We start from the raw sequence: 222,733 nt of genomic DNA, 5'->3' as shown, positions 1-222,733 counted from the left end.
AAGGCGGACTACCGCGCGCTCGGAGCGATGGCGTTCCTCGGCCTCGGGACTGTGTGGGCGCAAGGGCTGTCCGGCTCGGCCGCGCTCCAGGTGGCGAGCGCGAACAGCAGTCCGCCGCCGGTGCAGGAAGTCATCAAGGCCAGTGGGCACGCCAGCGGTCTGATCCCGCTCAGCGACACCATCTTCACCTGGCAGGCGATTGTCGCGACGCTGATCGTGTACGTCGTCGGCGTCGGGATGGCGTGGTTCATCGCACCGGGCGAAGGCAATGCGCGGACGGCCGAGCATCTGGGCATCGAGCTCAAACCGCTGATCGGCCGGGGATCGGCGTACAACGGTCAGCGTCAGGAGGCACGGAGGCCTGGTGAATGGCTCGAGCATTCACCGGTGTTCAGTCTGCTGATCGTGTTGCTCGGTGCGGTCTACCTGGTCCGCTACTTCAGCGGCAAGAGCTTCTTCAACGCGCTCGACCTCAATACGGTCAACCTCATCCTGTTCCTGCTCGCACTGCTCCTGCACTGGCGGCCGTGGCGGATGGCTCGCGCCGTACGTGACGGTGCACCGGCGGCGGCCGGCGTACTGCTCCAATTCCCCTTGTACGGCGGGATTTTCGGCATGATCGCCTACACCGGCGTCTCCGGACGGCTGGCCGGCTGGTTGGTGCAGGCAAGCAACCAGTTCCTGTTCCCGCCGCTGGTCGCGATCTACTCCTGCATCCTCGGCGTCTTCGTGCCGAGCGGCGGGAGCAAGTGGGTGATCGAAGCGCCGTACGTGCTGCAGGCGGCGAACGAACTGCAGGTCGACGCGGGCTGGATGGTCGTGGTGTACGACCTCGGCGAGGCGAGCGCCAACCTGCTGCAGCCGTTCTGGATGTTGCCGACGCTCGCGATCCTCGGACTGAAGGCGCGCGACATCATGGGCTACACGTTCACGATGTTCCTGGCCTGCTTCCCGGCCGCCCTGATCGCCGTGACGCTGCTGGCACCCCACGTGACCTCGTGAGAGTCGCATCACAACACGCATCGGGAAGCAAACCTTCCAACGATGTAAGGCGTCAGCGGAAGAGTCCCGGTGGACCGTTTTCACTTGGACGCACTGTGGTTGCTAGCATCCGGAGCGGATTCGGGCGCGTTACCACACCCACCGTAGTCTGTGGGGCAATGACTCCAGCTAGATCGTCGAGGATTGCAGAGTGAGTGAAGCTCGTAGAAAGGCCGCACCGGCACGTCGCAGGCAGAAGCGGCACTGGGCGGTCCGCGTTCTCGGCTGGCTGGCCGCGCTCATGTTCCTCGGCATCATCGGCGCGGTCGCGACCTTCTTCATCGTGTACCAGACGACCAAGATCCCGGACCCGAACAAGGAGTTCGCCACCAACACCACCACGGTGACGTACGCCGACCAGCGGAACAACCTCGGCACGTTCTTCGAGCAGAACCGGCATTCGGTGCCGTTGTCGCAGATCCCGAAGACGGTCCAGGACTCGGTGATCGCGGCCGAGGACCGGACCTTCTGGACCAACCCCGGCATCTCCCCGTCGGGCATGGTCCGGGCGGCGGTGAACATCGCCCGCGGTGAGCAGTTGCAAGGTGGTTCGACGATCACGCAGCAGTACGTCAAGATCATGTATCTGACCCAGGAGCGGACGGTCGGCCGCAAGCTCAAGGAACTGTTCATCGCCACCAAGCTCGGACGGCAGCAGGACAAGAGCAAGACGCTCGAGGGCTACCTGAACACGATCTACTTCGGCCAGGGCGCGTACGGCATCTCTGCGGCGGGTGGCACATACTTCAAGCAGCCCGACCCGAACAAGTTGTCGGTCCAGCAGACGGCTCTGCTCGCGACCGTGCTGAACAACCCGACCCTGTTCGACGTCACCGATCCCGATCCGCGAACCAAGAAGCGGATCATCGACCGGTATCACTACGTTCTCGACGGCATGCAGCAGATGGGCACGATCACGCCGGCCCAGGAGGCGCAGTACGCCAAGTCGCTGCCGAGCCTCGAGAACCTGAAGAAGAAGAGCAGCCGCTACTTCGGTCCGAATGGCTTCCTGCTCGACATGGCCCGCAAGGAGCTGGCGCAGCGCGGCTTCGATGAAGACGCCATCACCGGCGGCGGTTTGAAGGTCACCACCACCTTCAACTACACGCAGCAGAAGAAGATCCTGGTCGCCGCGCAGAACGAGCTGCCGAAGAAGCGAGGCGGCTTGCACGTCGGGATGGCCGCGGTACAGCCGGGCACCGGTCAACTGCTGGCGATGTACGGCGGGCCGGACTTCCTCAAGAGCCAGCTGAACTGGGCGACGACCAAGGCGCGGCCGGGTTCGTCGTTCAAACCGTTCGCGCTGGCGGCGGCACTCCAGGACGGGAAGTCGATCTACGACATCTTCCAGGGCGACAGCCCGATCACGGTGCAGGGCCAGAAGTTCGGCAACGAGCTCAGCACCGACTACGGCGACGTCACCCTGCTGAAGGCGACGGAGGAGTCGGTCAACACTGCCTTCTACGATCTGGTCGACAACCAGATGGACGACGGTCCGGAGAAGGTCACGGCCGCGGCCGAGGCGGCCGGCATCCCGGCGTCGAAGGCTTTGGAGAACGACAAGTCGAACCCGTCCACGGTGCTCGGCCCGAACGCGTACGCGTCGCCGGTCGACATGGCGAACGCCTACGCGACCTTCGCCGCGGGCGGCATCTACTCGCCGCTGCACGTGATCAAGGAAGTCCGCGGTCCGGACGGCAAGGTGCTGTGGTCGGACGCCAGCCTGCAGAAGCAGCAGAAGAAGGCCTTCACCCCTGAGATCGCCAACATGGTGAACTACGTTCTGCAGAAGGTAGTCACGGATGGCACCGGAACGGGCGCCAAGGATCTCGACCGCCCGGTCGCCGGTAAGACCGGCACTGCTGGTGGTGTCGCCGTGGAGGACCGGGCCGAGAACAAGAAGTGCGACGGCTGCAAGGAGGGCTCCGCGACGCTGACGTCGTGGTGGAGCGCCTACACCCCGCAGCTGTCGACCTCCGTACTCTACCGAGCCGGCGCCAGTGGCGAGTCGGACCTCGACCCCTACAGCGACGACCCAGCGTTCTTCGGTGGCAACTGGCCGCTGAAGACCTGGCTGGCGTTCATGAAGGCTGCCCTCGACGGTGTGCCGACTGCCGACTTCGTCGCGCCGGACGCGGACCAGGTCAAGGACACCACCACCCCGACGTTCACGCCGCCGACGAACACACCCACGACTACGCCGACCAACACCCCGCCCCCGAGCACCCCACCGCCGAGCACACCGCCCCCGTCGACGCCACCGCCGAACACTCCGACGAACACGCCGACGAAGACGAAGCCCACCAAACCGACCAACACTCCAGGTTGGCCCTCGTTGCCGACCGGCGGCACGACGAGCGAACCGACGAAGACGCCGCAGAAACCCGGCGGCGGCGGTCAATAGCTTCAGACGGCGGCACCCCATCGGGGTGCCGCCGTCGTTTGCGTGCCAGGTCCCGACATGGGAGACGATAGAGGCGTGACTCGGGCGGACTGTGGTGTGCGGTGGTGTGCGCGTGTTTGAGCGCACGGCTGCCGATGATCCCAAGCCAGGCCGGGCCAGACGAGCCCGGGTGGACGGGGTCGGCTGGCAGCGGTGGATGCCGACGGCCCAGGCCAGGGAGGTGCTGGGGTGGTGGCTGGTCAGCCGGATCGCGCTGTTCGTGCTGTCCGTCTCGGCGCCGCTGCTGTTCAACCGGGGCAACGACTACCCGAACGTCTGGCACGCCTGGTTGCAGTGGGACGTCTGGCACCTGAAGGCGGTCGCCGAGTTCGGCTACAACCACGGCGAGCCGTCCGGCGCGCCACTGGCCGCGTTCTTCCCGGGCTTCCCGTTGCTGGTCCGGCTGGTCAGCTACACCGGCATCGGGTACGTGGCCGCAGGCATCGTGGTGTCTGCAGTCGCGAGCGCGTTCGCGGGCGTGTACCTCGCTCGCCTGGCGCAGTACGAGTTCCCGGAGCTGAAGGGCATCGGCCCGAACGCGGCGATGATCTGGTACGGCGCTCCGGTCGGCGTGTTCCTGGCGGCGGGGTACACCGAGGCGCTGTTCTGCGCGTTCGCCTTCCCCGCGTGGCTGGCCGCGCGGCAGGGCCGCTGGGCGCGGGCGGCCGTCTTCGTCGCACTGGCGTCGACCGTGCGCGTGTCCGGGATCTTCCTGATCTTCGCGCTGCTCGTCGAGTTCATCACCTCGAAGAAGCGTGACTGGTTGTCGCTGCCTTGGTTGGCGTTGCCCGCCGTACCGGTGCTCGGCTTCATGGCGTACCTGAAGCAGATCCACGGCTCGTGGTTCGCGTGGCAGGAGGCGCAGGAGAAGGGCTGGGCGCGCGAGTTCACCTGGCCGTGGATCTCGCTCGAGCACACGTTCCAGGCCGCGAGCAAGGGCCACTTCTCGGCCGACCGCAGCGACTGGACCTGGATGTTCCGGGCCGAGCTAGTCGCGCTGTTCGTCCTTCTGCTGCTCCTCGTCTGGCTGTTCTGGCGCCGGTCCTGGGGCGAGGCCGCCTGGGTCGCCGCCACCGTCGGGGCATTCTGTACGTCGTTCTGGATCTACTCGCTCACCCGGGCCACCCTGCTCATGTGGCCGCTGTGGATCGGCCTGGCCGTCCTGGCCCGGCGGAGACCGTGGATCGGCCGGCTCTACCTGGCCGTGGCCATACCGCTGGCCGCTATCTGGGCGGCGGGTTTCTTCACCGGCCGCTGGTCCGGCTGAGTAGTTCTGCTCAGGCACTCCGCCCGCCGCGTCCTTAGCGTGGTCCTATGGATGGCCGGACGGTCGGCAAGGTCACAGTGCAGGCGGCCTTCGTCGGTGTGGTGGCAGGTGTCGCGTACGCGATGATGCGGCAGTTCGGTGCCCCGCTGTGCCCACCGACGGCGGTCAGCTGCGCTGCCGAGGCCGGTGGCGTGCTGTTCGCCGTACAGCTCGGCGGTTTGGCGACCGCACTGGCGCTGCCGGTGCTGGCGCTGCGGGCGGGGCTCGGGTGGGTCTTCACGGTCCTCGCCACGGCTGGAATCGCGGCCGTGGATCTGGTCTGGTTCCTGACAATGTCCGACATGTGGACAGTTTGGGGCTGAGGCAACCCTCGCGAGCCTTCGAGCGTCGTTAGGGATGAAGGGGTGGCAGTCCGGGCGGGGACCGCCACCCCTCATCAACTTCTCTCGACAAGTGCTCCGGCGGAACCTTTCAGGGGCAGGCTCCGCCGGGTAGTCCACCCGAGGGCGATGGCATCAGCCGTCGCCCTCGCGTCATGATGCAACCTCCTCGCGGGCTCACCCAGTAGTTCCAGGGTGGAGATCACCGACAAGGGAGGGGCCGATCGTGAGCGATCGCGACGCGGAGTACCTCGAGTACGTGACGGCGCACCGGGGCCGGATGCTGCGGACCGCCCGGCTGCTGACCTCGGGGGACACGTACTGGGCCGAGGACCTCGTCCAGGTCGCCCTGACCAAGCTCTACGTGCACTGGTCGAAGGTACGCAGGGAGGACGGCGCCGCGCCGTACGCCGACCGGATCCTGGTGAACGTCTTCCTCGACGAGCGCCGGCGGATGTGGCGCCGACGGGAGTCGACCACCGAGCAGATGTACGACGCCGCGCCGCCGCCCAGCCAGGACCCGGCCGAGCGACTGACTGTGCTCGGCGCCCTCGCGAAGCTCCCGCGCCGCCAGCACGCCGTCGTCGTCCTGCGGTACTTCCGCGACTTCGACATCCATACCACCGCCCAGCTGATGGGCTGCTCGGAAGGCACGGTGAAGTCCCAGACGTCGCGAGCGCTCTCGACGATGCGCGATCTCCTGCACGATTCCCTCGAAACCATGGAGAGCCTGCGATGACCGACCTCAGAGAACTGCTCGACGACGCCGCCGGTCCCGAGCCCGCGGTCACCGACACCGACCTGTCCGGCGACCTGACCCGCGGCAGGCATGCCCTGCGTCGCCGCCGTATCGCCGGCATCACCACCGGAGCGGTCGCGACCGCCCTCGTCATCGGCGCTGTCTGGTCCGTCCTGCCGTCCGGTACGACGAACGGCGCACCGCAGCCGGCTGCCCTGACCACCAAGACCCCGAAGCCGGTCAAGACGACGCCCAAGGAATACCGGCCGATGCAGCAGGACACGCGCAAACCGCCGGTCATCCCGGCTACCGCGGTTCCGCTGGTCGCCAACACCACCCAGTTCCCCGGCGTGATCACCTGCGACCTGATCCCGAAGGGCTGGGCGGTGCGGACCACGATCCCGGCCGCCAAGGGCGGGGGCTGGGAGCAGCAGGAGCTCTACGACCCGAATCTGCGCAACCCGAAGCAGTACCGCGACGCGACATACACGGTGGTCATCCGCCAGACAGAGCTGATGAACGAGGGTGAGGGCCTGACCGTCGACAAGTACTCCACGCCCTGGACCAAGCTGCCGAAGGTGCGCGCCGGCAAGTACGACGCGGTGACCAGTGGCGTGCCGGGCAGTCCGTACGGCCGCCAGGAGGTGTACATCAAGCCCGACAAGAGCAACAGGATCGTCGGCGTCAGCAACAGGGCGTACAACCTGGCCTGGGACATGGACACTCTGCTGAGGTTCGCCGGTTCCTGTCACTACAAGTTGTGACAGGAACCGGCGAGACGGGGATCAGCCCCAGTTGCGATCGATGGACTGCGACGGGGTCGGGCTCGGCTTCGTCTCGGCGACGCGCTTGTCGCTCGGGTGCGTGCCGGTCTCGACGCCCTTCAGCGTCCCGAGGAGCTCGACCTCGGCCAGCGTGACGCCGTCAGCGCCCGCCGCCGGGGTCAGCACCAGGCGGTACTGCGTGTACGCCTTCGGGGACGAGATGCTGAACGACCTCGTGTACGACGCCCACGCGAACGTCTCGCCACTGCGGCGATCCACCGTGGACCATGTCGTACCGTCGTTCGATCCCTCCAGCGTCCACGCGGACGGCGCCGTACCGGTGGTGCCGCTGGTCAGCGTGTACATGCCGACCGGACGGCCCTGCGGCAGAGCGACCGTGACGGTGGGCTGAGCGCCGGTCAGCGTGACCTGCGTCTTCGAATCGTTGTCGATCAGCGCCGAGACATCCGCGCCGCCCGCACCGATGACCGCACCGGTGTCGGAGGTCGAGTCCCGCCACGTCATCGGGTCCTCACCTGGCTTGGTGATCGACGGCGGGGCGTCGTTGCGGCCGGTGCCCCACTTGGTCGGCTGGTCGGTCATCTCGAACTCGATCTTGCCGCCGTTCGCGATCAGGTCGTGCGGCAACGCGGTCGACGTCCACGGCTTCCCGTTGACGCGAACGCTCTTGACGTAGATGTTCTTCGACGAGTTCTGCGGTGCGCTGATCACCAGCTTCTTGCCGCCGGCGAGCCGGACCGTCGCCTTGGTGAACAGCGGCGAACCGATCGCGTAGGTCGGCGAGCCGACCTGCAGCGGGTAGAAGCCGAGCGAGCTGAACAGGTACCACGACGACATCTCGCCGTTGTCCTCGTCACCCGGGTACCCCTGCCCGATCTCCGAGCCGGTGTACAGCCGGGACAGCACCTCACGCACCTTCTCCTGCGTCTTCCACGGCTGTCCCGCCACGTCGTACATGTAGGTGATGTGGTGCGACGGCTGGTTGCTGTGGCCGTACTGGCCCATCCGAACGTCGCGCGCCTCGAGCATCTCGTGGATCGTGCCGCCGTACCCACCGGTGTGCAGCGCGTCCTCGGGGATGCTGAAGAACTCGTCGAGCTTCTTGGCCAGTCCGTCACGACCGCCGTAGATCGCGGCCAGGCCGGCCCCGTCCTGCGGCGTCGAGAACGCCATGTTCCACGCGTTGGTCTCGGTGTAGTCGTGACCCCAGTCCTGCGGGTCGAACGTGCTGGGCGAGTTGCCCCAGACGCCGTCCGGGCCCTTGCCCTGGAAGAAGCCGACGGTCGGGTCGAACAGCGTGACGTAGTTGCGGGCCCGGTTCAGGAAGTACTTGTAGTTGTCCAGGTACTCCTGCTTGCGCGGGTCGTTCTTCTTCGCCTTGTCGTACAGCGCCTTCGACATGTTCGCGATGCCGAAGTCGTTGATGTAGCCGTCCATCGACCAGCTGAAGCCTTCACCGGTGCTGTTGGCCGTGTAGCCGTTGAACGTGGACAGGTCCATGCCCTTGCGGCCGACGTTCTGCGACGGCGGCACGACGGAGGCGTTCTTCACCGCCGCGTCGTACGCCGCCTGGACGTCGATCCCCTTGATGCCCTTGAGGTACGCGTCCGCGAAGGCCACGTCGGACGACGTACCGACCATCAGGTTGGCGTAACCCGGTGACGACCAGCGGGAGATCCACCCGCCGTCCTTGTACTGCTGGACGAACCCGTTCACCAGCGCGGCCGCGTCGTCCTGGGAGAACAGCGAGTACGCCGGCCACACCGTGCGGTAGGTGTCCCAGAAGCCGTTGTTCACGTACGTCTGGCCGGCCACGATCTTCGAACCGGTCGTGGTCGGCGTGTCGGAACCGACCTTCGGCGAGGTCGGCGACGCGTAGGTGATCACCGGCTTCGTCGCGGTGCCGGTGTTCTCGGAGCCGTTGTTCGGGTAGAGGAACAGCCGGTAGAGGTTCGAGTACAGGGTGGTCAGCTGGTCCGCCGTCGCGCCCTCGACCTCGATCGTGGTGAGCTTCTTGTCCCACTGCGCCTGCGCTGCGTCCTTGACCTTGTTGAACTTCGATCCGGCCGGAAGCTCCAACTCGAGGTTCTTGCGGGCCTGCGCGGTGCCGATCAGCGAGGTCGCGATCCGAAGCTGGACCTGGGTGGTCTTCGCGTCGAACTTGAAGTACCCGCCGACGTCCGCACCGCCACCGTCCGAGAGCTTGCCGGAGGCAAGCACCTTCTGGTCGACGACGCCGTACACGAACAGCCGGCCGGCGCCGGTGGACAGGCCGCTCTTGATGTCGGTGAACCCGGTCACCACGCCGGTCGCCGGATCGAGGGTCAGACCGCCGCTGTTGTTGACGTTGTCGAAGATCAGCGACGCCTTGCCGGCCGGGAAGCTGAACCGCAGCATCGCCGCGTGGTCGGTCGGCGCGATCTCGGCCGCGTTGCCGTTGTCGAAGGTGACGCCGTAGTAGTACGGCCGCGCGACCTCGTTGTCGTGACTGAACGACCAGGCCCGTGCCTTGCGGTCCGCGGTCGGGGTGTCGGCCGTCGACGGCATCATCTGGAAGGTCTGCCGGTCACCCATCCACGGGCTGGGCTCGTGGCTGATCGACAACGCCTGCATGGTCGGCCTGTTGGCCTCGTTGTTGCCCTTGGCATAGTCGTACAGCCAGGACGTCGAACCGGCGTTCGTCACCGGCGTCCAGAAGTTGAAGCCGTGCGGTACGGCGGTCGCCGGGAAGTTGTTGCCCCGCGAGAAACCGCCGGTCGCGTTCGTGCCGCGGGTGGTCAGCGCGAGGTCCGACGGGTGCTTGGCCGCGGTCTTCTGCGCCGCGCGGTCCGGGTTGATCGCGGCGGCGATCCGGATGTCGTCGAGCCAGCCGCGGAACTCGGCCGGCCCGGTCGGCTTGTCGTAGCCGATCAGGATCCGCTTGATCGTCTTGCCGGCGGCGACCTTGCCGAGATCGGCCTCGATGTTGTTCCACTGGTTCGTGTAGAGCGCCTTGGAGTCGCCCTGGCCGCGAGGGCTCAGCGTGAACCCGTGGTTGTCCTTGGCCTTCAGGTCGCTCAGGTAGGTGCCGTCGTCGAACGCGAGGTCGAGCGCGGCGTACGTACTCGGATAGCTCAGGTCACCCTCGACGTGCTCGGGGAAGATCTTGTACGACAGCCGGGTGTCCTTGCCTACCTTCAGGTCGACGTCGGAGATCTTGTTCCACGTGTAGCCGCGGCCGGTGCTGTCCTGGTGCCCGGCGTACCGGAAGGACTTGACGCCGGTGAAGCCGACGCGGGCACGGGCGTTGTACGCGCTGGTGGGGCCGGAGTCCAGCCGGGACTCGGCAACCGGCCCGGGTGGCGGCAGCGGGGCGCCGTTCGAGAGGTACCAGTCGGCGAGCTGGACGATGTCCTCGCCGTGGTTGAGCGTGACGTCCAGCTTGAAGAACTTGTACGCCGTCTCGTTGGAGAAGCTGTACTCCTTGGTCTGGAACCGGTTCTCGAAGCTCTGCCCGGTCTGAGCGTCCAGCGTGGTCCAGGTCGTGCCGTCGTTCGAACCGGAGAAGGTCCAGTTCTGCGGGTCGCGGCCGTCGGCGTCGTTGGCCGAGGTCAGCGCGTACTTACGGATCACCACCGGGGCCGAGGTCTCGTAGACCAGCCAGCCGGTCGGCTCGAACACGAGCCACTTGGTGAACTTGTCACCGTCGGCCGCGTTGGTGGCGATCTCGCCGCCGCCGGTGTTCTCACCGCTCGCGGTCACCTTGGTGACCTTGTCCATCTCGCTGCCGCCGATCCCGGTCGGCGTCGGGCCACGCACCCCGTCGGTCCGCGGTTTCCCATCCGGTCCGGTCTCGACGGCGTCGGTGTAGCCGGGCTGTGGCTGCCCCGGCTCGAAAGAGGTGAAGAACGAGGACCCGGAAACCACCGGCTGATCCCCGGACGTGGGTGAGACAGCACGCGCTGGCGTCATGACACCAGACATTGACACAACAAGCCCTAGAGACGCGACGAGCCCCAATGGGCGGCGGAGATCCATACACGCTCCCTGCACGGCCGGCCGGCGCCACGGGACACCCCCGCCCACCGGTATGAGTACGCGGCCCCGATGACAAGGTTGTCAGCCCGCGCCCGGCCGGAATCGTCTCCCGATCGTCACCGCGGGTCAAGGCTTCGTCGCACTCGGTCCGCCACGGCCGAGCATTTCACAGCCGGCGCCGTCGGCAAGCAACGACAGGCGGAGGTGCTACTTGGCAGGAGTCTGTGGGCGCTGCGCGCGGGCGCCCGAGTCCACGGCGCCTGTGCTCGTGCGGCCACCGGGATCCACTCCCCGCGTAGCACGGGCCAGGGGCGGAGTCGCTCCGAGTGCGGCACCCGCTGACTGCTTGAGCTGGTCGGCTTTCACCTGGTCTTGCAGCCAGGCGGCGATACCGGCGTCCCGGGTCGCCGAGATTCCCGGATCCCCAGCTCCGCTCTCGGCCTGCAGCGAGTACGGGTCCCCGGCCTGGACGAGCTTGGCCTTGATCTGCGTGACCGCCTCGGCCTCGTGTCCCTCGGCTGCGAGCTTCACGACCTGGTCGCGCCAGCCCTCAGGTACCTCCTGGTTATAGGGGTCCACAAGCCGGCCGACTGACCCCTTCCAGTGCTGGATCCCGGCGTCGTGCGGTACCTCGACCATCTTCACTCCCTCCAGAGCAGCTACGGGCACCGATTACAGCACCGGAGCGGCTCACCGCTGAGGCATTGCAGGTAGGTTGGCCGCATGGATGGACGTGTGCTGGTCACTGGGGCGGCCGGATTCATCGGGCGGGCCGTGGTGGCTGCACTGCGGGAGCGGGGAGTGCCCGTGACCGCGGTGGACCGGGAGCCGCCGGAGCCGTCGTGGGACGAAGGCGTGCACGTGGTGACCGGGGATCTGGCCGACCAGGAGACGTGTGTCGCGGCGTTCGAGACGCGGCCGACCGCGGTGGTGCATCTGGCTGCGCTGACGTCGGTGCTGCGGTCGGTGGACGCACCGATGCAGACCTTCGCGCAGAACGTCACCATCACTCAGGTGCTGCTCGAGCTGGCGCGGGGCAGTGGTGTGGATCGGTTCGTGCTGGCGTCGACGAACGCAGTGGTGGGGGACGTGGGTACGTCGACCATCACCGCGGACCTGCCACTGCGGCCGCTGACGCCGTACGGCGCGACGAAGGCCGCGGGGGAGATGCTGCTCTCGGCGTACTCCGGGAGCTACGGGCTGGCGACTGCGGCGCTGCGGTTCACGAACGTGTACGGCCCGGGGATGTCGCACAAGGACAGCTTCGTACCGCGGATGATGCGGGCTGCGCTGACCGGGACCGGCGTCAAGGTGTACGGCGACGGTGCGCAGCGGCGGGACCTGGTGTTCATCGACGACGTGGTGAGCGGGATCCTGCTCGCGCTCGACAGCAAATACGACGGGCGCGCCATCATCGGGTCCGGCCGGTCGGTGTCCGTGCTGGAGATGATCGAGACTGTGCGTGCCGTCACCGGGCGTCCGGTGCCGGCGGAGCACATCGAGGCACCTGCCGGTGAGATGCCGGCAGTGGTCGTGGACATCGCCAACGACCTTGGCTACAAGCCGACGGTCACCCTGGAAGAGGGCCTGGAACGGACGTGGCAGTACTTCAAACAGCAGTGAGACGCCACTGGCTGCTCGCCGTCTTCCTGACGCTTGGTGTTGTGCTGCGGGTGCTCGCGGTCATCGCGTATCGGCCGGCGATCATTTATACGGACTCGGTGCAGTACCTGACCAACATGGGGAAGCTGAGCCCGGACCAGCTCAACCCCATCGGCTACGACTTCGTGCTCGGGCCGCTGGTCTGGATCGGTGGCCTGACCTTCGTAGTGATCGTCCAGCACCTCGTCGGACTGCTGCTTGGCGTCGCGATCTACGCGCTGGCCCGCAGGCTCACCGTCTACCGCTGGCTGGCCGCCGTGGCGGCCGCACCCATCCTGCTCGACGCCTACCAGGTGCAGATCGAGCAGAACATCATGGCCGAGACCGCCTTCGACGTGATCCTCGTGGCCATCCTCTGGCTGCTCCTCGGTCGGGTGCCCGGCTGGAAGCGCGCAGCAGTCGTCGGCGTACTGATCGGTGCCGCCTTCTCGGTCCGCGCGATCGGCATGGTCCTGCTGATCGCCGTGGTGCTCTACCTCGTCGTGGTCGGCAACGCCTGGCGCAAGCGCCGCATGGACGTCGTACGGCGTACTGCAGCAGCAATAGCCGGATTCGCTGTCGTCTTCGCGGCGTACGTCGGCTACTACCACGGTGAGACGGGCCGGTGGGGTTTCACCGGCGCCGAGAACCAGATCCTGTACGGGCGGACCGCCACGGTTGCCAACTGCGCGAAGCTGCCGCTCAACGACGGCACGCGCCTGTTCTGCCCCAAGGAGCCGCTCGGCCGGCGCCTGGGCGTCGACAAGTACGCCCACAACCACTACGGCGACCCGAACTGGCCCGGCCCGCTCCCACCCGGTACGACGAAGCGCCAGCTGGCCACCGAGTTCGCACACCTCGTCATCACGCACCAGCCGGTCGACGTGACCTGGGCTGCGCTGAAGGACTTCGCGAAGGGCTTCGCGCCGACGCGGACCAGCTCATCCAACGACGTGCCGCTGGACCGCTGGCAGTTCCAGCTCACCTATCCGAACATCCAGGACCCCAACACCGCACAGGCCGCGGTGAAGTGGGGCGGGTCGGAGCCACACGTCACCCACGTGCCTGCGGTCATTCTGCGCGCGTACCAACTCCACGGCGGCTACACATCCGGCACGCTGCTCGCTCTGTACGCACTGATCGCCCTGGGCGCAGTAGCCGGGCTGGGGCGTGCGAAGACCTCAGGTCTCCGCTCGGCCGCACTGTTGCCGGTTGCGGCTGGTGTGATTCTGTTGCTCGGGTCAGCGGCCTTTGAGTTCTCCTGGCGTTACCAACTGCCCGGACTGGTGCTCTTCCCGCTCGCAGGCGCCATAGGTCTACGTGCAGTGCTGGGCAAGGACCAGGCCCGCCCTGCGCTGGCCGACTACCCGGATGCCGTCGATTCGCCTGCAGTAAAGGACTTCGGCAAGCAGGAGTTCGCGCCGGTCGTCGTAGTCATTGCCGCGTACAACGAGGCCGGCGGGATCGGCCCGGTGCTCACCAACATGCCGCGGACCTGCGCCGGCATGTCCGTCGACGTACTCGTCGTCGTGGACGGCTCGACCGACAACACCGCCGAGATCGCCCGCGAACACGGGGCTTTCGTGTGTGTTGCCCCGAGCAACCGTGGCCAGGGCGCCGCGCTCCGGCTCGGGTACCACCTCGCCGCCGAAGGCGGAGCGCAGTACGTCGTCACCACCGACGCGGACGGGCAGTACGACAACAGCGAGCTCGCAGTACTGCTCGAGCCGATCCTGCTCGACCGGGCCGACTTCGTCACCGGGTCGCGGCGGCTCGGGGCCGAGGACGCGGACAGTCGGCTGCGCTGGGTCGGCGTACGGGTGTTCGCGGTGCTCGCGTCGATCCTGACCCGGCGCAAGCTGACCGACACGTCGTTCGGGTTCCGCGCGATGCGGACCGAGCTGGCGACCGCGGTGACGCTGCGTGAACCGCAGTACCAGTCGTCGGAGCTCCTGCTGGGCGCGCTCGCACTCGGCGCCCGCGTGGTGGAGCTGCCGATGACGATGCGCCGCCGCGGCGACGGAAGCAGCAAGAAGGGTCCCGGGCTGGTGTACGGCGCCAACTACGGGCGGGTGATGACGACTACGTGGCTACGGGAGTACGTGCTTCGACGGGGTCGGCGGCGGGCGGCGCAGGCTTGGCGAACACCAGCCGATCGAACAGCACGAACTTCACGATGAACAGGACCGCGTAGGTAGCCAGGTACGAGCCGGTCACGAGGAGTGTCTTCACAGCGTGTGACTCGATCGGCTGGACCAGGTGGTCGGTCACCGAGGTGACCACCGCGGCGGTGACCGCGGAACCGATCACGATGATTGTGTACGGCAACTTCTGACCGCTGCGGCCCCAGGTGTAGCGGCGGTTCAGCACGTAGTTCGGGACGGCGCCGGCGAACCAGGCGACGACGGTCGCGACGATCGCCGCGGTACCGAACCAGTAACACAGAGCGAACGCCAACTGGCTGACCACGGTCGCGACCACGGAGGATGCCGAATACTTCGCCCACAGCAACCATCGGCCGCGGGAAGGTCCGGTCTTGGTGAGAACGCGCATCGGGCCCTATTCTGCACCCCCGCACCGTCCGGCGGCACTCCGGCGGAGATTCTCAGCCGATTGCCAGCGAATAGATGACTCCCGTCACGTTACTCGCGGGGGTACTCGGGATAGGAAGGACTGTGACGACGTTCCCTGACGGAAGGCGGCCGAGCCGTGCGCGTACTCGTCCTGGGCGGTGACGGCTACCTAGGGTGGCCGACTGCTTTGCACCTCTCCGACCGCGGCCACGACACGGCCGTGCTCGACAACCTGGCCCGCCGCGGGTACGACCGTGAGCTGGGCGTCCAGAGCCTGGTGCCGATCGAGGATCTCGAGACTCGGGCGGCAGCCTGGGAGGAGGTCTCCGGCAAGCGGCTACCGACGTACGTCGGCGATCTGCTCGACGCGGACTTCATCTACCAGGTACTGCGTGAGTTCGAGCCGGACGCGATCGTGCATTTCGCCGAGCAGCGCGCCGCCCCGTACTCGATGATCGACCGCGAACACGCTGTGTACACGCAGCACAACAACGTAGTCGGCACCCTGAACCTGATGTACGCCGTCGCCGAGACCAACCCGGACATCCACCTGGTCAAGCTCGGCACGATGGGTGAGTACGGCACGCCCAACATCGACATCGAGGAAGGCTGGCTGGAGGTCGAGCACAACGGCCGCAAGGACCGGATGCTCTACCCGAAGAAGCCGGGCTCGTTCTACCACCTCAGCAAGGTGCACGACTCGCACAACCTCGAGTTCGGCTGCCGGATCTGGGGGATGCGCGTCACCGACCTCAACCAGGGCGTGGTGTACGGGCAGCAGACCGACCAGACCGTGCTGGACGCGCGGCTCGCGACCAGGTTCGACTACGACGCCGTGTTCGGCACCGTGCTCAACCGGTTCTGCATCCAGGCCGTCCTCGGCGAGCCGCTGACCGTGTACGGCGCCGGCGGCCAGACGCGCGGCTTCCTGGACATCCGGGACACCGTCGAGTGCATCCGGCTCGCAGTGGAGAACCCGGCCGACGCCGGGGAGTTCCGGGTCTTCAACCAGATGACCGAGAGCTACTCGGTCTCCCAGCTCGCCGATCTGGTCGCGGAGTGCTTCCCCGGCCCGGTCCAGGTCGAGCACCTGGACAACCCACGGGTCGAGCAGGCCGAGCACTACTACAACGTCAAGCACACCGGTCTGGTCGGCCTCGGCCTCCAGCCGCACCTGCTCTCGGAGACCCTGATCGAGTCGATGTTCGACATCGTCTCCGCCAACAAGGACCGCGTCGACCCAGCAGCCCTCCTCCCGACAGTCCGCTGGAAGGGCCACGTCAAGGAGCGCTGAGCTTCGACCTCACCAACTCGGCGAACCGTCGCGCCTCGGTCGATCGTGGATGGAGCGTGAAATCCAGACCCTGCCGTGCTTGTCGCGGCAGGGCTGGCGGGCGGCGGAGCCGGCCTGAACAAGCAGAGGACGTGACTAGCGGCGGGCACCGACAAGCAGTGTGGGGATCGCGGCCAGGAAGCGATCCCGGCGGGCCCGGTGGGACTGTTCGGCCAGCCAGTCGTCGGCGTCCTCCTTGGTGATCAGGGCTTTGTCGACGGCGGCGGCCGCTGCTGCCTTCAGTTGCTGGGCCATCTGATGGTGGTCGGTGATGACCTCGGTGTGTACGACGACCTCGACGTCGTGGAACTTGGCGTCGAGAAGCACGTCGCGGAGGGTTCGGGTGGCGCGTGGGGACACGGTGTGGGATTCGAGGCCGAGGCGGATCACATCGGTCAGGTCCTGGTCTGAGCTGGTGATCATCACGAAGCCGTAGTCCTGGCCGCCGACCACGATCCGCCCGCCGGGACGCAGGACCCGATGCGCCGCGGCGATCGTCGGGACCGGGTCCTCGAGCAGGTGGAACAGCCGCATCGCGCGGTACCCGTCCATCGACCCGTTCTCGAGTGGCAGGTCGTCGGAATGTGCCACGTGAAACATCGCCCCGGGCGCCCGCTCCCGAGCAGCCTCGACCGCGTCCGGATCGGCGTCGACGCCGGTCACCTTCAGACCCTTCCGAGCCAGCTCCGCGACCGCATGCCCCGCGCCGCACGCCACATCGACACAGGTCGCGCCGCGCTTCAGCCCCAGCAGCCGGTACGACGCCGCGCGCAGCTCGGCCGCACCGGGCCGTTCCTCGATCCGCTCCAGAAACCTCATGAACCCACGCTGCAACTTCAGGTGCACCTGAAGTCAACAGGGCTAGTCCATCGACACCTTGTCGAACGTCGTGGTGGTGTACCGGACGTCGAGGTCGACCTCGTCGCCGACCGCCGGCGGCGCCACCGACGACGGCAGGAACAGCATGCTGGCCTGCATGTGCGGCGGCTCCGCGAACCAGCGCTGCTTGCCCTCGATGCTGAACGGCGACAACGCCATCCCGGCCGCGTCGAGGCTGCCCTTCGCCATCGCGATCGCCCGCTGCCGGACGCTCGCCGCCGCGGTCGGCGCCTCCAGCCCGACGCCGTGCGCCGTACCGCCGGAGACGATCAGGATGTGCCCGTCGCCGCTGACCCGGCGCTGCCGGTAGCCGACGCGCTCGCCGCGCCGGACCGAGTGCACGTCGAGGACGGTCGCTCGGACCGTCAGCGCACCGCGGTCACCCAGCCACAGCCCGGTGCCCATCCGGAGCTTCACGTCGGGACCGATGTCGGCCAGCTTCTGCGCCGGCACGTGCGACACCCACAGCGGGCTCTTGCGGACGTCGAGCGCCGCCTTCGCCAGCTGCTGGGCTTCGCGCAGGTTCGCCGAGGTGCCGCCGGCGCCCATCGGGAAGTGCAGCGACCAGCCCTCGAACCGGATCCGGTCGAGCGCGTTCAGCAGCATCGTGTGCCGGAGTTCACGGGCCCCGATGCCGTGGCGGCGCATCGAGGTCATCACCTCGATCAGCACCCGGCTGCCGGCCGGGATCGAGACCAGGTCGGCCAGCCGGCTGACTGTGTGGATCACGTTCTTGCTCTGCGGCACCTCGAGGAACGGCCGCCACGGCGACAGTACGACGATGTCCTCGCGCGGGTCCGGCGGGACTTCGAAGTACGTCCCGACCGCGACCGTCCGCGCGCCGAGCGCGCGGGCCTCGGCCAGCAGCCGGTGGTTCCCGAACCCGTACCCGTTGCCCTTGGCGACCGGAACGATGTCGGGGTTCCAGGTGGAACGCAGGTGATCACGCCATCGATCGGAATCGACGTGCAGGACTAGGGGCATGGTGTCAACGCCGTCTCATGTAGAGGTCGAATGCGGTGTAGAGCGCCTTGTTCAACGGCAGATCCCACTCACCGACGTACTCGACGGCTTCGCCGCCGGTCCCGGTCTTGAACTGGATCAACCCGACGTGCGGGTCGTTCGGGTCCAGGGTGTCGGTGATGCCCCGTAGGTCGTACACGGACGCGCCCGCCGCGAGCGCGTCCGTCATCATGCGCCACTGGACCGCGTTCGATCCACGCACGTCTCGCTTGGCGGTCGAGCTGGCACCGTAGGAGTACCAGGAATGACCGCCGACCCGGACCCAGATCGTCGACGCGACCAGGTCGCCCTCGTGATGGGCGTTGTAGATCCGGAAGTCACAGCAGCCGGACGGCTGGTTCGCCATCGCGGCGTACATCTTCTCGAAGTACGGCAGCGGCCGCGGCGTGAAGTGGTCCCGCTGCGCGGTCTCGACGTACAGGCCGTGGAAGGCCTTGATGTCCTCGGGTCCGCCCTGCGTCACCTCGACGCCGAGCTTGTCCGCCTTCTTGATGTTGCGCCGCCACAGCTGGTTCATGCCCTTGAGCAGGTCGTCCTCGCTGCGCCCGGCCAACGGCACCTGGAAGACGTACTGCGGCTGTCCGGCGGCGAACCCCTCCGCGACCCGCGGCGCCTTCCAGCCCAGCTTGCGCAGCTGCTCGGTGACGGTCGCGCCAGACGGCTCGATCACATCCGGCCGGACGTCGCCGAGCTTCGGCTGCTGGCCGCCGGCGATGGCGTCCTTGATCGTCTTCGCGGTCCAGCGGCGGGTCGCGATCGGCGGACCCATCCGGATGCCGAACGCGCCACGCTCCTGCAGGTGCGCGGCCAGCGGGCGGAGGTAGCTGCCGAGGTCGATCGCGTCCCAGTCGATCACCGGGCCCTCCGGCAGATAGGCGAGGTACCGCTTCACCTTCGGCATCTGCCGGTAGAGCACGAGTCCGACACCGACGAGCTCGGCCGGGTCGGCCGCGTCGTACCAGCCGAGTGACTCCGCCTTCCACTCACTCTTCACCGCCGCCCACCCAGGGGTCTGCAGGAAGCTCGCGGCCGGCTGCGCCGCGATGTACGCGGCATGCTCGTCGGCAGAGATGGTCCGAATGCTGAAGTCACTCACGGGGGGTCAGAGTACCGGCCCGACCACGGGAACCGTAGCTGAGCCGGTTTCTGATCAAACCTGTGCGAGCAGCTTCTCGGAGAGGTCCCACAACCGAGTGGCCGACTCCGGATCCAGCGCGTACGGCGCGACGCCGGTGTTCTCACCCGCAACGTTGGGCAGTGCCTCGTTGCTGTCCTCGAAGTACCTGCCCGTCACGCCCTGCACGAGCGGTGACGCGGCCAGTAGTACTGATGTCGCCGCACCCTGCTCCACGGTCTTCCAGCGGTACTGGTCCCACTGCTTCTGCATGTCCGCTGGGACGTGCCGCTGGAGCGCGGTCCGGATCCCACCGGGCATCAGGGCGTTGGTGACGATCCCGTCGGCGGCCCAGCGCTCGGCTGCCTCGACCGCGAACAGGATGTTGGCGGTCTTCGACTGTCCGTACGCCGCCCACGGTTCGTACGGCCGGTGCTCGAAGTGGAAGTCGTCCGGATGTACGTCGGAGCGCAGGTGCGCGCTCGAGCTGACCGATACGACGCGGGCGTCCCCGGCCGCGGCGAGTGCGTCGTACAGGCCGAGCGAGAGGCCGAAGTGGCCCAGGTGATTCGTGGCGAACTGGTGCTCCCAGCCTTGCGGCGTACGGTTCAGCGGCTCGGCCATGACGCCGGCGTTGTTGACCAGGATGTGCAGCGGCCCGGTCCAGCTCCCGGCGAAAGCGCGCACCGACTCGGGGTCCGCGAGCTCGATGGGAGCGACGAACACGTGGTTGTTGCCGGTGCTCTCGATGATCTGTGCGGCGACGCGTTCGCCGGCCGCCGTGTTCCGGACCGCCAGCGTCACCTCGGCGCCCGCTCCGGCGAGAGCGCGGGCGGTCTCGACCCCGATCCCGGACGCGCCACCGGTGACGACCGCGCGGCGGCCGGTCAGGTCGACCCCGGCGATCACCTCGGCCGCGGTGGACTCGGATCCGAAAGGAGTGGTGAATCTGCTCATCAGCGTCTGTCCTGTTCTGCGAGCTACGCTTAACCGGAGGAGCCTCCGGTAACTCCAGTTAAGCGGAGGTGCCTCCGGTTATCAAGGTCCGCTAAGTTTGACGCCCGGAGGGAGGGGACATGAGTGGCATCGGTGAGCGTCCGCTGCGCGCGGACGCACAGCGCAATCGCGGCCAGATCCTCGACGCCGCGGCGCGTTCGTTCTCCAAATGCGGTCTGGAGGCGACGCTCGAGGGCATCGCGAAGGACGCCGGTGTCGGCATCGGCACCCTCTACCGGCACTTCCCGACGCGGGAGGCGTTGATCGAGGCGGCGTACCGCAGTGAGCTCGCGGCGGTCTGCGATGCCGCGGCGGAGCTGCTCGCGAAGCTGCCGCCGGCCGAGGCGCTGCGGGCGTGGATGGACCGCTTCATCGACTACATGGCTCGGAAGATGGGGATGGCCGATGCGCTCCGCGCGGTGATCGCCTCCGGCGCGGATCCGTACGCCCAGAGCCGCGATCTGCTCGTCGGCGCGATCACACCGATCCTCGAGGCAGGTGCCGCCGCCGGCGATCTGCGGCCCGATGTCACGGCTGACGACGTACTGATCAGCCTCAGCGGGGTCGGACTGGCCGCGTCCGGTCGGCGCGACCAGGCCGACCGCATCCTCAATCTGCTCATCGACGGCATGCGGTACGGCGCGTGACGCGCAAGGTCGCGCTGGTGACCGGCTCCACCTCCGGCATCGGAGCGGCCACGGTACGGCGGTTGGCAGCGGACGGGATGACCGTCGCAGTGCACTCGCGATCGAGCTACGAGGCCGGGAAGGCGCTGGCCGCCGAGCTGGGCGGGTCGTACCACCAGGCAGATCTGTCCGACGATGTGGCGGCGCAGGCGTTGGTCCCGGAAGTGGTGAACGAGCACGGGCGTCTCGACGTACTCGTGAACAACGCCGGCATCAGCTGGCCGGTCCCGCACGCCGCACTCGACGGGCTGACTGCGGACGACTGGCGTCGACTGCTCGACGTCAACCTGATCGCGCCCTGGATGTTGTGTACGGCGGCCCTCCCGGCGCTGCGTGAATCCGGCGGTTCCATCGTCAACGTGACGAGCCACGCCGGCGTACGTCCGAAGGGCAGCTCGATCGCGTACGCCGCGTCGAAGGCCGCACTGAACCACGTGACGAAACTGCTGGCCGCGGCGCTCGGACCTGAGGTTCGCGTCAACGCCGTCGCGCCCGGTCTCGTCGACACACCGCTCACCGAGTCGTGGACAGACGCGCAGGAGCTGTGGAAAACCGCGAGCCCGATGCGTCGCGCCGCGCAGCCGTCAGATGTCGCGGACTTGATTTCCGCAGTTGTCCACAACAGCTACCTGACCGGTGAAGTCATCCTGCTGGACGGCGGCCTGAACCTGCGCTGATTCTGCGCTGATTCTGTCGGTGCCCGCTTCTACGATCGCGGGATGTCTTTGGGTCGGGACTTCCGTCGGTTGTGGGTCGCGTTCACGGTCAGTGCGTTCGGATCGGCGGTCGGTCTCGGCGCGTTGCCGTTGGTCGCGGTCCTCGTGCTGGACTCGAGCACGTTGCAGGTCTCGATGCTCGCCGCGTTGTCCGCGCTGGCCGGCGCGGCGATCGCGTTGCCGATGGGGGACATCATCGAGCAGCGGCGAAAACGGCCGGTGATGATCGCGGCGGACCTGGTGCGGTTCGCCGCTCTCCTGTCGGTGCCCGTCGCGGCGGCGTTCGGCGTACTGACCTATGCACACCTGTGTGCGGCGGGTGTGGTGCAGGCTGCCGGGACGATCGCGTTCCAGGCCGCCGGCGGTGCGCATCTGAAGGCGCTGATCCCGCCGGCCGGCCGCGCCGAGGCGAACAGCCGGTTCGAGCAGACGAACTGGCTTTCGCTGAGTGTCGGCCCCGCGATCGGTGGCGGGCTGGTCAGCCTGGTCGGGGCGACCATCACGCTCGCGGTCGATGCCGTGTCGTTCCTCGGGTCGGCGATCGGGATCCGGCGGATCCAGCAGCCCGAGCCGGAGCCGGTGAAGCGGGAGGGAAAGGCGGACATCACCGCGGGCTGGCGGTACATCCTGCGGCACCGCGGACTGCGGGCCTTGTTCTGGAACTCGCAGCTCTTCGGCGGGCCGGTGATGATGACGTCGCCGTTGCTGGCCGTCTTCATGCTGCGGGACCTCGGGCTCGCGTCGTGGAGCTACGGCGTGTTCCTCGGCATCTCCTGCATCGGCGGCGTGATCGGTGCGCGGATGGCGCCTCGGCTCACCAGGCGGTACGGACTGCACTGGATGCTGCTGGTGTTCGGCGTACTGCGGGCGCCCTGGCTTCTCCTGTTCCCGTTGGCACCGCACGGGATGGGCGGGTTCGTGCTGCTCACCCTGGCGGAGATCGGCCTGCTCGTCGGCGCGGGAGCGTTCAACCCGTCCTTCGCGACCTACCGGATGGAGCAGACCGAGGACGGGTACATGTCGCGGGTGGTGGGCGCGTGGTCGATCAGCTCGCGGTGCGTGCAGCCCGCGTTCATCGCGCTCGGCGGGGTGCTCGCGACCGTGATCGGGATGCGGGGCGCGTTGTGGGTGGCGGGGATCAGCTGCACGCTCAGCGCCGTACTGCTGCCGTGGCGGGCTGCTAGACCAGCTGTCGTGCCTGAGCCAGCCTGACGATCGGGCCCATGACACCGCCGGGCTGGCCGTCGAGGTAGTCGGCTGCCTCGCCCGGCGGCAGCACCAGCACCTCCGTGACCTGCTCGCCGTCCTCGGGGTTGGTCGGCTCGTGCTCGATGACGACATCGGCGACGAAGTTGGCCCAGTACGAGACCGGGTGCGGCAGGTGCGGACGGTACGGCGTCGGCCGGCGATGGTCGGCGCGGTGGGCGCCGAGCCAGGTCAGCGGACCGGTCAGCCGGGCTCCTGCCTCCTCGATCAGCTCTCGCCGGACGAGCTCCTCGATCGTCTCCCCGGGCTCACGGGTGCCGCCGGGCAGGAACCGCCAGCCCATATCGTTGCCGCAGACAACGACCCCGCCAGTGGTCCGGCAGACCACGTGGACGTTGCTGATCAGCTCGTCCGGCGGTTCGTCGACGGTGAACCGGACATCGAGGTCGCCCCACTCCCAGTAGCCGGGTGCGAACAGCTCGGGGAACCGCTCTGGCCAGGCCTGCATAACCTCATTCTGCGCTACCGTCGCCGCATGGCGCAGTCAGACCCCGAGCCCGAGCCGGCCCCCGACCCCGAGGCGGCCCCGGCAGTTGAGCCCGAGCCCGGGACGACGACCGAGTCTGAGGCCGATGTAAACGCCGACTCGGGGGATGAGGCGAAGGCCGATTCCGATTCCGAGGTTGAGGAGAGTCCCGAGGCCAAGCAGCAGCGGACGATCCATCGCTTCCTGTGGACCTGCTCCTGGCTGACGGCCCTGGCCGGCGTGTTCCTGATCTCCGGGATGACTCAGTCCCACCGCAGCTACAACGGCTTCGCCTGGCTCGGTGCGGTGGTGGCCGTCCTCTGCCTGCTCGCCCTCATCGCCGGGTACGTCGCCTGCGCACGCGGCCGGCTCACTCTGCGGACCCGCCTGCTCGGCCCGCTGGACGTCTTCCAGACGAGCACCCTGGTGATGGTGGTCGCAGTGATCTGCGGCCTGCTCGCACCGTCGAGCAACTCCTCGGCACTCGCACTGCTTTTCCCATGGGCCCTGACCTACTGGATGTACGGTCTGGACCGCACGAAGACGCCCGCGAGCTGAGACACCTACTTGAGGTGCGCCCGGAGGTAGTCGAGGTCGGCCTTCTGTCCGTTGTTCGCGTTCGGGGTCTCGACGACGACCGGTGCACCCGCCGCCTGCACGACGGCCACGATGTCGGCCGGGTCGATATGCCCCTCCTCGAAGTTGCTGTGCCGGTCCGCGCCGGAGCCGAACTCGTCGCGTGACCCGTTGGCGTGCACCAGGTCGATCCGCCCGGTGATTGCCTTCACCTTCTCGACGATCGTCGGCAACTCCTCGCCGGCCGCGTGGAAGTGGCACGTGTCGAGGCAGAACCCAACGTTCTCCAGCCGGTCGTTGCCCGAGGCCTGCACCGCCTCCCAGAGCCGCGCGATCCGCTCCAGCTGCCGGGCCATCGCGTTCTCTCCGCCGGCAGTGTTCTCGATCAGCAACGGCACGGGCAGCTCGGCCCGCTCGATGCACTTGCGCCAGTTGTCGAACCCGGCCTCGGGGTCGTCCTCGTCACCGACGTGGCCGCCGTGGACGATCACGCCCTTGACGTCGATCTCGGCCGCCTTGTCCAGCGTCTGCTGCAGCAGCTTGCGACTCGGGATCCGGATCCGGTTGTTCGTGTTCGCGACGTTCAGCCGGTACGGCGCGTGCACGTAGAGGTCGACCCCAGCGGCGGCGGCGCGGGTCTTCAGCGCCTCCTCGCCATCGGCGTACGCGAGCTTCGGCGCCTTGTAGTCCTGCGGGTTGCCCAAGAAGAACTGCACCAGGTCGGCGCCCCGGTCGGCCGCCTCCGCCAGCGGGTCTTCCTGGTCCACATGCGCACCGAGCTTCACAGTCATGACCACAGCCTAGGACTCCCCACGGACAGTTCAGGAACCCCATCCGGCCGACCTCGTCACGGTCCGCTCGTCGTCGGTCGGGGGCTGCACCGGCCGACCCTCGAACTCCGTGGAGAGGACGATGTGGGTGTTCATCTCGCCGTGCTCGCCGAGTCGCTCGAACAGCCCTTCGAGGTGCCGCATCGACGTCACCCGCACCCGCAGCATCGAGCACGAGTTGCCGCTGAGCTTGTGGATCTCGAGCACCTCGGGGAAGTCTTCGGCGCGCGTGGTCTTCAGCAGGCAGCGGCCGGTCGTGCAGCGCATCTGGACGAACGCCGACAACGGCTGCCCGGCGCGCGCCGGGTCGATCTCGGCGCGGTAGCCCTTGATCACGCCGGCCTCTTCGAGGCGCCGCACCCGGTCCGCGACCGCCGGCGGGGACAGGTTGACCCGCTTGCCGAGCTGGTTGAAGGACAGGCGGCCGTCGGACTGCAGGGCGGCCAGGATCTGCCAGTCGGTGGCGTCGAGCTCGCGCTCCTGAAAGGTCATGACCCCAGAACACCTTCGAGATCGGTCCTCCACAAGGGCAGACGCCTTGTTTCGCGCATTCTTCGAGGCGTCCGGCTTTCCTAGCGTGGAAGGCATGCTGCTTCCTGTCATTCTCGCCGCCGCCCTGATGAACGCCGCGATGGTCGCCGCCAGCGCGGTCAGCGCCATCCTGATCGCCGACGACCTCGGTCCGGCGCTGGCCGGTCTCCCCAACACCGCAGGTGTACTCGGCACAGCTGCGGGAGCTATGGCGGTCGGACGATGGACTGCACGGCTCGGACGCGCGCAGGCACTCCGGTCCGGGTACGGCGTGGGGGTCGCCGGGGGAGCGCTGACAGTACTGGCGGGCGTGGGTGCACCGGTCGCCCTGCTGTTCGTCGGCATGTTCCTGCTCGGCGTCGGCAACGCAGCGAGCCTCCTGTCCCGCTACGCCGCCGCCGACGCGGCACCGCCGTCTCGACGTTCCTATGCGATGAGCACAGTCGTCTGGGCCAGCACCATCGGTGCCGCAGGAGGACCGTTCCTGATGGCACCGTCCCAGTCCTTCGCTTCCGGCTTCGGTCTTCCAGCGATCGCCGGCCCGTTCCTGCTGGCCCTGGGCGCAGTGTTCTCCGCACTGGTCGCGTCGACGTACATCCGGCGTACCAAGGCGACCGACGCGCCTCAGGTACGCCGAGCGTCGGGCGGCCGGTCGGTACTACTCGCGGCTGGCGTCATGGTCGTGGGCCAACTGGTGATGGTGTCCGTGATGACGGCTGTCCCGGTCCACACGCACCTGCACCACGACGGACTCGGGCTGCTGGGCGTGATGCTGTCCGTCCACACCCTGGGGATGTTCGCCCTGTCTCCGTTGACCGGCTGGTGCATCGACCGGTTCGGGCCCCGCGTGGTGACGCTCGCCGGCCTGATCGGGCTGCTCGTGGCCGCAGTACTTGTCACCCGGACCGGACTGGTCTTCACGCCGACGCTGTTCCTGCTCGGCTATGCGTGGAACCTCTGCTACCTCGGCGGCAGCGCCCAGCTGGGATCGGCCGAACTGGAGAGCCGGGTGGAGTCGTCGATCTGGACCGTCTCGGCGCTGGCCACCGCCACCTCGCCGTGGCTGTTCACGCTCGGCGGCTTCCCGGTGCTGGCCGTGATCTCGGTGATTCTCGCCGTACCGTTGCTCGTGCTGGTACTCCGCCGCGGTGAGCGCATCGTCGTCTTGCGGTGACGCAGAGTCATCGGAACAGGCCTGTGGATATGGTCAATAGGCCGTCCGGACGCTGGTATTCTCTTGATGTGGCCCGGTCCATCGACCGGGCTCGCTGCTTGGCGCCGACGGCAATTGCCGGCGCAGAGCACACCCGCATCGCCCTCCTGCCACGGAGAGACCGTGGCCGCCAAGTCCGAAGGAGGTGGAGTTCGCGCATGCGTCGTTATGAAGTCATGGTGATCCTCGACCCGGAGCTCGATGAGCGCACCGTGGAGCCGTCCATCGACCAGTACCTGAACATCGTCCGCAAGGAAGGTGGCACGGTCGAGAAGCTCGACATCTGGGGTCGTCGCAAGCTTGCCTATGACGTGAAGAAGAAGTCCGAAGGCATTTATGCCGTCGTCGACCTGACCGCCGAGCCGGCGGTGGTGAAGGAGCTCGACCGTCAGCTCACGCTGAACGAGTCGATCCTGCGCACCAAGGTCATCCGGCCGGACCAGCACTGACCCTGGGGTCGTCAGCAGCCATCGGTACTGTCGGCACCAGCCGGTACCAATAGCTGTAGACACAGCCACACCCGATAGCAGGAGGAACGGCAATGGCAGGCGAACCACCTATCACCCTGATCGGAAACCTGACGGGTGATCCGGAACTGCGCTTCACGCCCTCGGGCGCCGCGGTGGCGAATTTCACCGTCGCGTGTACTCCGCGGACGCTGGACCGCCAATCCAACGAGTGGAAGGACGGGGAAACCCTCTTCATCTCGTGCGCGGTGTGGCGCCAGGTTGCCGAGAATGTTGCCGAGTCCCTGACCCGCGGTTCCCGGGTCGTCGTGCACGGGCGCCTCAAGGCGCGCAGCTACGACGACCGCGACGGGAACAAGCGCACCGTTTTCGAGTGTGACGTCGAAGAGATCGGCGCGAGCATGCGTTACGCGACGCTGAAGATCTCCAAGACCTCGCGCTCCGACGGTGGCGGCGGCGGTTTCGGTGGTGGCGGTGGTGGCGGCCAGCAGTTCGGTGGCGGCGGCAACCAGGGGGGTGGCAACCAGGGCGGCGGCTACGGCGGCGGTCAGGGTGGCGGCCAGCAGAACGACCCCTGGGCGACCCCGCAGGGCGGTGGCGGCCAGTCCGCCCCGCAGAACGACCCCTGGGCCAGCCAGGGCGGCGGCTCGATGGAAGAGCCCCCGTTCTGATCGGCCCGCAAACCCGTTAGGGACCATTCCGGCACGTGCCGGGCTCTGGAAATAGGAAGAGAGCACCACAATGGCCAAGATCATTCGGAAGCCGAAGAAGAAGGTCTGCGGCTTCTGCAAGGACAAGGCGACGTACGTCGATTACAAGGACACCGCGCTGCTGCGCAAGTTCATCTCGGACCGCGGCAAGATCCGCGCCCGCCGGGTGACCGGGAACTGCGTGCAGCACCAGCGCGATGTCGCGACCGCTATCAAGAACGCTCGTGAGGTGGCCCTGCTGCCCTACACGAGCACCGCTCGCTGAGGGAGGCGCGAACCATGAAGCTCATCCTGTCTCAGGAGGTCGAGGGCCTCGGGGCTCCCGGCGACATCGTCGAGGTCAAGGACGGCTACGGCCGTAACTACCTGGTCCCGCGCGGTCTGGCCATCGGCTGGACCCGTGGCGCCGAGAAGCAGATCCAGACGATCAAGCGGGCGCGTGACGCCCGGGCGATCCAGGGCAAGGAGCACGCGAGCGAGGTCAAGAACCAGCTCGAGCAGCTCAACGTGACCCTGGCCGTCAAGGCCGGCGACACCGGCCGCCTGTTCGGCTCGGTCACCCCGGCCGACATCGCCACGGCGATCAAGTCCGCCGGCGGTCCGCTGGTCGAGAAGCGTGCGATCGCGATCGCGTCGCCGATCAAGACCACCGGTAAGCACCAGGTCGCGGTCCAGCTGCACCCGGACGTGGCCGCCACGGTCCGCCTCGAGGTTGCGGCCGGCTGACCACAGCACCACACAGCACCACCACGAAGGCCCGCGCTCCCGGAAGGGACCGCGGGCCTTCTGTCTGCCGCCGCCGGTCGCTCGGCCGCGGGTCGCTCAGCCGGGGGTCGCTCAGCCGCCGGGTTGTTCCTGGACCGTCGGCCACTCGACCGGAGCGGGTTCGGTCGTGCTGTCGCCGTCGTCGTCCGACTTCGCCACTGCGGGCCATTCGACCGGCGCCGGCTGTGCCGCCTCGCCGTCGTCGTCGCCGGGCACGGCCACCGTCGGCCACTCGACCGGCGCCGGTTCGTTGTCGTCGGCAAGCGCCTGGGCCGTCGGCAGCAGCAGGACGCCGACCGCCGCGAGCCCGGCCAGCACGCGAACCGGCCGGCGGGTCGCGCCACGCATCGGCCGGCTCATCGTGCGGCCGGGTTCAAGGCGTAGAGGACCGAGTTGTAGACGATGATCGCGTGATTGCCGGCGATGCCCCACGGGCGGACCGGAGCTGGATTCAGCGGGTGCTGCGGCTTGCCGGGCGTGACGGCGTACATCTGGCCGGCGATCGTCCCGTAGATCAGTGATCCGGTGATGGACAGCGGGCTGAAGTTCTCGATGGTGGCGATCAGGGGAGTCGAGAGGTTGATCAGGCACTCACCCCAGGCAGCGATCCTGCGGTTCGGGTCCGGAACCCAGGCCCAGGCCTCGGCATCCGACGCCGACGTCGGCCGGCAGACTGCCACGACCTTGCCGCTGGCGGTCGAGTGCACCGCCGGGATCACCTTCTCGGGATCCTTCGTCTGCCACAGCGCCAGCGCGTAGTCCGGACTCGCGGAGAGCACCTGCTGGGGCTTGTCCGAGATCGCGCCGCCCGGCTTCTGCGGCGTGACCGTCTGCAGCGGCTTGTCCGGCGCACTCCAGAACAGCGGGCCGTGGTACTGCGCCATCAACGCGCGATCGCCTTCGGCCAGCAGGATCGTCGACAGGCGGCGCTGGTTCGGCACGGCCTTGAGCGTGCCGCCGGACATCACCATCGCGCCACCCGTCCCGCTCAGGACGATCAGCGGGGACTTGCCGAAGAACTGCACCTTGGCTTCATCGGGAAGCCCGACCTTCTTCGGCTCCGCGCCGCCGCCGGCCCAATAGATCAAGGTGTCCGGCGTCGCGATCGCCAGCACCAGCTTGCCGTCGATTGTCGTGTAGACCGGGCTCTCCGCGTCCTTCGGCACCTGGTCCTGCCACAGCACCTTGCCGTTGCTGTCGAAAACCGCGACCTTCCCGTCGGCGGTCAGGATCGCGACCTCGGTGCCGTCGGGCTTGATCGCGGGGTGGGTGTCTTTGGCTATGTCGACCGTCCAGCCCGCGTGGGTGGTGAAGCCCGGCGGCACGTTGCCCGGTGGGAACTCGTCCGGGGTGACCTGCGGTGCCGGCAGGGACGGCAGCAGCGGTGACGCGGTCGAGGTCGGCTTCTTGTGCAGGTTGGGTTTGATCACCGCGACGAAGACGACCGTGCCGATCACCAGGACACAGCCCACCACCATCGCCACGACGATCGGCCAGATCGGCTTCTGACCGCTGCTGCTGCCGCCGCCACGACCGGAATCGGGCTCGAGCGCGTCGACCTGGCCGTCCGGGTGGATGATCAGTGGCCAGGAGGCGCCGTCGGACTCGACCGCGGTCGCCTTGACCGCCCGCCCGAGCTGGGCGGCCCGCTCGCTGACGAGCTGGATCGCAGCCTGCCGTGGGTCGTGATGGTTGACCGGGTGGCTGCGGCCGGCGATCTTCACTTCGGCGTTGTGGTCGTCGTACAGCCGAATCGTGACCTTCGGCCAGGAGGGGATCTTCTCAGCCACGATGTCCTCTCATTCCCGCCACAGATCTCCCTCGCTCATCCGACTACGACGTCCTCGTTCTAGCATGTCCCCCGCACCAGGCATGCCAGGGATTCCGGGCAGGCAGAAACCACGCGAGCCCGGCGGCTCGACTGACCCCGACAAGGGGGTAGAAACATCCTCGCCTGTGGATGGGTCACGAAAGTACACCCGGAAAGCGAGAGAATACTGTGGGCGACAGCCTGTGACGCACCGCGAGAGGAGGGGCCATGACGCAGAACCCGTGGACACGAGAGCAGTCTCCGGGTCCGCAACAGCCGTCGCCGGTCCCTACCCAGCCGGACATCACCCCTCGGGGGCCGTCCGCCCCGCAGCACGGGGTGCCGGCGCCCGCGGAGGATCAGCGCCTGCCCAAATTCGCTATCCCGGTCGCGGACACGTTGTGGTGGGTCGGTGTGCACGGTGGCGCCGGCGAGTCCACGATGTCGCTGCTGCTGCCGGGCACCCGGGCGGCCAACCACCGTTGGCCGATTCCGCCGCCACCCGTGCCGACCCCGGTGATCCTGGTCGCACGCACCCACGGGTCCGGCCTGCGCGCCGCGCAACGAGCCGCGATCGAGTGGGCCTCGGGTGTCGTCCAGGGAGTGGCTGTGCTCGGCCTGGTGCTGATCGCGGACGCCCCGGGCCGGCTGCCCCGCGTGCTCGACGACTTCGCCGACATCGTCGGCGGGGGTGTGCCGAGAGTCTGGGACATCCCCTGGATCGAGGAGTGGCGCCGAGGGGAGGCTCCCACGCCTGACAACACCCCGGACGAGGTCTTCGAAGTCCTTGAATCCATCTACGCTCTTCGCGCGTCAAACCCAGCGGACTACCCCGCCCCGTACTGAAAGGTATTCACCATCATGATGCTGATACACCACATGGTCATGGAGCTCAACACCATGACGCTCCCTCTCGATGCCCCTCCCGGCGTGCAGACCAACCTGGACAAGGTGCTCGGCTGGGTCCGGTGGATCGCGTACTCCGTCTGCACCCTCGGCATCCTGATCGCCGGCGGCATGATGGCTGTCGGCCAGCGCCGCGGTGAGGGCGGCGAGCACGCAGCCCGTCTCGGCTGGGTCCTGGCGGCCTGCATCGTGATCGGCGCGGCGACCGCGCTCACGCAGGCCCTGGGTGGCCACGGCTGACAGTCAGGAAGTGATCGTGGTGTCGCGCGACCTGTTCGGAGGTGAATCAGAGGGTGGGACTGTTCAGCAGTGACCGGGACGCCGACGGCGATTCCGACGGCGAAGGGACCAGCGTCTTCGCCGAGCGTGGGTTCATCGCGTCGGCGATCGTCATCGGAGCTGTGCTCATCTGCCTGGTGGTCTGGTTCATGTTGGGTGGTCGTTCGGACAACCCGACGGCCGGCCCCAGCCAGACTCCGAGCACCCTGGTCCCTACCGGCCAGCCCACCGACACCGGGCCGACCGGTCCGCCCGCGACACCGACCGAGCAGCCGACCGCCACGAAGACGGCGCCGCCCCCGCCGAACAGCCACACCGGCGGCTGCCACGACCACAGCCCGGATCAGGCGATCCCCCGGGTCGCCGCGCCGGTCGGGGTGAGCTGGCAGTTCGAGGCCGAGATGCTGATCCCGCTCCAAGCGGCGGGCGGACCGGCGACCACCAGCCCGGACGGAGTGCGCTCCTGCTTCGCGCACTCGCCGACAGGTGCGGTGCTGGCGGCCATGGTCCTGCTCGGCCAGATCCAGAACCCGGCCGTCGGGATCGCCGCGCTGCGCAGCCGGGTGATCGCCGGCCCGGGCAAGACCGCGGCGCTCGCCGCGGCCAAGGACGACCGGGCGACGCCGCCGACCATGGCCGGTGAGCTCCAGTTCTCCGGTTTCAAGGTGCTCGACTACACCACGACCCGGACGATCATCCAGGTCGTCGCCAACCTGGAGAACAAGGCGTACGGTGCCATGCCGGTCACGATGCAGTGGTCGCACGGCGACTGGTACGCGGTGCTCCAGGACGACGGCACCTTCAACGGCTCGGTCGAGCCCGACATCCTGTCCAGTCTCAGCGGCTACGTGAGGTTCAGTGGTGCATCATGATCGCCCTTGAGTGCGGGGGCTGGCCCTGGCAGTGGGACGACTGCTTCAAGGACGGCCTGAAGACCGCGCTCGAGTGGACCTTCGGCAAGTTCGCCGACTTCATCTTCCAGGCGATCGCCGACATCGTCGTGAAGGCTGTCGAGGCTGTGATGAAGGCCGTCGGCCTGCTGTGGGTCTACATTCCGACGCCGGCCATCGAAGGCAACACACCGGCGCTCTGGATCCAGCAGCACACCAACTTCATCATGATCTTCATCGCCTCGCTCGCGGTGATCGCGTCCGCCGTCCAGATGGCCGTCTCGCATCGCGGTGAGCCACTGCGGGACATCCTCCGGTCGTTGCTGACCCTCGTCGTGGTGACCGCGTCGGCGACGGCCTTCGCCGGGACGCTGATCTCGGCCGCGGACGGGTTCTCGAGCTGGATCATCAACAAGGCGCTCGCCGCGAACGGGCACAGTTTCGCGAAGAACCTCGCAGACCTGATGACCGAGCCGCTGAAGAGCCCGCCCGAGCAGTTCGGGTTCGTGCTGGTGATCCTGGTCGGCATCCTGATGGTGATCACCTCGATCATCCAGCTGGGGCTGATGATCATCCGCTACGGGATGCTGGTGCTGCTCGTCGGCGTACTTCCGCTGACCGCGGCGGCCACCAACACCGAGATGGGCATGGCGTGGTTCAAGCGCGCACTCGCCTGGCTGGCCGGATTCATCATCTACAAGCCGGTCGCGGCGCTCATCTATGCCACCGCGCTGTACCTGATGTCGACTCCGAACGTGAAGGACGCTCCGGCCGGTACTCCGCAGACGCTGAAGATCCTGATGGGCGTGACGATGATGATCGTCGCTGTCGTCGCGCTCCCCGCAATTCTCCGCTTCGTCTCGCCGAGGACGTCTTGACATGATTCCGATGAGCGTCCTCTCCTGGGCGATCGATCTCATGGAAAAAATCCTTGAGCCGATCTTCAACCCCATCCTAGAAACGGTGATGAGGTTCGTGTTCGAGCCAATTCTCAAAGCCATCGCCTCAGCGGTCGGGACTCTGATGAGCACGATCGCGACCTTCTGGATCTACGTGCCGACGCCGGCCGTGGCAGGCGCCGACGGCAGGCCGGCCAACGACACGGTCAGCTGGATCTGGGAACACACCCAGTTCATCACGATCTTCATCGCGGCGATCGGACTGCTCGTCGGCGCGCTCCAGATGGCCTGGACCCAGCGCGGGGAATCGGCTCGCGAACTGCTGCGCTCGCTGCTCACCCTCGCCATCGCCGCAGCTTTCGTGATCGCCGTCGCGCAGGTCCTGATTACCGCGGCCGACATCTTCTCCAGCTGCATCGTCAGCACCGCGCTCGACTCGGGCAACGCACCATGGGTCGACGGTTGCCAGAAGATCGGCTCCGGAGATTCCGAACACTTCGGGACGGTGATGGGGACGGTCCTGGGCTTCGGTGCGGTCGCCGCGCTCGCCGGTTCACCGCTGCTGATCGGGATCATGATCGCGGTCGGCATTCTCACCGTCATCGCGAGCATCATCCAGATCGTGCTGATGGTCGTCCGGAGCGCGATGCTCATCCTGCTGCTCGGCGTGCTGCCGATCGCGGCCGCCGCGACGAACACCGAGATGGGCCGGAACTGGTTCAAACGAATAATCGCCTGGCTGCTCGCGTTCATCCTGTACAAGCCGGTCGCGGCGATCGTCTACGCCACGGCGATCCGCCTGGTCACGAACAACGGCGCCCCGCTGCACTTCGATATCAAAGACCCCCAGCAGACCGGCAGCCTGGTGATGAATGTGATCACCGGCCTGACGATGCTGGTGCTCGCGCTGTTCGCGTTGCCGGCCCTGATGCGGTTCATCGTGCCGATGGTCTCGGCGACCGCGGGCGCGGCCGGCGCCGGCATGATCGCGGCCAAGATGATGCCCGGCATGGACAAGCTCGGCGACATGGCGAACAAGCAGGCCAGTGAGGGCAGCGACGGCGGCGGCAGCGGAGGCGACGGTCCGTCCGGCGCCCAGAACGTCGGCAGAGCACCGCAGCAGGCCCCGAGCAGCAGCGGCGAGGGTGCGGCCGGCGGCGAAGGCGCAGCCGCGGGCGGTGAAGGCGCGGCAGGAGCTGCGGCCGGCGGTGAAGGCGCAGCAGCCGGCGCGGCCGGTGCCGGAGCTGGAGCCGGCGCTGCAGCGGCCGGACCTGCCGCGGCAGTAGCTGCCCCGGTCGTCATCGGGGTCGCAGCCACCAAGATGGCTGGTCAAACGGCCGCGGCCGAGACGCTCGACAGCGGCGACGCCGCCGCGAGCAGCGGTGGCGGTGGCGGCGGCCCGAGCGGCAGCGGCGGTGGCGGCGGTGGCGGCGGCGGTGGACAGCAGAGCGGCGGAGGCAACCAGCCTCCACCTCCGTCTGGCCCGAGTGGCAGCGGAGGCGACGACCAACCGACACCGGACGGACCAAGTGGCAGCGGCTGAGAACGTACGACGCGCACCTCGCACCTACGGCAACTGGCGGCAGCCCGCGTCCGCGGGCATCGCCGGCCTGGGCATGCTCGGCACGGGCATCATGATGGGTGGCCTGCTGCTGGTCGTCATCGCGACCATGTCCGGCGGCATCCCGGCCGCGATGATCACCCTCGTGATCGTCGGCGTCGTGCTGCTGCTGCTGATGACGAAGGACAAGCATGGGCAGTCCACCCTGCAACGGATCTCGACCCGTATTGGATGGCAGCGAGCAAAGATGGCAAAGCACAACATCTACCGATCCGGTCCACTCGGCCGTACCGCGTGGGGCAAGTTCCAGCTCCCGGGTCTGGCCGCGTCCTCGCAGCTGAGCGAGTACCAGGACTCGTACGGACGTCCGTTCGCACTGCTGTTCTACCCGAGCACGCGGCACTTCACCGTCGTCATCAACGCGGAGCCGGACGGCGCCTCGCTGGTGGACGAGGAGCAGGTGGACATCTGGGTGGCTCACTGGGGTCAGTGGCTGGCGTCGCTCGGCCACGAGCCGGGCATCGTCGCGGCCTCGGTGACGGTCGAGAGCGCGCCCGACACCGGCATCCGGCTGCGTCGCGAGGTCGGCAACAACATGATGGACGGCACCCCGGCGATCGCGCGGGCGATGCTCACCGAGGTCGTGCAGACGTACCCGGAGGGCTCGGCGCTGGTCTCGGCCCGCGTCGCCCTGACTTTCAAGGGCACCGACCGGAGCGGCAAGCGCCGCAAGGAAGACGACATGGGCCGCGAGCTCGCGGCCCGGCTGCCAGCGCTCACGCAGAGCCTGAACGCGACCGGTGCGGGCGCCGCCCGGCCGGTGAGTGCCCAGGAGCTGTGCGAGGCGATCCGGATCGCGTACGACCCGGCGTCCGCCGTACTCATCGACGAGGCTCGTGGTCAGGGCATGCCGCCGGAGCTGCAGTGGACCGACGTCGGCCCGTCCGGCGCCCAGTCGTTCTGGGACAAGTACCGGCACGACTCCGCGTGGTCGGTGACCTGGCAGATGTCCCAGGCGCCGCGCGGTGAGGTGTTTTCCTCGGTGCTGTCGCAACTGGTGGCGCCGCATGTCGACATCGACCGCAAGCGCGTCACCCTGCTCTACCGCCCGCTCGACGCGGGTACGTCGGCCCGGATGGTCGAGGCCGACAAGCGCAACGCGTCGTTCCGCGCCACCACGTCGGCCCGGCCGTCGGCGCGCAGCCTGGCCGAGGCCCGCGCCGCCGAGCGGTCCGCGCAGGAGGAGGCGCGCGGCGCCGGTCTGGTCAACTTCGGCATGGTCGTCACCGGCACGGTGATGACCGTCGAGCAGATCCCGGACATGATCGCCGCGATCGACAACCTGGGCGCCACCGCCCGCGTCCTGCTCCGGCCGGTGTACGGCTCGCAGGACTCCGCGTTCGTGGCCGCGTTGCCGCTGGGCGTCGTACTGCAGAACCACCTGGCTGTCCCGGCGGGTCTGCGAGAATCTCTATGATCGGAATCCGCACGGTGACCTCTGGGGAGTCACAGTGAGCCCTAAGCAGAAGAAGCCAGTCGATCCGACCCGTCGCGGCAAGCGGCCGATGCCGCGAGGCTGGCCGGGACCGGGCGCCGGCTACTCGACGTACGTGCAGGCCGCGCCCGAGTGGCGCGGGACGACCGTGCAGGTGTGCGGCATGTGGCCGTTCGCGGCCGGTACCGGCAGCCCGATGGTCGGCGTGCCGATCGGGCGGAACATCCTGTCCGGCGCGACCATGTGCTGCGATCCGATCAGCTGGTTCATGCGGGCCAAGCTGATCTCGAACCCGTCGATGTTCGTCCTCGGCAAGCCGGGTCTGGGCAAGTCGACGATCACCCGGCGGATGGCTCTCGGCCTGGCCGGGTATGGCGTGATGCCGCTGGTGCTCGGCGACCTCAAGCCTGACTACAAGGACCTGATCGAGGCGCTCGGCGGCCAGGTCATCCAGCTCGGCCGCGGCCGCGGGCACCTGAACGTGCTCGACCCGGGTGAGTCCCGCGAGGCCGCGCTCCGGCTCACCGGCAAGGCGCGCGAGGCGATCCAGGCCGACGCCCACGGCCGCCGGCAGACAATGGTCTCGGCGCTGATCGCGATCATGCGCAACCAGAACCCGAACGACCGCGAGGAGACCATCCTCGACGAGGCGCTCAAGGTCCTGGACGAGCGATTCCAGGGCACGCCGGTGTTGAAGGACCTGCTCCAGGTCGTCCAGGACGCTCCGGACCGGGTCCGCAACGTGGCCCTGGACCGCGGCAGCCTGGACCGCTACCGGCAGATCACCGAAGGCCTCGAGGCCTCGCTGATCGGTCTGGTCGGCGGCGGACGGCTCGGCGAGATCTTCTCCGCGCAGACCGACAACCCGATCCAGATGGATCGTCCGGTGGTGTTCGACGTGTCCAACGTCGACGACTCCGAGACCAGCCTGCAGGCCGCCGTACTGCTGGCCTGCTGGTCGTACGGGTTCGGCGCGGTCGCGGTCTCGCAGGCGCTGGCCGATGCCGGTCTGGAGCCGCGGCGGCACTACTTCGTCATCCTCGACGAGCTCTGGCGGGTACTGCGGGCCGGTAGCGGCCTGGTCGACCGGGTCGACGCGCTGACCCGGCTGAACCGGCAGCGTGGTGTCGGCATGGCGATGATCTCGCACACCATGTCCGACCTGCTCGCGCTGCCGAACCCGGAGGACCGGATGAAGGCGAAGGGCTTCGTCGAGCGTTCGGGCATGGTGATCTGCGGCGGTCTGCCGCGCGCCGAGATGGAGAACCTGACCGAGGTCGTGGCGATGTCGCAGGAGGAGCAGAACATGCTCGTCGGCTGGCAGGACCCGCCGGCCTGGGACCCGGCCACCGGCAAGGAGGCCGCGCCTCCCGGCCGGGGCAACTTCCTGATCAAGGTCGGCGGCCGCCCGGGTATCCCGGTGCACGTCGGACTGACCACGGTCGAGCGCGAGATCAACGACACCAACAAGCTGTGGAAGACCGGCGACGACGGCAAGCCGCTGAAGGTGGAGGTCGCACCGGACGGCACCGAGGCCGTCGTCGGTGAGTACAGCCTGGACGACCCGGCGATGCTGCCACCGCCCGACCCCACCACCCGAGTGGTCGCCCGAACGGGAGTTGACGAGTAATGGCCCAAGGCAGGAAGAGCACCGGACCGGGAGGCTTGTCGCCCGAGTCGATCATGATCTTCGTCGCCGTCGGTGTGCTGGCGCTGGTGGTCTTCTCCCTGTGGGGCGCACTGAAGATCGCGGGCGCGATCAACGGCACCGGCGTCGCCGGGAACCCGTTCGAAGCGGTCGTCGATCTGGCCAAGGGCAATGCCGAGTGGTCCGGCGCGGCCACCGGCGTCCTGATCATCGAGCTGGTGGTGCTGTTCGGCCTGGTCGGCACCGGCTTCTGGTACTTCCGGAACCGCCAGCAGTCGGTCGGCCGGGTCGACCGGCAGGCCCAGCTGATGTCGAAGCGGTCCGAGATCTACAAGCTGACCCGCGAAGGCGCGCAGGAGAAGGCGAACCAGCTCGGCGCCGGGCACGCGGGTCCGGGCATCCTGATCGGCCGCACGGTCCGGGACAACCTCGAGGTCTTCGGCAACTGGGAAGACATGCACGTCGACATCTGGGGCCCCCGAACCGGTAAGACCACCTCGCGCGCGGTGCCGGCGATCCTGGACGCGCCCGGCTGCGTCATCGCCACCTCCAACAAGCGGGACATCGTCGACGCGACCCGCGGGCCGCGCTCGGACAAGGGGCCGGTCTGGGTGTTCGACCCGCAGGAGGTCTGCGAGGAGCCGAACACCTGGTGGTGGAACCCACTGAGCTACATCACCGACGAGACCAAGGCGCGTGAGCTGGCCGAGCACTTCGTCGCCTCGCAGCGCCAGGTGGGCGCCCAGACCGACGCCTTCTTCGATGCCGCCGGCACCGATCTGCTGGCCGGTCTGCTGCTCGCCGCCGCGGTGGCGAAGCGCCCGATCACGCAGGTCTACAGCTGGCTCGCCGACCAGCGCAACGACGAGCCCGAGCGGATCCTGCGCAACACCCCGGGCCTGCAGCTGTCCGCGGACGCGCTCTCCGGCGTCATCAACGCGCCGGACAAGCAGCGCGCGGGTGTGTACGGCACGGCGCAGCAGAGCGCGCAGTTCCTGGTCAACCGCAAGGTCACCCGCTGGGTGATCCCGAGCGGGCCGAACGACAACCGCCCGCAGTTCAACCCGCACGAGTTCGTCCGCAAGGGCGGCACGCTGTACAGCCTCTCCAAGGAAGGCGCCGGTACGGCGGGCCCGCTCGTCACCGCGCTGACGGTAGCGGTCGTGGAGGCGGCGGAGCAGTTCGCCCGTGGCTGCCCGATGGGCCGCATGCCCAGCCCGCTGGTCGGCGTCCTGGACGAGGCGGCGAACGTGTGCCGCTGGAAGAACCTGCCCGACCTGTACTCGCACTTCGGTTCCCGCGGCATCGTGCTGATGACGATCCTCCAGTCGTGGGCGCAGGGCCAGGAGTGCTGGGGCGACCACGGCATGCAGAAGCTGTGGGGCTCGGCGAACATCCGCGTGTACGGCGGTGGCGCGGCGGACGCGTCCTTCCTGGAGAACCTGAGCAAGATGATCGGCGACTACGACATCAACTCGAGCTCGGTGTCGTACAACGAGGGCAAGCGCGGCACCAGCTCGCAGGTCCAGCGGCACAACATCATGGAGGTCTCCGACCTCGCGTCGATGCCGCCCGGCCGCGCGGTCGTGTTCCCGTCGGGTATCCCGGCGACGCTGGTGAAGACCGTGCCGTGGTTCACCCGGCCCGACGCCGCTGCGGTGAAGGCGTCGCTGGCGAAGTACGATCCCGGAGCGGCTGCGAACGTTCCGGTGAGCAACAACCCGTGGGTGTCCGCCGGCACCGGCGGCCAGGCGCCCCCGCCGCAACGCGGCCCGGACCGACCGGTCTGGGAGCAGAACGAAGGGGACAACCGAGGTGGATGGTGAACAGGAGCTCTTCTATCCACACGTCGCGGCGTTCGTCGAAGACCGGCTGATCTACCTCTACACCCGGCGGCTCGGGCAGCAGTTCGTCTGGTGCCCCGAGTGGTACCGGCACGCGGAGGCACTCAGCCGGCTCGACTCGATCTGGCGTGCGTGGGAGCACCTGCGGCTCGACCCGGCGACCGGGATGTCGGTCTGGTGGCGTGACCACGCGGACCCGCACATGATGGCGCTGCTCGACCCGGACGGCCCGTTCGCCGCCTGCCGGAACAACGTCCACACCGACTACCCGATCCCGCCGCTGCCGGTGCAGGAGCCGCCGGCCGGGCTGTTCTTCGACCAGCGCCAGCCGAACATCCGCGGTATCTGAGATCGACTGTGTTCAATCTCTGGAAGTGGGGCAACCTGCTGCTGGCGTTCCTGGTCGAGCTGGTTGCCCTAGGCATCTTTGCCTGGTGGGGCTGGGACGCCGGCGGCACGACACTGACCCGATGCCTGCTGGCCATCGGGCTTCCGCTGGTGACCGCGGTGGTTTGGGGACTCTTCGCAGCACCGACCGCCACCCGTGGTACGCCGGTGGTGCGGTGGATCGTGAAGGTGCTGGTGTTCGGCCTCGCGGGTGCCGCCCTGTGGAGCCTGGGGCACCCGCTGCTCGCCGTGGTGTTCGTCGTCGTGGTCGCGGCGAACCTGCTGATCATCCAGACGCAGAAGCTGCAGCCCTAGCGCGCTACAGGTCGAGGTCGAGGCCGTCGTTCTGTTGCTGCGGCTTCCTGCGCTGAAGGTTCCGCTGCCTGCTCTTCGGTCCGCGGACATGGCGGCGGGCCTGGGGGAGCTGTGCCTCGGGGGTTTCACCGGGCGGCGTACGGACGGCCTCGACGGCGTCGGGCTGCGCCTGGCGAGCCTCGCGACGGTGCTCCTGCGCAGACGCGTCGTACCCGTCGGCGATGCGGTCGTCGGACTCGGCCCGCCGGGCCTCGATGCCACTGGCCCGCTCGTCGCGCCGGCCCCTGGCGGCCAGCTCGGCCGAGCCGTGCTCATCGGGGTACGCCGCTGCCTCGTCGAGCTCGTGCCGGCCGCGAGCGAGGTCGCCGGTGGACCGTTGCGTCTCGGTCGTGGCGTAGCCGCGGTACCGGTCGCGGGCGGCCTCGTCGGCGTACGCGAGCTCGAACGCGCGCGTGGTCTCCGCGGTGGCGTCGAGGAGCTGCTCGCGGTCGCGGAGCTCGTCCAGCTCGTGCTGCTCCGCAGCGGCGAGCTCGAGACGCTCGGCATGTGCCGCCTCGTCCTCTTCCTCCACCTGGAGGGCGTGCTCCTCGTCCGCTCGACGCTCTACGTCCTCGTCGGCCGTCAGATCGGCGACTGCATGCCGGTCGGATTCGGCTCGCGCCCTCGTGGCACGCCGCTCACTCGCGGCCTCAGTGTCGTCGTCGCCCTGCTCCCGTTGCACGGGGTCGAGCTCGACGGACTGGTCGTCGTCGGTGTCGGGCATGCCGCTCCTCTCATTCCCGCTCCACGATGCCGCACCGCAGGGTCAGCGGGTAGCCCCGGTGACCAGCCAGCCGTCGCGGCGCTCGCGGGTGGTCAGAGTGAGGAACCGCAGCAGCATGTACCCGCCGAATGCCCACCAGAGCGCCACGATCCCACCGCCCAGCCACAGCACGGCCAGCGCGAGCGGTACGTACAGCACGAGCGCGACGACCCCGGCCGCGGCGAGGTACCGTCCGTCGCCCGCACCGATGAGCACACCGTCCAGGACGAACACGACACCGTTGACCGGCTGCCACAGCGCGGCGACGATCAGGACGGCCGCGAGCGTACGACGTACCTCGGGATCGCTGGTGAACCACGGGACGTAGATGTCGCGCAGCCCCCACAGCGCGAGGCCGCCGATCAGACCGGAGAACAGGCCCCACCACATCATCCGCCGAGTAATCGTGCGGGTGCCTTCGACATCGCCGGCGCCGAGCGAGCGACCGGTGAGTGCCTGTGCGGCGATCGCGATCGCGTCCAGAGCGAGGGCGAGGAACGACCAGAGTGTGAAGGCGACCTGGTGCGCGGCGACCGACGTCGTACCCAGTGCCGTCGCGACGAACGTGAGCAGAATGATTGCCGCACGCAACGTCAGCGTCCGGACGATCAGCGGCACGCCCATCTGCGCGGACGCGAGGATGCCGGGGCGGTCCGGCCGAAGTTTGGCGCCGTCGCGGCGGGCGCCGCGGACGACGACCACCACCAGCGCGACGCCCGCGCCGGTCTGTGCCAGCGCCGTACCGAGGGCGGAGCCGGCGATGTTCAGGCCGATGCCGTAGACGAGCAGGACGTTCAGGCCGATGTTCGCGAGGTTGGCGGTGATGGCGACGACCATCGGGGTCCTGGTGTCCTGCAGCCCACGCAGTACGCCGGTCGCGGCGAGCAGGAGCAGCATCGACGGGATGCCGAAGCAGGAGATCCGGAGGTACGTCACTGCGTAGTCAGCCACCTCGGGCGACGGGTCGAACGCCGCGATCGCCTGCGGGGCGAGCGCCAGACCGAGGAGCGCGAGTACGACGCCGAGCAGCAGCGCCAGCCAGAGTCCGTCGATGCCCTGCGCCAGCGCGCCCTTGTGGTCGCCCGCACCGATCCGGCGCGCGACCGCGGAGGTGGTGCCGTAGGCAAGGAACACACAGATGCCGACGAGGGTCTGCAGGATGGTGCCGGCGACGCCGAGCGCGGCGAGTTGCGGCGTACCCAGGTGGCCGACGATCGCGGAGTCCGCGAGCAGCATCAGTGGCTCGGAGACCAGGGCGAAGAACGCCGGAACGGCCAGCCGCAGGATCTCCCGATCCTGCTCGGCCGCCCATCGTCTGCGTCTCACCGGAGCGAGGTTACCCACGTGGGGTGGGGACTCAGGAAATTCGTCTCAGACTTTTTCTTCTCCACAGTTGTGCACCGAAGAAACCGCAGGTCAGAGCGATGTTGTGCAGACCGGTCCACAGATATCCACAGGGTTGTTCGCAACCTGTGCACAGCCCTTCACGGAGTTTCCCACAGCTCGTCCACACCCCCTGTGGACGGCCAGGTGGCTTTGGGTGACGGGAGCGGCGTACGGTCGCGAAGCCTGCTGCCGGAAACTGTCGGCGGGCCGGGCTACGGTTCGATCAGGTGTTCGAACCGGCCGCACCGGCCGGGTGGCGGCGACGAGGAGGTCGGGCGAAGTGAGCGTGGCGGAGTTCCGCGGGGGCCAGGACGGCGGCCACGAAGAGCGCAGTCCGGAGATGGGCTTCGACCGCACCCCACCGCAGGACCTGGCCGCCGAGCAGTGCGTGCTCGGCGCGATGATGCTGAGCAAGGACGCGATCGCCGACGTCATCGAGACGCTGCGCGGGACGGACTTCTACCGGCCGGCGCACGAGAGCGTCTTCGACGCGATCACCGACCTGTATGCGCGCGGTGAGCCGGCCGACGCGATCACCGTCGCCGCCGAGCTGAACCGGCGCGGCGAGATGGCCCGGATCGGCGGCGCGCCGTATGTGCACACCCTGGTCGCGTCCGTCCCGCTCGCGGCCAACGCCAGTTACTACTCCCACATCGTCCGGGAGAAGGCGATCCTGCGCCGCCTGGTCGAGGCCGGGACCAAGATCGTCCAGCTCGGGTACGCCGGCGAGGGCGAGGTCGACGATGTCGTCGACGAGGCGCAGGCGGAGATCTACTCGGTCACCGAGAAGCGGACCGCCGAGGACTACGCCCCGCTGAAGGACATCATGGAGGGCACCCTCGACGAGATCGAGGCGATCGACTCCCGTGGTGACGCGATGGTCGGCGTGCCGACCGGGTTCACCGACCTGGACGAGCTGACCAACGGGCTGCACCCCGGCCAGATGATCATCGTCGCCGCGCGTCCCGCGATGGGCAAGGCGCTCGCCCTCGACACCGCGCTGCCGACGCCGACCGGCTGGACCACGATGGCCGAGGTCGCGGTCGGCGATCAACTCCTGGACGCAGAGGGGCTGCCGACCACGGTGGTCGCGGCGACCGAGGTGATGGTGGACCGGCCGTGTTTCCGGCTGTCGTTCTCCGACGGCAGCACGATCGTCGCCGACGCCGAGCACCAGTGGCGCGTCGAGGATGGCGGCCGCCCGGTGATCTGCACGACTGCCGACCTGTACACGGCGATGTCAGCGAGTCCCGGACTGACACCGCCGATCCCCGGGTCGTCGCCGCGGCAGATCACCGGGCACGGCTACCCGGCCGCGCTGTTCGGCGAGGACGAGCGGCGGCTCGAGTGGGTCGACCCGGTCGACAGCGTGCCGGTGCGTTGCGTCGAGGTCGACAACCCCGACCATCTGTACCTGGCCGGCAAGACGATGATCCCGACCCACAACTCGACGCTGGGTCTGGACTTCGCCCGCTCCTGCTCGATCAGGCACGGCCTCACCTCGTGCATCTTCTCGCTGGAGATGAGCCGCAACGAGATCACCATGCGTCTGCTCTCCGCCGAGGCGAAGGTGCCGCTGCATCACATGCGCAACGGCAAGATGACCGACGAGGACTGGGCCCGCCTGGCCCGCAAGATGGGCGAGGTCTCCGAGGCCCCCCTCTTCATCGACGACTCGCCGAACCTCACGATGATGGAGATCCGCGCCAAGGCCCGCCGCCTCAAACAGCGCCACGACCTCAAACTCATCATCATCGACTACCTCCAGCTGATGACCTCGGGCAAGAAGGTCGAGTCCCGCCAACTCGAAGTCTCCGAGTTCTCCCGCTCCATCAAGCTCCTCGCCAAAGAACTCGAACTCCCCGTAGTAGCCATCTGCCAGCTGAACCGAGGCTCCGAACAACGCTCCGACAAACGCCCCATGGCCTCCGACCTCCGTGAATCGGGGTGCCTGACCGCAGACACCCGGCTGATGCGGGCCGACAACGGCGCGGAGATCTCGCTCGGTGAGCTGCTCGCGACAGACGCTCGCGACGTTCCGGTCTGGTCGCTCGACGACCGGCTGAAGCTGGTGCCGCGCACTCTGACGCACGCCTTCCCGAGCGGGGTGAAGGAGGTCTTCCGGCTGAAGCTCGCCTCCGGCCGAGAGATCAAGGCCACGGCGAACCACCCGTTCCTCACTCACGACGGGTGGAAGCCGCTGGGAGAGCTGTCACCCGGAGCGAGGCTGGGATCGCTCCGGCACGTCCCGGCGCCGCTCGACGTGACGCCGTGGGACGACGACGAGCTCACGTTGCTTGCTCACTTGCTCGGTGACGGATCCTTCGTGAAGCGACAGCCGATCCGCTACGCGAGCATCGACGAAGCCAACCTGGCCGCGGTCGATGAGGCGGCTCGGCGCCGCTTCGGCATCACCCCGATCCGCGACGAGTACGCCGCCGCGCGGGTCACCACGCTCCGCCTGCCCGCGCCGTACCGACTGGCCCGCGGCAAGCGCAACCCGATCGCCGCCTGGCTCGACGGCCTCGGTCTGTTCGGGCTGCGCAGTCATGAGAAGTTCATCCCGTCCGGCGTGTTCGCGCTTCCCAAGGAGCAGGTCGCCCACTTCATCCGCCACCTCTGGGCCACCGACGGCTCCGTCCGTTGGGACGCGAAGGCCGGCCAGGGTCGCATCTACTACGCAAGCACCAGCCGCCGCCTGGTCGACGACCTGGCCCGCCTCCTCCTCCGCCACAACATCTTCAGCCGGATCAAGACCGTGAAGAAGACTGGCTACCGCGACGCCTACCACTTGTACATCTACGGCGCCGAGAACCAGCTGCGGTTCTGCGATGGCATCGGCGTCCACGGTCTGCGTGGTTTGAAGGTGCTCGAGGTTGCGACGGCTCTGCGCGATGTGAAGAGCAACACGAACCTGGACACCGTGCCGAAGGAAGTCTGGTCCAAGGTCCGGGAGGTCCTTGCCGCACGCAACGTCTCGCACCGCGAGTTCGCCGCCGCCATGAGCACCCAGTTCTCCGGCTCGACGATGTGGAAGCACGCGCCGAGCCGTCAGCGCTTGGCGAAGGTCGCAGACATCCTCGACGACGCCGACCTCGAGGTCCTCGCCACCAACGACATCTTCTGGGACACCATCACGACGATCGAAAGCCTCGGCGAGCAAGAGGTGTACGACGCTACGGTTCTGGGCACCCACAATTTCGTTGCCGAGGGCATCGCTACACACAACAGTCTGGAGCAGGATGCCGACGTTGTGATTCTGCTTCACCGTGAGGATGCTTACGAGCGGGAGTCGACTCGGCCCGGTGAGGCTGACTTTATTGTTGCCAAGCACCGTAATGGGCCTACTGCCGATGTCGTCGTGGCGTTCCAGGGGCATTACTCGCGGTTTGTGGATATGGCGCACGACGGGTGATCAGTGCGGGTCCTCCGGGGCGGGTAGGAGGACGTGGTAGGCGACTCGGCGGCGGCGGTTCTTGGTGGGTTTGTTGGTGAGCCGGGCGCGTAGCAGCGCCGTGAGGTCGCTGAGGAAGTCGGCGTACTCGGCGTCGGTCAGCCACATCGCGCCTACGCGGTAGTCGGCGCCGTCGTGGCCGGGGGCTGGGTGGTGGGCCAGATAGCGGTCGAAGTCGCCCAGGAGGCCGGCGATGTAGGCCATGAAGGCCTGGGTGTGGTCGTCGAGAGACATCGCTTCGACCTCGTCGGGCTGTAGCCGTGCGGCCAGCAGGCGCAACGTGTACGTCTTCTCGACGCTGCCACGACCCTGCCGCTCGGCGACGACCTGCAGTACGCCTGCCTTGGTGAGGGTCGCGATGTGCCGGTACAGGCTGGGCGTCGGTACGTCGTCGAGCTCGGCGGCGATCTGCGCCGTGGTGAGGGCGCGATCTCCCAGGAACGTCTTGACGATCCGCAGCCGCACCGGGTGCAGGAGAAGATCGGCGCTGCTCACCTGCTTACCGTACGACATTGTTCTCAATTCTGATAACATTCTGGTCCATGACGGCACATGAGGTGTCCTGGGAGCTCGACGGCATCACGATGTACGGCACGCTGGTCAGGCCGGACGGCGCCGGCCCGTTCCCCGCCGTCGTGCTGGTGGCCGGCAGCGGACCGACCGACCGGGACTGGTGCTCCCCGCTCCTGGCCGGCAGCAACGGCAGCGGCCGCCTCCTCGCCGACGCGCTGGCCGAGGCGGGCATCGCGTCACTGCGGTACGACAAGCGCGCGTCCGGTCCGCACGCGGCCGAGAACGTTCCACAGCTCATCGGCAAACTCAGCATGCAGTCGCACCTCGACGAACTGGTGGCCGCGGTCGCCACCCTCGCTGCCCAGGAGTACGTCGACGCCTCGCGCATCGTCGGACTGGGAAACAGTGAAGGCACTCTCCACGTGCTCCACTACGCGATCACGCCGCAAGACGTCGCCTTCGCGGGCCTCGTGCTCGCTGCACCGCCGGGTCGGCCGCCGCGGGACATCCTGCTGGCCCAACTCGCACTCCAGGCCACCCAGTTGCCCAACGGCGACGAGCTCATGGACCTGGTCCGCGCCGCAACCGACCGCTATGAAGCAGGCCGGCCGATGGAAGCCGACCCGCAGCTACCCGAGCAGGTCAGGATGGTGCTGGCCAGCTTCGAGACGCCGGCCAACCTTCCCCTCGCCCGGGAGCTGTGGTCCGAGGCCGCTACTCGCTCCCTGTCGGAGGTCAAGATCCCGACGCTCGTGCTCATCGGCGCTCACGACCTGCAGGTCGACCTGCACGCTGACGGCGAACCGTTGCAGGCGGCCGCCGCCGGCATGCCGAACATCAGCTTCGCCTTCCCGCCGAACGCCAACCATGTCCTCAAGCACGAGACCCGCACCGCGGCGGAAGTCATCGCGACCCCAGGCAACGGCTACAACGCCGACGGCACCCGCCTGGACCCCGAAGCGCTGCAAACCATCCTCAGCTGGTTCAGGACGGCGGTCAGCGGATCCCGAAGATCTTGACGAACATGTTGGTGTCCAGGAGCGTGTGCGGGGCGATGGCGTGGTACGCCCAGACGTGCGTCCAGGCGTTGGCTGTGCGGATCGTGATGAAGGCCTTGAACATCCCGGGCCCGGTGTAGAAGAGCAGGACGAACAGCACCGACAGCAGTGCGTCGACCGGCGAGCGGAAGGACGTCCAGCCGTCGAAGACGTGCAATGCGGCATAGGTGAGACCACCGAGAATGACCGAGGCTGGTACGGACCCGGTCAGTTTGAGGTAGCGCGGCGTCAGTACACACGCGACGAACACCATCGTCGGCAGGACGGTGCCTGCGAAGGACAGCAGGAACGTGAGCGGTGCGCCGATCAGAATCTGCCGGCCTGTCAGGTGGAGGATCGCGGCGTTGAGTGACAACTGGACGGTGGATTCGATGACAAGGACGACGATGACGACGAGCAGGTCGGCGCGTCGGTCGGCCGAGCGCAGGTTGAGCTGCTCCCGGGAGTAGCGGCGACGGAAATAGATGAGTGGCAGGACGGCGTACGCCGTGAGGTTGTAGGCGGCCCAGGTGATGGCCTCGACCGGCACCACCGGCTGTCCGGTCCGCACGACCATTCCGTCGAGGTGGAAGCCGATGGCGTGCCAGCCGAGGCCACGACCGAGCAGGTAGCCGCCGGCCATCGCGAGAAGCCCGTACCCGATCATGAGTCTGGTCTCGCGGGCCGCGACTGCCTGGCTCGGCACTCTGCTCGCGACATCGGGGACAACGCGGCGACGCGTCAGCAGTTGGACGATCGCCATCAGGCCGAACACCTCCAGGAACATCAGGTCGGTGCGCGCGATGACTCCGGGCGCCGGGGGATCGGCGAGCGTGGACGCGTGGAACGGAAGGTGGCCGCCGCCGATCGCGAGGAGGGCGAGATTGGCCGATGCCCACCCGGCCGCGCCCAGCCAGAGGCTGCCGCGACGGAGCAGGCGCGTCGGCGGGTCGATCACCTGGGAGTCCTCGGCTCGGGTCATGCCGGCGACTATACGAGTGTATGGTGCATCTGTATAGTACGTTCGTATGAGCCCACGGACGGCGGTCGCGCCGGAGCCCCTGAAGGACCGGTTGATCGCGGCGGTCCTCGCCATCGCTGCCACCCGCGGCATCGACCAGGCGACTATGCGCGAGGTCGCCAAGGAGGCCGGGGTGTCGGTGGGTAGCGTGCAGTACTACTGCCGCACCAAGGACGAGATGCTCCTGATCGCCTGTCAGCACGTGGTGGACCGGATCATGAAGCGGGGCCAGGCGGTACCTCGGGACGGTTCTGTCGGCTCCGCGATCCGCGCGTACGCCGTCGAGTTCCTGCCGCTCGACGACGCCCGGGCAGCCGAGCAGCGGGTTTACCTCGCGTTCGCCGCCCGCGCGTCGGTGACTCCGGCGCTGGCCCAGATCCAGCACACCCTGACGGCGCGACTCCGCTCGGACTGCGCGGCTGCGTTCCGCCTTGCCCGGGAGCGTGGCGAAGGCCACGGAGAGTTCGACGCCGAAGCTGCCGCCCGCGCCACGGTGGCGATCATCGACGGACTCGTCCTTCACCTGTTGACGGACCCGGCGGGGATGTCAGCGGCTGAAGCGGTGGAAGTCCTCGACAGTCATCTGTCCCGATATGTCGACATCGGCCGCGAAGCCACGGATTGATCGCCGCGGTCCGTCCTGGGTGACCGTCGCCGGCGCTGATCAGCGGCTCTTCCAGCGGTCGGCGGAGATCGACTCCTGGGCCAGTAGGCGCAAGGAGGAGATGAGGGTTTCGCCGAGGATGGTGCCGATGACAACAGATTCGGCGAGTTGGTCTCGGGTGGGGTTGGCGGTGACGGCGTCGATTTCCAGGGTGGTGAAGCGTTCGACGGCTTCGGCGTAGGTGTCCAGGTGGGCGGCCAGGGTGGGCTGGCCGAGGGTGTGCAGGGCGGCGATGGTGTCAATGAGGGTGGCCAGGGCGGGGGCTTCGGGGTCGACCGTCCAGCCGCGGGTGGCGATGAGGTCGGTGACCTGGGCGGTCGCGGCGGCTCGGGCTTCGTCGGTGGCGGTGAGGCGGCGGGTCGGGGTGAGGGCGCGGTGGGCGCGGCCGATCTGTTCGTGCAGGGGTTCGGTGTCGGAGTCGAGTGACTCGAGGATCTCCTTGACCTGAGCCACCGGGACCTGGGCCAGCTCGATCAGGGCGCGGATCAGGCGGAGCCGCCGGAGGTGCGCCTCGCCGTACGACGCCTGGTTCGGGCTGCTGAGTTCGCCGGCGGGCAGCAGGCCCTCGCGCAGGTAGTACTTGATCGTCGGCACCGGTACGCCGGCGGCCCTGCTGAGTTCCCCGATTCGCATTTCCCTTGCCTTCCTGTCGCCTGTGATGGATAGTATCAGTATCCATAAACGGATACTTCAACTATCTATTAAGGAGGCGACCAGGATGATCCCCCTGGTGCTGATCCTCGGGACGCTCGGGTTCCGGGCGCTGGGCGCGCTCGGGGTGCGGCGGTTCGTGACCTGGCCGGCCGCTGCCGCGCACGCGATGGCCGTGATGCTGCTGTTCACCGCGAGCGCGCACTTCGTCCCGGCCGATGTCACAGTGATGCCCAACCACGCCGACATGGTGCGGATGGTGCCGCCGTTCCTGCCGTACGCCGACGCGCTCATCTACCTCACCGGCGTACTCGAGCTGCTCGGCGCCGCCGGCCTGGTACTCACGGCGACCCGCAAACCAGCCGGCTACGCGCTGGCCGCTCTGTTCGTGGCACTCCTCCCGGCCAACATCCACGCCGCGGTCGCGCATGTACCGTTCGCCGGCGGCGAGGCGACCCCGCTCTGGCAGCGCATCCCGGAGCAGATCCTGTACCTCGCCGTCGCGCTCTGGGTGGCGCGTACGGCGCACCTCCGCACCACCACTCCAGTCAAAGAGAGCGTGCACGCATGACCGACCACTCCCGGACCATCGCCGGCGTCATCCTGCTGACCATCGTGACGATCCAGTTCGGTGGCTACTTCATGACCAAGATCGTCCGCGGCCAGGTGCCGATGACCGGATTCCAGAAGTCGTTCGCGCGGGCCGGCCACGCCCACGCCGGCGTACTGGTCATCCTCAGCCTGGTCGGACTCCTGTACGTCGATCAGACGAGCCTCACCGGGTTCTGGCTGTGGGTCGCGCGGCTGGCGATCCCGATCGCGGCCGTCCTCATGTCCGGCGGATTCTTCGCCTCGTCGGCCGGCAAGGACCGCACCCAGCCCAATCAGTTCCTGTGGGTCCTGTGGCTCGGCGCAGCGTCCCTGGCGATCGGCGTACTGACGCTGGGCATCGGACTGATTGTTGCCTGAGGCATCATCCGAAGGACTGCTTCAGGCGCTCGCCCACCCGGGCGATCAGCGCAGCCGTCTCCGGCGTCGCGTGGTCGACGACAAAGGGACCGAGCGCCGCGATCGCGGCCACCTGCGTCAGCAGCATCGCCGATGTGTCCACGCTGAAGCGGACGACGCACGATGACGGGTCGACCGGCTCGACGATCCCGCGGACCACACCCTCGAACGTCGCGGAGACGGTGGCCGCGGGGGCCTGCACGGTCAGGTGGACCGAGTGCTGGTACTGCGCCGAGGTGAACGACTCGACCAGATAGGTCGGCGCGTCCGGCGCCGGAAGCACCCGCGGGGTGAAGCGGTGCAGCGCCGGCGCGACCTCGGCGATCCGGTCGACCCGGAAGATCCGCCAGTCGTCGCGCCCGGGATCGAAGGCGAGCAGGTACCACCGCCACCCCAACGTCAGCAGCTGATGCGGCTCCACCCGGCGGCGAGTCACCGAACGCGCCCGGCCGTCGTAGTCGAAGGCAACGATCTCGTGGTTCCGGCAGCAGCGCGCGAGGACCGCAAGCACCCCGGGTGAAACCTGCGGTATGCCGGGCCGCGGGATCGCCTCCGCCGACGAACCGACCGCGGCGAGCTGCGGCCGCAGCCGCGCGGGCAGGACCTGCTCCAGCTTGGCCAGCGCGCTCATCGAACTCTCCGCCATCCCGCTCACCCCGCCGCCGGCCGCGCCGACCAGACCGAGCGCGACCGCGATCGCCTCGTCGTCGTCCAGTTGGAGCGGCGGCAGATGCGTTCCGGATCCGAGCCGGTAGCCGCCCGCGGTGCCGGTCGTTCCGATGACCGGGTAGTCGAGCGACCGGAGCCGGTCGACGTCGCGGCGTACCGTTCGCTCGGTGACGCCGAGGCGCTCGGCCAGCTCGCGGCCGGACCACTCACGGCGGCTCTGCAGCAGCGACAGCAACCGGAGCAGTCGGCCAGGCATCGTATTCATCATCACCAGAATGCCTTGAGGACAACATCTGTCCGCAAGGGCCTCTAGCGTGAGGTTCATGATGCTGACGACGACAAGCACGGGGTACGACGAGGCGCGCCTAGGCTTCCAGCGGCAGGACCCGCATCGGCCCGAGGTGATCTTCCCGGTCACGAGCACAACCGAGATCGAGGAAGCGGTCCGCTACGCGATCGACCACGACCTGCGGATCGCAGTACAGGCATCCGGCCACGGTCTGATCAAGGGCATCGACGGCGGCGTGCTGATCGCGACCGGTGACTTCAACGGCGTCACGGTCGACGCAGGCGAGAAGACGGCGTGGATCGAGGCCGGCGCGACCTGGCAGGACGTGCTCGCCGCCACCGCGCCGTACGGTCTCGCCCCGCTGTCCGGCAGCTCGCCCGGCGTCGGCGCGATCTCGTACACGCTTGGTGGCGGGCTCGGGCTGATGGCCCGGCGGTTCGGTTACGCCGCGGACCATGTCCGGCGGATCGAGGTCGTGACGACGGACGGCGTACGGCGGAATGCCGAGGAGGACCCGGAGCTGTTCTGGGCATTGCGCGGTGGCGGCGGGAACTTCGGCGTGGTGACGGGGGTCGAGGTCGAGCTGTTCGACGTGCCGACGCTGTACGGCGGGAGCCTGTACTTCGACCTCGCGGCAGATCCGACCGTGCCGGAGGTGTGGCGCGAGTGGACCCGATCAGTACCTGAGGAGGTGACGTCGGCGATCGCGATCCTGCCGATCCCGGACATCCCGCAGGTGCCGGCGCCGGTGCGTGGCAAGTACATCGCACAGGTTCAGCTGGCGATCCTCGGTGACGGTGGCGAGGACCTGATCAAGCCGCTGCGGGCGATCGGTGAGCCGGCGCTCGACACGGTGGGGGAGATGCCGTACGTCGACTCCGGGCAGATCTTCGCCGAGCCTGAACGCCCCGACAGCTACAGCTCCCGCAACGTCCTGGTGAGCGATCTCGACGCGCTGGCAACGCTGCCGGAGCTCGCGGGTCCCGGCGCGGAGAGGATGCATGTGATCGGCATCCGCCATCTCGGCGGTGCCCTCACGCGCGAGCCCGAGATCCCGAACGCGGTCGGTCACCGCGATGCGGCGTACTCGCTGACCGTCCTCACGCCGGGCAAGGCAGGCGGTGAGCAAACGATCCTCGAGCCGTGGCGGGCGTCGACGGTCGGCCGCTTCCTCAACTTCAGCTTCGCGACGCTGACTCCTGACGAGATTGCCGACGCCTACGACCCGGGCGACCACACCCGGCTCACCGAACTCCGTCGCCGCTATGACCCCCGCCGCCGCCTATGGGCCAACCACCAGCTCTGACGATCAACGATCACAGTGCTGCGGTTACGTCGATCTCGACGAGTTGGCCGGGGAAGCCGAGTTGAGCGACGCCGAGGAGGGTGCTGGCGGTGGTGAAGGCCGGGCCCAGGGGAGATGCGTTGAGTTGGGTCCAGACCGCGGACAGGTCCTCGCGGTCGGGGCTGGCGACGTAGATAACAGTGCGGACGACATCCGACGGTGTCGCTCCCGCTGACTCCAGCGCGGTGAGGATATTGGTGATCACCTGCGCGGTCTGGCCTTCCAGACCACCTGCGGCCAGCTCACCGGACGGCTGCAGCGGGCACTGCCCGGCCAGATAGATCAGTGTGTCCGCCTGGACCGTAGTGATGTGGTGATAGCCGGGGGTCTGGTGCAGTCCGCTGGGGTTGGTCCGCTCGATGCTCACGCCTCGAAGCCAACGCGAGAGCTCAGCCCCGGGTCAACAGATTTAGGACGTAGCGCTTCTGCCACGGCGTCTCCACAGCGTGCCTGTCGTAGTGGCGACGTACGTACTCGACCGCCTGGTCGGCAGGCACACCATCGAGTACGGCGAGACACGCGAGCGCCGTACCCGTCCGTCCCCGCCCACCGCCGCAGGCGAACTCGACCCGCCCGCTCCCGGTCCGCTCGAGCGCCTCGCGGAACATGACCAGCGCGGCAGCGCGATCCGTGGGCAGCCGGAAGTCCGGCCACTTGATCCAGTGCGTCTCCCACGGCACGTCAGGCGGCTCCGACCCGAGCAGGTAGACGCCGTACGTCGGAAACGGCGCTGCCGCCGGGCCTCGCCGCAGACCGCGTCCGCGGACGAGCCGACCCGACGGCAGCTCCATCACACCTGGTGCGTCCTTGTCCCAAAAGCCCACAAGGCAAAAACTACAAGCCGAAGGCGGGGGAAGGATCAACCTACAAGGCGCTCCTCCGTAGAAGTCGAGAAGAGGTGCAGCTTGTCGGGGTCCGGGGCGAGGTAGACCTCGGTGCCCTTGTCGTTGTGCAGGCGGGTGCCGATGCGGGCGATGATCTGCTGGTTCTCGGCGTGGTCCGCGGAGCCGTACAGGAAGGCATCCGAGCCGAGCTCCTCGATCACCGACACCTTGACCGGTAGACCCTTGTCGGACAGGTGCAGAGCCTCCGGCCGGACGCCGAGGGTCAGCGTCTTGTCGTCGCCGGCCTTGGCCAGCAGCTCACGGGCGATCGGTACGACGTAGTCGCCGATCTTCGCACCACCCTCGACGATCTCGGCGGTGATGAGGTTCATCGCCGGCGAGCCGATGAAGCCGGCAACGAACTTGTTGCGCGGCCGGTCGTACAGGTTCAGCGGTGTGTCGACCTGCTGCAGTACGCCGTCCTTCAGTACGGCGACGCGGTCGCCCATCGTCATGGCCTCGACCTGGTCGTGGGTGACGTAGACGGTGGTGACGCCGAGGCGGTGCTGCAGCTCGGCGATCTGGGTGCGGGTCTGGACGCGAAGCTTGGCGTCCAGGTTCGACAGCGGCTCGTCCATCAGGAACACCTTCGGGCTGCGCACGATCGCGCGGCCCATCGCAACGCGTTGACGCTGACCACCGGACAGGGCCTTCGGCTTGCGCTCGAGGTACTCCTCCAGGCCGAGCAGCTTGGCGGCCTCCATCACGCGCTTGGCGCGCTCGTCCTTGTGGATGCCCTGCATCTTCAGGGCGAAGCCCATGTTGTCGGCGACCGACATATGCGGGTAGAGCGCGTAGTTCTGGAACACCATCGCGATGTCCCGTTCCTTCGGCGGCGCGTTGGTGACGTCTTTGTCGCCGATGTAGATACCGCCCTCGTTCACCTCTTCGAGCCCCGCCAGCATCCGCAGCGCGGTCGACTTGCCGGAACCCGACGGGCCGACGAGCACCATGAACTCGCCGTCGGAGATGTCGAGATCGAGCTTGTCCACCGCGGGGAGGTCGGTGCCCGGGTAGACCCGGGTGGCTCCCTTGAACGAGACAGTTGCCATGTCGCGCTTCCTCTCCTTCGCCGGCAGGAACGTGCCGGACGATCCGTAGCAAAGGCCCCCAGGTCTTGGGTGTCTGGTTGTTGGTGATGCATCACCAAGCACTTCTTACAACGAGCGACCCTCGATTTACATTCCCCAGTGATGTAAATCTCGTGATTGACAAAAGAGATTTTTACGTACAAAGTTCTTTGTGTGATGAGAGACGTGATGCATCTGGAGCAGCTCGAGCAGGCGGAGGCCCTGTTCAAGCCGCAGCGGATCGAGGTGCTGCGACGGCTGGCCGAGCCGGCCACCTGCAGTGAGGTGGCCGAGCAGCTCGGCCAGACTCCGCAGCGCGTCTACTACCACGTCAAGCGCCTTGTCGAGGCGGGTCTGGTGACCCAGGTCGACGAGCGCAAGGTGCGTGGCATCCACGAGGGCATCTACCAGGCGACCGCCCGTTCGTACTGGCTGTCGCCGACGCTCGTCGGCCGGATCGGCGATCTGCGCCGGACCCGCGACGAGCTGAGCCTCGGCTACGTGCTGGACCTGATGGAAGAGGTCCAGACCGACATCGCCGCGCTGGATCGGTCGGCTCCGGAGCTGCCGTCCATCGGGGTGTCCGGTGAGATCCGGGTTCCACCGGACCGGCGGCGGGAGTTCTTCGAGGACCTGCGCGGCACGCTGCAGGACCTCTTCTCGCGCTACGGCGGCAGTGAAGGCGACGCCTTCAAGCTCGCCGTGGCCTGCTACCCCAAGGGAGATCAAGACCATGACTGAACCGCTTGTCCTGCAAGTGCGCGCCAAGGCCGGCATCGACGCCGTCCGGCAGGCGCTGACCGACCCCAAGGCTCTCAATCAGTGGCTCGGCGAGCACTCGACCGTCGACCTGCCCGGCACCTTCGAGTTCTGGGGCCGCTACATCCCCGAGGGCGACGCGCCGCACCAGCGCGTCGTCGGGTACGACGGAAGCACGCTGACGCTGGCGTGGACCCTCGGCGGCGAAGAGACCACCACCGAGATCACACTGAGCGCCGACGCCGACGACGCGACCATGATCAAGCTGTCGCAGACGCACTTCGACTTCGCGGACGCGATCAGCGGCGCGAACATCCGCGGCGTCCTGCAGACCTTCTGGTCGCTCGCGCTGGCCAACCTGGTCGACCACATCGAGGGGCGCGAGCTCACCACCCGGCCGGACTTCACCTCGCCCGTGTTCGAGGGCGAGGCGCTGATCGATGCGCCGATATCCGAGGTGTACTCGGCGCTGACCGAGTCCGAGAAGGCGTCGGCCTGGTTCGGGTTCCCGGTCGGCATCGACGCCCGGAAGGGCGGCCGGTTCGTGATGGGCGGCTTCGACGCCGGCCCGGGGGTCGAGATCGTCGACCTGGTCGAGGGCCAGAAGATGGCGATGGACTGGGGACCGGCCGGCATCAGCTCCTGGGAGCTCGCCGAGTCCGACGGGAAGACCCGGCTCACGTTCGTGATGAGCGGGTTCGACGAGTCCAACCCGCCGTACGGCGCCTGGACCGGCTGGCTCAGCGGCGTCGCCGCGCTGCGCCGGTTCGTCGAGCTGGACGACTGGCGGATCCGGGCCGACTAGAAGTACGGGCGGGTGTTTTCGCCGATCAGATCGAGCAGGGCGGTCACCGCCCTGCTCGGTCGTCGGCCGGCCGCCGTTGCCACCGACAACGTCCAGGTCAGCTCGGTGCCCGTGATCGGCACCTTGGCGACATCAGGCTCCTCGGCCAGCTCGATATCGGGCACCACCGCGACACCGAGCCCGGCTCGGACGTAGTCCGGAATCGTCATCAGTTCGGGGACCTCGACCTGAATCCGTCGCGGCCTCCCGATCGCGTCGAAGGCGCGATCGACCATCTTCCGGTTGCCGAAGCCGGGCGGCATGTCGACGAACCGCTCACCGGCCAGTTCCTCCAGCCGGACGGAGGGCATACCATACGGTTTGGTATGGCTGGCCGGGTCCAGCAGTGGATGCGACGCCGGCAGTAGCGCGACGAACGGGACGCTCGCGAGATCCCGGATGTCGAGCCCGTTCAGCTCGGGTTGAGGCAGCCCGAGCAGAGCGACGTCCAACCGACCATGTCGGATGTCGTCCGCAAGGCCGGTGGATCCGGTCGGTGAGGTGGCGACGTGGACCTCGACCAGCGGGTACTTCCGATGGAACGCGCCGAGGAGCTCGGCCATGTCGACCATGCTCAAGCGCGCGAGCGTCCCGATCCGGAGGTTGCCGCGAAGGCCGGTCGACGCCTCTTCGACCGCGGCCCGCGCTCGGTCGAGGGCTTCCAGCGCCGCCTTAGCCTCGGGCAGCAAGGCCTGCCCGGCGGTCGACAACATGACCCGCCGGGTCGAGCGATCGAACAGCGTCGTCTTCAGGTCGGTCTCCAGGGCCCGTACGGCGGCCGAGACAGTGGACTGCACCGTGAACAGCCGCTGCGCCGCCCGGGTGAAGCTCAGTTCCTCGGCGACGGCGACGAAGTACTCGAGTTGTCGGCTGTCCACAGCTCGAATTATCGGATCTGACGATAAGAGCGTGCAAGAACTTTCGTTGGACTCGATAGATCTCGGGCGGCACGCTGGAAACATGTCCACCATGACGTCTTCGCGGACCGGCGCACGGATCCGGTTCGCTCATGCTCCGGGGTTCTGGGTGATCGCGGCGGCCTTCCTCACCACGATGGCCTTCTCGACGATCCCGACTCCGCTCTATGCGATCTACCAGCAGCGGGACGGGTTCCCGACGTACGTGATCACGGTGATCTTCGCCAGCTACGCCGTCGGTGTGATGGCGTCGCTCTACCTGGCCGGTCATGTCAGCGACTGGCTCGGTCGCCGTCGGGTCGCCCTCCTCGCCGTACTAGCCGAGGCGTTGTCGGCGGCGATCTTCCTGATCTGGCCGGCTGTCCCCGGTCTGCTGGTGGCGCGCTTCATCTGCGGGGTCGGCGTCGGCGTACTGACCGCGACCGCCACCGCGCATCTGTCCGAGCTGCGGCAGGTCGCCCGGCCGGGCGAGGATCCGAGCCGGTCGGCGTTGATCTCGAGCATGGTGAACCTCGGCGGGCTCGCGTTCGGTCCGCTGATCGGCGGGCTGCTGGCGCAGTACGTGTCGGCGCCGCTGCAACGTCCGTACGAGATCTTCCTGGTGCTGCTGCTGATCAGCGCGGTGGGGATCGCGCTCGTGCCGGAGACTGTGGAGCGGTTGGAGGAGCGACCGGCGTACCGCCCGCAGCGGGTGGCGTTGCCGTCGGCGGCTCGTCCGCTCTTCTTCGCGTCGGCGATCGGCGCGTTCGCGGCGTTCGCGATCTTCGGGTTGTTCACGTCGCTCGCGCCGACGTTCCTGGCCGGCGTACTGCATCACACCTCGCGTCTGCTCGCCGGTGTCGTCACGTTCGCCGTCTTCATCGCGGGCGCGGTGAGCCAAGCCGTGTTCGTCCGCCTGTCCCGCCCGCATCAGTTGCGGCTCGGGCTCGTCGCGATGTCCGTCGGCCTGGTCGGCGTCGCGACCGGCGGTCTCATCCCCAACCTCTGGCTCTTCATCATCGGCGGCGTTGTCGCCGGGGTCGGCGTCGGCCTGGTGTTCCGCGGTGCTGTCGCCACTGCCGCGTCGCTCGCCGATCCGAGTTCACGCGGTGAGGTCCTCGCGGCCTTGTTCTTGATCGCGTACGCCGGACTGGCGATCCCGGTCCTCGCCATCGGGCTGGGCATCGCGCTCCTCCCCGCCCAGGTCGCGCTGCTCGTCTTCTCGGTCCTCATCCTGATCCTGGTCAACGCCGCCGTACTGCGCATGCTGGCAGCCCACGCGTGATGTGATGCGGGAGTGGATCTCGAACGCGACTACGGCCTGACCGTCTCCTCGCTCCAGCCGCACGCCGGTGGGTTCGCCACCGACGGCTGGGTGGCGGACGAGCTGTGGTTCGTGAAGATGTGGAAGGAAGGCGAGCCGCCGACCGGGGTGGAGCTATTGGGAGAGTTGCGGGCGCTCGGACTTCCGGTCGTGGAACCGGTTCGGACCGTGCAGGGCGAGTTGTTCGCGATGGACGGCGGACGGGCGTATGCCGTTTTCCCTTACATACAAGGGCGAACGGCGAGTTGAGACGACTGGTGCGTCGCCGCGCGGGCATTGCGGCAGGTGCACGAAGTGCCGCTGAAGGTGGAGTTGCCGGCCGCGGATACGTCCGAGCCGGCGATCCGCGAGCTGGGTCGGCAGCTGCAGCACCCGTGGATTGTGGATCGTGCGGATGAGATCGTCGCGGCGATCGCGCGACTGGACCGGGTGCGGACGCGGCTCGAGCCTGTGCGGGACGTCGTGTGCCACACCGACATGCACGGCCTGAACCTGTTGCTCGACGACGCGGGCGAGGTCGCCGCGATCCTGGACTGGGAGAATGCCGTCATCGGACCCCGCGAGTACGACGTCTGGGTCGGAGCCGACGGGAACGAGCTCGCGGCGTTCCTCGACGAATACGGGGCCCGCGACCTCGACCTCGACCACCTCGAGTTCGCCCTCCTCGCCCGCGGGCTGCGCGACCTGGCGGCACGCGTGCTCAGCAACACGGACCGGCCAGGTGTCGACACCTGGGGCTTCGACCGGATCGCCCGGCTGGACACCGACCTCGAGGTATTCCGCCCGTACTGCGCCTAGGCCGCGGCGCCCGGGCCGGGCAGCACGTCGATGTCGTCGGCGTGCATCGGCTTGCCGCAGTGGGAGCAGCTGAGCTCGACGTGGCTGATCTCCCCGCAGGCGTGGTGCCGGTACAGCACCGGCGGGCCGGCCTCGCCGGCCAGCCATTTGTCGCCCCAGGCAACCATCACCATCAGTACGTCGACGAGTTCCAGGCCCTTGCCGGTCAGGACGTACTCGTACCGCGGTCGCTTGTCGTACGGCCGGCGCTCCAGCACGTCCCGAGCGACCAGGTGGTTCAGCCGCTCGGTCAGCACCTTGCGGGAGATCCCGAGATCCGCCTGGATCTGCTCGAACCGCGACATCCCGACGAAGATGTCGCGCAGGATCAGCGGCGACCACGGCTCGCCCATCACGTCGAGCGTGCGCGCGATCGAGCACGCCATCTCACTGAAGTCTGTGCGCTGCATGGCAACAGTCTAGCAATTGGGGTTCCCTGAGGGAACTCCGATATGTTAGCGTTCCTTCAAGGAACCCCGAACTGAAGGCGGAACGATGAGCAAGGTATTGGCAGCCCTCGCGGTCTCGGTCGACGGATACATCACCGGTCGCGACTCCGGTCCGGACCGCGGCCTCGGCAACGCTCCGATGCTGTTCGACTGGTACTTCGACGGCGATACCCCGAGCGAGGTCTTCGACGGTTTCAAGCTCAGCGCGCCGAGCGCCCGCGTGTTCGACGGGCTCGCCGGCCGGGTCGGCGCCGTTATCGCCGGCCACAAGACGTACGACGACTCCGGCCACTTCGGTGGCGGCAGCCCGCACGCGAAGGCGCCGCTGGTGGTCCTGAGCCACGGTCCGGTGCCGGAGATCAGCGAGCAGCAGACCCTCGCCAACACCATCGAGGACGCGGTCGCTGCTGCCCGCGACATCGCGAACGGCAAGGACGTCGGTCTGATGGGCGGCGGTGCGGTGACCGCTGCGCTGAAGGCCGGGCTTGTCGACGAGCTCGTCCTTCACCAGGTGCCGATCCTGCTCGGCGGCGGCCGGCCGTTCTTCCAGGAGCTGCCCGAGCATGTGCGGCTCAACCTCGTCGAGGCCGTGCCCGCGCCCGGCGTCACCCACCTCCACTACGCAGTCGTCCGCTGAAGGAGGGCAACCATGTTGAAGCCCGCCGTACGCCGTGCCGTCGAGAGCAACTCGATCGCTCATCTGGCCACCGTCCTGCCGGACGGGTCGCCGCACTCGATTCCGCTGTGGGTCACCACGCTCGACGACCGCATCATCTTCCTGACCGGTCCCGACTCCCAGAAGGCCCACAACCTCCGCCGCGATCCCCGCGTCGCGTTGTCGCTCGCACCCGTCGACAATCCGTACGAGCCCGTCATCGTCCGCGGCCGCGTCGTCGAGTGGATCGACGGCGACGCCGGCTGGGCCCTCGTCGACGAGATCGCGATGAAGTACGTCGGCCAGCCGTACGGCCGCGACGTCGACCGCATCATCGGCGTCATCGAGCCGCACCACCAGACGGTAGGAGTTTAGGATGCGCGCATGGGTGTGACTGTCACGGTTGGGGAGCAGGACGCTTATCTCGCGCGGGTTGGTCGGGCCGGCATGTTGTTGTTGCCGATGATCACGGGCATCGGCGAGCAGGTGCGGGCGTGGGCCGATGAGTTGGCGGGGGAAGGGATCACCGCGCTGGCGTGGGATCCGTTCAAGGGACGCAGTACCGACAACACCAGCCGGCAAGAGCTGAGTGGGTTGCTGCGCGAGATGGACGACGACACTGCCCTCGCGGAGCAGAGCGCGCTGCTGGATTACCTCGTCGACGAGCTCGGATGCAGCAAGGTCGGCGTCATCGGATGGTGTCTTGGTGGACGGTTCGCGTTCCTGCTCGGGGCGCGGGACCAGCGGGTTGCGAACGTCGTTGCGTTCCACCCGACCGTTCCGTCCGACCGGCCGGCGCACCACACGTACGACGCGATTGCCGAGGCAGCCGCGATCACGGCGCCGGTGCTGGTGAGCTATCCGAGTGCGGACGCCGCCGTACCCAACGCCGACTTCGAGACGCTGCAGACGGTCTTGCAGGCGCGCACGGCCGGGGCGACGTTCACGCAGTACTTCCCAGGTGCGGACCACGGCTTCTCGGACAAGTCGCGGCACGACAAGGACGTGAACGCCGACGCCTTCCGGCTGGCGTGGCCGCAGGCGCTTGCGTTCATGAAGGCGACGGTCGCCTGAGTTCGGTCTCCAGGCGGCGGTGCAGTTCGCCGAGTCGACTGCGGCCAGGCATGCCGTTCGGGTAGCGCCGTAGGACCTCACGGACGACGGGTGGCACTCGCTCGATCGCCCAGCTCAGAGTGGCCTCGGCGTCTCCGGTCGCCAGTTCGTGTGCGTACGCCGCGTACTGTGCCGCACCCACGATGTGCTTCACCTGAGTGGCTGCGGCCAACGGATGCAGGTACGCCGATCCCGCTGCCGCCAGCGCCGCTCTCGCGGCAGCCTCAGCGGCCGGATCGTCGACCTCGCCCGCTGCCTTGAGAGCTGCCCAGGCGGCCGTCCGGATCGCCTTCGTTCTGTTGCCTCCGGCACCGAACTCGCGGACGACCTCGATCGCGTCACGCGGCCGCCGATCGTCGGGGGCCGCTGCCTCGTAGAAGGGCAACGCCCGCTCGGCGCAGTCCGCGCTCCACAGACTCAACTGCCGCAGTTCGTCGAGGCTCAACGCGATCTCCATGAGCCTCAATCGTATCGTTGAACCTCGGCGTTTAAGCTTTCACGCCGCCCGGCGATGGTCGGTAGGCGTGATCCCCCGGACCCGCTTGAACGCAACGCTCAACGCGAAGGCATTGGCGTATCCGACCCGCCGGGCGATCGTCTCGACCGTGTCCCGGGTCGATCGCAGCTGATCCGCCGCGAGCGTGATCCGCCAGCCGGTCAGGTAGCTCATCGGCGCCTCGCCGACCACGGCCGTGAACCGCCGGGCCAGCGAGGCCCGCGACACCCCGACCCGGTCGGCCAGATCCGTGACGTTCCACGGGTGCGCCGGGGCCTCGTGCAGCAGCCGCAACGCGGTGCCGGCGACCGGATCGGTCTGCGCCTGGTACCACCCCGGCGCATGCGAGTCCGGCCGGTCGAACCACGCTCGCAACGTGGTGATCAACGCCAGGTCGAGCCATCGATCCAGCACCGTCTGCTGTCCGACCGCGTCCCGCTGGATCTCGCTCGTGATCATGTCCATCACCGAACCCGCGACGTCCGCGGCCGGTACGACGAGCACCGGTGGCAAGGCGGTCACCAGCCGCCGGCTGACATCCCCGGCCACCTGGTAGGTGCCGCTGGCAACCATCACCTCGCCGGACTTGCGACTGCCGTAGGTCCGCACGCCCAGCCGGGCCGAGTAGTCAGCTGGTGCCCCGGGCAACGGTTCGCAGATGCCGCCGGGATGGATCCGCAGTTGCGGTGCGGTCTGCACGCTGTCGCCGACGACGTACGGCTGCGGACCGGTGAAGATCGCGACATCGCCCTGCTCCATCCGCTGCGGCGCACTGCCCTCGCGGGTCACCCAGCCCGAGCCGCGGACCAGGGTCGCGAGCGCGAGCGGGGCCTCGTCCCGGATCTCCAGCGCCCACGGCAGATCCAGGATGGTCAGATTGAAAACCCCGTCCTGGGCGCGGGTCCCGGCCAGCAGTTCGTCGAGCACGTCCATGCGACGAGAGTACGTCAGATGAGTGCCTCGAACATCGAATTGCGCCACATAGCCATGGTTTGTCTCATCGAGGGCCGCTGAACTAGAGCCATGACACCGATTCTGATCCTCAGTGGCAAAGGCAAGACCGGCCGTCGCGTCGCGGCGCAGCTCGACGCACGGGACGTCCCGTACCGGCTCGCATCGCGCTCCAGCGAGCAGCGGTTCGACTGGTACGACGAGAGCACCTGGGCGGCGACGATCGCCGGTGCCGAGACGGCGTACCTCGCGCCGCCGGTCGGACCGACCGGGCTCGCGCAGGCCGGCAAGTTCATCGAGCAAGCCGATGGGCTGCGGCGCCTGGTGCTGTTGTCCGGTCGTGGGGTCGGCAGCCCCGGCCGTGACTTCGCCGTGTACGACGGGCAGCTCGAGCTGGAGAACGTGGTGAAGGCGAGCGGACTGGACTGGACGATCGTGCAGCCTGCCTGGTTCGTGCAGGGTTTCAGCGAGGACTTCCTTCGGTACCACGTGCTCGGTGGCGAGATCCGGCTGTCGGCCGGCACCGGCGGCGAGGCCTGGATCGACACCGACGACGTCGGCGATGTCATGACCACGGCCCTTCTCGATGAGTCGTGGGTCGGCCGGACCCTCGAAATCTCCGGCCCGCGCACGCTCACCATGACCGAGATCGCGGAGGAACTCACCGCCGCCATCGGCCGCCCGATCGGGTACGTCGACCTCGAGCCCGAGGCACACGTCGCCGAACTGATCGAGCAAGGCCTCGTCCGGGAAGACGCCGAGGCGGTCCGGGACCTGTTCGCCGTGATCCGCAACCACCGCTCCGAGTACGTCTCAGACGGCGTTGAGCAGGTCCTCGGCCGTAGGCCCCGCGACTTCACCGACTGGGCTCGCGACACCGCGAAGTCTGGGGTGTGGGACGGGTGAGGTCCGGACGCCCAGCACTCAACAACTGCGCCGGCGCGGGCGATCGCACGCTCAGCCGCTCGGTTCGAAGGCACTTGTGAAGTGCTGGCGGTCCGCCTCCTCGCCCACCTGAAGTGCGTGGAGGCGAACCAGCCGGTCAGCGGTGCTGCATCTCGGTCCACTCTGCGTGGGTGAGCTCCTGCAGCTCCGACGCCGGCGTCTTGGTGCGGGGCGTCGTGCCCCCACCGACGGCGCCGCCGCCGAAGACGATGTTCGCCCAGTTGTTCTGCGCGATCAGGATCGACGTGGTCTTGTCGCCGTTGATGTCGGCCGCCGTGGTGGTGTCGGTGGTGTCGCCGTCGCAGTTCCAGTCGATCGGCTGGTTGGCCGCGCCGGCGGTGGTCCGGGTCGATCCGTTCGGGCACTTCCAGCTGGTCCGGTACCCGGCGCCCGAGCTGCCGAGCCCGACGGTCTCGTCAGGCCGGGCCTCGTTGATCGAGGTCGGCTGGACGTTGGAGTAGCCCCAGTACTTGCTGCCGTCGGCCTTGATCACGCCGCCTAGCTGGAACGAGTAGTTCATCACGCTGAGGTAGTTCGGTTTGTAGTTGAGGTTGTCGGCGCCGCCGTGCTTCAGGCCGATGTTGTGGCCGAGCTCGTGGACGAACGTGCCGACGTTCGTGTCGTCGGTCGCGTTCCACCCGCACTTCGGGCCGACCGTGACGATGAACGTGTCGTTCGGGATGTTGAACGCCTGGCCGCTGCTGCAGCCGCCGTCGTAGCTGTCTGCCCAGATCATGTAGTGGAAGACCGCCTTGCGGACCGCCGCGAAGTTGGCCGCCTTGATCGCGTTGGTCTGGGTGGCCGAGGGGTTGAGGTCGGCGTCGTACGTGACCTCGTTGCCGCCGCCCAGGTTGTACGTCGCACCGCGGGCAGAGCCGGCATCGAGGTGGATCTTGACGCCGGTCGTGCCGTCCGGGTTGCTGACCGGGGCGCTCGCGAAGACCTGAACGATCCGGTCGAGCGCCGCCGTAGTGGCGAGGCGGCCAGACATGTAGTCCATCTCGACGAAGAGGTCCTTCTTGTTCGGGTTCGCGCCCATGGCCGGCAGGTCCACGTCGACGACGCCGTCACCGTTGGCGTCGTACCCGTTCGTCTCCCACGCGTCCGGCAGTGAGTCGCCGTCGGTATCGGTGGCGGCGACGACTGTCGTCGCGCTGTCGACGGATGGGGCCGGAGCCGCCGCCGCGCTCGAGGTTGCGAGCGCGGCGGCGGCCAGCGACATCAGGACGGCGAAGAAGGCGGGGCGGGGCCTCATCAGATCTCCTAAGGGGCGGTGGGTGATCTGAGCGCTACCGTAGGTGAAATTCATCGCAGAGAACGGCCCAGCCGGGTCATTGACCCAATTGGGTCACGCGGCCGAGCGGAGCATCGCGCGGATGCCGACGGTCAGTCCGAGTATCGCGGTCACGATCGCCGCGACCCAGCCCCAGAGCACCGCGCTCGACCAGACGTCGCCCGAGAACAGGGTCCGCTCGGCGTCGACGAGGTACGACAACGGGTTGAACTTCGATGCCACCCGCATCCAGCCCGGACCGGTCTCCAGCGGTAGCAGCATCCCGGACAGGATCATCAACGGGAACAGGAACGTCTGCTGCACGACCCAGAACATCCAGTCCTGCTTGCGGACCGCGATCGCCAGCGCGTAGCTGAACGAACCGAGTCCGACGCCGAACACCGCGAGCAGCGCCAGCCCGACCAGCGCACCACCGACGTGCAGATCGAATGCGAACGGCGTCATCACCGCGATCACGATCACCGCCTGCCCGAACAGCGGCACCATCTCCTTCAGCGCGCGCCCGATCAGCAAGGAGGAGCGGGACAACGGCGTGACCAGCATCCGCTCGTGCGCGCCGGTCTGGAACTCGAACAGCAGGTTCGCCCCGGTGGTCGACGTACCGAACAGGGTCGTCATCACCAGGATCGAGGGCACGAACCACTGCCAGACACCGTCGCCGAACGTGCCGCCCATCGAGCCCGACAGCAGCGGTCCGAACAGGGCGAGGAACACCAGCGGCTGGATCATCCCGAACAGCAACGTGAATGGATCACGCAGTACCGGCTTCAGCTCGCGCGTCATCACGATCCAGACGTCACGCACCAGACTCTGGGACGGCTGCTCCACTGTGAGGGCCGGCGTGGAAATAGTGAGGGTGGTCATCAGGCTGCCTTTCCGTTGGACTCTTCCCGCAGGCTGCGGCCCGTCAGGTTGAGGAACACGTCGTCGAGAGTTGGGCGGTGCACCTGCGCCGAGGCGATCGGTACGCCGTGGTGCTGGGCGGCCGCGATCAGTTCGGGGAGTGCTGCCGGGCCATCGGCCACTCGGACGCTGAGCTCGTCGCCGACGGCAACCACTTCGCGGGCTCCGGGCAACTTCTCGGCCAGGCCGGTCAGTTGTGGAATGTTGCTATGAGCAACTGTCAGCGCAAGCCGGTCGCCGGCCAGCTCGGCCTTCAGTGCACTCGCGGTGTCGTCGGCAATCACCTCGCCGTGATCCACCACGACCACCCGCTCGGCCATCGTGTCGGCCTCGTCGAGGTAGTGCGTGGTCAGCACGATCGTCATCGCGTGCTCCGCACGCATCCGGAGGATGTGGTCCCACAGATTCGCCCGGTTCTGCGGGTCGAGGCCGGTCGACGGCTCGTCCAGGAAGAGCAGGGACGGTGCGTGCACGAGACCCATCGCGACGTCGAGCCGCCGGCGCTGGCCGCCGGACAGCTCCGACACCTTGCGCTGTGCGAGCTCTCTCAGCTCCAGGGCGTCGAGCAGCTCGCCGGTCCGTAGCTTCGCGGCGCGCCGGTCGAGGCCGTAGATCACGCCCTGACCGAGCAGCTCGTCGCCGACCCGTTGGGCATGGCCCGCGCCGTTGCCCTGGCCGACGTACCCGATCCGTCGCCGGACCTGGCTGGGCTGCGTCGTCACGTCGTACCCGGCGACCGTCGCGGTGCCCGAGGTCGGGGTGATCAAGGTGGTGAGCATGCGCAGCGTGGTGGTTTTACCGGCGCCGTTCGGGCCGAGGACGGCGACCAGCTCGCCGGGTTCGACGTCGAGGCTGATGCCGCGGACGGCGTGCACGGTCTCGGTACGGCTCACCACGAAATCCCTGGTGAGCGCTCGGGTGCTGATCACGGGTAGCTCCTTCGGTCGACTTGATGAGCCCGACATTTCCAGGAGTAGCGGTCAGGTTCTGTCCCTTACTCGTGCGAAGCTGAAGTCATGTCCGAAACCTCTGCTCGACTCCTCGCGCTGCTGTCGCTGCTGCAGGCCCGGCGCGACTGGCCGGGCATCTTGCTCGCCGAGCGGCTCGAGGTCAGCCCGCGGACGGTCCGTCGCGATGTCGATCGGCTGCGCGACCTGGGCTATCCGGTCCGCGCGACCAAGGGGCCCGACGGCGGCTACCGCCTGGACGCGGGGGCCGACCTGCCGCCGCTGCTGTTCGACGACGACCAGGCGATCGCGGTCGCGGTCGCCCTGCAGACCGCGACGACCACAGTCACCGGGATCGAGGAGGGCGCGTTGCGTGCGCTCGCCACCGTTCGTCAGGTGATGCCGGCGCGCTTGCGGCAGCGCGTCGACGCGCTGCAGGTGACCACGGTCGACCGGTACGCGAACCGGCGTACGACGGTCGACTCGGAGAAGCTGATCGCGATCGGTATGGCGGTCCGCGCGCAGGAGGTACTGCGGTTCGACTACGCGTCACCTGGTGCGTCCGAGGACGAATGGGTGCCGCCGCGGAAGGTGGAGCCGCACCACCTGGTGACGTGGGGCGGCCGGTGGTACCTGGTCGGCTGGGATCTGGAGCGGAAGGACTGGCGGACGTTCCGGGTCGACCGGATGACGCCGAAGACTCCGACCGGGCCGCGCTTCAATCAGCGCGAACTGCCGGCGCCGGACGTGGCGACGTACATCTCGAGCCGGTTCCACGGCCAGGACCAGAACCCGTGCCGGGGCGAGGCGATCCTGCAGGCGAAGGCGTCGGACATCGCGCAGTGGGCCGGGCGTGGTGCGTTCGTCGAGGAGGTCACGCCGACGAGTTGCCGGCTGGTCCTCACCGCGTGGTCGTGGACCGGGCTCGCCGCGACGTTCGGGATGTTCGAATGCGATCTGGAGTTCGTCGGGCCGCAGGAGTTGAAGGATGCCGCGGCCCAGTTGGCCGCCCGCTACCAGGAGGCTGCGTCGTGAGCACGGAACTGATCGTTGTGGACGCCAGTGCCTGGCAGATCTGGCTGCACGAGCATCACAGCACGTCGGACGGTGTCTGGCTCGTGCTCGCGAAGAAGGACGTGACGACGCCGACGAGCCTCACATACGCCGAAGCGCTCGAAGAGGCGCTCTGCCACGGGTGGATCGACGGGCAGCGCCGCAGCCGTGACGAGCTGACCTTCATCCAGCGCTATACCCCGCGGCGCGCCCGGAGCATGTGGTCCAAGCGGAACGTCGACCTGGTCGCGCGGATGGAGGAGGAAGGCCGGATGCGCCCGGCCGGCCGCGCGGAGATCGAGCGCGCCAAGTCGGACGGGCGCTGGGACAAGGCGTACGGCGGGGCGAGCGCACGCGAAGTCCCGGAAGACCTGGCCGCGGCGCTGGCCGCGAATCCCCGGGCACAGGCGATGTTCGAGATCCTGACCAGCGCGAACCGGTTCGCCGTCGTCCATCGGGTGAACAACGTGAAGAAGGCCGAGACGCGGGCCAAGCGGATCGAGCAGTTCGTCGAGCAGCTGGCCCGCGGCGAAACGATCTACCCCCAGAAGCGGACGCTCTAGATCAGGTCGAGCGTCGCGTCCTGGCCCGCGGTGAGCGGGAAGTAGGCGAGGAAGGTGACGCCCTCGTCCTCGGTGTCGAAGCGGGAGATCCGGTCGACGGCCGGCTCGTAGAACACGTCGCCGGCGTGAAGGACCTGCACGTCGCCGTCGGCGGCCTGCTGGTAGATCGCGGAGCCCGACACGATGTTGCCGAACACGGGACCGTTGTGGACGTGGGCGCCGAGCGCGGTGTGCGGCTCGATCGTGATCCGGCGTACCTCGACGCGCTGCACCGGGAGCGCCTCCGGCAGGTGCTGGTCGAGCACGACGACGCGGCTGATCGGTGACTCAGATGGGTTCATGGCAGCATCGTACATACCAATAGGTACAGAAGTCGCGCGAGTTGATTCGACGGGGGAGCGGGGTGGTTCAGTACAGGACCGGGTTGAGCGGGGACGAGACGGTTTCGCCGGGCTGGTTGCCGGGCATCCAGCTGGCCAGGTCCAGCTTCTGGTTCTCGTTGACCGGCGGGGAGATCTCCATCGCGGCGTCGACGTAGATCACCGTCATCACCCGGCGCGGGATGTCGGTGGTGTTCGGCGGCGCGTGGTGGAAGGTCCAGCCGAGGTGGTAGCTCACCTCGCCGAGCTCGAACGGCTCGGAGACCTCTGCGAACTCCTGCTCGGCCAGTGATTCCTGCAGCACCTGCTCCGACTCGTCGCTGATTGGCAGGTCACGGCCGTGCTCGAAGGTGTGACTGCCGGCCGCGAACGACAGCGGGCCCATCTCCATCGGGGTTTCCTGCAGCGGGATCCAGACCGTCACGCAGCGGTCGGTCGCGAACGGCCAGTAGTACTGGTCCGCGTGCCATGGGGTGACGCCGCCGCCGGACTCCTTGTAGAGCGCCTGGTCGTGGTACAGCCGGACCGACTGCACGCCCAGCAACTGCGCGGCGATCCGCGCCAGCCGCGGTGACGACACGAACTCGAGCACCCGCTCGCTGTCCTGCCAGAGGTTCGTCACCTGCAGGAACGCCTTGCCGTAGGTGTCGCGGTCCTCGAGCGGCAGGTGCTGGGTGTTCAGCTCGATCACCTTGCCGGTGATCTCCGGCTCGTACGCCGCGATCGTCTCGGGACTCAGCACGTTCTTCAGCTTCACGAAGCCGTACTCGGCGAAGTGCCTGATGTCGGACCGGCTGAGGGTGTAGTCGGTCTCGAGCTCCGGGCGGGTCAGAGTCATGGGACCTAAGGGTTCCTGCGCGGTCCATCGCTGTAAAGATCAGTGATCAAATCTTTTCCCTGCGTGCACGTGCACGTGCAGCAACTGGAGCCGGCGGGAAAGCGGTCAGGGCCGTAATGCGAAACGGTCCAAAGCTCCGAGAATCAGCTCGCGCGTGCGGTCGCCGCCCGCACCGTGGCCTTCCTGCTCCACGAGGTGCAACTCGGCATCCGGCCAGGCTTGAGCCATCCGCCAAGCGACGTCCGGGGGGCTGCTGATGTCCAGCCGGCTATGGATCAGCACACCCGGAATCCCTGTCAGCTTTCCCGCCTCGCGCAGGAGAACGCCCTCGTCCAGCCAGGCGGCGTGGCCCCAGTAGTGCGTGACGAGCCGCGCCAGCCGCAGCCTGAGCACCGGGTCTTCGTAGCGTGAGTCAGGCCGCCAGTTCGGGTGGGTGCGGACGTGCGTGTCCTCCCACGCGCACCAGCTCACGGCAGCCCGGTCACACACCGCCGGATCCGGATCGTGGAGGAGACGGCTGTACGCGAGCGCGAGGTTGCCGTCGCGCTGATCCTCGGGTACGCCGTCGCGGAAGCGAGACCACTCCTCGGGGAAGACACGGCCCATGTCGCGGGTGATCCACTCGACCTCACGCCGCGTCGTGTTCGTGACGCTGAACAGGACGATCTCGGAGATCGCCTCCGGGTGCTGCTCGGCGTACGCGAGCCCGAGCGTCGCGCCCCAGGACGCGCCCAGGAGCAGCCACTTCTCGATCCCGAGCTGCAAGCGGAGTTGCTCGAAGTCCGCGATCAGGTTTGTCGTGGTGTTCGCGCTCAGGTGCACGCCTGGCTCGGCGGCGTCCGGAGTACTGCGGCCGCAGTTGCGCTGATCGACCAGGACGACCTTGTACTTCGCGGGATCGAAGTACCGCCGCCACCACGCGCCGGCGCCGGATCCCGGACCGCCGTGGACGACGAGGGCCGGCTTGCCGTCGGGGTTGCCGCAGGTCTCCCAGTAGACGTGGTTGCCGTCGCCCACGTCGAGCAGGCCGTGGTCGTAGGGCTCGATGTCCGGATACATCTAGAGGACTCCGGTGTAGGTGAGAGCGAACGTTCCGCACGGAAGGAGGAACAGGGCCGAGAGGACGATGATGCCCTTGAAGGATTGCCCGGGGCCAATGAGTTTGCGGTAGGCGGCGACCAGGACAGGGACCATGACGAGCTCCAGCGGCAGCATGCTGCGCGGGATGATCGTCGCGGTGGCGGCCAGGATGACCGACAAGGCCGCGGCAGCGATCCAGGCGGCGTACCCGATCAGGTACGTCGTGCGGGCGCCGAAGCGGACTGCGATGGTGTGGTAGCCGGCGGCTCGGTCCGCGTCCAGGTCGGCGAGGGTGGTCGGGAGGTAGAGGCCGATCGCGGCGAGCGTGCCTTGGAGGCCCATCAGCCAGGGGAAGTCGCTCAGGTCCGGGTTGATCGCGGCCCAGCCGGCCAGTGGGCCGAAGGCGCCGAGGGCAAGCGCATTGACCGCGACGTCGAACCCGGCGCGGGTCTTCAACCGCACCGGCGGGACGGAGTACGCGTAGCCGAGCAGAACGGCCAGCAGGACGCCGAGCGCGAACACGATCCCGACATTCAGGCTCAGCCCGACCGCGGCGACGGCGGCCGCGAAGGCAAGCCGCTTCGCGGCACGGAGGGTGATGCGGCCGTCGAGCAGTGGCGACTTCGCCTTGCGCGGGTTGAGCCGGTCGCTCGGCAGGTCGTACGCGTCGTTCACCGCCAGCACGGCCAGCCACACCAGCGGCCCCATCACCACCGCCCCGACGACCAGCCGCGGCCACTCTTCCACCGGCGGGATCAGTCGGTGCGTGGCGAGCAGGATCCCCGTGTAGTAAGGCACGATCGAGACCACCCAGAACGCCGGCCGCCCCACCGCGATGACGTCGCGAACTCGCGCGGTCGTTCCCCGGACCTGCACCAGCGTGCTCACCTCACCACTGTCCACCCGCCCGGTGCCCGCCGTCCTCCCTCCGACGGGTGAACCTCCTCACCCTCACGGCTGGATGTGAGCCACGGAACCCTTCTCCAGAGCCACCCACACCCAGTCGCCGTCGATGGCGAGGCCGTGCGGCTCGGAGCCTGTGCCCAGGTCGTACTGATCAGTGATGTTGCCCTCGGCATCCAATCGGGCGAGCGCACCGGCTGCCCACAGAGTGACCCAGCACCCACCGTCGGCGGCAGCCGCCACCGCATGCGGCTTGCAACCAGCAGGCAGTGGAAACTCCTCGATCTTCCCGTCCACGCTGATTCGTCCCACCCGGTCGGCCTGGATCTCGACGAACCAGACGGCCTCCGGGCCGGCGCTGATACCGACCGGACCGGCAGCCTCGGTCGGCAGGGGACAGGTCGTGACAGCCCCGCCGGTCGTCATCCGCCCGATCGCGTTCCCCTGGTTGAGCGTGAACCACAGCTCCCCGCCGTACGACGCGATCATCGCCGGAAACGCCCCGGCCGTCCCGATCGGGTACGTCGACACCTCGCCGTCGACCGTCACCCGCCCGATCGCGTCGGCGCTCATCAACGTGCACCACAGCGCACCGTCCGGGCCGACGCACAACCCGTACGGCGCTCCGGCTAGCTCGACCGCCGACACGACCCCGTCGTACCCGATCCGTCCGACCCGATCGTCCCCGTTCCGCGTGAACCAGACCGCGTCATCAGGCCCGTCGACGATCACGCTGGGACGGGACTCCGCGGCGTCCAGGTCGACAACGCGACCCGAGCGGGTGGCGATGCGGCCGGCGTGGACGAGCGTCGTCCACACCTCACCGCCGGCCACCACGACGCCGTACGGACCATCACTCTCGACACCGATCGCATATTCAGTGACTGACATAGGTGTTCTCCTTCAACTCGATGACGAGGCCGCGCCAGCGGGACACGAAACGCCGGTCATGGCTGACCACGACAAGTGCGCCGGCGTACCGGTCGAGCGCCGATTCCAGTTCCTCCACCAGCACGAGCGACAGGTGGTTCGTCGGTTCGTCCAGCAGCAGGACGTCGTACGGCGTCGTCAGCAGCCGCGCCAGCGCAAGCCGCCGGCGCTGACCGGTCGACAACGCGTCGACCCTTGTCTGCAGCTGGTCCCGACGGAACAGCCCCAATCCCGCCGCGCCAGGGTGTCGCGTGAGCGCCTGCCGCAACGTCTCCGCCGGTCGCGCCTCGGACACCTCCTGCTCGAGGTAGCCGATCCGCCCGCGGCGCTCGACGTACCCAGCGGATGGCTTGAGCGCGTCGGCCAGCACGTCCAGGAACGTCGACTTGCCGACTCCGTTCGGTCCCGTGATCAGCACGCGAGCACCAGCCGGTACCTCGAGCGACATCGGCAACAGCCGGTCCTTGACCGAGACGCCGACCGCGTCCAGCCCGGCCGGCTCGCCGGTCGTACGGATCGACGCGGTGAACCGGAGCGGCTTCGCCGGTACGGGCGGCGGGTCCTCCTCCAGTCGACGCAGGCGTTCCTTGGCGTTGCGGATCTTGCTCCGCTCCGCTTCGTTGACGCGACCACCTTTGCGGTCGTACGCGACCTTGTTGTTGTCCGTCATCGGCCGCCCGTACGCGACCCGGTCCGCAGTGGTGCGAACCAGGACCCGCGCCTCCGCGACCTCGTCCTCCCACTCCTGCCGGGCCTGCTCGATCCGCGCCCGCTCGGCCGCCTTCTCGTGCAGGTAACCCTGGAAACCGTTGCCGTACCGCGTCACGCGGTGCGTGTCGCCGTCCACCTCGAACAGCGTGGACGCAACCCGCTCCAGGAACGCGCGATCGTGCGACACGACAATCGTCGTACCGCGCCGCGACCGCAGGTGGTCCTCCAGCCACGTCGCGGCCGACACGTCCAGGTGGTTGGTCGGCTCGTCGAGCAGCAGGATCTCCGGGGACGACGCGAGTACGGCGGCCAGGTGCAACCGCGCCAACTCGCCGCCGGACAGCTCGGACAGCCGTCGATCACCGGGCAGCGTGCTCAAGCCGAGCCCGTACGTCGCACGGGCGAACCGCGCATCGGCGTCGTACCCCTCGCGAATCTCGAACACCGTCTGGAGCTCGCCGTACTCGTCCAGGACATCCGTGCGCCCGTCGGCGAGCATGCCTTCCAATGAGCGCATCCGGGACTCGATCCGGCGGAGGTCGGCGAGCGCGTGATCGGCGAGCGCGTCAACGTCGAGGTCGAGCGGCAGCGGGTTGTCCTGCGCCAGGAAGCCGATGCTCCCGGCGGCCGTCGCCGCACCGTCCGTGGGTGGCTCGAGGCCGGCGAGGATCCGGAGCATCGTCGACTTGCCGGAGCCGTTCTCGCCGATCAGGCCGCTGACCTGCCCGGGCGGGAAGGCGCAGGTGACCTGGTCGAGCACCAGGCGGTGATCGTAGGACTTGGTGACATCGTGCAGGGACAGCTGGGTAGACATGAGGATCCTCCTGACGCACGCGGGGTTCGGGGTTGGCGAACGGCGGGTCAGAAGATCACTGGGCTGCTCCCTAATGCGACGAATGTTGCGTTAAGATGATGACATGCTGACGACCGATCGCGCAAGCAGACCGGGTGGACGGACTGCCCGGGTGCGGTCCGAGGTGCTCGCCGCGGTCGAGGCCGAGCTCGCGGAGCACGGGTACGACGGAGTCACGATCGACGCCGTCGCGGCGCGGTCCGGAGTCCACCGCACGACGGTGTACCGCCGGTGGAAGACGGTCGCCGGGCTGCTCGTCGATCTCCTGCAAGCCGGCGCCGACGACTCCTGGGAGCCCGCCGGCACAGGTTCGCTCGAGGGCGACCTGATCGCCGTCAACCGCGAGGTGCACGCAGCCCTGACCGCGCGCCCATCCGTAACGCAGGCCGTCATCGCCGCCTCCTTCCGTACGCCGGAAGCCGCCGACGCGCTCACCCGGTTCTGGGTCGACCGCTACGAGCGCACCGCGGTCGTCGTACGCCGGGCCGTGGCGCGCGGGGAGATCCCTGCCTCCGTGGACGCCCACCAACTGCTGCTCACCGCAACCGGTCCGCTCTACCACCAACTCGTCCTGCTCCGTCGGCCGATGAGCCGCGCTACGGCGGATCACCACGCCAGAGTCGCCGCGGCGTCGGTCGGCTAAATCTCTTTGCGGCGCTCGTTCCGCCCGAAATACGGTGGTATCTCCGGCGGATGGGAGTCCCGAGATGAGCGTCCAGATCCATGCACTGTCCTTCGACGCAAAGGATCCCGTGGGGTTGGCGCGGTTCTGGGCCGGCGTGCTCGGCCGGGACATGGGCGCGGACGGGACGTCCGTGCTGCCGGACGACGACCTCGGATTCATCCTGCGGTTCCTGCCGAGTGATATCGAGAAGGAGTTGGCGAACCAGATCCACTTCGACCTGCCCAGTCAGACGCTCGAAGCGCAGCAGGCGATGGTCGATCGGGCCTTGGAGCTCGGCGGGCGGCACATCGACATCGGGCAGAAGCCCGAGGAGGAGCACGTCGTACTGGCTGATCCCGAGGGCAACGAGTTCTGTGTGATCGAGCCGGGCAACAACTTCCTCGCCGGCACCGCGGTCATCGGCTGCCTGACGTCCGACGGCAGCCAGGCCGTGGGGTACTTCTGGAGCAAGGCGCTCGACTGGCCGCTGGTCTGGGACCAGGACGAGGAGACCGCGATCCAGTCCCCCCGGGGCGGGTCGAAGATCAGTTGGGGCGGTCCGCCGTACATCCCGAGGGCGCCCAAGAACCGGCTGCACCTCGACCTCGTGCCGTCCGGCGATGCCGAGGCGGAGGTCGAGCGCCTGATCGGCCTCGGCGCGAAGCGGCACGAGAGCGGTCAGGCACACACCGACGGGATCGAGCTGGCCGACCCGGACGGCAACGAGTTCTGCATCCTGACCGGACGGTGACACGATCGAGCGCCTCGGCGTCCGGTGCGCCTAGCCGGGAGGACCGGGGTTGTAGGCGCAGCTCGAGGCCAGGTCGTCGGCGCCGGGCTTGGGTGTGGTGCGCGGCTGGGCCGCGTTCGAGGGCTTGGTCGTCGTGGTCTTGCGCGGCACCGGCGTCGTGCGGCGAACCGGGTTGAGCGCCTGCGCGACGATCTCGCGCATCCCGGCGTAGTTCGGGTTGCGGCCGTTCGGGAAGTTCTTCTTCTTGTCGAGGTCGATGTTGGAGATCTTCGCCGTCTTCACCCGTTGGCCGAGGGTGACGAAGTCGCCGAGCAGCTTCTGCGGGATGTCGGTGCGGATCAGTTGCTCGCCCGCCGCCGCGATCGACTGGTAGTTGGCGAGAACGTTCTGCGGGGTCGCGCGTTCGACGATCGCCTCGACGGTGCAGTGCTGCCGGGTCTGCCGGGCGAGGTCGGCCGTCGGCACCCTGTACCTGCCGCGGGCGAACCACAGCGCGTCGGTCCCATTCAGCTTCCGGTTCGGTCCCGGCTGGAGGTACCGGCTGGGCGGGATCAACTTGTCGTCGTTCCCGCCGACCGGCACCGGGTAGTTGATGTTCACGACGATCCCGCCGAGCGCCTCGACCAGCTTCGCGAACCCGGCCAGGTTGACCTGTACGTAGTAGTGGATCTTCAGCCCCAGCGCCTCGCCGACCGAGAGCTTCAGGATGTCCGCGCCCTCGTTGTCGGACGGTCCGATGATCCCGGGATGCTGTCTCGGGATGTTGCGGTACATGGCGTCCAGGTAGAACTCCGACTGCTCCTTGCTGGGATCGATGCTGGGGTCCCAGAACCCGGTCGGGTAGATCTTGTGCAGCGGCGAGTCGGCCGGGAACGGCATCCGCATGAAGTTCCGGGTCAGCGAGATCAGCGAGGTGTTGCCGGTCTTGGTGTCGATGCTCGCGACCATCACCGTGTCGGTCCGGGTCCCCTGGCGTCCCTCGCCGTCGTCGGCGCCGAGCAGCAGCACGTTGACCCGCGGAAGCTGGTCCCAGACGTTCTTCTTGGTACTGATCGTCGGCCGGGTCTGGCTCTTCGACCCAGGGTCGGCGAACACCTTCTTCACCAGGCTCCGCTGCGCCAGCAGCGTCTGCGCGCCGCTGGCCGTACCCACCGTCATCGCGAAGCAGACGACGCCGATCACCAGCGCTCCGAGCAGCCGCGGCCCCGGTCCCGCGGTCAGCGGCCGGAGCATCTTGTACGACGTGACCAGCACGATGATCCAGACGAGCGCGATCGCGCCGAGCCCGGCGATCATCCACAGCAGCAGCGCTGGATCGAGCGCCCACGAGATCACCGCGTCCCGCTTCCGCAGGCCGACGTACGCCGCGGCGCCGTAGAGCGCGAGGCTCGCCACGATCAGCGTCGAGCCGAGCCGGATCCGGCGGGCGACCAGGTACGCCGTACCCGGGAGCAGGATCCCGAGGACGGAGATCGCCAGCGCCGTGAACGCCGAACGTCGCCGTGGTCTCACTCTTCGTGCTCGGTTGCCACGCGACGCTCGCTGCGCTCTGCTCGGGGCCATGCCCCCTTCGATTCATTGACTTGGCAAAAAGTTGGCAAGATGTACCGCGTGAACGACATTCAGGTACGACGAGCCGGGGCGGACGACGCGGAGTCCCTGGTCCGTTTACGCGGGCTGATGCTTGCTGCCATGGGCAACGACATCGACGGACCCTGGCAGGAGAGCGCCGTCGAGTGGTTCGCCGGACAACTGGCGTCGCCGGACACGTTCGCGGCGTACGTCGTCGAGGACCCGGAGGCCGGTGTCGTCGCCGCGGCGGCCGGCAACGTGTTCGACCACCCGCCAGGTCCGAACGACCTGACCACGGTCCGCGGCCACCTGTACAACGTCAGCACCGAGCCCGCCTTCCGCCGGCGCGGAATGGCCCGCGCCTGCGTGATCGCGCTGATGGACTGGTTCGAGAACGAGACCGGCGTCGGGCAGGTCGAGCTGCACGCGACCGACTACGGCATCGAGCTCTACCGCGAGCTCGGGTTCATCGAGGCGAAGTACCCGTCGCTGAAGTTCCGGACCACCAAGGCGTAGCACCGCTGGTGTCGCGGAGCGCATTGGTCGCGCAGTGCACCTCACCGCCGCCGAGGTGGGCCCAGAAGAAGTCCTCGACCCAGTGCACGCGGATCCCGCTGAGCGCTTGGTCGGCGGCCTGCCGGAACACGTCGCGCCCGTTGAGTCGCGGGCCGTGCGGATCGGGCAGGGCGATCTCGCGATCGGTGAGCGAGAGCCCGTTGACCAGGTCGGGAGTCATTGCCTTGAGCAACCCGAAGCCCGGCGCCCGGTCGAAGAGCACCGGCAGGCGGACGAGCTCGTCCGCGCGCAGACCGGTGGCTTTGAGCAGGACCTTGAGCTGGTCGTCGATGTGCCGGGCCGCGGCCTCGTTGTCGGCCAGCAGTTGCCTGTCGACGTGATGTTGCACGTCGCGCAACAGTCGCGCCGCGAGCCTCGGATCGGCCACGGCGAGAGTCCAGCCGCGGGCGTTGTCCGCGCGGACCACATGAGTCGTCTCGTCCGCGTGGCCGACCATCAGCCAGGACGTGTCGATCACGACCGGCGGCTGGTAGCCCTGACTCGTCACCATCTTGATGAATCCGCGGTCGGGGTGACGCTCGCCCGATCCGTAGACGATCCGCCCGTGCGGATAACCGTCGTACGGCGGGAGCGATTCGATGTTGCCGCCCATGTTCAGCAGGTCGTCGAGGCCCGGCGATGCGGTGTTGCCGAGCTCCTGCACGATACCGATGTCCGGGCCCCGCAGGTCGCGGTACAGCAGCCGGCCGGCTGGGCGAGGTGTGTCGGCGGACGGGAGGTCCCAGACGTTGCCGGAGCGGATCAGGATGCGCATCGTGTGCGGACCGCCGACGGCCGGCATGCTCGCGGTCGCGGGCTCGAACGTGTCCTGCAGCCACATGTCCTTCCAGCCTTCCGGCGTACCCTTCACGAACTGCAGGCGGGCACCGGCGGAAATGGTTGCTTTGCGCAACGTTTTCGCGAACGGCTGCCACTCGCCCGGAGCGCCGTCCTGGTACGGCGGAGTGCCGCCCCACCAGCCTTGTCCCTTGTTGGGCTGCGCGGCGAGCACGGTCTGCGCAGGCTGGAGATCGTTCTGCAGCATGAGCGGGGCAACGCGCATCCGGACGTTGTCCGTACCCGTCCGGCCGTGGTCGGTGACGGACAGCGTGACGGTGATCCGGCCGTCCCAGCGGGCCGGATCGCGGACGATGTCGCGACCTTCGAGCTGCAGCCGGACGCCGTGGCGCAATTGATCCGCGGTCAATGTGGTGACGGGACGGCCGTTCGCGAAGATCCGGGCCTTGCCGGCGGACGAGATCGCGATGCTGCCGGTCGCCTGGTTCGAAAGGTTGAGTTGGGCATCGATCGTGAGTGGGGCCAGGTCGGCTGCGTCCCGGGGCCCGTTGATCCGGTCGTCGGCGGAATCGTTGCAGGCGGCAAGTTTGTCGTCGACCGCTCGGCCGGGTGCGTCCAGGTCGGCCGGGTCGACCGTGCAGCGGTGCTGGTCGTCGTCCAGGTTGGGCAGGAAGATCGCGCCGCGTCCGTCGGTCCAGCTGTGCTTGCCGGCGTCGTCGGCGCGGGTCAGCAGGCCGTCGCGGTTCACATCCGCGGTCAGTCGGGGTGCCGGCGATGCCGTCAACGCGGGCGTCGCCGGCGAGGCGGTCAGCGCGGGGGTGACGGCGGTGAGCACGGTCGCGATGCCTGCGGTCCAGCGTTTCATCGAAGGCTCCTTATTTGATACAGGTGTGCTTCTTCGAGTGAAACTAACACGGGTGTATCAGAACCCGGCAGGTGGAAATCAGGGCTCCACCCGTGGGCGGAGAAGGGTTTGTGGGCACAGTGGCAAGAAGACAGTGAGGACGCGCCCGACCGGGCGCGGTGTGAGGAGCTCACCGGAATGCGCCGCTGGACTGTTGTCAGGACGATCGGGCTTGCGATCACGGGAGTGGTCGTGGTCGGGGTGCTGTACGAGTTGCCCGCCAGCCCTTTCGCCCGCCACGAGATTCCGGAGCGCCACGTCGTACCGGCCTCGGCGGAGTCGACCCAGCCGCCACTGGAGTCCCCGGCTGCCGCGCCACGGACGAGTCGGCCCGCAGTACCGGCCAAGCCCGCCGAGGTGATCTCGTACCCGGTCGCCGGCACGCAGTCGTACGCCGTACTGCCCGGAGATCCCGCGGTGATCGGGCGGGGCGGCAGGCTGATGAAGTTCCAGATCGCGATCGAGGGTGGGATCACCGGGGTCGACCGGACCGCGTTCGCGCGGTTCGTGCGGACGACGTACGGCGGGGCGCAGGGGTGGGCCTCGCGGGGGAAGTGGCGGTTTCAGCAGGTCGGGCCGGGGACGAATCCGGACTTCACGCTGATGCTGGTCACGCCGCAGACCCGGGACGTGATCTGTGGTGCGGCGCCGGACCGGTATACGAGCTGCCGGATCGGGGATCGGGTCGTGCTGAACGTGGCGCGCTGGGCGCACGGCGTACCGAACTTCGGTGCGTCGCTGACGACGTACCGGCAGTACATGGTCAACCACGAGACCGGCCACCGGCTCGGCAACGGCCACGAGCTGTGTCCGGGGCCGGGCCAACCGGCCCCGGTCATGCAGCAGCAGACCCTCGGCCTGCACGGCTGTACGGCGTACGCCTGGCCGTACCGGAACGGCACCCGCTACTCCGGCCGCCTAGGCCAGTACGACGATCCGGTACCTCACACCTGAATGATGGAGAACACGTTGCCTGCTGGGTCCTTGAACCAGGCAATCAACGGGCCCTGGCCGCGGTAGATGCCGAGGTCGTCCTGATCGTTGTTGTAGTGCTCGAAGGTGACGCCGCGCTTGGTCAGCTCACGTGCGGTCGCCTCGACATCGGCGACCGGGAAGTTGAGCACGGTGAACTCCGCCGGCACGTGGTTCGGCTTCGGATACACCAGGATCGCGGCGCCACCCGTGACGTCGAGGCGCAACATCCCGTTCTCCTCGCCGACCTCGATCCCGAGCGTGTCGGTGTAGAACGCCTTCGCCTTCTCGATGTCGTCCACCGAGAACCCACTGAACGCCTTGCTGTCCTTCAACATCTGATGTCCTCCTTGATCGCCTGACACCAGCTACGTCGAGACCCACCGTGGGATTTCGACACTAACTGTGCGAGACGACCTGCGGGAGTGCGTCATTGACGGCGGCTGCGACGGAGGCGGACTCGAGGCCGTCGGCGACGGTGTGGAGGAGGCGGACCAGGTGGGCGGCGTCGGTCGGGCCGAGGATGCCGGTGATGACATCGAGGACGCGGACGGTGAGACCGTCGAGCTGGGAGAGCCGGGCCTGACCCATCGAGGTCACGGCCAGCGCCGGCGTGGTGCGGACCATGCCGAGCGCTTCCAGGTCGGCGATCGCGAGCTCGGCCTCACCGGGTGTGATGCCGACCTGCTGGGCGACCTCGTCGGCGGTGGTGCGGCCGTTGGCGATCGCGTTGAGCACGAGGGCGGCCGGCATCTTCATCCCGACCGCTTGCTGCAGGCCGAGGATCAGCGGGTGGGCGTGGCCGCGGACGCGCTCCACCGCGTCGAGCAGCCGGAGAGCGTCGCCGATGTCCCCGATCAGGTGCTCGGTCTGGACGGCCGCGATTCCTGCCGGCCCCGGCCGGACGGGTGACGGTACGACGCCGCCGATGACCCGCTCCGGCACCACAAGGGCGTTTGCCACGACCCGCTCGTCGGCGGATCCCTGTGGCCTGATTCCAGCGTCTTCGATGGTCACCTCTCCAGCGTACGGAGCCGTTCCGACAGCTTCGGCGTGTCTTTCCTGAAGAAAGACTGTGAATCTCATGACGTTGCTGGCTTACGCTCCGGCCATGCGGCTGAACGGGAAACGAGCACTGGTGATCGGCGGCGGTGGCGGCGGGATCGGTCGTGCGACAACCGAGGCCTTCGGCAACGAAGGTGCCGCGGTGGTGGTCGCGGACCTCGACCTGGCCCGAGCCGAGGAGGCGGCCGACGCGGTACGGGCGCGCGGCGGTACGGCGTACCCGGTGTCGGGCGACGTCCGCTCGGCGACCGACATCGAGGCGATGGTCTCGACCGCGGTCGAGAAGCTCGGCGGACTCGACGTGCTCGTCACCGTCGTCGGCGGGCAGGTCGCGTTCGTGCCCGCGGTGAAGCTGCACGAGATGGCCGACGAGGACTGGGACACCATCTACGAGGTCAACCTCCGGTACGTCGCTCGCGCGGTCCGGGCCGCGCTCCGCGTCTTCCTCGGCCAGGGCACCGGCGGGACGATCGTCAGCGTCGGATCGGTCACCGGCTTCATGGCAGCTCCCGAGCAGGCGGCGTACGGCGTGATGAAGGCGGGCATCCTCAGCCTGGCCCGCACGGTCGCCGCCGAGTACGCCCGCGACGGCATCCGGATGAACGTCGCCGCGGCCGGCGCCATCGCCACGGCGGTCGCCAACGCGAACGTCGACGCGGAGGTCGTCGAGGAGATCCCGGCCGGCCGGTTCGGTCGGTCCGAGGAGGTCGCGCAGGCGGTGGTCTACCTGGCTTCGGGCGCGTCGGCGTACGTCACCGGACAGCAGATCGTGCTGGACGGCGGGGTCTCGGTCCGGGGCCCGTTCGGGTAATCGAACATACCGGCGAAGAATTGGGTTCCGGCCGGTTCCGAAAAAGCTGGGAATTTCTGAATTCGGGCGTGACCTCGGCTCGCCGTTCTCCGTTGGATCTGACGTGACGGTGAACACAACACGGCGCACCGGCACCGCGCTCGCCCGCGTTTTCCAGGCCGTCCACCCCTCGAAGTGTCAGCCAGGAGGACCAGTGACAACCGCCACCGCCATCCAGACAATTGAGCGCCGACGCGTCCGTGTCTGGTTCGGTGAGCACGTCATCGCCGACTACAACGCCGAGCCGGCGTTGGCCGAGCGGTACGCAGACGCCATGAGCCGTCGGTTCGCCGGACTGCGGGTCACCAACGACCCGATGCCCGCCGTCGACAAGCTCCCCGACCCCCTGCCCGGCGAGCGCATGTGGGACGTAGCACCCCGCTGAGAAGCCTCCGGCGCCTTCTACGTTCCGTATCTCACCAGACAACCCACCCGGAACGTGCCCAGGTCGAGCACCTCACCTCGATCACCCGAAGGCACCGGTGTTTGGGCGGCAAGCGAGTGAGGGCGTTCTGCCCCTCGCTTGCCGCCATTTCTCTCAATGAGCACTGCTCCTCTGCACAATGCGCCTGACACAACTGAATAAACCTCATCGTTCGCACCGGATCCCCCAGGTCCGGTGCGAACTCATTTGTTCGCGTAATACTCCGGTTTCATCTGGATGAGCTGGACGTAGTTGCCGTCCGGGTCGATCAAGGTCGCGAACCAGCCGACCCCGCGGTCCTCCGGGTGCACCAGCCAGTCGACGTCGAGCGTGCGCAGGTGCGCGGCGGCCGCCTCGATGTCCTCGACCGCGAAGTTCACGATGTGCCGCCCCGGCTCGGCGGTCTTCGCGGCGACGTCGTCGCGCTGCTCGATCACCAGCCCGAACCCGCCCAGGTCCAGATTCCCGTACCCGTCGACCTCCGCCTGGAAGCCGTCCCGGTACCACGCCTTCAACCGCTCCGCGTCGGTGCTTCCGATCAACATGCTGTTCAGAACCACGATCTCTCCCTCTCCACTGATCTCTGACGCCCGGTACGTCGGAACCAGCGCGCCGGTCTCGACATGGCCTGGTGGACTCGGATGATGGTGAGATGAAGTTCACCGCCGAACTGCTGTCCACCGGGACGAACACCGCCGGCTTCGAGGTGCCCGAGAGTGTCGTCGAGGCGCTCGGAGGCGGCGGACGGCCGAAGGTCAGCGTGACCGTCGAAGGATTCACGTTCCGGACGTCGATCGCGCGGATGGGCGGGCGGTACCTGCTTGGTTTCAGCGCGGAGCGGCGTGCCGAAGCGGGAGTCGCGGCCGGCGAAGTACTCGAGGTCGAGGTCTCGCTCGACACGGCTCCGCGGGAGCTCGAGGTGCCGGAGCCGTTGGCTGCCGCGCTCGCGGCCGATGCGAAGGCGCAGGCGTTCTGGGAGACGTTGAGCTACAGCAACCGGCAGTGGCATGTGCTGCAGGTGACGTCGGCCAAGACCGACGCCACCCGCGAGCGACGTGTCGAGAAGTCGATCGGCATGCTCCGCGAAGGGCGGCCCCGCTAGTAGACCTCGATGTCGTCGAGGAACACCCCATCGGCCGCCTTGGTGAACGTGCGGGTGAAGGCCACCTTCACGTGCTGGGCGCGGACCGGCGCGAAGCGGACCTCGAAACGGTTGCCTGAGGCATCGTTCGGCCGGGTCACGCCGCCGCGGTCGGTCCAGCGCTCGCCGTCGTCACTGGTCAGCACCCGCACCGTGTCGGGACGATAGCCCGAGAACTCGACGTACCCCTGGACGTCCACCTGGCGAACGGTCTTGCGGGCGCCGAGGTCGAAGCCGACGTCGAAGGACTTCGTCTCGCCGTCGGCGCCCTGGATCACGTACGGCCGGCCGTCGCCCCAGTTGTCCGAGATGACGCCGTCGGTCGACTCCAGCCCGGTCGAGTCCGGGAACCCGGCCGGCGGCGTCCACGACTTCGTGTACGTCCGTCCGGCGACCAGATTCTGCTGCGGGAGCTTGGCGCCCGCGACCTTGAAGCTGATCAGCCCGTCCGACTGCAACCGGATGTACCGCGCCTTGGCGTTCAGCCCGACGAAGTCCTCGCCGCCGTTCGCCGCGGTACGACGAGCCGCGTCGACCCAGTTCACGCCGTCGTAGGACGTCTGGATCGTGTACTCCGCCGGATGCTGAGCGCCCCACTTCAGGAACACGCCGTCGACCTGGTACTGCGAGCCGAGGTCGGCGCCGGCCCCGACCTGAGCGGCGAGCTCGGGCGCGTGGATCGGACGTCCCGCGGCGGCGTCGAGCACGAGTGAGCGGATGCGGTCCAGGTAGGTGACATCGCCGGTGAACGTGCCCGGCGTACTGGCCAGGGCCTTGGCCAGGTCGGTGGCCAGATCCGGGTGGGTCTTCTTCAGGATCGACACGACCTCCCAGTCCTCGATCCCGTCGCGCATCGACTCGAGGCGGATGGTCCGCTCCAGGAGGTTGTGCTCCTTGTCCGGGTTGACCACCCAGTAGTCGCCCTTGACGTCCTCGTCGTCCATCGCGATGTTCCAGTTGTTGAACGCCCAGTGCAGGTGGCCGTTCGCGTTGCGCGCCGCGGCCAGCCAGCCGATCAGCCGCTGGTAGTACTCCGGCTGGTCGATGAACCGGTTGAGGAAACCGAGGGTCGGGATGTTGCAGTTGTACAGCCACAGATCCTTGCCCGCGGCCCGTGCGTCGTCGAACGGCTTCGGGTTCGACTCGTAGTTGAGCAGGTTGGGGATCGTGATGTCCTCGCGCTGACTCACCTCGGACGCGACCGGGTCGTGGAACGTGGCGTCGCCGATCTTCACCTCCGGCCAGACGGCCTTCACCTTGTCGAAGATGCCGTTCCAGCCCTCACGGCCGGAGTCGCCCTGCGGCTCGTCGCCGATGTGCATCCACCACTTGTCGGTCCAGCCCATCTGGTGGACGTGATCCCGCAGCGCACCGACGTACTGCTGGATCCAGCGGTCTGCCTCGGGGGAGGTCCACGGGACGTACTTCTTCACGGTCTTGCCGTCGGCGTCGCGGGCCAGGGTCTCGACGTCCCAGTGCGTCCAGTAGTTCGGGCCGCCGTTCACCCAGAAACCCTCGAGCCGGCTGACCGTGCCGCGGTCGGTGAAGAACTTCACCACCTGGTCGACTTTCGACCAGTCGAAGTGCACCGTGCCGTCCGGGTCCACCGTGGTGTTGCCTGCCTCGAGCAGGGTGGCCATCGGCAGCGTCAGGTTGTTGTTGCGGTAGTCGCGGCGGAGATTCGCGTAGTCCTCCATGAGCTTCCACCACTTGGGCGTGAACGGCGAGAAGCCGTAGTTCGCCAGCATCGTCTCGACCGGTGGCTCCTGGTACGACACCGTGCCGAAGAACAGCGTCCACTCGACGTCGGTGAACCCGCTGTCCTTCGCATCCGGGATCGTCACCGGGCGGACGTCGATCGAGAGCGGGAGTACTTCGGTGCCGCGGTCGGTCTCGATCCGGACGAGGCCGCGGTAGACGCCGCCGTTGACGGTCTTCGGCACGTGGATGCGGACCCAGATCGGCTGCGTGGTGTTGGCGGGGACCGTGGTCGACGGCGAATTGGACAGGCCGTCCGGGAAGTCGTCCGGTGCGGGGCGGCTCGGCGCGTAGACGTACTGGTTGCCGCCGAACACCGAGTTGTGGTTGAGCGACGTGTACTTGACGAAGTTGTAGGTCAGGTTCGCCGTGGGGATCAGGCCGACGGTCGAGATCAAGGGCGTGAACGTGACGCGCTTGATCGTGAACTTCTGGTCCCGCCGGATGACGACCTGCCCGGCCTCGAACTCGTTGCGCGCGCTGTCGAGGGCGAGCGCCGTACTGCCACCGGTGTCGGACGGGAGGGAGTCTTTGAAGACGTGGGTCGACGCGCGGGCGGCCCACACCTGGGTGTGCGGTGCGGCGCTCTGGGCGACGGACGGGATCTGCGAGGTGGCCATCGCGGCCGCCACCACGGCAACAAGCATTCTGGACGGTTTCATGGCGGAGAAACCTCCTGCGATCGGGTGGTCCCTCATTCTTCGACGCTGGATCGCTGCGGCCAATCAACCTGACTAGACCACTGGTGTTCAGCAGTACGAGCGGCATCCGCGGTCTACGCCGTACGCGCGCCGGGCGACCCCGACCGTCTTGACGGGTGAGAGTTGGCCGCCGTGGTGCCAGCTGTTCAGGAACTGCTGCGGCGCGACGGCACCGCGGCGGATCCACCAGCTGCCTGGTTTGGTCGGCCAGCTGATACCGAAGTGCAGATGCGGCGGGGTGACGCGGGCGCTGCCGGTCTTCCCCGTCCGTCCCAAGGTCTGGCCGGCGTGGACGGTCACTCCGGGACGGATCCCGGGTGCGATCGCCGACAGGTGCGACCCGTAGTACCGGACGCCATCGACCCCAACCACAGACACCGAAAGGCCACCGCGATCGGGTCCGCGGTTGGTCTTCGGGTCCCAGTTGTCCACGCGAGTGACCTCGTCAACCCTGCCGTCAACAGGCGCAACGAAGAGACAGCCGACCTTCGCGAAGATGTCGGACGCGGGGTAGTCATGGTGACTCTGCGAGGCGTCTGCTCTACAACCCCCAACAGGAAATACATACCGCTGAACCACCGACACAGGCTGCGAACGCACCGGCTGAGGAGGTCGAACACTCGGCCCAACGCTGCGAGTCACAGCTGGGCTACTCGGTGGCTGAGAGCCTGTGGACGGTGTCGTTGGCTGTGGTGTGGGCGCGGCGGTGGGTTCGGCGCGGTCGAAGACGCCGGCCGCCGACAACGCGAACAACCCACCACCGGCGACAACCACCACCGCCGCCAGAAAGACCACCCAGACCCGCCCCGTCACGGATACCAGAACGAGTTGACCGCCACCGATGAGTACACGGTTTCACACGGTATCCCGTTCTTGTCGGCATCCATCCGATCCGGCATGCCGTAGTACCACCAATACCGGACGGCCTCCGCGTAGGAAGCACCTCGCGCGGCCAGGTCCCGGCAGTACAGCCCGGCCGACCAGAACACGACGCCGCTGATCTCACGGCCGTTCCAGTAGGCGGCGACATCGCTGCGCGGATACACGGTCTCGCACGGAATTCCGTTGCGGTCGGCATCCATTTGGTTCGGCTGCCCGTGCAACCGCCAGTAGTCGATCGCGGCGACGTAGCTGTATCCCTTGGCATTCAGGTCCCGGCAGAACAACCCCGCCGGCAGCGACCGGACATCCCCGGCCGCCGGGGCCGGCGCCGACGTACCTTGCACCGACGGCTTCGGTACGACGGTCCGCGTCGTTACCGGCGCCGGGACGGCCGGCGCCGAAGCCGCCGCGACCGGTGTCGACGGCGGCGTGCTCGTCGCCCGCGTCGCCGGATCGTCCTTCGTCATCAACACCACGAGCCACGCCAGCAGCACCAGGATGACGCCGACCGCCACCCCTCCCAGAGCCGCCAAGGTCGCGTTACCGCGCTCGTTCCACCGGTGACAATGCGTGCGTGTATACGGTTCTCCATTCATGATTCCCCCCGCAAGCCATTGAAGCCTCGTCACTCTGCGTCGTCCACAGGTCGAGGCGGAATGCGCTCGTCCACTTGTGCGGGTGGGCGGCGTTGCGGAGGCGTCAGCCCCAGGCGGGTGAGTAGCGGAGGGTGTCTGGGAGGGTTCCGATGACGCCTAGGCGTTGGGTGCAGCGGGTGAGGGCGACGTAGAGGTCGCGGAGGCCGCGGGGGGACTCGACGACGATGCCGTCGGGGTCTACGACGAGGACCGAGTCGAACTCGAGGCCTTTCGCCTCGCGTGCGGTCAGGACGGAGACGCCGCTGAGGCCGTCGACCGCCTCCTCGATCAGTTCCAGGCGGTTGCGCGACGTGATCACCCCGACCTCGCCGTACGCCGTCTCCTCGGCCGCCATCTTGTACACGTACAGCGCCTGCTCGGCCGCGGGTACGTCGGCGTGCCACGGCTTCACCCCGGTGGAGCGAACCGATTGCGGCGCCCGCGCCGACGGGTCGACCTCACGCAGTACGTCGTTCGCCAGGTCCATCACCTCAGCCGGCGTGCGGTAGTTCAGCGTCAGCTCGGCCAGCCGCCAGCGATCGCCGAACGTCTCGCCGAGCGCACTCGCCCACGAAGTCCCGCCGCCGATCGAGCTCGTCTGCGCCACATCTCCGACCACCGTCATCGACCGCAGCGGGCACCGCCGCGCGATCGCCCGCCACGCCATCGGCGACAGCTCCTGCGCCTCGTCGACGATCACGTGACCGTAGGTCCATCGCCGGTCCGCCGCGGCCCGGTCGGCCAGCGTCCGGTCGTCGTCGGCCTCGTACCGCTCGGCCAGCGCCTCCGCGTCCAGCAGGTCCTTCGCGGTCAGGATCTCCGCCTCGTCATCGTCGTCCCAGTCGGTCGAACCCGAACCGCTCAGCACGTCCAACGCCCCTTGCGCATAAGCGATTGCGCGCGCCCGAGCAGCTCGCTCCCGCGCCGCCTCGGTGCCGTCGTCACCGAGCAGCTCCGCCGCTTCGTCGAGCAGCGGTACGTCGGCCGGACTCCAGTCGTCGCCGTACCTCAACAGGTGTTCGCGATCCAGCTCCGACAACTGCGGCGCCGCCGACGCCAGCCGGTCCTCGTCGCCGTACAGGTCCTCGAGCAGCTTCTGCGGACTGAGCAACGGCCACAGCTGCTCCAGCAACGCCTGTACGCCGGGCTCTGCGAGCACCTCCGCGCGCAGCTCAGCTAGGTCATAGTCGTCGAGCAGCTGCTCACCGTCGAGCGGATCGGTGCCGATCAGCTCGGCGTACTGGTTGGTCAGGTAGTCGGTGAATTCGTTCAGGATGAACGGCCGAGCCTGGTTGTGCGTCAGGCCGCGATTGCGCACCCGCGCGTGCGTCTCCGCGCACACGGACGGGTCGAGCGTCAGCTCGGTGCGCTCCACCGTGACGCGAACCGGCTGCTCCGGGATCCACTGCCGGTCGGCGACCGCCTTCGCGATCACGTCGGCCATCACCGTCCGGCCCTTCACCTCGGCGCTCTCCGGCGGCTCCGGCCGGGTCGCGTTCAGGCCGGGGTACAGCTCGGCGATCGTCACCAGGCGTACGCCGTCCTCACCGAGCGAAGGCAGCACCTGCCCGATGAACCGAAGGAACGCCGCATTCGGCCCGACGACGAGAATTCCGCGCTTTTCCAGCTGCTCACGATGCGTATACAACAGAAATGCCGCCCGGTGCAGCGCGATCGCGGTCTTACCAGTACCTGGACCGCCCTGAACAACGAGGATTCCGGGCAGTTCGGAACGGATGATCCGGTCCTGGTCGGCCTGGATGGTCTGGACGATCGACTCCATCCGGCCGGTGCGGCGCGCCTCGAGCGCCTTCATCAGCACGGCCTCGCCGATCACCCCGGTGCCGGGCTTGGACGGGTCGGCCGCCTCCCGGCCCAGATCGAGCTGCTCGTCCTGTACGTCGACCACGCGGCGCAACCGGGTCTGGATGTGCCGGCGGCGGACGACGCCGTGGTTCGCCACCGCGGTCGCGATGTAGAACGGCCGCGCTGCCGGGGCGCGCCAGTCCACCAGCAGGGGTTCGTAGTCCTCGTCGTGCAGGCCGATCCGGCCGATGTGCAGGATCTCGTCGTCGGCGGTGTCGAGGCGGCCGAAGTACAGGCCTTCCTCGGCGGAGTTCAGCCTGGCCTGGCGGAGCTTGAGGTCACGGATGCGTCCGTCGCGCTGGTGCAGGGCCTGCGCGTTGCGGGTGTGGACGAGCTGCTCGTCGTCGGTCCGGGCATCCGTGCGCTCGCGCTCGCTGTCGAGCGCGGCGTAGAACGTGGTCAGGTAAGCCTGTTCGGCATCGACCGGATTCGGCAATTCAAACCCCTTGTGTTAAAATGCGTCCGGTTGGCTTTCAGGCCGCATTTCGGTGTTTCTGGAAATGACGCCGCGCGCGGCAGCCACAAATCCTTGAGTTTATCCCTTTGCGGGGTTTTCCTGTAGTGGTGTTCCACTCGATCATCCCGCCGTACCTGCTCGAGCAGCTCGAGCGGTCCGCGAGCGACCCCAGTCTCCGTGCCCGGTTCCGGCAGTCGTTGCAGCACGACGCCGTACTGCGAACGCGGCCCGCCGCCCGCCGGGAGGCCGTGACGGAGGCCGCGGACGGCCGGCAGCGCAAGGTGTACGACGCCGAGCACGGCACCGACCTGCCGGGCACGCTGGTCCGCTCCGAGGACGACGACCCGGTCCAGGACAAGACGGTGAACCAGGCGTACGACGGCACCGGCGCGACCTGGACGCTGTACAAGGAGTGCTTCGGCCGCGACTCGATCGACGACGCGGGGCTCGCGCTCATCTCGACCGTGCACTACGACCGCGGGTACGACAACGCGTTCTGGGACGGCTCGCAGATGGTGTTCGGCGACGGGGACGGCGAGGTGTTCGGCAACTTCACCGCATCGATCGACGTCACCGGGCACGAGCTGACCCACGGCGTCACGCAGTACACGGCGAACCTCGCGTACGACGGCCAGTCCGGCGCGCTGAACGAGAGCATCTCCGACGTGTTCGGATCGCTCGCCAAGCAGTACGCGGCGGGTCAGAGCGCGGCGGATGCCGACTGGCTGATCGGCGCGGAGCTGCTCCTGCCCGGCGTCCAGGGGGTCGCGCTGCGATCGATGAAGGCGCCCGGCACGGCGTACGACGATCCGCGGCTGGGCAAGGATCCGCAGCCGGCCGACATGTCCGGGTACGTCGACACCGAGGACGACAACGGCGGCGTACACATCAACTCGGGCATCCCGAATCGTGCGTTCTACCTGGTCGCGACGGAGATCGGCGGCAACGCGTACGACGACGCCGGCAAGATCTGGTACGGCACGCTGACCTCGGGCAATCTCTCGGAGACGGCGTCGTTCAAGGAGTTCGCCGAAGCGACCCAGGCCACCGCCCGCGCCCTCTTCGGCGACGACTCCGCCCAACTCGCCGCGGTCACCAAGTCCTGGCAGACCGTCGGCGTCCTCGAAGACCAGACCACGCTCATGAACGCCGCCCAGTCATCGCTCGAGCCATCTGCCCCACCCTCCGCGCCACCATCTGTCCCGTCCCCGCCCGGAACAGATGAGTAGAGCCTGGCTCTGGCCTGCCAACGCGGTCGCGATGTCCGCAACCATCGCGGCCGCCGTCGTCCAGCCGATCGTCGTCCTCTCGGTGCCGTGCGATGCGTCCGTCTGCGATGCCCACGGCTACTTCACGATCTTCGCCACGGTGCCTGCCGCCGGTGTCGTGGTCGTCGCCCTGGTCGCGCTCGTCCTTCTGGTGATCAGCCGCCGGGCCGGCTTCGGCGCTGCGCTGGGCGCGGCAGCCGCGTGTGCGGCGTTGTTGTTCTGGAACGGCGACTACGTGCCGGGCGGGGTGCGTTGGCCGATCGCCGCGTTGACGGCGGTGGTCGCCGTGCTGGCCTTCGCCGGGCTGCGGCTTGCGCCGGACCGGGCGCGGCGGCAGCAGCCGGGGCTGGAGGAACCGCCGTACCCGTCCCTCGGGTGAGACGGTTTGACCTGAAGTCTTGTTGAGGTATTAGCGTCGTTGGTGTGACCGTTCATCCGCTGCGCCTCGTCGTGCTGACGCGCAATCTGGACAGTGGGCGGTTCGGGACCGCGGTGACGCGTTGGTTCGCGCGTGAGGTTGACCGGGCGGACGAGTTCAAGCTCGATCTCATCGATCTGAGCGCGACTCCGCTGGCGGAGCTGCCGAAGCGGATCGACGACGCGGACGCGGTCATGATCGTCACGGCGGAGTACAACCACGCGTATCCGGGCGACGTGAAGACGGCGATCGACGCCGTACGGCGGCCTTGGTACGCGAAGCCGGTCGGATTCGTGGTGTACGGCGGACGGTCGGGCGGACTGCGCGCCGCCGAGCAGCTCAGACTCGTCTTCGGCGAGCTGCACGCGGTGACGATCCGCGACAGCCTCGGCTTCCGCGAGGAGGACTTCACCGCCGAGGGCCACCCCACCGACCCGACCACCTCGGCCGCCGCGGCCGCGATGCTCCGCCAGCTCGCCTGGTGGGCCCGCTCCCTCCGCGACGCCCGGGCGAACACGCCGTACCCCGGCTAGGCGGATCTCCACGCCATCACAATCGCGGTGGTCTGCGCGGTCCACGCTCAGCCGGCGCCGGCGCGGCAGATTGAGATGGGCTGGGGATCCGGAGGAATAGGTCGCCCACGGCGGGGGTTGCCCATGGACGTGAGCGCCGAACCGATGCCCCTGTCCGTGCTCGACCTCTCGCCGGTGCCGTCGGGCACGCGGCCGTCGGAGGCACTGCACGAGACGCTCGAGCTGGCCCGGACCGCGGAGGCGGCCGGATACGACCGCTACTGGCTGGCGGAGCATCACAACATCCGCAGCGTGGTGAGCACGAGCCCCGAGGTGATGATCGCCGCGGTTGCCGCCGCCACCTCGAGCATCCGGGTCGGATCCGGCGGGATCATGCTGCCGAACCACTCGCCGTTGAAGGTCGCGGAGACCTTCCGCGTCCTTGGCGGGCTGTACCCGGACCGCATCGACCTCGGCATCGGCCGGGCGCCGGGCACCGACCAGCGCACGGCGCTCGCGCTGCGCCGCAGCCGTGAGGCCCTCGGTGCTGACGACTTCACCGAGCAGTACGCCGAACTCCGCGCGTACGTCGAGGGCTTCCCGGCCGGGCATCCGTTCGAGCCGATCAGCGCCCAGCCGGACGACGTACCGCTCCCGCCGGTGTGGATCCTCGGCTCGAGCACGTACGGCGGTCAGGCGGCGGCCGCGCTCGGGACCGGGTTCGCGTACGCCGGGCACTTCGGGACGCTTGACCCGGCCGGCGTGATCTCGGCGTACAAGGAGAACTTCCAGCGCCTCGAGCACGACGGTGAGCCGCAGGCGATGCTCGCCCTGGCCGCGATCGTCGCCGAGACCGAGGAACGCGCCCAGGCCCTGGCCCGGGCGAACGCCCTCTCCATGCTCCGCCTCCGCTCCGGCCGCCCGGGGCCGCTTCCTTCGCCCGAAGAAGCCGCGTCCTACCCGTGGTCCGAGGCGGAAGAGGCCGCGGTCGAGGAGTGGGCCGGCCTGGTGTCCGTCGGCACGCCCGACCAGGTGGCCGCCGACCTCCTTCGCCGGGCCAAGTCGGCCGGCGCGGATGAGCTCATCATCACCACGAACATCCACGACCCTGCCGAACGCCGCCGCTCCTACGAGCTGCTGGCGGCGGCCTGGGGGCTGAAGCCGCGCTGATCGCGGACCTCCAGCACTCATCAACCCCGCGTCGAGCGGGCCGTACCCGCTCGCCTCAGCCGCACGCTACCGGTTCGGGCGAGGTTGGTCAGTGGTGCGCGTCCGGCATCCCTCGGATGTGCTCGAAGATCAGGCTGGTTTCCGCATGGGAGACGGCCGGGTCCGCCGTCAAGTGGTCGAGGACGAACTCCCGGAGCGCGTCCGGGGTGGCTGCGCTGACGTGGAGTAAGTAGTCGTTGGCTCCGCTGACATGGAACAGCGAGAGCACGCCCGGAAGCGTCGGCACCTTCGTCCGGAAGCGGTCGATCTCGTCGCGCGAGTGGGCGCCGATCCGGATCGCGATCAGCGCCTGCAGCGGCTGACCCAGCGCGCCCAGATCCACGTCGGCATGGAAGCCGCGGATCACCCCGCGCTCGCGGAGCGACCGCACGCGGGTGAGGCACGTCGACGGCGCGATCCCGGTCGCCTCGGCGAGGGCGTTGTTCGCCATCCGCCCGTCGGCGGTCAGCAGTCGCACCAGCTTCCGGTCGACCTCGTCGAGCCCGCCCGGAGCCGGTCGCGGAGCCGGTCCAGGGCTCCGACGATCCTTCGGCATGCCCTCACTCTAGGGCCCATCCACAGAATCCACAGGCTGTGGATGACACTGTGGACGAATTTTCTTCGGAACTATTGCACTAATCCCGCAGAAGATTCCAAGCTCCCGGTGAGGAGGCAGCCATGACCCAGCTCGACACCCGTTCGGTCCACGCCGGTCGCGACGACCTGGCCGCTCTCGGCGTCCACGTCCCGCCGATCGACCTGTCCACCACGTATCCGCTCCCCGACGTGAACACCGGCGGAGCGTCGTACGACGCGCTCGCGGAGGGGCGCGGCCCGGACGGCGGCAGCCTCGTCTACCAGCGCCTGTGGAACCCGACCGTCGCCCGCTTCGAGGAAGCTCTTGCCGAGCTCGAGCACACCGACGGCGCGGTCGCCTTCGGCTCGGGCATGGCCGCACTCGCCGCCTGCCTGCTCGCGAGTGTCGCCGCGGGACGTCCGCACGTGGTCGCCGTTCGGCCCCTGTACGGCGGCACCGACCACCTGTTGTCCACAGGCCTCCTGGGGACAACCGTGACTTACGCACAGCCGGGCGAAGTCGCCGGAGCGATCCGCCCCGACACGGGTCTGGTGATCGTCGAGACGCCGGCCAACCCGACCGTGGCCCTCGTCGACATCGCCGCCGTCGCGTCGGCGGCCGGCGGCGTACCCGTGCTTGTGGACAACACCTTCGCGACGCCGGTCCTGCAGCAGCCGGCCCGGCACGGGGCGAGCCTGGTGTTGCACTCGGCAACCAAGTACCTCGGCGGTCATGGTGACGTTATGGGTGGCGTCGTCGCGGCCGGCGTGGAGTGGGTCGGCCGGCTCCGGCAGATCCGCGCAGTAACAGGGGGCCTGCTGCATCCGTTGGCGGCGTACGAACTGCACAGGGGACTGCAGACGCTGCCGGTGCGGGTACGGGCGCAGCAGGCAACCGCAATCAAGGTCGCGGACTGGCTGTCCGCCCAGCCGACGGTCGAGCAGGTCTACTACCCCGGCCTGACCGACTCCCAGCACCTCATCGGCCGCCAGCAATCCGGTCCTGGGGCCGTGCTCGCCTTCACCCTGTCCGGTGGATTCGAGGCCGCGTCCCGGGTGGCTCGCCGGTTGCGGCTCATCACCCATGCGGTCTCACTGGGCGGCGTTGACACCCTGATCCAGCACCCCGCCGCGCTGACGCACCGCCTGGTGGCCGCCGAGGCCAAGCCGTCGGACGGACTGCTCCGCCTGAGCCTGGGCCTGGAGGACCCTGAGGACCTCACCGCCGACCTCGAGCAGGCGCTCACCTGGTGAGCAGGAATCTGCTCAGGGCATATCTGGCGCGGAGGACCCACAAGGGATGGCACACTCGGTATAGGACATCCGGAGGCGAGGAGGGCCAGACGTGTTGCTACGCCAGGTGATCGGGAACGTCTTCCGCCGCTTGCGGCGCGAGCGGGGGATCACCCTGCGCGAGCTCGCCGAGCTGGCCCAGGTGTCGGTGCCCTACCTGTCCGAGATCGAGCGCGGCCGCAAGGAGCCCTCCTCGGAGATCCTCGCCGCGATCTGCCGCGCGCTCGAGCTGGAGCTGTCCGACCTGCTGGCCGAGGTGCAGTTCGACCTGGCGACCGCAGTACGGTCCACGCTGCCGGTCCGGCTGCAGACCGCCGCGATCCGGGTCGAGGACCGGTCCGTGCAGCGGATCCCCTCGGGGCCCCGCGCGTACTCCGCTACGGCCCAGGCGTTCGCACTGGTCGCGTAGTTGGCGCACTGGTACGACAACCCGGCCGCAAGGTCCTGGCGTACGACGCCTGCCCCGGCCGAGGTGCTGGCGTTCCACCAGAGCCTCCCGGCCTACCGGCCCACCCCGCTGACCCCTGTCCCGGCTCTGGCCGCCGAGCTGGGGGTCGGGCGCGTGCTCGTGAAGGACGAGTCGCATCGGCTCGGGCTGCCCGCGTTCAAGGCGCTGGGTGCGTGGTGGGCGATCCATCGCGCGCTGCAGGATCGCCCGGGCGCTTCCGAGCTGGTGACCGCGACTGACGGTAACCACGGCCGCGCCGTCGCGCGCCGGGCGGCGATGCTCGGCCTGGCGGCTCACGTCTTCGTTCCGGACGTGGTGAGCGATGCGTCCGTGGATGCCATCCGGTCCGAAGGTGCAGCGGTGACCGTCGTGCCCGATTCGTACGACGGTGCGGTCGCCGAGGCGGCGTCGTACGCGGGGGAGGATCGCCTCCTGATCCAGGACTCCGCCTGGCCCGGGTACGAGGTGATTCCGCAGTACATCGTCGACGGGTACTCGACGCTGTTCCGGGAGATCGACGTCCAGCCTGACCTGGTCGTTGTCCCGATGGGCGTGGGCTCGATCGCGCAGGCGGCCGTGACGCACTACCGCAGTGGTCCGGTGACGCCCGCCCTTCTCGGTGTCGAGCCGGCCAGCGCATCTTGTGTGACCACCAGCCTGCTCGCCGGTGAGTTGCTCTCGATCCCGACGGGCAAGACTGTGATGGCCGGCCTGAACTGCGGTACTCCGTCCAGCCTCGCTTGGCCCGTACTGCGCTCGGGTCTGGACTACTCCATCACCGTCGAGGACGACGCGGCGCTCCAGGCGGTCGACGACCTGCAGACGGCCGGCATCTCGTCCGGACCGAGCGGTGCGGCCACCCTCGCCGGGCTGCGGGTGGCGCGAGATCGGCTAAATCTGATGGAGGACAGCACGGTTGTCCTGATAAGCACTGAGGCGTGCGTACTCACATAAAGCGGCGAGAGCCTGCCGTCCCTGGCTCGATTCCGGACGTCTTGCAGATGTTCGAATCCGAGGTGCGGTTCTATCGGGAGATCGCGCCGGTCGTCGGCGTGCGGGTGCCGGAGTGCTATCAGTCGGAGTCGGGGCCCGAGGGGACTCTGCTGGTGCTGGAGGACCTGTCGGACTGGGCGGCTGGTGCAGAGCCTGGCGCCGCGGCGTCGGTGCTGCGCGAGTTGCACGACCGGTGGGCAGGACGGGCGCACAACGAGTGGGGATGGTTGCGTCCGCTCGGTGCTGGGGAACAGTTGGTTGCCGAGCTCTATGACCGGAGCTGGCCCGAGTTGGCTGGGCGGTCTGATCTGTCGGCTTCGGTGCGTTCGTTCGGCGAGGGCCTCGTTGGCCGGGTGGTTGAGGTCGAGACGGCCGTGGGGCAGGCGGGGGCGCTGACGTTGGCTCATGGTGATGCCTCGGCGCAGAACATGCGGACCGGGCCTGACGGTGTGGTGGCCTTGCTGGACTGGGAGGACGTGTCGGCGGCGCCGGGGATACTGGATCTCGCCTGGTTCCTGGTCTCGTCGGTGGAGCCCGAGCGCTGGCAGGAGGCGTTGACCGCCTACGGGACCAGCGACGGGCTCAGTGCGGTCATGCCGTCTGTGATGGTTCAGGGGTACCTGAGTGCGTCTGACCTGCCCGATGGTGAGGCTGTGGGCTGGAACGCTCGCCTCGAAGCTGCCTTGGAGCTTCTGTGAAGTACGTCGTGCGGTTCCCGGTGGACGACCAGGAGTTGTCCGCGCTGCACGCAGCGGCGTTCGAGAGCGAGCCCGAGGTGGACGCCTGGGCGGAGCGGTTGGAGCGGTGGGCGCTGACCTGGGTCGGTGCCTTTAGCAACGAGCAGCTGGTCGGGTTCGTGCAGGTGTGCTGGGACGGCGGTGCGCACGCGTTCGTGCTGGACACCGCCGTACACCCGGACCACGGCCGGCGAGGTATCGGCAAGCAGCTCGTGCTGACCGCTGCCGAGGAGGCGCGCAGAGCCGGCTGCGAATGGCTGCACGTCGATTTCGAACCGCACCTGACCGCGTTCTACCTGGACGCGTGTGGCTTCCGCCCGACCGACGCGGGGCTGCTCAAGCTCCGGTGACCGTCAGGCCCTCGGTGGAGATGCAGGAGGTCAGGCAGCGTTCCTTCGCGTCGCCGAGCAGGTCCGCGGTCCACGTGGTGAAGCCGCCGTCGCCCAGGCCCGCGCCGGCGCGGTCGATGCCGAGCGCGGTCCCGGCGTAGTAGCTCCCGCTCTTGGTCCGGTCCGTGTCCTCGGTGAACGCGACCCCGAGCGCCGGCCGGACCGTGTCCTCGATCCGGTCCCGCAATGCGGACTCCTTGAACGCCGTGAAGCTGAGCTCGGCCTTGTCGCCAAGTACGTCGTGCCAGAACCGCAGGTGGTCGATCAGCAGCTCGGCCTCCGTCCGGCACGAGCCCGTGTCGCGGGCACTCGACACCAGCACGAACAGCTCGAAATGCGCGGACATCCCGGGCCCGTCGAACTGCTGCGCCCGAACCACCCGCTGACACGCCGCCAGGTGCACACGATCCTGCCCGGCCCGACGGCGTACGGCGGCCTCGATCGCCAGCTCGTTGGTCGGATCGCTCGCGACCTCGGTACCGCGGATGGTGCTGACGACCTGGTGCTGGTTGATCGTCGCGATCGCCGAGCACGTGCCGAGCGGGGTCACCGGGGACAGCTGGACACCTTCGAACTTCTCCGGCAGCGACGCCCACAGGCGTTGCTGCGTCTTCACCAGCTCGCGCGGGTCGATGGTCGACGGTCGCACGAACCGGTCCTGCTGCCAGCGCTGCAACAGCCGCGCCGGTGTCACCTTGGCGGCCCGCGCGCGGGTCACGTCGAGCAGCACCGACTGCAGCTCCGACTGGCTCAATCCGTTGACGAGGGCGTCGCGGCTGCCCTCCGGCAGCTTCGCCCAGAACCGTTCGCTGACCTGTCCCATCGCCCTACTCTGACCGATATTTCAGCTGATGCGCGCGTCATTTTCGCGTATCTTCGCTGTATGAGACTGCCGAGTCCGCACCTTTGACGCACTGATCGAAGTCTGTTCGCCCGGGTCATTGCCTTCGAGGCGCTGCACGACTTCATCCCGCTCTACCCGCTGTACCAGTTGCTGTTCGCCGATCACGGACTGTCGGCTGCCCAGATCTCGACGCTGTTCGTCATCTGGTCGGCGACCGGCTTCGTCCTCGAGGTGCCGTCCGGCGCCTGGGCGGACACGTACTCGCGGCGCAAGCTGCTGATCCTCGGCGCTCTGATCAGCGGCCTCGGGTACACCGCGTGGATCACGCTGCCGTCGTTCACCGGCTTCGCGCTGGGCTTCGTCCTCTGGGGCACGTCGTCCGCCCTGATCTCCGGCACGTACGAAGCGTTCGTGTACGACGAGCTTGCCGCGCGCGGCCGCACCGAGCACTATGCGACTCTGCTCGGTCGCGCCCGCTCGGCGTCCTTCGTGATGAACCTGGCGGCGACCGCTCTCGCGACACCGCTGTTCAACCTCGGCGGCTACGTCCTGGCCGGCGTGGTGAGTGTGCTCAGCTGCCTGGCACAGGCAGGTGTGGCCTGGTCGTTGCCTGAGGCGCGCGCCGTCGAGGACGCCCGCGAGTCGGACGAGCCAGGTGCTCGGGCGGCGTTCGGCAACTACCTCCACATGCTGAGGTCGGGCGTGGCGGAGGTGCTGACGAGCCGGCTGGTGCGGCGAGCCGTTGCGCTGGTGGCCTTGCTGGGCGGATTCCTCGCGTTCGACGAGTACTTCCCGTTGCTCGCCCGGGAGACCGGTGCGGCGACCAGCGTGATCCCGCTGCTGATCGCCGGAACCGTTGCTGCACAGGCGATCGGTGGTGCGCTGGCCGGTTCGGTGTACAAGTTGCCTGCCGCAACCTTCGCGGTAGGACTCGCGGCCACTGCGGTGCTGATCGCGACCGGAGCGCTGAGCGGGTCGGCGTGGGGATTCCTGCCCATCGCTGTCGGCTACGGACTGATGCAGTTGGTGATCGTGGTGTCGGAATCGCGGTTGCAGGATGCGATCACGGGTCCGGCGCGGGCGACCGTGACGTCGGTGTCGGGCTTCTTCGCGGAGATCTTCGCGATCGCGGTGTACGGCGGGTTCGCGCTCGGGTCGATCTGGTTCACGATGTCGGTGCTGGTCGCGGGACTGACGATCCCGGTCCTGCTGACGGCGTTCGTCGTACCCTTCGCGCTGCCGGCGCCGCGTAATTCGGCGGACGCCGAAGTGTCCGGGTCCTAACCTCACATCATGAGCAGAGACGGCGTTACATCAGTATGAGGAAACAGGGCGCGCTGGCTGCCGCGGCGGTGACGGTGGTGTTGTGGGCGTCGGCGTTCGTGGCCATCCGCCATGTCGGCCAGGAGTTCTCGGCCGGTGCGCTGTCGCTCGGGCGGTTGCTGGTCGGCAGTGTGCTGCTGGGGATCTTCGTGTTCACCCGGCCGCGGCGCTGGCCCGCGAAGGGTGACTGGAAGTTCCTGCTGGCGTGCGGCCTGCTCTGGTTCGGTGTGTACAACCTCGCGTTGAACGAGGCCGAGCGCCACCTCGACGCCGGTACGACGGCCATGCTCGTCAACATCGGACCGCTGCTCATCGCGTTGCTGGCGGGTGTTCTCCTCCACGAGGGCTTCCCGCGGCAGTTGGTGATCGGGAGCGCGGTGGCGTTCGCCGGGGTGGTTCTGATCGGGCTCTCGTCGTCCAGCGGCAGTGCGGAGACGTGGGGCGTCGTACTGTGCCTGGTGGCCGCGGCGGCGTACGCGATCGGTGTCGTCTCCCAGAAGCCGCTGCTTGCGCGACTGCCTGCGCTCGAGGTGACCTGGTTGTCGTGTGTGATCGGGGCCGTCGCGTGTCTGCCGTTCGGGCCGACGCTGGTTCATGAGGTCGGCGACGCGCGGCCGTCGACGATCTGGTGGGTCGTGTTCCTGGGGGCCTTCCCGACCGCGATCGCCTTCACCACCTGGGCCTACGCGTTGGCTCGGACGACTGCGGGCCGGATGGGCGCCACGACGTACCTCGTCCCGCCGATCACGATCTTCCTCGGCTGGCTCCTGCTCGGCGAGAGCCCGGCGCCGCTCGCCTACGGCGGTGGGGTGCTGTGCCTGGTCGGTGTCGCGATCTCGCGCTACCGGCGCCGGGCCGTGGTCGCGATGCCCGCAGTCAGCGTGGAGAGCCCGGACTCGAATCCGCTGTCGAAGTCGTAGGCGAGACCCTCGACGCCGAGCCCGCCGACGATCCGGCTCAGCGTCGGCGCCTTGTCGGCAGGCAGGGCGCGGACCCGGGTGAGCAGGTCGGGCGCCAGCTCGAACGTCTCCGAACGCACGGACGCCTCGCCGAGGCTGAACCCGTGGATGAAGTCGATCAGCGTGTTGGCCGCCTCGAAGATCTGCCGCGGTGACAGGCCGGCCCGGTCGAGCGCGCGGTAGAACGGCTCCATCGTGACCACGACGACGTCCGAGACCGCGGACGTGTCGGACAGGACCTGCAGCGCCAGATTCGGGTGCTGGCGGAGGCCGTTGCGGTAGGCCCGGGCGGCCTCTTTGAGCTGCTCGTCCCACGGCACGGCGTCGCCGGGATCCGGTAGCTCGAGCCCCGCGAACACCAGCTCCGCGAGGCCGGCCAGTACGGCGGCCTTGTTCGGCAGGTGGTGGTACAGGGACATCGGGTTGACCTTCAGCGTCGCCGCGAGTCGCCGCATGGTCAGCGCGTCGATGCCCTCGTCGTCGACGATCCGCAGCGCAGCGGTCAGGATCGCCTCCCGGCTGAGCCGCTCCTCCCCGGCGCGGGGGCGCCCGGAGCGCTTGCCGACGGTATTCATACGCCGTATGGTACATAATCGTACAGCGTATGGATTATGGAGGCGTGATGAAACCGTTGGCGGGCAAGGTGGCGCTGGTCGCCGGGGCGACCCGGGCAGCCGGACGCGGGATCGCGGTCGAGCTCGGTGCGGCCGGCGCGACCGTGTACGTGACCGGCCGGACCACCCGGAGCCGGCAGTCGGAGATGAAGCGGCCGGAGACGATCGAGGAGACGGCCGAGCTCGTCGACAAGGCGGGCGGGCGCGGCATCGCCGTACCGGTGGATCATCTCGATCCGGCCCAGGTGCGTGAGTTGGTGGCGCGGATCGAGGCCGAGCAGGGCGCGCTGCACATCCTGGTGAACGACATCTGGGGGCAGCACGGCGAGCCCGATTGGGACAAGACTGTCTGGGAGAGCTCGCTCGAGAGCGGTCTGCGGTTGCTGGAGCTGGGGGTGAACACGCACGCGATCACCAGTCACTTCGCGCTGCCGTTGCTGATCAAGACGCCTGGCGGGCTGGTTGTCGAGATGACGGACGGCACCAACGAGTACAACGCCTCGAACTATCGCGTCTCGTTCTTCTACGACGTCGCGAAGGGAGCGGTCAGCCGGATGGCGTTCGCGCTGGCGCACGAGTTGAAGCAGTACGACGCGGCCGCCGTATTGCTCACGCCGGGGTGGTTGCGGTCCGAGGCGATGCTCGACGGGTTCGGCGTACGCGAGGAGAACTGGCGGGACGCGACATCGAAGGTCCCACATTTCGCGATCTCGGAGAGCCCGTCGTACGTCGGCCGCGCGGTGGCGGCGCTCGCCGCGGACCCCGACTTACGACGGTGGAACGGCAAGTCGACGTCGAGCGGTGAACTCGCGCAGCTCTACGGCTTCACGGACCTCGACGGCAGCCGGCCGGACGCGTGGCGCTACATCGCCGAGGTCGAACAGGCGGGCAAACCCGCCGACACCACGGGCTACCGCTAGAGGTTGTACGGCTAGAGGTTGTACGGCGGGCAGACGTCGTCGCCGGTGCCCGCGGCGGCGACTGGCATGGCGTCGGCCGACAGCGCAGCATGCGGATGCGCCGCCGCGATCGGGATGCCCATCGCGGCCGCCATCGCCAGCACCTCACGCCGAGACGTCACGGCTGTTGCCGGATCCCGCTCGTACACATACGTGAGCTCCGGCCACCGAGCCTGCGCGGGATGCACCAACACGTCACCACCGAGCACCGCTCGATCCGTCACCACCGACTGATGCCCGGGCGTATGCCCCGGCGTAGGCACCAACCGCATCCCGCGCAGCGCAGTCTCACCCTCCACCACCCGCAACTGCCCAGCCTCTTCAATCGGCCGGATCCTGCTCAGGTACGTCGACCCGCCGCGCACGTGCTCAGCCTCGTCCCGCTGCACGACATACTCCGCCCGCGGAAACGCCGGCCGCACCCCATCCGAAGCCCACCCCACATGATCCAGATGCACATGCGTCAAAACGACCGCATCCACATCCGCCGCCCCGACCCCCACGCGCTCCAGCAACCCCGGCAACCGCCCACTAACCCCCAACCACTCAGCAGCCTCCCCTCCCGCCGGCCCAACCCCCGCATCCACAAGCACCACACCCGCATCCGACCGCACCAAATAGCTATGAAAATGCAGCAACCACCCACCCCCACGAACATTCCCCGGCACCACCTCCCCGGTCCACTCCGCCTGCCCCACCCCCCAACCAGGCAAAGCCTCCGAAACCCCCTCCGGAAACACCGCCACCGCATCACACAACACCGTCACGTCCACGGCCAACACCCGTCCCACCCGACCGGAAACCCCATCTCCGACAAACTGCGCCCACACCCAGGCACCTCAACCCCCACCAACTCCCGCAACCCCACAACCCAGTCCCCCCGCCCAACCCGCTCCAATAGAAACGCGAGGACACACAGCGTGGAGTAGATCCGGTGGTGGGACACCTCAGGCCGGCTGAGGTGCCGAAGCTCAGAGATACTCGCGAGCTGTCGAGAACCGATCTTGTTGACCATGTGCCGGTTCCAGAGCCGGGAGTGGTGTGCACAGATGTTGCGGACGTAGTTCAGTACTCGCAGCCAGTTGCCCAGGGTGTGTCCGTTGCCCTGTCCGGCCTGATCGACGATGTCGAGCTCGCGTGCGATCGAGTTGCGGTCAGCGGCTTTCAGGCCGCGGTACAGATGTGCTGTGGAGCCGAAGTCGAGGATCTCGGTGACAACCCAGACCGGCAGACGGCCGTCGTACTTCCGCTGGAAGTGCACGACGAAGTCCTCCGACGATCGTCCCTGCGCATCCAGCACCTTCGCGATCCACGCGTCGTACATGCTCCGGCGTCCGCCGGCGGGCTGGGTGAACTGGCCGTCCAGGTTGGCCGGGTCGAGATGCGCGTACGCGCCGCGTTTGCCCAGGGTGAAGCCGATCATCACTCGAAGCGCGATCTCGACTCGCTCGATCGCATCAAGGACATGCAGTTTGAGCCGCCGGTCGGCGTCGTACAGCCGGACGACCGTGGCGAAGTTGGTGCCCGCGACGAATTGGTCGTCGCGTTGTCTCGGACCGAGCTGGCGACGGTACGGGTACCAGTAGCCGCTGAGTCGGTAGTAGCCGATTGCGCTCAACAGCTGAGCGGCAGCGGCAGGATCGTCGATGACCATGCCTCTGCTCTGAAGTAGCTGGACCTGGGCATCGAAGGACAGGTGTGGCTTGACGTAGGAAGTCACGTGAATCCCCCGGAAAAGACGACCAGCCCGTGCCCGAGCGGGCAGAGGGGCTGGTCTTGCTACGCATAGTTTATCCGAGAGTGCGGGTGGCTACCAACTGAGATCTGGGCCTGTGGATATCAGGGGAGGAGCATCCACGTCGCCAGGGTGGCCATGATGAGGGCTATTGCGGTGTCGAGGAATTGCCAGGCTCGTGGGCGGGCGAAGGCTTTGGTGAGTTTGCCGGAGGAGAAGCCGAGGGCGAAGAACCAGGTGAAGCTGGCGGTTACGGCTCCTAGGCCGTAGAGCCAGCGGCCGTCGGTGCCTCGTTGGTTGGCCAGGGAGCCGAGCAGTACGACGGTGTCCAGGTAGACGTGCGGGTTGAGGTACGTGAAGCCCAGGCAGGTGAGTACGACGCTGCGGAGGGCGGCGGGGGCGTGGTCGGCGGGGGTGATCGCGCCGGGGTTGAAGGCACGCCTGGCGGCCAGGGCGGCGTAGGTGTAGAGGAATGCGGCGCCGCCGAACTTGGCGATGTCGAGGGCGAGTTGGCTGCGGGTGAGGAGGGCGCCGAGGCCGAGGATGCCGCTGGAGATCAGGAGTGCGTCGGAGAGTGCGCAGGTCAGGACGACCGGCAGGACGTGTTCGCGGCGCAGGCCCTGGCGGAGGACGAAAGCGTTCTGGGCGCCGATCGCGACGATCAGGGATATCGACGTGGCGAATCCGGCGAGGAGGGGCATGTCTTCGACGGTAGGTAATCGGGCTGCTTCAAACCAGCTAAAGATTCTGAAGTGGCATTAGGATTGCTTCATCATGCAGTTCGACTCCGTGCAGCTCGAGACGTTCGTGGCGGTCGTCGACGAGGGCAGCTTCGACGCCGCCGCCCGGCGGTTGCGCGTCACGCCGTCCGCGGTCAGCCAACGGATCAAGGCCCTGGAGAGCCGTCTAGGTCAGGTCGTCGTGATGCGCGGCAAGCCGGCCAGAGCGACCGCGGCGGGTGCGGCGCTGCTCCGCCTGGCGCGCCAGGTCTCCTTGCTCGAGCTAGAGGCGATCGCCGCCGTTCGCGGCACGGTCGACGCGCAGCGGATCCCGCTCGCCGTGAACGCGGACTCGCTCAACAACTGGTTCCTGCCGGCGATGCTCGACCTGTCACGGACCCACGACGCCCGGTTCCTGGTGCACCAGGAGGACGAGGAGCACTCGGCGGAGTACCTCCGCAACGGCACGGTCCTGGCCGCGGTGACCGCCGATCCGCGACCGGTCCAGGGCTGTCGGGTCGTGCCGCTCGGCAAGATGCGGTACCTGCCGCTCGCGACCCCGGAGTATGCCGAGCGCTGGCTGACCGGGAAACCGTTGCCGGAGGCCCTTGCCGAGGCGCCGATGGTGGTGTTCAACGAGAAGGACGTGCTGCAGCACCGGCTGGTGCGCAAGGTGACCCGGCGCAAGCTGGATCCTCCGTCGCACGCGATCCCGGCGTCCGCGCCGTTCCACGAGGCGGTCCGGATCGGCCTCGGCTGGGGGATGATCGAGGACCAGCTCGCCGGCCCCGAGCTGGCCGCCGGCCGTCTGGTAGAAGTTGCTCCAGGCAAGTACATTGACGTGCCGTTGTACTGGCAGCACTGGAAGCTCGAGTCCGGCATCCTCGACGCGCTCACTGACGCCGTCCTGCGCGCGGCCGTGGCCGGCCTCCGGACGAATCCTCGTACGTCGTGAGCTCGATCGCGTTGCCGACCTTCAGCGACATGTCCCGGATCACGTTCCGCCATGGCAGGTACGGCATCGCCCGGAAGGTCAGGTTGCGCAGCTTCATGAACCACCTGCTCGCCGGGATGAACCACATTGCCCCGTCGACCGCCTGCTTCTGACAGGCCACCACGAAGTCCCTCATCCGCACGTCGTACGCCGCGAACGCCCGCTCGTGATCCCCGCCGGCCGCGTGCAGCTCACCGGCCAGCACGTACGCGCCCACGACGGCCAGGCTCGTACCCATCCCGGACAGCGGCGAAGCGCAGTACCCGGCATCGCCGACCAGCGCGATCCGGCCGCGTGAGTAGCTGTCCAGCTTGATCTGGCTGATCGAGTCGAAGTAGAAGTCCGGCGCGGTCCGCATCCCCTCGAGCAGCGTCGGCACCTCCCAGCCCAGGTCCCTGAACTGCTCCTCGACGATCGCCTTCTGCGCCGGCACGTTCCGCCGGTCGTACTTCAGGTCCGAGGAGGTGAAGTAGAACAGCGCCTTCGCCTCGGTGTTGTTGCGGGCACTGTAGGTGCCGACGGTCTTGCCTGGCACGTTGAAGATCTGACCGTTGTGGTCGAGGTCGAGGTGGTTCGCGACCGTGCAGACCGAGGCGTAGTACCCCAGGTCATGGATGTACGACGACTCCGCGCCGAACGCCAAGCGCCGTACGTTCGAGTGCAGCCCGTCCGCCCCGATCACGAGGTCGAACCGCCGACGTAGCCCGCTCTCGAACACCACGTCGACCCCGTCCGCGTCCTGGTCCAGCGACGCGATCGAGTCGTCGAACAGGTACTCCGTGCTGCCGTTCGTCAGGTTGTAGAGGATGTCGACCAGATCGCCGCGGAGGATCTCCAGCTCGCCGCTGAACGCCTCGGACGAGGTGGTCGCGGCTGCCTTGCCGGACTCCTTCACGTACGTCATCGTGCCCATCCGGGTCGCCTTCTCCTCGACCTCGGCCAGGATGCCCATCCGCTCGAGCACGGTCATCGACGCGCCACGGAAGTCGACCGCGTAACCGCCGGATCGCGGCGCCGCAGCGCGCTCGACCACGGTCGGGGTGTAGCCGTACCGCTGCAGCCAGTACGCCAGGGCCGGACCCGCCACGCTCGCGCCGGAAATCAGAACTGTCGTCATCGGAACCCTCCAGAAGTAGTTGCTGTGCCACGACTGTACGACGGTCTTAGACAAACGTGCAAGACATTTGTGTGAGACGGGCGTGTTAGAGTGCTGGCATGGGTAACCGCGAGGCGCTGGTCGAGGGCGCGAAGGCGTGTCTGCTGGAGAAGGGCTACAGCCGGACGACCGCGCGCGACATCGCGACCGCCGCCGGGGTGAGCCTGGCCGCGATCGGCTACCACTTCGGGTCCAAGGAGACGCTGCTCAACGAGGCGCTGCGAGCGTTGCTGACCGACGAGTGGGCGACCGCGGTGAGCGGTGGCGAAGGCTCCGCAGATGTCCGTGCGGTCCCCGGCGGCCCGCACGAGCAGTTCGTTGCGACCTGGCGTCAGGTCATCGACAGTCTGTCCAACCCGCGGCTGCGGGCGTTGTGGGCGACGCAGTTCGAGGTCCTCAGCCTCGGTGCGAGCATGCCCGAGCTGGTGTCGGAGCTGACGAAGATGCAGGGTGAGGCGCGCGAAGGTCTGGCGCACATGTTCGGCGGCGTCGATCCGGATGCCGACCCCGAGGAGGTCCAGGCGATCGGCTCACTACTGCAGGCGATGCTGCTCGGAGTGGTCGCGCAGAGCATGTTCGATCCGGACAGCGCACCGACCGGCGACCAGCTCGCTCAGTCGCTCCGCACGCTGGCCGACCGGATCAGTCCCAGCGCATAGCCATCGGGTTGTCCGCCGGGATCAGCCCGGCCGACATCAGTACGGCGCTCATCGGGCGTACGGCGTCGTGCAACTCGCCGGTGAGGTCGTCGCCCAGCGCACGCCAGCCCTGATCGGCCAGCGCGTCCGTCGTCTCCTCCACCTGCTGTCGCAGTGCCCGCCCGGCGTCGGTGAGCGTGCCATCAGCGTCGAGCAGTCCGCGGCTCGCCAGATCGTCCGACGCGGCAGCCCATTCCTCGTCGCTCCACCGGCGGTTGAGCTGGAAGACCTCTTTGGCCGGGCCGCCTGCGGCGGAGATCGTCACCAACGCCTGACACGGACTGAGCTCGGCCGCGACCAGCGCTGCGACATGTCCGTCCCCGCGAGACTCGCGCAGGATCGTGGTCGCGTGCCAGAGCACGAGATGCGGCTCGTCCGGCCACTCCAGCGCGGCGTTGGCCGCCGCGATCGGCCGCCCGGCGACCGGCGCGAGTTCGGCCGCCCGGCGAGCCAGCTCGGCCGCCCGCTTGACGGCTTCACCAGACCATACGGTTTGGTATGGCGGCGCGTCGGGGAACAACCGGCGTACCGCGTTGTCCACAGCCGTCAGGCGTGCGTCGAGGAGCTGGGCCGGGGTTGCGTAGGTCCACGCGTCCGGCAGGGAACGGGCGACCATCGCCGGGTGGAAGTTGTAGAACACCGCGGCGACGAACTCCGGGCCGACCGCGCCGAGAGGCGCCGCGCGGCAGCCGAAGTAGCTCATCCAGCCGCCCTTCAGCCCCAGCGCGTCGGTCGCCTTCCGCGTCTCCGGGGAGAAGTACGTGACCGCGTGATACGGCTCGAGCGCCTTCCACATCCGGCGCGCCCTGGTCATGGCAGTGGACGGTACATGACATGCAGGCCGACGTACCCGAGGGTGGGATGGTCGAAGGCTTCGGGAACGGTGCCGGCGATGCGGAAGCCGAGTGCCTGCCAGAGGTGTACGGCGCGCGCGTTCGTCTCCACGACCGCGTTGAACTGGATCGAGCGGAATCCGGATCGTCCGGCCCACGCGATCATGTCCTCGCACAGCAGCCGGCCGACGCCCTTGCCGCGAGCCTTGCCGTCGACCATGAAGCTCGCGCTGGCCACGTGCGCGCCGGGACCGGGACGGTTCGGGTACATGTTCGCGCTGCCGAGAACGGTGCCGTCGGCATCGACCGCGACCGTGGTCCGCCCCAGCGGGAAGCTCATCGGCGACATCCACATCGCCCGGGCGTCCGCCTCGGTGACGTCGGGGTCATAGGTATACGTCTCGCGAGCGGTGACGATCTCGTGGAAGAACGGCCAGATGGCCGCCCAGTCGGCGTCGGTCGCGTTCCTGATCTGCACAGTCATCGTGGGAGAAGCATCACCTGATGTTCCCGGGATGCCAAGGGGAATCCCGATAGACTGTGTGGGGATGACAATCTCTGTGATCCAAGGGTTGCCGCGCTGGACGTTGGCCGTGCCGCCGCTCGCTTTCGTTGTCCTGCTGGTGACGTGGCATCGCGACCTGGGCGCGTTCCTGCTGATCCTGGTCTGCCTCGGTCTCGGTGGCGCGGTGATCGCCGCCGTCCACCACGCCGAGGTCGTCGCACACCGCGTCGGTGAACCGTACGGCACGCTGATCCTGGCGCTCGCGGTGACGATCATCGAGGTCGCGCTGATCGTCACGCTGATGGCGTCGGGCGGCGAGAAGGCCGCGCCGCTGGCCCGCGACACGGTGTTCGCCGCCGTGATGATCACCTGCAACGGGATCCTGGGGTTGTCCCTCGTTGTCGGCTCGCTACGGCACCGGGTGCAGGAGTTCCGCGTGCAGGCGTCGTACTCCGCGCTGACGGTGATGACCGCTCTGGTCACGCTGAGCCTGGTCCTGCCGACGTTCACGACGAGCGCGCCGGGGCCGCGGTTCAGCTCGGCGCAGCTCGCGTTCGCCGGCGTCATGTCCCTGGTGCTGTACGGCGTCTTCGTGTTCATCCAGACGATCCGGCACCGGGACTATTTCTTGCCCGTACGTTCGGATGGTGACGTCGACGAGGACGAGGATCATCACGCGGCGGCGCCGAGCGGCAAGACCGCGCTGCTCAGCCTCGGATTGTTGTTCGTCTGCCTGATCGCGGTGGTCGGTCTGGCCAAGACCGTGTCGCCGAAGCTCGAGTCCGCGGTGGAGTCGGCCGGTGCACCGCTGGCCGTGGTCGGTGTCGTGATCGCGCTGCTGGTGCTGCTGCCGGAGACAGTTGCCGCAGTGCGCGCGGCACTGCGGAACCGTCTCCAGACCAGCGTCAACCTGGCCCTCGGCTCAGCGCTCGCCAGCATCGGACTGACCATCCCCGCGATCGCGGTCGCGTCCATCTGGCTGAGCGGACCGCTCGTCCTCGGGCTCGGCGGCAAGGAGATGGTGCTGTTCGCGCTGACTGTCGTGACCGCCATGCTGACTCTCGCTACCGGGCGCGCCACCCTGCTCCAGGGAGCCGTTCACCTCGCGGTGTTCAGTGCGTTCCTGTTCCTTGCGGTAAGCCCCTGAGGTAGTCGATCACCGCCTGCTGGTTGGTGTGCTCCGCCCAGCCGAGCGCGTTCCCGTTGTAGTTGGGATCGCGCAGCTCCGGGTCGGCGCCCAGCTCGATCAGCTTCTTGACCGTGTCCAGATGGCCGTTGATCGCGGCGCGGTGGATCGGCGCCGAACCGCCGGAGATCCGATTCAGGTCGAACCCGAGCCGCTGCAACGGTTCCATCGCCTCGGTACGGCCGATCTCGGCGGCTCGAACCGGCAGATGACCCTGGCGAGCCACCGCACGTGCGGCTAGTCCGGCGTCGACGTCCGGTACCTCGCCGCGCATCGCCGCGGCGTACACCTCCTCGATCTCGTCCAGCGGCGCCGCACCCCGCGCACGCAGCAGCTCCGCGATCTCCGCATGCCCTTGGACCGCCGCCAGCACGTACGGTCGACTGCCGCCGAAGACCGGGTGCCTGGTGCCGGTGCCTTCGGGATCGGTGCCTTGGGCAAGCACCAGCTCCGCCCGGTGCAGCAGACCGGCCCAGGACGCGAACACCAGTTCGTCCTCGAGGAGTTGCTGCGGAGTCGGGTGCGCGGTCGTCATCCGTTCGTGCCACGGACCGCCGTCGCCGCGACCCAGTCCATACTCGAGTAGGAGCTCCAGGTGCAAATCGTCGTACGGCGGGGGACAACCGGGACCGCAGTTGTACATGGTCTGACTGTCGTTCGGGTCAGCGCCCGCGTCGAGCAGGACGCGGGCCAGCTCGACGCGTTCGCGGTGTGGCGGCTGGTCGCCCTCGCCGCGGCCGAAGACCCCGGTGATTGCGGTGAACGGTGACGGCAGGCCCTGCCAGAGGTAGCCGGCGTTCGGGTCGGCGCCGTTCTCGAGGAGGAGACGCGCGATCTCGACCTGATCAGGTGCGTCGAGGCGGCTGTAGGTGAGGTAGAGCAACGGCTCCCAGCGGTACGGTCCGCCTTCTGTCGCCGCCTCGGACAGGTCCGCGCGTACGGCGGCCAGGTCGCCGGCCACAACCTTCGTGTAAATGTTGCTCTGGGCAATCTTTGGGAACTGGTCCAGGAGGTCCCGCGCGGATCGTTGCCGGGCCGGATCGTCCTGCCCGTAGTGCAGAGTTGCGAGGCGGAGGAACTCGTCGGCGCGCTGCTCGGGGGTGTCGAGTGGTCCGCCGACCGACTGCCGATGGGGTGAGCGACTGTAGCGCGCGACAAGCTCCAGGTGGCGTACGATCCGCGGCCAGCTGGGGAATCCGTAGCTGCGGGCAATCACCAGCTGTGCGTCGGCCAGCGTCCGCACAGGATGGAACTCCTCCGCGAGTGCGGTTGCCTCGCGGTCCCCGGCGCGGACGTCCTTGAGCAGCGCTTTGGACTGCTTGCGAAGGTGTTCGAGGTGTGGGTCGTCCGGAAGATTTCGGGTCGGCATCACCGACCTCCTCTCTACGAGCCCGCTGTCCGCGTCGTCGGGCGAGAAAGGAGGTGAACAACTGCCACAACCGTGCTCATGTCAGGTGGGCTGAGCCCTTCCCGCGGACCGGTGGCACCCTGAGCGCCTGTCCGCGAGGGTAGCTCACAGCGGCTTTTCCATCCACCATTCGGTGAACTCGTGCGCGCGGTCGCGGTCCAGCCGGATCACCCACAGGTTGCTGAACTCGCCCGGCGGAGTGGTCAGGTACGTCGTCCAGCCCCGGACGAACCCGACCCCGTCGCCGAACCCCAGCACCTCGTACTCGAACGTCGTCTCGCCCGGCCCGTCCGCGATCTCGAGCCAGGCCGCCACGATCGCGTCCCTCCCCAGCACCGGATCCTCGTCCGGTCGCCGGTACCAGGCGGCGTCCTCGGTCCAGAGCGCGGCGATATGCGCGGGATCGTTGGTCTCCCAGGCCTTCCGGTACCGCTCGACCCACCGATCGAGGTCCTTCTCCTTCATGAGATCCGGCGGTGGTTCAGTACGACGGCCGCCGGCTGCGTGAGTACGTCGGGGTGTTCGCGCGGGTCGGCCTCGTACGTGACGAGGTTGCCGGTGCCGGTCAGGCCGAGGAATTCCTGGGCGCCGGTCGAGGCGGCGGTGAGCGCCTGCTCGACGGAGAGCCCGTGCTGCACCAGTAGGTCGATCTCGGCGGCGACGGTGCCGACCACGTCGGATCCGGTCAGCACACGGACGCCGTACTGCTCGGTGAGCGGGAGAAGCGTGGCCACGTGCTCGGAACGTGCCTTCCGGCGGGCCGCGGCCTCGGGGGTCTCGTTCGGGCCGGGGGTGAGTCCTGCGCTCAGCGTTGGCGTCCACGCGCCACCGCGAGCGCCCAACGTCTCCAGGTCTTCCTCGGTGAGCGACGTACCGTGCTCGACCGAGTCGATGCCGAGCCGGATCAGGTCGGTCACCCGGTCGCTCGTGACGTGCGCGGCGACCCGGGCACCCCGAGCATGCGCGAGGTCGACCATCGCCTCGATGACGTCGAGGTCGTACGTCGGCCCGACCTGGCTGCCGCGGATCGAGCCGTCCGGGCCGACCTCGGGGAAGTCGCCGACGAGCTTCAGCCAGGTCGCGCCGTCGGCGATCTCGGCCTCGACCGCGGCGAGCAGCTCCTCCGGGGCGACCGGCGTGTACATCTGCGGGAAGTAGCGGCCGCTCGGTGCCAGGAACCGGCCGGCCGCGAGCACGAACGGGCGGTTGTCGTCCTCGGTCCGCGCCAGCTTCAGCGTGACGTCGCGGTTGCCGCCGACATCACGGACCGCGCTGACGCCGGCCTCCGCGAGCTCACCGAGCCGCTCGTTCGCGAACTCCTCGCCGAGCATCGCCGGTCCGGTCTCGGTGTAGCCCATGGTCAGGTGGCAGTGCGAGTCGACGAAGCCGGGTACGCCGTACCGGCCGGGCAGCAGCTCGCCGATCTCGCCGGGGCCGAGCGTGACGCGGGCGGTGTCGCCGGACGGGAGCACGGTTCCTTCGAAGACCCACGTCGGCACAGTCGTCATGGTTGCCATCCTGCCGCAGGGGAGATCCACGTCACGTGATCTCTCACTTGAACATGTTCAAAAAGACGGCGTACGGTCAGAGCTGTCAGAGATTTGAACGTGTTCAAGAAGAGTGGGGATGAGATGGACATGACGGTGACGACGTACCTGGTCTACCTGGCCATCGCGGTGCCGCTGACGATCTGGGTCGCGCGGACGCTGAGCCGGAACGGGCGGATCTTCCTGGTCGACGTGTTCCACGGCAACGAGGACTTCGCCGACGCGGTGAACCGGCTGCTGGTGGTCGGGTTCTACCTGGTCAACCTCGGGTTCGTGACGCTGTTCCTGCGCGGCGGGAGCGCGGTCGTGGACGCGCGCGGGGTGTTCGAGCAGCTGAGCGTGAAGCTCGGGATCGTGATGCTGGTGCTCGGGGCCGTGCATCTGACGAACGTCTGGATCTTCAACAAGATCCGCACCCGGAGTCAGCTCGACACCATGAGCCGCCCGCCGGTGCCGCCGAACGAGACCGTCCAGCCGTTGACGATGACCGAGCAGGCCGCCCGGTACGGATATTGAAGGCCACCGGGCCGTGCGTGAGTTGACGGTGCTGTACGACGCCCGCTGCGGACTGTGCCGCCGGTTCAAGGACTGGCTGGCCGCGCAGCGGCCGGCGCCGAACGGGGAGGGCGGGGTGGTGCGCCTGCGGTTCGTCGCGGCGGGGTCGACGGATGCGCGGGCGCAGTACCCGACGCTGGATCACGAGGCGACGCTGCGCGAGGTGACGGTGGTCGCCGACGACGGATCGGTGTACGTCGGGGATCGCGCGTGGATCGTCTGCCTGTGGGCCACGGGGGAGCACAGGCACACCGCCGTACGGCTGGCGAGTCCGGCGATGCGGCCGGTGGCACGGGCGATGGTGCAAGCAGCCGCGGGACTGCGGCGGTTGAGTGGAGGTGACTACGCTGACGGATGTGACGGACAGTGCGACCGCGAAGGGTGAGCAGACGCGCGAGCTGATCCTGTCGACGGCGCTGCGGCTGTTCCGCGAGCAGGGGTACGGGAAGACCACGATGCGCGCGATCGCCGCCGAGGCCGGCGTGTCGGTGGGGAACGCGTACTACTACTACGGCTCCAAGGACCACCTGATGCAGGCGTACTACGACCTGCTCCAGGACCAGCACCGCTCAGCCGTCGAGCCACTCCTCGCCGCGGAGAAGGCGTTCGTACCGCGTCTGAGCGGCGTACTGCGGACGTGGCTGGACGTGGCCGCGCCGTACCACGAGTTCGCCGGCACGTTCTTCAAGACGGCGGCCGATCCGAAGAGTCCGCTGTCTCCCTTCAGCGACGAGTCCCGCCCGGCACGCGACGCCAGCGTGGAGATCTTCCGGCGGGTGGTCGAGGGGTCGGACCTGAAGGTCCCCGCGGACCTACGCGCCGAACTCCCCGAGCTCCTCTGGCTCCTCCAGATGGGCATCGTCCTCTTCTGGGTCCACGACTCCAGCGAGGACGTCCGCCGCACCCACACCCTGATCAACCGCGCCGTCCCGCTCGTCGACCGCCTCCTTCGCCTGACCCGCATCCCCGGCGTACGAGGTGTGGTGGCAGACCTGGTCGGCTTGATCCACTCGATCAAGCCGTAAACGCGCCCGCGCGCGGGTTATTCGCCGGTGGTGCCGTCCAGGCGTTCGCGGAGGAGGTCGGCGTGGCCGTTGTGGCGGGCGTATTCCTCGATCATGTGGATGTAGAGGTAGCGAACGGAGTACGGGCCCTCGTAGCCGGGGCGGACGAAGGTGTCGTCCAGCGAGTAGGTGCCGGCGAGGGTGTCTGAGGTCCTCACGATCTGGCGGAAGTCTTCGACGTCTTGCTCGGCCTGCGCGGGATCGACCAGGTCGAAGTCGCCGTCGGGGTGTTCTGCGGTCCAGTACTTCGGGGGCGAGTCGTGGCCGGCGAGCGCCCGGTGGAACCAATACTTCTCGACCTCGCTGAGATGCCGGACCAGTCCGATCAGCGACATGCTGGACGGATCGACGGTGCGCTGGACCAGCTGTTCGCCGGTCAGCCCGGACACCTTCCACAGCAGCGTGCCGCGGTGGAAGCCGAGGAATCCTTGCAGGAGCGTGCGCTCGTCGGCGGCCGTGGGCGGATCCACGCGGAACTCTGTCGTCACCCGCAGAACCTAACCCGTGTGACGAGGGTCCTGTGAATATCCGGGACGATGTAGGCCCTCAGTGCCGTAGACTGTCTGTGACGGCCCGCCCAGTTCTGCCTCGGGCCGGTGCGCGCAACTACTTTGCGCCAGCAGTCGACCACCACGCGCCGCGGCCCACCAGGCCGCGCCGGGCAGGACGACCCCCGACTTTTGGAGTACTTCTATGGCGGCCCGCCGCCCCACGTCTACAACCACGCCCACGCAATCCACCTCCCCGCGCCGCAACCCGAGCGCAACCTCGCAGGGCCCCGCCGCGTCCACGCGGCCGCGCCGCCGGCGCCGTTCAGGTGCCGCGCGCGACAACCAGGCGACTCCCGGCCAGTCCGTGGTTGCTGAGAGCAACGATGTTGAAACAGTTGCCCTTGACAACGTCACGGAGCTTGCCCCGGACAACCGCACGTTCGCGGAGCTCGGCGTGCCGGCTCCGCTGGTCGCCGCACTGGACGCATCCGGTGTGACGAATCCGTTCCCGATCCAGGCGGCCACGCTGCCGGATTCGCTGGCCGGCAAGGATGTGCTCGGCCGCGGCCGGACCGGCTCCGGCAAGACCTACGCGTTCGTCCTGCCGGTGCTGGCGCGACTCGCCGCGAGCGGCACGAAGCGCCGGCCGAACCAGCCGCGCGCCCTCATCCTGGCGCCGACCCGTGAGCTCGCCACCCAGATCCAGGCCTCGATCGCTCCGCTCGCGGACACGCTCGGCCTGCGTTCGATGACGATCTTCGGCGGGGTCGGGCACGGCCCGCAGATCACCGGCCTGCGCAAGGGCGCCGACATCGTCGTCGCCTGCCCGGGCCGGCTCGAGGACCACATCCAGGCTGGTCACGCCAAGCTCGGCGCGGTGGAGATCACCGTGCTCGACGAGGCCGACCACATGGCCGATCTCGGCTTCCTTCCCGCCGTACGCCGGATCCTCGAGGCGACACCGTCCACGGCTCAGCGGCTGCTGTTCTCCGCCACGCTGGACGCCGGCGTCGACGTTCTCGTACGCCGTTTCATGACCAACCCGGTCACGCACAGCGTCGACTCGGCGCGCTCGCCGGTCGCCAACATGACGCACCACGTGCTGCACGTCCAGGCGGACACGCGGCTCCCGGTGCTGGTCGACCTGACCGCCGCGCCCGGGCGTTCGCTGGTCTTCACGCGGACGAAGTACGGCGCGAAGGCGCTGACCAAGAAGCTGATCGCCCAGGGCGTTCCGGCTGTCGAGCTGCACGGGAACCTGTCCCAGGGCGCGCGTACGCGGAATCTCGAGGCGTTCGCGGACGGCTCGGCGAAGACGCTGGTCGCCACCGACATCGCGGCGCGCGGCATCCACGTCGACGGGGTCACGCTGGTGATCCACGCCGACCCGCCGATCGAGCACAAGGCATACCTGCACCGCTCCGGCCGTACGGCGCGCGCGGGGGCCGAGGGGACCGTCGTCACGCTGATGACGGACGAGCAGGTCCGCGACGTCCGCGACCTCACCCGCAAGGCCGGCATCGCCGCGACGGTCACCAAGCTCACCACCGGGGACCCGCTGCTGACCGAGCTCGCCCCGGGCGAACGCACGTACGTCGAGCCACCGGCAAAGCCGTCGTCCGCAGAGGCCCCGCGTGGTGGTCGCTCATCCGGCTCGCGCCGCCGCTCAGGTGGAGCAGCCGGTCGCACGGCGAACTCTGCCGGAGCTGCAGGGCGGACGAGCGCAGGCGGTTCGAGCCGAGGCTCGGCCGGATCCGCGGTTCGCTCGGCCGGCTCCACACCGGGTTCGACCGGTTCAAGCCGCCGGTCGTCCAGCCGCGGCCGGCGCCGCCGAGGCCCAGGCAAGCAAGCCGCCTGAGTCGAGCGCGCTTACTTGCCCGCCCCCGCTGAAGCCGGCGGGGTCCGGGCAATGAGCCGGCTGGGCGCCGTTCACTCAGTGAGATCCCGCCGAGAGCCGGGCCTTCTTGGACGCTACGTTGGTCGTGTGATTCGTACTGTTCTGGGGGATCTGCGGCCCGAGGCGCTCGGGATTACTGACTCGCACGACCACCTGTTCTTCCGCTCGGTTGCACTGCCCGGGCAGGAGCTGGACGACGAGGCCGCCGCGGTGGCCGAAGTACGGGCGTTCGCGGACGCGGGTGGTCAGGCGATCGTGCAGTGGACACCGTACGGGCTGAACCGGCGTGCCGACCTCCTGCCCGGGATCTCAACCAGCACAGGTGTGTCGATCCTCGCGGCGACCGGTCTGCACCGGCGCGAGCACTACCCCGACGGGTTCGTCGACAAGGTGCAGGACCAGTTGGCGGAGATCTTCGTCCGCGAACTCAGCACCGGCATCGGCGAGACCCAGGTACGCGCGGGCCTGATCAAGGTGGCCGGCGGCTTCCATGTTCTCGACGCCCACGCCGAGCTGGTGATGCGGGCGGCGGCCGAGGCGCATCATTCGACGAACGCCCCGATCGCCATCCACCACGAGCTGGGCTCCGCGGCCGACGCCGTACTCGATCTGCTCGTCGACACGCTCGACGTACATCCGGATGCCGTTGTCCTCGGCCACCTCAACCGCTTCCCGGACCATCGCGTTCACCTCGAGTTGGCGCAGCGGGGCGCGTGGCTCGCGTTCGACGGGCCGTCGCGGGCCAACAACGCCACCGACCCGCGGATGATGGACTGTCTGGCCGCGCTGATCGACGCCGGGTACGCCGACCGGCTGCTGCTCGGCGGCGACACGACGACCGCTCGCGCGCGGGCCGCCACCGGTGAAGGCCCGGGCATGCCGTACCTGCTGACCCACCTGCGACCACGGATCACGCGGCACTTCGGCGCGGACGTCGCGGACGCCATGTTCCGGAACAACCCAGCGCGTGCCTTCACCACGGATTGGCGGGCGTAGCGGTACGTTCCCCGCATGAGTCTGATCGCGCAGGTCTTCGTGGTTGTTGCCGGCGTGTTCCATGTGTTCGTGTTCGCCATGGAGAGCCTGCTGTTCCGCAAGCCGGGTATGTACCGGCGGTTCCTGGTCAAGGACGACACCGAGATGGCGACCGCGCGGCCATGGGCGTTCAACCAGGGCTTCTACAACCTGTTCCTGGCGATCGGCGCGCTCGGCGGTCTGGTCTGGGGTGGCGACAAGGGCCACGCCATCGCCTTGTTCGCGTGCGCGTGCATGGCCGGTGCGGGCGTCGTACTGGTCGCCTCCGACCGCCGGATGATCCGCGCCGCCGCAACCCAGGCCGTCCCGCCGATCGTTGCGCTGGTACTGGCGGCCTTGACTTAAAGTGCACTTGAGGACGGAACCTTCTCGGCATGACCACCCTTGCCGAGCCGGCCGCTGACACCAGCGGCGTCCTCTCCCCGCAGTACCGCGCGCTGACGATCGGGATGGTTGCCCTGATCACCCTCGTCGCGTTCGAGTCACTGGCTGTCGCGACGGCGATGCCGACGGTTGCGCAGGCGCTCGACGGCCTTCGCCTGTATGCGCTCGCGTTCGGCGGGCCGCTCGCGTCCGGTGTGGTCGCGATGGTTGTCTCCGGCACCTGGAGTGACCTGAAGGGCCCGACCCGCCCGCTCTGGCACGGTACGGCGTGGTTCCTGGGCGGGCTGGTCATCGCGGGGTTCGCGCCGACGATGGAGGTTCTCGTCGTCGGCCGGATCATCCAGGGCTACGGCTCCGGGCTGCTGACCGTCGCGCTGTACGTCGTCGTCGGGCAGCTGTACCCGGCCCGTCTGCGTCCGCGGATCTTCGCCGCCTTCGCGACTGCGTGGGTGGTGCCATCGTTGGTCGGTCCCGCAATCGCGGGGCTGGTCGTCGAGCACGCGAGCTGGCGGATCGTGTTCCTGGCCGTACCGGTGATCGGGATCCCGGCGGCGCTGGTGATGCGGCCCGGCCTGGCGCGCGGCATCGAGCACGAGTCGCGGCCGGGGAAGCTGTGGGACAAGCGCGCGATGTGGGCGGTCGCCGCGGCGGTTGGTGTCGGTCTGCTGCACTACGGTGGACAGCAGCACGGCGTACTCCAGATCGCCCTGCTCGTGATCGGTCTGGCCGGCGTGATCGCGTTCGGGCCACGATTGCTGCCCTCCGGGACCTTCGTCTTCGGGCGTGGGCTTCCGTCGGTGATCGCGCTGCGTGGGTTGGTCGCGGCGTCCGGGTTCGGCGCCGAGGTTTTCCTGCCGCTGATGCTGACCCGGGAGCGCGGTCTTTCGCCGGCGCTGGCGGGTCTGGTACTGACTGTGAGCGCGTTGAGCTGGTCCGCGGCGTCCTGGTACCGCGGCCGGCCGAACCAGCCGTTCTCGAACGCGGTGTTCCTGCAGGCCGGGATGCTGTCGATCGTGCTCGGGATCGTGACCGCGGCCCTGACCTTGAATCCGCAGGTGCCGGTCCTGGTCGGCATCCTCGGGTGGAGCCTCACCGGGCTCGGCATGGGCACGGTGTTCCCGACGCTGTCGGTGCTGGTGCTGGAGTACTCCGAACGCGACGAGCAAGGCGCCAACAGCTCCGCGGCGCAGCTCAGCGACTCGTTGTCTACAGCAACGATCCTGGCGATCGGCGGATCACTGTTCGCGGCGATGGAGCCGCACTCCGCGGTGCTGGCCTACCTTGTCGCCTTCGGGTTCCCGGCGCTGCTCGCGTTGCTCGGTGTGCAGGCGGGTCGGCGTACTTAGAGGGCGACTGTTCTTCGAGCCCGCTATTCCTTCGAGCCGGTCACCGCGATGCTGGCGCCGAGGCCGATGATCATCAGGCCGCCGGTGCCGCCGACCAGCTCGAGCCGGCGCGGCGAGCGGGCGAACCACTCGCGCGCCGTACCGGCCACGACCGCCCAGACGCTGTCCGAGCAGAGCGCGATGAGGATGAAGATCAGCCCGAGAATCAGGATCTGCGTCCACGCCGGGCTGCTCGCGCCCTTGTCCACGAACTGCGGCAGCACGGCCGCGAAGAACACCGCGGTCTTGGCGTTCGTCACACCGACGAGGAACCCTTGCCGGACGGTCTTCCGGCTGCTGCCTGGCTTCACGCCGGTGGCGAGCGCCTCCGCCAGGGATTTCCGCGACCGGAACGCCTGGACGCCGAGATAGATCAGGTACGCCGCTCCGCCGAGCTTCACCACGGTCAACGCGATCGCGCTGGCGGCGATCAAGGTGCCGAGCCCGAGCGCGACGAGCACGAGCATGACGGCCGCGCCGAGGGTATTGCCGACCATCGTCAGCACCGCCTCCCGCCGCCCCACCGCAAGCGCCCGCCCCACGATGAACAACACAGACGGCCCCGGGACCACGATGATGATGAACGCAGTAATCGCAAACGCAACCAAATGATGACCGGACGGCATCCCGCCAGGATAGGTGCTGACAGCTGGGCAGTCAGCCCACGCGTGGGGTCGAGCGTGGTGGGTGGGATAGATCACCGGCGCGCCGTGGCGCGTTGACCTGCGTCTGTTCTGGGCTCTACGGTTCGGGGGACAACCTGCGGTGTCATGAGGGAAGCCGGTGAGAGACCGGCACGGCCGCGCCACTGTGAGCGAGTTTCGGCTCGTGAGTCAGGATGCTCGGGCACCAGCAGCCTTTCGACGGGAACGCGCTTTTCCCCAGGAGGTTCAGTTCAGATGGCAGCTCCTGCCCAGTCGGTCGCCGTACCGGCCCTTTCGCCCAGGCTCCTCGTCGCCGCGATGCTCAGCGTCGGCTTGATGCTGCTGCTCGCTTATCTGGTCGGGTTCGACCAGGGCGCGGTCTCCCGGTCCGGGATGTACCTGCACGAGCTGATGCATGACGGGCGCCACCTGCTCGGCGTGCCCTGCCACTAGACGACATGCGCACCTTCGGATCGCTCCTGGTGCGCGGACTGATCGTCGGACTCTTCGCCGGCCTGCTGGCCGGAACGTTCGCCTACGTGATGGGCGAGCCGCGTGTCGACGCGGCGATCGCGATCGAAGAGTCCGGCGCCGCGCACTCACATGACCATGAAGAACACGCCGCAGAAGAAAAGCCCCTCGTCAGCCGAGAAGGCCAGAAAGCCGGCTTGTTCCTCGCCACCAGCCTGTACGGCGTCGCGCTCGGCGGCCTGTTCGCCGTCGCGTTCACGCTGCTGAGGCGCAAGCTCCGGACCGGCAACGACGCGTACGCCGCGCTCGGACTCGCCGCGGCCGGGTTCATCGGCATCGTGCTGGTCCCGTTCTTCAAATATCCACCGAATCCGCCCGCGGTCGGCGATCCGGACACGATCACGCGGCGGACGGTCACGTATCTGCTGACGCTCGTGATCGGCCTGCTGGCCGTCTGGACCGGCGTCTGGCTGTCCCGCTGGGCGGCCCGGTACGGCGACGTCGCGCGCCTCGCGGGTGGTGTGGTCGGACTCGTCGCGGTCGTTGTCGCGGCGTACCTGATCCTGCCGCGAATCAACGAGGTTCCGGAGACGTTCCCCGCTACGCTGCTGTGGCAGTTCCGGTTCGCCTCGCTCGGTACGCAGGCGACGCTGTGGCTCCTGCTCGGATTCGGGTACGCGGCCGCGGTGGACCGCCGGCCGATCCGAACGAAGGTGGCTGCCGCTTGACGGCTCTCACAGTGGTCGCGCACGCCCTGACACCCGCGCTGCGTGGGCTCGTGCTCGGTGGAGACACCGAGCCGGATCCGGCGAGTGTCGAGGCGGTGCGCGAGCTGAAGCTCTCGGCCGACGCGGTGTATGCCGGGCCTGAGTTGGCCGCCGTACGCACCGCCGCCGCGATGGGGTTCGACCCGGTCGTGGAGCAGGCTCTGCGGGACCGTGAGTACGGCGAATGGGCCGGTCGCGAGCTGGAGGACCTGCTCGCGACCGACCCGACGCGGGTGGCGGCGTGGCTCGAGCGGCCGCACACCGCGACGCCTGGTGGCGAGACCGAGAACGACGTGCTCGCCCGGGTCGCCGATTGGCTGGGCGACCTGAACGAGCGCCATGGCGATCGCAGCTCGTTGGTTGCGGTGGTCCATCCGGCGGTGGTCCGGGCGCTTGTGCTCTATGTCGTCGATGCCCCGGCCGAGTCGCTCCGGCATGTCGACGTACGACCGCTGGCCACCGTCAACCTCTCCCTGCACGTCGGGTCCTGGTCGCTCGCACTCCACTGAGCGCTCCGCGAAAGTCCACAGGTCACGGCCTGACGGGATGCGGGGGACCTTGTCGACTGGCAGACTGCCGTCAGTCCGGTCTCACGCCCAGGTGACCGGCTGTCACGGGGAGTCACGCCATGGACGAGCTGGCTGAGCGGTATCGCGCCAATCATGAGCTGCTCGAGGCTGCCCGCGACCGTCTGCAGGCAGCAGCCGACGCCGGTACCGCGGACGACGCCCAGCGGAAGCGGCTGGCGACCGTCCAGGAACTGCTGACGCCGGTCAGCACCACCGAGGTGGATGCCGACGGCAACGTGGTTGAGGTGAAGCGGCCGCGCCAGTTCCTCAAGGTCGATCCGGAGGGTCAGGGCCGTGCGGTCGAGGTGCTCGGCCGACTCGATCAGGCTCGGAACGTTGCGGTGCTGGTTCCCGGGATGGGGAACAGCCTGGACACCTTCCGTGGGCAATCGGACCGAGGCGACCTCATCCGGCAGGAGGCTGGTCCCTCGGACACGGCAGTGGTGGTTTGGCTCGACTACGACTCGCCCCACGGGGTGGTCGAGGCCGCGAGCAAGGACGCGGCGCTCGAGGGCGGCCCGCGGCTGGCGGAGTTCCTCAACGAGCTCGACGAGTTGAAAGCGCCGAACGCCGAGGTCACTGCGGTAGCGCACTCGTACGGCACCGACGTACTCGGGCAGGCGCTGCTCGACCACGGACGGGCGAAGCGCGTGGTGATGACCGGCTCGCCCGGAATCACGAAGTACGTCGATGAAGCCGCCGACTTCGTCCAGCCGCCGACCCGCCTGTACGTCGAACGCGCGCCGGGGGACTACGTCGCGTACACCGAATGGCACGGGCCTGATCCGGCGACCTTCCCCGACGCGATCCGGATGGCGACCAACGATCCGATCGCCAACGACGAGGCGGTCTCGGTGCACTGGCACAACGAGTACTACCGGCCGAACAGCGAGGCGCTGCGCAACATCGGGCGGGTGGTGCGCGGCGACCTGAGCTCGATCACGACGACCGGCACCAGCCGATCCGCCGAGACCAAGCTGGCCCTTGGTGCCTCGTGGGGCGGTCCGCTCAACGAGGTCGCCGGCGCCGCGTCGAAGGTGTACGACGGTGTCGTGGCTCTCACCAAACCGTCCCAGGCGTCCGCTCGAACCGCCGTCGAATCAGGTGCCGGCGGGCGGTCGGGTGCGGATGACCTGGGTGCTGCCGCTGGCGGCGAAGGCGCTGCTCGTGTGACCGGCGTACCGCGCGGCCGGCGGGCGCAAGGACCGCGGCGATGACGGGCGGGCGGGAGTTCTTGCGGGATGAGTTGGTTGCCGTGGCGGCAGCCGTCGTACCGGATCAGCAGCCGGTCGTCACGCACGATCCGGGGCCGGTGAACCCGGCGGTGCTGTCCGACGGCCGTGGCGCTGCCACCGTCTGCCGGGTCACCGTGGAGACCGGGCACCCGAAGGCACCGGATCCGTCGGCCGCCGTCTCCGCCGCGGCGGGCGTGTTGCGGTCTCGCGGGTGGAATGCAGAGGTGGCGGTGCCCGAGAACGGGCATTACCGCGTCGCGGCGTCTCGTGACGGTTTCGAGGTCGCCGTACACGCGTGGGCGACGGACTGGCGGATAACGTTCACCGGGGAGACACCGCTCGTATCTTGACGGCGAAACGCGGCGTGGTCTCGCGAAGCTTGGTCGCACGGTGTATCACGGATACCGTGACGCTGACCGAAGCCCGCAACTTCCTCCGCTCGGAGCTCCTGGCGGTGGCGGCTATCGTCGTGCCGGACCAGACACCGAGGGTGACCCAGGACGTCGGCCCTGCCGACCGCGGCGCCCTCGCCGACGACCGCGGTCGCGAGTCCGTCTGCACGATCACCGTCGAGACCGGTGATCCCACCACCCCCGACCCGGTGGCGAAGATCACCTTCACCGCCGAGACCCTCGAAGCCCGCGGCTGGAAGGTCACCGTCTCCGACGTGACCGACAACCACCACCAACTGACCGCCCGCCGCAACGGCTACGACCTCACCGTCGACGCCCACACCACAGACTGGCGCCTGACCCTCACCGGCCAGACCCCATACGTCGACGACCTGTAGAGGATCGCCGACGTACGTCCGGGCGGGCTACCGCCAGGGGGTCAGGTCGAGGGTGGGATAGCGCTGGGCGATGCCGGTGAGGGTTTGTTCGGTCCAGTACGGGTGGCCCGGGGGTGGGAAGCCGAAGAGTTCCAGTTGGCGCGGGGTGGCTCGGTGGACGAACTCGTACCAGGCGGGCTCGTGGCTGCGAGCTGCCCAGGCCATGCGCTGGCCCCAGTCGGCCTCGGCCGGGCGGTAGATGAGCTGCATCGAGTACCGCGCGCCGAGGGACCTCCGCAGGCCCGTGCCGCGGTGGAACGTGCGGGTGTTGAACGCGATCACCGTTCCGGCCGGGCCCGCACCGGACTGTTCGGCGTCGTACAGAGCGCTGTTGTCATCGGTCGAGACGAAGTCGCCACTGCCGCCGGATCGTGGGTAGAAGTTCGGCTTCATCGGCAGGTCCGCCGTGTGTTCGTAGGACACCAGATGGGGCGGTCCGAGTTCCTCGGGGACATCGACGAGGAGGACGAACAACTCCAGGTGCTGGTACCGATCCTCGAGCGACGGCACGAGGATCGTCTGGTTGAGGTAGTCGCGGTGCAGCTCCTGGTCGTACGACGTCGCACCTGTGTACTTCGCCCACGCTTCGGCCGACGAGAGTCGCAGATCGGACTGCCCGAGCAACGTCTCGGCGAGTCCCACGATCTTGGGGTGCACGGCGAGCAAGCTGAACGCGGGGCTGGTGAACGGAAACGCGTCGATCCCGTCGAACTCGTCCTCGACGTACCGCGACCGACGCTCATCCGTGCCGCCGTGAAAGCCCTCCGGAGTCGGGAACATCGCCGGTAGCTCACCCAGTGCCGGCTCCAGATCCTCCCCCGACAGGAAACCAGGCAGCACGACAAATCCCCGCGTCCGCCACTCGTCCGCAATGTTCCCGTTCATCAGCCAGTCCCCAGCTCAACTTGTGGCGTCGCGTTCGGCCTGGCTTCGGAGGATGCAGAATTCGTTGGCTTCGGGGTCGTGCATCACGACCCAGCCGGTGCCGTCGGGGTTGCGGTGGTCGGCGGCGATGGTGGCGCCGAGGGCGAGGACGCGCTCGACCTCTTCGTCGCGGGGGATGTCGGGCTCGAGGTCCAGGTGGACGCGGTTCTTAACGGCTTTCTCGTCGTTGTTCTGTTCGAAGAGCAGCGTCGCGGAGTCCGTCACCACCGCCGCGTAGGGGTCGCCGGGGTGGTCGTCGTCGGGGCGCGGGGCGTTCAGCACCTGCAACCAGAAGCCGGCCAGCTCGTACGGGTTGTGGGTATCGAACGTCACGGATCGCACGCGGGAAGTCATGCGCAGAGGCTACTTCCGGAAGAGCAATCGGTCCTCGGGAATTTCCGTCGCCAGGTACGGCGCGAAGCCGGCCGCGACCGCGAGCTCGGTCAACCCGGCCGCCGTCCAGCGGTGGACGTAGATGTTCATCGGATGGCCGCCGTACCCGGACGTCTTGTGAGTGGACTCCGAACCGACATGGAAGCCCATCAGCAGCACGCCGTCGGGGGCAAGGACGCGGTGGAACTCCGCGAACGCCTGCGGTACGACGTCGCGCGGCAGATGGATGATCGACCACCAGGACACGACGGCGGAGGCTGACTCGTCAGGCAGGTCCAGCGCGGTCATCGTGCCGACGCGCAAGTCGAGATCCGGGTGGTCGCGGCGGGCGACTTCGACCATCCCCGGTGAGAGGTCGATCCCGATGACCTCCAGATCGCGCGCGGCCAGCAGGCCGGTTGTCCGTCCCGGACCGCACCCGACATCGAGCACTACCCGTCCGGAGCCGGCGACAAGCTTCGCCAGCAGGTCGAAGCACTCCGACTCGGCGGACGCCCCATCCTGGACGAGTTCGGCGTACGAGACGGCGACGTTGTCGTAGGAGCTGCTGATGTCGGATAAGAAGTCGGTCACCCGGCCGACCCTAGAGCCGGCCGGGGACAGTTTTCAGGCCTTGCCGAGGGACTGCTTCTGCCGGCCCAGCCCGTCGATCTCCAGCTCCATCGTGTCGCCGGGAGACAGGTACGGGAACCGGCCGGACAGCGCCACGCCCTCCGGCGTACCGGTGTTCACGATGTCGCCGGGGCTCAGCACCATGTACTGCGAGAGGTCGCGGACCAGCGCCGCCACCGAGAAGATCATGTCCGCGGTGTTCGAGTCCTGCCGCGGCTCACCGTTCACCCACGACTTCAGCGCAAGGTTCGTCGGATCCACTTCGGAGGCGGGCACCAGCGCAGGCCCGAGCGGGTTGAACGTCTCGCAGCACTTGCCCTTGGACCACTGCCCGCCGGACACCTCGATCTGGAAGGTGCGCTCGGACACGTCGTTGGAGACGGTGTACCCCGCCACGCAGGCCAGCGCCTCCTCGTCGGTCTCGACGTACCGGGCTTGCTTGCCGATGACGACGGCGAGCTCGACCTCCCAGTCGGTCTTGGTGGAGCCGCGCGGCACGAGGACGTCGTCGTTCGGGCCGACGACCGTGTTCGGGTGCTTGAAGAAGACGATCGGCTGCTTCGGCGGCTCGGCACCGCCCTCGGCCGCGTGCGCCGCGTAGTTCATGCCGATGCAGACCACCGCGCCCGGCCGGGCGATCGGCGCGCCCACGCGCAGGCCGTCAGTCTCGACAGCGGGCAACGAGCCGGCCTCGAGCGCGGCGCGGGTCCGGGCGATCCCGTCGGCGGCCAGGAAAGCGCCGTCGATGTCGGTGGTGATCGGGGTCAGGTCGTGGACGGTGCCGTCGGCGGCGCGCACGTACGGGCGCTCCTCACCGACCGCACCGAGGCGGAGCAGTTCCACAGATGTCTCCCTGAGTCAGCAGATGTCAGGCCTGGTCGAACATGGGACGCAACCGGGCGCGCGAGGCCTCGATGTGGGACCGCATGGCCGCGGCCGCCTCCTCCGGGTTGCCCTTGCGGACCGCGGTCACCACTACCTTGTGCTCTCGCAACGCCTTCGTCGCGATGCCGCCACCGTAGTACAGCCGGAACAGGTGGAGGTGGCAGTGTGTCCGCTGGAAGGACAGCCGGGCCGTCTCGTTGCCGGACAGCTCGAGAACCAGGTCGTGGAACCGCTGGTCGTGCGCCGCCATCGCCCGGTAGCTCTCGTACGACGGGCGGTCCGGTACGTCGGTGTAGCTGAGCATCTCGGCCTTCAACCGGGCCAGGTCCTCGGAACCGGCCCGCTCGGCGGCCCGCCCGGCTGCCCATGGCTCGACGTGCAGGCGGTACTCGAACAGGTCCTCGAACTCCTCGCGGGTCAGCCGGGACGACACCCGGTACCCGCGCAGCGGCTCCTTGATCACCAGACCGTCGGACTCGAGCCGCGCCAGCGACTCCCGGATCGGGGTCTGGGAGATGCCCAGCTCGCGGGTCAGCGCGTCGATGTTCAGCCGGGTGCCCGGCTCGACCACGCTGTCCATGATCAGGCCCTTGACCGTTTCGTACACGTCGTCGCTCAGCACCTGTCGCTGGGGCAGGCGGGCGAGCTGCCCGGCCAGCCCAACATGCGCATCCGTCACTGTCACTCCTCCCGGAACGCTCATTCTGCCCCACACTTGACGGCTCCAGTGTGAAGCGGGAGCATCAGGTACGCAATATCCTATAGGATCTGGAGCCGCCCCATGATCGTCAGATTCCGCCGGACCGCGGTGTTCGTGGCCGCCGTCGCGCTGGTTGCCGGTTGTACGACCAAGAACTCGAACGACACCGGCGGCGCCACCGCCGGCGACGACGCGTCCACGTCGACCTCGTCCGGACCGGTGACGCTGAAGGACGGGTCGAAGGTGAAGCTTGCCCTCATCCCGGGCGGCGCGCACCCGTATTTCCAGCCGTGGAAGACCACCGGCCAGCAGGACAAGACCGAGTTCAAGCTCGGCGACGTGACGTTCAACGAGACCGGCGAGTGGGACCAGGGCAAGCAGAACAACGTGATCAACTCGCTGGCCGCGCAGGGGTACAACGCGTTCGGCATCTTCGGCGTGTCGCCGACCGACATCAACTCGACCTTCGAGGATCTGAAGGCGAAGGGATTCGCCGTCGGTTCGCTGGCGTCGTGCCCGGCCGGTGACACCAACTCGGCCGACTTCTGCCTGTCCACCGACGTCGAGACCGCGGCGTACAAGGCGACCAAGGCGACGATCGAGGCGATCGGCGGCTCAGGCACGATCGTCCACCTGACCGGCAACAACGTCGACTCGAACACCCAGCGCCGGATCGCCGGCGTGAAGAAGGCGATCGCCGAGACGAACGGCAAGGTCACCGAGCTGCCCGTCATCACCGACATCGACAAGGACCTGTCCACCGCGCAGAAGGCGGTCGCGGACCTGCTCGCATCCAAGGGCAAGGACATCAAGGGCATCGTGACCACGGCGTACAACCCGGCCGTGGCCGCCGCCGACGGTGTTGCCAGCAGCAAGCTTCCGATCAAGGTGGTGGCGATCGACGACGACGCGAAGATCCTGGCCGGTATCAAGTCCGGCGGGGTCGCCGCGACCGTCACGCAGAACCCGGTCGGCCAGGCGTACGTCGGCGGCTGGCTGCTCGCGCTGCTCCAGTCCAAGCAGTGCACGATGAAGGACCCCGGCGTGATCGTCGACTCCGGGTCCTTCGTGGTCACCAAGGCCAACGTCGACACGTACGACCAGGAGCGGCAGGCCAAGACCAAAGAGCTCCAGACCGAGTTCGTCAAGCACCTGAGCTGCCAGTGAGCACGATCACCGAGGCGGAGGCGTACCTGGTCGATCTCGAGGTCGAGACGGTACGCACCGACGCCGTACAAGCGTTCCTGAAGCAGGAGACGATCTTCGTCTCTTTGTCGACAAGTGACGGGCTCACGGGTCTCGGGTACTCGTACACGATCGGCACTGGCGGCACCGCAGTACTAGCGCTGTTGCGGGACCACCTGCTGCCCAGACTGGTCGGCAAGGACGCACGGAACGTCGAAGAGCTCTGGTCCGACCTCTTCTGGTCCACGCATGCCACCACTGTCGGTGCGATCACGTCACTCGCGCTGGCGGCCGTAGACACCGCATTGTGGGACCTGCGGTGTCTACGGGCCAGTGAGCCGCTCTGGCGGCTGGCTGGCGGTTTCCGGCAGCAGGTGCCGCTGTACGACACCGAGGGCGGTTGGTTGCACCTGACAACCGACGAGCTGGTCGCGGGCGCACTGGCGTCGCAGAAGGCCGGCTGGCCCGGTGTGAAGCTCAAGGTCGGCAAACCGCGGGTGCATGAGGACCTGGAGCGGCTCCGCGCAGTACGAGACGCTGTGGGGCCGTCGATGGACATCATGGTCGATGCGAACCAGTCCATGACGTACGCCGAGGCGAAGCGCCGGGCTGCCGCGTTCGAAACGGTAGACCTCTCCTGGTTCGAGGAACCGCTACCGGCTGACGACGTGACCGGGCATGTGCGGTTGGCCGAGTCGACGTCGATCCCGATCGCGGTAGGGGAGTCGCTGTACTCCGTGTCGCAGTTCCGCGAGTACGTCGCCTCCGGTGGCGCCGGGATCGTGCAGGTGGACGTGGCGCGGATCGGTGGGATCACGCCGTGGCTCAAGGTCGCGCATCTGGCCGAGGCGTTCAACCTCGAGGTCTGTCCGCATTTCCTGATGGAGCTGCACGTCAGTCTGACCGCTGCGGTGCCGAACGGACGGTACGTCGAGCACATCCCGCAGCTGCGGGCGATCACGAGGTCAGAGATGGCTGTGGTCGACGGACATGCGGTAGCTCCCGACGTACCCGGTCTGGGGATCGACTGGGACCAGGGCGCGATCGACGAGCGGCGTGTCGGATGAGCGTCTCCTCTACCGCCACGGAGGCGCTGCAGGAGGACGCTCCGGCTGCGGAGGTCCGGCGTACGCCGTGGTGGGCCAATCAGCGGATCGGACTGCTGCTCCTGGTGGTGTTGCTGTCCGCACTGTTCGGGGTGCTGCGGCCGGCGTTCTTCAACCAGCAGCTGGTGGTGTTCCCGCTGCTGCGGGACATCGCGATGTTCACCGTGGTCGGGCTGGCGCAGCTGAGTGTGCTGTCGATCGGCCACATGAACCTGGCCGTCGGGCGGATGGCCGCGTTCTCGATGATGATCACCGGCATCTCGTACGACCTGTGGCACTTCGGGCTGTACGCCGGGTTGCTGGTCGGACTGATCGCGGGTACGGCGATCGGCGCGCTCGCGGGCTGGGTGATCGCCCGTACCGGGGTGAACTCGTTCGTGGTGACGCTGGCGCTGGACTTCCTGCTGCTGGGACTGATCCCGCTGGTGTACACGGCGTTGACCGACAACGCGGCGTTCGTGACCAAGCCGGCGGGGATGCGGGAACTGCGCAACTACTCGCTGGCGGACATCTGCGTCGGGAACCTGTGCGGCTCCCCGGCCGTGCCACAGTTGGCGATCTTCGCGGTCGTGGCGATGGCCGTCGTCGGGTGGATCTTCGCCCGGACGCGGCTCGGTCGCGAACTGTTGATGACTGGCTCGTCGGTCCGTGCCGCTGAGCTGTCCGGCATCCCCACCGCTCGCCGGGTGATCGTCGCGCACGCCATGTCCGGCTGTCTGGCCGCCCTGGCCGGGTTCATGCTCGCCGTCTCCACCGGCTCGATCAAGGCCACTATCGGCGAGGAGTTCATGCTCCCGTCCTTCCTCGGCCCCATCCTCGGCGGCACCCTGCTGGCCGGCGGCTTCGTCTCCATCTGGGGCACCCTGCTGGGCACCGCCCTGACCACAGTCATCCGCAAAGGCCTCGACCTACTGGGCGTAGGCCTGGAAAGCCTCAACATCTACCTCGGCCTGATCCTGCTGCTCGCCCTGTCCACCGACCGGGTCCGAACAGTCCTGTCCGAGCGACAGGAGGTGCGACGACGATGAACCGTTTCGTGCGCTCCACCGAGATGACCTTGCTCGTCATCTGTGTGGTGTTCTTCGTGTTCTTGGTGATCGCCTCGAAGGGTGAATTGGTCTCGGCGAATTCCTTGAGAGTGCTGCTTCAGTTCCTTGCGGTGCCGGTTCTGATCGGGTTGGCTCAAATGGTGGTTCTGGCAGTGGGACAGCTCAACCTGGCCGTCGGCGCGATCGGTGGATTCGCCGCGGCCGCGATGGGCGTGCTCATGGCCGACCACGGCGTTCCGGTCCCGCTCGCGCTCCTGATCGGCTTCCTGCTCGCGGCGGTCGCCGGCCTGATCAACGGAGTACTCGTCGTCCTCACCCGCATCAACGGATTCATCGTCACACTGGCGACGATGACCGTCCTGATCGGCGTGCAGTACCGCCTCGTCGGCACGCGGACGGTCGACGCCTATCCCCAAGGGCTGAAGGACTTCGGGTCGTCCGCGCTCTTCGGCGTACTGCCGTGGATCTTCATCGTCGCCCTGATCGTCGCGGGCGCGCTGTCGGTGCTGCTCCGCCGAACCGTCCCCGGCCGGCAACTGCTGGCCTCCGGCGGCAACCCGATCGCGGCCCGGCTGTCCGGCATCTCGAACGACCGCTCCGTGATCATTGCCCACACTCTCTCCGGCGCGGTCCTCGGCATCGCCGCGATCCTCACCGTCGCGTCCTCGCCGGGCGTGAACAAGAGCATCGGCGGCGACTGGCTGCTGCCGTCGTTCGCGGCGCCGATCATCGGCGGCGCGTTGCTCACCGGCGGATCCGTCGTCGTGCTGGGGACCGTGCTCGCCGCGTTCATCGTGCGGTTCGTGGACACGGCGCGGGCGCAGTTCTCGCTCGAGCCGTCCTGGGTGAACTTCGTCGTCGGCGCGGTTGTCCTCGGTTCGGTGGTTCTGGGCCAGGTCAGGACCCGCCGGCAACAACGCCGTACGGTCGTGAAAGCGCCCGACGCCACGGTGGCGGGGGGTGTGTCATGACGCTGTTCCAGGCCGAGAAGGTCGATAAGGTCTTCCCCGGCGTGCGGGCGCTGGACCGGGTCCATCTCGCCCTCGAGGCGGGATCGGTGCACGCGCTGCTCGGTGAGAACGGCGCCGGCAAGTCGACGCTGATCAAGGTGATCACCGGCCTCTACCGTCCCGACGGTGGCCGGTTGCTGCTGGACGGGCGCGAGGTGTCGTTCGGCTCGCCGCACGAGTCGGCCTCGGCCGGCATCGGTGTCGTCCACCAGGAGCGCAACCTCATCCCCGGCTTCACGGTCGGGGAGAACATCCTGCTGCAGAAGCTGCCGACGTCCAATGGCCTGGTCGATCGTGCCGCGATCCGTTCGGAGGCGTCGCGCTGGCTGGGCGAGCTCGAGCTCGACATCGATCCGGACCAGCCGGTGACCGAGCTGTCCGTCGCACAGGCGCAGCTCGTCGAGATCGCCAAGGCGCTGTCGGTCGAGAGCCGCGTGCTGTTGCTCGACGAGCCCACGGCCTCGATCACTCCCAACGAAGCCGCATTGCTGTTCCGCGTCGTCGAGAAGCTGAAGAACGACGGGCGGGCCGTGCTCTTCGTCAGTCACAAGCTGGAGGAGGTCTTCCAGATCTGCGACACGGTCACGGTGCTGCGCGACGGTGCATCGGTGCTGTCCGGCGGTGCGCTGGCCGACCTCACGCGTGACCAGGTCGTCGATCTGATGGTTGGGCGGACCCACGAGGCGCTGTCGTTGCCGCCTCGCTCGGTCGACGTGGACGTCGCCCCGATCCTCGAGCTGTCGGGCGTGAGTACGGCGACCGGTCACGTCCACGTGGATCTCGCCGTACGGCCCGGTGAGATCGTCGGGCTGTACGGTCTCGTCGGCGCCGGGCGGAGCGAGCTGGCCAAGGCGCTGCTCGGCCTTGATCGCATCACAGCCGGCGTGGTCCGGGTGCGTGGCTCGGCCGTGCGGATCCGCAACGTGCGGGACGCGCTGCGGAACCACAAGATCGGGTACGTCACCGAGAATCGCAAGGAAGAAGGCGTCTTCCTCGAGCAATCCGTCAGCCGGAACATCGCCGTGACGATCTGGGACCGGTTGCGCAAGGCGCTCGGCTACGTCCCGGCGAAGGCGGAGACCGCGACCGTCGCGACGTACGTCGAGCAGCTCGGCATCCGGATCGCCTCGCCCGAGCAGCACGCCGGCACGTTGTCCGGCGGGAACCAGCAGAAGGTCTCGTTGGCGAAGTGGCTCGCGGCGCGGACCGAGATCCTGATCATCGACGAGCCGACCGTCGGCATCGACGTACGCACGAAGGACGCCTTCCACACGCTCATCTGGGACCTCGCGGCCAACGGGTTGGCGATCCTGCTGATCACTTCCGACCTGCCGGAGATGATCACGCTCGCCGACCGGGTCGTCGTCATGCGCGACCACGCCGTCCAGGGCGAGCTGCCGAACGACCACGACTACGACAGGATGAGCCAGCAGGTCATCCGACTGATCCACGCCGAGGGGACCACCGCAGCATGAGCAGAGTCGACGCGCATCACCACGTCTGGGACCTCAGCGTTCGGGAGCAGACCTGGATGGTAGGCCCGGAGATGGACCCGATCCGGCAGAGCTTCTCGATCGAGGACCTTGCGCCGTTGGCGGCGGCGGCCGACGTCACGTCGACCGTGCTGGTCCAGACGGTCGGGCTGGTCGAGGAGACCGTCGAGTTCCTGGAGCTTGCCGCTGGCAACGACCTTGTTGCCGGGGTGGTCGGCTGGATCGATCTCACGGCCGAGGACATCGGTGAAGCTCTCGACGGTCTGCTGTCGCGCCCCGACGGCTCCTACCTGAAGGCGATCCGCCACCAGGTCCACGACGAGCCGGACAACGACTGGCTGCTGCGCGCCGACGTACAACGTGGTTTGGCAGCCATTGCTGACGCCGGGCTCGCCTACGACCTCCTGACGAAGACGCCCCAGCTCCCTGCCGCGATCCAGACCGCGCGGGAGCTGCCGCAGCTCAGCTTCGTCGTCGACCACATCTCCAAGCCGGTCATCGGCGAGCCGCTGGACCCCTGGGCTGCCCAACTCCGCGAGCTCGCTGCTCACCCCAACGTCACCTGCAAGCTGTCCGGCATGGTCACCGAGGCTCCCTGGACCACCTGGAAACCCGCGGACCTCCAGCCGTACGCCGACGTAGTGCTCGATGCCTTCGGCCCCGACCGAGTCATGTTCGGCTCCGACTGGCCGGTCTGCTTGCTGGCCGCCTCCTACGACCAGGTCGTCGAAACCGCAGCAACCCTCACCTCCAACCTCACCCCTGACGAGCGCTCTGCAATCTTCAGCACAACCGCCACCCGGACGTACAAGCTGTAGCTGGAGAGTCCTCACTCAACAGCGTCAGGAGGGACGAACTCGACGCGGACGCCGAGTAGGCGGATCGGGCGGCGGATCTCGAACTTTTCCAGGAGTTCCAGGGCCGTGGTCGCGATGACTTCGGGGTCCTGGGTCGGGGATTTGAGTTTGCGGCTCTTGATCGGTGTGTAGAAGCTGATGAAGCGGAGCTTCACCCAGACGCGCTGGATGGTGCGGCCGTCGGCGACGACCTCGCGGGTGACCTCTTCGGCGATGCGACGGAGTTCGCGTTGGATGTCAGCGAGCTCGACCAGGTCGGCGGGGAACGTCTCCTCGTGGCTGCGCGAGACGGGTTCGCGCGGGACGTCGGTGACCTGGGTGTCGCCGAGCCCTCGGCCGAGGGCGGCGTACCAGGCGCCCATCTTGGGGCCGAAGCGCTTCTTCAGGGCCTCGACATCGGCGGCGGCGAGGTCGGCGACGGTGGTGATGCCGAGCTCGTTGAGGTTCTTCTCCATCCGGCTGCCGATGCCCCAGAGGTCGCGGATGGGACGATCGTCCATGACGGAGCGCCAGTTGGCGGCCGTGAGGCGGTAGATGCCCGCCGCGGACCCTTCGCCGGCGCCGACGAAGGGTTCGGCGTGCGAGCGGGAGTGCTTGGCGAAGTTGGTGGCCAGCTTGGCCCGGGTCTTGTTGTCGCCGATGCCGACCGCGCAGGTCAGCGAGGTCCGCTCCTCCACGGCGGCGCGGAGCGAGACGGCCAGCGCCTCCGGATCGTCGGTCTCCGCGCCGACGAAGCACTCGTCCCAGCCCCACACCTCCACCACGACCGGGAACGAGCGCAGCACGTCCATCACCTCGGTCGAGGCCGCGTCGTACGCAGCCGGGTCCGACGGGAGGAATACCGCCTGTGGGCACTTCTTGTACGCAGCCCGCACCGGCATCCCGGAATGTACGCCGTACTCGCGCGCCTCGTACGACGCGGTGGCGACCACCTGCCGTGGTTGGGTCGGATCGCCGGACCCGCCCACCACGACAGGTAGCCCACGCAGCTCAGGCCGCCGCCGGATCTCCACGGCCGCGATGAACTGATCCATGTCCACGTGCAGGACCCACCAGCTCATACCGCACAGGTAACCACATCAGCTCGACGCACTGGAGTAGGTCAGCAACCCGCGCCGCCACACCAAGCGGACTAGTGACATTGCCACTATGGCCAGCCCGACGCCGAGCGCAACCGGTCCCCAACCCAGATCGCCGGCCAACGCGCGGATCGGGAACGTCGTCGCGAACGCCACCGGGAACGCGAACGTCAGGAACGTCCGCACCGCGACCGGGAAGAACACCAACGGGTACCGCCCGGCCTCCACCATGCTCAGGTAGACCACCCCGATCGGGTTCACCGACTGCAGCCAGAACGCCAGGAACGACATCGCCGACCAGACCGCGGTCAGCAACACCAACCCGCAGGCGACCAGCACGACGGCCTTCAGCACCTGCCCCGCATCAGGACCGAGATCGGACTGCACCAGCCCGATCACGAGCACAACGATGCCGCTGGCAACGTTCGTCAGTTCGGCGACGTTGATCCAGCGCAGGGTCAGGTAGAACTGGCTTGACACCGGCCGCAGCAGGACGCCGTCCAGCTCGCCCTCGGTCAGGTACGTCGTCATCCGGTTCAGGTTCGGCGCGACGAACGTGGCAATCAGCCCGGTGACGATCTGGTACACGCCGACCAGCGCGATCACCTCCGCCCGCGACCACCCGTGCACCTCCTGGGTGAAACCGAACAGCAGCAGCGTCGGCACGATCCCCAGGCCCAGTTGCACGAGACCCACGAGCAGCGTGGTCAGGAAATGCGCGCGATAGTGCGTCTCGCGGACGACCGCCTGCGCGAAGAACCGCCGCCACAGCCGGACGTGCCGCCACTGCTTGCGCAACCAGTTCGCATCGAGCGGCTGCAGCTCCTCGGCGTATGTGCTCATGCGCCCACCGCCGAGTAGGTGCGGATCCCGGCCGCCCAGACCAGTCGGGCAACCACTCCGAGCACGACGACGTACCCGAGCTGGATCCCCAGCCCGGCGGCCAACTCGCTGCCGGTCAGCTGACCGGCGACGATCTCGACCGGGAACGACACCGTGTACCGGAACGGCTGGTGGTCGACGAAGCCTCGCGACCAGGACGGCATCAGCGCCAGCGGTACGACCGCGCCGGACAGCACACTCGCGATGATCACCCGGGCCTGCACGAGCGCGCCGACGTCGTCCATCCAGAACGCCAGCGCCGCGATCAGGATGTCGATCGTGAACACCAGGATCGCCCCGAGGCCGATGCTCAGCGCGAACAGCATCCACCGGCCGGCGCCGGCCGGGATGTTCATCGAGTCGCGGAAGATCCACCAGACGATGCCGATCATCGGCACCAGCGCGAACAGCTTCAGGAACTTCTCGGACAGGTTGTTCGCGACGAACCCGACCAGCAACGACGCCGGCCGCACCATCCAGCTGGACAGCTTGCCGAGTCGGATGTCGTTCGCGAGGAACGCCGCCATCCACGACGACGTCGCCATCGTGACGAAGCCGAGCAGTACGAAGTACGTCGTGATGTACTGCTCGTCGACCGGGAGCTGAGCGCCGTTCGCGAGCGCGGTCCGCCAGATGAGCAGCGAGATGATCGGCATGCAGATGTTGGCCAGCATGAAGATGATCCACGCGCCGCGGTACACCGACTGCTGCGCGATCTCGGCCGCCGTCATCCGCCGGACGACGCGGAGGTTGCGGGTGAGCGTGCTCATGACGCCCCTCCCAGCGTGCTGCGGCGGAGGAACAGGTCGCGCATGATGTCCTCGACATCCGCGTCCGCGACGTCGAGATCGACCAGCGGGCCGAGCCGGGTCAGCTGCTCCATCACGAAGCCGGCCCGCTCCCGATCGGCTTCGAGCTTCACCGTCTGGCCGTCGACGTCGACCCCGGTCACACCGTCCAGCCCGGCGAGGCGCGCGCCGTCGACCGGCGTCGCGTACGTCGCCCGCACGAGCTTGCGCGGCTGCGCCGTCCGGACCAGGTCGTCCAGGCCGCCGTCGAACTGCAGGCGGCCGTGGTCGATGATCATCACCCGCGAGCAGAGCGCCTCGATGTCGTCCATGTCGTGGCTGGTGATCAGGATCGTCGTACCGCGGAGCCGGTTGACGTCGGCGAGGAAGGACCGGACACGGGCCTTGGCGACCACGTCGAGCCCGATCGTCGGCTCGTCGAGGAACAGGATCTCCGGGCCGTGGACCAGCGCGGCCATCAGCTCGAGCTTCATCCGCTCACCGAGCGAGGTCTTGCGGACCTGGACGTTGAGCAGATGCTCGACCTCGAGCAGCTCCGCGAGCTCGGCGACGTTGCGATCGAACTCCGCGGTGGACAAGCCGTACATGTCCTTGTGCAGCAGGAGGCTCTCCATCGCCGGCACGTCCCACCAGAGCATCGTCTTCTGGCCCATGACCAGCGCGATCCGGCGCAGGTAGTCGTGCTTGCGATCCGACGGCGTGTGGCCGAGGACCTCGAGCTCACCGGAGGTCGTGTAGAGCAGGCCGGACAGCATCTTCAGTGTGGTCGTCTTGCCGGCGCCGTTCGGCCCGAGCAGGCCGACGACCTCGCCGCGGTTGATGCCGAAGGTGACCCGGTCGACCGCGAGCCGGGTCTCGTACTTGCGCTTCACCAGGCTTTTCAGGGCTCCGCCGAGGCCGGCGGTCTGCTGGTGGAAGGTGTAGGTCTTGGTCAGATCTTGTGCCGCGATGACAGGCGGCAAGGCAGAAACAGGCGTCACGAAGGAACACCGCTTTCGAAGGAGTCAGTTGACAGGACCGGGCAGCGCCACCGCGCAAACGCGCAGAGCGCAGGACGAGCACTTCGCCAGGAGGATTCGGCCGGGGGACTCCGAGGTCCGTCCCGGCTGCGCGATCCGGTCCGATCGCGGAGTTCGCTAACCCATATCCAGGCGGCGTGTTCTCGACATCGCTCCCTGTGGTCCTTTCGATGCGGCTACCACCGACCACCGTATGACGGCCGGAAAGCGTCGTCCAACACATTTTCACCAAATATCGAATTGATATAATATGCTTCTCATATGAACGAGATCGAGCTGTCAGCCGGAACGGTGCAGTACGTCGACAGCGGGACCGACGGCCCGGTGGTCGTCCTCCTGCACGGACTGCTGATGGATGCATCGCTCTGGGACGGCGTGATCGCCGATCTGAGCGCCGACCATCGATGCATCGCCCCGACGCTGCCGTTCGGGGCGCACCGGCGGCTGATGACCGCCGGCGCCGACCTCTCGCTGCGTGGGATCGCCGATCTGGTCGTCGAGTTCCTGGATCGGCTCGATCTGAGGGACGTCGTACTCGTCGGAAACGACACCGGAGGAGCCGTCGTGCAGCTCGTCCTGGGAGGCGACTCCAAGCGCGTCGCGCAGGCCGTGCTGGCGTCGTGCGAGGCTTTCGACAACCTGCCGCCCGGTCTGACGGGGCGCGTCCTCGCATTGTCCGGGAGGTTGTCGCCGCGGTTGTTCGGAGCGTTCATGCAGCAGCTGCGGCTCAAGGCCGTACGCCGGTCGCCGCTCGCCTTCGGGACGTTGACGAAGCGCGGCGATGCGACCACGGCGCAATGGATCAGGCCGTTGCTCGAGCAGCCCGAGCTGCGCGCGGAGACGGTGCGGATGCTCCGGGCGGTGTTCGCGGATCGAGGTGTGTTGACCGACGCTGCGGAGGACCTGCATCGCTTCGATCGACCGGCGCTCGTCGTCTGGGCTGCCGACGAGCGGGTGATGCCGGCGGACCACGGCCGTCGGCTGGCCGAGCTGTTGCCGCAGGCAAGGTTCGTGGAGGTTGCGGACAGCTACACGCTCATCGCCCTGGACCAGCCGGGGGAGTTCGCCCGGCTGATCAGAGAGCTTTGCGCATCTGCTGGGAGGTGACCGTGTAGCCGAGCGAGTCGTACAGGCCGATCGCGGTGGTGTTGTCGCCGAAGACGTTCAGGTCCAGCTGCTTGTGGCCGAGGCGGCGGCACTCCTCCTCCGCCGCGAGCATGATCGCCCGGCCGTAGCCCTTGCCGCGCTGGCTGCTGTCCACCTCAACGGCGTAGATGAACGGCACCCGCGATCCCGTGCTGATCCACAGGTTGCCTACCGGTTCGTCGCGGACCAGCGCGATCCAGATCCGCTGGTTCTCGGTGGCGGGGCCTTGCGGGAGCAGCCGCTTGGTCTCCTCGCGTGCGAACTCCAGCGCCTCGTCAGCGGTCAGCCCACGGGCTGGGCCGATCCAGGCCGCGAACGTTTCGGCGGCGCGCTCCGACCAGCTCGGGTACTCGGAATCGGTGATCGGGCGGAGCTGCACCGGTGGTGTGGTCACGCCCTGACGATAGACCCGTGCAGACCGCCGTTCACGATGCTTTGCAGCTAGTGGCATATCGTGCGGCGCGTGACGGAATTGACCCTCGAGGACGCTCAGAAGCTGTTGGCCGCGCAGCCGTTCAGTGTGCTGGTCGGGGCGCGGGTGACCGCGTTCGGGGACGGCGGCGCCACGCTGGAGCTCGACATTCGCAAGGATCTCCAGCAGCAGAACGGGTTCCTGCACGGCGGCGTCCTCGCGTACGCCGCCGACAACGCGATCACCTTCGCGGGCGGCGTCGCGCTCGGCCCGGACGTGCTGACCGGGGGATTCACGATCAGCTACCTCCGCCCGGGCCGGGGCGCGATCCTGCGGGCCGAGGCGAAGGTTGCCCACTCGGGCCGGCGTCAGGCGACGTGCACCTGCGAACTCACCACGATCGACGCCGCCGGTACACCGACGCTGTGCGCGATTGCCCAGGGCACGGTCATCGCCCGCTAGTCGAAGAGCTCCTCGAGGAAGGACTTCTTCTTCTTGCGCGGGTGCTGGTTCCCGTACCGCCGGTCGTCGTACCTGCGGTCCTCGTACCGCTTCTTCTCCTCGTAGCGAGGCTGCGGCGACGGCGAGTTGTACTGCAGCTCGGCATCGACCAGCCGCTCGAGCTCACCCCGATCGAGGAAGATCCCCCGGCACTCTCCGCACTGGTCGACGGTGACACTGTTGCGCTCGTACGACCGCATCTCGCCACGACACTTCGGACACGTCAGGCTCTCCATCCAGCAACCCTAAGTGACGATTTCCACCCGAAGGCCTACTCTCAGCGAACTCTCAGCAAGTCCTCATTTGAAGCTGGAGAGGAACGTCTTGAGGATCGGGCCGGCGGTGTGGGAGCCGGACTCGCCGCCTTCGACGATGACGGCGAACGCGACGTCGCCGCGGTAGCCGGCCATCCAGGCGTTGGTGATCACCTTGCCGCCGGAGACGAGCTCCGCGGTGCCGGTCTTCGCCGCGACCGCGCCGTTGCCGGCCAGCACCTTCGCCGTACCGCCGGTGACCGTGGTCCGCATGAACGTCCGCAGCGACGCGACAGTTGCTGCAGGCAACGGAGAGGCGGCCGCGCCGGCAGCGTCCTTGCCCGGTACGAGGACCGGCTTCATCGCCGTACCGTGGTCGACCGTCGCCGCGACCAGCGAGATCGCCAGCGGGCTCGCGGTGACCGTGCCCTGGCCGATCATCGACGCCGCCTCGGCCACGTCGTCCTTCGGCAGCGGCACCTGACCGCCGTACGCCGAGATCGACAGGTCCAGGTCCCGGCCGATGCCGAACATCGCCGCGGCCTTGGTCATCCCGTCCTTCGGCAGCCGTGCGTGCTGCGAGATGAACGCCGTGTTGCAGGACTCGTTGAACGCCTTCTGCATCGTGCCCGCGCCGTAGGCCGCCAGGCCGTCGTAGTTCTTGAACGTCTTGCCGAACACGTTGATCGTGTTCGTGCACGGCAGCGCGGTCGCGCCCGTCTCCCCACTGCCGATCAGCGCCGCCGACGTGACGATCTTGAACGTCGAACCCGGCGCGTACCGACCCTGGAACGCCCGGTTGTAGCTCGCCACGGTCGGCCCGTTCGCCGCCGCCAGGATCTGGCCGGTCGACGCCTGGACTGCGACCAGCGACGCCGGCAGCTTGCTCGTCGCCAGCGCGGCCTCGGCCGACTTCTGCATCGCCGTGTCGAGGGTGGTCTTCACCGGCTTGCCGGCGGTGCCCTTCTGGCTGAAGACGGTCTTGATCGACAACTTGGTCTTGCCGTCCCGCAGCGTGACCGTGCCGCCCGGCGTACCGGCGAGCTGCTGCTGGAACGCGTACTGCAATCCCGTCGTACCGACCTGGTCCTGCGCCGACGCGGTCGGGCCGGCGTTCTTCAGGGTGTCCGCGGTCGCGGTCTTCATCGTGCCGATCAGCGACTTGGCGAACGTCGCGGTCGGCGGCAGCGACTGCGTGCCGCCCATCGTCAGCACGCCCGGCAGCTTGCCCATCGTCGGCCGGAGCGCTTCCCACTCCTCGGCCCGGATCGTGATCGCGTCGACGAACTGCCCGGCCGGCGCCGCCTTGGCGCGCGCGGCGAGCTTCGCGCCGTCGACATCGAGGTACTTCGTGAACGCGGCGTACGTCGCCGGAGTCGCCGTCGCGCCGGAGGCGATGCCGACGATCACGACCGGCCGGTTCGCGGTCAGGGCGACGCCGTTGCGGTCCAGGATCGAGGCTCGCGCAGGCAGGGCGCGGACACGCTTGAGGTAGTTGTTGTCGCCCAGGCCGGGGTAGATGGTGTCGCCGGAGGCCTTGATCTTCCACGCGTCGCCGGTCTTCACCGCGGTCGCCGTACTCGTCCACTTCATCGCGCCGATGCCGCGCAGCTGCGCCTCGACCGCGAGCTCCTGCGTGCAGTTGTTGGCGTCGCTGCATTTCGGGTCGCCCTGCGGGGCCACCGTCACGGTGCTGGCGACCAGCGCGGTGTCGGTGTCGTCGAGCCGCTTCGCGAACACGGTCGGGTTGTCGGTGAGCGCCCCGGCCGCGTCCGGCTTCCCGTCCGGCGCCCACGCTTTCACCCACGCGTCGGCGAATTGCTTGATGACCGCGCCGGAGGCCTGCTGCTCGTCGTTGCCGGACTTCCCGCCGCCGGACTTGCTGTCCGAACAACCAGCGGTGATCAGCAGACTACTCAGGCAGACGATCGCAGTGGTTCGCTTCACTTTCCCAACTCTCGCACGACGACGGGTGGACACCGGGCACAGTCTTCGGCGTGTGGCCTCTCTGCCACGAGGGCGAAACTACTCAACCCGCCCAAGTACGACGCCGGTCCAGGCTCAGGAGTTGGCGTCAGTGGCCGGGTGAATCAGGGGCAAGTGGAAGCGCGAATCGGTCCACGGTGATTTTGGAACCGCGTTCCAGGTCTGCCGTCCGCGGCGTATTCTGCTCCTTTGTGACCCGCCTTGCGCTGCACAGCCGCCTGATTCCCGGTACCGAAGAGGCCTACGAGATCGAGCACGCTCGCGTCTGGCCGGAACTGATCACCGCGATGCACGCCGCCGGCATCAGCGACTGGTCGATCTGGCGCAGCGGCCGTGACCTCTTCCACCTGGTCGTGACCGACGACTTCGAGGCCGCCGTCGCCTACCTCCGCAACGACCCGACCGACCAGCGCTGGCAGCAACACATGAGCCAGTTCGTCGAAGGCTTCGCCCAGAACCCGGAGGGCGTCGCCGGCCAGTCCCTCCGCCACGTCTGGACGATGAGCGAACAGGCCGGCTAGGGCAGGACGGTCGACGCCAGCCCTTCCAGCTGGTCGACGGTGGCGGTGAGATCGGCCGCGAGCGGATGGATCAGCACGTGATCCGCGCCGGCGTCGAGGTGCTCGCGCACGCGTTCGGCGATCGTCGCGGCGTCGCCGTACACGAAGAGGGCGTCCAGGACCCGGTCGGCGTCGTCGGATCCGTAGCCGAAGCGGCGGAGATTCGTCACGTACGGCGAGCCGCTCGCCAGGCCGAGTAGTGGCCCGAACATGGTGCGGATCATCTCGCGCGCGGCCGTCCGGTCGTCGGTGAGGACGACGGGCTGATGCGGGATCAGCAGTTTGTCCGGCCCCATTTCCTTGCGGGCAAAGGCCGTGTGCTCGACCGGGACCATCCAGGGGTGTGCGCCGTCGGCCAGCTCCGCGGCCACGCCGAGCATCTTCGGCCCGAGAGCTGCCAGGACCGTGGGGTATGTGCCGTCCGGTGCGCCTTCGACCGCTGCCATCCGCTCCAGGTAGTCCCGCATCCGTGCGAGCGGCCGGTCGTACGTCGCCCCGACCCGCTCGACGACGCTCGCAGTACTGGCGCCGATGCCGAGAACGAACCGGTCCGGATACAACGACGCCAGTGTTGCCGCGCCGCCTCGCATCGCCTCGGGGACGCGGGCCCAGATGTTGGCGATACCGGTCCCGGCCACGAGTCGCGTGCTGCTCGCCAGGAAGTGACCGTGCCGCGCGAAGGCCTCCGCCCCGACCAGTCGTTCGCCGGTCCACAGCGATCCGTACCCCAGCGCGTCGATCCGGGCGACTTCGCGAGTCACCACCTCACCGGCGGTCGCATCCAGCGTCGTCGGCGGTACCCAAACCCCGACCCGCCCGGCCCGTCCGGGGAACTCTTGTGTTGACATGCGTGGAGTTTAGCGGAGGCGCCCTCCGTTTTGTCTAGCCGGTCATCTCCCAGACCAGCAGCTCGGCGCCGTCCGGGCCGGCGGTGACGCGATCACCGTCGGAGTCGGTCAGGCGTACGGCGTCGGCGGTGGCCAGCTCGCCGGCGCCTTCGAGGGTTGCCGTGCCTGTCGCTACGAACAGGTGGACGTACCGCGCGGCGGGCAGCTCGATGGTCCGGCCGGGGGCGAGGCGGGCGACGGACATGCCCGCGGCGGGCTGGTTGAGGTGGATCGCGGTGCTCGCAGCGTGCCTCGCCAGCCCCGACGCAACCGGGATCAGCTCGCCGGTGGAGAGGTCGAGCTCCGTCTGCTCGTACGACGGCGGCAGGTCGAACCGCTCCGGCCGGACCCACATCTGGATGTAGTGAACGGGCTCAGCCCCGTCGTTCCACTCCGAATGCCGGATCCCCGACCCGGCACTCATCCGCTGCGCCAGCCCCGGGTAGACCAGCCCGCTGTTCCCCTCCGAGTCCCGATGCGCCAGCGCACCCCGCAGTACCCAGGTCACAATCTCCAGATCCTGATGCGGATGCGCCCCAAACCCGGTGCCCGGAGCAACAGTCTCGTCGTTGTGCGCCACCAGGAACCCGAACCCCACGTTCGCCGGATCGTAGTGCTCCCCGAACGAGAACGAATGCCGCGAGTCCAGCCACCCGCTCGCAGTCCGAAACCGCTCACCCGCCCGCAGGATCTGCACAGTCATGACACAAGTAAAAGGGACTGCGCCGCTCGGTGGGCGGCGCAGTCCCGGTTCTGGTATGACGGTTTGTCAGCCGGTGGGGTTCCCGTTGTCGGAGCCGAGGGTGGCTTTGATGGACTGGGGTTTGCCGTTGCGGGTGACCGTGAGAGTTACTTGATCGCCCGGGCGGTGCGAACGGACTGTGGCGACCAACGCGTCCCCTGACGCGATCGCCTTGCCGTCTACAGCAGTCACCACATCACCTGACTGCAGACCGGCTTTGTCCGCCGCACCGCCGGACGTGACCTCGCCAAGGCGTGCTCCGTTGGTGAGCCCGTCGGAAGCCTGCGCGTCGCCGACCGTCACACCGAGCCGCGCATGCGTGGCCTTGCCCTTGGCCACCAGCTCGTCGACGATCGGCTTGGCCTGGTCGATCGGGATAGCGAACCCCAGGCCGATGTTCCCGCCTTCGGATTGTCCCGATCCGCCGGCGGTTTTGATCGCGCTGTTGATACCGACCACCTGGCCGGCGAGGTCGATCAGAGCGCCGCCGGAGTTCCCCGGATTGATCGCGGCGTCCGTCTGGATTGCTGGGAAGACTGTCGTGCTGTCCTGCTGCTCGTCGCCCGACGTCACCGGGCGGTTCAGCGCCGAGACGATACCGCTGGTCACGGTCGCCTCCAGGCCGAACGGCGAACCGATCGCCACCACGCCCTGCCCGACCGCCAGCTTGCCGCTCGAACCCAGCGTGGCCGGGGTCAGGTCGGTCGCGTCGGCGTGGATCACGGCGAGGTCGGTGAGCGGGTCGGTGCCCTTGACGGTGGCGTTGACCGTGCGGCCGTCGTTCAGCATGACGGTGATCGTGGCGCCCTGGCCGGCACCCGCGACCACGTGGTTGTTGGTGACGATCAGGCCGTCCTTGCTGATCACGATGCCGGACCCGGTCGCGGCGCCCTGCGAGTTGGCGACGGCGATCTTCACCACGCTCGGCAGCACCTTGGCCGCGGCGCTCTGCACCGAGCCGTCCGGCGCGGCCGCCGGTGCGGCCTGGTTGCCGCTCAGCGGCGCTGTCACCGACGGAGTGTTCGTGCTGTGGTCGTTGGTCGCGGAGTACACCGCCGCACCGCCGACGCCACCAGCCAGACCGACCAGCAGCGCCGTCAGCGCCACCAAGGCCAGACCGGCCCGCTTCTTCGGCTTCTCCGCGGTAGCGGTGCCCGGCTGCGGTCCGAAGGGCCAGTTCGGGCCCGGAGACGTCCCCTGATGCGTCCCCGGCGCCCCGAACTGCGGATAAGCACCCCCACCTGTGGGGTACTGTCCCGGCCGCTGCCCCTGCGGCCCCGATTCCTGCCTCTGCTGACCCGGCTGACCACCCTGCGGCGCGAACTGCTGTTGCTGGTGCTGCCCGTACATCGGCAACTGCTGCGTACGCTCCGGCCCCTGCGGGCCTGGCGGGTTCTGGCCGGGCTGGTTCTGCGGCGGCTGGTTCTCGGTCATGACGAGTACTCTGTCCGCCGGACCTGAGAGGGCCCTGAAGATCCGCTCGGAGTGACCGAAGAACTCCATGAAGATCCTCTGAAGGACCTGTCAGGAATCCTTCAGCGGGTCTGGGTCGCCGCGTGGGGCAGCCACAGGGTGAACTGGGCGCCGGCGCCGGGCAGGTTTCGGGCGTAGATCATGCCGCCGTGTTGTTCGGCTGCGTGTTTGACGATGGCGAGGCCCAGGCCTGAGCCGGGGCGGCTGCGGGCCTCGCTGGAGCGGTAGAAGCGCTCGAAGACGTGCGGCAGGTCGGCCTCGGCGATGCCTGGCCCGGAGTCGGTGACTGTGAGTACGCCGTCCAGCAGCCGCACTGTCACCCGTCCGACGGGCTGCCCGTCGCTACGCTGCTCGGCGCCCTCGGGGAGGCTGTACTTCGCTGCGTTGTCGAGCAGGTTCGTCACCGCGCGGCCGAGGAGGCGTTCGTCTCCCCAGACCGGGAACGGCATGATCTGGACGTCCCACTCCAGGCCGGGGGCGCGGCGCCGTACCTTCATGACCGCGTCCTCGACGACGTTGGAGAGCTCGATCAGCTCCGCGTTCCGCACCTGGGGTGTGTCGCGGGCCAGCTCGGTCAGGTCGCCGATCAGCGTGGTCAGCTCGTCCATCTGGGCGCGTACGTCGTCCAGCAGTTGCTGGCGATCCTCCGGGCGGAGCCCGCCGCGTTTGTCCGCCTGGGCGAGCAGATCGAGGTTGGTACGCACGCTGGTGAGCGGCGTACGCAGCTCGTGGCCCGCATCGCCGACCAGCCGGCGCTGGCGGTCACGGGACTGCGCTAACGCCCCGAGCATCGCGTTGAACGCCATCGCCAGCCGGGAGATCTCATCCGTCCCACCGACCGGGATCGGCTTCAGGTCCTCGGTCCGGGCGACATGCTCGGCCGCGCCGGTCAGCCGCGCCAACGGACGCAGACCGGACCGCGCGACCGCGTTCCCCGCGAGCGCCGCCCCGATCACGCCGATCAGCCCGAAGGCCCACAGAACGATGCCGAGGTTGTGCAGCGTCTGGTCGATCGGTCCCAGCGACTGCGCCACGACGAGCGCACCGGGTTGCAGGAGGTCCTGGTCGATCTCGCACTGGCGGCTGTAATCGACCGGACAGAAGCGAGCGGGCACCGCAACCACGCGGAAATGCGAGCCGCCGTTGCGGATGCCGACTGTTCGCAGGCTGGCCTGCTCACTCTGGTTCTGGGCGACCTGCATCTCGTCGACGCCCATCGGCGGCAGCGGACTGTTCACCGGGGCGTACTTGTCGCCGTTCGCGCTCAGCACGCCTACGCGGATGTCGCTCAGCCCGAACGCGTCGGCAGACGCGTGCTGCAGGTTGTCGAGGTTGGTCAGGACGCCCTTCTGAGACGCCTGGACAGCTCGCTGCGTGAGGCTGTTGTCGAGGTTCTGGTACATCTGCTGGCGCACGGTGATGTACGCCGCCACGCTCACGATCGCGACCGCGAGGCCGACCGCGACCGCGGCGAGCAGCGTCACGCGCGCGTGCAGGCTGAGCTTGTGGAGGGTCTCGTTCCACCAGCTCTGGGTGCGGGCAGCGGTCGCGGCCACACGGTTTCCGTTGCTCTTGGCAACAGGTTGTGCGGGTGGTTGCGGCTGCTGCGTTCGTCCGGCGTACGTCGGGAAGTCGTCGGGGTGTTGCTGACTCACGGCGGGGTGTCCCTCAGCACGTACCCGATGCCGCGGACGGTGTGGATCAGGCGGGGCAGGCCGTTGACCTCGGTCTTGCGGCGCAGGTACCCGATGTAGACCTCGAGCGAGTTCGCTGTGGTCGGGAAGTCGTAGCCCCAGACCGCGTCCAGGATGACCGCGCGCTCGAGCACGCGGCGCGGGTTGCGGATCAGCAGCTCGAGCAGCGAGAACTCGGTCCGGGTGAGCTGCATCGCGACATCACCGCGGTGCACCTCGTGCGCGTCCACGTCGACCACGAGGTCGGCGTACTGCAGCACCTCGCCGCGCTGGCCGCCCTCGCCGGGCGTCGTGCTGCGGCGCAGCAGCGCGCGCAGCCGGGCCAGCAGCTCCTCGAGGGCGAACGGCTTGGTCAGGTAGTCGTCGCCGCCGGCGTCCAGCCCGTCCACCCGGTCCGCGACCGCGTCCCGCGCGGTCAGCACCAGGATCGGCACATTGTTGCCCGCGGCTCGCAGAGCCTTGGTGGTCTCCAGGCCGTCCAGCCGCGGCATCATCACGTCCATCACCACGACGTCCGGCTCGACGTTGCCGATCACCGCGAGCGCCTCGGCGCCGTCGGAGGCGGTCACCACCTCGAAGTCGTTGAACTCCAGCGAACGGCGCAGCGAGTCCCGGACCGCCCGGTCGTCGTCCACCACCAGTACCCGCATCGTCTGCCCCGCTCCGCTCGAAGTTCCGCTCAGGCGAGCGTAGGTCGCTTCATTGAGAATCGCCTGAGAACCCGCTGATCGGTAGCCCAATACCTCCTGGACACCTTAGGTTTCAGAGGTGGACGTCATCGAATTCACGCCTGAACCCGCCGAGTACGCCTGGACCTTCGGCGGCGTGCCGCCGATCCGCCGGATCCGGCCGGGGACCGCCCTGCGGTTGTGGACCGAGGACGCGTACTGCGGCACGCTCCGGAGCACGACGGATCTCGCCAGCGCGTCGCTCAAGATGCCGTACGTGAACCCGCAGACCGGGCCGTTCTACGTCGAGGGAGCCGAGCCGGGCGACACCCTGGTACTGCACCTCGTCGAGCTGACCCCGGCCCGGACCTGGGGGGTGTCCGCGACCATCCCGTACTTCGGCGGTCTGACCAGCACCGACCGGACGGCGACGCTGCAGGACCCGCTGCCGGAGCGGACCTGGATCTACGAGGTCGACTCGGACAAGCAGACCGTGGGGTTCCAGGCGCAGGCGAGTGATCTGGAGATCGCGCTGCCGCTGGAGCCGATGCTGGGCACCGTCGGTGTCGCGCCCGCCGCGGGCGAGGCCCGGTCGGCGCTGGTCCCGGACATGTTCGGCGGCAACATGGACACTCCGGAGATGCGCGCGGGTGCGACGTGTTACCTCAATGTCAACGTCGAGGGCGCGCTGTTCTCGGTCGGTGACGGTCACTACCGCCAGGGCGAGGGTGAGTCCTGTGGGACCGCGGTCGAAGGCGCGATGAACGTGGTGCTGATCGTCGACCTGCTCAAGACGCCCGGACCGGTCTGGCCCCGGATCGAGAACGACGAGTACCTGGCCGTTGTCGGGTCGAGCAGACCACTCGAAGACGCCTGGCGGGCCGGCCAGGTGGACATGGTCCACTGGCTCGGCGATCTCTACGGGCTCGACAAACTGGACGCGTACCAGTTGCTGAGCCAGGTCAGCGAGGTCCCGCTGGCCAACGTCGTCGACGTCAACTACAGCGTGGTCACCAAGATCCCGAAGCGACTGCTCCCGGCCGTGACCGTGTACGACGGCATCCACCAGCACCTGCGCTCGATGCCGGGAGTTACAGCACCATGACCCGCCGCGACGGAGTCGTGGCAGCCAATACCGCGTTCAGCTGAACTGCGGTACGACCTCCTCGGCGTACCGCTGCATCGGCTCGTGGTCGTACGCGACGCCGGGGATGTACGAGATGACGTAATCGATCCCGGCCTCGGCCAGCTGCTCGATGCGCAGGCCGAGCTCCTTCGTCGTGAGCACGTCCGCCAGCACGTCAGGCGTGCCGCCGGAGCCGATCTCCAGGAACTCCTCCAGGCTGAACCGCCCGCGGGCCTTGGCTGTCGCGGTCTCCGGATCGGCACCGGACTCGATCGGGAACACGTTCAGGCTGGTCGACTTGGTGATCTCGCCGTAGTCGCGGCCGACCTCCTCGCAGTGCCGGCGGAGGATCGCGAGCTTGCGTTCGATGATGTCGAGGCGTCCGGTCCCGAAGTTGCAGGCGTCTCCGTACTTTGCAACTAGTCGCAATGTAACGCGCTCACCGCCGCCGCCGATCCAGAGCTTGGGTTTGCGGCGCGGCTCGACGAACGGCTTGTCGGCCGAGTGGTACTTCCCCTCGAACACCACGTCGTCCTCGGTCCACAGCCGGTGCAGCAGCTCGATCGACTCGACGAACGAACCCATCCGCTCCTTCTGGCTCGTCCACGGGTAGCCGTACGCCTTCCACTCGTGCTCCGACCAGCCCGCGCCCAGTCCGGCGTACATGCGCCCGTGGCTGGCCACATCGACGGTGGCGGCCATCTTCGCGACGAGTGCGGGATTGCGGTACCCGTTGCAGCCGACCAGTTGGCCCAGGTTCACCCGCGAGGTGTCACGCGCCAGAGCGGCCGTCGTGGTCCACATCTCGAAGACGGTCTCGCGGACGGGCTCGGGGACGGTGTGGAAGTGGTCGAACAGCCAGATCGAGTCCCACGGACCTGCGTCGGCGGCCTTGGCTACGGCAGTCATGGCCTCCCATTGCTCGACCGGGTCATGCAGCTCGACCAGATCCATCCGCCAGCCCTGCGGTACGAACACTCCGAACTTCATGCGGTCCTCCGGGAGATTGCGACTCCGGTCAGGCAGAGCGCTCCGCCGGCCAGCGCAAGCACAGCAGGCGTCTCGCCCAGGAACAGCCAGCCGAGCACGATCGCGACAACCGGTACGGCGTACACCGTGACGCCCATCCGGCCGGCACTGGTCCGACGGAGCGCAAAGGCCCAGGTGGTGAAGCCGAGAGCGGTGGGAAAGGCAGCCAGGTACACGACCCACCAGATGGTCGCTGCGTCGGCAGTGCGGAGCTCATCGACCAGCGTGGGTGCGAACGGCAGGCAGACGACCGCTCCGATGGTGCAGGCGAGCCAGGTGACCTCGGCCGCAGGGAGCCGGCTCAGCAGCGGCTTCTGCGTGACCACGCCGACGGCGTACGAGATGGCAGCGACGACGCAGAGTACGACGCCCCACGTCTCGGCGCGGCCGCTCGAGGTCGACGTACCGATGATCACGATGCCGGCGAACGCGACCAGGCCGCCGATCACCAGTTGCCGCGGGAAACCTTCACCGAGGCCGAGACCGGCGAGTACGGCGATCAGTAGCGGGGCGATGTGCACGAGCATGGCCGACGTACCCGCGTCGAGGCGGCGCTCGGCCTCGTTCAGCGCGATGTTGTAGACGCCGAACCAGAGCACGCCGCACGCGATCAGCGGCAGCCAGTCCCGCTGGGCCGGCCACCGGCGGACGGTTGCGGCCGGCCGGGGACGGGTGAAGAGGAGAGCGCCGAGGAAGATGCTGCCGAGCCCGAGCCGGGCCAGCGACAGGGCGCCGGCGGAGATCTCGGTGCCGACGTGCCGGATGGCGACGAACGACGAGGCCCACAGGACGACGGTCACGGCAGCGGCGCCGGTGGCGAGACCGGCCCGGGGCGGGGCTTCTGCGAGAGTTGTCACCTCACTACAGTAGGAACAGAGTCTGCGCGTCTCCATGACCGATCGGAGGCTGGGAGGCAGTTTTGCTTACCGAAACGAGAAGCCAAGTGCTGGACGACCTCAATACCCGGATCCTGGAGGAGCTGATCGCGGACCCTCGGCTGCGGACCACCGAGCTGGCTCGCCGGCTGGGCGTGTCCACGCCGACCGTGCGGGAGCGGGTCGCGCGACTGGAGGAGTCCGGGGTGATCCGCGGGTACCGCGTCGACATCGACCCGGGCGCGCTCGGACGGCCGGTCGCGGCCTGGGTCCGGCTGCGGCCCGGGCCCAACCAGATCCCGAGGATCATCGAGCTGGCCGGTCGTACGCCGGAGGTGGTCGAGTGCCACCGGATCTCGGGTGAGGACTGCTTCCTGATGCGGGTCCAGGTCGCCGAGATCGCCGCCCTCGAGGACGTCCTGGACAAGTTCCTGATGCACGGCCAGACCACCAGCTCGTTCGTCGTCTCCACCCCGGTCCCGCCACGCAGCGTGCCGCTGTCCGCTGGGTGAACCCCAACCACCGCTGAGAGTGGTCTGCATCACTAGTCTGGTGCCGACTTCAAGAGACGTCCCGGAAGGACCCTGGCCCATGGCTGCCGACAAGTCTGTCCGCAGAGTTGCCCTGCTCACCGCCGGCGGGCTCGCGCCCTGCCTGTCGTCCGCCGTCGGCGGGCTGATCGAGCGCTACACCGAGGTGGCGCCCGACGTGGAGATCATCGCCTACCTGAACGGGTACCACGGTCTGCTCAGCGGCCGGTTCCTCGACGTGACGCCGGAGGTGCGGGAGAAGGCGTCCGTGCTGCACAAGTTCGGCGGCAGCCCGATCGGCAACAGCCGGGTGAAGCTGACCAACACCGCCGACCTGGTCAAGCGCGGCCTGATCCAGGACGGGCAGAACGCCCTCCAGGTCGCCGCCGAGCGGCTGGTCGCGGACGGTGTCGACGTACTGCACACCATCGGCGGTGACGACACCAACACCACGGCCGCCGACCTCGCGGCCTACCTGCACGAGCACGACTACGACCTGACCGTGGTCGGTCTGCCGAAGACCATCGACAACGACGTGATCCCGATCCGGCAGAGCCTGGGCGCGTGGACCGCGGCGGAGCAGGGTGCGCTGTTCGCCCGCAACATCATCGCCGAGCACAGCTCGAACCCGCGGATGCTGATCGTCCACGAGGTGATGGGCCGGAACTGCGGATGGTTGACCGCGGCAACGGCCCGGGCGTACCAGCAGTGGGTCGACGAGCAGGAGTGGAACCCGGGCATCGGCCTGGACCGGGCAAGCTGGTCGGTGCATGCGGTGTATGTGCCGGAGGCGACGATCGACCTCGACGCCGAGGCCGATCGGCTGCGCAAGGTGATGGACTCCGAGGACTGCGTCAACATCTTCCTGTCCGAGGGTGCCGGGGTGCCGTCGATCGTGGCCGAGATGGAGGCCCGCGGCGAGGAGGTCGGCCGCGACCCGTTCGGGCACGTGAAGCTGGACACGATCAACCCGGGCGCCTGGTTCGCCAAGCAGTTCGCCGAGCGGATCGGCGCGGAGAAGACGATGGTGCAGAAGAGCGGGTACTTCAGCCGCTCGGCCGCGTCCAACGACCGGGACCTGGCGCTGATCAAGGAGTGCACCGACTACGCCGTCGACGCGGCGCTGCGCGGTGAGAGCGGAGTCGTCGGCCACGACGAGGAGCGTGGCGACGAGCTGCGCGCGATCGAGTTCCCGCGGATCGCCGGCGGCAAGGAGTTCGACCCGACCGTCGACTGGTTCGTCGGCCTGAAGTCGGAGATCGGCCAGGGCTAGGAGCTGGAGCTGAGGCGGCCGACCCACTGGTCGGCCGCCTTCTCGATCTGCGCGAGGACCACGTCGAAGCCGTCGTCCTCGCCGTAGTACGGATCGGGTACGTCGTCGGCCGCGAACAGCTGCGCCGCGGTGCCGAGGCGGCGGAGTTCGGCGAGATGTCCTGAGTCCATCGCGAGCACGAGGTCGGCCGCACGGTCGAACTGACGAGCCCGGTGTGCGCTGCCGTCGTACCCGCGTCGGCGCAGCGCGGCCGCCGCGCGTGGGTCCATCGGGTCGCCGACGTGCCAGCCGCCGGTACCCGAGCTGGTCACGTCGACGCCGTCGATCCCGGCCTCGGCGAGCTTGGCCCGCAGGACCACCTCGCCCATCGGCGACCGGCAGATGTTCCCGCTACAGACGATCTCGACGTGCCGCACTAGTGGACTTCGGCCTTCTCCGGCAGGACGAGGTTGATGATCATGCCGACGACCGTGATGATCAGCGCACCGAACAGCGCGGACCAGAAGCCGTCGACGTGGAACTGGACGTCGAGCTTGCCGGTGATCCAGGACGTCAGCCACAGCATCAGCGCGTTGATCACGAAGGTCAGCAGACCGAGCGTGAGGATCAGCAGCGGGAAGGACAGCACCTTCACCACCGGCTTCACGATCGCGTTCACGACGCCGAAGATCGCGGCGACGATCAGCAGCGTGAGCACGCGCTTGCCGGTGGTCGCGCCCTGCAGGGTGATGCCGGCGACGAGCCAGCTCGCCACCGCCACCGCGACCGCGTTCGCCAGCAGCCTGATGATCAAGTTCTTCATGTCGTCGATCCTCCCACCCACCCGGTAGCACGACGCTCGGTACACACCCTGATCCGACCCTGGGTCTTGACAGCGAAAATGACCAAGTGATCTGATCATTTTTATGTCACGCCCACTGGTAGCCGTTGTCGCGTTGTCTCTCACGGCAGCGGGCCTCGGTATGCCTGCCGCCTCCGCCGCCCCGTCGAGCTGCAGCGCGGTGAGCACGAACTGGACCGCCCGGACCACCCCGCACGCCGCGCCCGAAGGGCTCCTGAACGCCTACAGCGACACCGGGAAGGGCTGGACGGGTGCGGACAGCACGTACTCCGTCGCACTCCCCGGTGGACGGACGGCGTGGATCTTCTCCGACACGTTCCTCGGACCGGTGAACCCGGACGGCAGTCGCCCCACGACGGCGCCGTTCATCAACAACTCGTTCGTGATCCAGCAGGGCACGAGCCTGAAGACGGTCACCGGCGGTACGCCGACCAACCCGACGGCGCTCATCCCACCGCCGTCCGACGGCTGGTACTGGGTCGGCGCCGCTCAGACCAGCCACGCCGGCCGTGACCTGGACGTGGTCGCGCTGCGCTTCGTCAGGACCGGCACGGGGCAATGGGACTGGCACTGGGCGAGCAACTACCTCGCCCGCTTCGACAGCAAGACTTTCAAGCTGAAGAGCCTCACGCCGATCCCGTCCGCGGCGAACGTGCAGTGGTCCGGCTGGCTGCTGCGCGACCAGGGCTACACCTACATCTACGGAGTCGAGGACCTCGGCTCCTCGAAGTACCAGCATGTCGCGCGGGTCCGCGGCGACGATCTGACCGCCAAGCCGTGGGAGTACTGGACCGGCTCTGGCTGGTCTTCGGACGAGACCGCGTCCGCCCGGGTGCTGGAAGGTGTGGCCAACGAGCACAGCGTCACGAAGTTCAAGGACGGCTACCTGCTGGTCACGCATGACACCAAGGAGCTGTTCAGCAAGCGCGTGGTCGGGTACTTCTCCTGCTCGCCGACCGGTCCGTGGGTGAAGCCGGTGGAGCTGTACCAGACCCCCGAGACCGGCGGGAACATCATCACCTACAACTCCCACGAGCACCCGGACCTGCGCCGCGGCAACGAGCTGCTGGTCAGCTACAACGTCAACAGCCTCGTCAGCGACGACCTGTACGCCGACGTGAGCATCTACCGGCCACGGTTCCTCGCCGTGACGCTGGCGGCCGCAAAGTGAGTACTCCGGGTGGCGTCGTACGCCGCAGTCTGCTGGACGATCTGGCGACGTCGATGCTCTCGCTGATCGCGGACCGGAAGCTGTCGGTCGGTGACCAGTTCGAATCCGTCCGGTCGCTGGCGGAGCGGTTCAAGGTCGCCGTACCCACCGTCCGGGAGGCGCTGCGCCGGCTGGAGGCAACCGGCGCAGTGGAGCTCCGGCACGGCTCCGGTGTGTACGTCGGTCCGAACGTCGGCCGTCTCGTACTGGCGAACCCCCTGGCGCTGGCACCGAGTGCGGACCGGTTGGTCGAGCTCCTGCAGGCTCGCGCACTGATCGAGCCACCTGTCGCCGCACTTGCCGCGGCGACGCGTGACGAGGCCGCACTCGAGCAGATGGAGCAGGACCTCGCCACTGCGGCCGAGCTGATCGCATCCGGCGACCATGCCCGGCTGGCCGAGGTGAACATGGACTTCCACCGCTCACTGGCACAGGCGTCCGGCAACGCCACCCTCGCCGAGGTGGTCGAGTCGGTGACCGTCGTGAACGTACGCGAGCAGCTGGAGATCCTGCACATCCACGGCGACCGGCAGGCCGACCTGGACGAGCACCGCGCCATCTACGACGCGATCCGGTCCGGCGACTCCGACCTGGCCGAACTGCTCACCCGCGAGCACCTGGACGGCGTACTCGCCGTCATCAACCAACGACTTCAGCACCCCTGAGCTGGAAGGACGCACCATGCAACGCAAGACCAACCGGAAGGCGCTGGCTGCCCTGGTGATCGCCAGCGCGCTCGCGCTGTCCGCCTGTGGAGGTGGCGGTGGAACCGCCGCTCCGAAGAAGGGTGACGACAAGCCTGTCGACTCGCTGAAGTTCTACAACGACAAGGGTGGCTGGAAGGACGCGTTCACCCAGGTCGGCGCGGCCAGCAAGAAGGACATCGGCGTCGGCATGGAGCCGGTCGGGTACTCCGACTCGAACACGTACACCGCGTTCATCCGGTCGTCGTTCCGGACCAAGGAGAAGGCGGACCTGTTCACCTGGCACACCGGCAAGGAGCTTCAGGATCTGGTGGACCAGAAGCTCGTCGCCGACACCACCGACCAGTGGACCAAGGCGATTGCCGACGGCAACATCCCGGAGCAGCTGAAGCAGTACTTCACCTACGGCGACAAGCAGTACTGCGTGCCGCTGAACGCCGGCTACTGGGTGATGTACTACAACAAGGCCGTCTTCAAGAAGGCCGGCATCACCGCCACGCCGACGTCCTGGGCGGACATGATCAAGGACGCCGACAAGCTCAAGGCGATCGGCGTGAAGCCGTTCTACCAGACCAACATCCTGTTCTCGTTCGTCTGGTTCGAGACGCTGCTCGCGGGCAAGGACCCGGACCTGTACGACAAGCTCGCCGCCGGCAAGGCGAAGTACACCGACCCCGGTGTGGTCGACGTGATGAACGAGTGGAAGAAGATGATCGACGCCGGGTACTTCAGCGACCCGGGCTCGAAGACCGAGCCGCAGGCGCAGCTGAAGAACGGCGACGTGGCGATGATCAACTTCGGCACCTGGTTCAGCGGCAACCTGAATACGCTGAAGATGAAGGCCGGCACCGACTACGACTTCTTCGTGATCCCGAACGTGAACACGTCGCTGCCGAAGACCTCGATGATCTTCGAGACCGGCCCGGTCTGCTCGGCCGCGGCCAGCGACCACGCCTCGACGGTGAAGAAGTGGACCGACTGGTGGGTCACCCCGCAGGCGCAGACCGCGTGGGCCAACTCGCGCGGCGACCTGTCGTTCAACCCGAAGGCCGAGGTCAAGGACCCGGGGCTGGCGAAGCTGAACAAGGACGTCGGCGGTGACGGGTACCGGCTGATCAACCGCTGGTTCGAAGCGACGCCGGTGCCTGTTGCGAACAAGGCGCTCGAGGTGTTCGGCGCGTTCGTGACCAAGCCGGGTGACCCGATGCCGGGCCTGCAGAAGATCCAGGCCGAGGCGGACGCGTACTGGGCCAAGCAGAAGTGACTTCCACGATCGAACGGCCACCGGTGAAGGTCCGGGCGAGCAGCCAGCGCCCGGACCGGACCGGTGCCCGGATGGCGCCGCTGTTCGGCCTGCCGGCCGTCGGCGTGGTCGCACTGCTGCTGTACCTGCCGTTCCTGTGGACGACGTACGTCAGCTTCACCGACTACGACGGCCTGGCATCGCCGGTGTGGTCCGGGCTGGCGAACTACAAGGCGATGTTCAGCGACCCCGATCTGGTCGGGGCGCTGGTCAACACGCTGCTGTGGGTCGTCGGGATGGTGACTCTGCCAGTAGTACTCGGACTGCTGATCGCAGTACTGACCTACGGGCACAAGTGGGGCACGTGGCTGCGGCTGCCGTTCCTGCTGCCCTACGCGATCTCCGGTGTAGCTGTCGGCGTCATCTGGGGCTTTGTCCTGCAGCCGGACGGCGCACTGGGCCAGGTGCTCGGGTTCTTCGGGCTGCCTGGTGCGCACACCGGTTGGCTGCAGGCAGGCCCTGGCAACACGCTGATGATGATCGTGGCGGTCACCTGGCAGGCAGCCGGTGTGAACGCGTTGCTGTTCGTGGTCGGGCTTCAGTCGATCCCGGGCGAGCCGCTGGAGGCTGCCCGGCTGGACGGAGCGGAGGGGTTCAGTCTGTTCCGCCATCACCTCTGGCCGCAGCTCCGGCCGATCACCACGGTCGTCATCGGGCTGTCGATCGTCGGCAGCCTGAAGACGTTCGACGTGGTGTGGGTGATGACGCAGGGCGGTCCTGGTACGTCGTCCGAGACCCTGGCGCTGTCCATGTACAAGGAGACCTTCGTGCTGAACGACTACGGCCAGGGTGCGGCGATCGCGCTGTTCCTCAGCCTGGTCACGTTTGCTGCGTCGATCCTGTACCTGCGCTACCAGTTGGGAGACGCCCGTGAGCAGGGTTAAGACTCCCTTCCTCGTCGTCCTGGGCCTGATCTGGCTCGCGCCGGTCTATCTGCTGATCGTCAACGCGTCCAAGTCGGTCGACGGGTACGACGCCAAGACGGTGTGGAAGCCGGCCGGCTTCTCGCTGTTCGCGAACTTCGGCGACGCGTGGAGCAAGGCAGCGCTCGGCGACACATTGGTGGCGACCACGATGTACAGCGTGATCGCGCCGGTCCTCGCGGTGCTGATCGGCGCGGCGGCCGGGTACGCGATCGTCGTACTGCGGTTGAAGCGCGGGTTCCTGTGGTTCGTGTTCATCTTCGGCGGGACGATCTTCCCGCTGCAGATGATCCTGATGCCGCTGTTCTCCGGGTACGCGAACTCCGGGCTGTACGACACGCGGGTCGGGATGATCATCGTGTACACCGCGATCAGCGTGCCGTTCTCGGCGTTCGTGATGCGCAACTTCTTCACCGGGATCGCGCGCAGCGTCTTCGAGGCCGCGGTGGTCGACGGCGGCGGGCTGTTCCGGATCTTCCGCAGCATCTACCTGCCGATGGCGGGCTCCGCGCTGGCCGCGATCTTCATCCTGCAGGCGACCTTCGTGTGGAACGACCTGCTGCTCGGGCTGACGCTGAGCCAGTCGGACTCGGTCCGGCCGATCATGCCCGCGTTGACGGGCCTGCAGAGCACGTACGGCGGCGCGTCGCTGCCGACCGTGCTGGCCGGCGGACTGCTCGTCTCGCTGCCCACCGTGATCTTGTTCCTCGCCGCCCAACGCTTCTTCTCCCGGGGCCTGGCCCTGGGTCAGTTCTGAGAGGACATCTATGAGTAGCCGCACAGTCGTCGTCACCGGCGGGGCCGCCGGTATCGGACGAGGTGCCGTCGAACGATTCTTGGCCGCTGGTGACCGCGTAGTCGTGCTTGATCGCAGTACTGAATCTCTGGACGAGCGGGTGACCGGCGTTCAGGTGGATGTTTCGGATCGGGCCGCGCTCGCTTCCGCCGCGGAGGAGATCGGCGCGGTTGACGTGCTGGTGTGTGCGGCGGGTGTTCAACGCTATGGAACCGTGGTTGATACGCCCACAGCCGTGTACGACGAAGTGATGGCGGTGAACGTCGGCGGGGTGTTCTTCGCCTGCCAGGCGTTCGTGCCCAAGTTGCCGCGCGGCGGGAGTGTTGTGGTGGTCGCATCCGTTCAGGCGTACGCGGCGCAGAAGAGCGTCGCGGCGTACTCGATGGGGAAGGGCGCACTGCTCAGCCTCGTGCGGGCGATGGCTGTCGACCACGCCGACGACGGCATCCGGGTGAACGCGGTCTGCCCGGGATCGGTCGACACGCCGATGCTGCGGACGTCCGCCGCGCAGTTCGGCGGTGGACGATCGACGGATGACGTGGTCGCAGAATGGGGGCGATCGCATCCGCTGGGACGTGTCGCGACCCCGGGAGAAGTTGCCGAGGTCATCTACTTCCTGTCGTCCCCGGCCGCGTCGTTCATGACCGGCGCGGACGTGAAGGTGGACGGCGGACTGACCGCCGGCCTGCCCGTCGTACTGCCGGAGGACGCCAAGTGAAGATCGTCGACGTACGCGCGACCACGGTCACGATGCCGCTCGAGGCACCGCTACGGCACAGCAACGGGGCGCACTGGGGACGCTTCGTACGGACCGTGGTGGAGGTCGAGGCCGACAACGGGCTGATCGGCCTGGGCGAGATGGGCGGTGGCGGGCAGAGCGCCGAGGCCGCGGTCACCGGCCTCAAGCCGTACCTCGTCGGCCACGACCCGGCGCGCACCGAGGCCTTGCGCTGGATGCTGGCCAACCCGACCGCGAGTCTGTACAACAACCGCACTCAGTTGCTCGCGGCCATCGAGTTCGCCTGCCTGGACCTGCAGGGTCGCGAGCTCGGCGTACCCGTGCACGAGCTGCTCGGCGGCAAGGTGCGGGACACGGTGCCGTTCGCGAGCTACCTGTTCTTCCGGCACCCGGCCGACGACGGCACCGGCGAGATCCGGACCGCCGAGCAGTTGGTGGCGCACGCCCGCGAACTGGTCGACGAGCACGGGTTCAGCGTGCACAAGCTCAAGGGCGGGGTGTTCCCGCCCGACTACGAGCGGGAGTGCTTCCGCGCGCTGGCCGAGGCGTTTCCGGGCCATCGTGTCCGGTTCGATCCGAACGGCGCGTTCAGCGTCGAGGAGGCGATCCGGTTCGCGCGCGGCATCGAGGACCTCGACAACGACTACCTCGAGGACCCCACCTGGGGTCTGAACGGGATGCGCCGCGTTCGCGAGAACACCCCGATCCCACTCGCCACCAACACCGTGGTGGTCAACTTCGAGCAGCTCGCCTCCAACGTGCGCGATCCAGCCGTCGACGTGATCCTGCTCGACACGACGTTCTGGGGCGGGATCCGGCCGTGCATCAAGGCGGCCGGCGTCTGCGAGACCTTCCAGCTCGGCGTGGCCGTGCACTCGTCGGGCGAGCTGGGCATCCAGCTGGCCACGATGCTCCACCTCGGCGCCGTCGTACCGAACCTGTCGTTCGCCGCGGACGCGCACTACCATCACCTGCGCGACGACATCATTGCCGGCGGCAAACTTCCGTACGTCGACGGCGCGATCGCCGTACCGGAGGCGCCCGGCCTAGGCGTCGAGCTGGACCGCGACAAGCTGGCCGAGTACGCCGAACTGTTCCGCGAGCTCGGCTCCTATCCGTACGACCGCGATCCGTCCCGGCCGGACTGGTACCCCCTGCTCCCGAACACCGATTGGGCCGACCCGTCATGACGATCCCGCGCTCCGCCGACCTGGCGAGCGACGTTCTCACGCACACCTACGACGACATGTTCAACCCGCCGGGGCTGACGAACTTCCTGGGTACGGCGCAGGTCGACCACGACGTCGTCGCGATCCGCAGTGTGAACTTCCCGCCGTACTCGCACGGCGACACCATCACTGCCCAGTTGTACGTCGACGGCCGGCTGGCCCGTTCGTACGGCGGGACAGTGGAGGTGGTGTGGCGCCCGGACTGCGTGATCCGCTCCACCACTGTGGACGGACTGGACATCCGCACCACCACAGCCTGCGCCCCCGGCCGACCGGCTGTCGTCGTGCGTCTGGAGGTGTCTGGTGCGGCGCGCCGCTCCGTCAGCCTGGGCTTCGCGCTGGAGAGCACTGCAACGAGCTCGGGGAGTGGGTGGCTGCGACCGGAGCCACCATCCGAGCCGAACACGCTGACCGCTGTTGACGGTCGAGTGGTCGGCACCGGCGAGTCCGGCTCCGCCGTGAGCGTGCAAGGCCTCGACGTGCCCAGCACTGTGGACAGGGCGATGCTGGAGGCGACCGTCGTACTGGACGAGTCGGGGCAGGGAGTTCTGTCGTACGTGCATGTGCTGGCCGGATCGTTGGACGAGGCAACCGAGCACTTCGACGTCTGCGTGGCTGACGTGCCCGCGGTGATCGCGGTGGCCGAGAGCATGTGGGACGTGGCGCTGGCTGACGCGTTCGACCCATCCAGTGAAGGCTTCAGCGGGTCTCTGCCCGTACTGGAAACGTCGAACGAGGCGCTGCAGAAGCTGTACTGGTGGGGCGTGCTCGGTGTCATCTGGTTCCGGCGCGACAACCCGGCGAGCGTGCTCGGGCGGACGTACGACACGTTGATGCCGCGGTACTGGCAGACGACGACGTTCATCTGGGACTACAGCCTGTCGTCGTTGACGCATGCGCTGCTGGACCCGGCTCCGATGCGCAAGCACATCGAGCACTGGATCGGCCTCGATACCCACAAGCACTTCGGCACGGAGTGGCTCACCGGCGGACCGGTCGGCTACTGGTACTCGGTCAACGACTTCGCCATGACCAGACTGGTGCGCGACTACGTCCGCTTCACCGGTGACGAGACGTTCCTGGACGCTACGGTCGGTCCGAAGGCTGTCGGGGAGCACGTGCACGACTGGGCGACCGCCTGGCGTGGTCTGCGCGGAGAGCACGCGCTGGCCGACTACGGCGGCATCGACAACCTGATGGAGTGCGTGAGCAGCTACGTGCACGAGGTAGCCAGCTTCAACGCTGCGAACGTGTGGTGCATGCGGGTCGCTGCGGAGATCGCAGACCGGTCCGGTGACTCCGACCGTGCTGCGTTGCTGCGCAAGGAGGCGTCCGCGCAGGCAGGCCACGTCAACGAGCTGTACGTCGAGGGCAAGGGCTTCTGGCACGCACGGCAACCAGACGGGTCGCTAGTACCGGTGCGCCACTGCTACGACTTCAACATCATCGGTACGACGATGCCCGACGACCTGTCGGAGTCGCAGTGCGCGGAGATGGTGTCGTTCTTCCAGCGAGAGCTGCAGACGCCGACGTGGATGCGCGCGCTGTCGCCGTACGACGCTGACGCCGCGTTCAGCGTCCGGCCGGACCACCAGTGGAACGGTGCGTATCCGGCGTGGCCCGCGGACGCGGGCCGGGCGCTCTTCGCGCTCGGTCGTGGCGACGTGCTGCTGGACTGGCTGCCGGGCCTCGCGAAGACCGCCAACCAGGGTCCGTGCGGACAGGCGCACTTCGTCGAGGAGGCGCAGCCGGCGATGGCCGGCGGCGCTGCCAAGTCCCCGCCGCAGTTCCCGTACTTGATCGACTGGTCCTGCTCGTCCTCCGGCGCCTGGGTCAGCCTCGTCCTCGAGGGCGTCTTCGGTATCGAGGTAGCTCTCGACGGCACAGTCACGGCGAACCCACAGGTCGCCGAACTGGACCCCGACGCCCGCCTCACCGGTCTCCGGGTCGGTTCGAAGACGTACGACGTGACGGCGGACGGACTGGTCTGAGTCAGCCGGGCGGCATCGCGATGGCTTCGAGGAGGGACTCCTCGGCGCCCGCCAGGTGACGGCGAAGCTCCTCGACGCACTCCTCGAGCTCGCCGCGCTCGAGCAGCCGGATGAGCTTGCGGTGGGACGCGACCTGTTGGCGCGCGTCCTGCCGCAGCGCGTCCACCCGGGCCAGTGCGAGTCGCGCCTCGCCGGTGATCGAGTCGGCGGTGGCGATCAGCCGCTCGCTCCCGGTCAGCGCGACCAGGCTGCGGTGGATGGACAGGTGAGTCTCGGTCAGGGCCTCCGGGTCGGCGCCGTCCTTGGCGGTGGCGGCGAACACCCGCATCGCCTCGCGGACCCGATCCCGGGCCGCGTCGTCGGCGTCGAACCACGCCCGGATCCCGGCCGACTCCAGCACGAACCGGGCCCGGCAGATGTCCGCCACCGCGTCGGGGTGCAGGATCGCGACGCTGACGCCCTTGTTCGGCTCGCGGACCGCGAGGCCCTCGGTGACCAGCATCGTCATCGCCTCGCGGATCGTGCTCCGGGCGACGCCCAGCGCCTCGGCGAGCGGTTGCTCGCGCAGCGGCGTACCGGGCTCGAGGTCGCCGGCGAACAGTGCGGCACGCAGCGCGTCGACCACCCGGTCCACCGTGGTCGAGCGGTCCACCCGCAGCCGTTCGTACATGGTGTGATTCTCGTCCAGACCCGGTCCGTTGTCGCGCGCGACCCGGCCGGCGGACCACCCCGATGCCCGGCCTGTGGATAACTCGCGACACGATGACCCGGTTTTCGGGCACCATTTTCCCCAAGTGGCCGCCCCTCTTCGCGGATCGGCGCGGAGTCCACTCGAGTGAGCGAGGAGTCGATCGTGGGAGGCAAGACCCTGCAGGCCGGTGCGGCCTTCGTCGGGCTGTGTCTGGTGCTTCCGCTCATGATCATCGTGGTCATGCTGATCGTCGTCTTCGGCAGCCTGGACAGCGCCGAGGCGCAGTGCGCGCAGTCCGCCGGGAACGAGAGCATGTTCGGGTACCCGACCGACTCGCACAAAATCGACACGAACTGGACCGCCCCGGCGCCGAACTTCCCGGGTCACGCCGGCTACGACTTCAAGGTCGACGAGGGCAGCAAGGTCTACTCGTCCCTGGACGGCAAGGTCTTCCAGGCGTCGGGCGACGAGGTCCGGATCCGCAGCGAGAACGTCGAGATCCGGTACAGGTACCTGAAGACGATCAGCGTCCGCGCCGGCGCCGAGGTCAAGCGCGGCGCCCAGATCGGCACGTCCGGCACCGGCAACGAGGGCGCCTACGGTCTCTACGGCCCGCACCTGCACTGGGAGCTGTGGGTCGACAAGGACAGCAACAACAAGTGGTCCCAGCAGAAGCCCGACACCAACCCGTTCGAGGCCGAGGCCGGCGACGACTCCGGCGGCGGGTGCTCGTGCCTGAACGGCGACCTCAACGGGGCGAACAACCAGCAGAAGGCCTTCAACTTCTTCGTCCAGAACGGGTACAGCAAGGAGCAGGCGGCCGGCATCGTCGGCAACATGATCAGCGAGTCCAGCGTCGAGCCGGGCCGCAAGCAGGGCACCGCGCCCGGAGTCGTGACCAAGCCGGCCGACGTCCTCGGCTATTCGGGCGGCTGGGGCATCGTCCAATGGACGCCGGCGAGCAAGATGATCAATCCTGCCCGTGACGAAGGGGTCAGCGACGACGACATCGGCTCGCTGGCCTACCAGTTGCAGTTCCTGCAGAAACAGCTCCTCGGCAAGCCGCCGCTGTCCGAGAAGACGGCCGGCGACGCGGTCAAGCGTGCCAAGACCGTCGACGATGCCGCGGTTGCCTTCGGCGGCCAGTTCGAGCGGTTCGCCGGGTACGAGAGCCCGAACAACCCGCGGTACGCCGAGCGCAAGGCGAACGCCGAGCATGTGCTCAAGACGTTCGGCGGCTCGGCCCCGGCCACCGGCACGGGTAGTGACGCGGGCAGCGACGCGGGTGGGTGCGGCGCCGGCAGCGGCAACATCGCTCAGGTCGCGAAGAACCTCGCCTGGCCGGACGACAAGCACGACCACTGGGGCACCGACCCGAGCCTGGCGAAGCCCGAGTACGTCAAGGCGATCGCCAAGTACGAAAATGTCACGCTGGACAACTACAGGTCACTCCAGGACCCGTACACCGACTGCGGCCGCTTCGTCGCCACCGTGATGCGCATGAGCGGCGCCGATCCGAAGTTCGTCGAGGTGAACACGGTCGCCCAACGGAGCTACATGCTGAGTCACCCCGAGAAGTACGACCATTGGACGTCCGAGCCGCCGGGCGGCGTGAAGCCCGGCGACATTTTGAACGGCCCCCATCACACGTACCTGTACGTCGGTCCGTGGGGCGGCAAGGACAACAAATCCTTCAACTCGGCCGCCGGGTCGCTCGGTGACCACGTCCCCACAGGGGACAACCTGTACGGCGTAGGCCCGGACAATTTCTGGGTCTTCCGGGTAAAGGGTGGCGCAACACCGACGACGACGCCGAAGAGCTGAGCTGAGTTGAGTAAGGACGGGTGCAGCGATGGATGAGGAGAACCGGCGGCCTTTGATGATCGGCGTGGTCGCGCTGGTGATCGTTGTCGTGCTGGTCGGCAGCATCTTGCTGCTCCGCGGCGGCTCGGAGACGAGCATCGCCGTGGAGTCGGTCCCCGACGACCTGACCCTGACCCTGGACGGCCACCAGGTCCCGGCCAACGGCGTGATCAAGGTGAAGCAGGGCCAGCACACGGTCGAGGGCAAGCGGAACGGTTTCCAGACGTACTCGATGACCTTCACCGCCGAGGGTGATCGGCAGAGCCTCAAGATGTACCTCTTCGCGAACAGCGCCGAGGGCCGGGAGTGGGCCGTGAAGCATCCCGAGCAGGAGCTGAAGCTCGAGGCCGAAGCCGGCCGGAGGTTCGACGAGATCCAGGACCGGCTGCGGGAGAAGTACCCGATCATGAACCAGCTCCCGTACGTCGGCGACGGCTTCGAGGCGACGTACACCAAGTCCAAGACCGACCCGACGAACCCGGAAGCGATCTCCGTCGTCATCGAGGTCTACGGCCCGCAGGGCAGAGAGAAAGCCATGCAATGGATCCAGGGCTACGGCTGGGACCCGAACACCCTTGACCTCGTCTGGACGACGGGCAAGTAGTTCGTGGGCCGGCTCGACCACCGGGATGTCGAACGAGACCTTCTCGCGGCCGGGTGGACCCACTGCGGTGTTGGTGACTGGGCGATAGCGCTCCAGTCCCCGGACGGTACGACGGTCGCACGCATCAGCCCGTTCGACCCAGCGGGCCCGTATGTCGCCGCGCTGTACCGCGAGGCGTCGTACACCCGCCAGGTCCCTCGACTGTTCGGCCACCGCCGCCTGACCGGCGGCGGTGACCTCCAACTGATGGAACGCCTCCAGCCCGCCTCCGAGGGTGAGGCCACCGCCTTCCACCGCGCGATTGCAGCCCGCGCACCGGAGGTCGCCGACCTCGCCGAAGTGGTGCATCGCGTGCATGCGCGCGCTCAGAGCGAGTTGCCCTGGTGCGGCCCACTGGACCACAACCCGGACAACGTCATGCGGGCCGCCGACGGGAGGCTGGTCGTTGCGGACCTGTTCTCCGCCGACGGCCCGAATCTCTACGCGACCGTGGTCTCGGATCCTGATCTGGTCGTCGCCCGGATCCCCGAGGCCGAGCGGCGGTTCATGACCGACATACCGCTGGCCAACACCGGGCCGTGGGAGTCGGCCGTGCGGGAGAAGATGCGTGCCGCTCTCGCGGTTGCCGACGCGCGGTCAGGCGGGTAGGACGAGTTCGCCGCCCGGGCTTGTGATCTGGGTCAGCGGGAAGTCCAGAGGATTGGTGAGGCAGCGGGCCGAGCCGCCACCCTTGTGGAACTCGGACAGGTCCAGGACGACGACCCGCAGGCCAAGCCCGGTGAAGAGGTCGTGGAGGCGGGGTGAGCAGGCCGGCATGATGATCGTTTCGTTGACGACGACGGAGTTCGCGGTGAAGGCGAAGGCCTCGTCGTCGGTGAGGACGATCGGGTCAGGGACGATGCCGGACAGTTCGGCCTGGCTGGCGGCATCGAACGCGGGTGGGTAGACCATCGCGTGCGTGCTGTCCACCGGGCAGAACGGCAGGTCCAGGTGGTACATGCCCTCGTGCGCGATCCGCAGCCCGCGGACGCGGATGTCCCACTCGGTCGCCAGGTGCTTCAGCGCCTCGGCCTCGGTGCGCGGCCCGTAGCCGACGACCAGGCTGTCGCCGAACACGAAGGCGTCCCCGGACTCGAAGTGCGGGCCGACCCCCTCACCACCGGTCCGATCGAGCCGGAACCCGTGCCCGGTGAACCACTCCGCCGCGGTCAGCGACTCCTTGCGGCGCGGCTCGAAGCGCATGTGCGAGAGCATCGCGCGCCCGTCCGCGGCCGCCAGCCCGAGGTTCATCGCGTAGACCATGTCGGGGGAGTCCTGGCGCTGAGCCAGTACCTCGACCTCGCCGCCGGCGTCCACGATCGCCTGTCGCAGCGAGTCCCACTGCTTCAGCGCCAGCGCCGGGTCCGGCTGGTCGTGCGTCGACATGTACGGGTTGATCACGTAGTCGATCCGGAAGTGGTCCGGCCGGACCATCAGATAGCGACGACCCCACTCCAACGGCTGCCCCATGAACACCCTCCCTGACCCGGCGAGATCCAGTGTCTGATCTCCTGATTGTCCGACAATCAGTCAGTTTGAGGCTCGGCGTACCCGGAGTCAAACGATGTGCGCCAGCTCGCTCCGGGGAGGGTGGTTCCGCGCTGGGGTAAGGACTAACCTGCGGGCATGACCCCTGACAACGAGGTTCGCTTTCGCGCCTGCCTGGACGACGTCGCGGCTTACAAGCCGGGCCGTCCGCCGGCGCGTACCGACGGCCGGCCGACGTACAAGTTGTCCAGCAACGAGAACCCGTACCCGCCGCTCCCGGGTGTGCTCGCCGCCGCGACCGAGGCCGCGGCCCAGATGAACCGCTACCCGGACATGGGCGCCGTCGAGCTGCTCGAGGCGCTGTCCGCGCGGTTCGGCGTACCGGTGAGCGATCTCGCGGTCGGGACCGGATCGGTCGCGCTGCTCTACCACCTGCTGCAGGCGACGGTCGCGGACGGTGACGAGGTGGTGTACGCCTGGCGCTCGTTCGAGGCGTACCCGATCGCGGTCCAGCTGACCGGCGCCACGTCGGTCCAGGTGCCGCTGACCGCCGACGCCCGCCACGACTTCAAGGCGATGGAGGCCGCGATCACCGACCGCACCAAGGTCGTCCTGGTCTGTACGCCGAACAACCCGACCGGACCGGTGGTACGCCGGGACGAGCTGGTCGCGTTCCTCGACGCCGTACCGTCCAACGTCCTGGTCGTGGTCGACGAGGCGTACCGCGAGTTCGTCCGGGACCCCGAGGTCGTGGACGGCGTCGACCTGTACCGCGACCGGCCGAACGTGCTGGTCCTGCGGACGTTCTCGAAGGCGTACGGGCTGGCCGGGTTCCGGGTCGGGTACGCGATCGGGCACCCGGAGGTCGTCGCCGCGATCCGGAAGTGCGCGCTGCCGTTCGGCGTCAGCTACGTCGCGCAGGCCGCGGCGATCGCGTCCCTTGCCGTTGAGGACGAGCTCCTCGAGCGGGTCGACGCGCTGGTCGTCGAGCGGTCCCGTGTCGTCGGCGAACTGCGTGCCGCCGGCTGGGACGTGCCGGAGTCGGAGACCAACTTCGTGTGGCTCGAGCTCGGCGAGGACACGGTCAAGTTCGCCGAGGCCGTGCAGGCCGAGGGGGTCTCCGTGCGGCCGTTCCCCGGCGACGGCGTACGCGTCACCGTCGGCGAGCGCGAGGCCAACGACCTCTTCCTCGGCGTCGCCTGCGCTTGGCGCCAGTGAGTGCGCTCGTCTGGATCTCCGGAGCATCGGCCGGGATCGGCGCTGCCCTCGCCGCGGCGGTGCCGTTCCCGGACGCTCGGGTCATCGGCATCTCCCGCAGAGGCGGTACGCCGAACCACCTGAAGGCCGACCTCTCGGATCCCGCTGACTGGGCTCTCGTCGAACAGCACTTCACGAAAGAGCTGGCGGAGTACGACGGGGACCGCGCGATCTTCATCCACAACGCCGGCACCATCACCCCGATCGGCCCGGCGGCCGGAGCCGACCCGGACGCCTACACCCGGGCGGTGCTGCTCAACTCGGCCGCACCGCAGGTCCTGGGTGCTGCCTTCCTCCGGGCATCGGCTCACCTCAGCTGCGAACGCCACCTGGTCATGCTCTCCTCCGGAGCCGCCAAGACCGCGTACGCCGGCTGGTCGTCGTATAACGCCGGCAAAGCAGCCGTGGAGCACTGGGTCCGCACCGTCGGCCAAGAACAACCCGCCAACTGCCACGTCATCGCCGTAGCCCCCGGCGTGGTCGACACCGCCATGCAGTCCGAGATCCGCGCCACGGACGAGGCGGACTTCCCGCCGGTAGGCCGCTTCCACGACCTCAAGCAATCCGGCGCCCTCGCCACCCCCGAAGCCGCCGCCACCGGCATCTGGTCCCTCCTGACCCGAGACCTCCCCAACGGCTCCTCCATAGACCTCCGCCACCTCTAAGCCGCCCACCCCTCCACCGAGTCGTGGCGTACGGCGGACGCCTCATCGGCCGAGTCGTGGATCCAGGCTCCTCCAAACAACCCCGATCCACGACTCGCGAGAACCATCACCAGCCAATCACCACGACTCGAGTGGGGGCGAGGGGTCGGGGGTGGGTGGGGCTTCGTGGATCCGGCTGATGGGCGACCTGGGTGGGTGGGGCCTGCCTGCGGCGAGTCGTGGGGTTTGGCTTGGGGCGGTTCGGCGAGTCGTGGATTGGGGTTGTTTGGAGGAGCCAGGATCCACGACTCGGCGTGCGGGGCGGCGCAGGGGCCGGACAGCAAAGAGCGGCGCCGGGAGGAGTGAGGCTTGCTCCCGGCGCCGCGGTTGTTGCGTGTTGCTCCGAATCAGTCAACCCACCGAGGTGGCTGGTTCGGGTCCTGCATCACTGACCAGGGAGGGTCAGTTGTTCTGCTCGTTGCTCTGCTCGCAGGTCTTCAGCGAGTCGATGGAGTTGCCGTCGTTGTCCAGGCCGAGGATGCCGGTCGGGTTGGTCAGCGGCACGGTGCCGCCGATGCCCGTGGCGTCGATCTCGTTGTGGCAGACCTGCCACGGACCGACCTTGTTGTCGCTCACCGAGACAACGCCGTTGCCGTCGGCCTTGTACCACTTGCGGTTCTGCTCGTTGCTCTGCTCGCAGGTCTTGACGGCGGTGATGCTGTTGCCGTCGTTGCCCCAGCCGATGATGCCGGTGATGTCCTCGGCCGGCACAGTGCCGCCGATGCCGGTGCCGGCGCCGAAGTTGTGGCAGGCCTGGACCGCACCGAGGTCGTTGCGGTCAAGGGCGACCAGCGAGCCGTCCTTGTGCATGCCCCACCAGCGAGCGTGGCCGTTGTCGTAGCCCTTGCTGGCCGCCGACGCCGCGTCGGCCAGGCCGGTGTCCTGAGCCTTCTTCTGGGCGTCGTCCAGAACGTTGGCGCTCACCATGGTGGCCAGGCCCAGGGTGGCGACGGTCGCCACTGCCGCAGCCGCGACGATCTTGCGAGTTACCTGCATTATGCCAGGTTTCCTTTCGGGTTTGACGGATTCGTCTTAGTGCTAACGACACCTGGCAGCACCGGTTACAAACTTTTTCGTCGAATTTTCTGCCGTGAGCGGCCGCACGACCGGCCGGTGGTGATTTCCCTGACAAAGCAATCAATCCCGTGCTGACCAGGCAACTTACCAGCAACAGGACGGTTGGAAGAGCGAGCGGAAGTTGAAACAGAACCACCCGTAACCGACGTCGGGGTGCGTCGTTGAGTCAGCGCGGGTGACGGATGCCCGGTGAATCAGGAGATTGTTTCGGCGGGCTCGGTGGTCGCCGAATTGGCAATAGCATGATCCGCCGGAATATCGTTGGAACCATTGCCGAGTTTCGCGCCGTGTTTTTCGGGGCAGGGCGCGACCGGTGCCAGACCCGCTGCCGCGCGCATCGGCAGCGGTGGGAGACCCGGGTCCCTCGTGGGCCCGGGTCTTTCCTTATTACTAGGTCACCCGCGCGTACGACGTGGCCCGGGCGTACGGGGTCACTTCCGCCGGCGCTCCGACGTGACCACCAGGGCGACGCCGACGATGATCACCGCGCCGCCGAGCAGGATCTGCCAGGTCAGGCTCTCGCTCAGGATCAGCCACCCGAGGAACACCGCGACCGCCGGGTTCACGTACGCGTACGTCCCGACGAGCGAGATCGGCGCGTTCGCCAGCAGGTACGAGTACGCCGTGTACGCGAGCAGCGACCCGAACACGACCAGGTACGCCAGCGCGATCCACCCCGACCCGTCCACGCGATCGAGGTGCAGTCGCGCCGGCTCGCCCCGCAGTACGCCGATCAGCACCATCGCCGTACCGCCGAAGACCATTTCGTACAGCGCGGTCACCAGCGGGTCCCGGGGCAGGCCGAGCCGGGGCGCGAACCGCGAACCGGTCGCCCAGCAGATCGTCCCGACCACGAGGATCGCGACCGACAGCGGCTTCGCGCTCGTGTTGCCACCTGACAACGCGAGCAGTGCCGCCCCGCCGAAGCCGATCAGTACGCCGACCCACGTCATCGAGCGCGGCCGCTCGCCGCCGCCGACCCGCAGCAGCATCAGCCACAACGGGATCGCCGCGACCAGCAGCGCCGCCAGGCCCGACGGCACCGTCTGCTCCGCGATCGCCACCGCGCCGTTGCCGAAGGCAAGGAGCAGTATGCCGACGGTGGCCGCGCCGATCGCCTCCTGCCGGGTGATCCGCAGCCGCTGCCAGCCGGACTTCAGGGCCAGCCCCGCGGCCATCAGGACCGCGGCGATGAGGAAGCGGGACGCCATCCCGAGCATCGGCGGGATCTTCGCGTCCACGACCACCCGGATCGCGAGGTACGTCGAACCCCAGACGACGTACACGACCCCCAGCGCGGTCCAGATCATCGCGCCGGAGGGCGTACGGGAACCGGTCTCGGCCACTGTGGCCGGAGCGGAAGCGGCCATCGGGTGCTCCTCGAGGCGTCAGGGGTGTCATGCAAGAACGATGCTTACGCTATGAGCCGCCGATCCGCCGCGCAAGGCGGTATCCGGCCAGCGATCCACTGTTTCCCGCCAGGCCGTCATCGATACGGATTTGTGACACATGCCGTCGACGCGCCGGATATCTGTAATATGAGCGCTGGGATGGGACCAGCGGATGGACTGGTGTCTCATCCTGAGACCGTTTCCGGTACCGCCGTACCCGCTGGAGTCCAGACAGTTAGCGGATCAGGCACCTGGTCGGTACGGTGTCCGGCAAGATGGGAGTGAGACCGGTGAGGAGGTCCACTGCCAGCAGTGCATCAACCCCTGGAATCACGCGGACCAGCCTGCGAAAGCCTCATCCGGCGAAACGGGCCGGCCCCGTGCAACGTTGCGGTCGCGGCGATCCCGCGCTCGAACCCGAGGAGTGCATGTGAGTGAGTCGGTGCCGGGGACTCCCCCGGAAGTGTTCGCGCCCGTGGAGGCGCCGGTCAGTCCGCCCCAGGCCTCCGAGGAGGTCGAGTTCGTCCAGCTGCTGACGCCCGAAGGTGAGCGCGTCCAGCACCCGGACTATTCGTTCGACCTCGACGACGAGGCGATCAAGGGGTTCTACCGGGACATGGTCCTGGTTCGCCGGATCGACGCCGAGGCGACGGCCCTGCAGCGCCAGGGCGAGCTCGGGTTGTGGGCGTCCCTGCTCGGTCAGGAGGCCGCGCAGATCGGCTCCGGCCGGGCGTTGAACGACAAGGACATGGTCTTTCCGACGTACCGCGAGCACGGTGTCGCGTGGTGTCAGGGCGTCGACCCGCTGCGGCTGCTCGGCCTGTTCCGCGGCGTCGACCAGGGCGGCTGGGACCCCAAGGACAACAACTTCCACCTGTACACGATCGTGATCGGCGCGCAGACGCTGCACGCGACCGGGTACGCGATGGGCCAGCAGCGCGACCACGCGGTCGGCGACCCCGACAACGGCGAGGCGACGATCGCGTACTTCGGCGACGGCGCCAGCAGCCAGGGTGACGTCAACGAGGCGTTCATCTGGTCCTCGGTGTTCAACGCGCCGGTGGTGTTCTTCTGCCAGAACAACCAGTGGGCGATCTCGGAGCCGATCGACCGGCAGACCCGGATCCCGCTGTACCAGCGCGCCGCGGGCTTCGGCTTCCCCGGCATCCGCGTCGACGGCAACGACGTCCTCGCGACGTACGCCGTCACGCAGCAGGCACTCAAGCGGGCCCGCGAGGGTAGCGGGCCGACGCTGATCGAGGCGTACACGTACCGGATGGGCGCGCACACCACGTCCGACGACCCGACGAAGTACCGGCTCAACGAGGACCTCGAGCACTGGAAGCTCAAGGACCCGATCGAGCGTGTGCACGCGTACCTGACCCGGCATGCCGGCGTCGACCACGACTTCTTCGACGAGGTCGAGGCCGAGGCGGACAAGATCGCCGCCGAGCTCCGGGCGGGCTGCCTCGCGCTGCCGGACCCGGTGCTCACCGACTTCTTCCAGAACGTGTACGTCGAGGAGACGCCGCAGCTCGCCGAGCAGCGCGAACAGTTCGCCGCGTACGCCGCGTCGTTCGAAGGCGAGGGCTGAGCGATGACCAAGATCACTCTCGGCAAGGCCATCAACGCGGGTCTGCGGGCCGCGATGGAGAAGGACCCGAAGGTCGTCGTCATGGGCGAGGACATCGGCAAGCTCGGCGGAGTCTTCCGCGTCACCGAGGGTCTGCAGAAGGACTTCGGCGAGGACCGGGTGATCGACACCCCGCTGGCCGAGTCCGGCATCATCGGGACCGCGGTCGGCCTGGCGCTGCGCGGGTACCGGCCGGTCTGCGAGATCCAGTTCGACGGCTTCGTGTTCCCGGCGTACGACCAGATCATCAGTCAGGTCGCGAAGATGCACTACCGCTCCGCGGGCCGGATCACGATGCCCGTCGTCATCCGGATCCCGTACGGCGGCGGCATCGGCGCGGTCGAGCACCACTCGGAGTCGCCGGAGACGCTGTTCGCGCACGTCCCCGGGCTCAAGGTGGTCTCGTGCGGCGATCCGGTGGACGCGTACTGGATGATCCAGCAGGCGATCTCGTCGGACGACCCGGTGGTGTTCTTCGAGCCGAAGCGGCGCTACCACGAGAAGGCGGAGCTGGACGAGTCCGTGCCGCCCGTGCAGCCGCTGCACCAGGCGAAGGTGGTCCGTGAGGGCACCGACGCGACGCTGTTCTGCTACGGCCCGATGGTGAAGACCTGCCTGCAGGCGGCCGAGGCCGCGGTCGAGGACGGGCGGAACCTCGAGGTCGTGGACCTGCGGACGATCGCGCCGCTGGACCTCGCGACGATCTTCGCGTCGGTCAAGAAGACCCGGCGCGCGCTGGTGGTGCACGAGGCGCCGCTGTCGCTCGGCACGGGGTCGGAGATCGCGGCGCGGGTGACCGAGGAGTGCTTCTACCACCTCGAGGCGCCGGTACTGCGCGTGACCGGGTTCGACACGCCTTACCCGCCGTCGCGGATGGAGGACGACTACCTGCCGGACCTCGACCGGGTGCTGGACGGCGTCGACCGCGTGATGGGGTACTGATGGGCATCCAGCAGTTCCGCCTCCCCGACGTCGGCGAAGGACTGGTCGAGGCCGAGATCGTCAGCTGGAAGGTCAAGCCGGGCGACACGGTCAAGCTCAACGACACGATCGTCGAGATCGAGACCGCCAAGTCGCTGGTCGAGCTGCCGGTGCCGTTCGCCGGCGTGGTCAAAGAACTCCTGGTTCCCGAGGGCGAAACGGTCGACGTCGGCACCCCGATCATCGCCGTGGAAACCGATTCGCCGGCCGAGGCCCTGGCCGACGACATGGTCCCCACCGTCCCCGAGCCGGCCGAAGAAACCAGCGGCCGCACGGCGGTCCTCGTCGGCTACGGCCCCAAAACCACCGAAGCCAAACGCCGGGCCCGCAAGCCGGCTGGTCCGGCTCCGGTAGCTGCTGCCGCACCGCCTCTTGCACCTGCTCCCGAGCCGGTTGTTGCTAAGAGCAACGAACAGGCCGGGTCGGTGCACGTACTGGCCAAGCCGCCCGTTCGCAAGCTGGCCAAGGATCTGGGGATTGATCTGGGTGCGGTGACCGCGAGTGGGCCGGGTGGGATCATCACCCGGGCCGATGTCGAGGGTCACGTGGCGGCTCCGGTCGCGCCCGCTTATGAGGCAGCACCGGTGGTGAGTGCGCAAGGTGACACCCGCGTCCCGGTGAAGGGCGTGCAGAAGGTGATGGCGCAAGCGATGGTCGCCAGCGCGTTCACCGCACCGCATGTGACGGAGTGGATCACCGTCGACGTCAGCGCCACCATGGAGCTGGTCGAGCGGTTGAAGGGTGACAAGGCGTTCCGGGACCTCCGGGTCTCGCCGCTGCTCATCGTCGCGAAGGCAGTCACCCTCGCGGCCCGTCGTACGCCGGTCATCAACGCGGCCTGGGACGAGCAGGCGCAGGAGATCGTCTACAAGGGCGCGGTCAACCTCGGCATCGCCGCGGCCACTCCGCGTGGGCTGATCGTCCCGAACATCAAGAGCGCCGACTCGCTCATCCTGCCCGACCTGTGCCGGGCGCTGAACGACCTGGTCGCCACCGCCCGCGAGGGCAAGACGCAACCGGCGGACCAGGCCGGCGGTTCGTTCACGATCACCAACGTCGGCGTGTTCGGCGTCGACGCCGGTACGCCGATCATCAACCCGGGCGAGGCCGCGATCCTCGCCTTCGGCGCGGTCCGCAAGCAGCCGTGGGTGGTGGACGACGAGATCGTTCCGCGCTGGATCACCACGCTCGCGCTGTCGTTCGACCACCGCCTGATCGACGGCGAGAAGGGCTCCACCTTCCTCGCCGACGTCGCCGGCATCCTCGAGGACCCGGCGCGCGCACTGATGTTCTGAGCACAAAGGCCCGGGCGGGATCGCCCGGGCCTTCGTGTTTGACCTCAAGCGCTTGAGGTGTGTGACCGTGGCGGCATGACGGTTTTCACCATTCAGGAAGTCTCCCGGCGGAGCGGCCTGAGCGAGCCGACGCTGCGGTACTACGAGGACGCCGGGCTCGTCGGTCCGATCGACCGCGACGCGCAGAGCGGTCATCGCCGCTACCGGGACGCGGACGTCGACACCCTCGAGGCACTGGCGTGTCTGCGAGCCGCCGGGGTCGGCATCGGCGATATGCGTACGTACTTGGCCAACCGCGCTCGCGGCCGGGAGGCTGCGGCCGAGCAGCGTGACCTGCTGCTGCGGCATGCGGAGCGGATCAAGACGGAGATCGCCGCGCAACGGGTGCGGCTCGAGTACCTCCGCGAGAAGGCCGCGCTCTGGGACGCCCGCGACCGCGACGACGCCGCCGCGGAGGCCGCGACCATCGATCGCCTCATCGGCGTCGTGGAGGTACTGCGATGATCCTGGTCACCGGAGGCTCCGGCTACCTCGCCACGCACCTCATCGCTCAGCTCCTGCGCGACGGCCAAGAGGTCCGTACGACGGTCCGCTCGACGTCGCGCTCCGCCGAACTGCGTGCCGCCGTACGCCGAGGTGGTGCGGACGACACCGGCCTGGAGATCGTCACCGCGGACCTGATGTCGGACGACGGCTGGCCGCGCGCGGTGGAGGGCTGCTCAGAAGTCCATCACGTCGCGTCGCCGATCCCGGTCACGCAGCCGGAGGATCCGGACGAGCTGATCGTCCCGGCGCGCGAGGGCACGTTGCGGGTACTGCGGGCGGCGCGTGACGCCGGGGCGCGGCGCGTCGTACTCACCTCGTCGTTCGCTGCGGTCGGGTACACGCCGAAGCCGGGCGCTGAGTTCACCGAGGACGACTGGACGGATCCGGATACGCCGGGCCTCGCGCCGTACCCGCGCTCGAAGGCGATCGCGGAGCGGGCCGCGTGGGATCTGATGCACGGTGCCGACACGGACCTCGTGGTCGTCAATCCGACCGGTATCTTCGGGCCGACGCTCACCGCCGACCTGCGTTCGTCGACCCAACTGATCAAGATGATGCTCGACGGCACGATGACCGTCGCGCCACGGGCACGCTTCGGCGTGGTCGACGTGCGCGACGTCGCCGACCTGCACGTGCGGGCGATGTCCGCACCCGATGCCGCAGGCAAACGATTCCTTGCCGTAGCCGACGGCCCGACCGTCAGCTTCCTCGAGATCGCCCAGATCCTCGGCCCACCCGCGCCCACCGAGGAGGCGCCGGGCCCTGACCTACCGCGCCCGATCATCCACAACGACCGCGCCCGAACCGACCTCGGCTGGCAACCCCGCGAGGTCAAGACCACCATCCTCGAAACCGCCGAAAGCCTCCGCGACCTGGGCGTGCTGCCATCGACGGTCAGCGAACGGTGAGCACGAGTTTCCCCGTGACCCGGCCGGTTTCGCCCAGCCGATGCGCATCCGGTGCGTGCTCGAGCGGGAACGTCTGCGCGACATGCACCCGCAGTTCGCCGGCCTCGACCAGTCCGGTCAGGCCGAGCAGTCCGATCCGGTCCGGCTCGACGAGGAGGCGACCGGACCGCACGCCGCGAGCCTTGGCCGCCTCCTCGAGATCGTCGGGCACACCGCTCAGTACGCCGACAAGGATCCCCCCGGGCCGCACGAACGCCAGCCACCGGCGGTCGCTCTCGTCACCAGCCAGCCCGATGACCACGTCGAGCTCGCCCGGGTCAGCGCTCGGATCGTGATAGTCGAGCGGCTCGTCGACGCCGAGTGACCTCAAGAAGTCATGCTTGCCGGAACTCGCGGTGCCGACGACGTACGCACCTCGCGACTTCGCGATCTGGACGGCGAGGTGGCCGACCCCGCCGGCGGCCGCGTCCACGAGGACCCGCTCGCCAGGTTGTACGTCGGCGACGTCGACGAGCGCCTGCCACGCCGTCAGTCCGGCAAGGGGCAGTCCGGCGGCTTCGGCGTACGTCAGGTTGGTCGGCTTCCGGACGAACTGGCGTGACGGCGCCGTCACGTACTCCGCGTACGCCGCGGCCTCGTGGGGAAACCACGGCATGCCAAGGACCTCGTCGCCGACTGCTACCCCGCTCGCTCCGAGCCCGGCCTCGACCACCACGCCGGCGACGTCCCAGCCGACCGTGTACGGCGGTGCGCCTAGGTACACCTCCTCTGCGCGGCTGTACCAATCCACCGGATTGACTCCTGCGGCGTGGACCTCGACCAGTACCTCGGTCGGTCCTGGCACCGGTCGATCCACCTCGACCGCCCGCAGTACCTCAGGCCCGCCGAACTCCTCCTGCCGCACAAGTCGCATGCGATGAACCTACTCAGCCATCGGTCCGCGGCCGGCGTAATCCGGCTGCCATGTCGGCCGGGTGGTGAGAAGGTGTTGCGGTGGTGGTGATCTTGGTGGTCCTGGGGGCGGCGGTTCTGCACGCCACGTGGAACGCGATGGCGCACGGGGCACCGGATCGGGTCGCCGGCCTCGCGTTGTTCGAGCTCGCGGCCGGGGTGATCGGGCTCGTCGCCGTGCTCGTGATGGGCCTGCCGCCGGCCGGCACGTGGGGCTACATCGTTGCGTCGGCGCTGCTGCATCTTGCTTATCTGGGCGGATTGCTGGCGTCGTACCAGCTGGGTCAGTTCAGCCAGATGTATCCGCTTGCTCGCGGTACGTCACCGTGGGTGGTGGCTGTGGTGTCGATCGTCCTGCTGCATCAGCACCTGGCAGTCATCGAGCTGGCCGGTGTGTTGCTGATCTCTGCCGGTCTGATCGGGCTGGTGTTCATCGGACGCCCAGGCCGGAGTCAACTGCCGGCTCTCCTGGCCGCATTCGGCACCGGTCTGATGATCGCGTCCTACACCGTGGTCGACGGGGTCGCGGTGCACAAGATGCCAGTTGCCACCTACATGGGCTGGGTGTTCATGCTCCAGGGCTTCGCGGTCCCGCTGGCCGTCGTGTTCTGGCGCGGTCCGCAAACCTTCAACCTGCCTCGCCCCGCGATTCTCTCCGGCCTGACCGGCGGCGTCGTCTCCATGGCCGCCTATGGCCTCGTCCTCTGGGCCCAAACCCGCGGCACCCTCGCCGCCATCGCCGCGCTCCGAGAGACCAGCATCATCTTCGGAGCCCTCATCGGCGCCCTCTTCTTCGGCGAGCGCTTCGGCCCCAAACGCGCCGCAGCCGCGGCGGTGGTAGTAGCCGGCATCATCCTCATCACCACGAGCTAGCCGACCGCACTGGATCTGGGAGTGAGTGGGGGCCCCGGGCGGTGGACCCCCACTCGGCTTAGCGGTGTACGGCGTCCAACGCGTCGGCGATGCCTTCGCCGTAGAAGGCGTTGTTGGCCGTGGTGCCGGTGCAGCGGGCGTCAGGGGTGGTCGGGCAGGCGGTGTCGTCGGCCTCGCGCTGCAGGGCGCGCTCGAGGTCGCGCGGGCCCCACCACGGGTGTGTGGACTTCAGCAGGGCGGCGATGCCGGTGACGTGCGGCGACGCCATCGACGTACCGCTCATCGAGCCGTAGCCACCGCCGGGCAGCGTCGAGAGGATCGAGCTACCGGGAGCCGCGACGTCGATCTTGTGCAGGCCGAAGTTCGAGAAGCTGCTCTTCGCCCGGTCCTGCGTGGTGCTGGCGACGGTGATCACACCGGGCAGCTCGGTCGGCATGTCGAGGCAGTTGTTGTCGATCGTCCGGGCGACCGGGGTCGAGTCGTTCGGGCTGGTGGTGTCCGTGGTCTTGTTGGACAGGTCGTAGTTCGAGTTGCCGGCCGCGGCGACCGAGAGCGTCCCGAGGTCAGCGGCCCACGCGTACGCGCGCCGCACCGCTTCCTGCACCGCACCCTGGTCCCCGTTGTCCTTGCACCAGAACTGGAACGGGTCGATGAAGTAGCTGTGGTTCGTCACGTCCATGTGGTGCTCAGCGGCCCACACGATCCCGCAGATCGAGTACTCCGGGTAGATGAAGCCGTCGTCGTTGACCACCTTGACCGATGCGATCCGCACACCCGGCGCGACGCCGACGATGCCGACACCGTTGCGCGCTGCGGCGACCGTGCCCGCGACGTGCGTCCCGTGCGGGCTGGTCGTCGGCCGCCAGATGCCCGGCGTCTGGTCCGGTACGCCGTTCTTCACGCAACTGACCGAGTCGCGCGCATCGAAGTTCGGCGCGAGGTCGGGGTGGGTGTCGTCCACGCCGCTGTCGTTGATGCCGACCAGCACGCGCCGCGAGCCGTCGGTCACGTTGTGGGCCTGGTCCGCCTTGATCTGGACCATGTCCCACTGCTCGCTCTCGCGCGGGTCGGGCACCGGCGTCGCTGTGGTCTCATCGACCGAGTCGACCGAGCTCAGCCCGCTCGCCCCCTCGCTGACGGCCGCGGTCCGGGTCGCGCCGACGGACTGCACCTCGCGCCCGTTGCGTCCGGCGCGCACGTCGACCTTGAAGTTCGCGTTGGTCGACTGCGCGACGACCACCCCGAACTCCCGGTACGACGAGAGCACCGTCCCGCCGGCGTGCTGCACCGCGTCCTCGACCTTCCGGACATGTCCCGGCGAGGCCTTGGCGTTGATCACGTAGTTCATCAGCGGGCCAGGCGCGGCGTCGTCGAGCGGTGCGGCGTACGCCGTCGCGGCGCTGAGGGACGTCAGCGCCAGCGTCGCGGCGGCAAGGCTTGCGGACAGCCGGCGGGGACGGGAAGTTCGGGACACGCTGCCTCCTCGGGGCTCGGCCCTGGGCGGACGGGCCCGGGCCGTATCCGGAGACTCTAGAGCGGTTTCCGGACAGACGGAGTTCCTTGTCCACAACGCAGGGGAAACCCTGCATTCGTCACTACCGAGCGTCCGGCAGTTCACGCTCAGTTGCCCACATCCTGTGGATCTGCCTGTGGATAACTCGTGGACAAGCTGGGGAATAACCCGCCGAACCGGTGGATTGGGGTGTGTGTAAGATAGATACAACAGAGATACCAGTCGTATGGGTTTGGGGAGTTCAGTGGTGAGCGGGGCGCCGGAGCCGGCGAGTGAAGCGTTGATCCTGGGAGACGAGACCGCGGAGATCGCCCGGGTGGTGGTCGAGGCCGCGCCGGGGGTGGAGAAGATCCCCGCGGCCGAGCGCGTGTACGCGTACGTGAAGGCAGCGATCCTCGACCGGGTCTACCCCGGCGGCGAGTTGCTGACCGAGGGCGAGCTGGCCACAGCGGTCGGCGTGTCCCGTACGCCGGTGCGCGAGGCGCTGCTCCGCCTGGAGGAGTCCGGCCTGGTCAAGCTGTACCCGAAGAAGGGCGCGCTCGTCCTGCCGGTGCTGCCGCAGGAGATCGAGGACGTGCTCGAGGCGCGCGAGCTGATCGAGACCCACGCCGCCGCCAAGGTGTGGCCGCGGCGCAAGCAGCTGATCGAGCGGCTCACCCAGCGGGTCGACGAGATGCGCGCGCACCGCAAGGCGGGCGACGCGAAGAGCTTCCTGGAGGCCGATCGTGCCTTCCACGAGGCAATTGTCGATGCCGCCGGCAACCAGATCCTGGCCAAGCTCTACAACAGCCTGCGCGACCGCCAGGTCCGGATGGGTGTGCCCGGCATCGAGGTGCAGCCGGCCCGGATGGACAAGTCGATCACTGCCCACCAGGAGATGATCGACGCGCTCGGCGGCAACAGCGTCAAGCGGTTCCGTGACCTTGTCATCGCGCACATCGCCGAAGCCGCCAATGATCTGCGGGGCACTCGGTGACCGAACTCCTCTTCCCCCTGGGCGGTCGGCGAGCCTGGGCGGTGTGGACCACTGCTGTCCTGACGTACCTCGTCACCGTGCTGCACCGCGGTTCGATGAGCGTGGCCGGCCTGCAGGCCGCTGAGCGCTTCCACATCTCCGCATCCGCACTGGCCAGCTTCACGGTCGTACAGCTCACCGTGTATGCCGCCATGCAGGTGCCTGTCGGCATCCTGCTCGATCGGTACGGCTCCAAGCGTTTGCTGATCGCTGCGTCCGGACTGCTGTTCGCAGCGCAGTCCGCGTTCAGCCTGGTCGATTCGTACCCCGCTGCGCTCGCTGCACGCGCAGTACTGGGTGTTGGCGACGCACTGGTGTTCATCAGTGTGCTGCGCGTGGTCATGTCTTGGTTCCCTGCGCTGCGGCAGCCGGTGATGTCACAGGCGACCGGAATGCTCGGCGGGCTCGGAGCAATCATGTCGACCGTTCCGATGGCTGCTGCGTTCCATGCCTTCGGTTGGACGCCGACGTTCGCCGGTGCGAGCGTGCTGAGCCTCGTGGCCGGCGTACTGGTGCTGTTCCTGATCAAGGACACGCCGTACGACGAACCGCTCCGCCGTGCGAAGCAGCCGCTCCACGAGGTCAAGAAGAACCTGCGTCGCGCCTGGAAGGAGCCGGGTACCCGGCTGGGGCTGTGGACGCACTTCACCACCAGCTTCTCCGGCAGCACGTTCGGACTGCTCTGGGGCTATCCGTTCCTCGTGCAGGGCCAGGGCGTCGCGCCGACGACCGCTGCGGCGATGCTGATCGTCCCGGTGCTCGCGGGACTCTGCTACGGCCCGCTGGTCGGTCGGTCCGCCGCCAGATTCCCGTTCTACCGGTCGTGGATCGTGCTGGCGGTGATCTCGGGCTCGGTGCTGATGTGGACCGTCGTACTGCTCTGGCCGGGCCGTGCGCCGATGCCGGTGCTCCTGCTGCTGATCGTCGTACAGGCTGCCGGTGGTCCGGGTTCGATGCTCGGACTGGACTATGCGCGGACGTTCAACCCGGCCACGCGCTTCGGTGCGGCCAACGGGATGGTCAACACCGGCGGGTTCATCGCCACGCTGCTCTGTATCGGAATGGTCGGCATCCTGCTCGACACCTCGTCCGGTGGGGCGCCGCAGACGATCGAGGACTTCAAGTTCGCGCTGGCGTTCCAGTACGTGCTCTGGGCGATCGGCACCCGGCAGATCCTCAAGTACCGCCGCAGGGCGCGCGGTCACCTGGCCCGGTACAACCCGGAGGCCTACCAGGCGCTGCTGGCCAACCAGATCGTCCCGCTGAAGGGCTGAGACAGCACGCTGGCACGGGGTGTCAGGCAAGTGCCAGGTCGGTGACAGGGCCGCGCGCCACTGTATTCCCAGTGAAGTAAGTCCACTGGGAGGAACCGATGACCACAACGAACCAGGTCGCCATCGAGGCGGTCGGTCTGGTCAAGAAATATGGCAACACGACCGCGCTTGCCGGCGTCGACCTGAGCGTGCCCACCGGCACGGTCCTCGGGGTCCTCGGCCCGAACGGCGCCGGCAAGACGACCGCGGTCCGCATTCTCGGCACGCTGCTCCGGCCCGACGCCGGCCACGCCACTGTCGGCGGGTACGACGTCGTCCGGGAGGCCGGCAAGGTCCGCGGCATCATCGGGCTGACCGGACAGTACGCCTCGGTCGACGAGGACATGTCCGGCCGCCGGAACCTGATCATGATCGGCCGGCTGCTCGGATTCTCGCGGGAGCAGTCCCGGGCCCGGGCGGACCAGTTGCTGGAGCGGTTCGAGCTCACCGACGCGGGTGAGCGGATCGCGAAGACGTACTCCGGCGGTATGCGTCGCCGGCTCGACCTGGCCGCGAGCCTGGTCGGCAACCCGAGCATCCTGTACCTGGACGAGCCCACCACCGGACTCGACCCACACGCCCGCAACGGCGTCTGGGAGACGATCCGCAACCTGGTCCTCGACGGCACCACGGTCCTGCTCACCACGCAGTACCTGGAGGAGGCCGATGCGCTGGCCGACTCGATCGTCGTGTTCGACAAGGGCTCTGTGGTCGCCTCCGGCCGGCCGGCCGAGCTGAAGGCGCAGGCCGGCAAGCAGTCGCTGGACGTCCGTCCGGCCGAGCCGGCGCATCTCGAGCGGGTCGCCGCGATCGTCGCGGAGTCGACCGGTACGCGTCCGAGCGTCGACGTGGTGAACACCCTCGTCAGCGTTCCGGTGAGCGACGGCTCGTCGATGCCGGTCGTCGTACGGCGGCTGGACGAGGCGGGGATCGCGGTCACCGAGCTGTCGCTGCGGCTGCCCAGCCTGGACGAGGTCTTCCTCGCCCTGACCGGTCACACCGCCGAAGAGAAGAAGCCCGACGCCGTACTGGAAGGAGTAGGCCGATGACCACCGCAACTCTTGAACCACCTGCCCACCTGGGTCACCGGTCACGGCCGTTCGCCTGGGTGTCGCAGAGCCTGACGCTCGCCTGGCGCAACATCGTCCGGATCCGGCAGAACCCGGAAGCCCTGGCGGACGTGACGTTCCAGCCGATCATCTTCCTGGCGCTGTTCCTGTTCGTGTTCGGCGGAGCGATCGCGGGCGGTGGCGGCTGGCGCGGCTACCTGCCGGTGCTGCTGCCCGGTCTGCTGGTGCAGACCGTGGTGTTCGCGACGATGGGCACCGGGGTCGGTCTGAACGACGACTTCGCCAAGGGCGTGTTCGACCGGTTCCGCAGCCTGCCGATCGCGCGGATCTCGCCGCTGATCGGTGCGGTCCTCGGCGACGCGGTCCGGTACTCGCTGTCGATCGTGATCCTGATGACGAGCGGGTTCGTGCTCGGTTTCCGCTTCCACAACGGCGTCGGCAACGGCCTGCTGGCAATGCTGATCGTGCTGCTGTTCGCGCTGTCGATGTGCTGGATCTGGGTCTGGCTCGGCCTGACCATGAAGACCGCCCAAGGTGTGCAGGGCATCGCGTTCCTGGTGATGTTCCCGCTGACCTTCGGCAGCAACATCTTCGTTCCGACGAGCACGCTGCCGGGCTTCCTGCAGGCCTTCACCAAGGTCAGCCCGATCACCTATCTGGTGAACACCGAACGGGCCCTGATGGGCGGCGGCGCGCTCCAGAAGCCGCTGCTGATCACGCTGGCCTGGATGGTCGGCCTGGTCGCGGTCTTCGCCCCGCTGGCGATCCGCGCGTACCGCCGCCGTACCTGAAACCTGTCGGTGGTGAGCGTCAGAGTGGTCGTATGACGACGAACTGGACGCTCACCATCGACTGCGCCGACCCGGCCGTGGTCGCGCGCTTCTGGTGTACGGCGCTGGGCTACACCGAGTCGGATCCACCCGCTGGCTGGGACAGCTGGGAGGACTGGCTGACCGCGATGAACGTGCCCGAGAGCGAGTGGGACGACGGGGCCTCGATCTCCGACCCCGACGGCGTGCTCCCGCCGATCTCCTTCCTCAAGGTCCCCGAGCCGCGCACGGTCAAGAACCGCCTCCACCTCGACCTCCAGGTGGCCGGCGGCCGGACCGAGCCCCAGCACGTCCGCGAAGAACGCATCCGCACCAAAGCCGAAACCCTGATCGCCGCCGGCGCCACGCTGATCCGCGAAGTTCCGATGGACAACTCCACCACCCTCGACCACTTCTGGATGCAGGACCCGGAGGGCAATGACTTCTGCGTGGTCTAGCCGGGGTTGATGTCGGCGAAGGCCAGCGGTTCGCGGGTGCAGAGATAGGTTGCCCAGTGCAACTTTATGGGAGTGCCGGAGGGGTCGCGGGTGATCTGGAGGAGTTCGCCGGTTTCGCGGCCGGAGATGGTCCGGTAGGTGTCTTCGGCGATCTTTTCGAAGACGGCGGGGGACTGCCACTCCGCAGCCGCGGGGGACTTGGCCTGGAGCACACCGTCCTTGACCGTGAACGCGAACGGGCTGCCTTCGGTGAACCAGGTGCCGAGCACACCGGCCACCTCGGCCGGGACGTCGGTGCCGGGGACCCACGGCTCGGCCGGGAGCGGGTCCTCCTCGAGGACCTTGATGATCAGGTCGGTGGCCAGCGCGCTCGGTGCCGGGGAGGACGTGGCGCCGAAGAGCGCGATCCCCGCCGTACCGGACTCGCGGTGGACGAACGTCGACGTGATGTGACCCGGCAACCCGCCGTCGTGGCCGACGAACAGCCGGTCACCGCGGCGCAGCAGCATGAACCCGAGCCCGAACGCGAGCTGCCAGCGGTCCACGTCGGCCATGATCTGGACCTGACACATCTCGTCGATGGTGTCCTTCGACAGCACCTCGTCCACCGGGTCCGCGATGAACATCGCCCACTTGGCCAGGTCCTCGGCCGTCGATGCGAGCCCGCCGCAGGCGTCCATCGCGCCCATGTCGAGCAACGGCTCCCGCACCGGTACGTCGGTCCACGGCGGCACGTAGTACCCGGTCTGCGCCGGTCCGCCGTCCATGCCGACCGTCGTACGGCGCATCTCGAGCGGGTCGAGGATCCGTGCCTTGACCGAGTCGTACCAGGACCGGCCGTCGATCCGCGCGACGATCTCACCGAGCAGGGCGAACACCAGGTTGGAGTAGTGGAACCGGTTGTGCGGCTTGCCGATCCGCTCCGCGTCGTTCCATCCTTCGACCAGCTCGTCGCGGGACGGGAACTTCATCAGGTCCCAGACGTCGCCGACGGGCTCGCGCTGCATGCCGCTGGCGTGGCTGAGCATCTGGCGGACGGTGATGCCTTCGTGCCTGCTGCCCGGGATCAGCTTGTCGACGGTGTCGTCCAGGCTGAGCTTGCCCTCGTCTCGCAACGCCATGATCGTGACCGCGGTCAACGTCTTGCTCTGCGACGCGATCAGGAACTGCGAGTCCGCGGTCGGCGGCACGCCCGGATTCCCCAGGTCGGCCGATCCGGCGCCGGTCGACCAGGCCAGTTTCCCGGCGCGGGCCACGGCGCCCACCACCCCGGGAACCCGTCCCTTGGACTGGCGTTCGGCGACGATACGAGTAAGTGCGTTCTGCGTCTGCTCGGCGATATGTGTCACGGGTTCCGACCTTAGAGGAGCTGAGTGACAAAAGGCAGGGGGGTTTGGTCGGTGCGATGTGCGAGGCTGGGGGAGTGCGCATAGCGGTGCTTGGGCCTCTCGCGATGTGGGCGGCTGACGGGACTCCGCTCGACATCCGCGGCGCCCGCCTGCGCGGATTGCTGGCGCGTCTCGCGCTGAGCGCCGGGCGGCCGGTCAGCGTCGAGACGCTGGTCGACGGACTGTGGGGCAGTGAGGCCCCGAGTGCCAACGCGCTGCAGTCGCTCGTGTCCCGCCTGCGCGCCGGTCTCCCGGCGACCGAGTCCAGCATCTCGGTCCAGTCCGGCCCGGCGGGCTACACCCTGACCATGGGTCCGGACTGCGTCGACGCCCTCCAGTTCGAAGACCTGGTACGCCGCGGCCGCGCGCTGCTCAGGTCCGAGCCGGAGCAGGCCCACACGCTCCTGACCCAGGCCGACAAGCTGTGGCGCGGCGAAGCCCTCACCGACCTGCGCGACCTCCCGTTCGCAGCAGTCGAGGCGGACCGCCTGGCCGAGCTCCGGCTCGCCGCCGCCGAGGACCTCGCGGAGGCCGCCGTGACCTGCGGCCAGGCACGGGACCGGATCGCCGACCTCGAGCAACTCGCCGTCACGCACCCACTCCGGGAGCGCGTCCACGAGCTCCTCATCCGCGCCCTGTACGCCGATGGCCGCCAGGCCGAGGCCCTGTCCGCGTACGAGAGGGTCCGGACCACGCTGGCCGACGAGCTGGGGGCCGACCCTGGCATCCGCCTCCGCGACCTCCACGTGTCAGTGCTACGCGGTGACACAGTCGACCCGACCGCGAAGTCCTCCACCGTGCCGGTGCCGGCGCCGATAGCGCCCCGGAGCAACCTGCGTGCGCCGCTGACCAGCTTCGTCGGCCGCCGGGAGGACGTGGCCGAGCTGACCCGTCTGATGAGCAATGGGACCCGACTGGTGACCATGGTCGGCCCGGGCGGCGCCGGCAAGACCAGACTGGCCACTGAGGCCGGCCGGACGCTCGTGGACCAGAGCGGCGACGGCATCTGGTTCGTAGAGCTCGCGCCACTCGGTGACGCAGCCGACGTGGCACCAGCAGTCCTGTCGACCCTCGGCGCCAGCGAGTACGTCGACGTACAGCCGGCCAGCTTCGCGCCGAAGCACATCCCGACCAGCCGTGCCGCAACGCTCCGGCTAGTCGAGGTGATCGGTGACCGCCGGGTCCTGCTCGTGCTCGACAACTGCGAGCACCTGATTCAGGAGGTCGCCGGACTGGTCGACTCCCTGCTGGCCTCCTGCCCGCGGCTCCGGGTGCTGACGACCAGCCGCGAGCCCCTCAGCATCCCCGGTGAGCACCTGCACCCGGTCGGCCCGCTCGCCATGCCGCCCGAGGACGAGCACAACGACACCGACGACTACCCCGCGATGCAGCTGTTCGTGGATCGGGCGCGCGCCGTACGCCCCGACTTCGCGCTGATCGACAAGAACCGGGACGCGGTCGCCGAGATCTGCCGCCGGCTGGATGGGATGCCGCTGGCGATCGAGCTGGCCGCGGCTCGGTTGCGGGCGCTCACTCCGCCACAGATCGTGGACCGGCTCGCGGACCGGTTCCGGCTGCTGACCAGCGGCTCCCGGACCGCCCTGCCCAGGCACCAGACCCTTCGCGCCGTCGTGGAGTGGAGCTGGGACCTGCTCGATCCGGACGAGCAGGCGGTCGCCCGGCGGCTCTCACTGTTCTCGGGCGGAGCAACGCTGGACGCGGCCGAGCAGATCTGCAGCGACGACCACATTCCGCCCGAGTCCGTGCTCAGTGTCCTGGCGTCGCTGGTGGACAAGTCTCTCGTGGAGGCCGCGGCCGACGAGCGATCCGTGCGCTACCGGATGCTGGAGACGGTCCGTGCGTACGGCGCGGAGCAGCTGAAGGCCTCGGGTGAGTACGAGCACTTCCGGCGCAAGCACACGGCGTACTTCAGCCGGATGCTCCGCCAGGCCCGACCGAAGCTGCGGACCGGTGAGCAGATCCAGTGGATCGCCCGGCTGACCGCCGACAACGAGAACCTGCTCGACGCGCTGCGTACGGCGATCGACATCGGCTCGGCGCGCATCGCCGTACAGATGGTCGCCGTGCTGGGTGAGTACTGGACGATGAGCGGCCGCCCGGCCGAAGCGGTCAACTGGATGCGGGCCGCCCTCGCCGTCCCCGGGAAGAGCCTGCCGCTGGACAAGGCCGAGGCGCTGTACCTGCTCGCGCTCGGGCAGATGTCGAGCGGCGAGGACCAGGTCAAGTCGTTCCAGCAGATGATCCGCGGGCTGGCGACGGTCCGCTGGATGACCCGGCGGCACCAGCAACTCGTGGACGCCGGGATCGGCCTGTTCACCAACGCGGTCTGGGCGGCGATCCGGCGGGACAAGGCGACCTGCTTCCGCGAACTGGAGGCAGCCGGCGAGCATCCGGATCCCTGGGTCCGGAACATGGGCATCATGATGGGCGCGATGTTCCGCGAGAACGAGGGCGAGGTCGAGCAGATGGCGGCCAACCTGACCGTCGCGCTCGACGGCTTCCGCCAGCTCGGCGACCGCTTCGGTACGTCGATGGCGCTGCGCGGACTCGCCGGCTACCAGGCCGCCGTCGGGCAGCATGCCGAGTCGCTGGAGTCGCTGACGGAGGCACTCCGGCTGATCGAAGAGCTCGGTACGTCGGAAGGTGTCGCGCAGTTGCTCGGCGGGGCGGCGATGAGCCGGATCGAGCTGGGCGACATCGACGGTGCCCAGGCCGACCTGGAGCGTGCGTTGCGGCTGTCCGAGGAAACCGGATCCCGCGGCGGTCAGGCGATGGCCTACATGGGTCTCGCGCGGGCGGCGTACCGGACCGACCGGCTGGACGAGTCGAGAGACCTGGCCGAACGCGCGTACGGGATGCTCGACCTCGACGCCGAGCGGATGGCGCCGCACGGACAGGCCAGCATGCTCGCGCAGCTGAGCCGGACGTATGCGGCCACCGGCGACCTGGAGAAGGCGAAGCAGCACAACCGCGAGGCGGTGCGACTGGCGCTCACCACCGAGGACATGCCGCTGGTGGCGGCCGTCGTCGAGACCGCGGTGGATGTGGACGTGGCGGCCGGCGAGACCGAGCAGGCGGCGCGGACGCTCGGGATGGCGAACGTGCTGCGCGGGATGCGGTCGGTCCCGGACGGCGACGTACAGCGGGCCATCGATCGGCTACGTGATGCCTTGGGCAACGAACAGTACGACGCGAGCTACGACGCCGGCGCCGCACTCACCCGCGACGAAACCCTCGCCGAGCTACGGAAGCGCTACAGCCCGGACTAGGCGGTGATGAGCTGTACGGCGAGGTCTCGCAGTGACTTCTGCACCTTCTGCTCCGGCGGGCGTGGTTCGGCCAGCATCCAGTCGTAGACGACGGTGTTCACCGCGCCGAAGAACGCCAGCGCGAGGAAGCGGAAGTCCTTGCGCTTGATCTCACCGCGCTCGACCGCGGTGTCGCCGAGGTCGCGGACGCTGCCGATCAGCAGCTCCCGGAACGCGATCCGCTGCTCCTCGACCGCCGGGCTGGTGCCGACCACCTCGACGAACGAGATCCGGGCCCGGCGCAGGTCCGCCATGATGGTCCGCAGGTACGAGTCGACGGCCGCGGTGATCCGCTCCCGGACCGGCCGGTCGGCCGTCCGGCGGAGCGCGTCCCCGGTGCTCCGGACCGCCAGTTCGATCACCTGCGCGTGCACCGCGAGCAGGACGGCTTCCTTGTTCTGGAACTCGTGGTAGAAGTGCCGGGTGGACACTTTCGCCTGTGTACACAGGCGTTCCACGGATGTCGCCGGATATCCTTCGGTCCCGAAGAGTTCGAGCGCGGCGGCCAGCAGCCGTTCCCGGCGCGCGGCCTTCCACTCCTCGACTGACCGCCCGGAATAACGGCGTACGGAGGGTTCCCTCATCACACCTCTTGTCGCTACCCCGTGCCAGATGCCGGACATCCTATCCACCCCTCGGCGCAGGTGTAACCGGGTTTGGTCTTCGCGCGGAATGTCCGCGCGAAGACCGCCCCCGCAACGCTCAGTTCAGCTTCTCGTAGCCGGTCGCTCCGTCGAGCAGTTCCCGGATGATGTCGAGGTGGCCCAGGTGGCGCGCGGTCTCCTCGATCAGGTGGCACAGGATGTACCGGACGGACGCCTTGCCGGAGTCGCGGACCTGCTCGGCCCGTTCCACGTCGCCGAGGTCGTCGAAGCCGGCCACGATCTCGCTGGACCGCGCGCATTCGGCGTCGTACTCGTCGAGCAGTTGGGCGAGCGGTACGTCGTCGACGAACATCTCGGCGTCGACGTGACCGTCGTCGGTCCACGGGGTCTGGCCGGTGTCCGGCGTACCCAGAAGGTTCATGCTGAACCAGGAGTACTCGATCCAGCGGAGGTGAGCCACGAGTCCCGCCACCGTCATCAACGGCGAGGTCGGCAGCACCTGCCGGTGCGCGTCGGCTTCGCTCAGGCCATCGCACTTGGTCCGGACGAGCGACCGGAGGTGATCGAGCCAGCCGGTCAGCTGGGTCCGCTCGTCGGCGGTCAGCGGCGGCCTCATGCCGGGCTCATCTTCGTGTAGCCGGTGTTGCCGTCGAGAAGCTCTCGGATGATGTCCATGTGTCCCACGTGGCGGGCGGTCTCCTCGATCATGTGGCAGAGGATATAGCGGAGCGAGGCGGCCTCACCCTTGGCGGCGTACGGCCCTTGCTCGACGGTGTCGAGCGGCAGTACGGCGATGGTTTCGTTGGATCGTGCGCATTCGGCGTCGTACTCGTCGAGCAGTTGGGCGAGCGGTACGTCGTCGACCATCATCTCGGCGTCGGGGTGGCCACCCTCGGTCCATGGGCTCTGGCCGGTGTCGGCCACGCCCATCAGGTTGAGCTGGAACCAGGACCACTCGTTCCAGCGCAGGTGCGCGACCAGTCCTGCCAGAGTCATCAGGGGCGAGGTCTCCAGAACCTTGCGGTGGGCATCTTCTTCGGCGATTCCTTCGCACTTCATCCGGACGAAGGAACGCTGCAGGTCGAGCCATCCGATCAGCTGGACGCGCTCGTCGGCGGTCAGCGGCGGACGTTGTACTTCGGTCATTCGAAAGCTCCTGTAGCGATGAGGAGCCACCCGGTCTCAGCCGCGGGTACGGCGGACGGGCAGCACGACAGTCGGACTCGACATCGCGCTCACCTCCTCTCCGCCGCCGGCGGTGTCGTCCACCGGCAGCAGCACCGTACACCCCCGCCTTGTGCACCCGGCAACCACATTTCCGGCCGCGAAACGGTCGGTGGGTGCCCAAGGTGCGATCCGCGGATGGCATGCTCGGGATCAGCACAGCGCCCGCACCGCGCGATGAGGTGAGACGTGGACCCACGATTCGACCTGCCGCTCTACACCCGTGCCGAGGTCGCGCTCCACCTCGGACTGCCCGCCACCACGCTCGGCGACTGGTTGCGCTCGGGTGCGCTCGAGGCCGGCACCGCGAGCCGGGGTGAACCGACGATCACCTTCGCCGGGCTGGTCGAGACTCACATGCTGCGGCACCTGCGCCGCTCCGGTCTGTCGCTGCAGGCGATCGGCGAGGCCGCGGTCGCCCTCCGCTCCCGGGCCGGCCGGCACTACCCGCTCGCCTGGTCCGGCCTGGCATACGACGGGCGCGACCTGCTCATCGAGATCTCGAACGAGGGCCGCGAGGCCGGATGGGAGCGCATCCGCGACAGCCAGGGCGGCTTCCCCGGCGTACTCCGGCGTGGCTCGGCCGCGATCGGCTGGTCCGACGACGGGTACGCCGCAATGCTCCGGCTCGTCATCTACCACGACATCGACGTGATCGTGGACCCGGAACGCGCCTACGGCCAGCCGCTGGTCGACGGCTCCGAGGTCCGCGTCGAGGATGTGATCGGCGAGGTCCGCACCGGTGCGTCGTACCGCGAGATCGCCGCGAAGTTCAACCTCGACGACTTCGAGGTCGAGGCCCTCGTCCGTCCCCACATCCGCCCACCCGCCTTCCGCAAGACCCGCCACCTGGAAACCCAGGCCGAGTCCCTGCTTTAGGTGCGATCGTCGCGGATGCGTTTCGCCTTGCCCAGGGAGCGTTCGAGGGCGTGTGGGGGCAGGACTTCCACCGCCGCGGTTACGCCTACTCGGTCCTTGATGCGGTGGGCGAGGGTGGTGGCGGCGGTGGTGTGGTCGGACAGGTCGGGGGCAGCTTCTACCTGGACGGTCAGTTCGTCCAGGCGGCCGGGGCGGGTGAGGACGCAGAGGTAGTGGGGAGTGAGGCCGTCGACCAGGAGGATCTGTTCTTCGATCTGGGTCGGGAAGACGTTGACGCCGCGGACGATCATCATGTCGTCGGTACGGCCGGTGATCTTCTCCATCCGGCGCATTCCGGGGCGGGCGGTGCCGGGTAGCAACCGGGTCAGGTCGCGGGTGCGATAGCGCAGTACGGGGAAGGCTTCCTTGGTCAGCGTGGTGAAGACCAGTTCGCCTTCGGAGCCGTCGGGAAGTACCTCGCCGGTGACCGGGTCGATGATCTCCGGGTAGAAGTGGTCCTCCCAGATGTGCAGGCCGTCCTTGGTCTCGACGCATTCCTGCGCCACGCCCGGCCCCATCACCTCGGACAGGCCGTAGATGTCGACCGCGTGGATCCCGGTCCGCTCCTCGACCTCGGTGCGCATCGCCTCGGTCCACGGCTCGGCGCCGAAGATCCCGATCCGCAGCGAGGTGTCGCGTGGATCGAGGCCGCGGGCGGACATCTCGTCGACGATCGAGAGGAAGTACGACGGGGTGACCATGATGATCCGCGCGCCGAAGTCGCGGATCAGGTCCACCTGCCGCTCGGTCATGCCGCCGGACACGGGTACGACGGTGCACCCGAGCCGCTCGGCTCCGTAGTGCGCGCCGAGCCCGCCGGTGAACAGACCGTAGCCGTAGGCAACATGACACACATCGCCCGCACGACCGCCCGCCGCCCGGATCGACCGCGCCATCAGGTCGGCCCAGTTGTCGAGGTCCCGCTTGGTGTAGCCAACCACCGTCGGGCGCCCCGTCGTACCGGACGAGGCATGCACCCGCGCCACCTCGGACCGCGGTACGGCGAACATCCCGAACGGGTAGTTGTCCCGCAGGTCCTTCTTCGCGGTGAACGGCAGCCGGCTCAGATCCTCGAGCGACTGAAGGTCTCCGGGCTTGAAACCGGCACCGTCCAGCGCCGTCCGGTAGTGCGGCACGTTCTCGTACGCGCGCCGTACGGTTGCCTGTAGCAACGACAACTGCCGGGACCGGAGCTCGTCGACGGACAGCCGTTCGCCCGCGTCGCGCAACTCCGAAGGACAAGCCTCACCGAGCATGAAGAACCCCTAGGGACGAGTGAGAAGGGTCGCGATGCCCTGTCCGACGCCGATGCACATGGTGGCCAGTGCGTACCGGGCGTCGCGGTGGCGAAGCTCCATGGCCGCGGTGAGAGCGAGGCGGGCGCCGGACATCCCCAGCGGGTGGCCGAGGGCGATGGCGCCGCCGTTCGGGTTGACGTGCTCGGCGTCGTCGGGCAGTCCGAGTTGCCGCAGTACGGCGAGGGACTGGGACGCGAACGCCTCGTTCAACTCGATCACCTCGATGTCGGACAACGCGACGCCGGTGCGATCGAGCAGCTTCCGCGTCGCGGGCGCCGGCCCGATCCCCATGATCCGGGGCGGTACGCCGGCCGCCGACGTACCCACGATCCGGGCCAGCGGCGTCGCCCCGGACTGCTCGACAGCCTCGCCGCTCATCACCAGCAAGGCGGCGGCCCCGTCGTTCACGCCCGACGCGTTGCCTGCCGTGACCGTCCCGGCTGATCGGAACGGCGTCTTCAGACTCGCCAGCGCTTCGAGTGACGTCTCCCGCGGATGCTCGTCGGTGTCGACCACCGTCACCGCACCACGCTTACCCGGTACGTCGACCGAGACGATCTCCTCCGCCAACCGGCCATTGGCCTGTGCCTTCGCGGCCCGCTGCTGGGACCGCAACGCGAACAGGTCCTGGTCCTCACGGGAGATCGAGAACTCCGCCGCGACGTTCTCCGCCGTCTCCGGCATGGAGTCGATCCCGTACTGCTCCCTCAGGGCCGGGTTCACGAACCGCCACCCGATCGTGGTGTCGAAGATCTCCGCCTGCCGCGAGAACGCGGTCGTTGCCTTGGGCATCACAAATGGCGCCCGCGACATCGACTCGACCCCACCGGCCACCACGATGTCGTTGTCCCCGGCAATGATCGAGCGGGCCGCGTAGGCGACCGCGTCCAGGCCGGATCCGCACAGCCGGTTGATCGTCGTACCGGGCACCGAGTCGGGCAGGCCGGACAGCAGCACGGCCATCCGGGCCACGTTCCGGTTGTCCTCGCCGGCCTGGTTCGCGCAGCCGAGGATCACGTCGTCGATCAGCGCCGGGTCGAGGGCGGTCCGGTTCAGCAGCGACGAGATCACGTTCGCCGCGAGGTCGTCCGGCCGGATGCCGGCGAGCGCACCGCCGTAGCGCCCGATCGGCGTCCGGACGCCGTCCACCAAGAACGCTTCACGGGTCATGACTGCTCCTCAACGATCGTCCCGGACAGTTGGCGGCTGCGGCCGCGGAACTCGGCGATCACCTCGGCGCCGCGGGTGACCGTGACGTCGTAGATCGCGTTCCGGCCGAAGGCGGTCCGCTCGTGGGCCTCGGCGACCAGCAGGTCCCCGCGCCGGGCCGGGGCGACGAACACGATGTCGCAGGCCTGCGCGACCGTCACCTGGTTGCGCGAGTTGCAGGCGAACGCGAACGCCGAGTCGGCCAGACTGAACACGAATCCACCATGCGCGATCCCGTGCCCGTTGACCATGTCGTCGCGCACGGTCATCTCGAGCCGCGCCGTACCCTCGCCGACCGCCACCAGCCGCATGCCGAGCCCGGCGCTGGCGGTGTCCTCCGCCCACATCGCCGCGGCCACCCTGGCTGCCAAGTCCATCCGACCTGCCCCATCGAGAAGAAGGTTTATGACACTCTAGTCCCGGTTGCGCCCACGACTGTAACATCGCAGTCATGACCGATCTGCTCGCCGCTCATCGTGACCGACTCGACGCGGCTCTGACCGCGATCCGCAGCCGCGGCTACCACTCCGCCTTCCCTGAGTCGCCGAGCCCACGGGTGTACGGCGAGAACGCGGCAGCCGACGGCAAGGCGGCGTTCGAGGCCCACCTCGGTACGACGTACGCCCTGGACATCCCCGGTGCGCGCGGCACGGTCGTCACCGAGCAGTCGCCGTTCGGGATCTCGATGGACGTCTCGTACCCGCGGGTCGTCGAGGACGGTCTGGACGAGCTGCTCACCGGGGCCCAGCAGGGTCTGGCGGACTGGCGCCGGGCCGGGATCGACGGGCGGACCGGCGTGGTGCTGGAGATCCTCGACCGGCTGCACAAGCGCGTGTTCGAGCTCGCCAACGCGGTCCAGCACACCAGCGGGCAGGCGTTCGTGATGGCGTTCCAGGCCGGCGGCGCGCATGCGCTGGACCGGGCGCTGGAGGCGGTCGCGTACGCACACGAGGAGATGCACCGCTACCCGGCCACCGCGACCTGGGAGAAGCCGGCCAAGGGCGACCCGATCCGGATGGAGAAGACGTTCACCGTCACCGGACGCGGCGTCGCGCTGGTGATCGGCTGCAACACCTTCCCGACCTGGAACTCCTGGCCCGGCCTGTTCGCCTCCCTGGTCACCGGCAACGCGGTCGTCGTGAAGCCGCACCCGCTCGCCGTCCTGCCGCTGGCGATCACCGTCGACGCCTGCCGCGAGGTGCTGGCCGAGGCCGGCTTCGACCCGAACCTCGTGACCCTGGCCACCGAGCGGGCCGGCGACGGCCTGGCCAGGCCGCTGGCTCAGCGGCCCGAGGTGAAGCTGATCGACTTCACCGGCGGCAGTGAGTTCGGCGAGTGGCTCGAGCAGAACGCGACCCAGGCGACCGTCTTCACGGAGAAGGCCGGCGTCAACGCGGTCATCGTCGACTCCACCGACTCCTTCAAGGCGCTGTGCAACAACCTGGCCTTCACGCTCTCCCTGTACTCCGGCCAGATGTGCACCACCACCCAGAACCTGTTCGTCCCGGCCGGCGGGATCGAGACCGACGAGGGGCACAAGTCCTTCGACGAGGTCGGTCAGGGCATCGCGACCGCGATCAGCAAGCTGCTCGGCGACGACGCCCGCGCGGTCGAGATCCTCGGCGGCATCGTCAACCAGGCCGTGATCAGTCGCCTCGAGCTCGCTCCGGAGTACGGCGACGTGGTGCTGGAGTCCCGCGCGATCGAGCACCCGGCGTTCCCGGATGCCGTCGTACGGACGCCGCTGCTGGTGGCGATCGACGCCGAGGACGCCGACGTCTACGGGCGGGAGTGCTTCGGGCCGGTGTCGTTCCTGGTCCGGACCGCGGATACCGCCCAGTCGATCGATCTCTTCAAGTCGACCGTGACCGAGGACGGCGCGATGACCGCCGGCATCTACTCCACCGACCCCAAGGTCCTCGACGAGGCTCGCGACGCCGCCCTCGACGCGGGCGTCGCCCTGTCGGAGAACCTCACCGGCCAGGTCTTCGTGAACCAGTCCGCCGCCTTCAGCGACTTCCACGGCACCGGCGCGAACCCGGCCGCGAACGCGACGTACACCGACGGCGCGTATGTCGCGAGCCGCTTCCGGGTGATCCAGTCACGCCGCCACGTTGGGTGACAGTAGCCGTGCACACAGGGTGAGATTGACGTTAAAAAACAACTCAGCGCTACGTCTTGCGTTTTCGCACCCCAGTCCCGATACTCTCGGTTAGTTGAGAGCGTAACAACTGGTGGCACGGGGGATCTGGGGTGGAACTGGGGGGACCGTCGCGCTGGCCACGGGGGCCGGCGCGGCGACCCAGACCCTCGCCTTGATGGTGGCCGGGTTCGCACTGTTGTTCGCCGGACTCGCCCTACTGAAGTTGCTGCCCAAGCGTCGTTGAGCGGACCCTGATGCGGAAGGTATGACTGACACACCTCCATCCGCCGCCAGTCCAGGAGACCGACCGTGACCGAAAGCCTGAGCGAAGCACTCGCCTACTACGACAGCTGGCTGGGGTTCAACCAGCGCTATCAGCGGGTGCCTGGCATCCAGGTCGCGGTGTACGCCGAGGACGCGATCGCGTTCTCGGCGGCCTACGGGCTGGCGGACGTGGAGAACGACGTACCGCTGACCGAGCAGCACCTGTTCCGGATCGCGTCGCACTCGAAGACCTTCACCGGGACGGCCGTCCTCCAGCTGGTCGAGCAGGGCCGGCTGCGGCTGGACGACAAGGCGGAGCAGCACGTCACCGAGATCGTCGGTACGCCGCTGGGCCAGCGGACCGTCCGGGAGCTGCTGGCGCACGCCGGCGGCATCACCCGGGACGGACTCGACGCGGACTGGTGGCAGTTGTCCACCAGCTTCCCGGACCGCGGCGAGCTGCTCGAGGTACTGCGACGCGAGGCGTCGGTGGTGATCCCCGAGAACGACCGTTTCAAGTACTCGAACATCGGCTACGGCCTGCTCGGTCTCGTCATCGAGGCGGCGTCCGGTACGCCGTACAACACCTACGTCCAGACCGCGATCGTGGACAAGCTCGGCCTCGCCGGGCTCGGTCCGGAGCTGGACCCGGCGCGGCTGACGGAGTACGCCGTGGGCTACAGCGCGCTGGCGTACGCCGACCGGCGGGTCCCGATCGAGCATGTCGACACCCGGGCGCTGGCGTCGGCGACCGGATTCTTCGGCAACGCGCGCGACCTGGTGACGTATTTCTCCGCGCATCTGCCCGGCGACGACCGGCTGCTCTCGGACAAGTCGAAGCGCGAGATGCAGCACCCGTTGTGGACCACGGGCGCGGACGACAAGGCGCGGTACGGCCTCGGTCTCTCGGTGACGAAGGTGGGTGACCGGGACGTGTTCGGCCACGGCGGCGGGTACCCGGGCCACATCACCAGGACCCTGGTCGACTCCGAACGCCGACTCGTGGTGTCGGCGCTGACCAACGCGATCGACGGTCCCGCGTCGCAGCTCGCCGAGGGCCTCCTGCGGCTGCTGGACCTGGCCGACTCCAAGGACCGGGTCGAAGAAGCGGGTCTGGGCCGATTCACCGGCCGCTTCGCGAACCTCTGGGGCGTGACCGACTTCATCCTGCTCGGCGGCCGCCTGTACGCGACCGACCCGTCCGGAGCGAACCCGGCCGAAGAGCCCCAGGAGCTCGAAGCCGACGGCGACACGCTGCGGGTCACCGGCGGCAACGGCTACGGCTCGTACGGCGAGTCGTACCGCTTCACCTTCGACGCCAACGGCGAGATCGAGACCGTCCGCGGCTCCAGCGGCCTCACCCTGCACCCCATCGACAAGTTCACCCTGCCCGAGCGAGTTACCGTGGCCAAGTGACAGTACATATGCCGCGACTCCGTCGCGGCGGGTCATGGGGCTGTGACTCCCGGCCTTCCCTCGTCGCTCCGGTCGCTTCGCTCCCTGCGCTCCTCAGTCCAGGCCGGGAGGCCCCATGACCATCCACGGCGACCATCCGTTCCTTCCGCCGGAGTCCGAGCGGAGTCCGGTGCGGCGGTTTCGCGGGCGGTTGCCGTCGCCGGTCGGGCTGTGGACGACGGCGTACGACGGGAAACGGGCCGGGCTCACGGTGTCGTCGATGCTTGTGGCCGACGGTGAGCCCGGGTACGTGATCGGGCTGATCGACCCGGACTCGGACCTGTGGGAAACGTTGCGGGAGGCAAGGACCGCGGTCGTCTCGCTGCTCGGCGAGCCGCACATGCAGCTGGCCGACGCGTTCGGGTACGTCGCCCCGGCCCCGGGCGGACCGTTCCGGTTGATCGACTGGACGGACACCGCCTGGGGACCGGCGCCGGTCGGCGTCAGCACCTGGGCCGGCTGCACGCTGGTCGACCAGGACCCGCCCGAGATCGGCTGGGGCCTCCACGTGCAGCTGGAGATCGTCCACGTGGAGTTCAGCGGCGAAGAGCTCCCTACGCTGGTCCATCGACGCGGCCGGTACACGACGATCTAATGTGGGCCGTATGCGTGCCACAGTGATCCATGCGCCGTTCGACGTACGGCTGGAAGAGCTTCCGGACCCGAAGATCGAGGGGCCGGGTGATGCGGTCGTCAAGGTCGTTGCCTCATGCATCTGTGGCTCCGACCTCTGGCCGTACCGCGGCGAGCCCCCGGTGAAGAAGCCGCGGCCGATCGGGCACGAGTTCGTCGGCATCGTCGAGGAGATCGGCTCGGAGGTCCGCACGGTCAAGCCGGGCGACTTCGTGGTCGCGCCGTTCGTGGTGAGCGACGGCACCTGCCCGAACTGCCTGGCCGGCTACCAGACCGCCTGCCAGAACATCGTCGGCTACGGCCAGGGCAAGGCGGACGGCGGCCAGGGCGAGTACGTGAAGCTTCCGTACGCCGACGGCACGCTGGTCGCGACACCCGAGGTGCCGGACGACTCACTGGTGCCGTCCCTGCTCACGTTGTCCGACGTGATGGGCACCGGCTGGCATGCGGCACGCTCGGCGCGGGTCAAAGCCGGCGACACGGTCGTTGTCGTGGGCGACGGCGCGGTCGGCCTGTGCGGCGTACTCGCGGCCTCGCGGATGGGCGCCGAGCGGATCGTTGCCTTGTCGCGGCATGAGCCCCGGCAGAAACTGGCGAAGGAATTCGGTGCCACGGACATCATTTCCGAACGCGGCGACGCGGCGCGGGACGCCGTACTCGAACTCACCAAGGGCGTCGGGGCCGACGCCGTACTGGAGTGTGTCGGCACCGCACAGTCGATGACGACCGCGGTCGACGTCGCCCGGGCCGGGGCCACGGTCGGCTTCGTCGGCGTACCGCACGGGGTCGAGGTGCCGATCGGGACGATGTTCAGCCGCAATGTCGGGCTGAAGGGCGGCGGCGCGCCGTGCCGGGCGTACCTGACGGACCTGATGGCCGACGTCCTGGCCGGCGAGATCGACCCCGGCAAGGTGTTCGACTCGCAGATCCCGCTGGCCGACGTGGCCGACGGGTACGTCGCGATGCACGAGCGCCGTGCGATCAAGGTGCTGCTGCGGCCCTGATTATGCGCAACCCGACTGCGCACAGTGCCCTGTCCTGCGATGAATGTGCGCGCTCTCACACTGTCGAGGTGCGCGGGGTCACGGCTGCGCAACGCGACTGCGCGGAACGTTGACACCCGCCGGTAACCGTCCCAGAGTTGGGCCGTCAAGGGGGCATCGTTGTCACAGGCGGCTCCATCAACTGATCGGAGAGTGAATCATGCGTGGTGGTCTGAGTAAGACCCTGGCGCTGGTGGGTGCGGCGGGTCTTCTCGCGGTGAGCGCCTGCGGTAACAGCGACGACAGCGGCGGCGGCGGGGGCAACTCGTCCGCGACCAAGGACGTCACTGTCTTCACCTGGTGGGCCGATGGTGGGGAGAAGGCCGGCCTGGACGGCATGGTGTCGGTGTTCAAGAACGACTGCAAGGACTACAAGTTCGTCAACTCGGCCGTTGCCGGTGGTGCCGGTTCGAACGCCAAGCAGGTGCTCGCCAACGACCTGCAGGCCGGCAAGCCGCCGTCCACCTTCCAGGCGCACGCGGGTGCCGAGCTGAGCGACTACATCAACGCCGGCCAGGTCGACGACATCAGTGATCTGTACAAGGAGTTCGGCCTGGACAAGGCCTTCCCGCAGAACCTGATCGACAACCTGACCATCGACGGCAAGATCTACTCGATCCCCGCCAACGTGCACCGCGCCAACATGGTCTGGACGAACCCGGCCGTGATGAAGAAGGCGAGCCTGGACGCTGCAACGGCGCCCGCCAGCGTGGACGCGTGGATTGCCGACATGGACAAGCTGAAGGCCGCCGGCGTGAAGGCGCCGCTGGCCATCTCCAAGGGCTTCGCCCAGGAGATGGTGATGGAGGTCGTACTGCTGGCCGAGCTCGGACCGGACAGTTTCAAGGGCCTGTGGGACGGCAAGACCGACTGGGCCGGCGCGAACGTGACCGCTGCGCTGAACAAGTACAAGAAGCTGCTGTCCTACACCAACACCGACCGCGAGGCCGTCGACTGGCCGGACGCGCTGGGGTACCTGAACAAGGGCCAGGCGGCGTACTTCGTGATGGGTGACTGGGTCGCCGCGCAGCAACTGGCCGACAAGGTGCCGGACACGGCGTACACCTACTGGCCGGCGCCGGGCACGGCGGGCAACTTCCAGTTCCTGTCGGACTCGTTCGTGCTGCCGACCAACGGCCCGGACCCCGACGGCACGAAGTGCTGGCTGAAGACGGTCGGCTCGGCCGACGGCCAGAAGGCGTTCAACACGAAGAAGGGCTCGATCCCGGCCCGCTCGGACGCCGACCCGGCCGACTACCCGAAGTACCAGCAGTCGGCGATGGCGGACTGGAAGAAGGACAAGATCGTGCCGTCCTGCGCCCACGGTGCCGCGTGCACGCTGGGGCAGAACAACGACATCCTGTCCGCCCTGAGCCAGTTCAGCGGAAGCCAGGACGTCGCCAAGCTGCAGTCGGCGCTCGGCACCGCGATGAAGACGAGCTGATGCGGGTCGAGTTGCGGAACCGCTGCGAGACGGAGGACTGAGCGTGCACGGAAGAATCCGCACCTGGGGACCCGGTGCCCTGGTGCTGCTGCCGACCGTGCTGCTGCTCGGGTACTTCGTCTACGGGCTGATCGCGTGGTCCTTCAACACCTCGCTGACGGATCGGCACACCGGCCGTAAGGGCCCTGCGTCGTACGTCGGGTTCGAGAACTACGGGAACCTGTTCACTGAGGAGCGGTTCCTCAACTCGCTGAAGAACCTCGGCGTGCTCACGGTGGCGTTCATCGTGGGCACGCTGATCTTCGGGCTGATCTGGGCACTGCTGCTGGAGAAGGGCGTGCCCGGCGAGTCGGTCTTCCGGTCGGTCTACCTGTTCCCGATGGCGATCTCGATGATCGCCTCGGGCGTCGTCTGGGGCTGGTTGCTGAACCCGTCCCAGGGCGAGGACGCGCGGGGACTGAACCGGTTGTTCGAGATCCTCCACCTGCATTTCCTGGAGAATCCCTGGTGGACCGCGGGCAGTCGATGGACGACGATGGCGTCCATCGCGCTCCCCGCGGTCTGGCAGATGTCGGGCTACATCATGGCGCTGTTCCTGGCCGGCTTCCGGGGGATCCCGCCGGAGCTGCGCGAGGCGGCCCGGGTCGACGGTGCGTCGGAGTTCAAGCTCTACCGGCACGTGCTGTTCCCGCAACTGTCGCCGATCGCGCTGTCCGCGCTGATCATCCTCGGCCATATCTCGCTGAAGCTGTTCGACCTGATCTACGCGATCACCGGGCCGAACCAGTTCCGCACCGAGGTGCCGGCCATCCTGATGTGGAACACCCTGTTACGCAGTGATCTGGCCAAGGCGTCCGCGATCGGGATCGTCATGCTCGCGGTCGTCGCCGTACTCGTCATCCCGTACCTCGCGTGGACCGTCCGGCAGGAGAACGAGCAATGACCGCCGTCGAGGCCGCGACCGGCCACACTGCCGCAGCGATCCGCCAGAAGCCGCGCCGCGGTGCAACTGCCGACGGCACGACCCGGCGCAGCCGGACCATCCGCTATCTCCTGCTGCTGTTGTTCCTGCTGTTCGTGCTGATCCCGGTGTACGTCGTACTGATCACCAGCTTCAAGACCTCCGGCGACACCACCGCGGCCTCGCAGTGGAGCCTGCCGAAGACCTGGACGCTGGAGCCCTGGCGCAAGGCGTGGGACGTCCTCCAGCCGTACATGATCCGGTCGCTGTCGCTGGCGATCCCGGCCGCGATCATCTCGTCGCTGATCGGGTCGGCCAACGGATTCGTGCTGGCCCGCTGGCGGTTCCCGGGCGCGAACATCGTGTTCGCGTTCATCCTGTTCGGGATGTTCATCCCGTACCAGGCGGTGATGCTGCCGCTGCGTACGACGTTCACCGAGCTGGACGTGACCCGGGGCGTGCCGACGCTGATCATCGCGCACTGCATCTACGGCATCCCGATCTGCACGCTGATCTTCCGCAACTACTACGCCACGATCGTGCCGAACGAGATCATCGAGTCGGCCCGGGTGGACGGCGCCGGGCTGGTCCAGACGTACCTGCGGATCATCCTGCCGATCTCGATCTCCGGCTTCGTGGTGACGTTGATCTGGCAGTTCACCTCGGTCTGGAACGACTTCCTGTTCGCGCTGTTCCTGACCCAGCAGAACAACGGCCCGGTCACCTTGGGCCTGGCCGCGCTGGCCGGCGGCCAGAAGGTCGACTACGCCGCCAGCATGGCGGGCGCCCTGATCACGTCGTTCCCGACGCTGATCGTCTACATCCTGCTCGGCCGCTGGTTCATCGGCGGCCTGATGGCCGGCGCCCTCAAGGGCTGACCCCCCGCACCCCCGCACGCCCTCGCGCGACCCGAGCTCGCTCCGAGCCCGGGCCGCGCGCTCTTTGGGCACGCACCAACCATCTCGCGTCGCGCGAAGTGGTTGGTGGATGCTCAAGGTGGTGGAGGGGGTTGTCCACAGGACGCGCGCACGGGACTGCGGTGGACCGGCTCCGGACGGTAATCTCACGAAGGTGACCAAGTCTCCACGTGGACGGGACGGACGGCGCAGCCACTTGCGGCTCGTCGGCTCCGATCCCGGCGAGTCGCACGGGCCGACGGTGGGTGTCGATGTCGACACCACGCCGAGCGTCGCCGTGCTGGAGACCCTGCTCGAGACGCTCGCCCTCGACCTGGCCGCGGTGCCGGCCGCGCTGCATCCGGTGATCGCCGAGGCGTCGGTGGCCCGCTCGGCCGCGATGCTCGCGGACCAGCTCTGGCCGGCCGGGCGTCCGGACGAGATCGGCGAGGTGGAGCGGTTCTTCTGGGCCGACGCCGCGCGGGTGCTCGGCGAGCGCCGTGACCTCGAATCCTTCGTCCTGCTGACGAGTCTGGCCCGGACGGTCGGTCCGGCCGGGCGGCTGCCGTTGCAGCGGGCCCATGTCTCGCGCCTGCGGACGCAGGACTCGGTGCCCGAGTGGGTGACCAGGATCGCCGGGTTCCGGCTGACCAGCGCGATCGTGTCCGAGGACATCACCGGCGACGGCCTGAGTGTCGTGCTGGACTACGACGACGAGCAGCATCCGCACACCGTGGTGGTGTTCATCGACAACAACCTCGGCGCGATCGTGAAGGACGTGTTCGTCGGGCCGCCGGTGGACCGTGTGCTCGAGGCGTACCAGCGCGGCGGCCGGGTGACGATCCGGACCGTGCGGCCGTCGACCGCGGCCGGGATCATCCTGCAGGCGCTGGGGGAGACCCGCGACTACGACGATCCGCCGGTCAGCGAGGACTTCGAGTTCTTCACCGGCCTGTTGGTGAATCGGCTGACCCAGTTGCCGGAGCGCCCGATCCGCCCGCCGATCCGGGCGTTGCTGTCCCCGCGACAGCGCGACGGACTCGTCGAGGAGTTCCTCGGGTCCGCGCCGCCGTTGCCGGCTGACGCTGCGGACATCGCCCGCCTGTGGATCGACCACGCGGTCGACCACACCGTCGGCGGCCCGCTGCGCGTCAGCGCCGTGCTCGTCGAGCTTTTCCTTGCGCATTGGTTGCCTCGCAAGGTCCTTGCCGACAGCACGTATTTCGACGCGGTTCCCGTTGTGGTGAAGGCCTGGCTCGCATTCGCCGGTGAGCAGACACAGTTGCCGCTGGACGCCGTCGACGAGGCTGTCGACGCCGTGGACGTCTGGCAGCCCGCTCTGGAAGCCGCGGCGATGATCGACCCGGTCGGCTCGAAGCCCGGCGAGCGAGTCTTTCTCGACGACACGACGAACGACTTGGAAGACGCTTACCGAGCCCTGGCGGGCCTAGGTTCCCCACCCCAACCGGACCTCCGCGGCCTGGACAATTCCCAGGCCGCCACGCTTTCCGTCCTAGCCCCGCATGCCTGGCTGATGGCCGGCGAAACCCTGGGTACGGCGTACGCGCCGGACGCGTTCGACATCGCCGAGCGCCTGGTCCGCGACGCCCCCGACCTCCTGGCCAAAGCCCGCCTCTCCACCTGGCCTCGCGCCATCGTCTGGCTGCTCGCCCACCGCCACCGCCTGGTCGGCCCCGGCGAGATCCTCACCCCCTACGCCCTGGCCACCGACCTCTCCTCCTCCCCGGCAACCCTGCGAAAGACCGCCAAACTCCTGACGGACACGCTGATCCTGCCGCTCTGATCTCAGCCGCCGGGCCCGTGGCGGACCGTGTTGAGCGGCGGCGGACAATGGGGCCATGCATGTGCGCGCGCCGGAGTTGCGGGGTCGGGGTTGGTTGAACACGGGTGGTCAGGAGTTGTCGCTCGCTGACTTCCGGGGACGCTTTCTGTTGCTGGACTTCTGGGCGTTCTGCTGTATCAACTGCCTGCACGTGCTGGACGAGTTGCGGCCGTTGGAGGAGAAGTACGGCGATGCGCTGGTGATCGTCGGGGTGCACTCGCCGAAGTTCGCACACGAGGGCGAAGAGGCTGCGGTCCGGGCTGCCGTCGAGCGGTACGAGGTGGGGCACCCCGTGCTCGACGACCCGGAGCTGATCACCTGGCAGAACTACACCGCCCGCGCGTGGCCGACCCTCGTCCTGGTAGATCCGAACGGGTATATCGTCGCGCAGTACTCCGGCGAGGGGCACGCGCACGCGTTGGACGCCCTGCTCGCCGAGTTGGTGGCCGAGCACGAGGCGGCTGGGACCCTGACCCGCGGCAAGTCGCCGTACGTCGCGCCCGTACCCGAGCCCACCGACCTGCGCTTCCCCGCGAAGGTCGTTGCTCTAGACAACGGGTTGCTCGTCGCGGACGCCGGCAATCACAGCATCGTGGAGCTCGCCGCGGACGCGACCACCGTCGTACGGCGGATCGGGACCGGTGAGCGTGGTTTCGTCGACGGTGCCGCCTCCGTTTCCCGGTTCTCGGAGCCGAACGGGTTGGTGGTTCTGCCGGCCGACGTCGCTGGCCGCCTCGGGTACGACGTGGTGGTGGCGGACACCGTCAACCATGCGCTGCGAGGGATCTCGCTGTCCGATGGTCAGGTGCGGACGCTGGTCGGCACCGGCAAGCAGTGGATGGACGGTGACGGCACCGACGTACTCAGCTCGCCGTGGGACGTTGCGTGGTGGGGCGACAAGGTGTGGATCGCGATGGCCGGCGTACACCAGCTGTGGACCTATGACCCGTTCACACAGGTGACCGAGGTTGCCGCGGGTACGACCAACGAGGGGTTGAAGGACGGGCCGCTTGCGGAGGCATGGTTCGCGCAGACGAGCGGGCTCGCGGCGGACGGCGAGCGGCTGTGGCTGGCCGACTCCGAGATCTCCGCGCTGAGGTGGATCGACACTTCCGTGCACACTGCGGTCGGGACCGGGCTCTTCGACTTCGGGTTGCGGGACGGGAAGGCGAGCGAGGCGCTGCTGCAGCACCCGCTCGGGGTGACGGTTCTCCCGGATGGGTCGATCGCGATCGCCGACACGTACAACGGCGCCGTCCGCCGGTACGACCCGCGCGCCGAGGTGGTCGAGACGATGGCGACCGGGCTGGCCGAGCCCAGCGGTGCTGTTGTCGTGGGCAACGAACTGCTGGTCGTCGAGTCGGCTGCCCATCGCCTGACTCGCGTGCCGTTGGGCGCGTCGGCGATCGCGGACGAGTTCAGTACGCAGACTCAGCGCCCGCCGATGGACGTGGCGGCCGGCGAGGTCACGCTGGAGGTAGTCTTCACCCCGCCGCCGGGGCAGAAGCTCGACACCCGCTACGGCCCGTCCACCCGTCTGCTGGTCTCCGCGACCCCGGAGAGTTTGTTGCGCGAGGGCGCAGGCGACTCCACCGAGCTGGGTCGCCGGCTGGTCCTGGATCAACACGCCGGCTCCGGTGTCCTCCACGTCGCCGTACAGGCCGCGTCGTGCGACGACTCCGCCGAGGTCGAGTTCCCGGCGTGTCACATGCACCGGCAGGACTGGGGTGTCCCGATCCGTATCACTCCCGACGGGCCCGCGCGCATCGAACTGGTCCTGTCCGGAAGCAAGTAGTTTCTCGAGCCGGCCGTCGCCGGTTCGGGCGGTTTGGTGTGGGTACAGAGACGTGGTGGCGGAACAGACACTCGCCACGATGGGGTCCGGCGCCAGAACCGGGTAGCGTCGTAGGTGCAGAACGACTGACTGGGAGGCTCAGATGAGCATCGGTGTCGGGATCTTCTTGATGGTGGTCGGCGGCGTACTCGCGTTCGCGGTCCGTGACACCTGGGACGCGGTCAACCTGCAGGTCGTCGGCTACATCCTCCTGCTGGCCGGCCTCGCCGGTATCCTCCTCTCCTTCTACATCACCAACCGCCGCCGCCGCGTAGAAACCGACGCCATCGACCCGGCCATCGAAGAGGAATACCGCGTAGTAGAAGAACACCACCGCGACATCAAGGAATAACCCCCGCCCGGCTCCTGAGCCGCGGAGGCTGCACCCGGCCGCGCCGACGGCACACACCCATGCCGGCGACGAGCCAACCCGACCTCGGACATCCCACGGGGACCTTGAACAAGGCATAGCTTGTTCAAGGTCCCCACTGCCCGTGCCCAAGGGCGCCCGAAGCTGGCGCCATGGGGAGCGACTCGTAGCACCCGCGGTTAGCGGGATTGGAGTTCTATGTCGCCTGAGGTTGTGGTGGCGGTGATGGTGTGGGGGGCGTTGGTGTTGTTGCCGAGGTTGTCTTCGGTGTCGCCGGTGCGGGTGCTGGTGGTGACCTTGTAGTCGCCGGTGGGGGCGGTGATCTCGATGTCGCCGCTGCTGCCCTTGGCGGAGATGTCGTTGGGTTCGGAGAGTTGGAGTTCCATGTCTCCCGACGAGGTCTCGACGTTGACGGGGCCGCCCTTGAGGTCGGCGGCTTCGATGTCGCCGGAGTTGGCCTTGACGTCGAGTTTGCCGGTCAGGGCGCTGATGGAGACGTCGCCGGAGGTGACGTCGAGGTTCACGTCGCCGTCGATCTCGCGGAGTTCGACCTTGCCGGAGCGGGACTTGGCGTCGACGCCGGCGACGCCGGTCAGGTCGAGGTCGCCGCTGCCGTTCTGGCCGGTCACCTTGGTACCGCGCGGGACGGTGATCTCGAAGTCGGCGCTGCACTGCCAGCCGCAGTCGCCGTCGAGCTTGAGCACGCCGTCGTTCACGGAGTACGCGTCACCGTGCTTCCAGAACCAGTACTTGCGCTGCTCCTGGACGGTGGTCTTGTCGTCGTCGGACACCTTGATGGTGATGTCGGAGTGCTCGGCGTCGAGGTGCACCGCAGTGATCTTGTCGTCGATCTTGTGCGTGTCGTCGGAGTCCTTGTCCCCGAACTGCCAGAACGCCAGCCCGGCCGCCACCACCAGCAGGATCACGCCGAGCTGCTTGTTCTCCGCCATCGTCCGCCTCTTCTCGAGCCCACCCACGTTGTCGCCTCGACAGTAGGTGGCGCGGCCCGGTCCCAGGATCAGGCAGATCCCCCGACGTGTCCCTGAGCCTCACTCAGGGACGGTCAGCGGTGGAGCTCGCCGCGGGAGACTGCTTCGGCCAGGTCGTCGCCGGTGGTGCCGTAGAAGGTGCGCGCCCAGAGCGTGTCGTCGTACCAGTACGGCCCGTCGTCCCCGGGCAGCGAAGCCGGCGCGGTGCCGCGCTTGAGCGCGCGGCGGCAGTCGGTGCACAGCGGCAGGGTGAGTGTGGTGCCGTCGGCCTCCACCTGAGTGGGTTTGCCGGACGACCGTCCGTGCAGCGGGTTGAAGGCGCACAGATCCGGTACGGCGTCAGCGCGGCCCGTCGCCGCCACGTCGTACTCCCGGCGGGCCTTGTCCAGCAGCACCATCGCCCCGACCAGGTCCACCAACGACGTCGAGGAGTCGAGCACCTTCCCGGCCGCCGCGTGGTCGTCGAGGGCAGCCTGCTGATGCTGCAACCCAGGCCCCTCAGTAGTGGGCAACGCCGCCAGCTTGGTGCCCAGCGTCGTCAGCTCGGCCGTCGTGTCGCGCTCCAGCCGCCGGCGTCGCTCGGCCGCGACCGTCGCAGCGACATGCGGCGGGATCCGGAACGCCTTCGAACGTTCGGGCCCCCGGCGCCGCAGACCGATCACAAGCCCCAACAGAACCAGTACGACGAGCGCGCCGACGATCGACACCGCAACGACCCAACCATGCCCACCCGAGCCCGCATCGGGGGCGGAAGACCGCGTCGGCTCCGAAGTCGGACGAGGCGAGGTCGACGGAATTCCCGGCGCCGCCAGCAGCTCGTACATCCGGGCCAGTACCTCGGTCGGCCCCGCGTCGTACCCTTCGTCGTCCAGCGCACGCTCGCGCGCCGCCTGCAGCTTGTCCTCGCTGACCTGCGGCACGCCGCGCGCCTCGTACCACGGGAAGCGATCCCCGCCGTCGACCACGACGAACAGGCCCGGCTTGCGTAGCGCATCCATCACCAAGGTGAGCACCGTGCTCTCCTGGCCCTGGAACTCGTCGCTCGGCGTCAGCGGCAGGACGATCGTGTACACCGGATATCCGAGCGCCTTCGCCTTGGTCCGTACGTCGGCCCGCAGCTTCTCCGGCAGCGCCGACGCGTACGCCGGATCGATGTACAGCGGGTCCTTGGTCAGCGCGGTCGCAATCTCCTGAGCCCGCTCCGCCGGCGTCCGCGCCGCACTGGCCTCGGCCGGGACCGCGACCATCAACACCAAAGCCGCCAAGCAGCTCAAGAGGCCCTTCACGAGGTTCCCTTCCGACGTCGGGCGGCGATCGCCGCCACGATCAACACGAGTCCGGCGAGGATGCCGCCGCCGATCATCCCGAGCGCGCCGCCGCCGAGACCGTTCCCGATCGCCTTGCCGACGGTGAACCGTTCGTCCGGGTACGACGACTCCGGCTCGGTCGGCACTGGCTCGGTCCGGGCCGGCTCGGGCGAGTAGCGCGCGTCCAGCTCCACATTGGAGAGGTACGCCGAGAGCTGGGCGCTGAGCGTCTCGTCCTTCTCCCGCCATGTGTCGTCCGGTGCGTACGCCGCGACTTCGTGCGCGACCCCGTACGTCGTGTCGCCGTCCATCACGACGTACACGCCCGGCTTCCCGTTCGCGGCAGCCAACCGGCCGGCGAGGAGCGTGGCGTCGTCCTTCTCCGGGAACCAGTCCCCGGTCGGTACGACGGCAACGTAGACAGGCATCTTCGCCGCCGAGATCACCCGCAGCATCTCGTTGCCATCGGCAATGGAGACGAAGTCGGGATCGACGTACAGTCCCTGCTTCGCCCAGGCGGCCGTGGCCGCGGCGACCCGGGGATCCGTCGGCGTTGCCGCCCGGGCCGTGCCGGTGAGCGCGAAGACAGTTGCCAGAAGCAACAGTACGAGGCGCCTCATCGGACCGCGATCCGCTCGGCCAGGTCGTCGGACAGTGCGCCGAAGCCGGTCGCGACCATGGGGTTGTCCTCCGGGTCGAGCGTCCAGTACGGCACCTGCTTGCGGTCGTGACCGAGCAGCCCGGACTTGCTCCACACGCGCAGACCGATCGGCGTCCGGCCGCGCCGGATGACGCTCACACACGACTGGCACGCGGGTACTTCGACCTCGTCCTCCCAGTCGACTGTGGTCGTCCCGGGATTGTGCGTCGGGTTGAAGAAGCACGGCGGCTGCAGGGCAGCTCCCGAGGCGACGCGCTCGGCCTGCCGGGCGAGTACGAGCGCGCCGGCGGCCGCGAGCAGATCTTCCGGCTGATCCGCGCGGAGCGTCCGCGCCGCGTCCAGCCGGCGGTACGCGTCGTCGCGCTGGTCGAGCTGCTTCGTGGACTTGTTGCTGCGCTTGTCGAGCCGCTCGAGGGCCCGCTCGGCCTGCTTGATCTTGTCGTCCGCCTTGAGTTCCACGTCCCACGCCTCGATCGGTGGGTCGTCGTCGCGGCGCTCCCGCCGCACCCTCTTGGCGGGCCGCCGGCGGCGGAGGCCGAGGAAGAGAACCAGCGCGAACCCCAGCACCGCGCCGGCCCCGAGTCCGACGTACGCGGACCGGTCCTCCTTGTCCGTCACCGACAGACCGCCGTCACTCCGCGGCGGCTCCAGGTCACCGGCCGCCACCTGCGGGAGCGGGCGACCGTCGTACGCCGTCGAGGCCTGCTGGATCGTCCGGACGACCTGCGGCGCCGGGCGCTCGTTGACGACCTCGGAGTCCTGCTTGTCGTCGGCCCTGACGCTGTAGAGGTCGCGGCCACGCAGCCCGGCCGGCCGGAACAGCTCCGCGTTGTCCGACCAGTAGTTGTCGTAGACAACCGCGACGATGTACACACCAGGCTCGCCGATGCGCGCGTGCAACAACGTCGGCAGGTCGTAGCCGTTGGTCCGGATGTACGGCGACTGCGGCACGAGCGCGACGTACACCGGGAGACCCGCGGTGCGGATCGCGGCACGGATCCGGTCGAGCTCGGAGGCCGGCATCGTCGCCCGCAGTCGCTCGTCCACGGAGAGATGGTCGGTCCGCCAGGCCGCGGCGATGCGGTCGGGCAACTCCGGGGTATCGGCGTGCGCGGGCAGCACCGGCAGGAACGCCAAGGCCGCGACCAGGGCGCAGATGAGACGGGCGGACATCGCCGACAGCCTACGACCACCCGACCTGGACACACTCACACGGACGCCGCATCCCCCCAATTGGTTCCGGATCAGACAGGCCCTAGACGCGGCCCTGGCTCGGACAGGGGAGACCAAGCCAGGGTCGCGGTGTTGCAGGGCAGAAACGTTGCTACAACACCCCGCTGTACAACAGGGCAGATCGCGGGGCATCCCGGGGCAGATCAATCTGCCCCGAGCTGGAAACCTCCGGCTCGGACCGCGCAAGCACCCGAGCCGGAGGGGCTCAGAAGGCCGTCTCCGGCAGGTCCATCACGTCGAGGTCGGTGAGCTCGGCCTTGATCCGCTCGGCCCGGACCGACGGCATCGTGCTCCGGACGAACCATTGGGCGGCCGCGACCTTGCCGGTGTAAAAGTCCTGGTCAGCGGGGGAAAGCTCGCCGCCGAGCCGCTCCAGCGCGACCTCCGCCTGGCGGAGCATCAGCCACGAGCAGACCACGTCGCCGAGGACGAACAGCAGCCGCGAGGTGTTCAGGCCGACCTTGTACACGTTGCGCGGGTCGCCGTTCTCCGCCTGCGGGTTGCTGGCCATCAGGGCCTGCCCCATGATGCCCAGGATCTTCTGGGTGTCCTCGAGCCCCTTCGCGAGCAGCCCGCGCTCCTCCTTCAACCGGCCGTTGCCGGCCTCGGAGGCGACGAACGCCTGCACCTTCTCGGCGAGGTGGCCGAGCGCCGTGCCCTGGTCCTTGATGATCTTGCGGAAGAACAGGTCCTGGCCCTGGATGGCTGTCGTGCCCTCGTAGAGCGTGTCGATCTTCGCGTCCCGCACGTACTGCTCGATCGGGTAGTCCTGGAGGAAGCCCGAGCCGCCGAACGTCTGCAGCGACTCGGTGCCGAGCAGCGTCCACGACTTCTCCGAGCCGTAGCCCTTCACCAGCGGCAGCAGCAGGTCGTTGACCCGCTCAGCGAGGTCGTCGTGCTCGCCGGCGTACCGCGCCTGCTCGGCCCGGTCCTGGTACGTCGCCGTGAACAGCACCAGCGCGCGCAGCGCCTCGGCGTACGCCTTCTGCGTCAGGAGCGAGCGCCGTACATCGGGGTGGTGGGTGATTGTGACGCGCGGCGCGTCCTTGGCCGGCTGCGTCATGTCCGCGCCCTGCACCCGCTCCTTCGCGTACTCGAGCGCGTTCAGGTAGCCGCTGGACAGCGTGGCGATCGCCTTGGTGCCGACCATCATCCGCGCGTACTCGATCACCTGGAACATCTGGGCGATGCCGTCGTGCACCTCGCCGAGCAGCCAGCCCTTCGCGGGCACGCCATCGCCGAAGGTGATCTCGCAGGTCGTCGAGACCTTGATGCCCATCTTCTTCTCGACGTTCGTGACGAAGGCGCCGTTGCGCTCACCCGTCAGCTCACCGGTCTCCAGGTCGAAGTCGTACTTCGGCACCACGAACAGGCTGAGGCCCTTCGTACCCGGACCGCCGACACCGTCGACGCCCTGCGGACGGGCGAGCACCAGGTGGATGATGTTCTCGGTCAGGTCGTGCTCGCCGGAGGTGATGAACCGCTTGACGCCCTCGAGGTGCCAGCTGCCGTCCTCCTGCAGCGTCGCCTTGGTGCGACCGGCGCCGACGTCGGAGCCGGCGTCCGGCTCGGTCAGCACCATGGTGGCGCCCCAGCCGCGCTCGATGATGTGGTGGGCGATCTTCTTGTCCCGGTCGATGCCGTTGCGCCACAGGACGTGGGCGAAGTTCGGGCCGGCGGCGTACATGTGCACCGCCGGGTTGGCGCCGAGCACCAGCTCGGCGGCGGCCCAGCGCAGCGACGGCGGCGTCGGCTGGCCACCGAGCTCGGCGGGCAGCTCGAGCTTGAACCACTCGGCGTCCATGTAAGCGTGGTAGCTCTTCTTGAACGCCTCGGGCATCCGGACCTCGTGCGCCTCCGGGTCGAAGACCGGGGGATTCCGGTCGGCCTCCGCGAAGGACTCGGCCAGCTCGTGCTTGGCCAGCCGGTCGACCTCCGCGAGCACCTCACGCGCGGTGTCGACGTCCATGTCGGCGTACGGGCCCTGACCGAGCACCTTGCCCCGGCCCAGCACCTCGAGCAGGTTGAACTCGATGTCCCGCAGATTCGACTTGTAGTGACTCACAAGGTTCCCCTAAGCATTGTACTCACGAGTAACTTGAGTATATACCCGCCGGTAATGAAGGCAAAGCGGGTTAGCTGTGACCTGTGACCAGGCTGATATACGAGACCCACTCGACCACCGTCGACAACGAACGAGGGATCGCCACCGGGTGGCTGCCCGGTGAGCTGTCCGAGCGAGGGCGCAGCGAGTCGCGCGAACTGGGACTGCGGCGGACCGGCGTCGACGTGGTGTTCAGCTCCGACCTGCATCGCGCGGTGCAGACGGTCGAGTTGTCGGGACTGGCCGTCCCGCGCGCCCAGGACTGGAGGTTGCGCGAGTGCAACTACGGCGAGCTCAACGGTGCTCCGGTGGATGCGCTCGAGCCACGGGTCGACCGGGTCCACACCCCGTTCCCGGGCGGTCAGAGCTACGACGACGTGCTCGAGCTGACGCGGTCGTTCCTGGCCGACGTCAAGCGGTGGTACGCCGACGCGACCGTCCTCGTCGTCGCGCACTCCGCCAACCGCTGGGCGTTCGAACACCTACTGGGCAACGGCAAGCCGCTGACCGAACTACTCGTTGCCCCGTTCAACTGGCAACCAGGCTGGGAGTACGAAATCTGAACTCGGGAGGAACCGGCAACGACCTCTTCGCGTCCTAGGATCGCAAATCAGCAGGAGGTCGCGAAGGCCTCACACGTAGGAGAGGGAGCTGGCATGGCTTGGGGTAAGGCGAAGGACGACCTGGCTGCGGACAAGGCGTTGGCGGACCAGCGGAAGGTCGCGAAGGTCATCGACCGGCTTCGGACGAACGGCCAGACCGCGGCCGCGAACGCTGTGACCAACGGTGCGGGCCGCGCCGATTCGCCGGAGGTGCTGGAGGGCCGTGTGCAGGCCGCGGCGGACAACCGCAAGGGCAAGGGCGGCGGCCTCAGCAAGTGACTGAACGGGATGGCCGACCTGTGGGGGTCGGCCATCCCGTTGTTTTCAAGGTGTGTAGACCGTGGCGCTGCCGTACAGCTTCTGGGTGAAGGCGGTCATGTACGACGACGTGTCCGACTCGGTGAGGTTGTACGTGAGGAAGACGCCGTACCCCTCGCTGACCGTTCGCTGGGCCAGGCTCGCGGCGGTCGAAGAGCTGGTGTCGGTGTAGGAGATCGCGGCCGGTGAGAGGCGCGACTTCTCGCTCGGTCCGGCGGGGACGCCCCACGTGCCGTAGTACGGGTTCCAGGCGTAGTTGAAGGTCTCGGCGATGCTTTGGCCGTTGTAGGACAGGCGGTCCGCGGCCGGGCCGATGTCGTACAGCGTGATCAGCTTGTTCGGGAGCTTCGCGCGCAAGGCCTGGACCAGGTAGACGAACGAGAAGTCGTTCGGCTGGCTGGTGCCGTTGTTACCGTACTCGGCGTATTCGTCGTCGAAGTCGATGCCGTCCAGGCCGTACTGGTTGACCGCGTCGGCGAGCTGCTGCGCGAACGCATCCGCGGCAGCCTGGTTCGGGAAGTTCGCGAAGCCGGCGCCCTGGTGGTTGCCGAGGATCGACAGCAGGACCTTGATGCCCTTCTGTTGCAGCGGGCGGACCTGCGTGGCGACGTTGTCGAGCACGCTCTGGACCTGCTGGTTGAAGGACAGGTACGCCGCCGTGCCGTCGTAGTTGATGTTGGCCGCGAAGATCACCGCGATGTCGATGACCTGCGCACCGCCGTTCGCCAGCGTGTACTTGCCGGCGCTGAGCATGCTGTGGTCGTTGACCTCGATGTAGGCGACGGTGACCGGGCCGGTCTTCTGCGCCCGGCGGCGGCACGCCTGAGCCTCCGCGGGCAGCGCGGCACCGGTGGCGGCCGCGGCGGTGCCGGCGGCCAGGGCTGACAACAGGGTCCTTCGCTTCATGAGCTGTGAACTCATCCGATCGACTCCTCGTCAAAGGTGGGCGGATCGCTATATCGGTTAAGTACCCGTCGCCGCCTGGGCAATAACCAAGGCGGCGACTGGAGATAAACCGGTATAGCGACACCGATCATCGATCGGGGGAAACCCGGTGTCAAGAGGTCGGCAGGCTACCTCGCCGGGAGCGGACTGATGTATCCATGGGTGATCACAGCGGCCGGAACCTCTGCCACGGCGACACCGTCCGTGAAGACGAACGGCGTGGTTTTGTCGGGCGACAGGCCCCAGCCAAGCCGCTTGCCCATGCTGACGACGACGAAGAAGTTCGGCTTCCCGGGATCCCGGATCTCGAAGTAGGGGAAGCCGGTGTCGTCGTAGGGGACCACGAAGCCGGCGAACTTCGGCCGGCCCTGGTCGTCGTCGCGCAGCATCGCGACGGCGGTGTGGATGCCGTTGAACGCGTACTTGGTATCGCCCTTCTGGCGCGGCGCCTGGTAGTGCTGCACCACGATCGCGATCCGGCCGGCCGGCGAGTTCCCGGCCCAGTAGATCCTTGGTTCGCCGCGCAGCGTCGCCCAGATGTCTCCGGCGATGGGATCGATGAGGTGGCCGCGTTGCTTGACCTGTGTGTCGTGCCAGGTCGCGCGGACCTCCTTCAGGTACGCGCCGTCGCCGGCCAGGTCGCCGCCGGTGGACTTTGTCATCAGCGGCGCGTAGCGATCTGTCGGGTTCGGGGTGATCGGGTCGGTCCACTGCGTGGTGGTGGCCGGAGTCGGCGTCGCCACCGGCGGCTGGTCTGCCCGGTCGCGAACGCCAGATACGGCGACGGCCAGGACGGCGATCGCGGCGACGGCCAGCGAGCTCCCGGCGACTGCGGTCAACCGGAGCCGTCGCAGCCGACGAGCGCCGCCGACGCGGGCACGGTCGACGAGGTCCGCCGGGGCTTCGACGTCGTCGACGTCGGCGGTCAGCCGCTCCTTCAGCTGGGTCTCGGTCATCGCAGTCCCTCCAGGATCGCAGGTTCGGTGATCAGGCGGAGCCGGTCCAGGGCGCGCGAGGTCTGGCTCTTCACGGTGCCGACCGAGCATCCGAGGACCTCCGCGGTCTGTGCCTCGGTCAGGTCGTCGTAGTACCGGAGCACGATGACGGCGCGCTGCCGTGGCGCCAGCTCCTGCAACGCGGCGAGCAGCTCGCGGCGTACGGCGTACGCCTCGGAACCGTCCGGCGTCGGGCGGTCGTGGTCGTGGCCGTCGATCAGCGTGACCTCGGTCGGGCGGCGCTGGCGTTTGCGCCAGCGGTTCGCCGCCAGATTCGTCAGGGTCTTGCGGGCGTACGCCTCAGGTGCCCCGGTCCGGATCCGCGGCCAGTGGACGTAGATCCGTTCGTAGGTCTCTTGCACCAGGTCCTCGCCCACTCCCCGGTCACCGGTGAGCAGTACGGCGGTCCGCAGCAGCCGTGTCGCGCTGCCCCGGACGAAGTCGTCGAAGTCCTCGCCACGTGTGGCCATTCACCCTCCCCGATCCATCATCGCTCTACGAAGCAGAACACCGCCGGTACGCAGAGGGTTGCTTCCCGGGTTCGCGGAGCCGGGCGGCATGGACGAAACTGGAGGCTGCGACCGCCATCGACGGGAGTTGGTATGCGAGTGATCGGGCTGATGTCCGGGACGTCGTACGACGCGATCGACGCTGCTGCCGCGGATCTGCGGCTGGACGGCGACGTGCTCGTACTGACCCCGCTGGGCATGCTCAGCCAGCCGTATCCACCGGACCTGCGGGCCGCGGTCGCGGCCTCGTTGCCGCCCGCATCGACGACGGTCGAGCAGGTCTGCCGGCTCGACACCGGGATCGGGCAGGCGTTCGCCGCCGTGGCCCAGCAGGCGGTCGAGCAGCTGTGCGGTGGGTACGCGGACCTGATCGTGTCGCACGGGCAGACGGTGTTCCACTGGGTCGACGACGGGGCGGTGCGCGGGACGCTGCAGCTCGGACAGCCGGCGTGGATCGCGGAGGCGACCGGCGTACCGGTTGTGTCCGATCTGCGGGCGCGGGACGTCGCGGCGGGCGGACAGGGTGCGCCGCTGGTCAGCATCATCGACGTGCTGTGGCTGCGCGGGCGTCCCGGCGTACCGGTGGCGCTGAATCTCGGCGGGATCGCGAACATCACCGTCGTCCACGGCGAACCGGTTGCCTTCGACACCGGTCCGGCGAACGCGCTGATCGACGCCGTGGTGACGGAGCTGACCGGGCGCCCGTTCGATGCCGACGGGGTGATGGCGGCGCGGGGTCAGGTGCACGAGGAGCTGCTCGGGCGGCTGCTGGCGGAGCCGTACTACGCGCGGCCGGCGCCCAAGTCGACGGGGAAGGAGCTGTTCAACCTGGCGTACGTGGCGAAGGCGATGGAGGGGCTCCCGGAGGTCTCGGCGGAGGACCTGGTCGCCACGGTGACCACGCTGACCGCCCGGACGGTCGCCGACGCCGTACGGCGGTACGGCGGGACGGAGGTGGTCGCATCGGGAGGCGGGATCCAGAACCCGGCGCTGATGCACCTGCTGGCGGACGAGCTGGAGATTCCGGTCCGGACCACCGACGAGCTGGGTATGCCGTCGGCGGCGAAGGAGGCGTACGCGTTCGCCGTACTCGGGTTCCTGAGCGTGCACGGGCTCGGCGGGACAGTGCCGAGCTGCACCGGCGCAGCGCACTCCAGCGTCCTCGGATCGGTCACCCCCGGCCTGAGCGGACTACCCACGATTACCGGCGAGGCACGACCTCCCATGCGCCTTTTGGTGCAATGACCGCACTGAGTGTCGCGCGACTGGTCACGCTTGGCGCTGCTGCGCCCAGGCACGCCCCTCAAGCACCCCGATGCACGCACCTGGACACCACCATCGCTAAAGCGTGACCACTCGCGCGACACTAGTGCTGTGACGAGGATGTTCGTGGTGACAGGGGCACCTGGGTCGGGGAAGTCGACAGTGGTGCCGGAGCTGGTGCGGCTCAGCCCGGGGAATCTGGTCGTGATGGACATGGACGAGCTGCTGGACGACAACGGACGGCTGCTCGGGATCGACATCGCGAGCCCGACCGCGGCGCCGATCTGGCCGGCGTACAACGCGCTCTGGTTGCGGATCACCGAGCTGATCCGGCGGTCCGGCATTCCGGTGCTGCTGCTCTCTCCGCTGCTGCCTGCCGAGCTCCCCGAGGGCCGCTGGCTGCACCTCGACTGCCCCGACGCCATTCGCCGCAAGCGCCTCGCGCTCCGCGGCTGGGCCGAGGACCAGATCGCCGACGCCCTCGCCGACGCGGCCGAGCTCCGGACCCGTGTCCCGCGCTCCGTCCGCGGCGACCTCTCGCCGGATCGCGTGGCCCGCGGCATCCTCGACTGGATCCGCGGTGAACGCTTCGGCAAGACCCTCAGCCTGTGGGGCCGGCTCCGGAGTTGACCTTCGAGTTGCTTCAGGGATCAGGGTCGGGCCCATGAGGCTGACGATCAGTGAGTTTGCGCGGGTGGTGGGGCTGGCGCCGAGTGCCCTGCGGTTCTACGACGACTGCGGGGTTCTGCAACCCGCGGAGGTCGACGCGGCGAACGGCTACCGGTACTACGACCGGTCCCAGCAACCCCGAGCCCGCCTGCTCCGCGACCTCCGCGAGATCGACCTTCCGCTCCCCGAGGTCCGCATCGCACTGGACGCCGACCCGGCCGACGTCGCGGAGCTGGTCCGCGCCCACCTGCGCACGCTGGAAGCCAAGTCCACCGCCACCAGGACAGCCGCCAACCGGCTGCTCACCCAACTGCTCTCGCACCGAACAACCGCGGTACTGGGAGGCCCTGAGCTGGCCAGCGCGATCCGCCAGGTAGCACCGACCGCGGCCGCGACGGATGAGTACGCCGGGCTGGACTGCGTGCTGATCGAGTTGTCGCCCGACGAGATCACGTTCGTTGCGACGGACCGGTATCGATTGGCGGTGCGGACGGTTCGGCCAGTGGAGTTCGGCGGGGTGGCCGGGCGGGTCTTGGTGAGGGCGGACGAGCTCGCGCGGGTCAGTCGGTGGGCCGCGGCGGGGGACGTCGTACGCGTGGAGGTTGACGGCGGGCTCGTGCTGGTGCGGGGCGACGAGTCGCGTGAGTTGGCGGTGGTTGATGCGGAGTATCCGGCGTACCAGCAGATCCTGGACGGGTTGACGCCGCCGGTCTGCCGGGTGGTGGTGGATCGGACCGGGCTGCTGGACGTGCTCGTCGGGCGGGATGTTGTTGCCTTCGACATCGACTCTGAGAGCCTGCGGATCGGTGCGGAGGCGAAGCTCGACGCGATCGGTTCGGGTTCGGTGCGGATCGGGTTCACCGCGAGTATGCTGGCCGCCGCGCTGGAGGCGAGTGTCGGGCCGGACGTGCTGCTCGAGATCTGCGAGCCCAGCCGCCCGGTCGTCGTACGGTCGGCTGATCAGGGCACGTTCACCACGCTCGTCATGCCTGTCCGGCTGGACGGGTGAACCGGGCCTACTACGGCTGGCTGGCAGGCTCCACACTCTCGGTCCTCGGCGACACGGCGCTGTTCTTCGCGCTCGGCTGGGCGGCGACGGGCATCGGGCCGCGGGTCGCCGCGCTCGTGCTGACCGGATTCACGCTGCCCCGCGCCGTACTCCTCCTGCTCGGCGGCGTCCTCGGCGACCGGATCGGTCCGCGCCGGCTGCTGCTCGCGTGCGGCGCGACCGTCGGCACCGCCTGCTTCCTGCTGG

General features: G+C 68.4%; 234 protein-coding genes and 1 riboswitch (2 of these 235 only partly in view). Of the genes, 135 read left to right on the top strand and 99 right to left on the bottom strand.

Annotated elements, in window-relative coordinates:
* The 6 genes from ACIA58_RS06255 to ACIA58_RS06230 all read left to right on the top strand — a co-directional run.
* Positions 1–1,002 carry the 3' portion of a short-chain fatty acid transporter gene (locus ACIA58_RS06255; protein ID WP_396402515.1) on the top strand. It extends 480 nt beyond the left edge of the window, so only the last 1,002 of its 1,482 coding nucleotides appear in the window; its start codon lies off the left edge, out of view; the stop codon is at positions 1,000–1,002.
* A 190-nt stretch (positions 1,003–1,192) separates the two neighbouring features.
* Positions 1,193–3,445, top strand: coding sequence for a transglycosylase domain-containing protein (locus tag ACIA58_RS06250; RefSeq protein WP_396402514.1), 2,253 nt, complete (start codon positions 1,193–1,195; stop codon positions 3,443–3,445).
* 112 nt (positions 3,446–3,557) lie between these two features.
* A complete protein-coding gene (locus ACIA58_RS06245) occupies positions 3,558–4,751 on the top strand; it encodes a mannosyltransferase family protein (RefSeq protein WP_396402513.1) in 1,194 nt (397 codons plus the stop codon).
* Between the two features lie 47 nt (positions 4,752–4,798).
* On the top strand, positions 4,799–5,113 hold the full coding sequence (locus ACIA58_RS06240) for a hypothetical protein (protein ID WP_396402512.1): 315 nt from the start codon (positions 4,799–4,801) through the stop codon (positions 5,111–5,113).
* 244 nt (positions 5,114–5,357) lie between these two features.
* Positions 5,358–5,870 (top strand): SigE family RNA polymerase sigma factor, encoded by a 513-nt coding sequence (locus ACIA58_RS06235; RefSeq protein ID WP_396402511.1) that lies wholly within the window; start codon positions 5,358–5,360, stop codon positions 5,868–5,870.
* A complete protein-coding gene (locus ACIA58_RS06230; protein WP_396402510.1) occupies positions 5,867–6,634 on the top strand; it encodes a hypothetical protein in 768 nt (255 codons plus the stop codon). Before ACIA58_RS06235 ends, ACIA58_RS06230 begins: the two co-directional genes overlap by 4 nt.
* A 21-nt stretch (positions 6,635–6,655) precedes the next feature.
* On the opposite strand, the gene ACIA58_RS06225 is transcribed toward ACIA58_RS06230, so the two are convergent.
* Together ACIA58_RS06225 and ACIA58_RS06220 are read right to left on the bottom strand one after the other, a co-directional pair.
* A complete protein-coding gene (locus ACIA58_RS06225; RefSeq protein WP_396402509.1) occupies positions 6,656–10,561 on the bottom strand; it encodes a GH92 family glycosyl hydrolase in 3,906 nt (1,301 codons plus the stop codon).
* A 318-nt stretch (positions 10,562–10,879) separates the two neighbouring features.
* Positions 10,880–11,311, bottom strand: a complete 432-nt coding sequence (locus tag ACIA58_RS06220) for a hypothetical protein (RefSeq protein WP_396402508.1) — start codon at positions 11,309–11,311, stop codon at positions 10,880–10,882.
* A gap of 84 nt (positions 11,312–11,395) precedes the next feature.
* On the opposite strand from ACIA58_RS06220, the gene ACIA58_RS06215 reads away from it, so the two are divergent.
* Positions 11,396–12,295: an NAD-dependent epimerase/dehydratase family protein gene (locus ACIA58_RS06215; protein ID WP_396402507.1), complete on the top strand. Its 900-nt coding sequence runs from the start codon at positions 11,396–11,398 to the stop codon at positions 12,293–12,295.
* Complete coding sequence (locus ACIA58_RS06210) at positions 12,292–14,493, top strand: glycosyltransferase (RefSeq protein ID WP_396402506.1); 2,202 nt, start codon at positions 12,292–12,294, stop codon at positions 14,491–14,493. The genes ACIA58_RS06215 and ACIA58_RS06210 overlap by 4 nt, the downstream gene beginning before the upstream one ends.
* Here the strand turns inward: ACIA58_RS06210 and ACIA58_RS06205 are convergent.
* Positions 14,396–14,866 (bottom strand): GtrA family protein, encoded by a 471-nt coding sequence (locus ACIA58_RS06205; protein WP_396402505.1) that lies wholly within the window; start codon positions 14,864–14,866, stop codon positions 14,396–14,398. The genes ACIA58_RS06210 and ACIA58_RS06205 overlap by 98 nt on opposite strands.
* A 156-nt stretch (positions 14,867–15,022) precedes the next feature.
* Between ACIA58_RS06205 and ACIA58_RS06200 the strand changes: the two genes are divergently transcribed.
* Positions 15,023–16,180, top strand: coding sequence for an NAD-dependent epimerase/dehydratase family protein (locus ACIA58_RS06200; RefSeq protein WP_396402504.1), 1,158 nt, complete (start codon positions 15,023–15,025; stop codon positions 16,178–16,180).
* A gap of 135 nt (positions 16,181–16,315) precedes the next feature.
* Here ACIA58_RS06200 and ACIA58_RS06195 read toward each other — a convergent pair whose 3' ends face one another.
* From ACIA58_RS06195 to ACIA58_RS06180, 4 genes are read right to left on the bottom strand one after another with little or no spacing between them, the layout of a single operon-like run.
* Positions 16,316–17,038: a methyltransferase domain-containing protein gene (locus ACIA58_RS06195; protein WP_396402503.1), complete on the bottom strand. Its 723-nt coding sequence runs from the start codon at positions 17,036–17,038 to the stop codon at positions 16,316–16,318.
* 42 nt (positions 17,039–17,080) lie between these two features.
* Positions 17,081–18,082: an alanine racemase gene (locus ACIA58_RS06190; protein ID WP_396402502.1), complete on the bottom strand. Its 1,002-nt coding sequence runs from the start codon at positions 18,080–18,082 to the stop codon at positions 17,081–17,083.
* A gap of 4 nt (positions 18,083–18,086) precedes the next feature.
* Positions 18,087–19,217, bottom strand: coding sequence for a lipid II:glycine glycyltransferase FemX (locus ACIA58_RS06185; RefSeq protein ID WP_396402501.1), 1,131 nt, complete (start codon positions 19,215–19,217; stop codon positions 18,087–18,089).
* Between the two features lie 54 nt (positions 19,218–19,271).
* A complete protein-coding gene (locus ACIA58_RS06180) occupies positions 19,272–20,192 on the bottom strand; it encodes an SDR family NAD(P)-dependent oxidoreductase (RefSeq protein WP_396402500.1) in 921 nt (306 codons plus the stop codon).
* A 119-nt stretch (positions 20,193–20,311) separates the two neighbouring features.
* Here ACIA58_RS06180 and ACIA58_RS06175 point away from each other — a divergent pair, with 119 nt between their 5' ends.
* Genes ACIA58_RS06175 through ACIA58_RS06165 form a run of 3 tightly spaced genes read left to right on the top strand, consistent with a single transcriptional unit; the run spans position 20,312 to position 22,845 of the window.
* Positions 20,312–20,878 (top strand): TetR/AcrR family transcriptional regulator, encoded by a 567-nt coding sequence (locus ACIA58_RS06175; RefSeq protein ID WP_396402499.1) that lies wholly within the window; start codon positions 20,312–20,314, stop codon positions 20,876–20,878.
* Positions 20,875–21,594 (top strand): SDR family NAD(P)-dependent oxidoreductase, encoded by a 720-nt coding sequence (locus tag ACIA58_RS06170; RefSeq protein ID WP_396402498.1) that lies wholly within the window; start codon positions 20,875–20,877, stop codon positions 21,592–21,594. The genes ACIA58_RS06175 and ACIA58_RS06170 overlap by 4 nt, the downstream gene beginning before the upstream one ends.
* Before the next feature lie 42 nt (positions 21,595–21,636).
* Complete coding sequence (locus tag ACIA58_RS06165) at positions 21,637–22,845, top strand: MFS transporter (RefSeq protein WP_396402497.1); 1,209 nt, start codon at positions 21,637–21,639, stop codon at positions 22,843–22,845.
* On the opposite strand, the gene ACIA58_RS06160 is transcribed toward ACIA58_RS06165, so the two are convergent.
* The gene (locus ACIA58_RS06160) at positions 22,814–23,347 is read right to left on the bottom strand and encodes an NUDIX hydrolase (RefSeq protein ID WP_396402496.1); all 534 of its coding nucleotides are present in this window, start codon (positions 23,345–23,347) and stop codon (positions 22,814–22,816) included. The genes ACIA58_RS06165 and ACIA58_RS06160 overlap by 32 nt on opposite strands.
* Before the next feature lie 27 nt (positions 23,348–23,374).
* On the opposite strand from ACIA58_RS06160, the gene ACIA58_RS06155 reads away from it, so the two are divergent.
* Positions 23,375–23,923 carry a hypothetical protein gene (locus ACIA58_RS06155; RefSeq protein ID WP_396402495.1) on the top strand — a complete coding sequence of 183 codons (549 nt, stop codon included), beginning with the start codon at positions 23,375–23,377 and terminating at the stop codon, positions 23,921–23,923.
* A gap of 5 nt (positions 23,924–23,928) precedes the next feature.
* Here ACIA58_RS06155 and ACIA58_RS06150 read toward each other — a convergent pair whose 3' ends face one another.
* A complete protein-coding gene (locus tag ACIA58_RS06150) occupies positions 23,929–24,732 on the bottom strand; it encodes a deoxyribonuclease IV (RefSeq protein ID WP_396402494.1) in 804 nt (267 codons plus the stop codon).
* A gap of 30 nt (positions 24,733–24,762) precedes the next feature.
* Positions 24,763–25,263 carry an Lrp/AsnC family transcriptional regulator gene (locus tag ACIA58_RS06145; protein WP_396402493.1) on the bottom strand — a complete coding sequence of 167 codons (501 nt, stop codon included), beginning with the start codon at positions 25,261–25,263 and terminating at the stop codon, positions 24,763–24,765.
* A 94-nt stretch (positions 25,264–25,357) separates the two neighbouring features.
* Between ACIA58_RS06145 and ACIA58_RS06140 the strand changes: the two genes are divergently transcribed.
* From ACIA58_RS06140 to rplI, 5 genes are all read left to right on the top strand, one after another.
* The gene (locus ACIA58_RS06140; protein ID WP_396402492.1) at positions 25,358–26,476 is read left to right on the top strand and encodes an MFS transporter; all 1,119 of its coding nucleotides are present in this window, start codon (positions 25,358–25,360) and stop codon (positions 26,474–26,476) included.
* A 197-nt stretch (positions 26,477–26,673) separates the two neighbouring features.
* Positions 26,674–26,964: a 30S ribosomal protein S6 gene (gene rpsF / locus ACIA58_RS06135; protein ID WP_130386399.1), complete on the top strand. Its 291-nt coding sequence runs from the start codon at positions 26,674–26,676 to the stop codon at positions 26,962–26,964.
* 92 nt (positions 26,965–27,056) lie between these two features.
* Positions 27,057–27,653 (top strand): single-stranded DNA-binding protein, encoded by a 597-nt coding sequence (locus tag ACIA58_RS06130; RefSeq protein ID WP_396402491.1) that lies wholly within the window; start codon positions 27,057–27,059, stop codon positions 27,651–27,653.
* A 70-nt stretch (positions 27,654–27,723) separates the two neighbouring features.
* Positions 27,724–27,957, top strand: coding sequence for a 30S ribosomal protein S18 (gene rpsR / locus ACIA58_RS06125; RefSeq protein ID WP_012924539.1), 234 nt, complete (start codon positions 27,724–27,726; stop codon positions 27,955–27,957).
* A 14-nt stretch (positions 27,958–27,971) separates the two neighbouring features.
* Entirely contained in the window at positions 27,972–28,418 is a 447-nt protein-coding gene (rplI, locus tag ACIA58_RS06120; protein WP_396402490.1) for a 50S ribosomal protein L9, read from the top strand.
* A 111-nt stretch (positions 28,419–28,529) separates the two neighbouring features.
* Here rplI and ACIA58_RS06115 read toward each other — a convergent pair whose 3' ends face one another.
* Both ACIA58_RS06115 and ACIA58_RS06110 read right to left on the bottom strand, forming a co-directional pair.
* Positions 28,530–28,805, bottom strand: coding sequence for a hypothetical protein (locus ACIA58_RS06115; RefSeq protein ID WP_396402489.1), 276 nt, complete (start codon positions 28,803–28,805; stop codon positions 28,530–28,532).
* An 8-nt stretch (positions 28,806–28,813) separates the two neighbouring features.
* Positions 28,814–30,247, bottom strand: a complete 1,434-nt coding sequence (locus tag ACIA58_RS06110; protein WP_396402488.1) for a hypothetical protein — start codon at positions 30,245–30,247, stop codon at positions 28,814–28,816.
* Between the two features lie 248 nt (positions 30,248–30,495).
* Here ACIA58_RS06110 and ACIA58_RS06105 point away from each other — a divergent pair, with 248 nt between their 5' ends.
* Genes ACIA58_RS06105 through ACIA58_RS06060 form a run of 10 tightly spaced genes read left to right on the top strand, consistent with a single transcriptional unit; the run spans position 30,496 to position 40,491 of the window.
* Positions 30,496–31,113: a DUF6668 family protein gene (locus ACIA58_RS06105; protein WP_329004486.1), complete on the top strand. Its 618-nt coding sequence runs from the start codon at positions 30,496–30,498 to the stop codon at positions 31,111–31,113.
* Positions 31,114–31,128: 15 nt separating this feature from the next.
* A complete protein-coding gene (locus ACIA58_RS06100) occupies positions 31,129–31,413 on the top strand; it encodes a conjugal transfer protein TrbC (protein ID WP_396402487.1) in 285 nt (94 codons plus the stop codon).
* Between the two features lie 53 nt (positions 31,414–31,466).
* On the top strand, positions 31,467–32,324 hold the full coding sequence (locus ACIA58_RS06095; RefSeq protein ID WP_396402486.1) for a hypothetical protein: 858 nt from the start codon (positions 31,467–31,469) through the stop codon (positions 32,322–32,324).
* A complete protein-coding gene (locus ACIA58_RS06090; protein WP_396402485.1) occupies positions 32,321–33,220 on the top strand; it encodes a hypothetical protein in 900 nt (299 codons plus the stop codon). Before ACIA58_RS06095 ends, ACIA58_RS06090 begins: the two co-directional genes overlap by 4 nt.
* Position 33,221: 1 nt before the next feature.
* The gene (locus ACIA58_RS06085; protein ID WP_396402484.1) at positions 33,222–34,784 is read left to right on the top strand and encodes a hypothetical protein; all 1,563 of its coding nucleotides are present in this window, start codon (positions 33,222–33,224) and stop codon (positions 34,782–34,784) included.
* The gene (locus tag ACIA58_RS06080) at positions 34,771–36,279 is read left to right on the top strand and encodes an SCO6880 family protein (protein WP_396402483.1); all 1,509 of its coding nucleotides are present in this window, start codon (positions 34,771–34,773) and stop codon (positions 36,277–36,279) included. The genes ACIA58_RS06085 and ACIA58_RS06080 overlap by 14 nt, the downstream gene beginning before the upstream one ends.
* A gap of 34 nt (positions 36,280–36,313) precedes the next feature.
* Positions 36,314–37,927, top strand: a complete 1,614-nt coding sequence (locus ACIA58_RS06075) for an ATP/GTP-binding protein (protein ID WP_396402482.1) — start codon at positions 36,314–36,316, stop codon at positions 37,925–37,927.
* 53 nt (positions 37,928–37,980) lie between these two features.
* Positions 37,981–39,771, top strand: coding sequence for a type IV secretory system conjugative DNA transfer family protein (locus ACIA58_RS06070; RefSeq protein ID WP_396402481.1), 1,791 nt, complete (start codon positions 37,981–37,983; stop codon positions 39,769–39,771).
* Positions 39,761–40,138: a DUF4913 domain-containing protein gene (locus tag ACIA58_RS06065; protein WP_130443131.1), complete on the top strand. Its 378-nt coding sequence runs from the start codon at positions 39,761–39,763 to the stop codon at positions 40,136–40,138. The genes ACIA58_RS06070 and ACIA58_RS06065 overlap by 11 nt, the downstream gene beginning before the upstream one ends.
* 8 nt (positions 40,139–40,146) lie before the next feature.
* On the top strand, positions 40,147–40,491 hold the full coding sequence (locus ACIA58_RS06060; protein WP_396402480.1) for a YrdB family protein: 345 nt from the start codon (positions 40,147–40,149) through the stop codon (positions 40,489–40,491).
* 4 nt (positions 40,492–40,495) lie between these two features.
* On the opposite strand, the gene ACIA58_RS06055 is transcribed toward ACIA58_RS06060, so the two are convergent.
* Complete coding sequence (locus ACIA58_RS06055; protein WP_396402479.1) at positions 40,496–41,254, bottom strand: hypothetical protein; 759 nt, start codon at positions 41,252–41,254, stop codon at positions 40,496–40,498.
* Between the two features lie 42 nt (positions 41,255–41,296).
* A complete protein-coding gene (locus tag ACIA58_RS06050; protein ID WP_396402478.1) occupies positions 41,297–42,619 on the bottom strand; it encodes an MATE family efflux transporter in 1,323 nt (440 codons plus the stop codon).
* Between the two features lie 340 nt (positions 42,620–42,959).
* Between ACIA58_RS06050 and ACIA58_RS06045 the strand changes: the two genes are divergently transcribed.
* On the top strand, positions 42,960–46,094 hold the full coding sequence (locus tag ACIA58_RS06045; protein WP_396402477.1) for a replicative DNA helicase: 3,135 nt from the start codon (positions 42,960–42,962) through the stop codon (positions 46,092–46,094).
* On the opposite strand, the gene ACIA58_RS06040 is transcribed toward ACIA58_RS06045, so the two are convergent.
* Positions 46,095–46,628, bottom strand: coding sequence for a helix-turn-helix domain-containing protein (locus tag ACIA58_RS06040; protein ID WP_396402476.1), 534 nt, complete (start codon positions 46,626–46,628; stop codon positions 46,095–46,097).
* Between the two features lie 47 nt (positions 46,629–46,675).
* Here ACIA58_RS06040 and ACIA58_RS06035 point away from each other — a divergent pair, with 47 nt between their 5' ends.
* Entirely contained in the window at positions 46,676–47,665 is a 990-nt protein-coding gene (locus ACIA58_RS06035; RefSeq protein WP_396402475.1) for an alpha/beta hydrolase family protein, read from the top strand.
* Here ACIA58_RS06035 and ACIA58_RS06030 read toward each other — a convergent pair.
* Complete coding sequence (locus tag ACIA58_RS06030; RefSeq protein ID WP_396402474.1) at positions 47,643–48,665, bottom strand: hypothetical protein; 1,023 nt, start codon at positions 48,663–48,665, stop codon at positions 47,643–47,645. The genes ACIA58_RS06035 and ACIA58_RS06030 overlap by 23 nt on opposite strands.
* A gap of 46 nt (positions 48,666–48,711) precedes the next feature.
* Between ACIA58_RS06030 and ACIA58_RS06025 the strand changes: the two genes are divergently transcribed.
* On the top strand, positions 48,712–49,329 hold the full coding sequence (locus ACIA58_RS06025) for a TetR/AcrR family transcriptional regulator (RefSeq protein ID WP_396402473.1): 618 nt from the start codon (positions 48,712–48,714) through the stop codon (positions 49,327–49,329).
* Between the two features lie 39 nt (positions 49,330–49,368).
* Here the strand turns inward: ACIA58_RS06025 and ACIA58_RS06020 are convergent, their stop codons facing one another.
* Positions 49,369–50,001, bottom strand: a complete 633-nt coding sequence (locus ACIA58_RS06020) for a MerR family transcriptional regulator (RefSeq protein WP_396402472.1) — start codon at positions 49,999–50,001, stop codon at positions 49,369–49,371.
* Positions 50,002–50,086: 85 nt separating this feature from the next.
* On the opposite strand from ACIA58_RS06020, the gene ACIA58_RS06015 reads away from it, so the two are divergent.
* Entirely contained in the window at positions 50,087–50,590 is a 504-nt protein-coding gene (locus ACIA58_RS06015; RefSeq protein ID WP_396402471.1) for a hypothetical protein, read from the top strand.
* Positions 50,587–50,988, top strand: a complete 402-nt coding sequence (locus ACIA58_RS06010; RefSeq protein WP_396402470.1) for a hypothetical protein — start codon at positions 50,587–50,589, stop codon at positions 50,986–50,988. The genes ACIA58_RS06015 and ACIA58_RS06010 overlap by 4 nt, the downstream gene beginning before the upstream one ends.
* A gap of 4 nt (positions 50,989–50,992) precedes the next feature.
* Here ACIA58_RS06010 and ACIA58_RS06005 read toward each other — a convergent pair whose 3' ends face one another.
* Positions 50,993–51,952, bottom strand: a complete 960-nt coding sequence (locus ACIA58_RS06005; protein ID WP_396402469.1) for a helix-turn-helix transcriptional regulator — start codon at positions 51,950–51,952, stop codon at positions 50,993–50,995.
* Positions 51,953–52,019: 67 nt separating this feature from the next.
* Here ACIA58_RS06005 and ACIA58_RS06000 point away from each other — a divergent pair, with 67 nt between their 5' ends.
* Positions 52,020–53,291 (top strand): FAD-binding oxidoreductase, encoded by a 1,272-nt coding sequence (locus ACIA58_RS06000; protein ID WP_396402468.1) that lies wholly within the window; start codon positions 52,020–52,022, stop codon positions 53,289–53,291.
* 10 nt (positions 53,292–53,301) lie between these two features.
* On the opposite strand, the gene ACIA58_RS05995 is transcribed toward ACIA58_RS06000, so the two are convergent.
* From ACIA58_RS05995 to ACIA58_RS05985, 3 genes are read right to left on the bottom strand one after another with little or no spacing between them, the layout of a single operon-like run.
* Complete coding sequence (locus ACIA58_RS05995; RefSeq protein ID WP_396402467.1) at positions 53,302–53,697, bottom strand: RidA family protein; 396 nt, start codon at positions 53,695–53,697, stop codon at positions 53,302–53,304.
* Positions 53,698–53,719: 22 nt separating this feature from the next.
* Complete coding sequence (locus ACIA58_RS05990; RefSeq protein WP_396402466.1) at positions 53,720–54,154, bottom strand: protein-tyrosine phosphatase family protein; 435 nt, start codon at positions 54,152–54,154, stop codon at positions 53,720–53,722.
* A 35-nt stretch (positions 54,155–54,189) separates the two neighbouring features.
* Positions 54,190–55,266, bottom strand: coding sequence for an ABC transporter ATP-binding protein (locus ACIA58_RS05985; RefSeq protein ID WP_396402465.1), 1,077 nt, complete (start codon positions 55,264–55,266; stop codon positions 54,190–54,192).
* 195 nt (positions 55,267–55,461) lie between these two features.
* Here ACIA58_RS05985 and ACIA58_RS05980 point away from each other — a divergent pair, with 195 nt between their 5' ends.
* The gene (locus ACIA58_RS05980) at positions 55,462–56,025 is read left to right on the top strand and encodes an ArsR/SmtB family transcription factor (protein WP_396402464.1); all 564 of its coding nucleotides are present in this window, start codon (positions 55,462–55,464) and stop codon (positions 56,023–56,025) included.
* Positions 56,018–56,848, top strand: coding sequence for an SRPBCC family protein (locus ACIA58_RS05975; RefSeq protein ID WP_396402463.1), 831 nt, complete (start codon positions 56,018–56,020; stop codon positions 56,846–56,848). The genes ACIA58_RS05980 and ACIA58_RS05975 overlap by 8 nt, the downstream gene beginning before the upstream one ends.
* Here ACIA58_RS05975 and ACIA58_RS05970 read toward each other — a convergent pair.
* Complete coding sequence (locus tag ACIA58_RS05970; protein WP_396402462.1) at positions 56,845–57,765, bottom strand: LysR family transcriptional regulator; 921 nt, start codon at positions 57,763–57,765, stop codon at positions 56,845–56,847. The genes ACIA58_RS05975 and ACIA58_RS05970 overlap by 4 nt on opposite strands.
* A gap of 82 nt (positions 57,766–57,847) precedes the next feature.
* On the opposite strand from ACIA58_RS05970, the gene ACIA58_RS05965 reads away from it, so the two are divergent.
* The 3 genes from ACIA58_RS05965 to ACIA58_RS05955 are packed head-to-tail and all read left to right on the top strand — an operon-like array spanning position 57,848 to position 59,905.
* Positions 57,848–59,068, top strand: coding sequence for an MFS transporter (locus ACIA58_RS05965; RefSeq protein ID WP_396402461.1), 1,221 nt, complete (start codon positions 57,848–57,850; stop codon positions 59,066–59,068).
* Positions 59,069–59,080: 12 nt separating this feature from the next.
* Positions 59,081–59,356 carry a hypothetical protein gene (locus tag ACIA58_RS05960; protein ID WP_396402460.1) on the top strand — a complete coding sequence of 92 codons (276 nt, stop codon included), beginning with the start codon at positions 59,081–59,083 and terminating at the stop codon, positions 59,354–59,356.
* A gap of 27 nt (positions 59,357–59,383) precedes the next feature.
* Positions 59,384–59,905 carry a phosphotransferase family protein gene (locus ACIA58_RS05955; RefSeq protein WP_396402459.1) on the top strand — a complete coding sequence of 174 codons (522 nt, stop codon included), beginning with the start codon at positions 59,384–59,386 and terminating at the stop codon, positions 59,903–59,905.
* On the opposite strand, the gene ACIA58_RS05950 is transcribed toward ACIA58_RS05955, so the two are convergent.
* On the bottom strand, positions 59,902–60,354 hold the full coding sequence (locus ACIA58_RS05950) for a winged helix-turn-helix transcriptional regulator (RefSeq protein WP_396402458.1): 453 nt from the start codon (positions 60,352–60,354) through the stop codon (positions 59,902–59,904). The two genes, ACIA58_RS05955 and ACIA58_RS05950, sit on opposite strands and share 4 nt — an antisense overlap.
* Before the next feature lie 85 nt (positions 60,355–60,439).
* Between ACIA58_RS05950 and ACIA58_RS05945 the strand changes: the two genes are divergently transcribed.
* Genes ACIA58_RS05945 through ACIA58_RS05935 form a run of 3 tightly spaced genes read left to right on the top strand, consistent with a single transcriptional unit; the run spans position 60,440 to position 62,122 of the window.
* A complete protein-coding gene (locus tag ACIA58_RS05945; RefSeq protein ID WP_396402457.1) occupies positions 60,440–61,030 on the top strand; it encodes a dihydrofolate reductase family protein in 591 nt (196 codons plus the stop codon).
* A gap of 12 nt (positions 61,031–61,042) precedes the next feature.
* On the top strand, positions 61,043–61,423 hold the full coding sequence (locus ACIA58_RS05940; RefSeq protein WP_396402456.1) for a pyridoxamine 5'-phosphate oxidase family protein: 381 nt from the start codon (positions 61,043–61,045) through the stop codon (positions 61,421–61,423).
* A 9-nt stretch (positions 61,424–61,432) separates the two neighbouring features.
* On the top strand, positions 61,433–62,122 hold the full coding sequence (locus ACIA58_RS05935) for a dienelactone hydrolase family protein (RefSeq protein ID WP_396402455.1): 690 nt from the start codon (positions 61,433–61,435) through the stop codon (positions 62,120–62,122).
* On the opposite strand, the gene ACIA58_RS05930 is transcribed toward ACIA58_RS05935, so the two are convergent.
* A complete protein-coding gene (locus ACIA58_RS05930) occupies positions 62,100–62,618 on the bottom strand; it encodes a putative immunity protein (protein ID WP_396402454.1) in 519 nt (172 codons plus the stop codon). The genes ACIA58_RS05935 and ACIA58_RS05930 overlap by 23 nt on opposite strands.
* 39 nt (positions 62,619–62,657) lie before the next feature.
* Positions 62,658–63,590 (bottom strand): AraC family transcriptional regulator, encoded by a 933-nt coding sequence (locus tag ACIA58_RS05925; protein ID WP_396402453.1) that lies wholly within the window; start codon positions 63,588–63,590, stop codon positions 62,658–62,660.
* 90 nt (positions 63,591–63,680) lie between these two features.
* Between ACIA58_RS05925 and ACIA58_RS05920 the strand changes: the two genes are divergently transcribed.
* Positions 63,681–64,514 carry an NAD(P)H-binding protein gene (locus ACIA58_RS05920; RefSeq protein ID WP_396402452.1) on the top strand — a complete coding sequence of 278 codons (834 nt, stop codon included), beginning with the start codon at positions 63,681–63,683 and terminating at the stop codon, positions 64,512–64,514.
* A gap of 136 nt (positions 64,515–64,650) precedes the next feature.
* Here ACIA58_RS05920 and ACIA58_RS05915 read toward each other — a convergent pair whose 3' ends face one another.
* The 3 genes from ACIA58_RS05915 to ACIA58_RS05905 form a co-directional block, all read right to left on the bottom strand.
* The gene (locus ACIA58_RS05915) at positions 64,651–65,808 is read right to left on the bottom strand and encodes a hypothetical protein (protein WP_396402451.1); all 1,158 of its coding nucleotides are present in this window, start codon (positions 65,806–65,808) and stop codon (positions 64,651–64,653) included.
* A 93-nt stretch (positions 65,809–65,901) separates the two neighbouring features.
* A complete protein-coding gene (locus tag ACIA58_RS05910; RefSeq protein WP_396402450.1) occupies positions 65,902–66,711 on the bottom strand; it encodes an ABC transporter permease in 810 nt (269 codons plus the stop codon).
* Positions 66,711–67,679: an ATP-binding cassette domain-containing protein gene (locus tag ACIA58_RS05905; RefSeq protein ID WP_396402449.1), complete on the bottom strand. Its 969-nt coding sequence runs from the start codon at positions 67,677–67,679 to the stop codon at positions 66,711–66,713. The genes ACIA58_RS05910 and ACIA58_RS05905 overlap by 1 nt, the downstream gene beginning before the upstream one ends.
* Positions 67,680–67,766: 87 nt before the next feature.
* Here ACIA58_RS05905 and ACIA58_RS05900 point away from each other — a divergent pair, with 87 nt between their 5' ends.
* Both ACIA58_RS05900 and ACIA58_RS05895 read left to right on the top strand, forming a co-directional pair.
* On the top strand, positions 67,767–68,732 hold the full coding sequence (locus ACIA58_RS05900) for a helix-turn-helix transcriptional regulator (protein ID WP_396402448.1): 966 nt from the start codon (positions 67,767–67,769) through the stop codon (positions 68,730–68,732).
* Positions 68,729–69,313, top strand: coding sequence for a YdeI family protein (locus ACIA58_RS05895; RefSeq protein ID WP_396402447.1), 585 nt, complete (start codon positions 68,729–68,731; stop codon positions 69,311–69,313). Before ACIA58_RS05900 ends, ACIA58_RS05895 begins: the two co-directional genes overlap by 4 nt.
* On the opposite strand, the gene ACIA58_RS05890 is transcribed toward ACIA58_RS05895, so the two are convergent.
* From ACIA58_RS05890 to ACIA58_RS05865, 6 genes are all read right to left on the bottom strand, one after another.
* Positions 69,310–69,654, bottom strand: a complete 345-nt coding sequence (locus ACIA58_RS05890; protein ID WP_396402446.1) for a hypothetical protein — start codon at positions 69,652–69,654, stop codon at positions 69,310–69,312. The genes ACIA58_RS05895 and ACIA58_RS05890 overlap by 4 nt on opposite strands.
* 67 nt (positions 69,655–69,721) lie before the next feature.
* On the bottom strand, positions 69,722–70,531 hold the full coding sequence (locus tag ACIA58_RS05885) for a phytanoyl-CoA dioxygenase family protein (RefSeq protein WP_396402445.1): 810 nt from the start codon (positions 70,529–70,531) through the stop codon (positions 69,722–69,724).
* 105 nt (positions 70,532–70,636) lie between these two features.
* Positions 70,637–71,590, bottom strand: a complete 954-nt coding sequence (pip, locus tag ACIA58_RS05880) for a prolyl aminopeptidase (RefSeq protein WP_396402444.1) — start codon at positions 71,588–71,590, stop codon at positions 70,637–70,639.
* Positions 71,591–72,499 carry a UbiA prenyltransferase family protein gene (locus tag ACIA58_RS05875; protein WP_396402443.1) on the bottom strand — a complete coding sequence of 303 codons (909 nt, stop codon included), beginning with the start codon at positions 72,497–72,499 and terminating at the stop codon, positions 71,591–71,593.
* 63 nt (positions 72,500–72,562) lie between these two features.
* Entirely contained in the window at positions 72,563–73,405 is an 843-nt protein-coding gene (locus tag ACIA58_RS05870; RefSeq protein ID WP_396402442.1) for a virginiamycin B lyase, read from the bottom strand.
* Positions 73,392–74,969 carry an ABC-F family ATP-binding cassette domain-containing protein gene (locus tag ACIA58_RS05865; RefSeq protein ID WP_396402441.1) on the bottom strand — a complete coding sequence of 526 codons (1,578 nt, stop codon included), beginning with the start codon at positions 74,967–74,969 and terminating at the stop codon, positions 73,392–73,394. The genes ACIA58_RS05870 and ACIA58_RS05865 overlap by 14 nt, the downstream gene beginning before the upstream one ends.
* 103 nt (positions 74,970–75,072) lie before the next feature.
* On the opposite strand from ACIA58_RS05865, the gene ACIA58_RS05860 reads away from it, so the two are divergent.
* A complete protein-coding gene (locus ACIA58_RS05860; protein WP_396402440.1) occupies positions 75,073–75,651 on the top strand; it encodes a TetR/AcrR family transcriptional regulator in 579 nt (192 codons plus the stop codon).
* Between the two features lie 64 nt (positions 75,652–75,715).
* A complete protein-coding gene (locus tag ACIA58_RS05855; protein WP_396402439.1) occupies positions 75,716–76,423 on the top strand; it encodes a VOC family protein in 708 nt (235 codons plus the stop codon).
* Between the two features lie 30 nt (positions 76,424–76,453).
* Here ACIA58_RS05855 and ACIA58_RS05850 read toward each other — a convergent pair whose 3' ends face one another.
* Complete coding sequence (locus ACIA58_RS05850; RefSeq protein ID WP_396402438.1) at positions 76,454–77,935, bottom strand: LCP family protein; 1,482 nt, start codon at positions 77,933–77,935, stop codon at positions 76,454–76,456.
* Between the two features lie 90 nt (positions 77,936–78,025).
* On the opposite strand from ACIA58_RS05850, the gene ACIA58_RS05845 reads away from it, so the two are divergent.
* Complete coding sequence (locus ACIA58_RS05845) at positions 78,026–78,511, top strand: GNAT family N-acetyltransferase (RefSeq protein WP_396402437.1); 486 nt, start codon at positions 78,026–78,028, stop codon at positions 78,509–78,511.
* Here ACIA58_RS05845 and ACIA58_RS05840 read toward each other — a convergent pair.
* Entirely contained in the window at positions 78,462–80,213 is a 1,752-nt protein-coding gene (locus tag ACIA58_RS05840) for a protein-arginine deiminase family protein (RefSeq protein ID WP_396402436.1), read from the bottom strand. The genes ACIA58_RS05845 and ACIA58_RS05840 overlap by 50 nt on opposite strands.
* Before the next feature lie 177 nt (positions 80,214–80,390).
* Here ACIA58_RS05840 and ACIA58_RS05835 point away from each other — a divergent pair, with 177 nt between their 5' ends.
* Positions 80,391–81,206, top strand: coding sequence for a DUF3152 domain-containing protein (locus ACIA58_RS05835; protein ID WP_396402435.1), 816 nt, complete (start codon positions 80,391–80,393; stop codon positions 81,204–81,206).
* On the opposite strand, the gene ACIA58_RS05830 is transcribed toward ACIA58_RS05835, so the two are convergent.
* Positions 81,197–81,562: a VOC family protein gene (locus tag ACIA58_RS05830; RefSeq protein ID WP_396402434.1), complete on the bottom strand. Its 366-nt coding sequence runs from the start codon at positions 81,560–81,562 to the stop codon at positions 81,197–81,199. The two genes, ACIA58_RS05835 and ACIA58_RS05830, sit on opposite strands and share 10 nt — an antisense overlap.
* 61 nt (positions 81,563–81,623) lie before the next feature.
* Entirely contained in the window at positions 81,624–82,241 is a 618-nt protein-coding gene (locus ACIA58_RS05825; RefSeq protein WP_396402433.1) for a MarR family transcriptional regulator, read from the bottom strand.
* Between the two features lie 94 nt (positions 82,242–82,335).
* Between ACIA58_RS05825 and ACIA58_RS05820 the strand changes: the two genes are divergently transcribed.
* Positions 82,336–83,100, top strand: coding sequence for an SDR family NAD(P)-dependent oxidoreductase (locus ACIA58_RS05820; protein ID WP_396402432.1), 765 nt, complete (start codon positions 82,336–82,338; stop codon positions 83,098–83,100).
* A 193-nt stretch (positions 83,101–83,293) separates the two neighbouring features.
* Positions 83,294–83,524 (top strand): hypothetical protein, encoded by a 231-nt coding sequence (locus tag ACIA58_RS05815; protein WP_130443046.1) that lies wholly within the window; start codon positions 83,294–83,296, stop codon positions 83,522–83,524.
* Between the two features lie 242 nt (positions 83,525–83,766).
* Here ACIA58_RS05815 and ACIA58_RS05810 read toward each other — a convergent pair whose 3' ends face one another.
* Positions 83,767–84,123, bottom strand: coding sequence for a VOC family protein (locus ACIA58_RS05810; protein WP_396402431.1), 357 nt, complete (start codon positions 84,121–84,123; stop codon positions 83,767–83,769).
* Between the two features lie 92 nt (positions 84,124–84,215).
* Between ACIA58_RS05810 and ACIA58_RS05805 the strand changes: the two genes are divergently transcribed.
* Positions 84,216–84,665: a YdeI/OmpD-associated family protein gene (locus ACIA58_RS05805; RefSeq protein ID WP_396402430.1), complete on the top strand. Its 450-nt coding sequence runs from the start codon at positions 84,216–84,218 to the stop codon at positions 84,663–84,665.
* On the opposite strand, the gene ACIA58_RS05800 is transcribed toward ACIA58_RS05805, so the two are convergent.
* From ACIA58_RS05800 to ACIA58_RS05785, 4 genes are all read right to left on the bottom strand, one after another.
* Positions 84,662–87,124 carry a glycoside hydrolase domain-containing protein gene (locus ACIA58_RS05800; protein WP_396402429.1) on the bottom strand — a complete coding sequence of 821 codons (2,463 nt, stop codon included), beginning with the start codon at positions 87,122–87,124 and terminating at the stop codon, positions 84,662–84,664. The two genes, ACIA58_RS05805 and ACIA58_RS05800, sit on opposite strands and share 4 nt — an antisense overlap.
* Positions 87,125–87,211: 87 nt before the next feature.
* Positions 87,212–87,742 (bottom strand): M23 family metallopeptidase, encoded by a 531-nt coding sequence (locus ACIA58_RS05795; RefSeq protein ID WP_396402428.1) that lies wholly within the window; start codon positions 87,740–87,742, stop codon positions 87,212–87,214.
* A gap of 230 nt (positions 87,743–87,972) precedes the next feature.
* Positions 87,973–88,560, bottom strand: coding sequence for a hypothetical protein (locus ACIA58_RS05790; protein WP_396402427.1), 588 nt, complete (start codon positions 88,558–88,560; stop codon positions 87,973–87,975).
* 184 nt (positions 88,561–88,744) lie between these two features.
* Positions 88,745–90,982 (bottom strand): HelD family protein, encoded by a 2,238-nt coding sequence (locus ACIA58_RS05785; protein ID WP_396402426.1) that lies wholly within the window; start codon positions 90,980–90,982, stop codon positions 88,745–88,747.
* 128 nt (positions 90,983–91,110) lie between these two features.
* On the opposite strand from ACIA58_RS05785, the gene ACIA58_RS05780 reads away from it, so the two are divergent.
* From ACIA58_RS05780 to ACIA58_RS05765, 4 genes are all read left to right on the top strand, one after another.
* A complete protein-coding gene (locus ACIA58_RS05780) occupies positions 91,111–92,232 on the top strand; it encodes a M4 family metallopeptidase (protein ID WP_396402425.1) in 1,122 nt (373 codons plus the stop codon).
* A gap of 31 nt (positions 92,233–92,263) precedes the next feature.
* Positions 92,264–92,650, top strand: a complete 387-nt coding sequence (locus ACIA58_RS05775; RefSeq protein WP_396402424.1) for a hypothetical protein — start codon at positions 92,264–92,266, stop codon at positions 92,648–92,650.
* Between the two features lie 44 nt (positions 92,651–92,694).
* Entirely contained in the window at positions 92,695–93,222 is a 528-nt protein-coding gene (locus ACIA58_RS05770; protein ID WP_396402423.1) for an NADPH-dependent FMN reductase, read from the top strand.
* A 129-nt stretch (positions 93,223–93,351) separates the two neighbouring features.
* Positions 93,352–94,371: an LLM class flavin-dependent oxidoreductase gene (locus tag ACIA58_RS05765; protein WP_396402422.1), complete on the top strand. Its 1,020-nt coding sequence runs from the start codon at positions 93,352–93,354 to the stop codon at positions 94,369–94,371.
* Between the two features lie 88 nt (positions 94,372–94,459).
* Here ACIA58_RS05765 and ACIA58_RS05760 read toward each other — a convergent pair whose 3' ends face one another.
* On the bottom strand, positions 94,460–94,966 hold the full coding sequence (locus ACIA58_RS05760) for an Lrp/AsnC family transcriptional regulator (protein ID WP_396402421.1): 507 nt from the start codon (positions 94,964–94,966) through the stop codon (positions 94,460–94,462).
* Between the two features lie 122 nt (positions 94,967–95,088).
* Between ACIA58_RS05760 and ACIA58_RS05755 the strand changes: the two genes are divergently transcribed.
* From ACIA58_RS05755 to ACIA58_RS05735, 5 genes are all read left to right on the top strand, one after another.
* Positions 95,089–96,240, top strand: coding sequence for a trans-sulfuration enzyme family protein (locus ACIA58_RS05755; RefSeq protein WP_396402420.1), 1,152 nt, complete (start codon positions 95,089–95,091; stop codon positions 96,238–96,240).
* A 91-nt stretch (positions 96,241–96,331) separates the two neighbouring features.
* Entirely contained in the window at positions 96,332–96,688 is a 357-nt protein-coding gene (locus ACIA58_RS05750; RefSeq protein WP_396402419.1) for a helix-turn-helix domain-containing protein, read from the top strand.
* Positions 96,689–97,681 carry a pyridoxal-phosphate dependent enzyme gene (locus ACIA58_RS05745; RefSeq protein WP_396402418.1) on the top strand — a complete coding sequence of 331 codons (993 nt, stop codon included), beginning with the start codon at positions 96,689–96,691 and terminating at the stop codon, positions 97,679–97,681.
* A 47-nt stretch (positions 97,682–97,728) separates the two neighbouring features.
* Positions 97,729–98,418 (top strand): phosphotransferase, encoded by a 690-nt coding sequence (locus ACIA58_RS05740; protein WP_396402417.1) that lies wholly within the window; start codon positions 97,729–97,731, stop codon positions 98,416–98,418.
* Positions 98,415–98,807, top strand: coding sequence for a GNAT family N-acetyltransferase (locus ACIA58_RS05735; RefSeq protein ID WP_396402416.1), 393 nt, complete (start codon positions 98,415–98,417; stop codon positions 98,805–98,807). Before ACIA58_RS05740 ends, ACIA58_RS05735 begins: the two co-directional genes overlap by 4 nt.
* On the opposite strand, the gene ACIA58_RS05730 is transcribed toward ACIA58_RS05735, so the two are convergent.
* A complete protein-coding gene (locus tag ACIA58_RS05730) occupies positions 98,794–99,669 on the bottom strand; it encodes a hypothetical protein (RefSeq protein ID WP_396402415.1) in 876 nt (291 codons plus the stop codon). The two genes, ACIA58_RS05735 and ACIA58_RS05730, sit on opposite strands and share 14 nt — an antisense overlap.
* A gap of 102 nt (positions 99,670–99,771) precedes the next feature.
* Between ACIA58_RS05730 and ACIA58_RS05725 the strand changes: the two genes are divergently transcribed.
* Positions 99,772–100,974, top strand: coding sequence for an MFS transporter (locus tag ACIA58_RS05725; RefSeq protein WP_396403313.1), 1,203 nt, complete (start codon positions 99,772–99,774; stop codon positions 100,972–100,974).
* Between the two features lie 35 nt (positions 100,975–101,009).
* Positions 101,010–101,933 (top strand): DMT family transporter, encoded by a 924-nt coding sequence (locus ACIA58_RS05720; protein WP_396402414.1) that lies wholly within the window; start codon positions 101,010–101,012, stop codon positions 101,931–101,933.
* On the opposite strand, the gene ACIA58_RS05715 is transcribed toward ACIA58_RS05720, so the two are convergent.
* Positions 101,855–102,547 (bottom strand): TetR/AcrR family transcriptional regulator, encoded by a 693-nt coding sequence (locus ACIA58_RS05715; RefSeq protein WP_396402413.1) that lies wholly within the window; start codon positions 102,545–102,547, stop codon positions 101,855–101,857. The genes ACIA58_RS05720 and ACIA58_RS05715 overlap by 79 nt on opposite strands.
* A gap of 47 nt (positions 102,548–102,594) precedes the next feature.
* Between ACIA58_RS05715 and ACIA58_RS05710 the strand changes: the two genes are divergently transcribed.
* Positions 102,595–103,506 (top strand): SDR family oxidoreductase, encoded by a 912-nt coding sequence (locus ACIA58_RS05710; RefSeq protein WP_396402412.1) that lies wholly within the window; start codon positions 102,595–102,597, stop codon positions 103,504–103,506.
* An 11-nt stretch (positions 103,507–103,517) separates the two neighbouring features.
* Here ACIA58_RS05710 and ACIA58_RS05705 read toward each other — a convergent pair whose 3' ends face one another.
* The 3 genes from ACIA58_RS05705 to ACIA58_RS05695 all read right to left on the bottom strand — a co-directional run bounded on the left by ACIA58_RS05705 (position 103,518) and on the right by ACIA58_RS05695 (position 105,981).
* Positions 103,518–104,159 (bottom strand): MBL fold metallo-hydrolase, encoded by a 642-nt coding sequence (locus ACIA58_RS05705; RefSeq protein WP_396402411.1) that lies wholly within the window; start codon positions 104,157–104,159, stop codon positions 103,518–103,520.
* Between the two features lie 149 nt (positions 104,160–104,308).
* Positions 104,309–105,265 (bottom strand): Abi family protein, encoded by a 957-nt coding sequence (locus ACIA58_RS05700; protein WP_396402410.1) that lies wholly within the window; start codon positions 105,263–105,265, stop codon positions 104,309–104,311.
* A 119-nt stretch (positions 105,266–105,384) separates the two neighbouring features.
* Positions 105,385–105,981, bottom strand: coding sequence for a LysE/ArgO family amino acid transporter (locus ACIA58_RS05695; RefSeq protein ID WP_396402409.1), 597 nt, complete (start codon positions 105,979–105,981; stop codon positions 105,385–105,387).
* Positions 105,982–106,054: 73 nt separating this feature from the next.
* Here ACIA58_RS05695 and ACIA58_RS05690 point away from each other — a divergent pair, with 73 nt between their 5' ends.
* Complete coding sequence (locus tag ACIA58_RS05690) at positions 106,055–106,954, top strand: LysR family transcriptional regulator ArgP (RefSeq protein WP_396402408.1); 900 nt, start codon at positions 106,055–106,057, stop codon at positions 106,952–106,954.
* Here the strand turns inward: ACIA58_RS05690 and ACIA58_RS05685 are convergent.
* Positions 106,893–108,110: an FAD-dependent monooxygenase gene (locus tag ACIA58_RS05685; protein WP_396402407.1), complete on the bottom strand. Its 1,218-nt coding sequence runs from the start codon at positions 108,108–108,110 to the stop codon at positions 106,893–106,895. The genes ACIA58_RS05690 and ACIA58_RS05685 overlap by 62 nt on opposite strands.
* Positions 108,111–108,208: 98 nt before the next feature.
* Between ACIA58_RS05685 and ACIA58_RS05680 the strand changes: the two genes are divergently transcribed.
* The gene (locus ACIA58_RS05680; RefSeq protein ID WP_396402406.1) at positions 108,209–108,808 is read left to right on the top strand and encodes a TetR/AcrR family transcriptional regulator; all 600 of its coding nucleotides are present in this window, start codon (positions 108,209–108,211) and stop codon (positions 108,806–108,808) included.
* Here the strand turns inward: ACIA58_RS05680 and ACIA58_RS05675 are convergent.
* Together ACIA58_RS05675 and ACIA58_RS05670 are read right to left on the bottom strand one after the other, a co-directional pair.
* On the bottom strand, positions 108,792–109,661 hold the full coding sequence (locus tag ACIA58_RS05675; protein WP_396402405.1) for a hypothetical protein: 870 nt from the start codon (positions 109,659–109,661) through the stop codon (positions 108,792–108,794). The genes ACIA58_RS05680 and ACIA58_RS05675 overlap by 17 nt on opposite strands.
* Positions 109,658–110,164: a GNAT family N-acetyltransferase gene (locus ACIA58_RS05670; protein ID WP_396402404.1), complete on the bottom strand. Its 507-nt coding sequence runs from the start codon at positions 110,162–110,164 to the stop codon at positions 109,658–109,660. Before ACIA58_RS05670 ends, ACIA58_RS05675 begins: the two co-directional genes overlap by 4 nt.
* A gap of 64 nt (positions 110,165–110,228) precedes the next feature.
* Here ACIA58_RS05670 and ACIA58_RS05665 point away from each other — a divergent pair, with 64 nt between their 5' ends.
* Positions 110,229–111,332 carry a calcium:proton antiporter gene (locus ACIA58_RS05665; RefSeq protein ID WP_396402403.1) on the top strand — a complete coding sequence of 368 codons (1,104 nt, stop codon included), beginning with the start codon at positions 110,229–110,231 and terminating at the stop codon, positions 111,330–111,332.
* On the opposite strand, the gene ACIA58_RS05660 is transcribed toward ACIA58_RS05665, so the two are convergent.
* The 3 genes from ACIA58_RS05660 to ACIA58_RS05650 form a co-directional block, all read right to left on the bottom strand.
* Entirely contained in the window at positions 111,298–112,740 is a 1,443-nt protein-coding gene (locus ACIA58_RS05660; protein WP_396402402.1) for an ankyrin repeat domain-containing protein, read from the bottom strand. The two genes, ACIA58_RS05665 and ACIA58_RS05660, sit on opposite strands and share 35 nt — an antisense overlap.
* A 144-nt stretch (positions 112,741–112,884) precedes the next feature.
* Positions 112,885–113,244: a YybH family protein gene (locus tag ACIA58_RS05655; RefSeq protein ID WP_396402401.1), complete on the bottom strand. Its 360-nt coding sequence runs from the start codon at positions 113,242–113,244 to the stop codon at positions 112,885–112,887.
* Positions 113,241–114,287 carry an amidohydrolase family protein gene (locus tag ACIA58_RS05650; RefSeq protein WP_396402400.1) on the bottom strand — a complete coding sequence of 349 codons (1,047 nt, stop codon included), beginning with the start codon at positions 114,285–114,287 and terminating at the stop codon, positions 113,241–113,243. Before ACIA58_RS05650 ends, ACIA58_RS05655 begins: the two co-directional genes overlap by 4 nt.
* A 129-nt stretch (positions 114,288–114,416) precedes the next feature.
* Between ACIA58_RS05650 and ACIA58_RS05645 the strand changes: the two genes are divergently transcribed.
* From ACIA58_RS05645 to ACIA58_RS05635, 3 genes are read left to right on the top strand one after another with little or no spacing between them, the layout of a single operon-like run.
* Entirely contained in the window at positions 114,417–114,842 is a 426-nt protein-coding gene (locus ACIA58_RS05645; RefSeq protein WP_396402399.1) for a hypothetical protein, read from the top strand.
* A 13-nt stretch (positions 114,843–114,855) separates the two neighbouring features.
* Positions 114,856–115,266: a thiol-disulfide oxidoreductase DCC family protein gene (locus ACIA58_RS05640; protein WP_396402398.1), complete on the top strand. Its 411-nt coding sequence runs from the start codon at positions 114,856–114,858 to the stop codon at positions 115,264–115,266.
* Complete coding sequence (locus tag ACIA58_RS05635; RefSeq protein WP_396402397.1) at positions 115,238–115,906, top strand: TetR family transcriptional regulator; 669 nt, start codon at positions 115,238–115,240, stop codon at positions 115,904–115,906. Before ACIA58_RS05640 ends, ACIA58_RS05635 begins: the two co-directional genes overlap by 29 nt.
* Before the next feature lie 17 nt (positions 115,907–115,923).
* On the opposite strand, the gene ACIA58_RS05630 is transcribed toward ACIA58_RS05635, so the two are convergent.
* Positions 115,924–116,433 (bottom strand): DinB family protein, encoded by a 510-nt coding sequence (locus ACIA58_RS05630; protein WP_396402396.1) that lies wholly within the window; start codon positions 116,431–116,433, stop codon positions 115,924–115,926.
* A gap of 205 nt (positions 116,434–116,638) precedes the next feature.
* On the opposite strand from ACIA58_RS05630, the gene ACIA58_RS05625 reads away from it, so the two are divergent.
* From ACIA58_RS05625 to ACIA58_RS05610, 4 genes are all read left to right on the top strand, one after another.
* Complete coding sequence (locus ACIA58_RS05625) at positions 116,639–118,294, top strand: DEAD/DEAH box helicase (RefSeq protein ID WP_396402395.1); 1,656 nt, start codon at positions 116,639–116,641, stop codon at positions 118,292–118,294.
* A gap of 126 nt (positions 118,295–118,420) precedes the next feature.
* Positions 118,421–119,329, top strand: a complete 909-nt coding sequence (locus ACIA58_RS05620; RefSeq protein ID WP_396402394.1) for a phosphotriesterase — start codon at positions 118,421–118,423, stop codon at positions 119,327–119,329.
* A 15-nt stretch (positions 119,330–119,344) separates the two neighbouring features.
* Positions 119,345–119,713, top strand: a complete 369-nt coding sequence (locus ACIA58_RS05615) for a DUF1304 domain-containing protein (protein WP_396402393.1) — start codon at positions 119,345–119,347, stop codon at positions 119,711–119,713.
* A gap of 29 nt (positions 119,714–119,742) precedes the next feature.
* Positions 119,743–121,098: an MFS transporter gene (locus ACIA58_RS05610; RefSeq protein ID WP_396402392.1), complete on the top strand. Its 1,356-nt coding sequence runs from the start codon at positions 119,743–119,745 to the stop codon at positions 121,096–121,098.
* A 23-nt stretch (positions 121,099–121,121) separates the two neighbouring features.
* On the opposite strand, the gene ACIA58_RS05605 is transcribed toward ACIA58_RS05610, so the two are convergent.
* Positions 121,122–121,763 carry a LysE family translocator gene (locus ACIA58_RS05605; protein ID WP_396402391.1) on the bottom strand — a complete coding sequence of 214 codons (642 nt, stop codon included), beginning with the start codon at positions 121,761–121,763 and terminating at the stop codon, positions 121,122–121,124.
* Positions 121,764–121,912: 149 nt separating this feature from the next.
* Positions 121,913–121,979: riboswitch (cobalamin riboswitch) on the top strand.
* A gap of 57 nt (positions 121,980–122,036) precedes the next feature.
* Here ACIA58_RS05605 and ACIA58_RS05600 point away from each other — a divergent pair.
* From ACIA58_RS05600 to ACIA58_RS05575, 6 genes are all read left to right on the top strand, one after another.
* The gene (locus tag ACIA58_RS05600) at positions 122,037–122,234 is read left to right on the top strand and encodes a CbtB domain-containing protein (protein ID WP_396402390.1); all 198 of its coding nucleotides are present in this window, start codon (positions 122,037–122,039) and stop codon (positions 122,232–122,234) included.
* A 5-nt stretch (positions 122,235–122,239) separates the two neighbouring features.
* Entirely contained in the window at positions 122,240–122,980 is a 741-nt protein-coding gene (locus ACIA58_RS05595; RefSeq protein ID WP_396402389.1) for a CbtA family protein, read from the top strand.
* The gene (locus ACIA58_RS05590; protein WP_396402388.1) at positions 122,977–123,528 is read left to right on the top strand and encodes a histidine phosphatase family protein; all 552 of its coding nucleotides are present in this window, start codon (positions 122,977–122,979) and stop codon (positions 123,526–123,528) included. Before ACIA58_RS05595 ends, ACIA58_RS05590 begins: the two co-directional genes overlap by 4 nt.
* Positions 123,529–123,647: 119 nt before the next feature.
* A complete protein-coding gene (locus tag ACIA58_RS05585) occupies positions 123,648–124,805 on the top strand; it encodes an alpha/beta hydrolase (RefSeq protein ID WP_396402387.1) in 1,158 nt (385 codons plus the stop codon).
* A complete protein-coding gene (locus tag ACIA58_RS05580) occupies positions 124,802–125,173 on the top strand; it encodes a hypothetical protein (RefSeq protein ID WP_396402386.1) in 372 nt (123 codons plus the stop codon). The genes ACIA58_RS05585 and ACIA58_RS05580 overlap by 4 nt, the downstream gene beginning before the upstream one ends.
* Positions 125,174–125,229: 56 nt before the next feature.
* Positions 125,230–125,613, top strand: coding sequence for a hypothetical protein (locus ACIA58_RS05575; RefSeq protein WP_396402385.1), 384 nt, complete (start codon positions 125,230–125,232; stop codon positions 125,611–125,613).
* A gap of 27 nt (positions 125,614–125,640) precedes the next feature.
* On the opposite strand, the gene ACIA58_RS05570 is transcribed toward ACIA58_RS05575, so the two are convergent.
* From ACIA58_RS05570 to ACIA58_RS05550, 5 genes are read right to left on the bottom strand one after another with little or no spacing between them, the layout of a single operon-like run.
* On the bottom strand, positions 125,641–126,537 hold the full coding sequence (locus tag ACIA58_RS05570) for a phytanoyl-CoA dioxygenase family protein (RefSeq protein WP_396402384.1): 897 nt from the start codon (positions 126,535–126,537) through the stop codon (positions 125,641–125,643).
* Positions 126,538–126,552: 15 nt separating this feature from the next.
* Complete coding sequence (locus ACIA58_RS05565) at positions 126,553–126,930, bottom strand: VOC family protein (RefSeq protein ID WP_396402383.1); 378 nt, start codon at positions 126,928–126,930, stop codon at positions 126,553–126,555.
* A gap of 9 nt (positions 126,931–126,939) precedes the next feature.
* Positions 126,940–127,542, bottom strand: a complete 603-nt coding sequence (locus ACIA58_RS05560; RefSeq protein ID WP_396402382.1) for a class I SAM-dependent methyltransferase — start codon at positions 127,540–127,542, stop codon at positions 126,940–126,942.
* A gap of 33 nt (positions 127,543–127,575) precedes the next feature.
* The gene (locus ACIA58_RS05555; protein ID WP_396402381.1) at positions 127,576–128,424 is read right to left on the bottom strand and encodes a fumarylacetoacetate hydrolase family protein; all 849 of its coding nucleotides are present in this window, start codon (positions 128,422–128,424) and stop codon (positions 127,576–127,578) included.
* A 25-nt stretch (positions 128,425–128,449) separates the two neighbouring features.
* A complete protein-coding gene (locus tag ACIA58_RS05550; RefSeq protein ID WP_396402380.1) occupies positions 128,450–129,145 on the bottom strand; it encodes a GntR family transcriptional regulator in 696 nt (231 codons plus the stop codon).
* A gap of 102 nt (positions 129,146–129,247) precedes the next feature.
* Between ACIA58_RS05550 and ACIA58_RS05545 the strand changes: the two genes are divergently transcribed.
* The 6 genes from ACIA58_RS05545 to ACIA58_RS05520 are packed head-to-tail and all read left to right on the top strand — an operon-like array spanning position 129,248 to position 135,827.
* A complete protein-coding gene (locus ACIA58_RS05545) occupies positions 129,248–130,333 on the top strand; it encodes a sugar ABC transporter substrate-binding protein (protein WP_396402379.1) in 1,086 nt (361 codons plus the stop codon).
* Positions 130,330–131,418 (top strand): mandelate racemase/muconate lactonizing enzyme family protein, encoded by a 1,089-nt coding sequence (locus ACIA58_RS05540; protein WP_396402378.1) that lies wholly within the window; start codon positions 130,330–130,332, stop codon positions 131,416–131,418. Before ACIA58_RS05545 ends, ACIA58_RS05540 begins: the two co-directional genes overlap by 4 nt.
* Positions 131,415–132,485: an ABC transporter permease gene (locus tag ACIA58_RS05535; protein ID WP_396402377.1), complete on the top strand. Its 1,071-nt coding sequence runs from the start codon at positions 131,415–131,417 to the stop codon at positions 132,483–132,485. The genes ACIA58_RS05540 and ACIA58_RS05535 overlap by 4 nt, the downstream gene beginning before the upstream one ends.
* Positions 132,482–133,477 carry an ABC transporter permease gene (locus tag ACIA58_RS05530; protein WP_396402376.1) on the top strand — a complete coding sequence of 332 codons (996 nt, stop codon included), beginning with the start codon at positions 132,482–132,484 and terminating at the stop codon, positions 133,475–133,477. Before ACIA58_RS05535 ends, ACIA58_RS05530 begins: the two co-directional genes overlap by 4 nt.
* Positions 133,474–134,991: a sugar ABC transporter ATP-binding protein gene (locus ACIA58_RS05525; protein ID WP_396402375.1), complete on the top strand. Its 1,518-nt coding sequence runs from the start codon at positions 133,474–133,476 to the stop codon at positions 134,989–134,991. The genes ACIA58_RS05530 and ACIA58_RS05525 overlap by 4 nt, the downstream gene beginning before the upstream one ends.
* Complete coding sequence (locus ACIA58_RS05520; RefSeq protein WP_396402374.1) at positions 134,988–135,827, top strand: amidohydrolase family protein; 840 nt, start codon at positions 134,988–134,990, stop codon at positions 135,825–135,827. The genes ACIA58_RS05525 and ACIA58_RS05520 overlap by 4 nt, the downstream gene beginning before the upstream one ends.
* 11 nt (positions 135,828–135,838) lie before the next feature.
* Here the strand turns inward: ACIA58_RS05520 and ACIA58_RS05515 are convergent, their stop codons facing one another.
* From ACIA58_RS05515 to ACIA58_RS05500, 4 genes are read right to left on the bottom strand one after another with little or no spacing between them, the layout of a single operon-like run.
* Complete coding sequence (locus ACIA58_RS05515; protein WP_396402373.1) at positions 135,839–136,927, bottom strand: DNA polymerase IV; 1,089 nt, start codon at positions 136,925–136,927, stop codon at positions 135,839–135,841.
* Positions 136,928–136,945: 18 nt separating this feature from the next.
* On the bottom strand, positions 136,946–137,788 hold the full coding sequence (locus ACIA58_RS05510; protein ID WP_396402372.1) for an ABC transporter permease: 843 nt from the start codon (positions 137,786–137,788) through the stop codon (positions 136,946–136,948).
* Positions 137,785–138,597, bottom strand: coding sequence for an ABC transporter permease (locus ACIA58_RS05505; RefSeq protein ID WP_396402371.1), 813 nt, complete (start codon positions 138,595–138,597; stop codon positions 137,785–137,787). Before ACIA58_RS05505 ends, ACIA58_RS05510 begins: the two co-directional genes overlap by 4 nt.
* A complete protein-coding gene (locus ACIA58_RS05500; protein WP_396402370.1) occupies positions 138,594–139,616 on the bottom strand; it encodes an ATP-binding cassette domain-containing protein in 1,023 nt (340 codons plus the stop codon). Before ACIA58_RS05500 ends, ACIA58_RS05505 begins: the two co-directional genes overlap by 4 nt.
* A 300-nt stretch (positions 139,617–139,916) precedes the next feature.
* Between ACIA58_RS05500 and ACIA58_RS05495 the strand changes: the two genes are divergently transcribed.
* Entirely contained in the window at positions 139,917–140,762 is an 846-nt protein-coding gene (locus ACIA58_RS05495) for an alpha/beta fold hydrolase (RefSeq protein WP_396402369.1), read from the top strand.
* On the opposite strand, the gene ACIA58_RS05490 is transcribed toward ACIA58_RS05495, so the two are convergent.
* Positions 140,731–141,195, bottom strand: coding sequence for a GNAT family N-acetyltransferase (locus ACIA58_RS05490; RefSeq protein ID WP_396402368.1), 465 nt, complete (start codon positions 141,193–141,195; stop codon positions 140,731–140,733). The genes ACIA58_RS05495 and ACIA58_RS05490 overlap by 32 nt on opposite strands.
* 69 nt (positions 141,196–141,264) lie before the next feature.
* Here ACIA58_RS05490 and ACIA58_RS05485 point away from each other — a divergent pair, with 69 nt between their 5' ends.
* Positions 141,265–141,675, top strand: a complete 411-nt coding sequence (locus ACIA58_RS05485) for a PaaI family thioesterase (RefSeq protein WP_396402367.1) — start codon at positions 141,265–141,267, stop codon at positions 141,673–141,675.
* Here ACIA58_RS05485 and ACIA58_RS05480 read toward each other — a convergent pair.
* Both ACIA58_RS05480 and ACIA58_RS05475 read right to left on the bottom strand, forming a co-directional pair.
* Positions 141,672–141,950: a zf-TFIIB domain-containing protein gene (locus ACIA58_RS05480; protein ID WP_396402366.1), complete on the bottom strand. Its 279-nt coding sequence runs from the start codon at positions 141,948–141,950 to the stop codon at positions 141,672–141,674. The genes ACIA58_RS05485 and ACIA58_RS05480 overlap by 4 nt on opposite strands.
* A gap of 63 nt (positions 141,951–142,013) precedes the next feature.
* On the bottom strand, positions 142,014–143,915 hold the full coding sequence (locus tag ACIA58_RS05475) for a penicillin-binding transpeptidase domain-containing protein (RefSeq protein ID WP_396402365.1): 1,902 nt from the start codon (positions 143,913–143,915) through the stop codon (positions 142,014–142,016).
* A gap of 230 nt (positions 143,916–144,145) precedes the next feature.
* On the opposite strand from ACIA58_RS05475, the gene ACIA58_RS05470 reads away from it, so the two are divergent.
* The gene (locus ACIA58_RS05470) at positions 144,146–144,475 is read left to right on the top strand and encodes an L-rhamnose mutarotase (RefSeq protein ID WP_396402364.1); all 330 of its coding nucleotides are present in this window, start codon (positions 144,146–144,148) and stop codon (positions 144,473–144,475) included.
* Here ACIA58_RS05470 and ACIA58_RS05465 read toward each other — a convergent pair.
* The 5 genes from ACIA58_RS05465 to ACIA58_RS05445 all read right to left on the bottom strand — a co-directional run bounded on the left by ACIA58_RS05465 (position 144,472) and on the right by ACIA58_RS05445 (position 149,960).
* A complete protein-coding gene (locus ACIA58_RS05465; protein ID WP_396402363.1) occupies positions 144,472–145,362 on the bottom strand; it encodes a TIGR03620 family F420-dependent LLM class oxidoreductase in 891 nt (296 codons plus the stop codon). The genes ACIA58_RS05470 and ACIA58_RS05465 overlap by 4 nt on opposite strands.
* A gap of 34 nt (positions 145,363–145,396) precedes the next feature.
* Positions 145,397–146,104 carry a pirin family protein gene (locus tag ACIA58_RS05460; protein WP_396402362.1) on the bottom strand — a complete coding sequence of 236 codons (708 nt, stop codon included), beginning with the start codon at positions 146,102–146,104 and terminating at the stop codon, positions 145,397–145,399.
* 66 nt (positions 146,105–146,170) lie between these two features.
* Positions 146,171–147,577 carry a S1C family serine protease gene (locus ACIA58_RS05455; RefSeq protein WP_396402361.1) on the bottom strand — a complete coding sequence of 469 codons (1,407 nt, stop codon included), beginning with the start codon at positions 147,575–147,577 and terminating at the stop codon, positions 146,171–146,173.
* 101 nt (positions 147,578–147,678) lie between these two features.
* Positions 147,679–149,271, bottom strand: coding sequence for a sensor histidine kinase (locus ACIA58_RS05450; RefSeq protein WP_396402360.1), 1,593 nt, complete (start codon positions 149,269–149,271; stop codon positions 147,679–147,681).
* Positions 149,268–149,960: a response regulator transcription factor gene (locus ACIA58_RS05445; protein WP_130442918.1), complete on the bottom strand. Its 693-nt coding sequence runs from the start codon at positions 149,958–149,960 to the stop codon at positions 149,268–149,270. Before ACIA58_RS05445 ends, ACIA58_RS05450 begins: the two co-directional genes overlap by 4 nt.
* 118 nt (positions 149,961–150,078) lie before the next feature.
* Here ACIA58_RS05445 and ACIA58_RS05440 point away from each other — a divergent pair, with 118 nt between their 5' ends.
* On the top strand, positions 150,079–151,083 hold the full coding sequence (locus ACIA58_RS05440) for an acetamidase/formamidase family protein (protein WP_396402359.1): 1,005 nt from the start codon (positions 150,079–150,081) through the stop codon (positions 151,081–151,083).
* A 36-nt stretch (positions 151,084–151,119) separates the two neighbouring features.
* Here ACIA58_RS05440 and ACIA58_RS05435 read toward each other — a convergent pair whose 3' ends face one another.
* Together ACIA58_RS05435 and ACIA58_RS05430 are read right to left on the bottom strand one after the other, a co-directional pair.
* A complete protein-coding gene (locus ACIA58_RS05435; RefSeq protein ID WP_396402358.1) occupies positions 151,120–152,094 on the bottom strand; it encodes a TIGR03560 family F420-dependent LLM class oxidoreductase in 975 nt (324 codons plus the stop codon).
* The gene (locus tag ACIA58_RS05430) at positions 152,091–152,990 is read right to left on the bottom strand and encodes a DMT family transporter (protein WP_396402357.1); all 900 of its coding nucleotides are present in this window, start codon (positions 152,988–152,990) and stop codon (positions 152,091–152,093) included. The genes ACIA58_RS05435 and ACIA58_RS05430 overlap by 4 nt, the downstream gene beginning before the upstream one ends.
* An 86-nt stretch (positions 152,991–153,076) precedes the next feature.
* Here ACIA58_RS05430 and ACIA58_RS05425 point away from each other — a divergent pair, with 86 nt between their 5' ends.
* Complete coding sequence (locus tag ACIA58_RS05425) at positions 153,077–153,520, top strand: Lrp/AsnC family transcriptional regulator (protein ID WP_396402356.1); 444 nt, start codon at positions 153,077–153,079, stop codon at positions 153,518–153,520.
* Positions 153,521–153,599: 79 nt separating this feature from the next.
* Entirely contained in the window at positions 153,600–154,811 is a 1,212-nt protein-coding gene (locus tag ACIA58_RS05420; protein WP_396402355.1) for a pyrophosphate--fructose-6-phosphate 1-phosphotransferase, read from the top strand.
* On the opposite strand, the gene ACIA58_RS05415 is transcribed toward ACIA58_RS05420, so the two are convergent.
* Both ACIA58_RS05415 and ACIA58_RS05410 read right to left on the bottom strand, forming a co-directional pair.
* Complete coding sequence (locus ACIA58_RS05415) at positions 154,808–155,227, bottom strand: low molecular weight protein-tyrosine-phosphatase (protein ID WP_396402354.1); 420 nt, start codon at positions 155,225–155,227, stop codon at positions 154,808–154,810. The genes ACIA58_RS05420 and ACIA58_RS05415 overlap by 4 nt on opposite strands.
* Positions 155,227–155,613, bottom strand: a complete 387-nt coding sequence (locus tag ACIA58_RS05410; protein WP_396402353.1) for a phage holin family protein — start codon at positions 155,611–155,613, stop codon at positions 155,227–155,229. Before ACIA58_RS05410 ends, ACIA58_RS05415 begins: the two co-directional genes overlap by 1 nt.
* Before the next feature lie 199 nt (positions 155,614–155,812).
* On the opposite strand from ACIA58_RS05410, the gene ACIA58_RS05405 reads away from it, so the two are divergent.
* Genes ACIA58_RS05405 through ACIA58_RS05370 form a run of 8 tightly spaced genes read left to right on the top strand, consistent with a single transcriptional unit; the run spans position 155,813 to position 164,547 of the window.
* On the top strand, positions 155,813–156,823 hold the full coding sequence (locus ACIA58_RS05405) for a DUF4185 domain-containing protein (protein WP_396402352.1): 1,011 nt from the start codon (positions 155,813–155,815) through the stop codon (positions 156,821–156,823).
* Entirely contained in the window at positions 156,820–157,527 is a 708-nt protein-coding gene (locus ACIA58_RS05400) for a FadR/GntR family transcriptional regulator (RefSeq protein ID WP_396402351.1), read from the top strand. Before ACIA58_RS05405 ends, ACIA58_RS05400 begins: the two co-directional genes overlap by 4 nt.
* 16 nt (positions 157,528–157,543) lie before the next feature.
* Positions 157,544–158,830 carry an ABC transporter substrate-binding protein gene (locus ACIA58_RS05395; RefSeq protein WP_396402350.1) on the top strand — a complete coding sequence of 429 codons (1,287 nt, stop codon included), beginning with the start codon at positions 157,544–157,546 and terminating at the stop codon, positions 158,828–158,830.
* Positions 158,827–159,753 carry a carbohydrate ABC transporter permease gene (locus tag ACIA58_RS05390; protein ID WP_396402349.1) on the top strand — a complete coding sequence of 309 codons (927 nt, stop codon included), beginning with the start codon at positions 158,827–158,829 and terminating at the stop codon, positions 159,751–159,753. The genes ACIA58_RS05395 and ACIA58_RS05390 overlap by 4 nt, the downstream gene beginning before the upstream one ends.
* Positions 159,740–160,549: a carbohydrate ABC transporter permease gene (locus tag ACIA58_RS05385; protein ID WP_396402348.1), complete on the top strand. Its 810-nt coding sequence runs from the start codon at positions 159,740–159,742 to the stop codon at positions 160,547–160,549. The genes ACIA58_RS05390 and ACIA58_RS05385 overlap by 14 nt, the downstream gene beginning before the upstream one ends.
* A gap of 10 nt (positions 160,550–160,559) precedes the next feature.
* Positions 160,560–161,306 (top strand): SDR family NAD(P)-dependent oxidoreductase, encoded by a 747-nt coding sequence (locus ACIA58_RS05380; protein ID WP_396402347.1) that lies wholly within the window; start codon positions 160,560–160,562, stop codon positions 161,304–161,306.
* A complete protein-coding gene (locus ACIA58_RS05375; protein WP_396402346.1) occupies positions 161,303–162,517 on the top strand; it encodes an enolase C-terminal domain-like protein in 1,215 nt (404 codons plus the stop codon). The genes ACIA58_RS05380 and ACIA58_RS05375 overlap by 4 nt, the downstream gene beginning before the upstream one ends.
* Positions 162,514–164,547 carry a hypothetical protein gene (locus ACIA58_RS05370; protein WP_396402345.1) on the top strand — a complete coding sequence of 678 codons (2,034 nt, stop codon included), beginning with the start codon at positions 162,514–162,516 and terminating at the stop codon, positions 164,545–164,547. Before ACIA58_RS05375 ends, ACIA58_RS05370 begins: the two co-directional genes overlap by 4 nt.
* 1 nt (position 164,548) lies before the next feature.
* On the opposite strand, the gene ACIA58_RS05365 is transcribed toward ACIA58_RS05370, so the two are convergent.
* Entirely contained in the window at positions 164,549–165,217 is a 669-nt protein-coding gene (locus ACIA58_RS05365; protein ID WP_396402344.1) for a GntR family transcriptional regulator, read from the bottom strand.
* 183 nt (positions 165,218–165,400) lie between these two features.
* On the opposite strand from ACIA58_RS05365, the gene ACIA58_RS05360 reads away from it, so the two are divergent.
* From ACIA58_RS05360 to ACIA58_RS05350, 3 genes are read left to right on the top strand one after another with little or no spacing between them, the layout of a single operon-like run.
* The gene (locus tag ACIA58_RS05360) at positions 165,401–167,062 is read left to right on the top strand and encodes a phage tail tip lysozyme (protein WP_396402343.1); all 1,662 of its coding nucleotides are present in this window, start codon (positions 165,401–165,403) and stop codon (positions 167,060–167,062) included.
* Between the two features lie 28 nt (positions 167,063–167,090).
* Positions 167,091–167,705: an S-layer protein gene (locus tag ACIA58_RS05355; RefSeq protein WP_396402342.1), complete on the top strand. Its 615-nt coding sequence runs from the start codon at positions 167,091–167,093 to the stop codon at positions 167,703–167,705.
* A 3-nt stretch (positions 167,706–167,708) separates the two neighbouring features.
* Positions 167,709–168,353, top strand: a complete 645-nt coding sequence (locus ACIA58_RS05350; protein WP_396402341.1) for a hypothetical protein — start codon at positions 167,709–167,711, stop codon at positions 168,351–168,353.
* Here ACIA58_RS05350 and ACIA58_RS05345 read toward each other — a convergent pair.
* A complete protein-coding gene (locus tag ACIA58_RS05345) occupies positions 168,342–169,214 on the bottom strand; it encodes a dimethylarginine dimethylaminohydrolase family protein (protein WP_396402340.1) in 873 nt (290 codons plus the stop codon). The two genes, ACIA58_RS05350 and ACIA58_RS05345, sit on opposite strands and share 12 nt — an antisense overlap.
* Positions 169,215–169,370: 156 nt before the next feature.
* On the opposite strand from ACIA58_RS05345, the gene hisC reads away from it, so the two are divergent.
* Positions 169,371–170,450: a histidinol-phosphate transaminase gene (gene hisC, locus ACIA58_RS05340; RefSeq protein ID WP_396402339.1), complete on the top strand. Its 1,080-nt coding sequence runs from the start codon at positions 169,371–169,373 to the stop codon at positions 170,448–170,450.
* A complete protein-coding gene (locus tag ACIA58_RS05335; RefSeq protein WP_396402338.1) occupies positions 170,447–171,154 on the top strand; it encodes an SDR family NAD(P)-dependent oxidoreductase in 708 nt (235 codons plus the stop codon). Before hisC ends, ACIA58_RS05335 begins: the two co-directional genes overlap by 4 nt.
* Before the next feature lie 441 nt (positions 171,155–171,595).
* On the opposite strand, the gene ACIA58_RS05330 is transcribed toward ACIA58_RS05335, so the two are convergent.
* Together ACIA58_RS05330 and ACIA58_RS05325 are read right to left on the bottom strand one after the other, a co-directional pair.
* A complete protein-coding gene (locus ACIA58_RS05330; protein WP_396402337.1) occupies positions 171,596–172,189 on the bottom strand; it encodes a hypothetical protein in 594 nt (197 codons plus the stop codon).
* Between the two features lie 512 nt (positions 172,190–172,701).
* Entirely contained in the window at positions 172,702–173,640 is a 939-nt protein-coding gene (locus ACIA58_RS05325; RefSeq protein WP_396402336.1) for an EamA family transporter, read from the bottom strand.
* 451 nt (positions 173,641–174,091) lie between these two features.
* On the opposite strand from ACIA58_RS05325, the gene pdhA reads away from it, so the two are divergent.
* From pdhA to ACIA58_RS05300, 5 genes are all read left to right on the top strand, one after another.
* Positions 174,092–175,255: a pyruvate dehydrogenase (acetyl-transferring) E1 component subunit alpha gene (pdhA, locus tag ACIA58_RS05320; RefSeq protein WP_396402335.1), complete on the top strand. Its 1,164-nt coding sequence runs from the start codon at positions 174,092–174,094 to the stop codon at positions 175,253–175,255.
* Between the two features lie 3 nt (positions 175,256–175,258).
* A complete protein-coding gene (locus tag ACIA58_RS05315) occupies positions 175,259–176,236 on the top strand; it encodes an alpha-ketoacid dehydrogenase subunit beta (protein ID WP_396402334.1) in 978 nt (325 codons plus the stop codon).
* Positions 176,236–177,570, top strand: a complete 1,335-nt coding sequence (locus ACIA58_RS05310; protein ID WP_396402333.1) for a dihydrolipoamide acetyltransferase family protein — start codon at positions 176,236–176,238, stop codon at positions 177,568–177,570. Before ACIA58_RS05315 ends, ACIA58_RS05310 begins: the two co-directional genes overlap by 1 nt.
* Before the next feature lie 75 nt (positions 177,571–177,645).
* The gene (locus ACIA58_RS05305) at positions 177,646–178,074 is read left to right on the top strand and encodes a MerR family transcriptional regulator (RefSeq protein WP_396402332.1); all 429 of its coding nucleotides are present in this window, start codon (positions 177,646–177,648) and stop codon (positions 178,072–178,074) included.
* Complete coding sequence (locus tag ACIA58_RS05300; RefSeq protein ID WP_396402331.1) at positions 178,071–179,024, top strand: NAD-dependent epimerase/dehydratase family protein; 954 nt, start codon at positions 178,071–178,073, stop codon at positions 179,022–179,024. The genes ACIA58_RS05305 and ACIA58_RS05300 overlap by 4 nt, the downstream gene beginning before the upstream one ends.
* On the opposite strand, the gene ACIA58_RS05295 is transcribed toward ACIA58_RS05300, so the two are convergent.
* Positions 179,011–179,937 (bottom strand): NADP-dependent oxidoreductase, encoded by a 927-nt coding sequence (locus tag ACIA58_RS05295; protein ID WP_396402330.1) that lies wholly within the window; start codon positions 179,935–179,937, stop codon positions 179,011–179,013. The genes ACIA58_RS05300 and ACIA58_RS05295 overlap by 14 nt on opposite strands.
* Positions 179,938–180,017: 80 nt before the next feature.
* On the opposite strand from ACIA58_RS05295, the gene ACIA58_RS05290 reads away from it, so the two are divergent.
* Entirely contained in the window at positions 180,018–180,848 is an 831-nt protein-coding gene (locus ACIA58_RS05290) for an EamA family transporter (RefSeq protein ID WP_396402329.1), read from the top strand.
* 58 nt (positions 180,849–180,906) lie between these two features.
* Here ACIA58_RS05290 and ACIA58_RS05285 read toward each other — a convergent pair whose 3' ends face one another.
* Entirely contained in the window at positions 180,907–182,322 is a 1,416-nt protein-coding gene (locus ACIA58_RS05285; protein ID WP_396402328.1) for a S8 family peptidase, read from the bottom strand.
* Positions 182,323–182,608: 286 nt separating this feature from the next.
* Here ACIA58_RS05285 and ACIA58_RS05280 point away from each other — a divergent pair, with 286 nt between their 5' ends.
* From ACIA58_RS05280 to ACIA58_RS05260, 5 genes are all read left to right on the top strand, one after another.
* Positions 182,609–183,337 (top strand): GntR family transcriptional regulator, encoded by a 729-nt coding sequence (locus ACIA58_RS05280; protein ID WP_396402327.1) that lies wholly within the window; start codon positions 182,609–182,611, stop codon positions 183,335–183,337.
* Positions 183,334–184,650: a nitrate/nitrite transporter gene (locus ACIA58_RS05275; protein WP_396402326.1), complete on the top strand. Its 1,317-nt coding sequence runs from the start codon at positions 183,334–183,336 to the stop codon at positions 184,648–184,650. The genes ACIA58_RS05280 and ACIA58_RS05275 overlap by 4 nt, the downstream gene beginning before the upstream one ends.
* Positions 184,651–184,748: 98 nt before the next feature.
* Complete coding sequence (locus tag ACIA58_RS05270; RefSeq protein WP_396402325.1) at positions 184,749–185,738, top strand: ATP-binding cassette domain-containing protein; 990 nt, start codon at positions 184,749–184,751, stop codon at positions 185,736–185,738.
* Complete coding sequence (locus tag ACIA58_RS05265; protein ID WP_396402324.1) at positions 185,735–186,550, top strand: ABC transporter permease; 816 nt, start codon at positions 185,735–185,737, stop codon at positions 186,548–186,550. Before ACIA58_RS05270 ends, ACIA58_RS05265 begins: the two co-directional genes overlap by 4 nt.
* 32 nt (positions 186,551–186,582) lie before the next feature.
* Positions 186,583–187,026, top strand: coding sequence for a VOC family protein (locus tag ACIA58_RS05260; protein ID WP_396402323.1), 444 nt, complete (start codon positions 186,583–186,585; stop codon positions 187,024–187,026).
* On the opposite strand, the gene ACIA58_RS05255 is transcribed toward ACIA58_RS05260, so the two are convergent.
* Positions 187,023–188,375, bottom strand: coding sequence for a serine hydrolase domain-containing protein (locus tag ACIA58_RS05255; protein ID WP_396402322.1), 1,353 nt, complete (start codon positions 188,373–188,375; stop codon positions 187,023–187,025). The two genes, ACIA58_RS05260 and ACIA58_RS05255, sit on opposite strands and share 4 nt — an antisense overlap.
* Before the next feature lie 86 nt (positions 188,376–188,461).
* On the opposite strand from ACIA58_RS05255, the gene ACIA58_RS05250 reads away from it, so the two are divergent.
* Positions 188,462–191,704, top strand: coding sequence for an AfsR/SARP family transcriptional regulator (locus ACIA58_RS05250; protein WP_396402321.1), 3,243 nt, complete (start codon positions 188,462–188,464; stop codon positions 191,702–191,704).
* Here ACIA58_RS05250 and ACIA58_RS05245 read toward each other — a convergent pair.
* The 3 genes from ACIA58_RS05245 to ACIA58_RS05235 all read right to left on the bottom strand — a co-directional run bounded on the left by ACIA58_RS05245 (position 191,701) and on the right by ACIA58_RS05235 (position 193,494).
* Positions 191,701–192,327, bottom strand: a complete 627-nt coding sequence (locus ACIA58_RS05245; protein ID WP_396402320.1) for a TetR/AcrR family transcriptional regulator — start codon at positions 192,325–192,327, stop codon at positions 191,701–191,703. The genes ACIA58_RS05250 and ACIA58_RS05245 overlap by 4 nt on opposite strands.
* Positions 192,328–192,445: 118 nt before the next feature.
* A complete protein-coding gene (locus ACIA58_RS05240) occupies positions 192,446–192,964 on the bottom strand; it encodes a DinB family protein (RefSeq protein ID WP_396402319.1) in 519 nt (172 codons plus the stop codon).
* A complete protein-coding gene (locus ACIA58_RS05235) occupies positions 192,961–193,494 on the bottom strand; it encodes a DinB family protein (RefSeq protein ID WP_396402318.1) in 534 nt (177 codons plus the stop codon). Before ACIA58_RS05235 ends, ACIA58_RS05240 begins: the two co-directional genes overlap by 4 nt.
* 267 nt (positions 193,495–193,761) lie before the next feature.
* Here ACIA58_RS05235 and ACIA58_RS05230 point away from each other — a divergent pair, with 267 nt between their 5' ends.
* Entirely contained in the window at positions 193,762–194,451 is a 690-nt protein-coding gene (locus ACIA58_RS05230) for a DUF433 domain-containing protein (RefSeq protein ID WP_396402317.1), read from the top strand.
* Here ACIA58_RS05230 and paaK read toward each other — a convergent pair.
* From paaK to paaI, 3 genes are read right to left on the bottom strand one after another with little or no spacing between them, the layout of a single operon-like run.
* Positions 194,448–195,746: a phenylacetate--CoA ligase PaaK gene (gene paaK, locus ACIA58_RS05225; protein ID WP_396402316.1), complete on the bottom strand. Its 1,299-nt coding sequence runs from the start codon at positions 195,744–195,746 to the stop codon at positions 194,448–194,450. The two genes, ACIA58_RS05230 and paaK, sit on opposite strands and share 4 nt — an antisense overlap.
* A 9-nt stretch (positions 195,747–195,755) precedes the next feature.
* Positions 195,756–196,958 carry a 3-oxoadipyl-CoA thiolase gene (gene pcaF, locus ACIA58_RS05220; protein ID WP_396402315.1) on the bottom strand — a complete coding sequence of 401 codons (1,203 nt, stop codon included), beginning with the start codon at positions 196,956–196,958 and terminating at the stop codon, positions 195,756–195,758.
* A complete protein-coding gene (paaI, locus tag ACIA58_RS05215) occupies positions 196,955–197,374 on the bottom strand; it encodes a hydroxyphenylacetyl-CoA thioesterase PaaI (RefSeq protein ID WP_396402314.1) in 420 nt (139 codons plus the stop codon). Before paaI ends, pcaF begins: the two co-directional genes overlap by 4 nt.
* A gap of 74 nt (positions 197,375–197,448) precedes the next feature.
* Here paaI and paaN point away from each other — a divergent pair, with 74 nt between their 5' ends.
* The 11 genes from paaN (at position 197,449) to ACIA58_RS05160 (ending at position 209,865) form a co-directional block, all read left to right on the top strand.
* Positions 197,449–199,119: a phenylacetic acid degradation protein PaaN gene (paaN, locus tag ACIA58_RS05210; protein ID WP_396402313.1), complete on the top strand. Its 1,671-nt coding sequence runs from the start codon at positions 197,449–197,451 to the stop codon at positions 199,117–199,119.
* Positions 199,120–199,231: 112 nt separating this feature from the next.
* Positions 199,232–199,384: a hypothetical protein gene (locus tag ACIA58_RS05205; protein ID WP_396402312.1), complete on the top strand. Its 153-nt coding sequence runs from the start codon at positions 199,232–199,234 to the stop codon at positions 199,382–199,384.
* Positions 199,385–199,449: 65 nt separating this feature from the next.
* The gene (locus tag ACIA58_RS05200) at positions 199,450–200,820 is read left to right on the top strand and encodes a serine hydrolase domain-containing protein (RefSeq protein WP_396402311.1); all 1,371 of its coding nucleotides are present in this window, start codon (positions 199,450–199,452) and stop codon (positions 200,818–200,820) included.
* Between the two features lie 115 nt (positions 200,821–200,935).
* Positions 200,936–201,454, top strand: a complete 519-nt coding sequence (locus ACIA58_RS05195) for a flavin reductase family protein (protein ID WP_396402310.1) — start codon at positions 200,936–200,938, stop codon at positions 201,452–201,454.
* A 10-nt stretch (positions 201,455–201,464) separates the two neighbouring features.
* Complete coding sequence (locus ACIA58_RS05190) at positions 201,465–202,496, top strand: zinc-dependent alcohol dehydrogenase family protein (protein WP_396402309.1); 1,032 nt, start codon at positions 201,465–201,467, stop codon at positions 202,494–202,496.
* Between the two features lie 199 nt (positions 202,497–202,695).
* The gene (locus ACIA58_RS05185) at positions 202,696–203,979 is read left to right on the top strand and encodes an ABC transporter substrate-binding protein (protein ID WP_396402308.1); all 1,284 of its coding nucleotides are present in this window, start codon (positions 202,696–202,698) and stop codon (positions 203,977–203,979) included.
* 43 nt (positions 203,980–204,022) lie between these two features.
* A complete protein-coding gene (locus ACIA58_RS05180; protein WP_130442823.1) occupies positions 204,023–204,922 on the top strand; it encodes a carbohydrate ABC transporter permease in 900 nt (299 codons plus the stop codon).
* The gene (locus ACIA58_RS05175; RefSeq protein ID WP_396402307.1) at positions 204,919–205,818 is read left to right on the top strand and encodes a carbohydrate ABC transporter permease; all 900 of its coding nucleotides are present in this window, start codon (positions 204,919–204,921) and stop codon (positions 205,816–205,818) included. The genes ACIA58_RS05180 and ACIA58_RS05175 overlap by 4 nt, the downstream gene beginning before the upstream one ends.
* Before the next feature lie 193 nt (positions 205,819–206,011).
* Complete coding sequence (locus ACIA58_RS05170) at positions 206,012–207,640, top strand: hypothetical protein (RefSeq protein ID WP_396402306.1); 1,629 nt, start codon at positions 206,012–206,014, stop codon at positions 207,638–207,640.
* Positions 207,641–207,695: 55 nt separating this feature from the next.
* Positions 207,696–209,474, top strand: a complete 1,779-nt coding sequence (locus ACIA58_RS05165) for an NHL domain-containing thioredoxin family protein (RefSeq protein ID WP_396402305.1) — start codon at positions 207,696–207,698, stop codon at positions 209,472–209,474.
* A 142-nt stretch (positions 209,475–209,616) separates the two neighbouring features.
* Positions 209,617–209,865 carry a DUF6458 family protein gene (locus ACIA58_RS05160; RefSeq protein WP_396402304.1) on the top strand — a complete coding sequence of 83 codons (249 nt, stop codon included), beginning with the start codon at positions 209,617–209,619 and terminating at the stop codon, positions 209,863–209,865.
* 197 nt (positions 209,866–210,062) lie between these two features.
* On the opposite strand, the gene ACIA58_RS05155 is transcribed toward ACIA58_RS05160, so the two are convergent.
* The 5 genes from ACIA58_RS05155 to ACIA58_RS05135 all read right to left on the bottom strand — a co-directional run bounded on the left by ACIA58_RS05155 (position 210,063) and on the right by ACIA58_RS05135 (position 216,138).
* Entirely contained in the window at positions 210,063–210,833 is a 771-nt protein-coding gene (locus ACIA58_RS05155; RefSeq protein WP_396402303.1) for a DUF4097 family beta strand repeat-containing protein, read from the bottom strand.
* Between the two features lie 113 nt (positions 210,834–210,946).
* On the bottom strand, positions 210,947–212,158 hold the full coding sequence (locus tag ACIA58_RS05150) for a hypothetical protein (RefSeq protein ID WP_396402302.1): 1,212 nt from the start codon (positions 212,156–212,158) through the stop codon (positions 210,947–210,949).
* On the bottom strand, positions 212,155–212,799 hold the full coding sequence (locus ACIA58_RS05145; RefSeq protein ID WP_396402301.1) for a hypothetical protein: 645 nt from the start codon (positions 212,797–212,799) through the stop codon (positions 212,155–212,157). Before ACIA58_RS05145 ends, ACIA58_RS05150 begins: the two co-directional genes overlap by 4 nt.
* A complete protein-coding gene (locus ACIA58_RS05140) occupies positions 212,796–214,013 on the bottom strand; it encodes a hypothetical protein (protein WP_396402300.1) in 1,218 nt (405 codons plus the stop codon). The genes ACIA58_RS05145 and ACIA58_RS05140 overlap by 4 nt, the downstream gene beginning before the upstream one ends.
* Positions 214,014–214,278: 265 nt before the next feature.
* A complete protein-coding gene (locus ACIA58_RS05135; RefSeq protein ID WP_396402299.1) occupies positions 214,279–216,138 on the bottom strand; it encodes an acyl-CoA dehydrogenase in 1,860 nt (619 codons plus the stop codon).
* Between the two features lie 83 nt (positions 216,139–216,221).
* Here ACIA58_RS05135 and ACIA58_RS05130 point away from each other — a divergent pair, with 83 nt between their 5' ends.
* Together ACIA58_RS05130 and ACIA58_RS05125 are read left to right on the top strand one after the other, a co-directional pair.
* Positions 216,222–216,740 carry a histidine phosphatase family protein gene (locus ACIA58_RS05130; RefSeq protein ID WP_396402298.1) on the top strand — a complete coding sequence of 173 codons (519 nt, stop codon included), beginning with the start codon at positions 216,222–216,224 and terminating at the stop codon, positions 216,738–216,740.
* Positions 216,741–216,833: 93 nt separating this feature from the next.
* Positions 216,834–217,058, top strand: coding sequence for a hypothetical protein (locus ACIA58_RS05125; RefSeq protein WP_396402297.1), 225 nt, complete (start codon positions 216,834–216,836; stop codon positions 217,056–217,058).
* Between the two features lie 45 nt (positions 217,059–217,103).
* Here the strand turns inward: ACIA58_RS05125 and ACIA58_RS05120 are convergent, their stop codons facing one another.
* From ACIA58_RS05120 to ACIA58_RS05110, 3 genes are all read right to left on the bottom strand, one after another.
* Entirely contained in the window at positions 217,104–218,018 is a 915-nt protein-coding gene (locus tag ACIA58_RS05120) for an endo-beta-N-acetylglucosaminidase H (protein WP_396402296.1), read from the bottom strand.
* A 152-nt stretch (positions 218,019–218,170) separates the two neighbouring features.
* The gene (locus tag ACIA58_RS05115) at positions 218,171–218,998 is read right to left on the bottom strand and encodes a hypothetical protein (RefSeq protein WP_396402295.1); all 828 of its coding nucleotides are present in this window, start codon (positions 218,996–218,998) and stop codon (positions 218,171–218,173) included.
* On the bottom strand, positions 218,995–219,507 hold the full coding sequence (locus ACIA58_RS05110; protein WP_396402294.1) for a SigE family RNA polymerase sigma factor: 513 nt from the start codon (positions 219,505–219,507) through the stop codon (positions 218,995–218,997). The genes ACIA58_RS05115 and ACIA58_RS05110 overlap by 4 nt, the downstream gene beginning before the upstream one ends.
* A gap of 132 nt (positions 219,508–219,639) precedes the next feature.
* Between ACIA58_RS05110 and ACIA58_RS05105 the strand changes: the two genes are divergently transcribed.
* From ACIA58_RS05105 to ACIA58_RS05090, 4 genes are all read left to right on the top strand, one after another.
* Positions 219,640–220,791, top strand: a complete 1,152-nt coding sequence (locus ACIA58_RS05105; protein WP_396402293.1) for an anhydro-N-acetylmuramic acid kinase — start codon at positions 219,640–219,642, stop codon at positions 220,789–220,791.
* Between the two features lie 138 nt (positions 220,792–220,929).
* Complete coding sequence (locus ACIA58_RS05100; protein ID WP_396403312.1) at positions 220,930–221,439, top strand: AAA family ATPase; 510 nt, start codon at positions 220,930–220,932, stop codon at positions 221,437–221,439.
* A gap of 34 nt (positions 221,440–221,473) precedes the next feature.
* Positions 221,474–222,487, top strand: a complete 1,014-nt coding sequence (locus tag ACIA58_RS05095) for a MerR family transcriptional regulator (RefSeq protein ID WP_396402292.1) — start codon at positions 221,474–221,476, stop codon at positions 222,485–222,487.
* Positions 222,484–222,733 carry the 5' portion of an MFS transporter gene (locus ACIA58_RS05090; protein ID WP_396402291.1) on the top strand. 944 nt of this gene lie beyond the right edge of the window, so only the first 250 of its 1,194 coding nucleotides appear in the window; the start codon lies at positions 222,484–222,486; its stop codon lies beyond the right edge, outside the window. The genes ACIA58_RS05095 and ACIA58_RS05090 overlap by 4 nt, the downstream gene beginning before the upstream one ends.

The organism is Kribbella sp. NPDC051586 (assembly GCF_044453965.1).
In the GTDB taxonomy this organism is placed as follows: Bacteria; Actinomycetota; Actinomycetes; order Propionibacteriales; family Kribbellaceae; genus Kribbella.
This window is presented reverse-complemented; position numbering and strand designations above follow the sequence as displayed.

Bases quoted from the DNA above. Each gene is read 5' to 3' on its own strand.
- ACIA58_RS06240 (WP_396402512.1), top strand. From the start codon at position 4,799: ATGGATGGCCGGACGGTCGGCAAGGTCACAGTGCAGGCGGCCTTCGTC.
- ACIA58_RS06230 (WP_396402510.1), top strand. From the start codon at position 5,867: ATGACCGACCTCAGAGAACTGCTCGACGACGCCGCCGGTCCCGAGCCC.
- ACIA58_RS06220 (WP_396402508.1), bottom strand. From the start codon at position 11,311: ATGGTCGAGGTACCGCACGACGCCGGGATCCAGCACTGGAAGGGGTCA.
- ACIA58_RS06215 (WP_396402507.1), top strand. From the start codon at position 11,396: ATGGATGGACGTGTGCTGGTCACTGGGGCGGCCGGATTCATCGGGCGG.
- ACIA58_RS06205 (WP_396402505.1), bottom strand. From the start codon at position 14,866: ATGCGCGTTCTCACCAAGACCGGACCTTCCCGCGGCCGATGGTTGCTG.
- ACIA58_RS06195 (WP_396402503.1), bottom strand. From the start codon at position 17,038: ATGAGGTTTCTGGAGCGGATCGAGGAACGGCCCGGTGCGGCCGAGCTG.
- ACIA58_RS06190 (WP_396402502.1), bottom strand. From the start codon at position 18,082: ATGCCCCTAGTCCTGCACGTCGATTCCGATCGATGGCGTGATCACCTG.
- ACIA58_RS06180 (WP_396402500.1), bottom strand. From the start codon at position 20,192: ATGAGCAGATTCACCACTCCTTTCGGATCCGAGTCCACCGCGGCCGAG.
- ACIA58_RS06175 (WP_396402499.1), top strand. From the start codon at position 20,312: ATGAGTGGCATCGGTGAGCGTCCGCTGCGCGCGGACGCACAGCGCAAT.
- ACIA58_RS06165 (WP_396402497.1), top strand. From the start codon at position 21,637: ATGTCTTTGGGTCGGGACTTCCGTCGGTTGTGGGTCGCGTTCACGGTC.
- ACIA58_RS06160 (WP_396402496.1), bottom strand. From the start codon at position 23,347: ATGCAGGCCTGGCCAGAGCGGTTCCCCGAGCTGTTCGCACCCGGCTAC.
- ACIA58_RS06155 (WP_396402495.1), top strand. From the start codon at position 23,375: ATGGCGCAGTCAGACCCCGAGCCCGAGCCGGCCCCCGACCCCGAGGCG.
- ACIA58_RS06150 (WP_396402494.1), bottom strand. From the start codon at position 24,732: ATGACTGTGAAGCTCGGTGCGCATGTGGACCAGGAAGACCCGCTGGCG.
- ACIA58_RS06145 (WP_396402493.1), bottom strand. From the start codon at position 25,263: ATGACCTTTCAGGAGCGCGAGCTCGACGCCACCGACTGGCAGATCCTG.
- ACIA58_RS06140 (WP_396402492.1), top strand. From the start codon at position 25,358: ATGCTGCTTCCTGTCATTCTCGCCGCCGCCCTGATGAACGCCGCGATG.
- rpsF (WP_130386399.1), top strand. From the start codon at position 26,674: ATGCGTCGTTATGAAGTCATGGTGATCCTCGACCCGGAGCTCGATGAG.
- ACIA58_RS06130 (WP_396402491.1), top strand. From the start codon at position 27,057: ATGGCAGGCGAACCACCTATCACCCTGATCGGAAACCTGACGGGTGAT.
- rpsR (WP_012924539.1), top strand. From the start codon at position 27,724: ATGGCCAAGATCATTCGGAAGCCGAAGAAGAAGGTCTGCGGCTTCTGC.
- rplI (WP_396402490.1), top strand. From the start codon at position 27,972: ATGAAGCTCATCCTGTCTCAGGAGGTCGAGGGCCTCGGGGCTCCCGGC.
- ACIA58_RS06115 (WP_396402489.1), bottom strand. From the start codon at position 28,805: ATGCGTGGCGCGACCCGCCGGCCGGTTCGCGTGCTGGCCGGGCTCGCG.
- ACIA58_RS06105 (WP_329004486.1), top strand. From the start codon at position 30,496: ATGACGCAGAACCCGTGGACACGAGAGCAGTCTCCGGGTCCGCAACAG.
- ACIA58_RS06100 (WP_396402487.1), top strand. From the start codon at position 31,129: ATGATGCTGATACACCACATGGTCATGGAGCTCAACACCATGACGCTC.
- ACIA58_RS06090 (WP_396402485.1), top strand. From the start codon at position 32,321: ATGATCGCCCTTGAGTGCGGGGGCTGGCCCTGGCAGTGGGACGACTGC.
- ACIA58_RS06085 (WP_396402484.1), top strand. From the start codon at position 33,222: ATGATTCCGATGAGCGTCCTCTCCTGGGCGATCGATCTCATGGAAAAA.
- ACIA58_RS06070 (WP_396402481.1), top strand. From the start codon at position 37,981: ATGATCTTCGTCGCCGTCGGTGTGCTGGCGCTGGTGGTCTTCTCCCTG.
- ACIA58_RS06055 (WP_396402479.1), bottom strand. From the start codon at position 41,254: ATGCCCGACACCGACGACGACCAGTCCGTCGAGCTCGACCCCGTGCAA.
- ACIA58_RS06035 (WP_396402475.1), top strand. From the start codon at position 46,676: ATGACGGCACATGAGGTGTCCTGGGAGCTCGACGGCATCACGATGTAC.
- ACIA58_RS06030 (WP_396402474.1), bottom strand. From the start codon at position 48,665: ATGACCCGAGCCGAGGACTCCCAGGTGATCGACCCGCCGACGCGCCTG.
- ACIA58_RS06025 (WP_396402473.1), top strand. From the start codon at position 48,712: ATGAGCCCACGGACGGCGGTCGCGCCGGAGCCCCTGAAGGACCGGTTG.
- ACIA58_RS06020 (WP_396402472.1), bottom strand. From the start codon at position 50,001: ATGCGAATCGGGGAACTCAGCAGGGCCGCCGGCGTACCGGTGCCGACG.
- ACIA58_RS06015 (WP_396402471.1), top strand. From the start codon at position 50,087: ATGATCCCCCTGGTGCTGATCCTCGGGACGCTCGGGTTCCGGGCGCTG.
- ACIA58_RS06010 (WP_396402470.1), top strand. From the start codon at position 50,587: ATGACCGACCACTCCCGGACCATCGCCGGCGTCATCCTGCTGACCATC.
- ACIA58_RS06005 (WP_396402469.1), bottom strand. From the start codon at position 51,952: ATGCCTGGCCGACTGCTCCGGTTGCTGTCGCTGCTGCAGAGCCGCCGT.
- ACIA58_RS06000 (WP_396402468.1), top strand. From the start codon at position 52,020: ATGATGCTGACGACGACAAGCACGGGGTACGACGAGGCGCGCCTAGGC.
- ACIA58_RS05985 (WP_396402465.1), bottom strand. From the start codon at position 55,266: ATGGCAACTGTCTCGTTCAAGGGAGCCACCCGGGTCTACCCGGGCACC.
- ACIA58_RS05980 (WP_396402464.1), top strand. From the start codon at position 55,462: ATGAGAGACGTGATGCATCTGGAGCAGCTCGAGCAGGCGGAGGCCCTG.
- ACIA58_RS05975 (WP_396402463.1), top strand. From the start codon at position 56,018: ATGACTGAACCGCTTGTCCTGCAAGTGCGCGCCAAGGCCGGCATCGAC.
- ACIA58_RS05965 (WP_396402461.1), top strand. From the start codon at position 57,848: ATGTCCACCATGACGTCTTCGCGGACCGGCGCACGGATCCGGTTCGCT.
- ACIA58_RS05950 (WP_396402458.1), bottom strand. From the start codon at position 60,354: ATGCAGCGCACAGACTTCAGTGAGATGGCGTGCTCGATCGCGCGCACG.
- ACIA58_RS05945 (WP_396402457.1), top strand. From the start codon at position 60,440: ATGAGCAAGGTATTGGCAGCCCTCGCGGTCTCGGTCGACGGATACATC.
- ACIA58_RS05940 (WP_396402456.1), top strand. From the start codon at position 61,043: ATGTTGAAGCCCGCCGTACGCCGTGCCGTCGAGAGCAACTCGATCGCT.
- ACIA58_RS05935 (WP_396402455.1), top strand. From the start codon at position 61,433: ATGGGTGTGACTGTCACGGTTGGGGAGCAGGACGCTTATCTCGCGCGG.
- ACIA58_RS05930 (WP_396402454.1), bottom strand. From the start codon at position 62,618: ATGGAGATCGCGTTGAGCCTCGACGAACTGCGGCAGTTGAGTCTGTGG.
- ACIA58_RS05925 (WP_396402453.1), bottom strand. From the start codon at position 63,590: ATGGACGTGCTCGACGAACTGCTGGCCGGGACCCGCGCCCAGGACGGG.
- ACIA58_RS05920 (WP_396402452.1), top strand. From the start codon at position 63,681: ATGACACCGATTCTGATCCTCAGTGGCAAAGGCAAGACCGGCCGTCGC.
- ACIA58_RS05915 (WP_396402451.1), bottom strand. From the start codon at position 65,808: ATGAGGCCCCGCCCCGCCTTCTTCGCCGTCCTGATGTCGCTGGCCGCC.
- ACIA58_RS05910 (WP_396402450.1), bottom strand. From the start codon at position 66,711: ATGACCACCCTCACTATTTCCACGCCGGCCCTCACAGTGGAGCAGCCG.
- ACIA58_RS05900 (WP_396402448.1), top strand. From the start codon at position 67,767: ATGTCCGAAACCTCTGCTCGACTCCTCGCGCTGCTGTCGCTGCTGCAG.
- ACIA58_RS05890 (WP_396402446.1), bottom strand. From the start codon at position 69,654: ATGAACCCATCTGAGTCACCGATCAGCCGCGTCGTCGTGCTCGACCAG.
- ACIA58_RS05885 (WP_396402445.1), bottom strand. From the start codon at position 70,531: ATGACTCTGACCCGCCCGGAGCTCGAGACCGACTACACCCTCAGCCGG.
- pip (WP_396402444.1), bottom strand. From the start codon at position 71,590: ATGTATCCGGACATCGAGCCCTACGACCACGGCCTGCTCGACGTGGGC.
- ACIA58_RS05870 (WP_396402442.1), bottom strand. From the start codon at position 73,405: ATGTCAGTCACTGAATATGCGATCGGTGTCGAGAGTGATGGTCCGTAC.
- ACIA58_RS05865 (WP_396402441.1), bottom strand. From the start codon at position 74,969: ATGTCTACCCAGCTGTCCCTGCACGATGTCACCAAGTCCTACGATCAC.
- ACIA58_RS05860 (WP_396402440.1), top strand. From the start codon at position 75,073: ATGCTGACGACCGATCGCGCAAGCAGACCGGGTGGACGGACTGCCCGG.
- ACIA58_RS05855 (WP_396402439.1), top strand. From the start codon at position 75,716: ATGAGCGTCCAGATCCATGCACTGTCCTTCGACGCAAAGGATCCCGTG.
- ACIA58_RS05845 (WP_396402437.1), top strand. From the start codon at position 78,026: ATGTACCGCGTGAACGACATTCAGGTACGACGAGCCGGGGCGGACGAC.
- ACIA58_RS05840 (WP_396402436.1), bottom strand. From the start codon at position 80,213: ATGAAACGCTGGACCGCAGGCATCGCGACCGTGCTCACCGCCGTCACC.
- ACIA58_RS05835 (WP_396402435.1), top strand. From the start codon at position 80,391: ATGCGCCGCTGGACTGTTGTCAGGACGATCGGGCTTGCGATCACGGGA.
- ACIA58_RS05830 (WP_396402434.1), bottom strand. From the start codon at position 81,562: ATGTTGAAGGACAGCAAGGCGTTCAGTGGGTTCTCGGTGGACGACATC.
- ACIA58_RS05820 (WP_396402432.1), top strand. From the start codon at position 82,336: ATGCGGCTGAACGGGAAACGAGCACTGGTGATCGGCGGCGGTGGCGGC.
- ACIA58_RS05805 (WP_396402430.1), top strand. From the start codon at position 84,216: ATGAAGTTCACCGCCGAACTGCTGTCCACCGGGACGAACACCGCCGGC.
- ACIA58_RS05800 (WP_396402429.1), bottom strand. From the start codon at position 87,124: ATGAAACCGTCCAGAATGCTTGTTGCCGTGGTGGCGGCCGCGATGGCC.
- ACIA58_RS05775 (WP_396402424.1), top strand. From the start codon at position 92,264: ATGTCCGCAACCATCGCGGCCGCCGTCGTCCAGCCGATCGTCGTCCTC.
- ACIA58_RS05760 (WP_396402421.1), bottom strand. From the start codon at position 94,966: ATGCCGAAGGATCGTCGGAGCCCTGGACCGGCTCCGCGACCGGCTCCG.
- ACIA58_RS05755 (WP_396402420.1), top strand. From the start codon at position 95,089: ATGACCCAGCTCGACACCCGTTCGGTCCACGCCGGTCGCGACGACCTG.
- ACIA58_RS05740 (WP_396402417.1), top strand. From the start codon at position 97,729: ATGTTCGAATCCGAGGTGCGGTTCTATCGGGAGATCGCGCCGGTCGTC.
- ACIA58_RS05730 (WP_396402415.1), bottom strand. From the start codon at position 99,669: ATGGGACAGGTCAGCGAACGGTTCTGGGCGAAGCTGCCGGAGGGCAGC.
- ACIA58_RS05720 (WP_396402414.1), top strand. From the start codon at position 101,010: ATGAGGAAACAGGGCGCGCTGGCTGCCGCGGCGGTGACGGTGGTGTTG.
- ACIA58_RS05715 (WP_396402413.1), bottom strand. From the start codon at position 102,547: ATGAATACCGTCGGCAAGCGCTCCGGGCGCCCCCGCGCCGGGGAGGAG.
- ACIA58_RS05710 (WP_396402412.1), top strand. From the start codon at position 102,595: ATGAAACCGTTGGCGGGCAAGGTGGCGCTGGTCGCCGGGGCGACCCGG.
- ACIA58_RS05695 (WP_396402409.1), bottom strand. From the start codon at position 105,981: ATGCCCCTCCTCGCCGGATTCGCCACGTCGATATCCCTGATCGTCGCG.
- ACIA58_RS05690 (WP_396402408.1), top strand. From the start codon at position 106,055: ATGCAGTTCGACTCCGTGCAGCTCGAGACGTTCGTGGCGGTCGTCGAC.
- ACIA58_RS05685 (WP_396402407.1), bottom strand. From the start codon at position 108,110: ATGACGACAGTTCTGATTTCCGGCGCGAGCGTGGCGGGTCCGGCCCTG.
- ACIA58_RS05680 (WP_396402406.1), top strand. From the start codon at position 108,209: ATGGGTAACCGCGAGGCGCTGGTCGAGGGCGCGAAGGCGTGTCTGCTG.
- ACIA58_RS05675 (WP_396402405.1), bottom strand. From the start codon at position 109,661: ATGACCAGGGCGCGCCGGATGTGGAAGGCGCTCGAGCCGTATCACGCG.
- ACIA58_RS05670 (WP_396402404.1), bottom strand. From the start codon at position 110,164: ATGACTGTGCAGATCAGGAACGCGACCGACGCCGACTGGGCGGCCATC.
- ACIA58_RS05665 (WP_396402403.1), top strand. From the start codon at position 110,229: ATGACAATCTCTGTGATCCAAGGGTTGCCGCGCTGGACGTTGGCCGTG.
- ACIA58_RS05660 (WP_396402402.1), bottom strand. From the start codon at position 112,740: ATGCCGACCCGAAATCTTCCGGACGACCCACACCTCGAACACCTTCGC.
- ACIA58_RS05655 (WP_396402401.1), bottom strand. From the start codon at position 113,244: ATGAAGGAGAAGGACCTCGATCGGTGGGTCGAGCGGTACCGGAAGGCC.
- ACIA58_RS05650 (WP_396402400.1), bottom strand. From the start codon at position 114,287: ATGACGACTGTGCCGACGTGGGTCTTCGAAGGAACCGTGCTCCCGTCC.
- ACIA58_RS05645 (WP_396402399.1), top strand. From the start codon at position 114,417: ATGACGGTGACGACGTACCTGGTCTACCTGGCCATCGCGGTGCCGCTG.
- ACIA58_RS05625 (WP_396402395.1), top strand. From the start codon at position 116,639: ATGGCGGCCCGCCGCCCCACGTCTACAACCACGCCCACGCAATCCACC.
- ACIA58_RS05615 (WP_396402393.1), top strand. From the start codon at position 119,345: ATGAGTCTGATCGCGCAGGTCTTCGTGGTTGTTGCCGGCGTGTTCCAT.
- ACIA58_RS05610 (WP_396402392.1), top strand. From the start codon at position 119,743: ATGACCACCCTTGCCGAGCCGGCCGCTGACACCAGCGGCGTCCTCTCC.
- ACIA58_RS05605 (WP_396402391.1), bottom strand. From the start codon at position 121,763: ATGCCGTCCGGTCATCATTTGGTTGCGTTTGCGATTACTGCGTTCATC.
- ACIA58_RS05600 (WP_396402390.1), top strand. From the start codon at position 122,037: ATGGCAGCTCCTGCCCAGTCGGTCGCCGTACCGGCCCTTTCGCCCAGG.
- ACIA58_RS05595 (WP_396402389.1), top strand. From the start codon at position 122,240: ATGCGCACCTTCGGATCGCTCCTGGTGCGCGGACTGATCGTCGGACTC.
- ACIA58_RS05585 (WP_396402387.1), top strand. From the start codon at position 123,648: ATGGACGAGCTGGCTGAGCGGTATCGCGCCAATCATGAGCTGCTCGAG.
- ACIA58_RS05580 (WP_396402386.1), top strand. From the start codon at position 124,802: ATGACGGGCGGGCGGGAGTTCTTGCGGGATGAGTTGGTTGCCGTGGCG.
- ACIA58_RS05570 (WP_396402384.1), bottom strand. From the start codon at position 126,537: ATGAACGGGAACATTGCGGACGAGTGGCGGACGCGGGGATTTGTCGTG.
- ACIA58_RS05565 (WP_396402383.1), bottom strand. From the start codon at position 126,930: ATGACTTCCCGCGTGCGATCCGTGACGTTCGATACCCACAACCCGTAC.
- ACIA58_RS05545 (WP_396402379.1), top strand. From the start codon at position 129,248: ATGATCGTCAGATTCCGCCGGACCGCGGTGTTCGTGGCCGCCGTCGCG.
- ACIA58_RS05535 (WP_396402377.1), top strand. From the start codon at position 131,415: ATGAGCGTCTCCTCTACCGCCACGGAGGCGCTGCAGGAGGACGCTCCG.
- ACIA58_RS05530 (WP_396402376.1), top strand. From the start codon at position 132,482: ATGAACCGTTTCGTGCGCTCCACCGAGATGACCTTGCTCGTCATCTGT.
- ACIA58_RS05525 (WP_396402375.1), top strand. From the start codon at position 133,474: ATGACGCTGTTCCAGGCCGAGAAGGTCGATAAGGTCTTCCCCGGCGTG.
- ACIA58_RS05520 (WP_396402374.1), top strand. From the start codon at position 134,988: ATGAGCAGAGTCGACGCGCATCACCACGTCTGGGACCTCAGCGTTCGG.
- ACIA58_RS05515 (WP_396402373.1), bottom strand. From the start codon at position 136,927: ATGAGCTGGTGGGTCCTGCACGTGGACATGGATCAGTTCATCGCGGCC.
- ACIA58_RS05510 (WP_396402372.1), bottom strand. From the start codon at position 137,788: ATGAGCACATACGCCGAGGAGCTGCAGCCGCTCGATGCGAACTGGTTG.
- ACIA58_RS05505 (WP_396402371.1), bottom strand. From the start codon at position 138,597: ATGAGCACGCTCACCCGCAACCTCCGCGTCGTCCGGCGGATGACGGCG.
- ACIA58_RS05495 (WP_396402369.1), top strand. From the start codon at position 139,917: ATGAACGAGATCGAGCTGTCAGCCGGAACGGTGCAGTACGTCGACAGC.
- ACIA58_RS05480 (WP_396402366.1), bottom strand. From the start codon at position 141,950: ATGGAGAGCCTGACGTGTCCGAAGTGTCGTGGCGAGATGCGGTCGTAC.
- ACIA58_RS05465 (WP_396402363.1), bottom strand. From the start codon at position 145,362: ATGTCAACACAAGAGTTCCCCGGACGGGCCGGGCGGGTCGGGGTTTGG.
- ACIA58_RS05460 (WP_396402362.1), bottom strand. From the start codon at position 146,104: ATGACTGTGCAGATCCTGCGGGCGGGTGAGCGGTTTCGGACTGCGAGC.
- ACIA58_RS05455 (WP_396402361.1), bottom strand. From the start codon at position 147,577: ATGACCGAGAACCAGCCGCCGCAGAACCAGCCCGGCCAGAACCCGCCA.
- ACIA58_RS05445 (WP_130442918.1), bottom strand. From the start codon at position 149,960: ATGCGGGTACTGGTGGTGGACGACGACCGGGCGGTCCGGGACTCGCTG.
- ACIA58_RS05435 (WP_396402358.1), bottom strand. From the start codon at position 152,094: ATGAAGTTCGGAGTGTTCGTACCGCAGGGCTGGCGGATGGATCTGGTC.
- ACIA58_RS05420 (WP_396402355.1), top strand. From the start codon at position 153,600: ATGGCTGCCGACAAGTCTGTCCGCAGAGTTGCCCTGCTCACCGCCGGC.
- ACIA58_RS05410 (WP_396402353.1), bottom strand. From the start codon at position 155,613: ATGAAGAACTTGATCATCAGGCTGCTGGCGAACGCGGTCGCGGTGGCG.
- ACIA58_RS05395 (WP_396402350.1), top strand. From the start codon at position 157,544: ATGCAACGCAAGACCAACCGGAAGGCGCTGGCTGCCCTGGTGATCGCC.
- ACIA58_RS05380 (WP_396402347.1), top strand. From the start codon at position 160,560: ATGAGTAGCCGCACAGTCGTCGTCACCGGCGGGGCCGCCGGTATCGGA.
- ACIA58_RS05370 (WP_396402345.1), top strand. From the start codon at position 162,514: ATGACGATCCCGCGCTCCGCCGACCTGGCGAGCGACGTTCTCACGCAC.
- ACIA58_RS05365 (WP_396402344.1), bottom strand. From the start codon at position 165,217: ATGTACGAACGGCTGCGGGTGGACCGCTCGACCACGGTGGACCGGGTG.
- ACIA58_RS05355 (WP_396402342.1), top strand. From the start codon at position 167,091: ATGGATGAGGAGAACCGGCGGCCTTTGATGATCGGCGTGGTCGCGCTG.
- ACIA58_RS05345 (WP_396402340.1), bottom strand. From the start codon at position 169,214: ATGGGGCAGCCGTTGGAGTGGGGTCGTCGCTATCTGATGGTCCGGCCG.
- hisC (WP_396402339.1), top strand. From the start codon at position 169,371: ATGACCCCTGACAACGAGGTTCGCTTTCGCGCCTGCCTGGACGACGTC.
- ACIA58_RS05330 (WP_396402337.1), bottom strand. From the start codon at position 172,189: ATGCAGGTAACTCGCAAGATCGTCGCGGCTGCGGCAGTGGCGACCGTC.
- ACIA58_RS05325 (WP_396402336.1), bottom strand. From the start codon at position 173,640: ATGGCCGCTTCCGCTCCGGCCACAGTGGCCGAGACCGGTTCCCGTACG.
- ACIA58_RS05315 (WP_396402334.1), top strand. From the start codon at position 175,259: ATGACCAAGATCACTCTCGGCAAGGCCATCAACGCGGGTCTGCGGGCC.
- ACIA58_RS05310 (WP_396402333.1), top strand. From the start codon at position 176,236: ATGGGCATCCAGCAGTTCCGCCTCCCCGACGTCGGCGAAGGACTGGTC.
- ACIA58_RS05305 (WP_396402332.1), top strand. From the start codon at position 177,646: ATGACGGTTTTCACCATTCAGGAAGTCTCCCGGCGGAGCGGCCTGAGC.
- ACIA58_RS05300 (WP_396402331.1), top strand. From the start codon at position 178,071: ATGATCCTGGTCACCGGAGGCTCCGGCTACCTCGCCACGCACCTCATC.
- ACIA58_RS05295 (WP_396402330.1), bottom strand. From the start codon at position 179,937: ATGCGACTTGTGCGGCAGGAGGAGTTCGGCGGGCCTGAGGTACTGCGG.
- ACIA58_RS05270 (WP_396402325.1), top strand. From the start codon at position 184,749: ATGACCACAACGAACCAGGTCGCCATCGAGGCGGTCGGTCTGGTCAAG.
- ACIA58_RS05265 (WP_396402324.1), top strand. From the start codon at position 185,735: ATGACCACCGCAACTCTTGAACCACCTGCCCACCTGGGTCACCGGTCA.
- ACIA58_RS05260 (WP_396402323.1), top strand. From the start codon at position 186,583: ATGACGACGAACTGGACGCTCACCATCGACTGCGCCGACCCGGCCGTG.
- ACIA58_RS05245 (WP_396402320.1), bottom strand. From the start codon at position 192,327: ATGAGGGAACCCTCCGTACGCCGTTATTCCGGGCGGTCAGTCGAGGAG.
- ACIA58_RS05240 (WP_396402319.1), bottom strand. From the start codon at position 192,964: ATGAGGCCGCCGCTGACCGCCGACGAGCGGACCCAGCTGACCGGCTGG.
- ACIA58_RS05235 (WP_396402318.1), bottom strand. From the start codon at position 193,494: ATGACCGAAGTACAACGTCCGCCGCTGACCGCCGACGAGCGCGTCCAG.
- paaK (WP_396402316.1), bottom strand. From the start codon at position 195,746: ATGCTCGGTGAGGCTTGTCCTTCGGAGTTGCGCGACGCGGGCGAACGG.
- pcaF (WP_396402315.1), bottom strand. From the start codon at position 196,958: ATGACCCGTGAAGCGTTCTTGGTGGACGGCGTCCGGACGCCGATCGGG.
- paaI (WP_396402314.1), bottom strand. From the start codon at position 197,374: ATGGACTTGGCAGCCAGGGTGGCCGCGGCGATGTGGGCGGAGGACACC.
- paaN (WP_396402313.1), top strand. From the start codon at position 197,449: ATGACCGATCTGCTCGCCGCTCATCGTGACCGACTCGACGCGGCTCTG.
- ACIA58_RS05195 (WP_396402310.1), top strand. From the start codon at position 200,936: ATGACCATCCACGGCGACCATCCGTTCCTTCCGCCGGAGTCCGAGCGG.
- ACIA58_RS05190 (WP_396402309.1), top strand. From the start codon at position 201,465: ATGCGTGCCACAGTGATCCATGCGCCGTTCGACGTACGGCTGGAAGAG.
- ACIA58_RS05185 (WP_396402308.1), top strand. From the start codon at position 202,696: ATGCGTGGTGGTCTGAGTAAGACCCTGGCGCTGGTGGGTGCGGCGGGT.
- ACIA58_RS05175 (WP_396402307.1), top strand. From the start codon at position 204,919: ATGACCGCCGTCGAGGCCGCGACCGGCCACACTGCCGCAGCGATCCGC.
- ACIA58_RS05165 (WP_396402305.1), top strand. From the start codon at position 207,696: ATGCATGTGCGCGCGCCGGAGTTGCGGGGTCGGGGTTGGTTGAACACG.
- ACIA58_RS05160 (WP_396402304.1), top strand. From the start codon at position 209,617: ATGAGCATCGGTGTCGGGATCTTCTTGATGGTGGTCGGCGGCGTACTC.
- ACIA58_RS05155 (WP_396402303.1), bottom strand. From the start codon at position 210,833: ATGGCGGAGAACAAGCAGCTCGGCGTGATCCTGCTGGTGGTGGCGGCC.
- ACIA58_RS05145 (WP_396402301.1), bottom strand. From the start codon at position 212,799: ATGAGGCGCCTCGTACTGTTGCTTCTGGCAACTGTCTTCGCGCTCACC.
- ACIA58_RS05140 (WP_396402300.1), bottom strand. From the start codon at position 214,013: ATGTCCGCCCGTCTCATCTGCGCCCTGGTCGCGGCCTTGGCGTTCCTG.
- ACIA58_RS05125 (WP_396402297.1), top strand. From the start codon at position 216,834: ATGGCTTGGGGTAAGGCGAAGGACGACCTGGCTGCGGACAAGGCGTTG.
- ACIA58_RS05120 (WP_396402296.1), bottom strand. From the start codon at position 218,018: ATGAGTTCACAGCTCATGAAGCGAAGGACCCTGTTGTCAGCCCTGGCC.
- ACIA58_RS05115 (WP_396402295.1), bottom strand. From the start codon at position 218,998: ATGACCGAGACCCAGCTGAAGGAGCGGCTGACCGCCGACGTCGACGAC.
- ACIA58_RS05110 (WP_396402294.1), bottom strand. From the start codon at position 219,507: ATGGCCACACGTGGCGAGGACTTCGACGACTTCGTCCGGGGCAGCGCG.
- ACIA58_RS05105 (WP_396402293.1), top strand. From the start codon at position 219,640: ATGCGAGTGATCGGGCTGATGTCCGGGACGTCGTACGACGCGATCGAC.
- ACIA58_RS05100 (WP_396403312.1), top strand. From the start codon at position 220,930: ATGTTCGTGGTGACAGGGGCACCTGGGTCGGGGAAGTCGACAGTGGTG.
- ACIA58_RS05095 (WP_396402292.1), top strand. From the start codon at position 221,474: ATGAGGCTGACGATCAGTGAGTTTGCGCGGGTGGTGGGGCTGGCGCCG.